This window comes from Pseudomonas sp. LAP_36, from assembly GCF_019456785.1.
GTDB lineage: Bacteria > Pseudomonadota > Gammaproteobacteria > Pseudomonadales > Pseudomonadaceae > Aquipseudomonas > Aquipseudomonas tritici.
Genome location: NZ_JAHZMS010000008.1, coordinates 57672 through 288357 on the forward strand (window position 1 = coordinate 57672; position 230686 = coordinate 288357).

Here is a 230686-nt window from a genome sequence, read left to right on the forward strand (position 1 = left end):
GGTTGCGACCTCATCGAGCAGTTGTGCGTCATCCACTGTGCTCAACAAATCGGCGAAGGTCATCGGCGGCCGCCCCAGCCCCAGGTCGATCCAACGCACTGCCAACAACGGTCGCAGTACGTAGAAGTACTTCTTGAACCGCACCGTGTCGCCTTGCAGATAGCCGCGAAAGTTCTTCTTGGCCATCGACAGGTAATGATTGCGCGCCGCCGGCGGGCTGTAGAACGCCTCGGCCAGGGCACGCAATTGCGCCGTGGCCTCGGTCTCCTGGCGATACACCAGCGGCGAATCAAGCCATTCCAGCAGCGTGGGGTTGGATTTGCGCAACAGGCCCAAGGTCTTGCGCAACTCCCAGCCGCTCACGTCCAACTCGTCATCCAACGGCCGTTCGATCACGTCGCGCGGCGTATCCACCTGCATGAACCAATCAGGTTTTTCCACGTAGACAAAACGCACGTCGTAGTCGCTGTCGGTGGAGGCAAAACCCCAGGCCCGGCTGCCGGATTCGCAGGCATACAGCACCGTCACATTGCGCTCGCGCTCTATGCGCTCCAACTCCTGAAGCACCCGCGCGCGCATGGCGTCGCTCAATGGGTGGCGTTCTTCCCTTTCCATCTCTATTCCCCTCTTATCCTTTGACGCACACCACTTGACGCAAGGTGTGCAGCACTTCCACCAGCTCGCGCTGGGCGTGCATGACTTGGTCGATGTCCTTGTAGGCCATCGGAATTTCATCGATCACATCGGCGTCCTTGCGGCACTCCACATGGGCTGTTGCGCGGATCTGGTCGGCCAGGGTGAAGGTGTTCTTCGCCTTGGTACGGCTCATGGTGCGGCCGGCGCCGTGGCTGCACGAGCAGAACGACTCTTCGTTGCCCAGTCCACGCACGATGAAGCTTTTGGCGCCCATGGAGCCCGGAATAATCCCCAGCTCGCCCTTCTTCGCCGACACCGCGCCCTTGCGCGTCACCAGGATGTCTTCGCCAAAATGCCGCTCTTTTTGCACGTAGTTGTGATGACAGTTCACCGCTTCCAGCGCCACTTCAAACGGTTTGCTGATCACTTGGCGTGTGGCCTGGACCACCGCGCGCATCATCAACTCGCGGTTCTGCCGGGCGAAATCCTGAGCCCAGCCCACCGCTTCCACGTAGTCATCGAAGTGCTGGCTGCCCTCTTCGAAATACGCCAGGTCGCGGTCCGGCAAATTCGCCAGGTGTTGCTGCATATCCGCCTGGGCCAACTGGATAAACAGGTTGCCGATGGCGTTACCCACGCCACGCGAACCGCTGTGCAACATGAACCAGACACGGTTGGCTTCATCCAGGCACACCTCGACAAAGTGGTTGCCGCCGCCCAGGGTGCCGAGGTGCTGGCGGTTGTTACTGCGTTCCAGTTGCGGGTACTTGTCAGTGATCGCCTTGAAGCGCGGATGCAACGCCGTCCATGCCTGATCGGCCTGGGCCGGCACGTCTTCCCATGCCCCTTTGTCGCGGCCTTTACGGCTGCGAGTGCGGCCATGGGGTACGGCGGCCTCGATGGCGCAACGCAGGCCGTGGAGGTTGTCGGGCAAGTCGCTGGCGGTCAGCGTGGTACGCGCGGCGATCATGCCGCAGCCAATATCCACGCCCACCGCTGCCGGGATGATTGCGCCCACGGTAGGGATCACGCTGCCGATGGTCGAACCCTTGCCCAAGTGCACATCCGGCATCACCGCGAGGTGCTTGAAGATAAACGGCATCTTGGCGGTATTCATCAGTTGCTGGCGGGCCTCGGGCTCGACGGGCACGCCCTGGGTCCAGAGTTTGATCGGCTTGCCGTCGGCGACTTCCAGCAGTTGGTAGGTTTTCTCTTGCATAATCTCGATTCTTTTTTTGAAAGCCGGCGCTGCGGCGTTGATAGAGACATAGCAGCGGGCGTGCCAGTTTTTTAAAAGCCGCTCTAAAAATACTTATCTAATTGTTTTATATCGTTATTTTTAACAAATGATAACTCACACCTAAAAAAACCATGACAAGCCGATCGTCAACTTCATATCCTCACATATCGTTACTTATATTTTGGTCTACCCATGAAACACAAGCGCACCGTCGCCATCGGGTTTATCGGCTCCAAACTGGATCGCGTCGGCAAAGGTGCCAACCGCTGGAACCACTGGCGCCCCAGCGTCGGCCTGTGCCAGCAGGACACCCTGCAGATTGATCGCCTGGAGCTGATCCACGACATCGACGCCCGGGACGTCAGCCTCGCCGAGCGGCTGCGCGCCGATGTCCAGCAGATCTCGCCCCACACCGAGGTGCGCCTGCACCCCATGCCGCTGAACAACCCCTGGGATTTCGAAGAGGTCTACGGCGCGCTACACGACTTCACCACCGACTACCGCTTCGACACCGAACACGAGGACTACCTGGTCCACATCACGACCGGTACGCACGTGGCGCAGATTTGCTGGTTCCTGCTGACCGAGGCGCGCAACCTGCCCGCTCGGTTGATCCAGACCGCGCCCAGCCGCCGCCTTGACGACACCGCGCCCGCCACGGGCACACACACCCTGATCGATCTCGACCTGTCACGCTACGACCGCATCGCCTCACGCTTCGCCCACCAGCGCCTGGAAGGCCTGGCGTTTCTCAAGTCGGGGATCGCCACACGCAACAGCGCGTTCAATGCCTCCATCGAGCAGATCGAACGCGTGGCCGTGCGCTCCACGGCGCCGATGCTGCTGATCGGCCCCACGGGCGCGGGCAAGTCGTTCCTCGCCCGCCGCATCTACGAACTCAAGCGCAGCCGCCATCAAGTGCAAGGGCGCTTCGTGGAAGTCAACTGCGCCACGCTGCGCGGCGATGGTGCTATGTCGGCGTTGTTCGGGCATACCAAGGGCGCCTTCACCGGCGCACAAAACGCGCGCGACGGCCTGCTGCGCGCGGCGGATGGCGGCATGTTGTTCCTTGATGAAATCGGCGAACTGGGCCCTGATGAACAAGCGATGCTGCTTAAAGCCATCGAAGAAAAGCGCTTCTACCCCATGGGCGCCGACCGCGAAGTGGCCAGTGACTTCCTGATCATCGCCGGCACCCATCGCGACCTGCGCGGGCGCGTGGCCGAAGGGCTGTTCCGCGAAGACCTGTACGCGCGCATCAACCTGTGGACCTTTGATCTGCCGGGCTTGGCGGGGAGGCGCGAAGACATCGAGCCCAATATCGATTTCGAGCTGGAGCGCCACGCCCGCGAGCAAGGCCGCCGCGTGCGCTTCAACCTCGAAGCGCGCCGCCGCTACCTGGCGTTCGCCTGTTCCAGCGAAGCGGCGTGGCTGGGTAACTTTCGCGAGCTGTCTGCGTCGATCACGCGCATGGCGACCCTGGCCGACAGCGGACGTATCGATGAGGCCCAGGCCGAAGAAGAAATCCAACGCCTGCGCTACGCCTGGGGGCTGTCCGAGCCACACACCCTGCTGCCCGCCGACCTGGACCTGTTCGACCAGTTGCAACTCAAGGCCGTCATCGAGGTGTGCCTGCAATCCGATAGCCTATCCGACGCCGGCCGCCGCTTGTTCGGTGTATCCCGCCAGGCCAAGGCCCAGCCCAACGATGCGGATCGCCTGCGTAAATACCTGGCGCGCTTTGCGATTGACTGGAAGCAGTTGAAGCCCTAGCCCTGCGACGCGGTTAGCCGCCACGAAAATCCGTGGCATTCAGGCCGAACCGGCTCATCTTGTTATACAACCCGCCCCGCGACACGTTTAGCTGCCGGGCGGCCAGGCGGATGTTGCCGCGGGTGCTTTCGAGCGCGGCGACGATGGCGTGCATTTCATGGCTGCTCAGGTCCTGGGTAGGTGGCGCTTCGTCAGTGCGCAGCGTTGCGCGCGGCTTGCTTTCCAAGGGCAGGTCGACAGGCTGGATCAGTTCACCCGTCGCCAGGTTGGTTGCCCGCTCAATGCTGTTTTCCAACTCCCGCACATTGCCCGGCCAGCCGTAGGCCGAGAGCAGCGCCATGGCGTCCGGGGAAAAACCCTGCACCGATTTACGCAGTGAACGCGCGCAGCGGGCAAGAAAGTGCCGTGCCAGCAGCGGTATATCGTCGCGGCGCATGCGCAGTGGCGGCACGGTCAGGTTCAACACGTTGAGGCGGTAGTAGAGGTCTTCGCGAAACGCGCCCTCTGCCACCGCCTGGCTCAAATTGCGATGAGTGGCGGCGATGATGCGCACGTTCACTTGGCGCGAACTCTTCGCCCCCACGCGGGTGATTTCACCCTCCTGCAACACCCGCAACAGGCTGACCTGGGCATCGAAAGACATGTCACCAATCTCATCCAGGAAGATAGTGCCGCCCTCCGCCAGTTCGAACTTGCCCGCTGAGCCGCCACGGGCTGAGCCGGTGAACGCGCCTTCGACATGCCCGAATAGCTCGCTTTGCACCAGGTCTCGCGGGATGGCGCCGCAGTTGACCGCCACAAAGGGCCCAGTGCAACGGTCGCTGCCGTTATGGATCGCTTGGGCAAACAGCTCTTTGCCGGTACCGCTTTCGCCGAGGATCAAGGTGGTGGACTCACTGCGACTGGCGATGCGGCCCAGGTGCAGCGCGTCCTGGATAGCGCGCGAGTGGCCCTGGATGGTTTCAAAGGTGTAGCGGGCCTGGGTGCCGATAATGCGCCGGGTAATTTCGCGGATACGGCGGTTCTCGCGCACCGATACGATCACCCCGCCCTGCTCCAGCGGGCAGACTGAAACCAGGCAAGCGAGCTGGCTGCGGTCGTGCAGATGAAAGGTGCAATCCAGGTCGCGCACAGGCTCCCCCGTCGCATCACCCAACTCACTGCGGCCCAGGTGCTGGAACGGGCGACCGATCAGCTCCAGCCCCACCCGGAACAATTGCCGGGCATAGCGGTTGAGCGCCTTGATGCAGCCGCGCGCGTCCAGCACCACCAGGCCTTCGTTGAGCACTTCGAGGACGGTTTGCTGTTCTTCCAGCAGGCCTTGCAGGGCCATCTGCCGTGATACGGCTTCGGCCGCCGCCTGCACGGTGCCGAGGGTATGAAAGTGAAACCAGCCGGGCTCGGCGGTGAGTGTCAGCATCGCCAGGGTTTCACCCTGGGCATTCTTGATCGGCGCGGCGGCGCAGTGCATGCGGCGCTGGCGCAGGCCACGACCAAAATTTTCCTCGGCCAGCACATACACCAGGCGATCTTCGGCCAGGGCCAACCCGGTGCAGTTGGTGCCTTGCACGGATTCCAGCAGGCGGCTGCCCACCGGGGTGATGTCCAGCCCGCAGAAATACAGGGTGGTGCCGTCGGCATCAGTGAGGTTGATATGGCCGCGCGGGTTGTAGGCCAGCAAGCCGTGCATGACTTGCGCGGCGGTAGCGATCAGCACGCGGTGAGTTGCCAGGGTGGCATCAAGGTCGCGGGGCGCCACGAAGCGATACCCGCTGTCATCGGGATCGATACCGGCCTCGACGCTGCGCCGCCAGGAATCCCAGATGACTTGCCGGACGTCGCCAGGGCGCTCGACCCGGCCGGCCAGGCACTCCCGCCACGCCTGCTCCAGCGCGGACACAGGTCCGTCATTCAGCGCGGCAGGCCCCAAGGCCGTCAGGTAGTCGAGGTCTTGCACGCTGAACGTCATGGTCATTGGGGGCATCCGTGTTCATGTTTTTGACATGTCAGTATAGACATGTCATCAGAATGAACACTTTTTGTTTATATGCATTTATAAATTCATAAATATCAGCAAGTTATGAATTGGCACAGCCCTTGCTCCTACCTTTTCGCCCATCAGGACTGTCCTGAGGCCAATAATAAAAAGGGGTTTATTTCATGAGTACACAGAACATCCGCCTTGGCTTGATCGGGGCTGGTCGCATGGGCAGCTTCCACGGACTCACGGCTGCGCGACACATCCCCGGTGCCAGCCTGGCCGCCATTGCCGACCCGACTCCGGGCCAAGCCGCCCGCCTTGCCGCTGAACTGGGGGTAGCCAAGGTCTACACCGACCCGCAACAACTGCTCGACGACCCGGATATCGACGGCGTACTCATCGCCGCCCCCGCGCGCAGCCACGCCGAACTGGTGATCAGCGCCGCGCGCGCCGGCAAAGGCATCTTCTGCGAAAAACCGATGGCCATCACCCTGGACGAAGCCGACCGCGCCATCGCCGCCGCAGCCGATGCGCGGGTGCCCTTGCAGGTCGGCTTCAACCGGCGTTTCGCCAAAAGCTTCCGTACTGCCCACCTCGACGTCGTCGCCGGCCGTATCGGCACGCCGCAACTGTTGCGCTCGCTGACCCGCGACCCGGCATTGAACAACCCGGCCGCTTCACCGCAATGGGTGATTTTCCTGGAAACCCTGATCCACGACTTCGACACCCTGCGCTACCTCAACCCCGGCGCCGAAGCGGTACAGGTGTACGTAATGGCCGACGCCCTGATCGCTCCGGAATACAAAAGCAAAGGTTTCCTCGACACCGCCGTGGTCACGATCCGCTTCGACAATGGCGCGATTGCCACCGCCGAGGCCAACTTCCAGGCCGTGTATGGCTACGATGTGCGCGGCGAAGTGTTCGGCAGCGCAGGCATGCTGAGCATGGGCAGCGTCACTGAATCCGACCTGGTGCGCTACCTGGCCCAAGGCATCCAGGCCGACACTCTACGCCTGGACACTGACCTGCTGCGCGACGCCTACATTGCCGAGCTCAACCATTTCGTCGACTGCCTGCGCAGCGGCGCCAAGCCCCTGGCCAGCGGCGAAGATGCGCGCGCGGCCCTGGCGATTGCGCGCGCCTGCATCGAGTCGTTCGAAACGGGCAAGGCCGTCGCCGTGCAGGGAGCCCAGCGATGATCCCGTTCACACTGGCGGTCAGTGCCGAGATGGTGTTTCTCGACCTGCCCTTTATCGAGCGCGTACAGCGTATTCACGCGCTGGGGTTCAGCGCCGAGATCTGGAACTGGACCGACAAGGACATCAATGCCCTCGCCGCCACCGGTGCCGATTTCACCTCGATGACCGGCTACATCACCGGCACCCTCACCGACCCCGACGGCATCCGCCAATTGCTCGACAGCGCCCGCGAATCCTTGAGGGTAGCCGAGCAATTGAACTGCCCCAGCCTCAACCTGCACGGCACCGGCCTGGGTGACGGCGGCCTGCCCGTGCAGCCGGTGTCCCGGACCACCGCGCGCATGTGGCTGAGCGCCTGCAAAACCCTGGAAAAAATCGCCCGCCTGGGCGAAGACGCCGGCCGCGTGTTCCTGCTGGAAAACCTCAACACCGACGTCGATCACCCCGGCACCCCATTCGCCCGCGCCGACGACACCCTGGCGCTGATCGAAGCCGTGGGCAGCCCACACCTGAAGATGAACCTGGACCTGTACCACGCGCAGATCGGCGAAGGAAACCTGATCGAATTGATCCAGCGCGCCGGTAGCGCCATCGGTGAAATCCAGGTCGCCGACGTGCCGGGCCGCCAGGAACCCGGCACGGGAGAAATCCACTACCCGGCCATTGCCAGGGCGTTGCACGCCATGGGCTACAGCGGCGTGGTCGGACTGGAAGGCTGGGCCAGCGGCGACAGCGAACTGGCCTTGGAGCGTTTCCGCCAAGCATTCACCCTATAACAATAAAAGGATCACCCTTATGAACCGCTATTCGTTGTTCGTTGCCACGCTGTTACTGCTGTTCAGCCAATGGACGTTCGCCGCTTACCGTATCGGCGTGAGCATTGCCCGGGTCGACGACAACTTCATGACCTACGTACGCACCGGCCTCGAAACCGCCGCCCAACAGCAGGACGTGCAGATCCAGTTCGAAGACGCCCAGGGCGACGTGGTGCGCCAGCTCAACCAGGTCGAAGGCTTTCTCAACCAGAAAGTCGACGCGGTGATCGTGCTGCCGGTGGATACCGCCGCCACCGCCAACATCACCCGCGCAGCCACCGCCGCGAAGACGCCACTGGTGTACGTCAACCGCCACCCGGATGAACGCACGCTGCCCAAGGGCGTCGTCACCGTGGCCTCCAACGACATCGAGGCCGGGCAATTGCAGATGCGCTACCTCGCGGAAAAACTTGGCGGCAAGGGCAACGTGGCGATCATCATGGGTGACCTTGCGCAAAACGCCACCCATGACCGCACCGAGGGCGCCAAACAGGTGCTCAAGGACTTTCCCGGCATCAAGGTGGTGGAGCAGCAAAGCGCCGAATGGCAACGCAGCAAGGGCATGGACTTGACCAGCAACTGGTTACTGGCGGGTACACAGTTCGATGCGATCGTCGCCAACAACGATGAAATGGCGATTGGCGCGGCCATGGCGTTGCAGCAAGCCGGGAAAGCCAAAGGCGAAGTGGCGATTATCGGCATCGACGGCTTGCCCGATGGCCTGGCGGCGATCAAGCGTGGCTTGCTGACGGCGTCGGTGTTTCAGGACCCGAAAGCCCAGGCAACCCAAGCGGTGCAGGCGGCGATCCGGATGATCAAGGGCGAGCCGATTGAATCGGAAGTGTGGGTGCCGTTTGAGCTGATCAAGCCGGAACAGGTGGCGGTGTTTGAGCAGCGCTACAAATAAACTTGGGTACACAAATCCAAATGTGGGAGCGGGCTTGCTCGCGAATGCGGTGGATCAGCCAATGAATCTGTTGACTGACACACCGCATTCGCGAGCAAGCCCGCTCCCACAGTTTTAGTCCAGGTCGCTTGCAGAGTGGCGCTCGGCCAATTGCTCCGCAGGCTCGCCGGATACCCGGTTCACCCTACGCCCTCGCTGCACCGCCGGCCGCGCTTCAATCGCATCCGCCCAGCGCAACACATGCGTGTACTCATGCACCGCCAAAAACTCCGCCGCGCCATACAAACGGCCTTTTACCAACCCGCCATACCAAGGCCAGATCGCGATATCGGCGATGGTGTACTCATCCCCGGCAATGTATTCACTCACCGCAAGGCGCTGATCCAACACATCCAGCTGTCGCTTGGTCTCCATGGCAAACCGATTGATCGCGTACTCCATTTTGCTTGGCGCGTACGCATAGAAATGCCCGAAACCACCGCCCAGATAAGGCGCACTGCCCATCTGCCAGAACAACCACGACAAGCATTCCGCACGCGCCGCAGGCTCAGTCGGGAAGAATGCGCCGAACTTTTCTGCCAGGTACTGCAAAATCGCACCAGATTCAAACACACGAATCGGCGTGGCGCCGCTGCGGTCCAGCAATGCCGGGATCTTGGAGTTGGGATTGACCCCGACAAAGCCGCTGCCGAACTGGTCGCCGTCGCCGATCTTGATCAGCCAGGCATCGTATTCTGCCCCCCTGTGCCCCAGGGCCAGTAATTCTTCGAGCAGGATGGTGACCTTCTGACCGTTAGGCGTGGCCAGGGAGTACACCTGCAGCGGGTGCTCTCCCACCGGCAGTTGCTGATCATGGGTCGCGCCGGCGATGGGTCGGTTGATGCTGGCGAAGGTGCCGCCATTTTCGGTGTCCCAGGTCCAGACTTTCGGGGGTACGTAATCGGTCATGCTTACTGCTCCAGAGGCGTTTGCGATCAGCGAAGCGCCCCAGACTAAACCAAAGGTTGATGGCGCGTCACACCGTGAATGCCGGCCAATCTGCAAGGCCGGTTTAAAGATGCAACGGTACGCCAGCGGCGCCATCGCGCGGCACGTGTACCCGCAGCGCAATCAACAAGGCTGCCAACAACATCAGCACACCGGCACCGAGAAACACACCGGCAATGCCGCTGACACTGAACATCGCACCCCCACCGGCCGCCCCCGCCGCGATGGCTGACTGCACCGAAGCCACTACCATGCCACCCGCACTTTCAGCTTGATCCGGCACGGCGCGAGCCACCCAGTTCGACCACGCCACGGGCACCCCGCCAAAGGCCATGCCCCACAGCGCCAGCAGCAGCGCCTGGCCTGGCAGAGAGGCAGGCACCAGCACCAGGGCGAGCGCCGCGACGCCGACCAATACCGGCATCAGCACCAATGTGCCGAGCGGATAGCGCACCAGCAGCCAACCGGCCAGCAGCGTGCCGATGAAGTTTGCGGCGCCGAACCCCAGCAGCATCAAGGCCAGCCCTTGAGTCTGCACGCCCGTGGTGCTTTCCAGGAATGGCCGAATGTAAGTGAACAGCGCGAAGTGCGCGGTGTGTACCAATACGCAGGCAAACATGCCGATGGCGATGCCAGGGCGCAGCAGCACATCCAATACCGTGCGCAGGCGTGCACTGCCAGTGGGGGCCAGGCGTGGCAGCGTGAACAGCTGGAACGCCAGTGTCACCACGCCAACGGCGGCCGCAGCCACAAACGCACTGCGCCAGCCATACACATCGCCGAGGTAGCTGCCCAGCGGCACGGCAACCACCGTGCCCACCGCAATGCCACTGAAGATGATCGACAGCGCACGGGGCAGCAACGCCGCCGGCACCAGGCGCATCGCCACTGCTGCCGCCATACTCCAGAAACCGCCCAGGGCGACGCCCAGCAGGATGCGCATCAACAGCAGCACCGCCAGGCTCGAAGAAAGCGCCACCAACAGGTTGGACGCAATCATCAGCATGGAAAACCCCAGCAGCACCACGCGCCGGTCGATCCCGCGCGTCAGGCCGGGCACCAGCAAGCCAGCGAACAACGCCACCACCGCCGTCACGGTTACTGCCTGACCAGCCAGGGCCTCCGACACCCCAAGGTCCATCGCCATCGGCGTCAACAGGCTGGCCGGCAGGTATTCTGCCGTCAACAACCCGAATACCCCCATGGCCAGGGAAAACACCGCCATCCAGGCCGGGGCAGCGGGCTCCGCCTTGGAACAGATAGAGGCTTGAGCTACACAATCATTCATTACACGACATCCTCAGGAAATTAGCGCGACCGCCAGTCTAGGTTCGCCAACCCGGATGATCTATGATGCAAACCCTTGAGTTTTTGACCGAAACCCCGAACATGACTGCACCGGCCCCGTTCAATCTGTCCTCCGACCTTATCGATGAGCTGCTGCGCGGCATGCGCCTGCGCGGGGTGCAGTACCAGCGCATCCAAGCCGGACCCCGCTTCGGCATGGGCTTCAACGCCAAACCCGGGCACGCCTACTTCCACTTCCTCGCCGCAGGTGTGGCCACCCTGCGCACCGACGACGGCAACCTGTTTGAATTGTCGGCGGGCAATGCCGTGTTCATCTCCCACGGCGGCGCACATGCGCTGTTGTCCACGGCGGATGTCGCTGTGCAGGACATCAATGGATTTGACGCCACCCCGCTGGGCGATACCGTCTGCGCCGTGGATGCATCGCCCGACACGCCCCCCAGCACGTTGCTGTTCAGCGCCTGCATGGAATTCGAACTCGGCAGTATCCAGGGGCTCGGCAGCCTCATGCCGGCCTTGATGCTGATCGACACCAAGGGCCAGCGTTACCCCGGCCTGATGCCGATCCTGGCGGTGATGGAGCGCGAAGTCGCCAGTGCTCGCGTTGGCTATTCGGGCATCCTCGCGCGCCTGGCCGATGTGGTGGCCGCCATGATCGTGCGGGGTTGGGTGGAATGCGCCTGCGGCAATGCATCGGGGCTGGTGGCAGCGTTGCGCGACGCACGGCTGGCCGGTGCCTTGCTTGCCCTGCATCAGCAACCAGGCCGCGATTGGAGCGTGGCCGAGTTGGCCGCGCGCAGTCATACCTCCCGCTCGGTGTTCGCCGAACGCTTCCAGGCCACCCTGGGTCTTCCGCCGCTGCGCTACGTGACGCAATTGCGCATGCGCCTGGCCAGCCAATGGTTGACGCTTGAGCGATTGCCCATCGAAGAAGTGGCGCTGCGCCTGGGCTATACCTCCCAGGCAGCTTTCAGTCGCGCATTCAAGCGCATCACCGGCCAGCCGCCTGGCGCCAGCCGCCAGGGCGCCCGAAGCCCGGCATAAACCAGCGCCAAGCCATTGCGCAGGCTGATCCCGCGCCCTTACTCTCTTGAGCTCACCACCTAGCAAGCAATGGAGGCTTCATGAAACTGATCGGCATGCTGGACTCGCCTTACGTACGCCGCGTGGCGATTTCCCTGGAGCTGTACGGCGTGGATTTCGTGCATGAACCGCTGTCGGTGTTTCGCACCTTCAACGAATTCGCGCAGATCAACCCGGTGGTCAAGGCCCCGACCCTGGTGCTGGACGATGGCACGGTGCTGATGGATTCCAGCCTGATCCTGGACTATCTGGAAACCCTCGCCCCGGCTAACAAGAAGCTGCTGCCCCAGCAGCCCGCCGCGCGCGCCCATGACTTGCATGTACTTGGGCTGGCGCTGGCGGCCTGTGAGAAGAGCGTGCAGATCGTGTATGAGCACAACCTGCGCCCGGCCGAGAAGCTGCATGAGCCTTGGCTTGAGCGTGTCAGCGGGCAATTGCTGGCGGCTTATTCGCTGCTGGACAAGCAACTGGCCGACAGCGAGGCGCTGACTCAGGCTTCGATTACAGCGGCGGTGGCCTGGTCGTTCAGCCAGTTCACCGTGGCGTCGGTGGTTGAGGCGGATGCGTTTCCCAACTTGAAGCGCCACGCCGAGCGCCTGGAGCAGCACCCGGTTTTCAAGAAGTACCCGATCGAATAAACACCGCCGTTCAACTGTGGGAGCTGGCTTGCCTGAGATAGCAGTGTGTCATTCAGCGCTGTAGTCGCTGACACACCGCCTTCGCAGGCAAGCCAGCTCCCACATTGATCTCCTTCGTCCTCAGGTCCGTGTGCCTAGACCCAGCCGCCATCCACAATAAAGTTCTGTGCCGAACACATCGCCGACGCATCGGAAGCAAGAAACAACGCCATATTGGCGATGTGTTCAGGCAGCACACTGCCCGGCAAGCATTGGCTGCGGCTGATCAGTTCCCTGGCGGCATCGTCGACCCACATCGCCAGTTGTTTCTCTGTCATCACCCAACCCGGCACCAGCGTATTCACGCGGATGCGACTCGGCCCCAGTTCGCGAGCCAACGCGCGGGTCATGCCGTGGGCGGCGGCCTTGCTGGCGGCGTACACCGGGTAGCCGGCGGACGCCATCATCCAGCCGACCGAGCCGAGGTTGATGATCGAGCCGCTACCGGCGCTTTTCATCATGGGCACCACAGCCTTGGCTGCGAAGAAAGCGTGTTTGAGGTTGACGGAGATCAGCCTGTCGAACATTTCCGAGTCGACTTCTTCCAGGGTGTGACGCACGTCATTGGCGGCGTTGTTTACCAGCACGGTGATCGGCCCCAGCGAGTGTTCGAAACGAGCGATGGCGGCTTTGTAGGCAATCTCGTCGGTGATGTCGCAGTTCACGAACTCCACCGTGTGCCCGCGGGAACTGAGCAGCGCCGCGAGGCGTTCGCCCTGGCTTTGCGCGCGGTCGACAAAGCCCACCTTGGCGCCCTGGGCGGCGAAGGCCCGCACCATGAATTCGCCGATCCCTGAGGCCCCTCCGGAGATCAGGACGGTTTTGCCTTCAAGGTCGGGATACACGGCGTGTTGAGTACTCATAACATCTTGCCTCGCTCAATTAGTCTTATTTTATTTTGCAAAAACGGCTTTTAAGGCTATAAATTCGCTGTCCTACCGACAAAATATCGCTATTAGTAGAACTATTCCACTCAAAACAACAAAAGGAAGTTCGACCATGAAGCACCCTCGTTATCTGCTGTCAGGTCTCGCCATGTCCGTATTGATCGCCAGTGGCGGCGCCCACGCCGCAGGCCTCTCCAGTGAACACAAGCCTTTCGGTAAAACCAACGACGGCACCGCCGTCGAGCAGTACATCTTGCGCAACAGCCATGGCATGCAAGCCACGGTGATCACCTACGGCGGCGTGCTGCAGTCGCTGAAAGTGCCGGACAAAACCGGCAAGATCGACGACGTGGTGCTGGGCTTTGACGACGTGCAAGGCTACCAGGCCGGCACGGCGTTTTTCGGCGCAACCATCGGGCGCTTCGGCAACCGCTTGGCCGGCGGTGCCTTTGAGCTCGACGGCAAGCGCTTCCAGGTGCCGCTCAACGATGGTCCCAACTCACTGCATGGCGGCGCCCAGGGCTTCGACAAACAGGTGTGGAAGGCCGCACAGGTCAAGGGCAAGGACTCGGTCGGCGTGACCCTCACCTACCTGTCCAAGGACGGTGAAATGGGCTTTCCCGGCAACCTGAAAACCGAGGTCACCTACAGCCTCAACGAGAAAAACGAACTGCACATCGACTACAAAGCCACCACCGACAAACCCACGGTGCTCAACCTTACCAACCACAGCTATTTCAACCTCGCCGGTGCGGGGAATGGTGACATTCTCAAGCAGGTGGCGACCTTGCATGCCAGCCATTACACGCCGGTGAACGCCACCTTGATTCCAACCGGCGAAGTCGCGCCGGTGAAAGGCACGCCGATGGACTTCCTGAAACCGACGCCGATCGGTCAGCACATCAAGGAGGATCATCCACAGCTCAAATTCGCCGAGCCGAAACAGGGCGGGTTTGACTTCAACTGGGCACTCGATACCAAGGGTGACGTGAAACAGTTGGCTGCCGAGGTGCATGATCCTGAGTCGGGTCGGCGGTTGCAGCTCTACACCACAGAGCCCGGTGTGCAGTTCTATACCAGCAACTTCCTCGATGGTTCGGTGAAGGGCAAGGCTGGGAAGACGTATCTGCACTGGAGCGGTTTCACGTTGGAGACCCAGCATTTTCCGGATGCGCCTAATCAGCCGAAGTTTGCATCAACCCGCCTGAATCCAGGGCAGACCTACACCCAGAACACCGTCTTCAAGTTCTCCGCCGATTAAAACTGTGGGAGCTGGCTTACCGCTATCGCAGGCAAGCCAGCTCCCACATTTGGATCTTCACATGGCAAGGGTTCAGCGTTGCTTCATGCGGTCGATGACCACGGCCAGCAGCAGGATCGAGCCGCGAATCACGTACTGATAAAACGTGTCGATGTTCTTCAGGTTCATCGCATTCTCAATGATCGCCAAAATCAACACGCCGGCAATCACATGGCGAATCATGCCAACCCCACCACTCAACGACACCCCGCCCAACACACACGCCGAGATCACTGTCAGCTCAAAACCTTGGCCGATCATCGGCTGGCCGGAGGTCATGCGCGACGCCAGGATCACCCCGGCCAGGGCGCCGATCACACCGTGCACGGCAAATATCAGGATCTTGGTGCGATCAACGTTCACACCCGCCAGCAACGCCGCTTCCGGGTTGCCGCCGATGGCCATGGTGTTGCGCCCATAGGTGGTGTAATTGAGCAGCCAGCCGAAAAACACGAAGCACAAAATGGTGATCAGGATCGGCACCGGTACGCCCAGCAGTTGGCCGTTACCGAAGATAAAGAACTGCTCCTCGGACACGCCCACCGCCTTGCCGTTGGCGAAGATATACGCCAGCCCGCGCACGATCTGCATGGTCGCCAAGGTGGTAATCAGCGCATTGACCCGCAGCTTGGCGATCACGATGCCATTGATCAGCCCCACCACCAGGCCCATCAGCAAGGCGGCGCCGATACCGAGCATGACGCTGTCGGTGTCGCGCATCACAATCGCCGCCACCACCCCGGCGCAGGCAATCACCGAGCCCACCGACAAGTCGAAGTGCCCCGACGCCAGGCAGAACAGCATGGTGCACGCGGCGATGCCCACGGTGGAAATCGCCAGGCCCAGGCCGCGCATGTTCAGCGGCGAGAGGAAGTTGTCGATGAGCAAGGCGCACAGCAGGAAGATGCTCACCGCGGCCAGCAGCATCGCCCAGTTGTCGAGCAGTGCGCGCATGTCCAGGGGTTTGCGTGCCGAGGGCAACGCGTTGTCTTGGGTTGTCATAGTCGTCTCTCAGTTCGCCAGGCTGCGCGGCAAAGCCAGTTGCAGCAGGTTGGATTCAGTCGCGTGCTCGCGGGTTTGTTCACCCCGCAGTGCGCCTTCGCACAGCACCAGGATGCGGTCGGAGATGCCCATCACTTCCATCAGGTCGCTGGACACCACAATGACTGCAATGCCTTGGGCGGCGAGGTTATGGATGATCTGGTAGATCTCGGCCTTGGCGCCGATGTCGATGCCACGGGTCGGCTCGTCCAGCAGCAGGACTTTCATCGGCATCGACAGCCAGCGACCCAGGATCGCCTTCTGCTGATTGCCGCCGGACAGGTACATGATCTTCTGCGCCGCGTTGGGCGTTTTGACCTTCATCGCCTTGATCTGCTGGTCGGCGTTGCCCTTCTCCCACCCCTCGCGCAACAGCCAGCCGAATCGGGAGTGGGTGCCGCGCGCGCTGATGTTGATGTTCTCGGCGACGCTGGACAGCGGGATGATGCCTTCCTTCTTGCGGTCTTCCGGGCACAGCAGCACGCCCGCGGCGATGGCATCGCGCGGTGAGCGCAGTTGCAGTGCTTGACCGCAGAGCTCCAGTTGACCGGCGCTCGCACGCTCCAAGCCGCTGAGCAAGCGGAACAACTCGGTACGCCCAGCCCCCACCAACCCGAACAGGCCGAGAATCTCGCCCTTGCGCACGTTGAAACTGATCGGCTCACGCAGGCCGGGACCGAGCAGGCTATCGACCTTGAGCGCGACCTCGCCGTGCTCACGCGGGCGGTAGTCGTAAATGTCCTGGATATCGCGCCCGACCATGCAGGTCACCAACTGGTCATGGGTCAGCGCGCTCATGTCCTCGAAGGTGCGCACGTAGCGACCGTCCTTGAACACCGTGACCGCGTTGCAGATGCGGAACACTTCTTCCATACGGTGCGACACGTAGAGCACCACTTTGCCCTCATCGCGCAGCCGCGTGATGATCGCCATCAAGCGGTCGATCTCGCGCGCCGACAGGCTGCTGGTGGGTTCATCAAACGCGATCACATGGGCGCCACGGGACAGCGCCTTGGCGATTTCCACCAGTTGCCGTTGGCCCAGGGACAGGCGGCCGAGCTTCTCGGCAGGGTCGATTTCATCCGCCAGGCCCTTGAGGCAAGCCAAGGCCTGCTTGCGCAGCAGCGCCCGATTGACCACCCCAAAACGCGACGGCAAATGCCCGAGGAACAGGTTCTCGGCCACCGTCATTTCGGGCACCAGGTGCAATTCCTGGTGGATCACCGCCACGCCACTGGCAATGCTGTCCGCCGCGTTCTTGAACGCCATGGTCTGCGTGCCGATTTGCAGCGTGCCGCTGTTGGGGATGTAGGCGCCGCCGAGGATCTTCAGCAGCGTCGACTTGCCCGCGCCGTTCTCGCCCATCAAGGCATGCACCTGCCCAGGGTGGGCGGTGAAGCTGATGCCATCCAGCGCCTTGACCCCAGGAAAGGTTTTGCCGATGCCGTCAAAACGCAGACTGGCCCCGGCAGTGTGTTGTTGTTCATTGACTTGCGCGTGCATAACCACCTCATCACACCGATCAGGCAGCCCCGTTGCCGGGGCTACCGAGGAAAGCGAACTGCCTTATTTCCACAGGCCGATCTTTTCCAGTTCCTGCTTGAAGTTGTCGCGGGTGATCAGGGTCACTTCGTCCATGGCGGTGTACTTCGGCGGCTCGGTGCCTTTGGTGACCCACTCGTACATCATCAGCGCAGTGTTGTAACCCTCGATGTGCGGGCTAGGCAGCATCGAACCGAAGAAGCCGCTGTTGGCTTTCTTCAGTTCACCGATAGCGTCGGTGCCATTGATGCCGATGCCGATTACATTGGCGGCTTTGAAGCCCGCGCTTTCGGTCGCACGTACGCCGCCGAGTACGGTGTTGTCGTTCATGCCACCGATGATCAGGTTTTTCGCGCCGCTGGGCAGCTTGACCAGCGCCGAGTTGGTGGCGTCCATGCTGCCGGGCACGTCGAGGGTTTTAAGCGCAGCGGTGAGAATATGGTCGTCAGGAATGCCGGCCTCTTTCAGGGACTGGATCGATCCGTCGGTGCGTTTTTTACCGGTGTCGAGCTCGTTGAAGGTGTTGATCACCGCATAGGTGTCCTTCCAGTCCCAGCCGCGTTTTTTAGCTTCGGCGGCCATGGCGGCGCCTTGCTTTTGGCCGACTTCAAACGCGGCCATGCCCAGGTACGGCACGTCCTCCATAAAGGCGCCTTTGGCGTCGACGAAGCGGTCATCCACGGCAATCACTTTCAAGCCGTTGGCCTTGGCCTTGGCGACAATGGCCGGGCCCAGGGACACGTCCGGCGGGCAGATCACAAAGCCCTTGGCACCGTTGGCCGCCAGGCTGTCGATGGCCGAAAGGGTTTTTTCGCCGTCGGGCACGGCGATCTTGATTACGGTGAAGCCATGCTCCTTGCCGGCTTTTTCGGCAAAGGCCCATTCGGTCTGGAACCAAGGCTCTTCAGCCTGCTTGACCAGAAAACCGATCTTCACTTCCTCAGCGGCCAGCAGCAGCCCGCTCAGGCTCATGGCCGAGACCGCCACAGCGGCGCAGCACAGGGAACGCAAACCTCGACGACGATTCATACGGGTGACTCCTTGTTGTTGTTTTTAAAATCGGGATTTAGCCGGCAAAGCGGTGACAGGGTTTGCCTGGCACGTCGACCTCAATGGCCAATACCGCGCCGTCCAAAGGGTGATCCAATGGGCTGGCGGCACTGGTGATATAGAGGGTGGTGAGGTTCGGGCCACCAAATACGCAACTGGTGGGGCGGCTCACGGGCAACTCGATGATGCGGTCCACTTCACCTTCGGGCGTGAGGCGCAGCAGGCAACTGCCGTTCCAGCGCGCATTCCAGATACAGCCTTCGACGTCCATGGCCGAGCCGTCCGGCCCGCCACGTTCATGTGGGCCGAACCAGACGTGTGCGGGCTCGAGTTGGCCGTTCGGCAGAATCCCATGCCGGTACAGCGTGCCCTCCATGCTGTCGCCAAAATGCACATGGCGGCCGTCATCACTCCACAGCAAGGTGTTGGGAATGCCCAGGCCACTCAGCAACGGCGTGACCTGCGCATCGGCATCAATGCGAAACAGGCCGCCGGAGCGTCGGGTGATGGGCAGGTCTTCGCCCTGCTCGCCAATGTTGTTCTGCATAGTGCCCAGCCACAGGCGGCCCTGGGCATCGCAGCGCGCTTCATTGCCACGGTTGCCCGATTGCGGGTCGGCCACACACAGCAAGGTCAAGGCTTCGGTGACCAGGTCCAGGCGGTACACGCCGCTGCTCAAGGTCACCACGGCATCGCCGCTTTCACACGGGATAAACGCCGAGACATGCTCGGGCAATTGCCAGACCTGTAACTGCCCGTCCATCAGGCGCAATGCCTGTTTGCCGGCAATGTTGACCCAGTACAGGGCCTGGGTGGGCACGTCCCAGAACGGGCCCTCCCCCAATTGCGCACGGTGCGCGGTGACGGCGCTCAGCGACATGAAACCTCCTGGTTCATTGTTGTTTACAGCGCGTCGCGCGAAGGCGTGCCATCCACGAGCCGCTGGATACGCAACGGGTTAGCGTTTTTCAACGCGTCGGGCAGCAGGCTATCAGGGTAATTCTGGAAGCACACCGGGCGCAGGAAACGGTCGATGGCCAGGGTGCCGACCGAGGTGCCACGCGCATCGGACGTCGCGGGGTACGGTCCGCCGTGCACCATCGAATCGCAGACTTCCACACCGGTCGGGTAGCCGTTGAGCAGGATGCGCCCGACTTTCTGTTCGAGCAGTGGCGTGAGTTCGGCGAACTGTTGCAGGTCTGCCGGCTCGCCAATGATCGTCGCCGTCAATTGACCGTGCAGGCCATGTAAGGCAGCGCTGAGTTGGGCCTGGTCGGCGACCTCGACAAATACCGTGGTGGGACCGAACACTTCTTCTTGCAGCACTTCATCGCCGTCGATCAACAGGCGCACATCGGCCTTGAACAATTGCGGGTGTGCCTGGTTACCGGCCTGGGCACTGCCCGCCAGGTGCTGGATGCCGGGGTGCGCCAGCAGTTTTTCCAGGCCTTTGCCGTAGCTGCCCAGGGTGCCGGCGTTGAGCATGGTCTGCGTCGGTTGTTCACCGATTAGTTGCGCAACCTGTTGAGTAAACGCCGTGAATGCAGGCGAAGCGATACCGATCACCAGGCCTGGGTTGGTGCAGAACTGGCCGCAGCCTTGCACCACCGAGGCGGTCAGGTCACGCGCAACACTTTCAGCCCGTGCTGTGAGAGCCTGGGGCAGCACGATCACCGGGTTGATGCTCGACATCTCGGCAAACACCGGGATCGGCTGCGCACGTGCCGCTGCCATGTCGCACAAGGCGCGCCCGCCCTTGAGCGAACCCGTGAAGCCTACGGCCTGGATCGCCGGGTGCTTGACCAGCGCTTCACCGACGCCACCGCCGAAGATCATATTGAACACGCCGGCCGGCATCTCGGTGGTTTCGGCCGCCCGAATTATCGCATCGGCCACCCGCTCGGCGGTCGCCATATGCCCACTATGCGCCTTGAAGACGACCGGGCAGCCCGCCGCCAGTGCGGCTGCGGTGTCGCCGCCCGCCGTGGAAAAGGCCAGGGGAAAGTTGCTAGCGCCGAACACAGCAACCGGCCCGAGGCCGATGCGGTATTGGCGCAAATCCGGGCGTGGCATCGGCTGGCGATCCGGCAGCGCCTTGTCGATGCGTGCGCCGTAGAAATCACCGCGACGCAGCACGGTCGCGAACAGGCGCATCTGGCCGCTGGTGCGCCCACGCTCGCCCTTGATACGCGCAGCCGGCAGCGCGGTTTCGCGGCAGACCAGCTCGACAAAGTCATCGCCCAACGCATCCAGCTCATCGGCAATCGCATCGAGGAACTGCGCGCGGCGCGCCGCACTCAAGGCACGGTACGCAGGGTAAGCCTGCGCGGCAGCCTTGGCGGCGGCGTCGACTTCTTCCGGGGTCGCCTGGTAGAAATCCTGGGGCAAGGCTTCGCCAGTGGCAGCATCGACGCTTTGCAGTTTGACGCTGCCGTTGGCGCTGCGCTGGCCGCCGATGTAGTTGTGGCCGAGGAACTGGGTCATGGGGTTCTCCATTAAAGGGTGATGACGTGGCCGGGTTCGAATGCCGCATCGCTGCTGCCGACGCTGTTGATCAATGGCGCGCCGAACTCGGCTTGGCTGATCTCAAACACATCGCCCGGTTGAGTACGTATACCGTCGGCGAATGACAAGGTGGCGGTGCCGAAAAAGTGGATATGCACATCGCCGGGCTTGAGGAACTGACGGTATTTGAAGTGGTGATACTCGAGATTTTCCAGGCTGTGGCACATATTGGCCTCGCCGCTGAGGAATTCGTTCCGCCAGATTTCCTCACCGTTACGCAGGAGGCGACTGGTGCCCGCCAGGTGCTGGGGCAACTCGCCCACGCGCAACTCGGGGCCGTAGCTGCAACTGCGCAGCTTGGAGTGGGCCAGGTACAGGTAATTCTTGCGCTCCATGATGTGGTCGGAGAATTCGTTGCCCACCGCAAAACCCACACGGTAGGGCTTGCTGTCCGGACCGATCACGTACAGACCGCCGATCTCCGGTTCTTCGCCGGCATCTTCGGCAAACGGTGGCACCGGGAAGGCGGCGCCTGGGCGCACGACGATGCTGCCGTCACCTTTATAGAACCACTCCGGTTGCACGCCCGCCTGACCCGCTGCTGGCTTGCCGCCCTCCACGCCCCATTTGAAGATGCGCATGGTATCGGTCAGTGCCGTGTCATCGCCGGCCTGGTGCATTTTGTCCCGCGCCGAGGCGCTGCCCAAGTGGGTCAGGCCGGTACCGCTGATCAACATGTGCGCCGGGTCCGGGTGATCCAGCGGCGGCAGGATTTTCAGCTCGGCCAGCAGTGCGGCGTAGTCGTGGCTGTCGCCCAGACCGAGGCTGTTCACCTGTTGTGCCAGGCCGACGCCCGCTTCGATGGCGGCCAGGGCCAATTCGCGCACACTGCGCGCCGTCTGGACTTCGCGCAGGCTGTCGCCCTCTACAACGCCGACCCGACGCTCGCCATTGCTTAACTCGAACTGAACTAAACGCATGAAACTTCTCCCAGATTAAGTACGTGTCGCGCCACGGGCACTGGCGGCGAATTGGTCGGCAGGCAGCACATGCTTGCGCTCCAGCAAGCGGTAGACCACAAAGGTCAAGACCAGCCCGAACAGCATCACCCCGGACAAAAAGTACAGGCCCGATGCCAGGTTGCCGGTGTATTCCTTGAGCGCGCCAATCACGAACGGGCCGATGTAGCCGCCGAGGTTGCCAACCGAGTTGATCAACGCAATGCCCGCCGCTGCACTGGCGCCGGCAAAAAACCGACCCGGCAAGGTCCAGAACACCGCCGTGCAAGAAAACATCGCGAACGCCGCCAGGCACAGCGCCGCCATTTGCAGCACCGGCACACTCAGCCAGGCGCTGAAGAACAGGCCGATGGCACCGAGTACATAAAGCACCGCCAGGTGGCCATAGCGATCGTTCAAACGGTCGGAACTGCGCGGGATGATCAGCAGGCCGATGATGCCGAAGATATACGGCACGGCGGAGATGAAGCCGGTGGTCAAATCACTGCCGCCGAATTGTTTGATCAACGTCGGCAACCACAGGCCCAGGCCATAAATGCTCAGGGTCACCGGCAGATAGAACAGCGCCAGCAGCAACACCCGCTTGTCTTTCAAGGCATGCAGCGGGTTGCCGTGGCGGGTCTGGCCGTAGGCTTGCAAGTCTTTGTTCAACTCGCCGGCGAGCCAGGCTTTTTCCTCGTCACTCATCCATTTGACGTGCTTGGGGCCGTCCGGCAAGTAGCGCAGCACCGGCCAGGTGAGCAGAATCGCCGGGCTGCCGATCACGATAAACAGCCACTGCCAGCCGTGCAGACCAAGGATGCCGTCCATGCCTAGCAGGCCGCCGGACACCGGGCCGGTGATCATCATGGCGATGGGTTGCGACAGGATAAACAGCCCGAGGATCTTGCCGCGATGGCGCACCGGGAACCATTGGGTGATGTAGTAGAGAACGCCCGGAAAGAATCCCGCTTCCGCCGCGCCAAGCAGAAAGCGCATCACATAGAAGCTGTGTGGGCCCTGCACAAAGGCCATGCCGATGGTGATGGCGCCCCAGGTGATCATGATCCGCGCAAACCAGCGCCGCGCGCCGAAGCGGTCGAGCATCAGGTTGCTGGGGATCTCGAAAAGGAAGTAGCCAATAAAGAACAACCCCGCGCCCAGGCCATAGGCGGCGTCGCCAATACCGACGTCGGCGCCCATGTGCAATTTGGCAAAGCCCACGGCGGAGCGGTCTACGTAGGCGATCAGGTACAGCAGGATCAGGAAGGGAATCAGTTTCAGCGTAATGCGCCGAATAAGCCGCAGTTCCTGGCTCATGGGGGTCGATCTCCGATTGTTGTTTTTATAGAAGCTCGGGGGACGCCTCTCGCGAAATTCCGCCAGGGTCATACCTCAGTTAAGCCAAACTATATAGTAGGACTATTTACAAAACAACTCTTCCAAAGCATCGATTTTGCGCTTATGTTTAGGCACAGATAGAACATATAGTCATACAATAAGAGAATCGATCATGTCTGATAAAAAGCCCGGCCTACGCTCCGCCCAGTGGTTTGGTACTGCCGACAAAAACGGCTTCATGTACCGCAGCTGGATGAAGAACCAGGGCATTGCCGACCATCAGTTCCATGGCAAGCCAATCATCGGCATCTGCAACACGTGGTCGGAGCTGACGCCGTGCAACGCGCATTTCCGCCAGATCGCCGACCACGTCAAACGCGGCGTGATCGAGGCCGGTGGCTTCCCCGTGGAATTCCCGGTGTTCTCCAACGGCGAATCCAACCTGCGCCCTACCGCGATGCTCACCCGCAACCTGGCGAGCATGGACGTGGAAGAAGCCATTCGCGGCAACCCGATTGACGGTGTGGTGCTGCTGACCGGCTGCGACAAAACCACCCCGGCCTTGCTGATGGGCGCCGCCAGTTGCGACGTGCCGGCCATCGTAGTCACCGGTGGGCCGATGCTCAATGGCAAGCACAAGGGCCAGGACATTGGCTCGGGCACGGTGGTGTGGCAGCTCAGCGAACAGGTGAAAGCCGGCACCATTACGCTGGATGATTTCCTCGCGGCCGAGGGCGGCATGTCACGTTCGGCGGGCACCTGCAACACCATGGGCACCGCGTCGACCATGGCCTGTATGGCCGAGGCACTCGGTACTTCCCTGCCCCACAACGCGGCGATTCCGGCGGTGGATGCACGGCGTTATGTGCTGGCGCATATGTCGGGCATGCGCGCGGTAGAGATGGTGCGCGAAGACTTGAAGCTGTCGAAGATCCTCACCAAAGAAGCGTTTGAAAATGCGATCCGCGTGAATGCCGCCATCGGCGGTTCGACCAACGCGGTGATTCACTTGAAAGCCATCGCCGGGCGCATCGGCGTTGAATTGGACCTGGATGACTGGACCCGCATGGGCCGTGGCATGCCGACCATCGTCGACCTGCAACCGTCCGGGCGCTTCCTGATGGAAGAGTTCTACTACGCCGGTGGCCTGCCCGCCGTGCTGCGTCGCCTCGGTGAAGCCAACCTGATCCCGCACCCGAACGCCCTGACCGTGAACGGCAAGTCCCTGGGCGAGAACACCAAGGACTCGCCGATCTACGGCCAGGATGAAGTGATCCGCACCCTCGACAACCCGATCCGCGCTGACGGCGGCATCTGCGTATTGCGCGGTAACCTGGCGCCACTCGGCGCGGTCCTCAAGCCGTCCGCCGCCAGCCCGGCGTTGATGCAGCACCGTGGCCGCGCCGTGGTGTTCGAAAACTTCGACATGTACAAGGCACGCATCAACGACCCCGAGCTGGACGTGGACGCCAACTCGATCCTGGTCATGAAAAACTGCGGCCCCAAGGGTTACCCAGGCATGGCCGAGGTCGGCAACATGGGCCTGCCGGCCAAGCTGCTGGCCCAGGGTGTGACGGATATGGTGCGGATTTCCGACGCGCGCATGAGCGGCACGGCCTACGGCACGGTGGTGTTGCACGTGGCCCCGGAAGCCGCTGCCGGCGGACCGTTAGCCACCGTGAAGGAAGGCGACTGGATCGAACTCGACTGCGCCAATGGCCGTTTGCACCTGGACATCCCCGACGCAGAGCTGGCGGCGCGCATGGCAGACCTTGCGCCACCTGAAAAGCTCATCGTCGGCGGCTATCGCCAGCTGTACATCGACCATGTGCTGCAGGCCGACCAGGGTTGCGACTTTGACTTCCTGGTAGGTTGCCGAGGCGCGGAAGTCCCACGGCATTCCCACTAAGTGGGATGCTATGATGCCGCGAATTTAAGTCAGAGCATCTCTCCCGTTATGGATCACCAGCCGCCCAAGCCGCGCAAGAGCCAGCATGCCCAGATCGTTCAAGACTTGGGCATGCACATCGTTTCCGGTCGCTTCAAGCCCGAAGAACGGCTGCCCATGGAGGCCACGCTCTGCGAGGAGTACAAGGTCAGCCGCTCGGTGTTGCGTGAGGCTACGCGGGTACTCAGCGCCAAGGGCCTGGTGTATTCCAAGCCACGGGTGGGCGCGGTGGTGCGACCACGGTTGAAATGGCACCTGCTCGACCCGGACGTGTTGTCCTGGTTGATGCAGTCCACGCCCCACAGCGAGTTCTTCAACACGTTGGCCGGTGTGCGGCGCATCCTTGAACCGGAAATCGCGGCCATGGCCGCGACTACCGCCACCGATGAAGACATCGCCACCATCGAAAAAGCCTACGCAGGCATGGAAACCGCGAAGACCCACGAAGACCTGTTGCAGGCCGACCTGGACTTCCACCGCGCCATTGCCGACGCCACCCGCAACGACCTGCTCGCGTATATGTGCAACATGCTGTCGTTGCCGCTGCGCGAGTCGATCAACATCACCAACCGCCGCCCGGATATCCAGGGTTTGAGCCTGCCCCGGCACAAGGCGATCCTCACCGCGATCCAGAACCGCGACGCCCTTGGGGCGCGGCATGCGTCGCTGGTGCAGTTGGATGACACGCGGGTGGCGTTGGATACGGTGATGAATGTATTGACCCCGCTTTAAAGCGGGGCCGTTGCTCAGGAGTTACAAGGTGTAGGCGATGCCCACCTGCACCGTGCGTGGCGCGCCTGGGTAGGCGTAGAAGTTACCGAACGCACCCTCTTCAAAGTCGCGATTGAACAAGTTCTTCACATCCAGGTTGAGCCGGACTTTTTCGTTGACCTTGTAGTAACCGAGCAGATCGACCACGGTGTAGGCGTCCATCGTAAACGGGGTGTTGGAGGTCTGGCCGACACGCTCATCGACGTATTTCGCTCCCGCGCCCAGCCCAAGTCCTTTGAGACTGCCATCCTGGAATTCGTAGACGTTCAGCAGACTGAAGCTGTTGCGCGGGATGTTGGCCAGGTGCGAGCCAACACGGAGGGTGTTGTCCTTGGTCACTGCTGCGTCCACATAGGCATAGCCACCGATCACGCGCCACTCTGGAGTAAGGTTGCCGGCGACGTTCAAGTCGAAACCACGGCTGCGTACTTGGCCCGCTGCGACCTTGAAGGTGGCGGTGGGGTCCGCAGGATCGGTGGTCAGCACATTCTTTTTGTCGATCTGGTAAATCGCAGCGTCGACACTCAACTGGTGATCCAGCGCTTCCCACTTAATGCCCATTTCATACGACTTGCCTTTCTCCGGTTCAAAGCCTTCACCTGTGCGGGCGGCGCCAGTATTGGGCTTGAATGAACGCGCTGCATCGGCGTACACGGCAAGCGAGTCGGTCAGGTCGTAGATCACTCCAACCCGTGGTGTTACGGCGTTATCGCTGGCTTCCCAGTTTTTTGTACCCGGCACATAGCTCTCGTACTGGTGCTCAAAACGCTCGAAACGCGCGCCAGCCAATACTTTCAGACGCTCGGTCAGGGCGACTTGATCCTGAACAAAGGCTGCGTAGGTCTTGAGGTTTTCCTTGTCATGGGTAGGCGTGCTGGTGAGCGCAGGACGCGGCTTTCCATAGACTGGGTTGAAAATATCACTGGTGTAGGAAGCGGACGAACGCTGGATGATCGACTTGTAGTCGTAATCTTCAAACTCGACGCCCGTGAGCAAAGTGTGATCGAACCCACCCGTGGAAAAATGCCCGGTGAGGTTGAGCTGGGTGTCCTTGTCCGTCCACTCCAGCTTGCGGTAGTTAAAATTGCGGTTGAGCGTGTGCCCGTCAGCAGCCAAGCTATTGGCTTCAATCGCGTTGCCTTGCAACGTACCGTCGAGCCATTGGAAACCGCCGCCCAGGGTCCAGTTTTCATTGAGCAGATGCTCGAAACGCAGCTGTGCCATGCTGTTGTCGTTGTGCAATTTACCAACGTCTTTATCACCCCAGAAGGTATCGCGGGACGCCGTGCCTTTCTGAGTGGCGAAGCGGGTCAAGCCACGATCCAGCGGGTGGTTGTTGCGCATGAAGTCACCTTCGAAGATCAGCTTAGTGTCATCGGTGGCTTGCCAGGTGATCACCGGGGTCACGCCGTAGCGCTCGGTTTCCACATGGTCACGGAAGGTGTCACCGCCCTCACCCACCACGTTCAGGCGATAGGCCAGGCGGCCCTCCTCATCCAACGGGCCGGAGGCATCCAGGGTGCCGCGCTTCATGCCTTGATCATCCAACTGGCTGCCTAATGTGACCGTGCGTTCGGCCAGCGGTTGCTTGGAGACCACGTTGAAGGTGCCGCCAGGATCGCCACGGCCGTAGAGCATGGTCGCCGGACCGCGCAGCACTTCCAGGCGCTCGATGGTGTTGGCGTCCGGCATATTTGGGTAGCCACGGTTGATCGGGAAACCATTGCGGTAGAACTCGCCGGTGGTAAAGCCGCGCACGGTAAACGTGGTCAGGCCCTGCCCGCCGAAGTTGTTGGCGCGGCCGACACCGCCGGCGTAGTCCAGCGCGTCCTGCAAACGGGTGGCGCCGATGTCCTCGACCACATCTTTGGACACCACGGTGATGGACTGCGGCGTTTCATGAATCGAGGTATCCGTACGCGTCGCGCTCGCCGAGCGGGTGGCGTGGTAGCCCTGCACCGGCCCCTGCGCGGTTTCATAGTCGGCAGTGCCGGTGATGCTGGTGGTTTGCAGCTCGATGCCGGTTTTTTCAACCGGCTCGACCGCTGCCCAACTCAACGGGGAAAACGCCTGAAGCACACACATTGAAAGCAGGGTACGACGCATGGGAATGACCTAGTAAATGAGCCAGATGGAGCGGCATATTTGCCAATTATTTTGGCGCGCATGTTATAGCAAACCATTAACGATTGACATGTATTCTCATTCGTTACTTTTCGACAGATGAAAAAAAGCCACTCCTGGGAGTGGCTTTCGATGTTTGACGCTGGGCTATTTCGACTCAGCGATAGCGTTCCAACCAATGCGCATACGGTGCAGGCAAGGTCCAGGACGACTTCTCGACGCCCAGTTCCTTGGCTGCAAAGTACGCCCAATGTGGATCAGCCAGGTGCGCACGACCCACCGAGACCACGTCCAGATGCCCGGCTTGCAACGCACCTTCTGCCAGTTGTGGCGTGCCAAAGCCCCAAGCCGAAGTGACCGGAATGCCGGCTTCGCGACGCACGCGCTCGGCGATAGGCCCCATGAACGCCGGGCCCCACGGAATATTGGTGTCGGGAATGGTGAAACCAACGCTGACGCTCAGCAGGTCCAGGCCGCCAGCCTTGAAGCGACGCGCCAGTTCGATGGACTCGGTGAGGGTCTGCTCGTCACGGCCGTCGTATTCGATCACGCCGAAACGCGCGGTCAGTGGCAGGTTTTCCGGCCAGACTTCACGCACGGCCGCCAGGGTTTCCAGGAGGAAACGGCTGCGGTTGTCGAAGCTGCCGCCGTAGGCGTCGGTGCGCTGGTTGGAGTGCTCGGAGAAGAAGCTCTGGCCCAGGTAGCCGTGGGCGAAGTGCAGTTCGATCCACTCAAAGCCGGCGTCACGGGCACGGCGGGCAGCGTCGACAAAGTCCTGGCGCACACGGGCGATGTCGTCCAGGGTCATGGCGCGCGGGACCTGGGGCAAGTTGGCACCGAATGCGATGGCCGAAGGTGCGATGGTTTCCCAACTGCGAGCATCGGAGGCAGGCATATGGTCGTCCCCTTCCCAAGGGCGGTTGGCGCTGGCTTTGCGACCGGCATGGCCGATCTGGATGCCTGGCACTGAACCGGCGGCCTTGATGGCCTTGACCATCGGCACGAAGGCCTCGGCGTGGGCGTCGCTCCAGAGACCAGCACAGCCTGGGGTGATACGGCCTTCCGGCGCGACCGCAGTGGCCTCGACCACCAGGAGGCCGGCACCGCCACGGGCCATGCTGGCCAGGTGCACGAGGTGCCAGTCGTTGACGATGCCGTCCTCGGCCATGTACTGGCACATTGGCGGGATGGCGATGCGATTGCGCAGGGTGACGTCTTTGAGTTTGAACGGTTCGAACAAAGCGGACATTAGAGAGCTCCAGGGAGTGAATGGCTGATTCGATTGTTCGATGGTAATCGAACTATAGTATTCAGCGATACCCCCCTGTTATGATTCGTTTCATGCGAGCCTTTAAACACCCACTTCTTCAAGACCTGACTCTCGAGCGCCTGCTGTACGCGCTGAGTGATCCGGTGCGCCTGGAAATCGTGCGCTGCCTGGCGGGTGTGCCCGAAGCCACGTGTGGCGAGCTGGACGGCGGGCGGCCCAAGTCGAGCATGTCCCATCACTTTCGCGTGTTGCGCGATGCCGGGCTGGTGCAGACCCGCAGTGCCGGCACCACTCATCTGAACTCGTTGCGCGCCGATCTGCTCGAGGAGCGCTTCCCGGGATTGCTGCAAAGCATTCTTGCGCAGCGGTAAGACCCGACTCAGTCCAGCAGCGCAATCAAGCGCGGCTCGATGGACGTCTCCAACACCTCCAGCACCACCAACGTCACCGGCAACTTGAAGCGCCGCCGTCCTGCGCTGCCGGGGTTCACGTACAACGTTGCGCCGCGCCATTCGATCAGGGGCTTGTGCGAATGGCCGGTGATCACCAGCCGCGTAGACGTATCGATTAATGCAGGTACGTCGGCGATGTCATGCACCAGCAACGTTTGCCATCCGTCCACATCAAGCATCAGATAATCAGGCACCTGCCGTGCCCACGGCGCCTGTAGGTCATTGTTGCCACGCACCGCGTGCAGCGGCGCGATCTGTGACAATTGCTCAAGAATTTCAGAGGTGCCGATATCGCCGGCATGAATGATCTGCTCACATCCCTGCAAAGCTGCGACCGCTTCAGGTCGCAGCAGGCCATGGGTATCGGAAATCACGCCAACTTTCATAGGGCCTCCGGGGTGGAAATCGAACCGTGAGACACTAGCGCGCCATCTAGATACACGCGGTCCTTGCCGTTGCCCTTGGCGGTGTAGAGGTTGCGGTCGGCACGCTTGAGGACCGCCGACATATCGGCCCCGAGCGCAAAATGCGTCATGCCCGCACTGCAGGTGTAGTCATGGGGCGGCGCCACACTGCTGCGGATCGCTTGCAGCAGGCGCAGCGCGTAATCGGTGGCGAGACAAGGGTCATCGCCCACCAGCAGCACCCCGAATTCTTCGCCGCCAATCCTGCCGAAACTGTGGCTGCCTGGGGTGGATTTAAGGCACGCGGCCATGGCGCAGAGAATCCTGTCGCCGACGTCATGACCGAACTGGTCATTCTTTAATTTGAAACTGTCGATATCCAGCATCATGAAGTAGCCGGTATCGCCGGCCGCAATCAGTTTGGCGAAGCTCTCCATGAAGGCCCGCCGGTTCAGGATGGAGGTCAAGTAATCGGTCTCGGCCAACTCTCGAAACTCACTCTCCACCATTAACACCGAACGCAGGTTCTTCAGGTAGTAGACATTCAAGATAAAACCGATCGCCACCGACGCGGCACAAAAGATAAACACGTAGATATCGACGCCTTCGTAAAGGCTCATCTGAATGCTGGGCCACGTCAGTAACCAGACCAAGGCGGCGCAGACCAGAAAATCCTGAACCACGATAAACAGGATTGCACTGCTCAGCACCAAGGTCACGGCCAGCGGCAAGGCAAACACCTGCAGCGCGGGATGGACGTGAACCACATAGGCAAAACCCGCAGACAGCAGCACCATGTAGGCCACCCCCAGCGCCCGCCACAGCACATAATGAGTCACCACTCGGTGAACCCCATACACCCCGCACAGCCCCATCGTGACCAGCGCGACCGGCCAGCCAAACATCGCCCAGCGGTCCACCAGCAACACCGCCAGCCAGGCAAAAATCCCGATCAGTTCAGCCTTGGCGATCGCGGGCGACAACAGTCTTTGCATCCGTGGCCTGAGCTTCACATTAGCCGGCATCCCGTCACTCCCTGTGCATGAGTGGCCGGTGTGCTATCGGCATGACTCAGTTGAAGACTGTGGAGGCAGGTCGCAAACGAGTAAGCCATAAACCGCCTGACCAACACCATAAAAGGTGGCAGGACTTCAAGCAATGTCTTGGAATGAATCTTGAAATAACCCCGGTCGGCCCCCTCTTGAACCAGACGAATAACGTGGGTCTTGGACACCGAGAGTTGCTCAGCGATGGAAAGGTAGGATGAAGACCTGAAACTTGCCCCTTGATTATCGAGCGCACACGCATCGTTATAGATCGCCAGCATCAACATATGCCCGGCATCGCGTTTTACCAGCCAATAACAATCAGGCATCAACAGGTCGATGGTCACGTTATGGGAGAAAAGGACCGAAAACCCTTTGAAATAACGTGCCAGATAGGCGCGATCATCCAACCCGCCCATTGACCCGCACACCGCCGTTTCCGAGCACATCACACCCAGCGGCTCGACCACGGAGGTGAGCATCCGCCGGATCTCCTCGCAGGCTTGGGATGACGGGCTGAATACCCGCAAACGGCTGTCATCCGGATGCCTGGATACCGTCATGAACCCCAGCGCCCTGAACAGCAGGAAGATCGACTCCAGGCTGTTTCTGGAACAGAACCCGCGCGTCACACAAAACGCCTTCACCTCGGACAGTAAGGGAACGGGCTTGGAGAAATACGTGCTCAATAAGGTATAGGACACCATCAAGCGACTGAACTTGAGTGCGGTCTTATAGAAAAACGGTCTTTTTGAATAGGACTCCAACAAAATCGAATAATGGGAACGAATACACGCTTCAAAATCCACATGGCGCTCAAACGCCCGCGCCGACTGTTCCATCGCCAACTTCAACGAACCACCGCACATGAGAAAGAGCCCTGATCAAACAACTTGGATTCACTGATCTCAATTGCAGCACCGATAATGGCGTTTCGCCTTGAGCGCAATCTATCGTGATTAGCGCAGAGGACACCGTCGCTACCAAAATTGTTCCAAAAAGACCTCGATGGCTTAACCGTTTCAGTCGCCGCAGCGAACCTTCCCCGCAAGCCGACGTCCGAGTTAGGCACTGTTGCTTACTGCTCGCCGCGAGGGCCTCGTTTGAAAGCCGCTATCATTAAAAAGTACCGCCTGATCATCAAGACCATGGGCTACGTGGGCTGGGCCCTGTTCTGGCTGTTGCTGTGGGATGTCGCCGTCACCGTGGACTTCATGCTGTTTCTCACCGCCAAGATCAATTTGCCGCTGATGCCCCTCACTCTGTTGGGTTCGGCCCTGGTGGTGCTGATCAGCTTTCGTAACAGCAGCGCCTACAACCGTTGGTGGGAAGCCCGCACGCTGTGGGGCGCGATGGTCAACAACTCACGCAGCTTTGCGCGTCAGGTGCTGACCCTGCTCGACGACCCTGACCATGAAGTGAACCCGGTCAAATCCACCCTGCTGCGCCGCCACGTGGCCTACGTGAACTGCCTGGCCGCTCACCTCAAGGGCGAGCCGTGCCCCGAAGAAGTGCGCGCGTTTATTCCCGCCGAGGAATTCGCCCGCAATGGCGCCACCAATAACTTCGCCAACGACATCCTCACCGGCTCGGCCGCGCTGCTGGCCAAGGAATACAAGGCCGGTCACCTGGACAGCATCCGCCTGGCGCGGCTGGAGTCGACGCTGGTGGACTTGTCCAACGCCCAGGGCGGCATGGAGCGTATCGCCAACACGCCACTGCCCTACCCCTACGTGTATTTCCCGCGCCTGTTTATCTCTTTGTTCTGCCTGATCGTGCCGGTGGGCCTGGTGGAATCCCTTGGCTGGTTCACTCCGCTGGCCTCGACGGTAGTCGGTTTTATGCTACTGGCCATCGAACGGATCGGCACCGACCTGCAAAGCCCGTTCAGCTCCAGCGAGCATCAGATCCAGATGGAAAGCATCTGCGAAACCATCGAGAAAAACCTGCAGTCGATGCAGCGTGATGCGCAGGGTGGCGAGCGCATCGGTTAAACACTCCCTTCGGCCTCAAGTGCGTGCCCCCGCAGTCGATATACAGGGGGTACGCATGGTCCACACCTTCCGTCATAACAACACATGCGACGCTCGACGCTACTGTTTTCTCCTTGCCAAAATTATAAATACCCGCGGGTGAAGTCATGAATATCAAGCAAAAGCTGACCTGGGCGTTTGCCGCCATCGCGTGCGTGCCGGTCATTTTGGTCGCTGTGTTGGTGGTACTGAATCTGCGCGAGGGGGCCCTGGCCAATTTCCTCGACAGCAGCGGCCGCGAGATCCGCCAGATCGACAATGGCATGAAGCAGTTCTTCGACGGCATCAGCCAGAACGTCGATTTTGTGGCCAAGGACCCGCGCGTTGTCGCGGCCAAGGACCTCAAGAGCTACGCCGGTGCCGACGCCGCACAAATCCCGCTGACCCCGACCAACAAAGAGCTGCTGGAGATTTTCGACCAGTTTGCCAAAAGCCATCCGAGCACGGCCTACCTGTCCCTGGGCTTGAAGGACGGCGGCTACGCCAGTTGGCCCGACGACACCAAACTGAATAACTACGACCCGCGCGTACGCCCCTGGTACCAGGCGGCCATCGCCGCGCCGGGTAAAACCGTGCGCACCGGCGCCTACTACTGGGCGCCCGATGATGTGACGCTGATCGGCACCGTGCACACCGTCGCCGATGCCAGCGGTAATATCCTCGGCGTGGTTGGCCTGGACGTATCGCTCAAGCAACTCACCGAACTGGTGCGCAACATCAAGCTGGGTGACAGCGGTTACTTGATGCTGGTGGAAGGCAACGGCAACGTGCTGGTCGACCCCAGCGATGCCAAGCACAACTTCAAACCCCTGGCCGACCTGGGTCCCAACTATGCCGAACTGGCCAAGCGCGGCGACGGCGTGACCCAGATCGACATTGATGGCGTGGCGTATATGGCCAACATGGTCAGCTCCAAAGACCTGGGCTGGCGCTTTATCGGCCTGATCAAGCGTGATGAAGTGATGGCCGGCGCCACCCGCCTGACGTGGTTAATTGGGGCCATCGCAGCGGTATTGGCATTGGTGTTCGCGATTGTCGGCGCCAGTTTTGCCAGCGTGATCGTGCGCCCGATTCGCGGCGTGGCCGAGGGCCTGCAAGAAATCGCCGAAGGTGAAGGCGACCTGACCCGCCAGCTCAAGGTACAAGGCAAGGACGAAACCGCCAGTTTGGCCGGTTGGTTCAACCAGTTCCTCGGCATGATCGCCCAGTTGGTGCAGCGCATCGGCAATGCTTCGTCCGACCTGCAGACCGCCGCCGCTGACACCAGCGAAGTCGCCAACAACATGAACCAGGCGGCCGGCCGTCAACGTGAAGCCGTGGAACTGGTGAGCACCGCGTTCAATGAAATGGTGGCCACCGCCAACGAAGTCGCACGCTCCTGCAGCGCTGCCGCCACCAGTGCCGACGAAGGCTACCGCGACGTGCACGACGGCCAGCAGCACATTGGCGAAGCCACCGGCAGCGTGCTCAAGTTGAGCGAAGACCTGCAAAAGTCCACGCAGACCATGCAATTGCTGGAGCAGGACAGTAAAAACATCAACACCATCCTCGACACCATCCGTTCGATTGCCGAACAGACCAACTTGCTGGCGCTCAACGCGGCCATTGAAGCCGCGCGTGCCGGTGACCAGGGCCGAGGTTTTGCGGTAGTTGCCGACGAAGTCCGCGCCCTCGCCCGCCGCACCGCCGACTCCACCGGCGAAATCGACAGCCTGCTCGGCAACCTCGCCCGCCGCACCCAGGAAGTGACGCAGCAGATGCAAGGCAGCCTGCTGGTGTCCCACACCAGCGTGGAACGCATCCAGCAGGCCCGCGACAGCTTTGACAAGATCCGGGGCTCGGTGGACTCGATCCGCGACCAGAATACCCAGATCGCCACGGCCGCCGAAGAACAGCACCAGGTTGCCGAAGAGATCAACCGGCATATCGCGCAGATCCATGCCGATGCGCAATTGGTCGAAGAGTTTGCCCACTCGGCGCAGACCGGATCAGGGCGACTGACGGATATTTCGGGTCAGCTCAAGGGGTTGGTGGGCCGGTTCAAGTTCTAACAGGCCGGCGAGTGCGCAGAGCAACAATTTATGGCGAGCGGGCGTGCTGTGGTGAGCGGGCTTGCCCCGCGCTGGGCTGCGAAGCAGCCCCCTATAAATCCACCGAGTTAATCAAGATAGATCTCGGTGCCCGGATTGGGGCTGCTTCGCAGCCCAGCGCGGGGCAAGCCCGCTCACTACACGTTGCGTGCACCTTATAAGTATCACATCAGATCCTGGGCGACATTTAGCCACACGCCATCATCGCACCACCTGTAATAGTCTATTGCAGGACTCTAATGTACTAACTAGTTACTTATGTTTCTAAAATCGCGTCTTTGCCCTCTCACATTCGAGTCCTTTCGACATGAAACGAGCATCGCGCGCCGCTGGCGCCTCTAGATTTTTACTGCTGGGCCTGGGCGTAATCATCGCCCTGCTCGGCCTCGCGCTGGCCATCAGCGGCGTCAAACTGGTCAGCCTGGGAGGTTCCTGGTACTTCCTGATCGGCGGCCTGGCCATGGCGATTGCCGGCTTGCTGATTGCCCGGCGCAAACCGGCGGGCGCGTGGCTGTTTGCGGCTTTCCTGGTCGGCACGGCCATCTGGGCGGTGGCGGATGTGGGCCTGGTGTTCTGGCCGCTGTTCTCGCGTGTATTCATGTTTGCGGCCATCGGCATGGTGGTAGCGCTGGTCTACCCGCTGCTCGTCAATAAGCCTGCACGCGGTGCCTATGGCGTTGCCGCGGTATTGGCGGTCGGCGTGGCCGTGGCGGCGGGCAATATGTTTGTCGCCCACCCCAGCGTGGCTCCGACCGGTACCGGCCCTGGCATCACGCCGGTAGCCCCCGCCGATGCTCAGAAAGACTGGGCGCACTACGGCAACACCGAAGGCGGCAGCCGCTTCGCCGCGTTGGACCAGATCAACCGTGACACCGTCAACCAGCTCAAAGTGGCGTGGACCTACCACACCGGCGACGTGGCAATCAGCGACGGCAACGGCGCCGAAGACCAACTGACGCCCTTGCAGATCGGCAACAAAGTCTTCATCTGCACGCCGCACAACAACCTGATCGCCCTCGACGCCGACACCGGCAAAGAACTGTGGAAGAACGAGGTCAACGCCAAATCGGCGGTGTGGCAGCGCTGCCGTGGCATGGCCTATTTCGACGCCACTGCGCCGATTGCCCAGCCAAGCCAGCCCAACAGCTCGCCGATCATCGCCGCCAGCGTTCCTGCCGGCGCGCAGTGCCAGCGTCGCTTGCTGACCAACACCATCGACGCCCGCCTGATCGCGGTAGATGCCGACACCGGCAAATTCTGCGAAGACTTCGGCACCCACGGCCAAGTCGACTTGAAAGCCGGCCTGGGTAACGTGCCGGACAGCTACTACCAACTGTCCTCCGCTCCGTTGATCGCCGGTACCACTGTAGTGGTGGGTGGCCGCGTGGCCGACAACGTACAGACCGACATGCCGGGCGGCGTGATCCGTGGTTTCGACGTGATCACCGGCCAGATGCGCTGGGCTTTCGACCCGGGCAACCCGCAAGACAAGCAGGCCCCGGCCGACGGCAGCACCTATGTGCGCAGCACCCCGAACAGCTGGGCACCCATGTCCTATGACCCGCTGATGAACACGGTTTTCCTGCCGATGGGCAGTTCGTCCACCGACATCTATGGTGTGGAGCGCACCGAGCTTAACCATAAATACGGTGCTTCAGTATTGGCGCTGGACGCCTCCACCGGCGCGGAAAAATGGGTCTACCAGACCGTCCACAATGACCTGTGGGACTTCGACCTGCCGATGCAGCCAAGCCTGATCGACTTCACCCCGCCCGGCAGCGACAAGGCGGTGCCAGCGGTGGTGATCGGCACCAAGGCCGGGCAAATCTACGTGCTCGACCGCGCCACCGGCAAGCCGTTGACCGAGGTTAAAGAAGTACCCGTCAAGGCCGCCAACATCCCCAACGAACCCTATTCGCCCACCCAACCAAAATCAGTCGGCATGCCGCAGATCGGCGCGCAAACCCTGACCGAATCGGACATGTGGGGCGCCACGCCGTTTGACCAATTGCTGTGCCGCATTGACTTCAAAGGCATGCGCTACGACGGCCTGTACACCGCGCCGGGCACGGACAAATCGCTGAGTTTCCCGGGATCGCTGGGCGGCATGAACTGGGGCAGTCTTTCCACCGACCCGGTACACGGCTTTATCTTCGTCAACGACATGCGCCTGGGCCTGTGGATCCAGATGATACCGTCGCAGAACAAGGCCCTGGCCGCGTCCGGTGGCGAAGCGCTGAACACCGGCATGGGCGCCGTGCCGCTCAAGGGCACACCGTACGCGGTGAACAAAAACCGCTTCCTGTCGGTGGCCGGCATTCCGTGCCAGGCGCCGCCTTTCGGCACCCTGACCGCGATCGACATGAAGACCCAGAAAGTCGCCTGGCAAGTGCCGGTCGGCACCGTTGAAGACACCGGCCCACTGGGCATCCGCATGCACCTGCCGATCAAGATCGGCCTGCCGACCCTCGGCGGCACCCTGTCGACCCAGGGCGGCTTGATCTTTATCGCCGGCACCCAGGACTTCTACCTGCGCGCTTTCAACAGCGGCAATGGCGAGGAAATTTGGAAAGCCCGTCTGCCGGTAGGCAGCCAGGGCGGGCCGATGACCTACGTGTCGCCGAAAACCGGCAAGCAGTACGTGGTCGTCACCGCTGGCGGCGCACGCCAGTCCACTGACCGTGGCGACTACGTGATCGCTTACGCCCTGCCATAACCTCCTTTAAGCGCGGTGCTCCCCGCACCGCGCCTTCTGTTTTTGGAAAACCACGCATGACCTCCGCTTCTCACTTTGTACCCGGCTGCCTGGTGCTCGGCCTGACCCTGGGTGCCGCCCTGCCCGCTCAAGCCAGTGACACCACCCTGACCGGCGACTGGGGCGGCCTGCGCCGCGAACTCGACGAGCAAGGCATCCGCTTCACCGGCGACTACAGCGGCGAAACCGCCTACAACGCCCACGGCGGCCAACACCGCTCGGCGCGCTATTCGCAAAACCTCAAGCTCGGCGTGCAGTTCGACCTGGGCAAGCTCTACGGTTTCAACCATGGCGACCGCATTCAGGTCACGATCAATGACCGGCGCGGCAACAGCGCTTCCGAAGACCTGGTAGGCAACCGCCTGCCGATCCAGGAAAACTACGGTGGCCTCTACACCCGCCTGACCGAGCTGAGTTACGAACGCACCCTCTTCACCCCGGCACTGAACGTCAAGCTCGGCTACATGGCCATGGGCAATGACCTCGGCGGCCTGGACAGCGGCATCCTGTGCAACTTCATGAACGCCGGTTTCTGCGGGCACCCGCTGAACATGTCCGGCGGCAGCGGCTGGACCAACTACCCGAACGCGCGCCTGGGTGCGCGGGTGAAATACGACTTCTCGCCGTCCTGGCAACTGCGCGTCGCCGCGTTCAATGTGGACCCCGACAGCAATGGCGATTCCAGCCGCGCCTGGCACTTGAGCCCCAAGCACACCACCGGCACCGTGGTGCCGATAGAGCTGGTGTACAAACACGCGGGCACCCTGCCGGGCGAATACAAACTGGGCTATTACTACGACAGCTCCGACGTGAAACGCATCGGCAGCAACAAGGAGGTCAGCGGACGCGGCGGTCACTACCTGCTGATCGACCAGGCGGTGTGGGCGTCGGACTCGTCCGCCGGCCGCGTGCTACACGCCTTCGGCCAATACTCCGCTGCCAGCGCAGCGGCGTCGCCGTTCAGCAAGTGGTACGGCGCAGGCGTGGTGCTGTACAAACCGTTCGAAGGCCGGCCGCGTGACACCCTGGCTTTGGGTTATGGTCGCGCCGTACCGAACCCGCGCAGCCGTGACGTGCAGGAACTGGCCGCCGTCAACGCCGGCACGGATTATCCCAACCTGAACAATGCCGAACAGTTGATCGAACTGAGCTATGGCTACCAGGCTACGCCATGGCTGACCCTGCGCCCGGATGTGCAATACATCATCGAGCCGGGAGCGTTTTCCGGTGACAACATCGACAACGCTTTGGTGCTGGGCCTGCAGGTCAAAGCAGTCTTCTGACCCGGCTCAGTCGTCTGACGGCAACGCCCTGTTCGCCCGTTCGAGCGCAGTGATGCGCTCGACTTTCGCCCCGGAGCGCTCCGCTTCGAATTCTGACTCGAGAAACACCTTCACGATGCTCTTGGCCAGCTCGGGCCCGATCACCCGTGCACCGATCGACAGGATCTGCGCATCGTTGCTTTTGCGCGCCCGCTCGGCGGAATACGTGTCATGGGCTTGGGCCGCTCGTACCCCCTTGATCTTGTTGGCTGAAATCGCCATGCCGATGCCCGTGCCGCAAATCAACACACCCAGGCGCTGCTCACCGGCACCAACCGCCATCGCGACAGCCGCCGCGATATCCGGATAGAGCACCGGGCTGGACGAATGGCAGCCAAAGTCCTCAACCCCGTACCCCAGGCTTTCGATAAAGCGCTTGAGCAATTCCTTGAGCTCGAAGCCCGCCTCGTCGCATCCGACGGCCACCGAAAACGTCGTTTGTGCACCCATTACTGTTTCTCCACCAGACCGATCAAATGATCACTCACTGAAATTATGCACAATCATTAGCGGGCGACTGACAGGCTGCTGTCAAGGCTTATTTTGGTGAGCAAAGCGTTTAAAACTGCCATGCCACCGGAAGACGTTACGCCAGACCATTGACAAAACCGACCCAAGCGGTTTAAACATATGATCACTATCCGATCATATGATCAGGCTACTGGATAAAACACCTAATAAGAAAATCAGCAAGAGGACACACCAATGGCCCCGCCATTACTGCTCCACGCTGAACACGTTTCCAAAGCCTACGCGGGGGTTCCGGCCCTGCGCGACGGGCGCCTCTCCCTGCGTGCCGGAAGCGTGCACGCCCTGTGCGGCGGCAATGGCGCCGGCAAATCGACCTTCCTCAGTATCTTGATGGGTATCACCGGGCGTGACGCCGGCAGCATCCTGCTCAACGGCCAGCCGGTGCAGTTCGACCGCCCCAGCGCGGCACTCGCCGCTGGCGTGGCGATGATCACCCAGGAGCTGGAACCGATTCCCTACATGACCGTCGCCGAGAACATCTGGCTGGGTCGCGAGCCGCGGCGCGCCGGCTGCATTGTCGACAGCAAGGCGCTCAACCGGCGCACCCGCGAACTCCTGCAAAGCCTCGAATTCGACGTGGATGCCACCAGCCCGATGCACCGCTTGAGCGTGGCGCAGATCCAACTGGTGGAAATTGCCAAAGCCTTCAGCCATGACTGCCAGGTGATGATCATGGACGAGCCCACTTCGGCCATCGGCGAACACGAGGCGCAAACCCTGTTCAAGGCCATCCGCCGCCTCACCGAGCGCGGTGCCGGCATCATTTATGTGTCTCACCGCCTCAGCGAACTGGCGCAGATCGCCGACGACTACAGCATCTTTCGCGACGGCGCCTTTGTCGAAAGCGGGCGCATGGCCGATATCGACCGCGCTCATCTGGTACGCGGTATCGTCGGCCAGGAGCTGCAACGCATCGACCACAAAGCCGGCCGCGAATGCGCCGCCGCCACCTGCCTGGACGTCAACGGCCTGAGCCGCAACGGCGAATTCCAGGACATCAGCCTGCAACTGCGCCAAGGCGAAATCCTCGGTATCTACGGGCTGATGGGCTCGGGCCGCAGTGAGTTCCTCAACTGCCTGTATGGCCTCACCGTGCCCGACGCCGGCAGTGCCACCCTGCAAGGCCAACCCCTGCCCACCGGCACCCCGGCCGCGACGATTCGCGCCGGCATGTCACTGGTCACCGAAGACCGCAAAGACAGTGGCCTGGTGCTCAGCGCCAGCATCCTCGCGAATATCGCGCTGTCGGCCTACAAGCAGCTGTCGAGCTGGTCGGTGATCAACGCACGCAAGGAGCAAGCCCTGGCGCAAAGCATGGTCAAGCGCCTGCAGATCAAGGTCTCGTCCCTGGACCTGCCGGTGGAATCCATGAGCGGCGGCAACCAGCAAAAGGTGGTGCTCGCCAAATGCCTGTCGACCCAGCCGATCTGCCTGCTTTGCGATGAACCCACGCGCGGCATCGACGAGGGCGCCAAGCAGGAGATCTATCACCTGCTCGATGAATTTGTGCGTGCCGGCGGCGCGGCCATCGTGGTCTCGTCCGAAGCGCCGGAGCTGCTGCATCTGAGTGATCGCATCGCGGTATTCAAGGGCGGCCGCCTGGTGACCGTCAGCACCGACACCGCCCTCTCCCAGGAAGCCTTGTTGAGTCTTGCCTCATGAATAGCAAAGTCCTAGCTGCACCCGTGACCGCCGCGCCGCGCAATCGCCTGCGCCTATCCCTGGACCGCTTCGGCCTGCCGCTGGTGTTTATCCTGTTGTGCGTGGTGATGGCATTTTCCAGCGAATACTTCATGACCTGGCGCAACTGGATGGACATCCTGCGCCAGACCTCGATCAACGGCATCCTCGCCGTGGGCATGACCTACGTGATCCTGACCAAGGGCATCGACCTGTCGGTGGGTTCGATCCTGGCGTTTGCCGGCTTGTGCAGCGCGCTGGTCGCCACCCAGGGCTATGGCCTGCTGGCAGCGGTGAGTGCGGGGATGTTTGCCGGGGCCATGCTGGGTGTGGTCAATGGCTTTATGATCGCCAACCTGAGCATCCCGCCGTTTGTCGCCACGCTTGGCATGCTCAGCGTGGCGCGGGGCATGACCTTTATTCTGAACGACGGCAGTCCCGTCACCGACCTGCCCGACAGCTTCCTCGCCCTGGGTATCGGCAAGTTCGGGCCCATTGGCGTACCAATCATTATCTTTGCGGTGGTCGCGCTGATTTTCTGGATGGTGCTGCGCTACACCACCTATGGCCGCTACGTGTACGCCGTGGGTGGCAATGAAAAAAGCGCACGCACCTCCGGCATCGGCGTGCGCAAGGTGACGTTCTCGGTGTATGTGATTTCCGGCCTGCTGGCGGGCCTGGCGGGTGTGGTGCTGGCTGCGCGCACCACCTCGGCGTTGCCCCAGGCAGGCGTGTCGTATGAGCTGGACGCGATTGCGGCCGTGGTGATCGGCGGTACCAGCCTGTCGGGCGGCACCGGCAGTATCGTCGGCACGCTGTTCGGTGCGCTGTTGATCGGCGTGATCAACAACGGCTTGAACCTGCTCGGGGTGTCGTCGTATTACCAACAAGTGGCCAAGGGGTTGATCATCGTGCTCGCGGTGTTGATCGATGTCTGGCGCAAGAAAAAACGCTAAGGGGAGTGTGTGCAATGTCCAATTTCTGGAACCAGGCGTTCGACCTCACCGGCCGTTGCGCCGTGATCACCGGGGGCGCCGCCGGTATCGGCCTGGCCTGTGCCAATTTGTTGGTGGAACGCGGTGCCAGGGTGGCCCTGCTGGATCGCGACCCGGCGGTGGTGGACGTCGCCGCCAGCCTCGGCGCCGGCCACTTGGGCCTGGTGGCCGACCTGCGCCAGCTCGACTCGGTACAAACCGCCGTCGACCAGGCTGCCGCCGCGCTCGGGCGTATCGATTACCTGGTCAACAGCGCCGGCGTTGCGCTGCTGGACAAGGCACTGGAGGTCAGCGAAAACGCCTGGGACACCACCCTCGACATCAACCTCAAGGCCAGCTTCTTCGTGGCCCAGGCCTGTGCCCGGCACATGATCGAAAGCGGCGGCGGGCGCATCGTCAACCTCGCTTCCCAGGCCGCCGTGATCGGGCTGGATCGCCATGTGGCCTACTGCGCCAGCAAGGCCGCCGTGGTCGGCATGACCAAGGTGTTGGCCATGGAATGGGCGCCCCACGGCATCAACGTCAACGCCGTGTCGCCAACCATCGTCGAAACCGCCTTGGGCAAGAAGGCCTGGGCCGGTGAACTGGGCGAGCGCGCCAAATTGCAGATCCCGGTGGGGCGCTTCGCTCAGCCGGAAGAAATCGCCGGCCTGGTGCTCTACCTGGTCAGCGACGCAGCCAAGATGATCACCGGCGAGAACGTGGTGATCGACGGCGGCTACAGCATTCAGTAATCCGCTTGCTCACGAATAAGAATAAGGAAACAGCGCATGAATCGAGTGATAAACGACCCAGACCTGGTGGTCGAGGACATGCTCGCGGGCATTCTCGTGGCGCACCCGGAGCTGGTGCAGTACGAGAGCAATCCACGGGTCATCCGCAAACGTAAAACGTCACCGGCCGGCCAGGTGGGCATTGTTACCGGCGGCGGCTCGGGCCATGAGCCGGCGTTTCTCGGCTATGTCGGCCCTGGCCTGGTGGATGCGGTGGCGGTCGGCGAAATTTTCTCCTCGCCCACTGCCAAAAGCTTCTTCGATGCCTTCCGCGCTGCCGACCAGGGCGCGGGCGTGGCCTGCCTGTACGGCAACTATGCCGGCGACAATATGAACGTGAAGCTGGCGATGAAAATGGCCGCCAGCAAAGAGATGAACATTCGCACCGTGGTCGCCAACGACGACGTGGCCTCTGCCCCTGCGGCGGATATCGCCAAGCGGCGCGGCGTGGCCGGTGAAATCTTCATGTGGAAGATCGGCGGTGCCGCCGCTGCCCAGGGCTACGACCTCGACGGCGTGATCCGCGTGGCGCAGAAGGCCGTGGACCGGTGCCGCTCCATCGGTGTGGGCCTCACGCCCTGCACCATCCCGGCCGTCGGCAAACCCAACTTCCAGATCGAAGGCGGCACGATGGAACTGGGCATCGGCCACCACGGCGAGCCCGGTATCGAAGTGGTGCCGGTGGAATCCGCCGCCGCCATGGCCAAACGCATGCTCGCGCCGATCCTGGCCGACCGCGACTTCAGCGCAGACGACAGCGTCGTGGTGCTGGTCTCGGGCCTGGGCGCCACACCAGTGATGGAGCTGTACATTTTCTACGCCGAAGTCGAGCAGCAACTGCGTGCCAAAGGCCTGCGCATTCACCGCTGCTACGTGGGCAATTACTTCACGTCGCTGGAAATGATGGGCGTGACCCTGACCCTGCTCGGCCTCGATGCCGAGCTGACCACCCTGATCGACCAACCCTGCCGCTCCATCGGCATGACACAGTCGGAGTGAAGCATGAGCGAGCATTTCCTGAGCAACACCGGTAGCGCCATCGTCACCAACCTGGTGTCGATCATCGTTGCCAACCGCGAATACCTCAGCGAAGTGGACGGCGCCATCGGCGACGGCGACCACGGCATCAACATGGCCAAGGGGTTCTCGCGCTGCGGCAAGACCCTGGAAGGGCGAGACCTGTCGCTGGCCGAGGCGCTGGACGAACTGACTTTGGCGCTGATGGAGGGCATCGGCGGCTCCATGGGCCCGCTCTACGGCAGCCTGTTTATCGGCATGGCCGACGAAGTGCGCGGCCGCGACAGCATTGACGCGGCGAGTTTCGCCAGGCTGCTGCGCGGCGGCCTTACGTCATTGCAAGACATCAGCGATGCGGGGGTGGGCGACAAGTGTTTGATGGACACGTTGATTCCGGCCGTGGAGGCATTTGAACGGGCCGAGGCCAGCGGCGCTTCGTTTGCCGAAGCCTTGTGCCAGATGAAAAATGCGGCCTCCCAGGGCCGCGATTCTACCCGCGACCTGGTGGCAAAAATCGGTCGAGCCAGCCGCTTGGGGGAACGTTCCCTTGGCGTGCTGGATGCCGGCGCGGTGTCGTGCTGCCTGATCCTCACCAATCTCGCTGAATCGGTGGAGGCTCGGTTGGTGGCGTAATTGTGGGAGCGGGCTTGCCCGCGAAGGCGGTGTGTCAGTTGGCATAAATGCTGGCTGACCCATCGCTATCGCAGGCAAGCCAGCTCCCACATTGGGTTCTGCGCCTGGCCGGTCAACTGAGCACACCCCCCGCCCGCCAAGGCTGCGCGCCCCTATGCACCTAACGGCGCGTCGCATCATCCAGGGCGAGGATCGTGTAGGCATTCGACACGGTCGTCGCCAGGGTGTTGATCACGCCGGAACGCAATGCGCCGAGGGTCGCAGCCGCCTTGGTGTTCTCACTGGCAATCGCCACCACATCGGGAATACGCACCAGTTCCTGCACCGACAAGCCGATCACCCTGCCCTGCATGGCGTTGACCGCCGGCTGGCCGTGAATGTCGATAAAGTCGTAGCCCATCATGTCACCCACCGTACCGGACACCCGAGCCTGAGCAATTTCCTGGGGCGAGAACCAGCCCATGCGCACCATGTTGCTGTTCTCGCTCATGTCGCCGATGCCGATCAAGGCGATGTCGGCACGGCGCGCGCGGTCGAGGGTGGAACGCACCGTGTCGTTGTTGATCAGCACGCTCCGCAGTTCCGGGTTGGCCACCAGGGCCGGGGCGTACAGGGTTTCGCTCTCGGCGCCAAAGCGCAGGGCCAGGCGCCGGCAGATATGGTCGGGGTTCATGTATTCGCCGGCCTTGAGCGAGCCGCCAATCGCACACACAAAGGTGCAGTTGCGCGTCACCGGCAGGAACACATTGTCGGCCACCGCGCCGACATTGCGGCCCATGCCGACGGCGATGATCATGCCGTCACTGAGGGTTTTATTCAGGTAGTTGGCGACCAGGCTGGCGACGGCCGAACGCTGGGTGTCGGGGTCGCCGTGGTCGACCGCGATCAATGCACGGTCCAGCTGGAAGCGCTCGACCAGCGCCTGCTCCAGCTCAGTGTTCAGCGCCGGGTGTTGCAACACCCGCACCTCCACCACCCCTTCATCACGGGCGCGCTTGAGCAACCGGCTGACCTTGACCCGAGACAGGTCGAAGCGCTTGGCAATGGCTTCCTGAGTGATGTTGTCGAGGTAATAAAGCATGGCCACTTCGGTCATCAGGTCGATGTCGCTGGCGGCACGCTGGGCACTGTCGGTCATGGGAGCTTCCATTTACGCCACAAAAAACCATTCTCCCTAGTCTGTACGGTGCAAGTCCAGCAGCGAATAGGCCTGGCCGGCAAAGTTTCTAATGACTCTGCTGGTATTCGCGTGGCGTACAGCCGAACTCGCGACGGAACACGGTGTGCAGGTACTGCGCGGATTTGAAGCCGCATTGCTGGGCGATATCGGCAATCGCCAGGTGGTTGCCCTGCAGGCCCTTGGCGGCGTTGGCGAGCTTGAAGCGCAGGATCTCGTCATGCACGCTGCAGCCGCGCGCCTTGCGAAAGTGCGACTCCAACGATGAACGCGACACGCCGACATAGGCCGCTACCTGGGCAGTCTTGATGCCCTGGCAGGCGTATTGGCGGATAAACAGCAGCGCCTGCATCACGTAGGGATTCCCCAACGGCTGATGCAGGCTGGATGCCTGCACGTTGATCGCATCCGGCGGCACCAGCACCTGCGTGCCCTCGCAGGGCTTGCCGTGCAGCATCTGATGCAACAGGGCAGCGGCGGTGCGGCCCATGGTTTCGGTGCCCTGGATCACCGAACTCAATGGTACGCGTGTGAGGGTGCGGGTCAGCGGGTCGTTGTCGATGCCGATCAGTGCCACTTCTTCCGGCACCGCGATGCCGGCGGTGAGACAGGCTTGCAGCAGTTGCCGGGCGCGGGCGTCGGTGACAGCGATGATACCGATGGGCTTGGGCAGGCTTTGCAGCCAGGCGATTTGCTGCTCAACCGCGCTGTCCCACAGTGGCGCGCTGGTGCCCAGGCCGCGATAGATCTGCACCGGCAAACCATCCCGTTGCATCAAACGCTTGAAAGCTTTTTCCCGTTCCTGGGCCCAGCGATTGGCCTGGGCTTCGGGTAGGCTGAAACAGGCAAAGCGGGTCAGGCCAGCCTCGATCAGGTGCGCGTACGCCATCTTCATCAAGGCATCGTTGTCCGTGGCCACGTAGGGAATGCCCTTGGGGTAGGCGCGCGCATCCTCATAGGAGCCTCCCACCGCCACCACCGGCACCTTGCTCCCGGCCAGCGCTTCGCCGATCAGCGGGTCGTCGAAGTCGGCAATGATGCCGTCGCCCTGCCAGCGCTCAATGCCTTTGAGGCGGCACAGAAAGTCTTCTTCGAGGAACAAATCCCAGGACGCGCGGGTGCTGCTCAGGTAGTTGCCAATGCCGGCGATGATGCCGCGGTCATAGATTTTGCTGCCGTTGAAGAGCAAGGCGATGCGGTGCACGGGCGGTAGGGTTTTCATTGTTTTTATCCTGGGGCCGGTGGACACAGACTAGCCCCTGCCACTCAAAATCGCACCCTCCCTTGGTGATTTTCATAATCGGCAGCCCCACCGCCGTTGCTAGTATCGGGACACCGCCAAGAACAATAAGGAAAACGCCATGCCGTACTTCCCCGGTGTCGAGAAGGTTCGCTTCGAAGGCCCCAGCAGCGATGCCCCCCTCGCCTTTCGCCATTACGACGCCAACAAAATCATCCTCGGCAAACCCATGCGCGAGCACCTGCGCATGGCTGCGTGCTATTGGCACACCTTCGTGTGGCCAGGGGCGGACATGTTTGGCGTCGGCACCTTCAAACGGCCATGGCAGCGCAGCGGCGACCCAATGGAACTGGCCATCGGCAAGGCGGACGCAGCGTTTGAGTTTTTCTCCAAGCTGGGCATCGACTACTACAGCTTTCACGACACGGACGTCGCCCCCGAAGGCAGTTCGCTCAAGGAATACCGCCACCACTTTGCGCAGATGGTCGATCACTTGGAGCGTCACCAGGAACAGACAGGGATCAAGCTGCTGTGGGGCACTGCCAATTGCTTCAGCAACCCACGCTTTGCCGCTGGCGCCGCCAGTAACCCGGACCCGGAGGTGTTTGCCTACGCCGCCGCCCAAGTGTTCAGCGCGATGAATGCGACCTTGCGGCTCAAGGGTTCCAACTATGTGCTGTGGGGCGGCCGTGAAGGTTACGAAACACTGCTCAATACCGACCTGAAACGTGAGCGCGAGCAGCTCGGGCGCTTTATGCGCATGGTCGTGGAGCACAAGCACAAGATCGGCTTCAAAGGCGACCTGCTGATCGAGCCCAAGCCCCAGGAGCCGACCAAGCACCAATACGATTACGACAGCGCCACCGTGTTCGGCTTCCTGCATGAATACGGGCTGGAGCATGAGATCAAGGTGAATATCGAGGCCAACCACGCGACCCTGGCCGGGCACAGCTTTCACCATGAAATTGCCACCGCCGTGTCCCTGGGCATCTTCGGCAGCATCGACGCCAACCGCGGCGACCCGCAGAACGGCTGGGACACCGACCAGTTCCCCAACAGCGTCGAGGAGATGACCCTCGCCACCTATGAAATCCTCAAGGCTGGCGGGTTCAAGAACGGCGGCTATAACTTTGACTCCAAAGTGCGCCGCCAGAGCCTGGACGATGTGGACCTGTTCCATGGGCATGTAGCCGCCATGGATGTATTGGCCCTGGCCCTGGAACGCGCGGCGGCTATGGTCGAGAACGATCGATTGCAGCAGTTCAAGGACCAGCGCTACGCCGGTTGGCAGCAACCGTTGGGCCAGGCCGTGCTGGCGGGAGAATTCAGCCTGGAGTCGCTGGCTGAACATGCGTTTGCCCATGAACTGAACCCACAGGCCGTGAGTGGTCGCCAGGAGATGCTTGAAGGTGTCGTGAATCGCTTTATCTACCGGTGACATTTGCGCGACAAATCTCTGCACAGAGCGTCGAAGGACGCTCTACAGTTTTACCCGCATCACGCTGTGTCTTTCCAACAACAATAAAAGGACGCACCACCATGAAGTCATTCAAACGTACCCTGCTCGCCACTGCCCTGGCCCTGCTCGCCCTGCCGGTCATGGCCGACTCGGCCCACCCGAAAATCGGTTTTTCCATCGATGACCTGCGCCTGGAGCGCTGGTCCCGTGACCGTGATTACTTCGTCGCGGCGGCAGAAAAACTCGATGCCAAGGTCTTCGTCCAGTCCGCCGATGCCAACGAGCAGAAGCAGATTTCCCAGATCGAAAACCTGATCTCCCGGGGTGTCGACGTGATCGTCATCGTGCCCTTCAACGCTACCGTCCTCACCAACGCCGTCGCCGAAGCCAAGAAGGCCGGGATCAAAGTGGTGTCGTATGACCGCCTGATCCTTAACGCTGACATCGACGCCTACATCTCCTTCGATAACGAAAAGGTCGGCGAAATGCAGGCCAGCGGCGTGTTGCAAGCGGCGCCCAAGGGCAACTACTTCCTGCTCGGCGGAGCGCCCACCGACAACAACGCCAAAGTGCTGCGCGAAGGCCAGATGAAGGTGCTGCAACCGGCCATCGACAAGGGCGACATCAAGATTGTCGGGCAGCAGTGGGTGAAAGAATGGAACCCCACTGAAGCCCTGAGCATCGTCGAAAACGCCCTGACCCGGAACAACAACAAGATCGACGCCATCGTGGCTTCCAACGACGCCACCGCCGGCGGTGCAATCCAGGCCCTGGCCGCGCAGAAACTGGCAGGCAAGGTGCCGATCTCCGGGCAAGACGCCGACCTGGCCGCGATCAAGCGTGTGATCGACGGCACCCAAACCATGACTGTGTACAAGCCGCTCAAGCTGATCGCCACCGAAGCCGCCAAGCTCTCGGTGCAACTGGCGCGTAACGAGAAGCCGACCTACAGCTCGCAGTACGACAACGGCAGCAAGAAGGTCGACACCATCCTGCTCACGCCTACCCCGCTGACCAAAGCCAATATCGATCTGTTGGAGAAAGACGGGTTCTATACCAAAGAGCAGATTGCCGGGCAGTGACCGCCATGTCCGACTACCTGCTGCAAATGAACGGCATCGTCAAAACCTTTGGCGGTGTCAACGCCCTCAACGGCATCGACATCAAGGTACGGCCGGGGGAATGCGTCGGCCTGTGCGGCGAGAACGGCGCCGGTAAATCAACCCTGATGAAGGTGCTGTCGGCGGTTTATCCGTACGGCACCTGGGACGGTGAAATCCTCTGGGACGGGCAGCCGCTCGAGGCTCAGTCAATCAGCGAGACCGAGGCGGCGGGGATCGTGATCATTCACCAGGAACTGACCCTGGTGCCTGACTTGTCGGTGGCCGAAAACATCTTCATGGGCCACGAAATGACCTTGCCGGGTGGGCGCATGAACTACCCGGCAATGATCCACCGCGCCGAAGCCTTGATGCGTGAGCTCAAGGTACCGGACATGAACGTCGCGCTGCCGGTGTCGCAGTACGGCGGCGGCTACCAGCAACTGGTGGAAATCGCCAAGGCCCTGAATAAACAGGCGCGCCTGTTGATTCTCGATGAGCCCTCCTCGGCCCTGACGCGCTCTGAAATCGAAGTACTGCTGGACATCATCCGCGGCCTCAAGGCCAAGGGCGTGGCCTGCGTGTACATCTCCCACAAGCTCGATGAAGTGGCGGCGGTGTGCGACACCATTGCGGTGATCCGCGATGGCAAGCACATCGCGACCACGGCCATGGCCGACATGGACATCGCGCAGATCATCACCCAGATGGTCGGCCGCGAGATGAGCAACCTCTACCCCACCGAGCCGCATGACGTAGGCGAGGTGATTTTCGAGGCGCGCAACGTCACCTGCTATGACGTCGACAACCCCAAGCGCAAGCGTGTGGACGACATTTCCTTCGTGCTCAAACGCGGGGAAATCCTCGGCATTGCCGGGTTGGTGGGCGCCGGGCGTACGGAACTGGTGTCGGCACTGTTCGGCGCCTACCCAGGGCGCTACAGCGCCGAGGTGTGGTTGGACGGCCAGGTGATCGACACACGCACGCCGCTCAAATCCATCCGCGCCGGGCTGTGCATGGTGCCCGAGGACCGCAAGCGCCAGGGCATCATTCCCGACCTGGGCGTGGGCCAGAACATCACCCTGGCGGTGCTCGATACCTATGCGCACATGACGCGTATCGATGCCGAAGCCGAACTGGGCAGCATCGACCAGCAGATCGCACGCATGCACCTGAAGACCTCCAGCCCGTTTTTGCCGATCACCAGCCTGTCCGGGGGTAATCAGCAAAAGGCCGTGCTGGCGAAAATGCTGATGGCCAAGCCCAAGGTGTTGATCCTCGACGAACCCACGCGCGGCGTGGACGTGGGCGCCAAATATGAGATCTACAAGTTGATGAACGCCCTGGCGGCCGAAGGGGTGTCAATCATCATGGTGTCCTCGGAGCTGGCCGAAGTACTCGGGGTCTCCGACCGTGTGCTGGTGATCGGCGAAGGCCAGCTGCGCGGTGACTTCGTCAACAATGGCCTCACCCAGGAACAGGTGCTCGCGGCTGCGCTCAGCCATAACAATAATGATCGGAAGACCGCGTAGATGAATCAGCTCAAACAGCTGTTTACCCGCTACAAAATGCTCGCCCTGGTGATCGCCGTGGCGGTGATCTGGCTGTTTTTCAGCTGGCAGACCGAGGGCGGGTTTCTCACACCACGTAACCTGTCCAACCTGCTGCGGCAGATGTCGATCACCGGGATATTGGCGTGCGGCATGGTGCTGGTGATCATCAGCGGCGAGATCGATTTGTCAGTGGGGTCATTGCTCGGGTTGCTGGGCGGGTTGGCGGCGATCCTCGATGTGGTTTATCACGTGCCGCTGCTGGCCAACCTGAGCCTGGTGGCGTTGTGTGGGCTGATGATCGGCCTGGCGAACGGCTACATGACCGCGTACCTGCGGATTCCTTCGTTTATCGTTGGCTTGGGTGGGATGCTGGCATTTCGCGGGATTCTGCTGGGGATCACGGGCGGTACCACCATTGCGCCGGTTTCGCCGTCGCTGGTGTATGTGGGCCAGGGGTATCTGCCGCATTCGGTGGGTATTGGGCTCGGCGTCTTGTTGTTTGCACTGACGCTGTTCCTCACGTGGAAACAACGACGCAATCGCGCGCTGCATGGTCTTGCGGCACATTCCCTCGTGCGTGACCTGGTGCGCGTGGTACTTATCGGCGCCGTGCTGGCCGGGTTTGTCACCACGCTCAACAGTTACGACGGCATTCCCGTCCCCGTCTTACTTCTGCTCGTGCTTCTGGGCGTATTCAGCTACGTCACCAGCCAGACCGTGTTCGGCCGCCGCGTCTACGCGGTGGGCAGCAACATGGAAGCCACGCGCCTGTCGGGCATCAACGTGCAGGCGGTGAAGCTGTGGATCTTCGGCATCATGGGCGTGATGTGCGCCCTCGCCGGCCTGGTCAACACCGCCCGCCTCGCTGCCGGTTCGCCGTCGGCGGGGAATATGGGCGAGCTGGATGCCATCGCTGCGTGCTTTATCGGCGGCACGTCCATGCGTGGCGGCTCGGGCACGGTGTACGGCGCGTTGTTGGGCGCGTTGGTGATTACCAGCCTGGACAATGGCATGTCGATGCTGGATGTGGACAGTTACTGGCAGATGATTGTGAAGGGCAGCATTCTGGTGTTGGCGGTGTGGGTGGATGTGAGTACGCGGACAGGTCGTCGGTAACGGTCCGGAAAAACACCGAAGCTCCCACATTTGAGAGGTGGCGTTAGCGGCATTTGGTCATGGTTTGAGAAGCGCCAGCAAGGCGTGTCGCGTTTAATTGCAGGACGTTTCCTAGACAATCTTTGTCGCCTTGTGCCTGCAGGAATCAATGGCGAGCCTGCGATCCACCCTCGCGCGCCTGAAGCCATCAACAGCGCAGGCATAAAAAACAGGCGTAAAAAAGCCACTCCGAAGAGTGGCTTTTTAGTCAGTTACTGGCTCAACACAACATCGCGCATCGCCGGGATGTAACCGTAGTCGTAAGCCTCCTGCACAAACGAGCGATCGCCTTTCAATACAATCCTCACGGTGGGTGCTTCGGTGCCGCCGATGCGGTAGTCATCGCCGCTGGTGGGCACGCTGTCGATAAACGAGGTCACCAGGCCATTGGGCATCACGCAATGGGAATACGTCTGGAATGGCTGCGAAGGCGGATTGCCAAGCACCAGACCGGAAGCGTTCATCAGCGTATAGGGACCAAACAGGTGATCACTGACAAACCCATAAACGCCATCCGGGCCGGTCACGCCGTCCGCGTAAGTGAATTTGTGGCTGATGGTGAACAGGTAATACTTGTCGTCCTGGAACACATAGTGCGGACGCTCGGTCTGGTCGTTGACCCCCACGGCAGTGACCAGGGGCGGCAGAATTTCCCACTCGTCACCGTTAAGGTCTCTGGCCACGGCGATGCCGATGCAGCCAACCTGATAACGTGCCCCGCCGACATCTTCATGCCCTGGCGGCACCAGGCCTATTTCATTCGGGCCCACTTCGTGAGTCCCGCGCTCGCCGGCAACGTTGCCTTCAAACACCATGTACAACTTGCCATCTTTGGGATCGATAAAGGGGCTGGGATCGCGAAAGTTCCAGGTCGAATTTTGCGCTTCGGTTTGGTAATAGATGCCGTCGGCATCAAACAGTGATTTGACCTGATCAAAGCCCTGCAGGGTAACGCCGGTATCCGACGTAACCACTTGGCCCCTGACTTTGGCAATGGTGGCGCCCGGTGTGACGCAGGTGTAGTACAGGTCGATATCACCGTTGTTATTCAGCAGGATCGGTGTGCCTGCCCATTCACGCGTGGTCGGCGAAACCCCTTCGGCCATGACCCGGCCGCCGAAGATCCAGTCCTTGCCGGTGCGCGAGTACCAATAGCAGATACGCGCATGGCCATGGCGGTCTTCCCAATCGCGCTTGATGTCGTAGCGGCCATCGGCGTTGATGAATTGTGGATCATGGGGGCGACGGTCGGCGGTCAGGGTGAAGATCACCGACCAGCCATTGACCGATACCACCGTGCCATCCAGTTCACGCAAGGGCATGGTGTCCCAGATAAAGACCGTGTCACTCATGACAGGAAAGTCAGGACTCACTAACGGCTGTGTCGTCGTCGGGTCATTCTCATTAACTTTCAGCGCATCGGCCCGTGTCCAGCGAGTGGGTGTGTGATTCGCGTGTTTCATGATGATGTCCTTTTGCTGACGCTTAAGTGACAAGCGAAGATTAAATAGCACATGACAGCCAACAACTTAATAGTGGCTGAAAGAGCAAGAGATAGTTGGCTCTGCAAGTGCGAAATAAGGTTTAACATGGAAGCCTACCTGTCGCAACATGAAGAATTATTTAGATTACAAAGGCCATCACTGTATTTATATCCTTGATATAAATACAGTGGCACCCGTATTAAATGATCGTTAAGTAGAAAGCTAGCTAATCAACTACCAAAGATCAGGGCTACCGACTGGGCGCCGGCATTCTTCTGGGTAAAGTCCTTGGCTTGTGCGGCGGTCTTCAAGGTATAGCCATAGTTGGAAAGGGCCGTCCATTGCGCTTTAGGCGACTTCTGGTTGGTGATCGGCGGGACACTGTTGGTATCGGTGAACGTGCCAGTGCCTTTGTCGTCCAACATGCCTTTATTTTGGCTGCCTTCGCCAAAGTAGTTACTTTCAGAAAGGATATTGGCGTTTTGTGCCAGGGTAAAACCGAGGTGGAAGTTATTGATGTAGTTGTTGTACACATGAAAATAACCGTAACGCATCAAGCCAGGCGCACGCACTTCCATGTTGTCGAAGCGGTTATGGCACAGCGTCAGGCGCGGATAACCATTGAACTCTGCTTTATTATCATCGGCCGGGTGGCCGAAGATCAGGCCATACTTGTGGCTGCCAAAGAAGCAGTTGCTGATGGTGGCATAATCGGCCTTTTCACCGATATACAGCAGTTTATCTTCACTGCCGTCAGTGATGGACCAGCTGTGCCCGACGAAAGAGCAATGGTCAATCCAATACTTGCTGCCGTAGTTCAAGTAGACCTGAATATCGTCATTGGCCTTGATATTTGCCGAATGCTTGAAGATAAGATTCTGCAGAATAATGTTCTGCGACTGCGCCGTTGCACGCAGGTGAATATTCTCCAGGGTGCGGTTCTGGAACGAGCCAATCAGGGTCTTGTTGGCGCCCATGTTGACTTTGGTCAGACTCGACGCCGAGATATTACTGTTGATCACCAGTACCCGTGGGGTGGTATCGCCGATATTAGCCTTGAGTTGATCGAGTGTGGTGATACTGACCACAGGGCCGGACCAGCCACCTGTCACTTTTGCCGCTTGGGCGAAACCGGTCAAACCGGTGAGTTTGCTTTCTGGATAGGACATGAGTTCCCTCTCTATCAATAAAATGGCTCGGTAAGACGAGCCTGTGCATCAAGTTAATCCGTTAACTTGCACACAGTGTTTGGCAGGACTGAGGTTGCCGGGTGTTGGTCGATCAGCGCTTAAACACTGTGTTTATGTACAGTATTCTCGATTCACTGGATCGTCAACCCTTACGCAGCCAAAAAATGTGGGAGGGGGCAAGCCCCCTCCCACATTTGCCCTGCTGTGTTCTTTTGGCCGTTACTTGGACACAGGCATCGCAAACTCCGCGCCCTGCTCGATGCTCTCCGACCAGCGCTGCATGATCGACTTCTGCTTGGTGTAGAAGCGCACGCCCTCAGTGCCGTAGGCATGCATGTCGCCGAACAGACTCTTCTTCCAGCCGCCGAACCCGTGCCATGCCATCGGCACCGGGATCGGTACGTTGATGCCGACCATGCCCACTTCAATCCGTCGTGCAAACTCGCGGGCGATATTGCCGTCGCGGGTGAAGCAGCTCACGCCATTGCCGAACTCGTGGTCGTTGACCAGTTTGATCGCTTCGGCGAAGTCATTTACGCGCACGCACGCCAGCACCGGGCCAAAGATTTCTTCGCGGTAGATGCTCATCTCTTTGGTCACGTGGTCGAACAAGGTCGCGCCGAGCCAGAAGCCATTTTCCAGGCCCGCTTCGGTGGGCACGTAGTCGCGCCCGTCGAGCAGCAGTTGCGCGCCGGCCTGTACGCCTTGTTCGATGTAGCCGCTGATACGCTCCAGCGCCGCGCGGGATACGATCGGGCCCATTTCGGCCTTGAGGTCGCGTCCGTCGGTGATGCGCAGTTGCTTGGCACGCTCGGTCAAGGCGGCGATGACTTTGTCACCCACATCACCCACCAGCACGGCGACGGAGATGGCCATGCAGCGTTCGCCGGCACTGCCGTAGGCGGCACCCATCAGGGCGTCGACGGTTTTTTCGATATCCGCGTCGGGCATCACCACCATGTGGTTTTTGGCGCCGCCCAGGCCTTGCACGCGCTTGCCATTACGCGCGCCGGTCTCGTAGATGTATTGGGCAATCGGGGTAGAGCCAACGAAGCTCACGGCCTTGACGTCCGGGTGTTCGATCAGCGCATCAACCGATTCCTTGTCGCCCTGCACCACGTTGAACACGCCTTTGGGCAAGCCGGCTTCGCGCAGCAGTTCGGCCATGAAAAGCGACGCGCTTGGGTCGGTCGGGCTTGGCTTGAGGATGAAGGTATTGCCCGCCGCGATGGCGATCGGGTACATCCACATTGGCACCATCACCGGGAAGTTGAACGGTGTAACACCGGCCACAACGCCGAGCGGTTGGCGCATCGTCCAGTTGTCCATGCCACGGGAAACCTGGTCGGAGTGTTCGCCCTTGAGCAGGTTGGGAATGCCGCAGGCAAATTCGAGAATGTCGATGCCACGGTCGACTTCACCCTGGGCGTCGGTAAAGACCTTGCCGTGCTCGGCGACGATGATGCGCGCCAGGTCATCCTTGCGTGCACGCAGCAGGTGCAGGTATTCGAACAACACGCGGGCGCGGCGGATGGGCGGAGTGTCGGCCCAGTCGGCGAAGGCAGCCTGGGCAGCGGCAACGGCTTCGGAGACAGTTTGGCGGCTGGCCAAGGCGACGCGGCCAGTCTTTTCGCCGGTGGCCGGGTTGTAGACGTCCTGATAGCGATCATCGGGGCTCACGCGCTGGTCGTTGATGTAGTGCTCGATTGTGGTTGTCATGGCAGTAAATCCCAGGTGGGTAGCGTTGGGACACACGATAGGCTTCCGATTTGTTCCAAACCAGAGCAGAATCCAGAACTTATTGTCCATTAATGCGAACAATACAATTATGGAAAAAGCTGAGATCGAAGGGCTGTGGACCCATATTCACTGGCTGTCGGTGCTGGAAGAACAAGGCACCTACACCGCCGCTGCCGCGCGTCTGGGCGTCAGTAAGTCCGCCGTGAGCCAGCGCATTTCTGACCTGGAAAAGGCTACCGGGACGCGGCTGGTAACGCGGACCACACGCAGCGTCAGGCTGACCGATGCGGGGTTGTCGCTGACCCGTGAAGTGCGCAGCGCCTACGAGCAAATCGCCCGCAGCTTCTCGTCTGTGCGCGACTCGGTCGGAGAGATTCGCGGGCTGGTGCGGCTGACGGCGCCCGTGGCGTTTGCCCGTCAGCAATTGGTGCCGCATCTGTCGGAGTTTTTGCAACAGTACCCGCAGGTGCGCATCCAACTGGATGTGTCGGACGCCCTGAGTTCTCTGGCCGCCGAAGGGTACGACCTGGCCGTGCGCCACGGTTTCCAGGTGCCGGAAACCCATGTGGCGTGGAAATTGTGCGATACCGGCTCGGTGCTGGTGGCCACCCAGGATTACCTGCAACGCCACGGTGAACCCCGCGAGCCCGGCGACCTGTCCGCGCACAACTGCCTGTTCTACCCGCGCGGCACCGACCAGCCCGCCTGGACCTTCGAGCGCGGCACTAAAAACGTCGAACGCCTCACCGTGCCGATCTCCGGCAGCTTCGCCACCAATAACAGCGAAGCCTTGCGCGACTCGGCGCTCAACCACCTGGGCATCGCCCTGCTCCCGGATTTCAGCGCTCACGCCGCGCTGGCCAGCGGCAAATTGGTGCAGGTGCTCAAAGGCTGGGTGCTCAAGGGCGCGTTTGCTGATGAGATCTACCTGATCCGGCCGTATTCGCCGCATGTGCCGAAGGCGGTGAGTGTGTTGGTCGGCTACCTGAAGGACAAACTGTCGAGTGGATTTCGATTTACGAGGTGAGGTTTACCTCTTGCTCAGCAGAACCAAAAGTCCATAATGGACAAATTAGTTTACCTGCGGAGACACTCATGCCCAGCACACCTCACGTGATCCACCAGGCCCAGGCCCGCGAACTGCTCGCCAAAATCGATGTGCCGCAGATCCTGCGCAAGCTGTTCCATGACCTGGCGGCCGGGCAAGCAGTACAGCCGGCGCAGCAACTGGTGGAGTTCCCGCAAGCGGCTGGCGACTTCATCAATTACCTGGGCGTGCTGGCCGAGGATGGGGTGTACGGGGTCAAGACCTCGCCGTATATCGTGCGTGAGCAGGGGCCACTGGTGACCGCATGGACCTTGTTGATGTCAATGCAGACCGGCCAGCCACTGCTGCTGTGCGATGCCGCCGAGCTGACCACGGCACGTACGGCCGCTACGACTGCACTGGCGGTGGATGCGTTGGCGCCTTTAGCCGCGCGGCGTTTGGCGATTATTGGCAGTGGCAAGGTGGCGCAAGCGCATTTGCACTATGTGAAGGATTTCAGGGATTGGCAGACCATCAGCGTGTATTCGCCAAGCCTGGCCAAGGCGCCCGCCGAGACCATCGAGCAGCTCAAAAGCCTGGACCCACGTGTGGTCATCGCCAAGAGCTGTGATGAGGCGGTAGAAGACGCCGACGTGATCCTGCTGTGCACCTCGTCAGCCGGGCCGGTGCTCGACCCGACGCGCCTGAGCAAACCGGCGTTGATTACTTCCATCAGCACCAACGCCCCGCGCGCCCATGAAGTACCGTCGCAGTCCCTCAATGGCATGCAGGTTTTCTGCGATTATCGCCAGACCACCCCAGGCTCAGCCGGTGAAATGCTGATCGCCGCTGAACAACACGGTTGGGACCCGCGCGCTGTGGTCGGCGACCTGCCCGAACTGCTCAGCGACCACGTCCAGCGCCCGTCCTACGACCGCCACGTATTTTTCCGTTCCATCGGCCTGGGCCTGGAAGACATCGCACTGGCCAATGCCCTCTGGAGACAACTATGAGCCACGCAGACTTCATCATCATCGGCGGCGGCATTGCCGGAGCTTCCACGGGGTTCTGGCTGTCGCAGCACGGCAAGGTGATTGTGCTGGAACGCGAAAGCCACCCGGCCTATCACTCCACCGGGCGTTCTGCAGCCCTGTATACCGCCGCTTATGGCACACCGCAGGTGCGCGCGTTGACCCTGGCCAGCCGCGAGTTTTTCGACAACCCGCCGCCGGGCTTTTGCGAACATCCATTGCTTACGCCACGCGGCGAAATGACGGTGGATTTCATTGGCGATGCAGCCGAGTTGAACGCCCAGTACCTCAGCGCCAAGGCCACCGTGTCGCAGGTTGAACTGCTCAGCGCCGACGAAGCCTGCGCGAAGCTGCCGATCCTGCGCCGCGAAAAAGTCCGCGGTGCGCTGTATGACCCGACTGCCAGCGACATCGACACCGACGCCCTGCACCAGGGCTACCTGCGCGGTATCCGCCGCAACGGCGGCGAAGTGCGCACCGACAGCCACGTGCTCGGTTTGAGTCGCGACGCCGCCGGCGTTTGGCAGGTGCAGACCCAGGACACGACCTATACCGCGCCGATCATCATCAACGCCGCCGGCGCCTGGGCTGATCACATCGGCGGGCTTGCCGGGGCCGCGTCCATCGGGCTGCAACCCAAGCGCCGCTCGGCGTTTATCTTCGCCGGCCCCGAAGGCGTCGACAGCCATCACTGGCCGATGCTGGTGGCGCTGGACGAGTCGTTCTATATGAAACCCGACGCTGGCATGTTCCTCGGTTCACCGGCCAACGCCGACCCGGTCGAACCCCAGGATATCCAGCCCGAAGAGCTCGACATCGCCATGGGCATCTACCAGATCGAGGAAGCCACCACGCTGACCATTCGCCGCCCGACGCGCACTTGGGCCGGTCTGCGCAGTTTTGTGCACGACGGTGATTTGATTTCGGGTTATGACCCTCGGGTAGCGGGCTTGTTTTGGGTGGCGGCACAGGGCGGCTATGGCATCCAGACCTCTCCCGCCATGGGCCAGGCCAGTGCGGCACTGGTGCGCGGCGCACCGCTGCCAGAGGGATTGACGCGGTTCGGCCTCGACGCTGGTATGCTCTCCCCTGCCCGCCTGGAGCCCCTCGATGAACACCGTTGAACAAGACCACGTCATGCAGAACTTCCGCGCGATGGCCGACGCCATTGCCACCCTGTTTTTCCCCCATGCGGAAGTGGTGCTGCATGACCTGCGCTCGCAAAAAGTCGATTACATTGCCAACAACCTGTCCAAGCGCAGCATCGGCGATGACTCGGCGCTGGAGGACATGCTCAGTGATGACGTCAGCGAAGTGAACATCGGCCCGTACGAAAAGCTCAACTGGGACGGTCAGAAAATCCGCAGCCTGAGCACGGTGCTGCATGACCATAAAGGTCGTCGGCTGGCGGTACTGTGCATCAATCTGAATATTTCACTGTTTGAAAACGCCAAGGCGGCGCTGGACCTGTTCCTGTCGCCGAGCAAACTGATCCCGCAACCGGACTCGCTGTTTCGCGATGACTGGCAGGAGCGCATCAATACCTTCCTGCATGCCTGGATGCGCGAGCGTCAGTTGAGCCTGAACCTGCTGAACCGTGACCACAAGCGTGAGCTGGTGCTGGCGCTGCATGCCGAAGGGGCGTTCAAGGGCAAGAGCGCGTCGAACTATGTGGCCAATGTGCTGGGCATGGGGCGGGCGACGGTCTACAAGCATTTGAAGGAATTGAAGGGCTGAACAAATCAACTGGGGGGCTGGTTTGCTGCCTGTAGTGAGCGGGCTTGCCCCGCGCTGGGTGGCGAAGCCGCCCCAATAAAGACAACGCCGAGCTCCAGATAAAACCAAGTCGCCTGATTTGGGGCGGCTTCGCCACCCAGCGCGGGGCAAGCCCGCTCACTACAGTTGCCCCGTGCCCTCGGAAGATTCCGTGCTCACAATCAATCGCCGTAGATGTCGGATTTGAAGTACTGCTGCGAAAGCTTCTGGTACTCGCCACTGGCCCGAATGCCATCGATGGCCGCGTTCAACTCGCTGACCAACGCGCTGTTACCCTTGCGCACCGCAATCCCGGCGCCCTCGCCCACGTATTTCGGGTCCTTGAGTTCGGGTCCGACAAACGCGTAGCCCTTGCCACGCGGCATCTGCAGGAAGTCGTTCAACGGGATGGTGTCGGCGAAAATCGCATCCAGCCGCCCTGCCGCCAAGTCCATGTAGATCTCTTCGTTATTGCTGTAGCGCTTGACGTTGATGCCCTTGGGTTCAAATACCTCGGTGGCATAACGATCAGTGGTGGTAGCGCGCTGCACACCCACCGTCTTGCCTTTAAGGCTGGCGTACTGGTCATCCACCACCGCCCCCTCCTTCATCACCAGCCGAGACGAGGTGAAGTAGTACTTGTGGGTGAAATCCACCGACTTCTTGCGGTCTTCGTTGATAGTCATGGACGACAGGGCCATGTCGATTTTCTTCACCTTGAGGGAAGGAATCAGACCGTCGAACTCACCTTCAACCCACACACACTTGACCTTCATCTGCGCGCACAGCGCATTGCCGATGTCGTAGTCGAACCCGACGATCTTGCCTTCCTCGGTCTTGGACGCGAACGGCGGGTAAGCCGCCTCGATGCCAATGCGCAGGGTTTTCTCGGCGGCCAGTAGATGGCTGGAGGCGATCAGGCCGAGGGCCAGGGCGGTGATGAGGGGAAGTTTCTTCATGAGGGTTTCTCGCAAGTTGTTGTTGGTTTGGCAAGATTGAAGAAAAAGATGAGTCACTTTTTTGTACTTATAATTCCATACTGGACTTTTATGTATTAATCGTCAATCACATCGACTCCCAGGCTGTCAGGTAAATCTTCTCCCGAATCAAATAAAAAATGTCCACGCCCTGCAAAGGGCGTGGACATTTTTGCTCAAGCGTTTATTGCTTGGCGTGTTTCGCCTGGGCTTCAGGCATCGCCGAAGAATGATGATTGAGAATCTTCCACTGGCCACCGACCTGCTCGTAGACAAAGGTGTAGCGCGCTTGCACATGACGGACCTTGCCGCCCGCTTCAGTCAGGGTGAAGGTGTAGACCCCACTGTCCATGGCCACGTTGCTGCCCAGTTGGCGGATCTCACGGTAGTTGATCTGGCCGACGGGCTTGAGCGCCAGGAAGTGATCAAAGTAGTCCTTGATCTGATCCGGGGTGGTGCGCACTTGGTTGGACACAGTGGGCTGCAACACCGCGCCCGGCGCATACAAGTCGACCACCGTTTGCACGTTACCGGTCTGCAAAGCGCTGTTCCAACGGTCAAACAAACCGGCAATCTCGCGGTCTTTGACATTGGCCGGTGCCTGAGCCACGTCGCGGTACACGTACGGGACTGTTTGAGCCGCTTGGACAAACGGGGCGCTCAAGGCGAACATCAGGGCAAGCGTGGCGGTGTTGAACTTCATGGCGATACTCCAGTGGTGGTCCGTGAGCACACTTTGCCAACCCGCCGGCCACCGGACATCGGCCAACCGGGGCCGTTTATCTATGCCATTTGGCAGATGGCGCCCCGTGCGGTTAACGCGGTTTAATAACCGCGCCTGCGCCCGCAGCGTGTGCCCGTACCGGAGCCGAAACATGCAAAACCCGCCACACGACGCCACGCCCCCTGATCCCAACAGCGCCTTGGCTATTCGCGCGCACTATCGGCAATCCGAGAGCCGCACTGCGCGCCTGCGACTGTTGGTCGAGACCGGCCAGGAATTAACCCAACTGAGCCCACACGCCATGCGCGAGAGGGTGCTGGCGCGGGCGTGCGCATTTCTCGCGATGGACCATGGCGTGCTGCAGGAGTGGGACGCCGAGGGCAACGTCAGCACCACCGCCAGCCACGGCAGCCAGGCGCGCTTGGGCAGCCTGACCGGCATTGCTGACCGCCGCTTACGCACGCCCTGCTGGCAGGAGTTGCCGGACGGCGCCCTGCCCAGTGTGTTGCAAGTGCCGTTGCGCGGGGGTGACGGCAATGCCTTCGGCGCCTTGATCCTGGCCAACAGCGTCAGCCTGCGGGCGCCGGATAATGAAGACAGCGAGTCCCTGCAATTGCTCGCCACGCTGCTGGCCGCGCACCTGGAAAACGACCGGCTGCTGACCACCCTCAAGACCCGCGACCGGACCCTGTCGGACCTGGTCAACCAACTGCTGCGTGCCCAGGAAGACGAGCGCAAGCGCGTGGCCTACGACCTGCACGACGGCCTGGCGCAAACCCTCGCCGGCTTGCATCAGCGCCTGCAAGGGTTTGCCGGCCGTTGTCCGACACTGCCAGGCACCTTGGACGCGGACCTGCAGGCGATCCTGGCCCTGGCCCAGCACTCGGTCGGTGAAGGCCGGCAACTGATCGCCGGCCTGCGCCCCACCGTGCTGGATGACTTCGGCTTGTTCAAAGCGCTCGACAAAGAGGCCGACCGCCTGCGCGACGCCGCCATCAGCGTGCAGTGGAGCGCAGGTTACACGGGGCGCTTGCCCAGCCAGGTGGAAATCGCCTTGTTCAGGATCGGCCAGGAAGCGATTAACAACGTCCTCAAGCATTCGCAGGCAAGCCACGTGCAACTGGCCCTGGGACTGCACGAGCACGCTGTCTCATTGCGCGTGAGCGATAACGGCAAAGGCTTTGCCTTCGACCAACCGCTCGACACCCAGGACGCTCAGCATCTGGGCCTGGCCACCATGCAGGAACGCGCGAGCCTGCTGGGTGGCCAGCTCACGTGCACCAGTGCAATCGACTGCGGTACCCAACTGCACGCCCGCGTGCCGGCTCAACTGAATGGAGCGCCGCAATGACCCACGTATTACGCCTGGTACTGGCGGACGATCATGAAGTCACGCGCACGGGGTTCGTCGCGCTGCTGGCCGGTCATCCGCAATTCGAAGTGGTCGGCCAGGCGCGTGACGGCCAGCAAGCGGTAGACCTGTGCGAGCAGTTGCTGCCCGACATCGTCATCCTCGATATTCGTATGCCGGTGCTCAATGGCCTCGGTGCCGCGCGCCTGCTGCAACAACGGCTGCCGGCGCTGAAGGTGGTGATGTTCACCATGGACGACAGCGTTGATCACTTGGAAGCGGCGATGAACGCCGGCGCCGTGGGCTACCTGCTCAAAGACGCCAGCCGTGATGAAGTGATCCATGCGCTGCAACAGGTCGCAGCGGGTGAAGAAGCGCTCAATAGCGCCGTCAGCGCACGCTTGCTGAGGCGCATGACCGAGCGCAGCGCAGCAGGCGCCACCCCCACGGAAAACCTCACGCCACGCGAACGCCAGGTGCTGGGGCTGGTGGCGAACGGCAAGAGCAACCGCGAGATAGGTGAACAGCTGGGCATTACCACCGGCACCGCCAAAGCCCATGTGGAACGGGTCATCGGCAAGCTCGGTGCGGCAGATCGCACCCAGGCGGCCGTGCGGGGCATCGCGTTGGGCCTGGTGACACACGCATGAAGGTCTTCTACGCCAGGCGTTGGGCTGACCTGCCGCTACGGGGCAAGGCCCTCGTGGTGATTTCGCTGCCCTTGGTGGTGTTGCTGTTGTCGCTGGTACTGATCTACATCACCGAGCGCCAGACCGCCCGCGCCGAAGAAGACGTGCGCCGTGTACTGCGGGTGCAAGGCGACATCCGCGCCGTGCATACCCTGCTGGCAGAAGCGGCCGCCAGCGTGCGAGGTTACCTGCTGACCCGCCGCGAGGATTTCCTGCCGAGTTACCGCAACGCCAAGCCGCAGATCGAATCGGCCCTGCGCCGGCTCGACGGCAACGTTCGTGATCAACGGGTGCGTGAACAGCTCGCGGCGATCACGCCGCTGATCAACAGCAAAATCGACGGCCTGGAGGACATGCTCGGCGACCCGACCACCAACCAGGCATCGATCACCACGATTCTGGTCAGCAACAAGCACATCCTGGATGCCTTGCGTCAGCACATCGGCACCATGCTCACCCTTGAGGACTCGTTGCTCGCCGAGCGCACCGCAGCCGCGGCCGAAACGCGCCAGCGGCTACTGCTGTCGACCTGGCTGGCCGCCATCTGTGGGCTGTTCGGGGCCATCGTTGCGGTGCTGTTTCTGTCCAAGGGCATTGTCGCGCGCGTGCAGAATGTTCAAGGCAATGCGCAACGCCTGGCATTGGGTCAGCCCCTGCTGCCGCAACCCCCGGAAAACGATGAAATTGGCCAACTGGGCACGCGCCTGGTGGAAGCCGGGATGCTGCTGGCCGAGCGCGAACGCGCGTTGCGCGAGAACGAAGAGCGCCTGCGGCTGATCATCGACGGGGTCAAGGACTACGGGATTTTCGCCCTCGACACGGCGGGCCACGTCACCAGTTGGAATGCCGGTGCCGAGCGGATCAAGGGCTACACCGAGGAGGAAATCCTCGGCCAGCACTTCTCGGTGTTCTACCTGCCGCAGGAATGCCCGCAACACCCGGCCATGGCGTTGGCCGAAGCCACCCGCAACGGCGATTACATGGAAGAAGGCTGGCGCTGCCGCCAGGATGGCACGCGCTTCTGGGCCAGCGTGGTGATCACTGCGCAGTTTGACGCGACCGGCGCATTACGCGGCTTCTCGAAGATCACCCGCGACATTACCGACCGCCGTGCGGCCGAGATTGCGCTGGGCACCGCGCGTGAGGAAGCCGAACGTGCGAGCCGGGCCAAAAGCGAGTTTCTGTCGCGTATGAGCCACGAGCTGCGCACCCCGCTCAACGCGATCCTGGGCTTTGCGCAACTGCTGGACATGGACGCACCGAGCAGCCAGAAGGCACAGATCGGCCACATCCTGCGTGCTGGTCAACACCTGCTGACGCTGATCAACGAAGTGTTGGACATTGCCAAGATCGAAGCCGGGCGCTTGCCGTTGAACATCGAATCGATCCCGTTGGCGATCACGCTGCACGAGGCGCTGACACTGGTGTCGCCCATGGCCTCTGACGCGGGAATCCAGTTGAAACCGGTGCCCGCCCTTGCCGCCGACCTCGGGATTGTTGCTGATCGGCAGCGCCTGACCCAGGTGCTGCTGAACCTGCTGTCCAACGCGATCAAGTACAACCGGCCGCAGGGCCAGGTCAGCATTGAGGTAGAGGTTGAGCCACCGCACCTCCGCGTATCGGTGTGCGACACGGGCAACGGTATTGCCCTGGATAGCCAGGGCCAGTTGTTCAAGCCATTCGAACGCCTGGGGGCCGACCCCAATGTGGAAGGCAGCGGCCTTGGCCTGGCGCTGAGTAAAAGCTTGCTGGAGATGATGCAAGGCAGCCTGAACGTGCAAAGCCAGGTTGGTAGCGGCTCGCGCTTTACCCTGGCGTTACCGTATGCGCGGTTGCCAGAGCCTCAAGGCATGACCGTCGCCGTCATCGAGAGCCCGACGCCGACGCCGGCGCCTGCCCTCGCCTCCCCGGCCACCCAGGGCAAGGTGCTGTGTATCGAAGACAACCTCTCCAGCCTGGCGCTGATCGAAACCTTGCTGCAACGTCGTCCGGGGATAAAGCTGCTCTCCAGCATGCAAGGCCAACTGGGGCTGGACCTGGCCGCGCAGCACGCGCCGCAGTTGATCGTGCTGGACGTGTCGCTACCGGACATCGATGGTTTGAGCGTGCTCAGGCGCCTGCGTCAGTCCGCGATCACGCGCAACACGCCAGTACTGATGATTACCGCCGACGCCAGCACCCTCACCCGCCTGGCCTTGCACGACGCTGGCGCGACGGCGGTGCTGAGCAAGCCGATCAACGTGCCGTCGTTTCTCGCCCACCTTGACCACTGCTTCCCGGAGCCCGTGTGACCACCGACCTGCGTATCCTGATCATCGACGACCAACGCCCCAATCTCGACCTGGTCGAGCAACTGCTCGCGCGCGAGGGTTTGACCAACGTGCTGAGCAGCACCGAGCCGCTGCGCACCCTGGACCTGTTCAACAGCTTCGAGCCGGACCTGGTGATTCTCGACCTGCACATGCCGCAGTTCGACGGGTTCGCGGTGCTGGAACAGCTCAACCGGCGCATCCCGAGCGGCGAATACCTGCCGATCCTAGTGTTGACCGCCGACGCTACCCGCGACACGCGCCTGCGCGCCTTGGCGTTGGGCGCCAGGGACTTCATCAGTAAACCGTTGGACGCGCTGGAAACCATGCTGCGGGTGTGGAACCTGCTGGAAACCCGCATGCTCTACAAGCGGCTGCGCACCTTGGTGCCGGCGGACCAGATTGAATTGCTGCAACGGCGCGACTCGACATCTACCGCACCGAACATCCGCCGCTGCTAGGTCACAAGGTCAGGTCTACAACTGGTCACGCGAGACACCGTTGCTCACGCGAACGATATCCGCCATGACCGCAAGGGCAATCTCTGCCGGGGTCTTGCTGCCAAGTTTCAGGCCAATCGGTGCATGAATGCGGTCAAGGTCCTGCTGCCCTATTCCACCAATACGCTGGACACGCTCCATACGCTTTTCGCTGGTGCGCCTGGAACCCATGGCGCCGATGTAAAACGCCGGAGTCCTGACCGCCTCCAACAACGTCAGATCGTCCATGCGCGGGTCATGCGTCAGGGCCACGATGGCCGTGGCGGCGTGGCAACCCCCTTGAGCAATATAGGTGGCTGGAAACAGCTTGACCAACTCAACGCCCGCCATCGTGAAACCGTCCGTCAACTCGGGTCGCGGGTCGCACACAATCACTTCAAAACCCAACGCCGCTGCAAAACCGGCACAAAACTCCGCCACTGGCGACAGACCGGCAATCAGCAGGCGCAGGGCAGCGCCAATGACGGCGCGAGCCCTCCCTCGCCATACGCTATGGCCTTGCTCGAGCCATGCCAGTGCTTGCTGGATTACCTGAAGGTCTAGATTTTTCATGCGTTGCGAACCGGCCCTCTCAACTCGGACTGTATTGACTTGAGTATGTGGGGTGACGCGCTGGGGCAATTGCCTGATCGAGGGATTTTGTTGCCCAATCCAACGACAAGCCTGAACACGCGGCCTCATATGAGGAATGCCACAGGCATGACTTTTTTGCACAACGCTCTGGTGTTTTTGGGCGTTCTGCTCTGATTTATGCGTGCCTATACTCGGCCCAGCCTCTCGGTTCGGCCGAGGGCCAGTCCCACAACAATAATTAAGGACAGCCACCATGACCCAGCCCTTCCTGGCCGCTCGGGATTTTCTACTCGCTCACCGCACCGACTACGCCACTGCCGTACGGGATTTCCGCTGGCCGCAACTGGGCGAATTCAACTGGGCCCTGGACTATTTCGACGCCATGGCGGAGGGCAATGCGGCCAATGCGCTGTGGATCGTCGAGGAAGACGGCAGCGAGCAGCGCTACAGCTTCGAGCAACTGGCCGCACGTTCGAACCAAGTGGCCAACCACCTGCGCGCCCACGGGGTTGGGCGCGGTGATCGCGTACTGCTGATGCTCGGCAATGATGTGGCGCTTTGGGAAACCATGCTCGCCGCCTTCAAGCTCGGTGCAGTGGTCATCCCCGCCACCGCCCTGCTGAATGCCGACGACCTGCGTGACCGTATTGAGCGCGGGCAGGTTCGTCACTTGGTGGTCGGCGAGGCACATGTGAGCAAATTCGCCGGGCTGGCTGAAGGCTGCAGCCGCATCTGCGTGGGTTCGGCGCCTGCCGGCTGGGTCGCACACAGCGCCGCCTATGAATATCCCGAGCAGTTCGAAGCCGAAGGCCGCACCCTGGCCACCGACCCGATGCTGCTGTATTTCACCTCGGGCACCACATCAAAACCGAAGATGGTGTTGCACAGCCACCAGAGCTACCCGGTGGGCCATCTGTCGACGATGTACTGGATCGGCCTGCAGCCGGGCGACCTGCACCTAAATATTTCCTCACCGGGGTGGGCCAAGCATGCTTGGAGCTGCCTGTTTGCGCCGTGGAACGCCGGCGCCTGCATTTTTATCCATAACGTCGCGCGGTTTAGCGCGCCGGCCTTGCTCAGTGCATTGGAACGTTACGGCGTAACCAGCCTGTGCGCGCCGCCCACCGTGTGGCGCATGCTGATCCAGGAAGATCTGGCCAGCTACAAATCGCGCCTGAACCTGCGCGAACTGGTCGGCGCCGGTGAGCCACTGAACCCGGAAATCATCGAGCAGATCCAGCAGGCCTGGGGGTTGCCGCTGCGTGATGGTTTCGGTCAGTCGGAAACCACGGCGCTGGTGGGCAACACTCCTGGGCAGTTGCTCAAGCCAGGCTCCATGGGCCGCCCGCTGCCGGGCTATCACGTGGCCCTGCTCGACCCGGATGGCAACCCCGCCAATGAAGGCGAAGTCGCCCTGCCCCTGGACGTGCGCCCGCTCGGCCTGATGCTGGGCTACGAAGACAGCCCGGAAAAAACTGCAGAAGTCATGCGTGACGGCTATTACCGCACCGGCGACACCGCGCAAATCGACGCCGACGGCTACATCACTTTCGTGGGCCGCGCCGACGATGTGTTCAAGGCCTCCGACTACCGCATCAGCCCATTCGAGCTGGAAAGCGCATTGATCGAACACCCGGCAGTGATGGAAGTGGCCGTAGTGCCCAGCCCCGATCCCGTGCGCCTCGCCGTGCCCAAGGCATTCCTGATCCTGGCCCATGATGCCCCCGGCAGCGCCGAGCTGGCCCGGCATATCCTGGCCTTTGCCCGCGAACACCTAGCGCCCTACAAGCGGGTGCGACGTATCGAGTTCGTCACCGAGCTGCCCAAGACCATTTCCGGCAAGATCCGCCGCGTTGAACTGCGCCAGATGGAGGTACTGCGTCGTCAGAGCGATACACGCGGCGAGCAGGAACACTTCGAGGAAGATTTCGCATAAAAAAGCCCGGTGACACACGCGGATGTGTCACCGGGCAAAGCGAAGCGACCAAGCTTCAGAAACGCGGTTTCACAGTCTTCCAATCCGGCTGGTAACGCTGCATCTGTTTTACGTCGTCGCGCTGGCGAATGCCGCAACTGAGGTACTGGTCATGCAGCTTGCCCAGTTGGTCATGGTCAAGTTCCAAGCCCAGCCCCGGTGCACGGGTAATCGTCACGCAGCCATCGACAATCGGCACCTTGCCGCCCTTGATGACTTCCTCGTCCGGCTCCTGCCAGGGGTAATGGGTGTCGCAAGCGTAATCAAGGTTGGGCACCGACGCGGCCACATGGGCCATCGCCATCAGGCTGATGCCCAGGTGTGAATTGGAGTGCATCGACACGCCCAGGCCGAAGGTCTGGCACATCTTGGCCAACACCTGGGTGTCGCGCAGGCCGCCCCAGTAGTGGTGATCGGCGAGGACGATCTGCACGCTGTTCAGCGCTACGCTGCGGCGGAACTCGTCGAAATCGGTGACCACCATATTGGTCGCCAGCGGGAGGCCGGTGCGTTTGTGCAGCTCGGCCATGCCGTCCAGGCCCGGGGTCGGGTCTTCGTAATACTGCAGGTCATCGCCCAGCAGTTCAGCCATGCGAATCGAGGTTTCCAGCGACCAATTGCCATTCGGGTCGATGCGCAGCGGCACGCCGGGGAAAGCTTTTTTCAGCGCCTTGATGCAGCGCACCTCATGTTCCGGTTCCAGCGCGCCGGCCTTGAGCTTGATGCTTTTGAAGCCGTAGGCTTCGATCATCCGCCGGGCCTGGGCGACGATCTGCTCTTCGTTGAGCGCTTCGCCCCAGCTGTCGGGCTTGTAGGGCGAGTCGATGTGTTCGGCGTACTTGAAAAACAAGTAGGCACTGAACGGGATCCGGTCGCGGATCGCCCCACCGAGCAAGTCCACCAGCGGCACGTTCAAGGCGTGGGCCTGGAGGTCGAGCAAGGCCACTTCGAACGCCGAATAGGCATTGCTCACGGCCTTGCTGGCGTGGGAGCCCGGCGCCAGTTCTGCGCCGCTGAGGCTCACGGGCTTGTGCGCGGCCACCGTGGCCTGGACGATTGCACGCAGCCCGTTCAGGTTGAAGGGATCGAGGCCGATCAGTTGCGGCTGCACCTGTTGCTGGATCGCCAGCGCCGGGGCATCGCCGTAGCTTTCGCCAAGGCCGATGTAGCCGGTGTCGCTCTCGACCTCGATGATCGAGCGCAGCGCGAAGGCTTCGTGGATACCGCTGGCGTTAAGCAGCGGCGGGTCGCGAAAGGCAATGGGCGTGACGGTAACGCGGACGATTTTCAAGAGGCTGCTCCCTGTGGGCCTGGACGCGAAGCGTGCTGATGTGTAGTCGGTGTGGGGGGCACGGTGCCCCTTGGTGCGGTGCGCGCAAAAAACACCACCACCGCCGCCACCAGGGAGGTAGCGGCCAGGCCATACAGCCCGCCTTCGATGGAGCCGGTGGACTGTTCCAGCAAACCAAAGGTGGTGGGGGCGACAAAGCCTCCCAGGTTGCCGACCGAATTGATCAAGGCAATCACCGCCGCGGCGATCCGGGCATCCAGATAACCCTGGGGAATTGGCCAGAACAAGGCAGAGGCGGCCTTGAAGCCAATCGCGGCAAAACAGATGGCGACAAAGGCGAACACCGGCCCGCCGGTGGTAGACATGAACATACCGAACGCGGCAATCACCAGCATCAGCGCAACCCATGCCTGCTGGTGCTTCCATTTGCTGGCGAGGGCGGCGAAACCGTACATGGCGACGATGGAAATCAACCAGGGAATCGAATTGAACAAGCCCACCTGGAAGTCGCCCAGGTTGCCCATTTTCTTGATCATGCTGGGCAGCCAGAAGGTGGCGCCATAGATGGTCAGGGCGATGGAAAAGTAAATAAAGCAAAACAGCGCGATTTGTCTGTCGGCGAGCAGCTTGAACATCGAGGGTCGGACAGTCCGGACGGCTTCACGCGCTAGCTGTTCCGCCTCGATGGCACTCACCAACGCGTGTTTTTCCTCTGCGCTGAGCCATGTCGCCTGATCGGGACGGGACTGCAACCAGAACCATACAAAGCCACAGAGCACGATCGAGGCAAACCCTTCAATCAGAAACATCCACTGCCAGCCATGCAGGCTAAAACCATTGATGTGCAGCAAGGCCCCCGACACCGGGCCGGAAATCACCGAGGCAATGGCAGAGCCGCTGAGGAAAATCGCCATGGCCTTGCCGCGCTCGGAGGCTGGCAGCCACTGCGTGAAGTAGTAGATGACACCGGAAAAAAAACCCGCCTCGGCGGCGCCGAGGACAAAACGCAGGACATAAAAACTGGTTTCACCTTTGACGAAGGCCATGGCCATCGCGGCCGCGCCCCAGGTGAACATGATGCGCGTCAGCCAGGCCCTTGCGCCGTAGCGCTGCAGGAGCAGGTTGGACGGCACTTCAAAGATCGCGTAGCCAATGAAGAACAAACCGGCACCGAGGCCGTAGGCGGCCGCGCCAATGCCCAGGTCGATCTCCAAATGGCTGCGCACAAAGCCAATGTTGACCCGGTCGATGTAGTTGACGATGAACATCACCACAAATAATGGCAGTACATGACGCTTGACCTTGGTGGCCGCACGGGCGAGCACGGTCGGGTCTGGCGGATTCTGAACAGTGTCCAAGGGCAACTCCCAATCATTGTTTTTTTAGGGACGCGTTGATCATGGACGTCGGGCATTGATCCCGTCTAATCTAACTTGGCATCCGATTGATACCTGGATTAGATCAATGTTCGAGCTCACTCAACTGCGTTGCTTCACCACTGTGGCCACCGAGCTGAATTTTCGGCGCGCGGCCGAACGGCTGAACATGACCCAGCCGCCGCTCAGCCGACAGATCCAATTGCTGGAACATCACTTGGGGGTCGAACTGTTTGCCCGCACCACCCGCAGCGTTGCCCTCACCGCCGCCGGCCGCGCCTTTTTTATCGAGGCGCAGAACTTGCTGGAACGTGCCCAGCAAGCGGCGGTGACGGCGCGTCGCTTCGCTGAGGGCGATATCGGCACGGTCAATATCAGCTTCGTCGGCAGCGCGGTGTACGAGTTTTTGCCACGCGTGATCGCCGAGGCGCGGCTCCGGCAGCCCCAGGTGAAGATCGACCTGTCAGAGATGAACACCTACCAGCAATATGAAGCGCTGCGCGCCCGCCGGATCGACCTGGGGATTGTCCGCGCGCCGCTGCTGGAGCCGGGCTACGCCACCGAATGCCTGGTGCGCGAGCCCTTCGTGCTGGCAGTTCCCAGCAGCCATCGGTTGGCCAATGCCGAGACGGTCAGCGTGCACGACTTGGACGCCCAGCCCTTCCTGATGTACGCCCACTCGGCCTACCCGCCGTTCAACGAACTGCTCACCGGCCTGCTGCGCTCAGCGCGCGTTGCTCCGGAGTTTGTGCAGTGGCTGGGGTCATCCCTGACCATCCTGGCGCTGGTCAATGCCGGTATGGGCCTGGCACTGGTGCCGCGTTGCGCCAGCAGTGTGGTGTTCAAGAACGTGGTGTTCCGCGATATCGACTTGGGCGAAGGGGCGCAAAGTGAGCTGCATTTGATCTGGCGCGAGAACAACGACAACCCGGCGTTTGCAATGTTGCTGGACGGGATTCGCAGTGCGGTACGTCAAGAATGGGATCAGGCACGCTAGCTCAATCCTCTTGAATACTTGCCTGATCCTCCGACTTCTCGGATTTCGGATAGATAGCCCTTGCACCGTGGTCTAGAGTTCGACAATGAGCGGCCGCCGCAACCTCATACTAAAAATGGCCGCATACACCGATGATCAGCAGGTGAGCCATGGAATTACGAATCAACCAGAAAACCTATCAGGTCGAAGCCGACGCCGACACGCCACTGCTATGGGTGATCCGCGACGACCTGGGCCTGACCGGCACCAAATACGGCTGCGGCCTGGCCCAGTGCGGGGCCTGCTCGGTGCTGGTGGACGGTAATGTGGTGCGCTCGTGTGTCACGCCAGTGGCCGGCGTGGTCGGGCGTGAAATCACCACCATCGAAGCGATTGAAGACGATGAGGTGGGCAAGCGTGTGGTCGCGACCTGGGTCGAGCATCAGGTGGCGCAATGCGGGTATTGCCAGTCCGGGCAGGTAATGGCCGCGACTGCGCTGCTCAAGCACACCCCCGCCCCTAGCAAGGCGCAGATCGACGCGGCGATGATCAACCTGTGTCGTTGCGGCACCTATAACGCCATCCATGCGGCGGTCGACGCACTGGCCAAGCAGGAGAGCGTCTGATGAGCATCCTCAATGAACTGCTCGAAGCACCGGTAAACCTGTCGCGCCGCCGCTTCCTGGCGAGCACGGCGGTGGGCGCGCTGGTGATCGGTTTCGGCCTGCCGCTTGGCGCGTCGAGGGTGCAGGCGGCCACGGCCAACGCGGCAGAACGTGGCACTCAGGTGCCGGCGTTTCTTGAAATTCGCCCGGACGGCACGGTGCGCCTGCTCAGTCCGTTCATGGAAGGCGGACAAGGCACCCACACCGCCATGGCGCAGATTGTCGGCGAAGAGCTGGATGCCGACCCCGCTACGTTTATCGTCGAAGCCGCGCCACCCGGCGAAGCGTATGTGGTGATGGACAACGGCCTGCGCATCACCGGCGGCAGCATGTCGGTGCGCATGAGCTACCCGACCATGCGCCGCCTGGGCGCCCTCGCCCGCGCGATGCTGCTGCAAGCCGGTGCCGCGCAGTTGGGTGTACCGGTTGCCGAACTGACCACCCAGCCTGGCCGGGTGGTACATACGGCTTCCGGCCGTTCGTTGGGCTACGGCGAATTGGCCAGTCGCGCCCTGGACATGCCGGTGCCCGACCCGGCCAGCATCACGCTGCGCGACCCAAGCCAGTTCCGCTGGATCGGCAAGCCGGTCAAACGCCTGGATGCCTACGACAAATCCACCGGCAAGGCGCAATACAGCATCGACCTGAAAGTCGACGGCATGCTTCACGCGGCTGTGCAGCATGCGCCACGCCTGGGCATGACCGTGGGCAGCCTGCGTAACCAGTCACACGTGCAAGCCATGAAAGGCGTGCATTCGGTGCACGTGCTCCCCGGCGCAGTGGCGGTGGTGGCTGAACGTTGGTGGCACGCCAAGCGTGCGGTTGAAGCGGTCCAGGTCGACTGGCAAGAAGCGGCTGCCGACTCGACACTGCGCGTCATGCCGGCGGACTTCTCCAGCGACAAGCACCGCGACTTCCTCGCCGCCCAGCAAGGCCCGGCCCGTGACGACGAAAACGAAGGTGACGTGGCGGCCGCACTGTCAGGCGCCAAGACCAAAATCGAAGCGACGTATCACAACCAGTACCTCAACCACGCCCAGTTGGAACCGCCATCCGCCCTCGCACGCTTCAACCCCGATGGCACCCTGGAGATCTGGCTGCCTAACCAGGCGCCGGACATGTTCCGCGCCGACATCGCCAAGCGCACCGGCCTCGACCTCGACAAAATCACCCTGCACTCGCCATTGCTGGGGGGCTTTTTTGGGCGGCACTTCTTGTATGACTCGGCCAACCCCTACCCGCAGGCCATTGCGCTGGCCAAGGCAGTGGGGCGTCCGATCAAGCTGATCTGGAGCCGTGAAGAAGAATTCCTGCGCGACGTGCTGCGCCCGGTGGCCGTGGTCAAGTTCCGTGCCGCACTGGATGACAAAGGCTTCCCGGTGGCCATCGAAGCGGTCAGCGCGACCGAAGGCCCGACCGAAGCGCTTGCCGGCAAACAGGGCGATAAAATCGACCCCACGGCCCTCGAAGGGTTGTCGGGCAAGTCCTACACCATTCCCAACAAACGCATCGCGCAGATCTACGTCAAAGGCGCGCCCATGCTCGGCTATTGGCGTTCGGTGGGCAACTCGCTCAACGACTTCTTCTATGAGTCGTTTCTCGACGAGCTGGCGGACAAAGGCGGACATGATCCCTATGAGCTGCGCTTGCATTTGCTGCGCGACAACCCACGGCTGACCACGTTGCTGCAAGTGGCGGGTGAATTGTCCGGTGGCTGGAAGCGTGGCCCCTTCACCGCCGAGGACGGCACCCGACGCGCTCGCGGCGTGGCCATGGCCTCGCCGTTCGGCTCCCACACGGCAGCGATCGCCGAAGTGTCCATCGAGAATGGGAAGGTCAAGGTGCACGATATCTGGCAGGCCATCGACCCGGGCAGCATCGTCAACCCGGCGATTGTCGAGGCGCAGGTCAATGGTGCCGTGGCGTTGGGCTTGTCCCAGACCTTGCTGGAAGAAGCGGTGTACGTGGATGGAAAACCACGGGCGCGCAACTACGACCTGTACCCGATCCTGGCGCCCGCACAGATGGCGCGGGTGCATGTACGGGTGGTCGAGAGTGGCGAAAAAATGGGCGGTATCGGCGAGCCGCCGTTGCCCGCCGTGGCACCGGCCGTGGCCAATGCGGTGGCGCAGTTGACGGGCCAGCGCGTGCGCAGCCTGCCTTTGAGCCGACACACTTTCAGCTGACCCTCAGGAAACGCCCATGAACAACCGTCGATTCGCAAGAACCGCAGGCTGGCTGGCGCTGCCCTGCCTGGTCGCCGCAGGCCTGCTGGCCTGGTATGTCACCCGTGAACCTGCTACTGCGTTCGAACAGGAACAGGCGGGTGCCAGCTTCGAACCCGCCTTGGTCAGCCGTGGCGAGTATGTCGCCCGCCTCAGCGATTGCGTGGCCTGCCACAGTTTGGCAGGCAAGGCGCCGTTCGCCGGAGGGCTGGAAATGGCCACGCCGTTGGGGGCGATTCACGCCACCAACATCACGCCGGACAAAAACACCGGGATCGGCACTTACAGCCTGGCTGACTTCGACCGCGCAGTGCGCCATGGCGTGGCGCCGGGTGGGCGACGGCTGTACCCGGCCATGCCCTACCCGTCCTACGTAAAACTCAGCGATGACGACATAAAAGCGCTGTACGCGTTCTTCATGCAGGGCATACAGCCGGCCAACCAACCGAATATCCCCAGCGATATTCCCTGGCCGTTGAATATGCGCTGGCCCATCGCACTGTGGAACGGCGTGTTCGCCCCAACCGCTACCTATGCAGCCAAGCCAGACCAGGACGCGCTGTGGAACCGCGGCGCCTATATCGTCCAGGGCCCCGGCCACTGCGGCAGCTGCCACACACCACGCGGCCTGGCCTTTAACGAAAAAGCCCTGGATGAATCCGGCAAGCCGTTCCTCGCCGGCGCCCTGCTCGACGGCTGGTACGCACCGAGCCTGCGCCAGGACCCCAACACCGGGCTGGGACGCTGGACTGAGCCGCAGATCGTGCAGTTCCTCAAGACCGGGCGTAACGCGCATGCAGTGGTCTATGGCTCAATGACCGAAGCCTTCAACAATTCCACGCAGTTCATGCAGGACGACGACTTGGCCGCCATCGCGCGCTATCTCAAGTCGCTGCCTGGCGACCCGCAGCGCGACGGCACGCCCTGGCAGTATCAGGCGGTGAGCACGAACCAGGACGTCCCCGGCGCCCGCACTTACGCGACCCGTTGCGCCTCGTGCCATGGCCTGGACGGCAAGGGCCAGCCCGAGTGGATGCCGCCCCTGGCCGGCGCCACGTCGGCACTGGCCAAGGAAAGCGCCTCCGCGATCAACATCACCCTCAACGGCTCGCAACGCGTGGTCGCCGCCGGCGTACCCGACGCCTACCACATGCCGGCGTTTCGCGAGCAATTGTCCGACCAGGAAATTGCTGAGGTGCTGAGCTACGTGCGCGGCACCTGGGGTAATAACGGCGGTGCGGTTGAGGCGAAGGCGGTGGGCAAGTTGCGCGGGCATACCGACCCGGCGAGCAGCAGCCCGATCATCCTGCATATGCGCTGAATTCAGGACTTCAGGTTCTTCACGCTGGCAAACGTTGCCTCGCCCCGCGCCTGCTCCAACACGTTCATGGGCGCGGGCGCAGGCAACGCGTGCAGCACCGGCTTGAGCACGACGGATCGCTCGCTGTCCGTGACTGAACGCTCATCGCTGGGCGGTACGCCGAAGTATTCGCGGTAGCACTTGGAAAAGTGCGGCGTGGACACAAAGCCACAAAGCACGGCCAATTCCACGATTGAAATGGGTGTCTGCTTGAGCAACTGCCGCGCACGGATCAGCCGCAGCCTGAGGTAATAGCGCGAAGGCGAACAGTGCAGGTACTTCTGGAACATGCGCTCAAGTTGGCGACGCGACAACGCGACATACGCGGCCAGCTCGTCCAAGTTGATCGGTTCCTCCAAGTTCGCCTCCATCAAGGCCACGATTTCCTGCAACTTGGGTTGCTGGGTGCCCAGCATATGCTTGAGGGGCACGCGCTGATGGTCCTGCTCGTTGCGGATCCGCTCGTACACAAACATGTCGGAAATGGCCGCCGACAGCTCATGCCCGTGATCCCGACCGATCAAGTGCAGCATCATGTCCAAGGGCGCGGTACCGCCCGAGCTGGTGAGACGGTCCCGGTCGAGGCTGAACAGGCTGGAACTGACAGTCACCCGTGGGAAGGCCTCCTGCATGGCGGCCAACCACTCCCAATGCACGCTGCATTCATAGCCATCCAGCAAGCCGGCCCGCGCCAACACAAAGCTACCGGTACAAATACCGCCCAGTCGCTTGGCGTAACGCGCCTGGCTGCGCAACCACTTGACCAGCTCGCCAGTCACGGTGCCCTGGATGCCGATGCCGCCACAGACAATCACAATGTCGGCGGGCGGCACGCCGAGTATCGAACCGTCAGGCGTGATGGGCACGCCGTCACTGGCCCACACAGGGTTGCCGTCCGGGCTCGCGGTATGCCACTTGTAAAGCTCCTGGCCGGACAGCTGATTGGCCATGCGCAACGGCTCGACTGCAGCCGCCAGTGACATCAAGGTGAACTGGTCCAGCAACACGAAAACGATGCTGCTGACAGGACGGGCACTCATGGCTGCGAAGCTGCGGCCACTGTTTTTTGCGCGCGTTCAGGCTGCCGCGCGGTGAGCAAGCCGATCAGGGAAATTATCAAGGCCAGGCCGATTGTCGAGGACACTTCAGAACGGTGCTCGGGGGTCACCAGCATCACCGTCAATGCGGTACAGATGAACGCAATGACCAACCAGGTCAGCCACGGAAACAGCCACATCTGGAAGGTCAGCGTGACGTTGCGCTGCCGTAGGATCTTGCGCATGCGCAACTGGGAAATGGCGATCACCAGGTACACCAGCAAGGCGATGGCGCCCGAACTGGCCAGCAGGAACTGGAACAGCCCGGCCGGCGCGAAGTAGCTGAACAGAGTCACTCCCGCGCCCAGGATCGTGCTGGCAATCACCGCCGCCCTCGGCACGCTCGCCGCCGAAGTCTTCCTCATCAGCTTGGGTGCGTCGCCCCGCTTGCCCAGGGAAAACAGCATGCGCGAGGCGATGTAGATCGAGGAATTCATGCAACTGGCCACGGCGATCAACACCACCCCATCCACCAGCAGTTTGGCGTGGGGAATGTTCATCAGCTCCAGCGCCCGTTGATACGAGCCTACAGACGCCAACAGCGGGTCATTCCATGGCACCACGGAAATCACCACGAAAATCGACAACAGGTAGAACACGCCGATGCGCCACATCACCGAGCGCGTGGCCCGGGCGATGTTCTGCGCCGGGTTGCTGGATTCGGCCGCTGCGATGGTGACCGCTTCGGTGCCGATGAAACTGAACATGATCGTGATGAAAGCCCCGACCACTGCCGACAGCCCGTTAGGCGCAAAACCGCCATGGTCCTCCATCAATCGGCTCAAGCCACTGGCCTCCCGCTCGGGAATCCAGCCCATCAACACCGCGAAGCCCAGACCGATGAAGCCGATGATCGCAATCACTTTCGCCATGGCGAACCAAAACTCGAACTCACCGTACTTGGACACGCTGAACAGATTGGTGACCACCAACAAAAAGATCGACAGCAAGGCAAACAGCCAAGCGTCGATCTGTGGGAACCACTGGTTGAGAATATGCCCGGCGGCCAGGGCTTCGATGGGGATCACCAGCACCCAGAACCACCAGTACAACCAACCGATGGTGAACCCGGCCCAGCGGCCGATGGCCTGGTCGGCATAGGTCGAGAATGACCCTGTATCGGGGTTGGCCACCGCCATCTCCCCCAACATGCGCATGACCAGCACCACCAGCGTGCCGGAGAACAGATAGGCCAGCAGCACTGCCGGCCCAGCCGCGGCGATCGCGTGTCCGGAACCGACGAACAACCCCGCGCCGATGATGCCCGCAATGGAAAGCATGGTGACATGACGCGGCTTGAAGCCCTGCGCCAACTGGCCGTTCGAATCGTTGGAGTTCAGGCTATTCATTGTTTTTGTTGTTCTCGGTGATCGACGTCAGGGCGTACTGACTGAAGGGTCAGGCGATCATCATTTCTTAATGATGGGTCACCTTACGCGGCCTGACTTCCCTGAAAACAGCCTGAAAGCGGCAGGGATTGGTCTGATATCGACATCGGTGCGGGGCCTGCGTTTATACCGCTCTGTTATGGGCAGACTCTCGCGGAGCCCCGGCGTGTTCGCCTTGCTGATTGTCGACAACGTTCATGACCACGTGGTGCTCCCTGCTCCACACCACTCACCTTGATGAGCAGACGTTTACACCCCGCCACAAAAAGTCATCTCTTGGACCTTTCATCGCATCACTGCGTCCTCGGTTTATTTCTGACTCTTGCGCTTCTGGTATTATGGTATACCATCATACGCAAACCAATCGCATCCCGTTGGAGCAGCCATGAGTTTCGAAATCCGCAAGATCGTCAGCTACGTAGAAGAAACCTTCATCGAAGGCGGCAAAGCCTCCGACACCCCCGTGAAAATGGTCGGCCTGGCCGTTGTGCTGAAAAACCCCTGGCTGGGCCGTGGTTTTGTCGAAGACCTGAAGCCGGAGATCCGTGCCAATTGCTCCGACCTCGGCGCGTTGATGGTCGAGCGCCTGGTGGGCATCATCGGCGGTGCCGAGAACATTGAGGCCTACGGTAAAGCGGCTGTGGTCGGTGCCGACGGCGAGATCGAACATGCCAGCGCGATCATCCATACCCTGCGTTTCGGCAACCACTACCGCGAAGCGGTCAAAGCCAAAAGCTACCTGAGCTTCACCAACAAGCGCGGCGGCCCGGGCACCTCGATCCAGATCCCGATGATGCACAAGGACGACGAAGGCCTGCGCTCGCACTACATCACCCTGGAAATGCAGATCGAAGACGCGCCGCGGGCCGACGAAATCGTCGTGGTGCTGGGTTGCGCCGATGGCGGCCGCCTGCACCCGCGCATCGGCAACCGGTATATCGACCTGGAAGAACTGGCCGCCGAAAAGGCCCAGTAAGCCAGGCAAGCCCCCCAATAAAAAAAGGCATGCAGGAGCGCTCCATGATTCGGCTCACCGCTGAACGCACCCCGGCTGGCACCAGTTATCTGGCGACCGGCCAAGGCCAGCCTGTGGTTTTGATCCACGGCGTGGGCCTGAACAAAGAAATGTGGGGCGGGCAAGTCGTTGGCCTGGCCACACACTACCGCGTGATCACCTACGACATGCTCGGCCATGGCGCCAGCCCGCGCCCGGCCGCCGGCACGCCGCTGCTGGGTTATGCCGACCAACTGCTGGAGCTGCTCGACCACCTGCAACTGCCCCAGGCCACTGTGATCGGGTTTTCCATGGGCGGTTTGGTGGCGCGAGCGTTTGCCCTGCACTACCCCGACCGCCTCAAAAGCCTGGTGGTGCTCAACAGTGTGTTCAACCGCAGCCCCGAGCAGCGTGCCGGCGTGATCGAACGCACCGCCCAGGCCGCCGAACACGGGCCGGATGCGAATGCCGAAGCGGCGCTGTCGCGTTGGTTCAGCCGCGAATACCAGGCGGCCAACCCGGCGCAGATCGCCGCGCTGCGTCAGACCCTGGCGGGCAACGACCCCCAAGGCTACCTGACCACGTATGAGCTGTTTGCAACCCAGGACATGTACCGCGCCGATGACCTCAAGGGTCTGCGCGCCCCCACCCTGGTCGCCACCGGCGAACTGGACCCCGGCTCGACGCCGGAAATGGCCCGGCAACTCGCCGATCGTATTCCGGGGGCCACGGTTGCGGTGCTGGCTGAGCAACGGCATATGATGCCGGTGGAATCGCCGCGCCTGGTCAATCAGTTGCTGCTGGGGTTTCTTGACACCGTATACGCCCAAAATAATCCAATAAAGGGGATCGTTGCATGACGCTTGAACGCTTCCAGATGTGCATCGGCGGTGAATGGGTCGATGCCCTTTCCGGCAAGACCTTCGACAGCCTTAACCCGGCCCTGGCCGAGCCCTGGGCGCAACTGCCCGACGCCGACGAAGCGGATGTGGAGCGCGCCGTACAGGCGGCCCAAACGGCCTTTGACAGCCCGGCCTGGCGTGGCCTCACCGCCACCGCGCGGGGTAAACTGCTGCGCCGCCTCGGTGACCTGATCGCCGAGAACAAAGAGCAACTGGCCCAGCTGGAAAGCCGCGACAACGGCAAGCTGATCCGCGAAACCCGTGGCCAGGTCACCTACCTGCCGGAGTTCTTCCACTACACCGCAGGCCTGGCCGACAAGCTCGAAGGCGGCACCCTGCCCCTCGACAAGCCCGACCTCTTCGCCTACACCGTGCACGAAGCCATGGGCGTGGTCGCCGCGATCATTCCATGGAACAGCCCGCTGTACCTGACCGCGATCAAACTCGCGCCGGCCCTGGCAGCAGGCAATACCATCGTAATCAAACCCTCCGAGCATGCCTCGGCGACCATCCTCGAACTGGCGCGCCTGGCCCTGGAAGCGGGCATCCCACCTGGCGTGGTCAACGTGGTCACAGGGTATGGCCCCAGTACCGGCGCCGCCCTCACCCGCCACCCGCTGGTGCGCAAGATCGCCTTTACCGGCGGCGCGGCCACGGCGCGGCATGTGGTGCGCAGCAGCGCGGAGAACTTCGCCAAGTTATCCCTGGAATTGGGCGGCAAGTCACCGAATATCATCTTTGCCGACGCGGACCTGGACAGCGCCATCAATGGTGCGATTGCCGGCATTTATGCTGCGTCCGGCCAGAGTTGCGTCTCCGGTTCGCGCCTGCTGGTGCAGGATGAAATCTACGACGAGTTCGTCGAGCGCCTGGTGGCGCGCGCCCAGCGTATCCGCATCGGCAACCCTCAGGACGACGCCAGTGAAATGGGCCCCATGGCCACCGCACAGCAACTGGCCGTGGTCGAAGGCCTGGTGGCGGATGCCATCGCTGAAGGTGCACGCCTGCGTACCGGCGGCAAGCGCCCGCAGAACCTTGGCGAAGGCTGGTTCTACGAACCGACGTTGTTCGAGTGCGACCGCAACTCGATGAAGATCATGCAGGAAGAAGTGTTCGGTCCGGTGGCGTCGGTCATCCGTTTCAAGGACGAGGCCGAAGCGCTGGCCATCGCCAACGACTCGCAGTTCGGCCTTGCCGCCGGCATCTGGACCCGTGACCTGGGCCGCGCCCATCGCCTGGCCCGCGACGTGCGTTCGGGCATCATCTGGGTCAACACCTACCGTGCCGTCTCGGCCATGGCGCCCATCGGCGGCTTCAAGAACAGCGGCTACGGACGTGAAAGCGGCATCGATTCGGTGCTGGCCTACACCGAGCTGAAGACGGTGTGGATCAACCTCTCCCAGGCGCCCATGCCTGATCCTTTTGTGATGCGTTAAGAGTCCACCACCATGATCGAACCCGGCATTTACAAAGACGTCATGAGCTCCTTCCCTTCCGGCGTCACGGTGGTTACCACCCTTGACCCGGACGGCGGCATCGTCGGCATTACCGCCAGTGCGTTCAGCGCGCTGTCGATCGACCCGGCGCTGGTGCTGTTCTGCCCCAACTACGCCTCCGACACCTACCCGATCCTGCGCGACAGCAAGCGCTTTGCGATTCACTTACTGTCAGCCGACCAGACCGCCGAAGCCTATGCCTTTGCCAGCAAGGGCAAGGAAAAAGCCAAAGGTATCGAGTGGCACTTGAGCGAACTGGGCAACCCGCTGCTGGCCAAGGCCACCGCGATCATCGAGTGCGAACTGTGGCGCGAATACGACGGCGGCGATCACGCGATCATCGTCGGCGCGGTGAAGAACCTGATCCTGCCCGAGCAGCCGGTCACACCGATGATCTATCACAAAGGCAAGCTGGGCCCGCTGCCCACCCTGGCCTGAGGAGTGCTGAAGCATGCGTAACGACAAATATGAGCAGGGCCTGAAGATTCGTACTCAGGTCCTGGGTGAAGCCTACGTGCAGCGCTCGATCGAGAATGCCGACGACTTTACCCGGCCGCTGCAGGAGATGGTCACCGAGTACTGCTGGGGCCACGTGTGGGGCCGGGAGGGCTTGTCGCTTAAAGAACGCAGCATGATAAACTTGGCAATGATTTCGGCCCTCAATCGGCCCCACGAACTCAAGCTGCATGTACGCGGCGCCTTGCGTAACGGGCTGAGTCGTGAACAAATACGCGAAATTTTGCTTCAAGTCGGTATTTATTGCGGGGTTCCCGCCGCCGTGGACAGCTTCCGGCTGGCCCGAGAAGCCTTCGCCGAAGCCGATGCCGAGGCCTCCAGTTAACCGTTACATTCAGAGCAGACCCCATGAAACGCGCGCCCCTCGACGACAGCTTCAAGGTCAATCACAACCCGGTCACCCTGCGCGAAATCGTGCTGGAGAAACTGCGCAGCGCCATCATGAACTTCCAACTGCTGCCCGGTGACCGCCTGGTGGAACGCGACCTGTGCGACCGCCTCGGCGTCAGCCGCACCTCGGTGCGCGAAGCCTTGCGCCATCTGGAGTCGGAAGGTCTGGTGGAGTTCGCCGATGCCAAGGGTCCGCAGGTGGCGATCATTACCCTCGCCGATGCCGTCGATATTTATGAACTGCGTTGCGTGCTTGAAGGCTTGATCGTGCAGTTATTCACCCTGCGCGCCAAGGCCAAGGACATCAAGGCCCTGGAAAAAGCCCTCGAGGAAAACCGCAAGGCCCTCAAGGAAGGCGAATTGCAGCAAGTGATCGATTCGGTGCAGGGTTTCTACGACGTGCTGCTCGAAGGCTCCGGCAACCATGTGGCCGCCACCCAGCTGCGCCAGTTGCAGGCGCGTATCAGCTACTTGCGAGCGACCTCGGTGTCCCAGGAAAACCGCCGTGGCGCCAGCAACCAGGAAATGGAACGCATGGTCCAGGCGATCAAGAGCGGTGACCCCCTCGCCGCCCACCAGGCCTGTGTCGATCACGTGCGCGCCGCCGCCGCCGTGGCCCTGGATTACCTCAAGCGTAAACAGGAAGAGACCGGCAAACTCCCCGAGATCACCCTGCCCATCGCGCTCAAAGAACCGCGCATAGGTCACTGACCATGCCCAGCCCCAGCTTTTGCCCGACATGCGGCGGCAGTGACCTCGGTCACCAGCTGCCACCGGGCGATACCCATGAGCGCCTGATGTGCCGGGGCTGCGGCTATATCCATTACATCAACCCCAAGATCATCGCTGGCTGCATCATTGAGCAGGACGGCAAATACCTGCTGTGCCAACGCGCGATTCCACCGCGCCCCGGCACCTGGACCCTGCCCGCCGGCTTCATGGAAGGTGGCGAAACCACCGAACAGGCCGCATTGCGCGAAGTCTGGGAAGAAAGCGGTGTACGCGCGGAGATCCTCTCGCCCTACTCGATCTTCAGCGTGCCCAGGATCAGCGAGGTGTACATCATCTTCCGCGCCATTGCGCTGGAGATCACCGGGGAGTTCGGGCCGGAGACCATGGACTATAAGTTCTTCGCGCCTGAGGATATTCCCTGGGACAGTATCTACTACCCGGCGATCAGGCAGATTCTCGAGCGGTATATCGAAGAGCGGCAGGCTGGGGTGTATGGCATTTATATCGGGAATGACGACAGCGGAAAAATCCACTTCATCCGCTAACCTCCAGGCCGAACCGGTTACAAATGTGGGAGCGGCGGTTCGACTTGCTCGCGAAGGCGGAGTTTCAGTCGATTCATTCGGTATCTGACATACCGCTTTCGCGAGCAAGCCCGCTCCCACATTTAAATCGGCTTACACCCGAAAAATCTAAGGTGCCAGGCCTTCCACAATAATAATCTGCGCCTGTCCCACGCCCTCTCGGTGCGCCTTCGCCGCCTGATACTCCGCCGACTCATAACAAGCCACCGCCTGCTCGTAGCTGTCGAACTCGATCACCACATTCCGCTGGCGTGCCGGCCCGCCTTCCAGCGCCTCGCTGCGCCCGCCCCTGGCCAGGAATCGTCCGCCATACAAGGCAAACGCCGCCGGCGCGCGTTGGGTGTATTGCGTGTACTGCTCTGCATCAGACACATCCACATGAGCAATCCAGTAGGCCTTCATCGTGACATCCTCTTGCTGTATTTTTGTGGTATACCATAATACATACAACCAACTGACCGAGCATCCTACATGTCCTTCAACAGCATCGAAGACATCATTGAAGACTACCGCCAGGGCAAGATGGTGCTCCTGGTGGACGACGAAGACCGAGAAAACGAAGGCGACCTGTTGCTGCCCGCAGCGTGCTGCACCGCCGAGACTATCAGCTTCATGGCCCGCGAAGCCCGTGGCCTGATCTGCCTGACTCTCACCGATGAACATTGCCAGCGCCTGGGCCTGGAACAGATGGTGCCGAGCAACGGCAGCGTGTTCAGCACGGCGTTTACCGTGTCCATCGAGGCCGCCACCGGCGTGACGACCGGCATCTCAGCCGCCGATCGCGCGCGCACCGTCGCGGCCGCAGTCGATATTAATGCCGGGCCTGCCGATATCGTGCAGCCGGGGCATATCTTCCCGTTGCGCGCTAAAGACGGCGGTGTACTGACCCGCGCCGGCCATACCGAGGCCGGTTGCGACCTGGCGCGCCTGGCCGGGCACACGCCCGCCTCAGTGATCGTAGAAGTCATGAATGACGACGGCACCATGGCGCGGCGTCCCGAACTGGAAATTTTCGCGCGCAAACACGGGATCAAGATCGGCACCATCGCCGACCTGATCCACTACCGCCTCAGCACCGAACGCACCGTGGTGCGCATCGGCGAACGCGACCTACCCACGGTGCACGGCACGTTCCGCCTGATCACCTTTGAAGACCGCATCGACGGCGGCGTGCACATGGCGATGGTGATGGGCCAGTTGCGCCGCGATGAACCTGCGCTGGTGCGCGTGCACGTGATCGACCCGCTGCGCGATCTGGTCGGCGCCGACTACAGCGGCCCGTCCAACTGGACGCTGTGGGCGGCTTTGCAACGTGTCGCCGCTGAAGGCAGCGGCGTGGTGGTGGTGCTGGCTAACCATGAGTCGTCCCAGGCGCTGCTGGAACGCGTGCCGCAACTGACCCAGGCGCCGCGCCAGTTCAACCGTTCGCAGTCGCGCATCTATTCTGAAGTGGGCACCGGGGCGCAGATCTTGCAGGACCTCGGCGTCGGCAAGCTGCGTCACCTCGGCCCGCCCCTCAAATACGCCGGGCTGACCGGCTACAACCTGGAGGTGATCGAGAGCATTCCCTTCACCGAATGACGGATAACCGGTAAGGCAAAATGCTTGCACAAAGTTTGGAATACCATAATATGATATTCCATAGACCGAACGCTTCTGCCAAGTGCGCCCGCCAGGGAGAGCACCAATAAAAGCCCTTGGCACGGTCGCCTTTTGGGGTCTCGATCAGAGGCTCCCGATGGACCTACTGCTCCCGATAGGCGGGCATTACCAAGCCCGCTCAATAACAAAACAAATGAGGGCGTGAAAATGGTGTTGAACAAACGTGCAACCGCGGTGCTGTTCGCGGGTTTATTGGCTACGGCCACTCACGCGGCCCTGGCAGCCGAAAGCGTCAATTTCGTGAGCTGGGGCGGTAGCACCCAGGATGCGCAGAAGCAGGCCTGGGCCGACCCGTTCAGCAAGGCCAGCGGCATTACCGTGGTCCAGGATGGCCCCACCGACTACGGCAAACTCAAGGCCATGGTCGAAAGCGGCAACGTGCAGTGGGACGTGGTGGATGTCGAAGCCGACTTCGCCCTGCGCGCCGCCGCCGAAGGCCTGCTCGAACCCCTCGATTTCTCGGTGATCCAGCGCGACAAGATCGACCCGCGGTTTGTCTCCGACCATGGTGTGGGCTCGTTCTTCTTCTCCTTCGTGCTCGGCTACAACGAAGGCAAGCTCGGCGCTGGCAAGCCTCAGGATTGGTCCGCGCTGTTTGACACCAAGACCTACCCTGGCAAACGCGCCCTCTACAAATGGCCAAGCCCTGGCGTGCTTGAACTGGCGCTGCTGGCCGACGGCGTAGCCGCCGACAAGCTCTACCCGCTGGACCTGGACCGCGCCTTCAAGAAACTCGACACCATCAAGAAAGACATCGTCTGGTGGGGCGGCGGCGCGCAGTCGCAACAGCTGCTGGCCTCCGGCGAAGTCAGCATGGGCCAGTTCTGGAACGGCCGCATTCACGCCCTGCAGGAAGACGGCGCGCCGGTTGGCGTGAGCTGGAAGCAGAACCTGGTGATGGCCGACATCCTCGTCGTGCCTAAAGGCAGCAAGAACAAAGCCGCCGCGATGAAATTCCTGGCCAACGCCAGCAGCGCCAAGGGCCAGGCTGACTTCTCCAACCTGACCGCCTACGCACCGGTGAATATCGACAGTGTGCAGCGCCTGGATTCGGTACTCGCGCCGAACCTGCCGACCGCCTACGTCAAGGATCAGATCACCCTCGATTTCGCCTACTGGGCCAAGAACGGCCCGGCCATTGCGACACGGTGGAATGAATGGCTAGTCAAATGAAAATGACGGCAACCACACCGACCGGGAGCGCCCTCGGCGCTGCCGGCGCGGTTTCGGCCAAGGCCGGGGCGCCGTCCCTGGCGCAGCGCTGGCGGGGGTCGAGCAACCTGATCCCGGCCCTGCTGTTCCTCGGCCTGTTCTTCCTGGCGCCGCTGATCGGCCTGTTGCTGCGCGGCGTGCTGGAGCCGGTGCCGGGCCTGGGCAACTATGAACAACTGTTCGCCAACTCGGCCTACGCCCGAGTGCTGCTCAACACGTTCTCGGTGGCGGGCCTGGTGACCTTGTTCAGCCTGCTGCTGGGCTTTCCGCTGGCCTGGGCGATCACCCTGGTGCCACGCGGCTGGGGACGCTGGATCCTCAACATCGTGCTGCTGTCGATGTGGACCAGCCTGCTCGCCCGCACCTACTCCTGGCTGGTCTTGCTGCAAGCCTCCGGGGTGATCAACAAGGCGCTGATGGCCATGGGCATCATCGATGTGCCCCTGGAGATGGTGCACAACCTCACGGGCGTAGTGATCGGCATGAGCTACATCATGATCCCGTTCATCGTGCTGCCGTTGCAGGCGACCATGCAGGCCATCGACCCGATGATCCTGCAGGCCGGCTCGATCTGCGGCGCCAGCCCGTGGACCAACTTCTTCCGCGTCTTCCTGCCGCTGTGCCGGCCGGGCTTGTTTTCCGGCGGCCTGATGGTGTTCGTGATGTCCCTCGGTTACTACGTCACCCCGGCGCTACTCGGCGGTGCGCAGAACATGATGCTGCCGGAGTTCATCATCCAGCAGGTGCAATCGTTCCTTAATTGGGGCCTGGCCAGTGCCGGCGCCGCGTTGCTGATCTTCATCACGCTGGTGCTGTTCTACTTCTACCTGAAGCTCCAGCCGGAATCCCCGGTTGGCGCCAGCAACGCGAGGTAAGCCGTCATGCTTCTGACCCCCAATGCAATGAGCCGCAGGATGCGCTTGGGCCTCTACACCACCACCGGGTTGATTGGCCTGTTCCTGCTGCTGCCGATTGTGTTTATCGTGCTGCTGTCGTTCGGTTCATCGCAATGGCTGGTGTTCCCGCCGCCCGGCTGGACGCTGAAATGGTACGGCCAGTTCTTCTCCAACGCGGATTGGATGAACGCTGCGATGGCCAGTCTCAAGGTGGCGGTGCTGACCACGATCTTCGCGGTGGCGCTGGGTTTGCCCACCGCCTTTGCCCTGGTGCGTGGCCGTTTCCCCGGCCGCGAGCTGCTCTACGGCCTGTTCACCCTGCCGATGATCGTGCCCTTGGTGATCATCGCCGTGGCGGTGTACGCGCTGTTCCTCAAGCTCGGCTACACCGGCACGATGTTCGCGTTTGTGGTCAGCCATGTGATCGTTGCGCTGCCGTTCACCATCATCTCGATCATCAACTCGCTGAAGCTGTTCGACCAGTCGATTGAAGACGCGGCGGTGATCTGCGGCGCCTCGCGCTTGCAGGCGGTGTTCAAGGTGACCTTCCCGGCGATCCGCCCGGGGATGGTGGCCGGCGCATTGTTCGCCTTTCTGGTCTCGTGGGACGAAGTGGTGCTCAGCGTGATGATGGCCAGCCCGACCCTGCAAACCCTTCCCGTAAAAATGTGGACCACCCTGCGCCAGGACCTGACGCCTGTGATCGCCGTCGCGTCGACGCTGCTGATCGGCCTGTCGGTACTGGTCATGGTGATTGCCGCCGCCGTTCGCCGGCGTACCGAAACCCGCGCCTGAGCGCCGAGGAGAAGAACATGAGTGCAGTGATCAACGATGTCGCACAGAGCCACGGCCACCCCCTGGTCAGCCTGCGCAACCTGAACAAGCACTACGGTGAATTCGCTGCCGTGGACAACATCTCGCTGGACATCCAGGACGGCGAATTCCTCACCTTCCTCGGCTCCAGCGGCTCGGGCAAAAGCACCACGCTGTCGATGCTGGCCGGCTTCGAAACGCCGAGCAGCGGCGAGATCCTGGTCAGCGGTCAATCCCTGGTCAACGTGCCGCCGCACAAGCGCGACATCGGCATGGTGTTCCAGCGTTACTCGCTGTTCCCGCATTTGTCGGTGCGCGACAACATCGCCTTCCCCCTGGCGATTCGCAAACTGGCCAGCGCAGAACGCGAAAAGCGCGTCGATGCGATGCTTAAGCTGGTGCAACTGGAAGAGTTTGCGCATCGCCGCCCTTCGCAACTGTCCGGCGGCCAGCAGCAACGGGTCGCCATCGCCCGCGCGCTGGTGTACGAGCCACGCATCCTGCTGATGGACGAACCCCTCGGCGCCCTCGACAAGAAGCTGCGTGAAGACCTGCAAGACGAACTGCGCCAACTGCACCGGCGCCTGGGCATCACCATCGTCTACGTGACCCACGACCAGGAAGAAGCCATGCGCCTGTCCCAGCGCATCGCGATTTTCAGCCACGGCAAGATCGTCGGCCTGGGCAGCGGCTTCGACCTCTACCAGAACCCGCCGAACGCGTTTGTCGCCTCGTTCCTCGGCAACTCCAACTTCCTCAAGCTCAAGGCCCAGGGCAACGCAGTGGCGTCGTTCGAAGGCCAGGCGCTGTCGATCCGCCTGACCATCGGGCTGCACACCGAGCAGGATGTGCTGTTGATGGTGCGCCCGGAAAAAGCCCTGGCGCTGAATGTCGAACAGGCCGCCGAGCAGCCGTTGGCGGCGGGCTGGAATGAAGTATCGGCGATCGTGGGTGAAGTGCTGTTCCTCGGTGAAAGCCAGACCTGCACGGTGAAAACCCTCGGTGGCACGTCGATGACGGTCAAGGCGTTGTCCGCTGCGGGCATGCCGCTCAAGGCCGGCGACCCGGTACGTGTGCGCTGGGCGACGGCGGATGCGTGTGTGTATACGGAGTGGGCCGAAAGCGACCTGAACAAGGCGGCTGGCGCGCATTGAGTCACCCTTGGGTCCCTCTTTTAAAGTTGCACGGGGCGGTTGATACACCTCGATCCAAAATGTGGGAGCAAGCCCGCTCCCACATTTTGAACTGCGTTTGCCCGTTAAAGCGTGCGTTCGAAAATCGCCCCCTCGATCCCCAGCACCTCACGGGTATCGGCATAAATCCCCACGCCTTTCTCCCACACCTGCTTGATCGACTGATCAGCACAGCGAATCCGGTAACTGAGTTCGAACGGCTCCTGACGCGACAACGCATTTTGCACCTCACGCCAGACGTAGTCGGCATCCTGCGCGAGAATCAGGCTGTTGTAGGTGAACTCATGGTTGTCCACCAGGCGCTCGGCGGGGTAGCCGGTGAGTTGCAGGCAGCCGGCGCTGACGAATTCCATAGTCCAGTCGCGGTTGTTGCGGCCGCGATAGATCAGGCCCGGCATGCTGTCGAGCAAGCTCATGCTGCTGCGCTGGCTGGCCTGCAAGGCGGTTTCGCGGCGTTTGTGGGCCGTAACGTCCCCGGCCACCAGGTAGAAGCCTTGGGGGCCGCGCTTGAGGCTGATCTCGAACCAGCGCAATTCGCCGCTGGGGTGCACAAAACGCAGGCGCTGGTTGAATGAGGTGTCGGGGCGGCGGCGCAGTTCATTCAAGGCCTGGCGCCATAGCAGGCGGTCTTCCTGGTGCACGTAGTCCATCAGGTTACGCTCCGCGCCGTGCGGGCCCATCAACGCGGCCCAGGCCAGGTTGGAGTGGGCGATCTGGCCGTTGTCGCGCAGTTGCACTAAGGCGGCGGGAAAGCAATCCATCACGTCCATGGGCGGCGGCGCAAACGCTTCGGGGCTGTCCCTCATCTAGTGGCGCTCCTCGTGTTTCATCAAGGCGCCGCTGTGCACCCAGGCCGCCAGCTCCAGGCGCGAATGCAGGCCGAGTTTCTGCAGCAGGCTGCGCACGTAGATCTTCACCGTGCCGTCGCTGATTCCCAGTTCGCGGCCGATCTGTTTATTGCTCATGCCGGCGGCGATCAGCGCCAGGGTCTGGCCTTCGCGCTCGGTGAGGTTGCCGCTGTCGATGGGGTCGCACGACGGCGACGGCTCAGCCTGGTCGGCGAGCAAGGCAATCAGGGTCGAGTCCAGTACGATCGCGCCCTTGTGACAGTTGCGCATATACGCCAGCAATGCATCCGGCTCGGTTTCCTTGAGCACATAACCGCTGGCGCCCAGGCGCAAGGCCGTGAGCAACTCGGCGCGGTCCATGGAGGCGGTGAGCACCACCACCTGGCAATCCAGGCGCAACTGGCGCAGTTCGTCCAGTACCTGCAAACCGCTGAGGCCGGGCATGTGCAAATCCAGCAGCACCTGTTGCGGCGTCAGGCTCACGGCTAGGTTGATGCCCTCGCGGCCGCTGGCCGCCTGCCCCACCACTTCGAAGTCGCCGCTGGCATCGAATAACTGCGCCAGGCCCTTGCGAAACAACGGGTGATCATCGATCAGTAATAAGGTCGTGCAGTCCATCGAGACTCCCCTGTGGCAGATCGTGATGGCGACGCAGGCCAAGGTGCACACGCACCCCGTGCGGACGGATCGCCTCTATGCTCAGCCGTGCGCCGATGCTGGCGGCGCGCTCGCGGATAATCGCCAGGCCGAAATGGTTGTGCTCGTCGCAGGCCGGGATCAAGCCGATGCCATCGTCTTCCACCGACACCGAGGCGTCGCCCTCCTGGGTCTGGCGCAGTTCGATCCGCACGTGGCGCGCGTGGGAATGCCGCACTGCGTTGGTCAGGGCCTCGCGGATGATCTGCAGGATCTGCAATTCGGTTTCCGGGCTCAGGGCGTCGTCGGCCAGGCGGTTGTCGAGTTCGAAGACAATGATGCAACGCCGCGAGAACTCCGCGACCGAATCGGCCAGGGCCTGGCGCAGCGAGCGCCCGTCCATGGTCAGGCGCGCACTGGTGATCAGCTCGCGCACCTGGCGTTGCAGTTGGCTCAGGCCGGTGCACAGGTCCTGCAGGGCCGGCTCGCCCAGTTGCGACTGCAAGCCATGGGCCTGGAACGACAGGTAGCCCAACTGCTGCGCCACCGAATCGTGCAGCTCACGGGCCAGGGCGCCGTGGCGGGAAGTCGCCTGTTTGCGCTGCTGCTCACGGTTGTGGCAGCGCAGGCGTACGGTCACGCCCACCGCCTGCGCCGCCTCTTCCAGTATCCGGCGCCAACTGGCACCGGCCCGCCGAGGGGTGTCGAGCAGCAATGCGCCCTTTTCACCCTCGGGCAAGGCGCACACCAGACGGTGCACGCCCCTTTGCCGGCAAGGTCCGCAGGCTTGGGGAGCGTCCGTCACGCTGGCGTCGCGCCAGGGGCAGCGCGCGACGGCCTGGCAGCCGTCGACCGCCCCTCGCCGCGTCGGGCCCAGGTCTTCGCCGCCGAGGATCAGGTTAAGCCTGGCAGGCGGCAGCAGTGCGTCGAAACGGTCCAGGAAACCCGACAAGGCACCGTCAGCGTGCAGGGGCAACCCGGCCAATAACCTGCGCACGCTGCGCGCCTGTTCGGGGCGTACAGGCCCCAACCAGAGCGGCCAGCCTTTTGGTCGTGTCAGCACTCTTTGATAACTCCCCGTCCGGTTGCTCTGCGTGGTCAAGAAGCCCAGCAACTTCCATGCCCCGAATGGCCGGCGCACAAGGCTTATCTCCAAAGGCATAGCCCTTTTTCCAGATTGAGAACATTTTCCCCATAGGAAAGTATCTCTCCCAACAGGAAACAAAAACGCACCGTGGAGAGCCCGCATGACGTTCACCCGCAGCCGCCCCATCGTGGTGATGCAATCCGCCACCGCCCACGCAGCGTTCATCAGCGAACTGCACATGCCCGTGTTGTTGAACGGCGAACACCCTGACTTTGCGCGGCGCCTGCAACACGCGTTGGCCAGCGCCACCGTGGGTTGCCGACTCTACCTGTTGGGCGACGAAGCCTTTATCTGGCGTGTGCACGGCGAGGCCCGCGCCGCGGGCCTGGAAGACGACGAGATCGACATGACCTGCACCACGCCGGGCCTGCGCCAAGTGTATTGCGCGCACTGCGGCCTGACCCAGGCGGCCGGGCCGGCCCCGCTGTTGAACTGCATTGGCTGCCACGTCGGGCTGGAGGTCCGCACGCATTTTTCCCGGCGCCTGGGGGCGTACCTCGGCGTGTGCATCAACCCTGACCAGCCCTACGCGGGGTTCCAGCCATGAGCGCGGCCCTCAACGTCCAAGTCAGCGCAGCACGCATGCTCACGCCCGTAGTTCGCGAATTCACCCTGACGCCCGCCACGGGCAGCCTGCCCGGCTTCTCGCCCGGCAGCCATGTGCAGGTGCACCTGCCGCTGGCCGAAGGCACGGTGCGCAACGCCTATTCACTCACCAGCGACCCGGCGTACCCCCAGCACTACCGAATCGCGGTGCGCCTGCAAGACGCCTCGCGCGGTGGCTCGCAGTACCTGCACAGGCAGGTGCAGGTCGGCGACACCTTGCAAATTTCGCCGCCGGCCAATCTGTTCGCGCCCCATGGCACCGCGCGCCTGCATATCCTCATCGCCGCCGGGATCGGGATCACGCCGTTCATGGCCTATATCGCCGCAATGGAACAACAGCAGGCCGACTTCGAACTGCATTACCTGTTCCGCCGGGGCCTCAGCGACGCCTATCTCGACGAGCTGCAACAGCGCCTCGGCCCGCGCCTGCACACCTACGACCGGCGCCCGGACCTGAACCCAATCCTCGACAACCGGCCGCTGGGCAGCCACGTCTACACCTGTGGTCCGCAGCCCTTGCTCGAGGCGGTTGAGCAACACGCCGCACGCCTCGGTTGGCCGAGTAAGCGTGTGCATTCGGAAGCCTTCAAGGGCGCACAACCCGGCCAGCCGTTCGACCTGCAGCTGCTGCGCAGCGGCCGACGACTGCGGGTCGAAGCCGAGCAAAGCCTGCTCGAAGCCTTGGAGCAGGCCGGCCTGCAAGTGCCCAACCTGTGCCGTGGCGGGGTCTGCGGGCAATGCATCACGCGCCACCAAGGCGGCGCCATCGAACACCGTGACAGCTTCCTCAGCCCGGCCGAGCAGGCCGACTTTCTGATGCCCTGCGTCTCGCGCGGCAGCGGCCCCTGCGTTTCGCTGGACCTATAGGAGTGAGTGCCATGCCTCTGCAAACGAGCCCCGTGCTGAGCTATCGCGACGATTTCAGTTTTCGCAACAGCCCGGCAGCGATCCGCCGTTTTCCCTTTCCCTTTATCGAGGACAGCTACCTGTACTCGGTGAACATCGAACCGGCCATCTCCCGCGACCCCGGCTCGATCTATGAGCACGCCTTCGACATCGACGAACACTACCGCTCGGAAATGGCCGAGCGCGCCCTGGTGCTGGACAAGGACCCGCGCCGCTACCTGGTGATGCCACACATGCAAGTGGCCGCCTGGGATGCACTGCAGATGATCATGGAGCACCTGGCTACCGACTACCCGCAGAGGTTCAGCCTGGTGCAAGACGGCGAGCGCTGGCAGTGGCGCAACCACCTGCTGGACATCGACCAGCCGTTCATCTTCGGCGATACCACCAGCCTGCCCTGCGCGCCGCTGGAGTACATCGGCCGCCAGGTGCAGGGGGATTTCGCCCTGCTCGACCAGCGCGACGGCGACCTGTACATGGACGCCGGCCTGGTCACCAGCCCGGCCGACTGGTCGTTGGCGTTCGACGCCGGCATGAGTTTCAAGCAATGGCACGCACCGGTGCCCATGGCCCATCAGATGGGTGTGTTCGAGCGGGCACTGAAGTACCTGCTCAACTTGCAGGTCGGCCAACCGGTACGGCGCTTGAACTGGACCCTGACCATCAACCCGCGCCTGGATTCGTCGCCGGAAACCTTCCATGAATGGGGCGCCGATCGCGGCCAGATCACCGCGCAAAACGTCGGGCAGCAGGTACACCTGCGGGTCGAGCTGCAAGTGATGGCGCGCCTGCCGCGCAGCCACGCGGTGATGTTCAGCATCCGTACCTACTTGATCAGCCTGGACGAGTTGGTCACGCAACCCGGCTGGGGCTGTCGCCTGCACCGTGTGCTGCGCGACCTGCCCGACCCCATCGCCGACTACAAGGGCATGACCCGCTACCGCCACACGCTGGTCGAGTGGCTGAGCCAGTTCGACCCACAGGCCTGACGCCCCCTCTTCTACGACAAGGAACCTCACATGACCCACTCATGGCGTATTTCTGCATTGGCCGAACGGCACCGCGCCCTCGGCTCGAATCTCGAAGACTGGAACGGCATGGGCACTGCCTGGACCTACAGCAGCGACCTCGCCGACCACCACCAGGCGATCCGCACCCGCGCCGGGCTGATGGACGTGTCGGGGCTGAAAAAAGTCCACTACGTGGGACCCCACGCCGAGAGCCTGTTGCAGTGGGCCACCACCCGCGACATTGCCAAGCTCTACCCCGGCAAATCGGTGTATGCCTCGATGCTCGACGAGGACGGCAAGTTCGTCGATGACTGCATCGTCTATCGCACCGGTCCGAATGCGTTCATGGTGGTGCATGGCGCTGGCACCGGGCATGAAATGCTCGTGCGCTCGGCCCAGGGCCGGCAAGTGGCGGTGCTGTTCGATGACGACCTGCACGACCTGTCGCTGCAAGGTCCTTTGGCGGTGGATTTCCTCGCCGAACACGTGCCCGGCATCCGCCAGCTGGCGTACTTCCATCACCTGCAAACCCGCCTGTTCGACCGCCCGGTGATGATCTCCCGCACCGGCTACACCGGCGAGCGCGGCTACGAGATTTTCTGCAAGGCCGCCGATGCGCCGTTCCTGTGGGACAGCATTCTTGAACAAGGGGCGAGCCTGGGGATCATCCCCTGCGCCTTCACCGCCCTGGACTGGCTGCGGGTGGAAAGCTCGCTGATGTTCTTCCCTTACGACAACTCGCAGATGTACCCCTTCGCCGACCAGAAGGCCGGCGACACCCTCTGGGAAATGGGCCTGGACTTCACCGTTTCCCCTGGCAAGCACGCCTTCCGTGGCGCCGAAGAACACCTGCGCCTGCGCGGCCAGGAGCGTTTCAAAATCACCGGCGTGCTGCTTGAGGGCGTCCGCGCCGCCGAGGCTGGCGACACCTTGTGGCAAGGCAACCAGCAAGTCGGCGTGATCACCTGCGGCATGTATTCGCGCCTGAGCAAACGCTCGATGGCCATCGCGCGCATGAGCGTCGCCTGTTCCGAACCCGGTATTGCCTTGCAGGTTCGCGGCAGCCTTGAGGCCAGCGCCAGCACCCACGCCCTGCCCTTCGACGACCCGCAAAAAACCAAGCGCACGGCCAAGGGCTGAGCCTTCCTTCACCGAATTCAGGAGCCTTCGATGGACGCCTCACGCGAACATTACATCCTCAAGATCACCTGCCCGGCGGCGTCCGGGATTGTCGCCGCGATCAGCGCGTGCCTGGCCCAACAGCAGTGCTACATCAGCGAGCTGGCGCAGTTCGACGACGAGTTCACCGGGCAGTTTTTCATGCGCGCGGTGTTCCGTTTCAACACCGGCGTGAGCGGCGACATCGGTGCCCTGCGCAACGGCCTCGGCGACCTCGCCGGTGGCTTCGACATGCACTGGCAGTTGTTCAGCTCACGCCAACCGACCCGCGTGCTGCTGATGGTCAGCAAGTTCGACCACTGCCTCACCGACCTGCTCTACCGCCACCGCAAGGGCGAGATGGACATGCACATCACCGCCGTGGTCTCCAACCACCTGGACCTGCGGGCGATGGCCGAGCGCGAAGGCATTCGTTTCATCTACCTGCCGATCACCCAGGACACCAAGGCCAGCCAGGAAGCCGAGCTGATGCGCATCGTCGAAGACACCCAGACCGACCTGGTGGTGCTCGCGCGCTACATGCAGATCCTGTCCGACGGCCTCTGCCAGCAACTGTCGGGCCGGGCGATCAATATCCACCACTCGTTCCTGCCCGGTTTCAAGGGCGCCAAGCCCTACCACCAGGCCTATGACCGAGGCGTCAAGCTGATCGGCGCCACCGCCCACTACGTCACCAGCGACTTGGATGAGGGCCCGATCATCGAGCAGGAAATCCAGCGCGTCGACCATACCCACTTGCCCGACTCGCTGGTCGCCATCGGCCGTGACACTGAAACCGTAGCCCTTTCCAAAGCCCTGAAATACCACCTGGAACACCGGGTGTTCATCAACCAGGACAAGACAGTGATCTTTCGCTGAACCCTTCAGGAGGCACGCTCATGACCCTACGTGTTGCAATCATCGGCGCCGGCCCGTGCGGCCTGGCGCAACTTCGCGCCTTCCAGTCGGCCCGCGACAAAGGCGCCGCCATCCCCGAACTGGTGTGCTTCGAGAAACAGCAGGACTGGGGCGGTATGTGGAACTACACCTGGCGCACCGGCCTCGACGAGAACGGCGAGCCGGTGCACGGCAGCATGTACCGCTACCTGTGGTCCAACGGCCCCAAGGAATGCCTGGAGTTTGCCGACTACACCTTCGAAGAGCACTTCGGCCGGCCCATCGGTTCCTACCCGCCGCGTGAAGTGCTGTGGGACTACATCAAGGGCCGCGTGGAAAAGGCCGGCGTGCGCGACTACATCCGCTTCAACAACGTGGTGCGCCAAGTCACCTTCGACGAACAGAGCCAGCGCTTCACCGTCTACGCCCACGACTACACCAGCGACACCTTGACCTGCGAAGCATTCGACTACGTGATCAACGCCTGCGGCCACTTCTCCACGCCCAAGGTGCCGTACTTCGAAGGCTTCGAACAGTTCGCCGGGCGCATCCTGCATGCCCACGATTTTCGCGAGGCGCTGGAGTTCAAGGACAAGGACCTGCTGATTATCGGCAGCAGCTATTCGGCCGAGGACATCGGCTCGCAATGCTACAAGTACGGCGCGCGCAGCATCACCAGTTGCTACCGCAGCGCGCCCATGGGCTATGCCTGGCCGGATAACTGGGAAGAAAAACCGCTGCTCCAGCGCCTGGAAAACAACCGCGCCTACTTTGTGGATGGCAGCAGCAAGCACATCGACGCGGTGATCCTGTGCACCGGCTACAAGCACCACTTCCCGTTCCTGCCGGACGAACTGAGCCTCAAGACCGACAACCGCCTGTGGCCGATGAACCTCTACAAAGGCGTGTTCTGGGAACCCAACCCCCGCCTGATCTACCTGGGCATGCAGGACCAGTGGTACTCCTTCAACATGTTCGACGCCCAGGCTTGGTATGCCCGCGATGTGATCCTCGGGCGCATACCACTGCCCGGCCACGCTGACATGGTCGCCGACAGCCAAGCGTGGCACGCACGGGAACAGGCCCTGGAAACCAACCAGCAGATGTTCGAGTACCAGGGCGCCTACATCCAGCAACTGGTGGACGCCACCGACTACCCGAGTTTCGACATCGCCGCCGTCAACGAAACCTTTCTGCACTGGAAGCACGACAAGGCGGAAAACATCATGGGCTATCGCGACAAGTCCTATCGCTCGCTGATGACCGGCACCCAGTCGCCGCCGCACCACACGCCGTGGTTGCAGGCCCTGGATGACTCGATGGCGGCCTACTTGGGAGCGCCCACGACCCCCATCAAGTCGGTCGGCTGATGATGAATGCACCGCGTGTTTCCCATCCCCGAGAGCCCGGGCTGTTTGCCCGCGCGCCGAACCTGGAACGCTACCGCGTGGCCGCCGGCGGTGTGACCCTGGTCGACTTGCAACCCGGCGACGGCCTGCAAGTGATCGACGTCGAAGGCCGGCAAACCTGCACACTGCTGGCGCTCGACGCTGGCGGTCGCAGCGCCCTGGCAAGCTGGGGGCTGAACGCGTCAACGGCTTGCCGTGTGCCTGGGCGTATCGGCCAGGCGCTCCAGCGGCGCGGCATCGACGCACAGGCATTGCCGCTGGCCGCCTCGCTATGGGACGCCGACAGCCCGCCCGGCCACAGCCGACAGTTTGTCGCCGAGGACGCGCTGCTGGTGATTGTCGCCGCACCCGCCGAGGCTACGGCCGTCGACCGGCAATACCGGCCCAGCGAGCTGCGCCTGGTAGTTACGCGGGCCAACCCGTCGCCGCTGCTGGTGCCCGCCCTGCCCGAGCCGTTGGGCGACGTGCTGGACGAATTCACCCTGCGCGCGGGTACGGCGCGCAGCTACACCGTCGCCGAGGGGCAGTACATCCAGGTGCTGGACGTGGCGGGCCGCCAGTGTTCGGACTTCGTCGCCCTCGACCGTCGCGCCCTGGATCGCGGCGTAGAGCTGGACCTGGACCAGACCGTCACACGTACGCTCAACGGCAGCGCCTACCCGGCACCGGGGCTGTTCTCGAAGTTTTTCGACCGCCATATGCAACCGATGCTGGAGGTGGTGCAAGACACAGTCGGGCGCCACGATTCATTCGCCCTGGCCTGCGCGGCGCGCTACTACGAAACCCATGGCTATTTCGGGCACGACAACTGCAGCGACAACCTCAGCCGCGTCCTTGCGCCCCATGGCGTGCAGGCGCGCAACGGCTGGCCGGCGATCAATTTCTTCTTCAACACCGGCATCGATGCGCACCAGCAGATGACCCTGGATGAACCCTGGTCGCGGCCCGGCGATTACGTGCTGCTGCGGGCAATGACTGACCTGCTGTGCGGCAGTACCTCGTGCCCGGATGACATTGACCCGGCCAACGGCTGGAACCCGACCGATATCCATGTCCGCATCTACAGCGAGAAGGAGCGTTTTTCCATCGCCATGAGCACTCGAACCACGGCGGATGCCGACCCGATCCTCACCCGTGAGTCCGCGTTCCACTCACGCACCCGCGCCCTCACCGGCAGCTTCACCGACTACCGCAATTGGTGGCTGCCGCTGCGCTACGACGGTTACGGCGTGACTGAGGAATACCTCGGTTGCCGCGAACGGGTGGCGGTGATGGACCTGACCGCCCTGCGCAAATTCGAAATCATCGGCCCCGACGCAGAAGCCCTGTTGCAGTACTGCCTGACCCGCGACGTACGGCGCCTGGCGGTGGGCCAGGTGGTGTATTCGGCGATGTGTCACGCCCACGGCGGCATGCTCGACGACGGCACCCTGCTGCGCCTGGGCCCGGACAACTTCCGCTGGATCTGCGGCGAAGACTACGCCGGCGTGTGGTTGCGCGAGCAGGCACAGAAACTGGGCATGAAGGTGTGGGTCAAGTCGGCCAGTGAGCACATTCACAACCTGGCGGTGCAAGGGCCGCTGAGTCGCGAGCTGCTCAAGCAGATGGTCTGGACGCCGCCCACGCAACCGAGTGTGGAGACCCTCGGCTGGTTTCGCTTCCTGGTCGGTCGGCTGGACGGTTTCGACGGCTGCCCGTTGATGATTTCGCGCACCGGCTACACCGGCGAACTGGGCTTTGAGGTGTGGTGCCAGCCCGAAGACGCCGTACAGGTCTGGGACCGCATCTGGCAACTCGGCCAACCCTTGGGCCTGGTGCCCCTGGGCCTGGAAGCGCTGGACCTGCTGCGCATCGAAGCCGGGCTGATTTTCGCCGGCTACGAGTTCAGCGACCAGACCGATCCGTTCGAGGCCGGTATCGGTTTCAGCGTGCCGCTCAAGAGCAAGACGGATGACTTTATCGGTCGCGACGCCCTGCTACGGCGCAGCGCCCACCCCAGCCACAAACTGGTCGGCCTGCACCTGAGCGGCAATGAGGTCGCCCACCACGGCGACCCGGTGTACCAGGGCCGCGCCCAGGTCGGGGTAATCACCAGTGCCTGCCGCTCACCGCTGCTGGCCAGCAATATCGCGCTGTGCCGGGTCGACGTGAGCTGCGCCGAGCCCGGCACTGAACTTGAGATCGGCAAAGTCGATGGCCTGCAGAAGCGCATCAGCGCCACGGTCAGCGCCGCGATTTTCTACGACCCGGACAAAAGCCGGGTGCGCAGCTGATCGTCCCGAAACGGGAGTGCCAGCGCATTTTGACTGCCCCAACCTAACCGCTATTCAGACATGGGAATACGAAGATGGAAGCGACGACGTTCGAGGCTGTACCGCAGGCTGCCGGCTCGGTGGGCAGCCTGCACCGCAAGATCGATTGGCGCGGGGCATTCTGGGTCGCCAGTGGCGTACCCGCGCTGGTGCTGTTCTCCATCGGTGCGATTGCCGCCACGGTGGGCAAACCGGCGTGGATCGTGTGGATCGTGTCGATCCTGTTCGGGTTTATCCAGGCCTTCACCTACGCCGAGATCGCGGGGCTGTTCCCGCACAAATCCGGCGGCGCCTCGGTGTACGGCGCGGTGGCGTGGGTGCGCTACAGCAAGCTGATCGCCCCGGTGTCGGTGTGGTGCAACTGGCTGGCTTGGTCACCGGTGCTGTCCATCGGTTCGGGGCTGGCGGCGGGGTATATCCTCACGGCGCTGTTTCCCGCCGATGCGTTGATCAACACCTGGCAACTGACCCTGCTGGACCTGGGCTGGGTGAAAAGCGGTCTGTCGTTGCGCATCAACGCGACGTTCGGTATTGGCCTGCTGATTCTGCTCACGGTGTTTGCCGTGCAGCATGGCGGCATCCTGCGCTCGGCGCGCCTGACCTTGGTGCTCGGCGTGACCTCGCTGATTCCGCTGCTGCTGGTGGGCGTGGTGCCGTTGTTCACCGGGGATGCGACCCAGGCCAACTTCCTGCCGCTGTTCCCCTTGGCCCATGACGCAGCCGGGCAAGTCATCGATGGGCCATGGGATATGTCCGGCTGGTCATTGATGGCCGGCGGGCTGTTCATGGCGGCGTGGTCCACCTACGGGTTTGAAACGGCGGTGTGCTACACCCGCGAATTCAAGGACCCCAAGCGCGACACCTTCAAGGCGATCTTCTACGCCGGCCTGCTGTGCATCCTGGTGTTCACCCTGGTGCCGCTGGCGTTTCAAGGCAGCCTCGGGCTGGGGCAACTGGTGACGCCAGCGGTGCTCGATGGCAGCGGCGCAGTCGTCACGCCCGCGGTGTACAGCGGCCTGCTTTCGCCGGCGATCTACAGCGGCATGGGCGTTGGCCAGGTGATGGCCGACAGCATTGGCGGCGGCAAGGTGGTGGCCAATATCGTATTGATCATGCTGGTGCTGGCGACGTTGCTGGCGATCATGACCTCGATGTCCGGCTCGTCGCGAACGTTGTACCAGGCGTCGGTGGACGGTTGGCTGCCCAAGTACCTGGGGCGCACCAACGAACATGGCGCGCCGACGGCGGCGATGTGGACCGACCTGTCGTTCAACCTGCTGCTGTTGCTAATGTCGGACTATGTATTCGTGCTTGCGGCTTCAAACGTCAGCTACATCATCTTCAACTTCCTCAACCTCAATGCCGGCTGGATCCACCGCCTGGACCGTCCCGACTGGGTGCGCCCGTACAAAGCCCCCACCGTGCTGCTGGCGGCCGGCGGCGTGCTGAGTTTCGTCAACCTGGCCTGCATGGGCCTGGGCGCGGACATCTGGGGCGCGGGCACGCTGGTCACCGGTTTGTTGCTGGCGCTGCTGATCCTGCCGGTGTTCTGCTACCGCCACTATGTGCAGGACAAGGGCCGCTTCCCCGCCGCCATGCTCACGGACCTGTATATCCAGGCCGATGACGGGCAACGCCGCGCCGGCTGGCTGCCCTATGCCACGCTGGTCGCCGGTGTGCTGGTGGTGTATGCCTGCCATCAACTGGTAGCCTGAGCCTTCTGGCCTGCCTATGGCTGAGGGATTCTTATCCCTCAGCGCCTTGATTCCCCCAGACAACGGTGACGCTTTTGACCAGTTCTCTCCCCACGCTTGCCCGCGATATTGACGGCAAGGCCATCTCTGCCCTGGTGCTCGACGAGGTTCGCGAAGAGGTCCTGCTGCTTGCCTCACAGCAGATCTACCCGGCCCTGGCAGTATTGCTGGTGGGCGACGACCCGGCCAGCCACGTCTACGTGCGCAATAAACTGCTGCAGGCCAAGGACGTCGGGATTCGCTCCCTGGAATACCGGCTGCCGGAGGATGCCAGCCAGTCGCAGGTGCTGGACCTGCTTGCCCAGTTGAATGCCGACACATCGGTCAACGGCATCCTGGTGCAATTGCCGCTGCCGGCGCAGATCGACGAAGCGGCGGTGATCCACGCGATCGACCCGATCAAGGATGTGGATGGCTTCCACCGCGAAAACGTCGGCGGCCTGGTGCAAGGCATCGAGGTGCTCACGCCCTGCACACCCAGCGGCTGCATGCGCCTGCTGCACGAAACCTGCGGCGACTTGAGCGGCTTGCACGCGGTAGTGATCGGTCGTTCGAACATTGTCGGCAAACCCATGGCGACCTTGCTGCTGCAGGCCAACTGCTCGGTCAGCGTGGTGCATTCGCGCAGCGTCGATGCACCGGCGTTGTGCCGCTTGGCCGACATCGTCGTCGCCGCCGTGGGCCGACCGCAGTTGATCGATGCCCGTTGGCTCAAGCCTGGCGCGGTGGTGATCGACGTGGGGATCAACCGCATCACGACCGAGACCGGTACGCGGTTGGTGGGGGATGTGGATTACGCCAGCGCACGCACCGTGGCCAGCGCAATCACGCCGGTGCCTGGCGGTGTGGGGCCGATGACGATTGCCTACTTGCTGAAGAACACGCTGGTGGCTGCGCAGTTGCAGCGCGCCGCCTTGCCCCAGGTACTGGCGGCAGTCTGAGCCTGATACAAACCCCATGTGGGAGCGGGCTTGCTCGCGAAGGCGTGTCAGTCAGCCTATGCATTTGGCTGATCCACGGCCTTCGCGAGCAAGCCCGCTCCCACATTATTGACCTGCATTCATGCAATCGGATGATCAGTGGTTGTAAGCCCGCTCGTTATGCTCGGCGAGGTCCAGCCCCATCTCTTCCACCGATTCATGGGCACGCAGACCGACCAGCGCATTGACCACCTTGAGGATGATCCAACTGATCACAAAGCAGTACACCGTGGTCAGCAGCACGCCCTTGAGCTGGGCGACTACCTGGCCGCCCATGGTCACGCCTTCCACCAGGCCGCCCATGGACGGTACGCAGAACACCCCGGTCAACACCGCGCCGATCATGCCGCCGATGCCGTGCAGGCCGAACACATCGAGGCTGTCGTCGTAGCCGAAGCGGCGCTTCAACACGGTCACGCTCAGGTAGCAGAACACCCCGCACAGCAAGCCGATGGCCAATGCACCGCCGACACCGACATAAGCGCACGCCGGGGTAATCCCCACCAACCCCGCCAATGCACCGCTGGCCAGGCCAAGGGCGCTGGGCTTGCCGACCTTGAACCACTCAGTGAACATCCAGCCGAGAATCCCGGCGCAGGCGCCCAACTGAGTGTTGAGCATGACGATGCCCGAGGTGCCGCTGAGGCCGCCACCGGAGCCGATATTGAAGCCGAACCAACCGACCCAGAGCATCGCCGCGCCGGCCATGGTCAGGCTGAGGTTATGCGCAGGCATCGGCGTGTTCTGGTAGCCCTTGCGCTTGCCGAGGATCAGGCACGCGGCCAGCGCGGCCACACCCGCATTGATGTGCACGGCAGTACCGCCGGCAAAATCAAGCACGCCCCAGTTATGCATCAAGGCCCCCGAACCGCCCCAGACCATATGCGCCACCGGGGCATAGACCAGGGTGAACCAGATGGCCATGAACAGCAGCGCCGCCGAGAACTTCATGCGTTCGGCAAAGGCGCCGGCGATCAGGGCCGGGGTGATGATGGCGAACGTCATCTGGAAGGTCACGAACACCCCTTCCGGGATATCCCCCACCAGGCTCTCCGGGGTCATACCTGCCAGGAAGGCCCGGCTGAGGCCGCCGACAAAACTGTTGAAGGTCACCTGCCCTTCGACCATGCCGGTGGTGTCGACCACCATGCTATAGCCGTAGATCACCCACAGCACGCCCACCAACCCGGCGATGCCGAAGCACTGGGTGAACAGCGAAAGCATATTTTTCGCACGGACGAGGCCACCGTAGAACAGCGCAAGCCCTGGCAAGCACATGAACAGCACCAGCACGGCGGCGGTGACCATCCAGGCGGTGCTGCCGGTGTTCAAAGTGGGTGCATCAGCGGCGTACGCCAAGGGTGCAAAGGCACCGGCCACTAATAAACCGAAGAGGGATTTGCCGAGAAGACGATTGACCATGTTCAAAGCTCCTGCAAAAGAAATGTGTAGGAGCGACCGTGCTCGCGAAAAACGCGCAGGCAACGTGGGCATCCAGAATGCCTGCGTTATCGTTGACGACCTTCGCGAGCAAGCTCGCTCCTACAGGGGGGTAAACTCAGTAGCCGGAACCGGGTACCCAACGGGTCCCCGCCAGCGGTACCCGGGCCATGGCGGCCGACTCCACGGTCAGCGCCACCAGGTCCTCGGGGTCGAGGTTGTGCAGGTGCGATTTGCCGCACGCACGCGCCATGGTCTGTGCCTCCAACACCATCACCCGAAGGTAGTTGGCCAACCGCCGCCCGCCTTCCACCGGGTCAAGGCGCTTGGACAGCTCCGGGTCCTGAGTGGTGATGCCCGCCGGATCGCGGCCGTTCTGCCAGTCGTCGTAGAAGCCGGCGGCCGAGCCGATCTTTTTCAGCTCCGCGTCCAGCCGTGGGTGGTTGTCGCCCAGAGCAATCAGCGCCGCCGTGCCGATGGCCACCGCGTCCGCGCCCATCGCCATGGCCTTGGCCACATCGGCACCATTACGAATCCCGCCCGACACGATCAACTGGACCTTGCGGTGCATGCCCATCTCTTGCAAAGCCTGTACCGCTTGCGGGATGGCCGACAAAATCGGGATGCCCACATGCTCGATAAACACTTCCTGCGTCGCGGCGGTGCCGCCTTGCATGCCGTCGAGCACGATCACATCGGCACCGGCCTTGACCGCCAGCTTCACGTCGTAATACGGCCGGCTCGCGCCGATTTTCACGTAGATCGGTTTTTCCCAATCGGTGATTTCACGCAGCTCGGCAATCTTGATCGCCAGGTCATCCGGGCCGGTCCAGTCCGGGTGGCGGCAGGCGCTGCGCTGGTCCACGCCGATGGGCAAGGTGCGCATGCCGGCCACACGCTCGGTGACCTTCATGCCGAGCAACATGCCGCCGCCGCCGGGCTTGGCGCCCTGGCCGAGGACGATCTCGATGGCGTCGGCCTTGCGCAGATCATCCGGGTTCATGCCGTAGCGCGACGGCAGGTACTGATACACCAAGTGCTGGGACTGGCCGCGCTCTTCCGGGGTCATGCCGCCGTCACCGGTGGTGGTGCTGGTGCCGGCGATGGTCGCGCCACGGCCCAGGGCTTCCTTGGCGTTGGCCGACAACGCACCGAAACTCATGCCAGCGATGGTCACCGGGATCTTCAGGTGGATAGGCTTCTTGGCGAAGCGATTGCCGAGGATCACATCGGTGCCGCACTTCTCGCGATAACCTTCCAGCGGGTAGCGCGACACGCTGGCGCCGAGCAGCAGCAAGTCATCGAAGTGCGGCAGCTTGCGCTTGGTGCCGCCGCCGCGAATATCGTAGATGCCAGTTTCGGCGGCACGCTGGATTTCCTGGATGGTCAGGCGGTCGAAGGTGGCCGACTCGCGCAGGACCGGAGGGGTTTGTTCAGTCATGGTGGAGCTCCTGATCAGTACGCGGAGGCGTTATCGACTTTGAAGTTGTAGAGTTGACGGGCCGAGCCGTAGCGCTTGAAATCTGCCGCCTGGTGGGCGAAACCGGCGCGGTCGAGCAGTTCCTGCAGCTCGTGCAGGTGTTCGCTGCGCATCTCTTTTTCGACGCAGTCCGAGCCCAGGGACTCCACCGTGCCTTTCACGTAGATGTGGGTTTCGTAGAGCGAATCGCCCAGCGCATCGCCGGCGTCGCCGCACACCACCAGACGCCCGGCCTGGCCCATGAAGCAGCTCATATGGCCGATGCTGCCGCCGACGACGATGTCGATGCCCTTCATGGAAATCCCGCAACGCGCCCCCGCGTCGCCCTCGATCACCAGCAGACCGCCATGGGCCGTGGCCCCGGCAGCCTGGGACGCGCTGCCTTTGACGCGCACAAAGCCGGACATCATGTTCTCGGCGCAGCCCACGCCGACATTGCCGTGCACGGTGATCGAGGCCTGTTGGTTCATGCCTGCGCAGTAATAACCGGCGTGGCCCTCGATATCGATGGACACGGCCTGGTTCACGCCCACGGCGAGATTGTGCTTGCCGTTGGAATGGGTCACGCGCCACTCGTTGTCGATGGCCTGGGCGTGCAACGCCTGATTGAGGTCACGCACGGTGGCGGTGGAAAGATCGATGGTTTTCATGTGTGCGCTCCTTAAGCTGCTGACTCGCGTTCCCAGATGTACAACGTGGCCGGTGCCGGCTCCCAGATCCGCGCGTTCTCGATGCCCGGCAGGCTCGACAGCGCCTGGTACTCGGAGGCCATGGCGACGTAATCGTCGGTCTCGGCGAGGATCGCCGGCTTGCACGCAATCGGGTCGCGGATCACCGCAAAGCCGTTGCGCGTGCCGATGGCGAAGGTGAAGAAGCCGTCGAGGTCTTCCAGGGAATGGTCCAGCGCCTCTTTGAGCGAATCACCCTGTTGCAGACGCCAGGTCAGGTAGCCGGCGGCGACTTCGGTGTCGTTGTCGGTTTCAAAATGGATGCCTTCGCGCTTGAGTTCCTGGCGCAGGCGGAAGTGGTTGGACAGCGAGCCGTTGTGCACCAGGCACAGGTCGGCGCCGGTGGAAAACGGGTGGCTGCCTTCCATGGTCACCGCGCTTTCCGTGGCCATGCGCGTATGGCCGATGATGTGGCTGCCCTGCATGTTGGCCAGGCCGAAGCGCTGGGAAATCTCCTGGGGCAGGCCCATGCCCTTGAGGATCTCGATACTCTGCCCGGCGCTCATGATGCGCACGCTCGGCGCCAGTTCGGCCAGGGCCAGGCGTACCGGGGCTTCGTCGGCGTGGATCTTAAGTACAGCGGCGCTGGCGTTCTGGAACCAATCCAGGGAACAGCCGAGGCGCCCTTCCAGCTCGCCCATCAAGCCTTTCCAGTCGAAGGCTTCGGTGGTGGCTTGCAGGGTCAGCTTGACCCAGCCATCGGCGACTTCATCGCCGTAGATGGCGAAACCGGCGCTGTCCGGGCCACGGTCGGTCATGGCTTGCAGCATGGGTTCAAACAGCTTGCCGAGCTGGGGTTCCAGCTGCGGATTCTTCAGGTACAGGCCTACGATTCCACACATAACAAGTCTCCGTCACACGGTGTCAGAAAAATTCGGTGTAGCGCTGGATTTCCCAGTCGCTCACATGGCGGCTGTACTCCACCCACTCCATACGCTTGAGCTTGATGAACTCACCCACAATCTGCGGGCCGAGCACTTCGGCGAACAGCGCGTCGGCTTCCAGCGCGTCGCAGGCTTCCTTGAGGGACTGCGGCAGGGTCTTGATGCCGCGCTCGGCGATCTGCTCGAGGCTCAGGCTGTAGAGGTTTTCGTTGCAGACGTGGTCGATTTCCAGCTGGCGATCGATACCGTCCAGGCCCGCGGCGATGATCGCGGCGCTGACCAGATAGGGGTTGCAGCCTGCATCCGGCAGGCGAAATTCCAGGCGACCGTACGGCACGCGCACCATGGCCGAGCGATTGTTGGCGCCAAACGCGATAAAGGCCGGGGCCCAGGTGGCGCCGGACAACGAGTTGCCGACCACCAGGCGCTTGTACGAGTTGACGGTGGGCGCAGCGAACGCACACAGCGCCGGGCCGTGGGCGAGCAAGCCGGCGGCGAAGTGATAGGCGAGTTTCGACAAGCCCATGCCGCTCGGGTCGCTGGCGTCATGGAACAGGTTTTTGTTCTCGGCGCTGCTGATCGACAGGTGAAAGTGCATACCATTGCCGGCGCGTTTCGGGTCGGGCTTGGGCATGAAGGAGCAGATCATGCCCAGGTCATTGGCGATCTCGCCGGCGGCCATGCGGAAGAAGGTGAAACGGTCGGCGGACGTCAGGGCGTCGCTGTAGGTGTAGTTGATCTCGAACTGGCCGTTGGCGTCTTCGTGGTCGATTTGATAGACCTCGAAATCCACCGCCTGCAAGGCTTCGGTCAGGCGCTCGAGGAACACCCGCGAACGCGACAGGCCCTTGTAGTCGTAGCAAGGCTTGTCGAGGTTGTCGCTGGGGTCGACCAATTGCAACGTGCCCTGCTCGTCACGGCGCATCAGATTGAACTCGGGTTCGAGGCCGGTGTTCAGCGTCCAGCCCTTGTCCTGCAGGCGCTGCACTTGTTGCTGCAACACGTAGCGGCTGTCGTAGGGGTGGGGTTTGCCGTCGACATGGCCGACGCACACCACGCGCCCATAACCTGGCTGCCAGGGTACCGGGGTCAATGTCGACAGATCGCCGCGCGCCATGAAGTCCGGACCGTGGGGCTCCATGCCCATGCCGCTGATGGCAAACCCGGCAAACCCCGCGCCCTCTTCGGCCACCGTCTTGAGCCCGCAGATGGGCACCGACTTGGTCTTGGCCGCACCGTGTATATCCACAAACTGCGCAAGCACGTACTTGATCCCGTGCTTGTCGATGATGCGCTGGGTTTCTGCTGGCAACATTGCGTGTCACTCCTCGCGAAAGGCAAAACCGTGTGGGTGGGCCTAGGCTGTCTTTTTATTCCTAAAAAGAAAGTTAGTTTCCCTACAGGAATGCAATACCCTTGCCAGATTCGCGGACGGCTGTTTGACGTGCCGGTGAAAGCGCTTTTGTGCTGTATATATGGGAAAATTCTTTTCCCTGCAGGAATACGTACAGCAGGGTGGCCTTTAAGCGCCAGACGTTGCACTTTCCCAGTGCGAAAATAATATTACTGAGCGGAAACCGTGCAGGAGCCGATGATCATGTCCACCGAAACCGCCCCGCGCCTCAAGCTCGAGCAATACCTGGGGCTGCAGATCAAACGCCAGCGCCAGGCCCAGGACCTGAAGCTATCTGACGTGGCAAAAATTGCCGATATCAGCCAGGGCATGTTGAGCAAGATCGAGAACGCCCAGGTCTCCACCAGCCTCGATACCTTGAGCCGCCTGTGCGATGTGCTCGGGCTGCCGCTCTCGAAATTATTCAGCGAATACGACCAGCAGGATGGCAGCGCCTTGCTGGTCAAGGCCGACCAAGGCATGGAAGTGGTGCGCCGGGGGACCGAGAAGGGGCATACCTATCACCTGCTCAACCATACGCGCGGGCCGAAGAAGAGCTTCGAGGCGTACATGGTCAGCATGGATGACGCCAGTGAGGAGTTTCCTACGTTTGCGCACCCAGGGACCGAGTTTCTGCACCTGCTTGAAGGGGAGCTGATTTATCGCCACGGCAACCAGTTGTATCGCATGGAGGCCGGGGACAGCCTGACGTTTGAGGGCGAGATTCCCCATGGGCCTGAGGAGTTGGTGCGGGTGCCGATTCGGTTGTTGTCGATCATGAACTACGGTAACGACAAAGAGTGATGAACGAACCGAGAGCGGCTCTGCTGTGGGAGCCTGATGGGTATCTGCACATCTTTTTTTAAAGGCACATGAGCACCTTGTAGTGAGCGGGCTTGCCCCGCGCTGGGCGGCGAAGCCGCCCCAGTAAAAACATCGCCGAGTTCCAGATACGACCAAGTCGCCTGTTTTGGGGCGGCTTCGCCGCCCAGCGCGGGGCAAGCCCGCTCACTACAGTTTTTGCAGAGACCTATGACCATCGCAGGCAAGCCAGCGCCCACCTTTGATCGCATTGGACCTCCCCGTCGCCCCGCAAAAAATTCCCCCCAGTTAAAAATCTTTCCCAAACCCCCTAGACGCCCCGCCTTCATTCCCCTATAAAGCCACTTCAGGAATATTTTATTCCCCACAAGAAAACGCGCTCAAGGAATGAGCCTGCTGTCCTCAGACATTTTTTCGCTATGCGATGAGCTGCCGCCATCATCCCGAGGACGTGTCATGCAACACGAAAAAAACCATTTCATCATCAAGGTGACGTGCCCCGCCGTGTCCGGCATTGTCGCTGCCGTCACCACTTACCTGGCGGACAAGGCGTGCTACATCGGGGAGATGGCGCAGTTCGACGATGACTTCAGCGGCCGCTTTTTCATGCGTGCGGTGTTCCGCTTCAACGATGGCCACGAAGGCAACCTGCAAGAGATCAGAGACGGTTTCGCCGATGTCGCCCAGGCCTTCGACATGCAGTGGGAGCTGCACGACACCCGCGAGCCGATGCGCGTGATGCTGATGGTGAGCAAGTTCGACCACTGCCTCACCGACCTGCTCTACCGATACCACAAGGGCGAGATGGACATGACCATCACCGCCATCGTCTCCAACCACCTCGATCTGCGGCCGATGGCCGAGCGCGAGGGCATTCGCTTTATCTACCTGCCGGTGTCCAAGGACAACAAGGCCGCGCAGGAAGCCGAGTTGATGAAGATCGTCGACGACACCCGCACCGAACTGGTGGTGTTGGCGCGCTACATGCAGATCCTCTCCGACGACCTGTGCCGGCAACTGTCGGGGCGGGCGATCAATATCCACCATTCGTTCCTGCCCGGTTTCAAGGGTGCCAAGCCCTATCACCAGGCCTATCAACGCGGCGTGAAGTTGATCGGTGCCACCGCGCACTACGTGACCAGCGACCTGGATGAGGGCCCGATCATCGAGCAGGAAGTGCAGCGTGTCGACCACGTGTACAAGCCCGACGACCTGGTCGCCATCGGTCGCGACACCGAAACCGTGGCCCTGTCCAAGGCGGTCAAGTACCACCTGGAGCACCGGGTCTTCCTCAATCAGGACAGAACGGTGGTGTTCCGGTGAACGCGCATAAACTGATCGACGGCAAAGCCGCCGCCGCACAGGTGCTGCTGCAAGTGCGCGAGGACGTGGCGCGTCTGCATGGGCAGGCTATTCAACCGGCGCTGGCAGTGATCCTAGTGGGCAACGACCCGGCCAGCCAGGTGTATGTGCGCAACAAGATCCTGCGCGCCGAAGAGGTGGGCATCCGCTCCGTGGAGCATCGCCTGCCGAGCGATACCAGCACCGAACAATTGTTGATCCTGATCGGCCAATTGAATGCCGAGCCGGCGATCCACGGCATCCTCCTGCAATTGCCGTTGCCGGCGCAGATGGACGAACTGCGCGCCCTGGAGGCCATCGCGCCGGACAAGGACGTCGACGGTTTTCACAGCCAGAACGTCGGCGGCCTCAGCCAAGGGCGCGCGGTGCTCACGCCGTGCACCCCAAGCGGTTGCCTGTACCTGTTGGAGCAAACCTGCGGCGACCTGCGCGGGAAGCACGCGGTGGTGATCGGCCGCTCGAACATCGTTGGCAAGCCCATGGCCGCGCTGCTGCTCAAGGCGGATTGCTCGGTGACCGTGCTGCATTCGCGCAGCCACGACGCCCAGGCCCTGTGCCGCCAGGCCGATATCGTGATCGCTGCCGTGGGCCGCGCCCGCTTGATTGACGCGAGCTGGTTGAAACCCGGCGCGGTGGTAATCGATGTCGGCATCAACCGCATCGACGACGACGGCCGCAGCCGCCTGGTGGGTGATGTCGACTTCGACAGCGCCCTGCCCCATGTCGCCGCCATCACCCCGGTGCCCGGCGGTGTCGGGCCGATGACCATTGCCTTCCTGATGAAAAACACCGTGGCCGCCGCCCAGGCGCAACACCACGCCCTACGCAGCCAATCGGAGGCCGTATGCCATTCAATCTATTGAAATACGGGCTGAGTTCCGAGTACCCGGTGGAGGTGGACCTGCCACCGCCCAAGGAACTCAAGTCGAGTTACGACGTGGTGATCATCGGCGCCGGTGGCCACGGCCTGGCGACGGCCTACTACCTGGCCAAGTACCACGGCATCACCAATATCGCGGTGCTGGAAAAGGCCTACCTGGGTGGCGGCAATACCGCGCGCAATACGGCGGTGATTCGCTCCAATTACCTCACCAGCGAGGGCGTCCGGTTCTACGCCGAGTCGGTGAAGATGTTCCAGTCGCTGTCCAACGAATTCGATTTCAACATCATGTACTCCGAGCGCGGCCAACTGACCCTGGCCCACACCGACGCCACCGTGCGTTCGTTCCGCCAGCGCGCCGAGGTCAACAAGCACTTCGGTGGGCGTACCGAGATGATCGATCGCCAGCAGATCCGCGAGCTGGTGCCCAGCCTTAACCTCGACCCCGGCCACCTGCCAGTGATCGCCGGGCTCTGGCATATCGACGGCGCCACCGCGCGCCACGATGCCGTGGCGTGGGGCTACGCCAAGCAGGCGGCCAAGCGCGGCGTGGAAATCCACCAGCTCACTGAAGTGCAGGATCTGGTCATCGAAAACGGCACTATCACCGCCGTGAAAACCAATCGCGGCACCATCAAGTGTGGTTGCGCGGTGCAGGCGATTGCCGGGCACAGTTCGCTGCTGATGGCCAAGGCCGCCATCCGCTCGCCGATCCAGACGTTCCCGCTGCAGGCCATGGTCACCCAGCCGTTCAAGCCGTTCCTCGATCCGCTGGTAAGTTCCTCGGCGCTGCACTGCTACGTGCAGCAAACCAGCCGTGGCGAAGTGGTGTTCGGTGGCGGTTCCGACCCGTACCCGCTGTTCAACACGCGCTCGACCCTGGACCTCAAGGAAAGCCTGTTGGCCCATGCCATCGAGATGTTCCCGTTCCTGGCTAACGCCAAGTTGATGCGCCAGTGGGCCGGGATCACCGACATGACCCCCGACTACAGCCCGATCATGGGCCTGTCGCCGGTGAAGAATTACTACCTCGACGCCGGCTGGGGCACCTGGGGCTTCAAGGCCACGCCGATCTGCGGCAAGACCATGGCCGAGCTGGTCGCCAGCGGCGGCAAGGTGCCGGACTTGATCAAACCCTTCGGCCTCGAGCGCTTTTCGACCTTCCAGCAAGTCAACGAAATGGGCGCCACAGCGGCCAGCCACTGACGGAGAGCAGACGATGAAAATCATGATTTGCCCGCTCAACGGGCCGCGCAATATCAGCGAGTTCACCTACGGCGGTGAATTCAAACCGATGCCCGACCCGCTGACCTGCAGCGATGCCGAATGGGCCGACTACGTGTTCAACACCGACAACCTTGCCGGCGTGGTGCGCGAATGGTGGATGCACACGCCGTCCAGCTACTGGTTCCTCGCCGAGCGCCACACGGTCACCGACGAGATCGTGCGCACCTTCGATCCGCGCGAAGTGTTCACCACCCGCGTCGACTTCACCACCGCCAAGGAGATCGCCGGATGAACCGCCTCCCCGCCCCCATGGGCCTGCTGATCCAGCGTGACCAGCCACTCGACTTCAGCTTCGACGGCCTGCCCTACCAAGGTTTGCAGGGCGACAGCATCGCCAGCGCCCTGCTCGCCAACGGGCGCTTCCTGATGTCGCGCTCGTTCAAATACCACCGCCCACGCGGCCCGTTGACCATGGCCGGCCAGGACGCCAACAGCCTGGTGCAACTGCCTCGCGAACCCAACGTATTAGCCGACGCCCACGCGCTGTCCGCCGGCTTGGCGGTGACGGCGCAGAACGTCAACGGCTCGCTGGACAACGACAAGGACGCCTACCTGGGCAAGTTCTCCAAGTTCATGCCGGTGGGTTTCTACTACCGTTCGTTCTACAAGCCCAAGGGCATGTGGAAAGTCTGGGAGCCGATCATCCGCAAAAAGGCCGGCCTGGGCGTGCTCGACCTGACGTTCCAACCCGAGTACTACGACAAGGCCTACCTGTTTACCGACCTCGCCGTGATCGGCGCCGGCCCCGCTGGCCTGCAGGCCGCGCTGACCGCCGCGAATGCCGGCGCCAAGGTGCTGCTGATCGAGCAGCAACCGATCCTCGGCGGGTCGCTGACCTACGCGCGCTTCGATATTGCCGGCACCCGTGCCGACACCTTGCGCCGCGAGTTGCTGGGCGCGGTGCAGCAACACGCGAATATCCAGGTGCTCACCGACGCCACCTGCAATGCCTGGTTCACCGACAACTACCTGCCGGTGATCCAGGGCAAGCGCCTGTACAAAGTGCGCGCAAAACAGTGCCTGGTGTGCAGCGGTTCATTCGACCAACCGGTGGTCTTCCGCAACAACGACCTGCCGGGCGTGATGCTCACCAGCGCCGCGCAACGCCTGATGAAGCTGTATGCGGTCAAGCCCGGCAAGCGCGCGGTGGTGCTCACCGGCAACGATGACGGCTACCTGGCCGCCCTCGACCTGCATGACCAGGGCGTGGACGTGGCCGCCGTGATCGACCTGCGTCACGCCCCGGCGGACAAAGCCCTGCCGGGCGCCCTGGCCCAGCGCAAGATCGCGTGCCTGAGCAACAGCACGGTGTTCGAGGCCCTGCATGAAAAAGGCCTGCGCCATGTGAAGGGCGTCGACGTGCGCCAGATCACTGGCCAGGGCCAGGTCAGCGCCAGCGGGCAAGTGATCGACTGCGACCTGCTGTGCATGTCGGCCGGTTATATGCCGGTCTATCAGTTGCTGTGCCAGGCCGGTGGCAAGCTGGCCTATGAAGACTCGCGGGCGGAGTTCAGCCTCAGTGGCCTGCCGCGCAATCTGGGCGTGGCCGGTTCCGTACACGGTCGGCATCAACTGGACAATGTGCTGACGGATGCGACCAACGCCGCCGCCGACAGCCTGCTCGCCCTCGGATTGAACAGCTCCAGCCCGCCTGCAGCGCTGCGCCCTGAAGCTCAGGTCAACTTCCCCTGGCCGATCTTCCCGCACCCCAAGGGCAAGGATTTCGTCGACTTCGACGAAGACCTGCAGGTGGCGGACATCGTCAACGCCACCCGCATTGGCTACCGCGATGTGCAGTTGGTGAAGCGCTATTCCACGGTCGGCATGGGCCCGTCCCAGGGGCGCCACTCAGCGCTGCCGACCGCACGGCTGGTGGCCTGGGCGACCCAGCGCACTATCAGCGAAACCGGGGTCACCACCGCACGGCCGCCGTTCGTGGCGGAGAAACTCGCGCATGTCGCCGGACGCGCCTTCGCCCCCTACCGCCAAACACCGATGCACGCGCGCCATGTGCAAGCCGGGGCGAAGATGATGCCCGCCGGGATCTGGCAGCGCCCGGCCTATTACGGCAAGGCCCAGGACCGCGAAGCGTGCATGCAGGCCGAAGCGCTGCACGTGCGCAACAAGGTCGGGCTGATCGATGTGTCCACACTCGGCGGTCTCGACGTGCGCGGCCCGGACGCCGCCGAATTGCTCAACCGTATGTACACCTTTGCGTTCCTCAAGCAGCCGGTGGGCCGTTCGCGTTATGCGCTGATGACCAACGAGCACGGCGTGGTGATCGACGACGGCGTGTGCGCGCGGCTGGCCGACAACCATTTCTACGTCACCGCCACCACCAGCGGCGTCGATCGTATTTACCAGCAGATGCTCAAGTGGAACGCGCAGTGGCGCCTGGATGTGGACGTGACCAACGTCACCGCCGCGATCTGTGCGGTCAACGTGGCCGGGCCGGACTCGCGCAAGGTGCTGGCGCAGGTGTGCAGCGATCTCGACCTCAGTGCCGAAGGTTTTCCCTATCTGGGCGTGCGCCAGGGCACGGTGGCCGGGATCAAGGCACGCCTGCTGCGGGTCGGGTTCGTCGGCGAACTGGGCTATGAAATCCACGTACCGGCACGCCACGGCCTGGCGTTGTGGGACGCGTTGATGGCGGCCGGCAAGGCCTTTGACATTCGCCCCTTCGGCGTCGAGACCCAGCGCCTGCTACGCCTGGAAAAAGGCCACGTGATCATCAGCCAGGACACCGATGGCATGACCCACCCGGCGGAAATCGACATGGGCTGGGCAGTCAGCCGCAACAAGCCGTTCTTCGTCGGCCGCCGCTCGGTGGACATCCTCGAAGCCCAGCCGCTGAAACGCAAACTGGTGGGCTTCAGCCTGCCCAAGGGCAGTGTGCAACCGCTGGAAGGCCACCTGGTGCTCAACGGCGCGGACATCAGCGGCAACGTCACCTCCTGCGAATACTCCACCAGCCTGGGCCGCATCATCGGGCTGGCCTACGCCGGGATCGACCAAAGCACACCGGGGCAGCGTATTCCGATTCGCGTCGAAGGCGGCATCGTCGTCCAGGCCGAGGTGGTGCAACTGCCGTTCTTAGACCCCACTAACCAACGCCAGGAGGGTTAAGCCATGACCAGTCTGAAGGCCCACGAATTGTTCACGCCGCCCTGCCAACTGCAGGACCAGACCGACCTGCCCCGGGTCGGCTTTCGCGGCGCACAAAGCGCCGAGTACCTCACGGCGCGCGGCTTCACGTTGCCAGGCGCGCCTAACCAAGCCTGCGCGCAAGCGGACGGCAGTTGGGTGGCGCGCCTGTCGCAGAACGAATACCTGGTGCTGGGCAGCCTGCAGGATCAGGGGCAACGGATTGCCGATGAAGAAGCGCGTTGGGAACTGGACCACCGCGCCAACTACCGGCTGCCGCGCCAGGACAGCCATGCCTGTGTGCGGCTCAGCGGGGAGGTGATTGCGCAGGTGATGGCGAAGCTGTGCGGGGTGGATCTCAGTTTCCCGGCCTTCAAGCCGGGGATGGTGGCACAGACCTCGGTGGCGCGGGTCAATGCGATTGTCATCCACACAGGCAGTGTGGAGCTGCCGGCGTTTCATATCCTCTGGGATCGCGCCTCGAAGGCATACTTCGAGGGCGCGTTGCGGGATGCGCTGGAGGAGTTCGGTGGCGTGGGTCAGTCGGTGTAGCCCAACCGCGCCGCCCTGACCTTTTGGGTGTGTTGACGTGTCGCCAGGCAGTAATACAACGGGCACGTCACCACCAACCCCACCAACCACGACAAGTCCGCGCCTTCCACCAGGTTGGCCCACGGCCCCACATACAGCGACGTATTGGCAAACGGCAGTTGCACGATGATGCCGATGAAGTACGCCACGATCGCATGCAGGTTGAAACGCCCATACACCCCGCCATCGGCCTGGAAGATCGAGGCAATGTCATAGACCCCTCGCTTGATGATGTAGAAGTCGATCAGGTTGATGGACGCCCACGGCACCAACACCAGCAACAGCGCGAGGATCAGGCCGATAAATTGCGAGATGAAGTCCGCCGACGCGCCCAACGCCACCACGCAGCAACCGGCCAGGACCACGCCCGACAGCGCCACGCGCACCTTGATGCTCGGTGTCCAGTGGCTGGCGAAGGTCTGGACCGAGGTGATGATCGACAGCACCGCGCCGTACAGATTCAGGGCGTTGTGGCTGATGATATTGAGCAGGAACAGCACCATCAGGATCGGCCCCAGCCAGCCGGTGGCTTGCTTGACCGCGACCATGGCTTCGGTGCCTTCGGGCGTGGCCAGTGCAGCTACCAGGCCAAAGGCGAAGGACAGGATGGTGCCGAGGGTCGCGCCCAGGTAGGTGGCGAGGAACGGCCGGGTGATGCCAATGTCCGCCGGCAGGTAGCGCGAGTAGTCGCTGGTGTAGGGCGAAAAGCTGATCTGCCAGATCACCCCCAGCGACACGGTAGCCAACCAGCCCGCCGCGTTGAAGCCGCCACGGGTAAGGAAATCTGCCGGCAGGTCATGGGCAAAAATGTAGATAAAACCGGCCAGCAAAGCGCTGCCCATCACCCAGGTGCCGATGCGGTTGAGGGTATGGATAAAGCGATAGCCGATCACGCCGATGGCGGTGGCGCTGAGGGCGCCGATCAGGATGCTCGCCGGCACCGGCACCGACGGCACGATGCCGACGATGGACTTGCCAGCCAGGACGATATTGGAGATGAAAAAGCCGATGTAGATCAGCGCGGCGAAGAACACGATCAGCAGCGCGCCGTAACGGCCGAACTGGCCACGGCTCTGCACCATCTGCGGGATGCCCATGCGCGGGCCTTGGGCCGATGCGAGGGCAATCACGATGCCGCCGAGCAGGTGCCCGAGGGCAATCGCCAGCAGCCCCCACACCAGATTGAGATGGAACACCTGGGCGACCATGGCACCCGTGACGATCGGCAGCGGCGCGATGTTGGTGCTGAACCATAACGTGAACAGGTCGCGGGCCTTTCCATGGCGCTCTGCGAGGGGGACGTAATCGACCGTGTGATGCTCGATCAGGGGGTCTTGCCGGGACATCTGGGGCATGGAAATGAACTCGCGTTTGTCTGATCTTATAGTTGTTTGACGCCAAACCGGGGGAGCTCTCTGGCTGCCCCTCAGATGAACACCATATTATGGTATTCCAACATTTTCACAAGACTGATCCGTAGTCTTAGCGCGCATCTGATCCGCAATTGTGCCACAGCGCACCCTGTTATTTCCCGCCATAGCTCCCGTATTTATTGGTGATAAGCCCCCGAATTGACGTTCATCGGGCGATTGAAAAAGCGGTTGCATCGATTGTATTACGGTATACCATCAGACCTACAAGCTCATAAAAACCACATTACCCGCAGAGGACCGTCCCATGATTGATGCCGCTATCTACAAACAAGTGATGGGTTCGTTTCCGTCCGGTGTCACCGTGATCACCACGCTCGATGACGAGGGGCAAATCGTCGGGTTGACCGCCAGTGCCTTCAGTTCACTGTCCATGGACCCGGCCCTGGTGCTGTTCTGCCCCAACTACAGCTCCGACTCGTACCCGGTGTTGATCAAGAACAAGCGCTTTGCCATTCACGTGCTTTCCGGGGGGCAGCAAACCGAAGCCTATGCCTTTGCGCGCAAAGGCAAGGACAAGGCCCAGGGCATCGAATGGACGCTCAGTGAGTTGGGCAACCCGATCCTGGCCAATGCCACGGCGGTGATCGAGTGCGAGTTGTGGCGCGAATATGAAGGCGGCGACCACGCAATCATGGTCGGCTCGGTGAAAAACCTGATCGTGCCCCAGCAGAACGCCGGGCCACTGGTGTATTGCCACGGCAAGATGGGCGCCCTGCCCTTGGTTGCCTGATCCCCGACCCTTTCTGAAAACACCGAAGATCAAATGTGGGCGCGGGCTTGCTCGCGAAGGCGGTATTTCAGTCGTTGGATTCAGTGACTGATGCACCGCCTTCGCGAGCAAGCCCGCTCCCACAGTTTTGACTGCATTCCAAAGCGTGTCTGCCGGTGTCCATGTTTGCGCTAGGGTGCCAGTCAGGTGCGGAAGCGGCTGACCAATTGATTCAACGTCTGCGACAACGCCGTCAATTGCTGCGCATCCTGGCGCGTGGAGTCGGCCAGGCTTGCCACTAACTGCGCATCCCCATGAATCTGGCTGATGTGCCGATTGATGTCCTCGGCCACCTGGTGCTGCTCTTCGGCGGCGGTGGCGATTTGCGTGTTCATGTCGCGGATCACGTCGACCGACTCGCGGATCAGGCCAAAGCTGGCCCGCGCGTCGTTGATCGACACCACCGTTTCCTGGGACACCTCCAAGCTCGCATGCATCTGCTTGCCCATCTGATGAGTGCGGCGTGCCAGGTTGCCGAGCAGTCCGTCGATTTCACCGGTGGAGTCGGAGGTGCGCTTGGCCAGTGCGCGCACCTCGTCCGCCACTACCGCAAAACCGCGACCCTGCTCACCCGCCCGCGCGGCTTCGATAGCGGCGTTCAGCGCCAACAGGTTGGTCTGCTCGGCGATGGCGCGGATGGTGCCGAGGATCGACTGTATGTCATTGCTGTCTTTTTCCAGCTGCTCCATGGCCTGGGCGGAGTGGCCGATTTCCTGGCTCAAGCGCCCGACACTGCTCACCGCCGCGTCGATCTGCTGCTGCCCGGTATGGGCCTGACGCTGACCGTTGTCGGCCGAGTCGGCCGCCTGGCTGCAGGAGCGCGCGACTTCGTTGGAGGTGGCGACCATTTCATGAAACGCCGTCGAAACCATATCCACCGCTTCACGCTGTCGCTCGGCGACTTCGGCCATCTCCACCGAGACTTCGGTGGCACTGCCTGAGCTGGTGTGGATCTGCGCGGCGGCCTGGCCGATACGTTGGATCAGCGTGCGGATGGCTTCGAGGAACTGGTTGAACCAACCGGCAAGCTGCGCCGTTTCATCGCGACCTTTCACATCCAGGCGCGCGGTCAAGTCGCCCTCACCTTGGGCAATGCCTTCCAGGCCGCTGGCCACGCCGCGAATCGGCTTGACGATCAGCCCGGCAAACCAGGCGCCGGCCACCGCGAATAACGCACCGCACACCAGCGCAATGGCCGCAATCAGCCAGGTCAGGCGTGCTGCGCCGGCCATCACTTCACTCTCGCGCACCAGCCCGACAAACCGCCAGCCCAAGGCCTTTGATGGCCATACCAAGGCCATATAGCGCTCACCCGCCAATTCGACTTGCACAAGCCCCTGGCCGGCTTCGCTCAACTGCCGATAGCCTTCCCCCAGCTCGCCAAGCTTCTTGAAATTGTGGGACGGGTCATTCGGGTCCACCAGCACGGTGTTATTGGCTTCCATCAGCATCAGGTAGCCGCTCTCGCCCAGCTTGATCTGCTTGACCAGATCGGTCAGTTGCTTGAGGGACACGTCGATGTTGACCACCCCGCTCGCCTTGCCCTGGCGATCGTTGAAGCTTTGCACGGTGCTGACCAGCACCACATCGTCGGCGGCCCAGTAATAGGCCTCGGTGCGCAGGGTCTTGCCCGGCTGGGCCATGGCCGTTTTATACCAAGGCCGTGTGCGTGGGTCGTAGTTGGCCAGCTTAGGGTCGCCGGGCCAGAACACATAACCGCCGTCCTCGGTGCCCAGGGACAGATAGGTGTAGGCCGAGTGACTCTTGGCCAGGCCCTCGAACAACGTGAAAAGTTGCCCGTCACGCGCGCCGGGAGCGATCTGCGCCGCATCACTGGCCAAGTAGCGTTTCACATCACCATTGATACTCTGCAACTGCGGGTGTCCGGCCAGATAGGCGACGTTCTGGCTGATGCCTTCAAAAAACAGCTGCATCGCGTTGTCCACCTGGCGGATCTCGCGCCCACTGCTGTCGACAAAGCCGTCCCTGGCCTCATGGCGCACATTGAGGATGATCAGCACAGCCACCAGAATCACCGGCAGGCTGGCGATCACCGCAAAGGCCAGGATTAATTTTTGTTTTATGTTCATCGAGCTCGCCTTCCTTGTGAGGTGAGGGTGCAACCGTTGGAGAGAAAAGTTTTGCGGATATTCCGTATTATGGTATACCAACAATCAATCCGCCGAACAGCCGTTATCACCGGCACGCTTCACAGTGGCGAGAGCACTTAAGGGCCCGCAGTCGACAGGCCGATCACAATAGATCCGAGGTAAGCGTCATGAAGTTTTCCCTGTTCGTACACATGGAACGTTGGGATGAGAGTGTCAGCCATCGCCAGCTGTTCGAAGACTTGACCGAACTGACCCTGATGGCCGAGGCCGGTGGCTTCAGCACCGTATGGATTGGCGAGCACCACGCCATGGAATACACCATCTCGCCAAGCCCGATGCCGCTGCTGGCTTACCTCGCGGCCAAGACCACCACCATTCACTTGGGCGCTGGCACCATCATTGCGCCGTTCTGGCATCCATTGCGGGTGGCAGGCGAATGCGCCCTGCTCGACGTGATCAGCAACGGGCGTATGGAAGTCGGCCTGGCCCGGGGCGCCTATCAGGTTGAATTTGACCGCATGGCTGGTGGCATGCCCGCCTCAAGCGGCGGTCAGGCCCTGCGCGAGATGGTGCCGGTGGTGCGTGCACTGTGGAAAGGCGACTACGCCCACGACGGCGATATCTGGAAGTTTCCCACCTCCACCAGCGTGCCCAAACCGATCCAACAGCCCACCCCGCCGATGTGGATCGCCGCCCGCGACCCGGACTCCCACAACTTCGCCGTGGCCAACGGCTGCAACGTAATGGTCACGCCGCTGATGAAGGGTGATGAAGAAGTCCTCGACCTGAAAAACAAATTCCAGGCCGCCCTGGACAACAACCCTGACGTACCACGCCCGCAACTGATGGTGCTGCGCCACACCCATGTGCATACGGCTGACGACCCGGAAGGCTGGAAAGTCGGGGCCAAGGCAATCTCGAAGTTCTACCGCACCTTCGATGCCTGGTTTGGTAACAAGAGCGTGCCGGTCAACGGCTTCCTCGACCCTAGCCCGGAAGAAAAATTCGCCGGTCGCCCTGAGTTTGAACTGGAAAGCCTGCATAAGACCGCGATGATCGGAACGCCGGAAGAGATCATTCCGCGCATCCAGTACTACCAGGAACTGGGTGTCGACGAGTTCAGCTTCTGGTGTGACAACAGCCTGCCCCACGCAGAGAAGAAAAAATCCCTGGAATTGTTTATCAAGCATGTGGTGCCGGCGTTTCGTTGAGTACGCGGTGAACTGCGTAGATTGAAAAGCTGCGGACACTGGGTGAAGCCGGGGTGCAACGCTTGTCCCCCGCTCCTCACCGCTCTTACGGGTTCGGGCAGGATCCATCTGCTTGGGGTGCTGGATAAGGCATAAACGCCTGCACAGCAGGCTACTGACGGCTTTTACAAAAAAGACACTTACGCGTCTATTTCATAAATCGCAGGCAAAAAAAAGCCACTCATCAGAGTGGCTTTTTCTTGTATTTGGAGCGAGAAACGAGACTCGCATCTGGCGTCCGAGTCATTGAAATCAAACGGCCCCCGTCAAAAATCGACGGTAGCCGATAGTTGTAACGTGCGCGGATACCCCGGGGAAAACGCACTATAAGAGGCCACGCCCGACCAATACTCACGGTCGAATACGTTCTGCACCGTGGCGCGGAAAGTCGTCGGCCGCCCTTCAATTTTGGTGGCATAGCGCGCGCCTGCATCGATACGGGTCCAGGCGTCCAGCGCTTGGGTGTTGGCCTGGTTGACGTATTGGCTGTCGGTGTAGATCGCGCCACCGGTAAGGGTCAAACCTTCCAGCCAGGGGGTGTCGTATTCCGCCCACAGGTTGGCCTGGATGTCGGGCACGCCGACCGGCTTGTTGCCCTGGTTAGCGGCAGTCGCAGATTTGGTCAGCTCGCCATCAAGGAAGGTCACTCCCCCCATCAAACGGGTGCCGGTGGCCACTTCGCCGAACACGCTGAGTTCCAGGCCACGGTTGCGCTGTTCGGCCTGCACCGAATACACGCCATTGGCGCCCAGTTCACCGGCTGGTTTCTCGATCTGAAACAACGCCAGCGTGGTCATGAAGGTGCCGTGTTCATACTTCACCCCCAGTTCGTGTTGCTTGGACTCGTACGGCGCAAAGGTTTCCCCGGCGTTGCTCGCCGTGCCCGGTGCCGCATCGCCTTTGCTCAGCCCTTCGACGTAGTTGTAGTAGAGGGAGACGTCCTCCCAGGGCTTGACCACCACACCCAGCAACGGCGTGGTGGCGTTGGCGTTGTAACGAGAGCTGACGGAGCCGGCAGCATTATAGTTACGTGACTCGATAAACTGCCGGCGCACGCCCAGGGTCAGTTGGAAACGGTCATCCAGCATCCCCAAGGTGTCGGTCAACGCCACGCCGGACAACTCCGACTCGGAGACTCGCAGCACCTTGGGCGTATTGATGTATTGCTTGGGCGTGTCCACCGGGTGGTAGATATTGGAGAGGATTGTCGTGCCGTTGTTGATGCCCCGCGACAGCTCATCCTGGTAACGGGTCGCCATCAACGTGGTGGTATGGGTGACCGGGCCGGTGGCGAAGAGCCCGCGCATCCCCACATCGACGGTAGAACGGTCGACGTTGAATTTGTAATAACCCGGGACGTTGCTGGTGTCACCGGCATCATTGAGGATGCGCGGCACCTGGTCGGACATGCGCTTCACATCCGACTTGCCGCCCCCTGCATGCGCGAACACGGTGAGGTTGTCGCTCAGATCATATTCACCGCCGAGCAACGCGGACTGTTCCTTGGTATCCGACCAACCCCATTTCTGCGGCAGGCTGGTGCGGCCATTCGGGGCGGATGGCACGTCAACGCCCGGTGCGATGGTAAACGGGCGTGATGCGCCGTCGAAGCTTTCTTTCTGGCTGATGTAGTCGAGGTTCAGGCGCAGCCGCTCGCCGCGATAATCCAGGGCGATCGCACCGATCCCCACGTCGCGATGCTGGTCGTTCACGGCCGTGTCGCCGCCCTGCAGGCTGCCGTTGAAGCGCACGCCGAACTGGTTTTCCTCACCGAAACGCCGGCTGATATCCAGGTGTCCGCCCGTTTGGGAGTCCGACGCGTAGCTGCCGGTAAAACGGGTCAGGTCCTGCTCCAGCGGCCGCTTGGGCACGATGTTGATGACCCCCCCGACACCGCTGTTGGGCGAGATGCCGTACATCAAGGCGCCCGGCCCCTTGAGCACTTCGACACGTTCGGCGTACTCGGTAAAGGCCCGGTAGTTGGGGGCTACGCCATACACGCCGTCGTAGGCCAGCTCACCCAGGTTGCCTTCGCCAATCGCAAAGCCGCGAATGAAAAACGAATCGACGATCCCGCCCGTCTGCCCCGTGGAGCGCACCGAGGGGTCACGTTCCAGCGCATCGGCAACGGTGACGGTTTGCAGGTCGGCGAGGGTTTTGGCGGTGTAGCTGGTGACGCTGAAGGGTGTATCCATCACGTCTTTGTTGCCCATCATGCCCAGCCGCGCGCCGCGCGCTACCTGCCCACCGGGGAGAACGTCGGGCAGCGCCGTCGGGCCGTTGTAGCGACCGTCGATGGTGGTGGTGTCGAGTGTCAGGCTGGGCGTGCTGTCATCCGTGGCGGCAGGCGTTGGTGTCTCAGCCCAGGCATTGGCGCCCGCTGCGACCATGACAAAATTCAACAGGGCGGTTCGAATGGCGAGTGTTAACACGCGCTCACCGCAGGGCCGACTGGCAACAGGCATGACGAGAGGATCCTTTCAACGAGGGAAAATGGGAATCACTCCTAATGCCAGTCGACGTGCGAAAAAGTATCACCCTCCCCATGATTTTTTTTGCACGGCTCATTCGTACAGGCGATCCAGCGGTATCGCGATGACCGGCAACGCCGGATCAAACACATGCCGCGTGGTCTTGTACGGAAAGATCTCGCCGCGAGCGATGGTGTTGAAAATCCGCGCGACCTCGAACGCATGCCCCGTGCGCCAGTGCCTTACGCACACCCGTGGGTCCGTATAGTCGAGCTGGATGCACGGTACTCGACACAGACCCAACTGCAACGCTGCATTCAGGCGGTGGTTACCGTCCATCACGATGCCATGCGAGCGCTCGACGATGATCGGTTCCAGCCAATGCCCTGCGCGGATAATCGAGTCGCATAGCCACTGAACATTGGCCGGGTCCACCTGTTCCGATTGCCGTACTTCGCACACCGGCCGCAGCGCAATCTGATAGGTCTGCCCCATGGTTCCCCCCTGCCCTGGCAGCATGTTCAGCAGGTCCCGGTCTTGGCGACCGCTGCGTATCGATGGGCCAGATCCAGCAGACGTTGCGCCTGCTCGATCAGCGGCAGATCGACCATTTCGCCGTCAACTTGCACCGCGTGGCTACCGCCGGCCACGGCACTCATCACCCGATCCGCCCAGGCCAATTGGTGGGCATCGGGCAAGAACGCGCGCTGCACCGTCGACAGCTGCGCGGGATGGATGCACAGCTTGGCCCCGAACCCGAGGGAGCGCGCGTAAAGCGAGTCCTGGGCGACCACCGCCAGGTCGTTGATCGCAGGCGTTACCCCGTCGATTGGCGCCGGCAAACCCGCAGTGCGAGAGGTCAGCACGATGCGGTTGCGTGCGTACAGAAACGCCTCGGGCACCTGGCCGCAATTGATATCCAGGGAAAAATCCAGCGAGCCGAAGGCCAGGCGCGCCAGGCCGGGAATCGCGGCAATCGCCTCCACCTGCTGCAAGCCTTTGGCCGTCTCGATGATCGCGACAATGTGCAACTGGGGTTGCCATGCCAGCAGCTGCTCGACCACCCGCGCCAACGCCTGGGGAGCCTCGGCCTTGGGCAGGAATACCCCGGTGCAACGCTCGGGGTAACGCATGTCGCCCAACCACGTCAGGTCCTGGCGGAACAACGCGCTGCCGACACTGTTGAGCCGGATAAACCGCTGGCACGCAACGCTCGACGTACTTTCCTGCCACGCCCACACGGCAGCTCGGGCAGCGGCTTTGCTCTCGGGATGAACCGCATCCTCGAGGTCCAGGATGATTGCATCCGCCCCGGCCTCAACGGCTTTGGCAAAGCGCTCCGGACGGTTCCCCGGAACGAACAGGTAGCTGATGGGAAGCAGCGTGGTCGTGCTCTGACGATCAGTGTTCATGGCATCTCTCCTTGGCGTGCATCAGTCGTGGTTTTTGAAAAAATTTTCAGGGGCACCGAGGGGGTAAATTGCGCCTCTGGCGCCACCCTCGCCGATCAACGTTTAACCCCTTATTGATCAATGAATTAACAACGCTTTCAAACTAGGGACGAACGCCCGAAAGAGCGTGCAAATACGGGTTCGCGCACTGATCTTCAGCGGGCATTAATGTGAAATATTTGAAAACCTTACTTGATAATCATTCTCGGTAGCAATATTGTTCACGCCGCCAAGAGAAACTTTTCTTGTGCACATGCAAATCCTAATGCTCACCGAAAGTATGGCCTCGCGACATCATTTACCCATCACTCGCCGGTGAATTAGATCAAGAAAATCAGCAGTTAGTGGCTGATCGCTACATCCGTATAAACCTTATGAAATGGGGTTCTTATGCAATTGTTTTGTGAACCGATTATGACTGTCAAAGCCACAGTTTCGCCTGCAGGATTCGTGTGGCATCCACCGCCAAACACATAAGCGTAAAAACACGACGAGCGACAAGACCACATTCATCGATCTCTTTTAGAGATTAAAATATGAATGACGACGCTATAAGCGCCAGGGGATAGTTATGTCCATTGCAACAACGCACCCAAATAAAGTGCGCACTGAAGTTCATCTTTCGAAAATGCTTAATCCATTATTGGATGTAAGCATCGCACAGCTGTTACATAGCCAGCCCGACACCCTGCTTGAACTCGTCGCACAATACGGTTCGCCCCTGAATCTTGTATGGCCACATGCTTTTGCACTGAACACCTGCGCATTGCGATCAGTGCTGGAACAGCATGAAGTCCAGCATGCGGTCTTCTATGGCGCCAAAGCCAACAAGTCGCAATGTTTGCTGGGCGCGGCCAAGGCGTCCGGTATCGGCGTCGACGTTTCCAGCCTTTACGAGATGCAGGCAGCACTGCGCGCCGGTGTGCCAGCCGATCAGTTGTGTGCCACCGGTCCTGCCAAAACCGAGGATTTTCATCGGCAGCTCGTCCAGGCCGGCGCACTGATCTGCGTGGATTCACTGGAAGAATTCGACCATTTGAAAACACTGCTCGAAGCCCGCAGCAAGGCCATCAAAGCCCGGATTTTATTGCGTTACAGGCCCAAAAACTGTGCGACCAGCCGCTTCGGAATGGGGGCCTCGGACGTGTTGGTGTGTTTGCACTTACTGACCGGGCTTCGGGCTTTTTTTGACTTCGAGGGTTTCCATTTCCACCTGGGTGGCTATGGGTTCGAATCCCGAGCACAGGCCTTTCGTGAAGTGACGGATTTCGTCGATGAGGCTCGAAAGATGGGATTGAACCCGACCATGATCGATATCGGGGGAGGCTTGCCCATCCGCTATATTGAGCCACACGCCTACGATCGTTTTATACACAACGACAATACGCCCAGTCACTATTACAACCAATCCGTGCCCAACTCTTACTACCCTTACGGCAGCAACTTGACGGCGAGCCAGTGGCTGCATTCATTTCTGGAAAGTGCCTACTCGCCGCACCAGAACATTGCCCAGTACTTGAAAGCCAACAACATCACACTGGGATTGGAGCCAGGCCGAAGCCTGGTGGACCAAGCCGCCATTTCAGTGTTCCGCATTACACGCAGCAAAAAACTGGCAAATAACAAAACTGTATTGTTTGTCGAAGGCAGTAGTTTCAGCGCGTGCGAAACATGGTTCGCGTCGGAATACCTGGTCGACCCGATATTAATCAGCGCGGCACCAACATCGGCCACGCCGATGCAAGCCTATATTGCCGGGCATAGTTGTCTGGATGATGACGTCATCACCCAGCGCCTGATCAACTTTACTACGTCCCCCAAGGCCGGCGACTTATTGATTTATGCCAATACCGCCGGTTACCAAATGGACTTGCTGGAGAACGAGTTTCATCGTCACCCCTTACCTCGGCGAATGGTGGCGACCTGTTGCACGCACGGTAACTACGCGTTTTCACCTGACTACTAGAGGGAGTACTTCCTATGATACTGACCAAAGTTTCCGAACTGATTGGTAATACGCCCATGTTGGGTATTTATATCCCGGGAACTGACGCCCGGCTGTTATTAAAGATAGAGAAAAATAACCCCGGTGGCAGTATCAAAGACCGCATGGCGCGCAACATGGTACTCGCCGCGCTCAAATCCGGACGCCTGAAACCGGGCGGTGTGGTGGTCGAGTCGTCGTCGGGCAATACCGGCATCGGCCTGGCCATGGCCGCCGTTGAATTCGGCCTGCAGTTTATCGCGGTGGTTGACCATCACGCGGCGCAGGACAAGATCGCGGTGATGAAGGCACTGGGCGCGGATATTCGGTTTGTCGCGGGGACCTATCGCGAAGATGAAGTCGCGGTGGTAGAGCGCCAGCGCCTGGCGGCCGAACTCGCCGAGCAGATCCCGGGCGCCGTGTTCATGAACCAGTCCGATAACGCGGCCAACGCCGGCGGCTACAGCGACTTTGTGCGGGAAACCATCGTTCAGGCCGAAGGTGTTATCGGCGCGTATGTCGGTTGCGTCGGTACCGGCGGGTCGATGACCGGAATTGCCCGAGGCCTTAAACAGCACAACCCCGACATCGTCACAGTGGCAGTGGAACCCGCAGGCTCCATCGTCTTCGGACACCCCGGCTATCCGTATTATCAGTCCGGTACCGGCACGCCTGCCGGGGACACAGTGGGGCTGGTGCTCGATTACAGCTGCATCGACCTGGGCGTGCAGGTTACCGACTCACAAGCCTTCGAGACCTCCCGCTATATCGCCCGCCACCTCGCCCTGCTCGTAGGCGGCTCAACCGGTGGTGCGATTTTCAAGGCCCTGGAACTGATTCACAAAGGTGTACTGAGCGGCAACGTCGTGGTGCCGATTGCCGATGGCGGCGAAAAATACCTGCACACGGTCTTCGATGATAAGTGGCTGGACGAACGCGACCTGCTCGACCCCGGCGTCGCGTCGCAGCTGGATGCCTGGTTGGGCAAGAACCATTGGCAGGAGTCCAGCTCCGCCCCGCTGCAACTCAGCGTTGCATGACCCTCTTTCGACTAAGGAACGCCTCATGAAACCGCTGAAAGTCGCCATTTGCGGCGGTGGCCGGACCGGTCATCTCAACGCCATCCTGTTCAAACAACTGCCCGACGTCCAGGTTGCGCTGCTGACCAGCAATCTGGACGTCATCGACCACCACGCCCGGCAGGTGCCGCTCCAGGCTGTGCTGCCGGACGGATCCACGCTGACCGCCCGGCTGGACCGGGTGACCGCCGAGGCCAGGCCCGCCGTCGAAGACGCCGATATCGTCATCATCACGGTGCCAGCCCATGCCCGCGCCAAAATCCTGCAAGCCATCGCGCCGCATTTGAGCACGAGTAAACCGGTGTACATCGGGGCGATTCCGGGCTTCTGCGGGTTCGACTGGCTGGCCGAGGCCACACTGGCAAATCACCCGAACCTGGTGATATGGGGCATGAAGGACGTGCCTCATACCGCCTTCGAACTCAAACCAGGCCGGTCGATAAAAATGGGCGGCGGCAAAAGCCAGTTGTATGTCGCGACCCATTCGCGAGAATCCCAGACGTCGCGCCAGCACCTGCACGACATCCTCAAACGGCTCTACGGCCCTTGCGTCACGCTGCTCGATCACTACCTGGAAATCACCCTGACGCCCGGCAACCCGATCATGCACAGCTCGGTGATCTACGGGTTGATCGGCCCCTACGGCCAATGGCACCGCAAGATCTTTCCGCAGCGCCTGTGCTGGTGGACGGAGTGCCCCGAACTGGGCGCTTACTTCCTGGAACGCATGGATCAGGAAAGCCAGGAACTGTGCGCGGTCATCAGTGAGCGCATGGGCGTCGATCTGTCGTCCGTCAAATCCTTGAAACAGGAAATCGTCGAGGCGTACGGCGATCAGATTCGCGACCAGAGCAGCATGTTGTCGATTCTGCGCACCAACCAGGCCTACAACGACATCCTCGCCCCCATGGTGCCGGCCGGCGATAACCGCGCCGGGTATGTGATCGAGCGTGAGAGCCGCGCGTTCAACGAAGACGTCGCCTATGGGCTGGTGTTGCTGGTGGAAATGGCCAGGCGGTTTGAACTGAAAGTGCCCTATATCGAAGAAGTCCTGCACTGGAGCGTTGCCTACATGCAAGGCCTGCGCGACTCGGCGCTGGATTACTTCCCGAGCCAATGGCCTCGCACGGCATAACCCTTTTAATGAATGACTCAACGAGCAGATAGCTGATATGGATGACCTCAACACCTTGATCGCCTACTCCCGCAAAAACGCCCTGCGCCGGCTGATTCGTTGCTTGTTTGCGGAAAATATCCTGGATCGTTCGGCGCTGGCGTTTACCCCCGACGGCCGCCAGGCCACCTACCCGCTCAAGCAGCGCGGCGCGCAGCTGTTTTTCTCCGAGATTGCACTGGGGCCGGCCGACACGCTGGTCAATGACGGCGACGTGGTGCTGCTGACGGCCGAAGGCGTGCGCCAGGCGATCACCCGCCATCAAGACTTGCTGGATGTACTGCGCGACAGTTTCGACTTTGAGCCCAGCGACGAAGGCGTGGCCGGTCTCAAGTCGGATATGGAAAACAGCCTGCTGAACGACGCCCATGCACGCCAGTATCGCCAACACTGGAACGCACGCCTGGCCCAGGCCGCTCAACGCCAGGGCCTCATCAGCCTTACCGATTACTTGCGCCGGCATTCGAGCACCAAGGACGCCGCCATCCTGCTGGACCAGTGGGGCTCATTGGAAGGTCACCCCTACTACCCGACCTGGAAAGCCCGCCCCGGACTGAATGACTCTGAGGTCGAGCAACTGTCTCCGGAGTTCAACGCCCAGGTGCCCCTGCGAATTGCCGCCTTGCGTACTGACATGGCCAAAAGCGAAAGCATGCCCCACGTGACCAGCTACCCCGCCTGGTTCGCCAGCAACTTCCCGGCACACTGGGAGCAATGGAAGGCGGCGCTGAACGCTAAGGGACTGGATGAAACACAATGGCTGCCACTGCCGATTCATGGCTGGCATTTGCAGGCCTATGTGCTCAAGACGTTTGCCGCAGAAATCGAAGAAGGTCTCCTGATCACCGAGGGGCCGGATATTCAGACGTTGCCGACCATGTCATACCGCACGATGATGCCGGTACTGGACCACGCTGCGCCGCTGATCAAATTGCCCATCGCGTTGTGGATGACCAGCGAGTTGCGCAGCCTGCAAGCCAAGTCGATCCATATGGGGCCGCGCATCAGCACGGTGATCACGCAAATCCTGGAAGCCGAAAACGGTTTCGACCAGCAACTGGAAATCTTCCCTGAAGAAATCGGCGTGCGCTATCGACACGCGATCACCCAGGACGACGTACCGGGAAAACACCTGTCCGTGGTATTTCGTGCCAGCCGGCAAGCGTTTGAACGCAGCGATGATCGCCTGCCGATCACTGTGGCCTCGTTGTTCACCCGTTTGCCGGGCAGCGGTCGGCCGCTGTTTACCGACCTGATCGAACGCGATGGGGAGCGCGCCGACGCCGCCAGCGTAGAACGGTGGTTTCGCCACTATGCAAAAGTCGTCACCCACCCCGTGGTGGCAATCTACTTGCTGTACGGTATCGGGCTCGAGGCGCACCAGCAGAACACCATGGTGCTGTTCTCACCCGATGGCTTGCCGCGCAGCCTGCTGATCCGCGACTTTGGCGATGGCAGGACCTACGCCCCGCTGCTGGAAGAACGCGGTTATACGTTACAGCCACACGTGCAGCCTGGCATTCTGCCTACGGTCTTTACCGGTGATATCGAACCGGTGCGCATGTTTGTACTGGACGCCGCGTTCCTCACGCACCTGCATGAAATGGCCCTATGGCTGACCAAGGAATACGGCATGGACAACACGCGCTTGTGGGCAGTATTGCGCGAGGAAACCGAAAACGCCTTCGCCGCCGTACGCGATCGGGTTTCGCCGCAGGTGTGGGAAGTGGAACGCCAGGCCTTTGTCGAGGATCCTTGGCCTACCCGTTCATTGCTGCGCATGCATCTGATGCAGTATTCCAACTACCGTTTGCAGCACACCCTGACCAACCCGCTAGCTGCCGTTTAACGATCGAGGCCGTCTCATGTCCCAAGCAGGTGCCATCCAGGGTTCAAGTGTGAGAATCCTTATTTATCTTCTGTTCGCGATCCAACTGGTCTCCATGGGCGCGATGGAAATGAGCGGGCCGTTCTGGCCCGTGCACCTGCGCGGGCTGGCCTCTTCGGAGTCGATATTCAGCTTCGCCAGCATCGCCGTGTACGTCGGGCCGATGCTGGGCATCATGCTGACCAGTGCATTCTGGGGCCGCATCGGCGATCGCTACGGCCACAAATTAATGATGATCCGCGCACTCGCGGGGTTGTCCCTGACCCAGCTCGGGCTGGCGTTTTTCAGTGACATCTGGGTCATCCTGGTCCTGCGTTTTCTGCAGGGCGCCTTTGCTGGCTATATAGCCCCGGCGCAGGCTTACGGGGTCAGTATCGAAGCCCCGTCGCGACGGGCCCGGTTATTTGCGATCCTGCAGATATCGACCAATGTCGGCTCACTGCTGGGCGCGGTCGTAGGCGGCCTGATCCTCGATTTCGCGACGTTTTTCTGGATCAATATCGTCGCCTCAGTGCTCTGTGCACTCTGTACCGTCATCGCCGCCGTGACGTTGCCGGATGTGCCTCCCGTACCGAAAAAACCGGCGGTGGCCACCCGCGCGCCGGCCGCAGGCACCGACAGCGTATGGCGCAGCTCTCCCCTGCTGTCGCTGCTGTGTGTCATGGGGATCCTGCTGCTGGCGCGCATGTTGCCGCAGACATCCTTTTCGCTGTACGTGAGCTCGACGTTCGAGGTCAGCAACTCAGTCGTCGGCCTGTGCTATGGGTTGCTGGCCCTGGGCTTTATCCTGTCGGCAACGGCGTGGTCGCGCTACTTCGAGCATCGTTCCCAGGCAGAAACCCTGCAACGCATCACGTATATCGTCATGGGCTGCATTGCCTTGACTGCCGTGGCAGGCGTAACGCGCAGCCCCGTGGTATTTATCGTTGCCTACTTCATTTGGGGGGTGCTGCTGGGGGCGACCACCCCTGTGCTGATGGCATTGGTCTCGAAAACCGCTGACAGCTCGCGACAAGGCTACGTACTGGGTATTGCTCAAAGTACGGCGCAGTTCGCCTCGATTGCCGGCATCTCCATTGGTGGCTTGCTGAGCCAGGTCTATGGCCTGCAATACACCTATCTTTTCGTGTGCCTGGCCTATGCAGTGGCGCTGATTCCCATGATCGCGTTGCGGTACTGGTCGGTGTCCGCGCCTTCCAATCGCGTTGCGGACGGCGACTGAACAAGGAGTGAGGGTGTGAACGTTGAACAACTGCGTGCCGACACACCGGGTGTCGAGCATTTGATCCATTTCAATAATGCCGGTGCGGCGCTGATGCCTGAGCCGGTGGTCCAGGTCATCACTGGGCACTTGCAACAGGAAGCGCGCCTCGGCGGGTATGAAGCGGCCGCCCAATGCGCGGCTGAACTGGAAAATGTCTACGCCGCCATCGGGCGCCTGATCAATGCGCGTCCCAATGAAATCGCAGTGGTCGAAAACGCCACCCGGGCCTGGGACATGGCGTTCTATTCACTGGCGCTCAAGCCCGGCGATACCGTGCTGACATCAATGACCGAATACGCCGGCAACTACATCCCATACCTGCAATTGAGGCAGCAGCGCGGGATCGAGATCCGGATCATCCCCAACGATGAACACGGCCAGGTGTGCCTCGCGGCCTTGGCGACCCTGCTTGAAGACGAGCGCGTCGCCCTGGTATCGCTGCCGATGATCGCCACCAATGGCGGGCCTGTGCAACCCGTCGAGCAGATCGGTGCCCTCGCCCGGGCGGCGGGCGTATTGTTCCTGCTGGACGCTTGCCAGGGGGTGGGGCAGGTACCGATCGATGTGCAAAAGATCGGCTGCCATATGCTCACCGCCACCAGTCGAAAATATCTGCGCGGGCCCAGGGGCATGGGGTTCCTGTACATCGAGCCGTCCCTGTGCCAGCGCTTGGAGCCGGTTTTTCTTGACCTGCACGCGGCCTCGTTGCTCACGGCGGATAGCTTTAAAATTCGCACTGATGCCCGACGTTTTGAAAATTGGGAATGCAACGTCGCGGCCAAGCTGGGCCTGGGGGCGGCGACGGAGTATGCGCTGGCGCAGGGCATCGAACCGATGTGGCAGCGCATCCAGCACCTGGCAGGCTACTTACGCCATCGACTGACGGAAGTGACGGCTATCACTCCCCAGGACCTGGGACCTGTAAAGTCCGGCATCGTAACGTTCAGTCATCGGTACAGCAGCGCCCCACAGGTGCAGCAGTGGCTCGCCACGCAACCCAAACGTATCAACGTGAGCACCTCTAACGCAGGCTCCACCCTGCTCGACATGCAACATCGGGGCTTGCGTGAGGTCAGCCGTGCGTCAGTTCATGCCTACAACACCGAAGCCGAAATCGATTCATTGATTGACGCCTTGATACGCCTGTCACATGCCTGATCACGGGAGACAATCGCGCTTGCGCTCAAGTCGGGTTGTCAACTAGCATTGGGAATACTTCTCAATTACAAACAAATCTGCCGCCATGAGCGAAACCTCTTCCGCGAATCATCTCAATCACCTGCGTGCCATCGAGGCCCTGTACAGCGGGCATCACGGCTGGCTGTACGCCACGCTGAAGAGAAAACTGGGTAACGCCATGGATGCGGCGGATCTGGCCCAGGACACCTTCACCCGGATCCTCGCCTCACAAGTCACGGTGATTGACCAGCCACGGGCGTACTTGAGCTGCGTGGCCAAGGGCATTCTGGTCAACTGGTACCAGCGCAAGGCACTGGAGCGCGCCTACCTGGATGCACTGGCGAACGTGCCCACCCACGAAGCGCCGTCGCCCGAGGCGCACTTCATGGTGCTGGAAACCCTGCACGAAATCGACGTCATGCTCGATAGCCTTGCGCCGCTGGTCAAGCGGGCCTTCCTGCTGTCGCAGATCAACGGCCTCAAGTACGACGACATCGCCGAGCAGCTGGGTGTATCGCTGATCACCGTCAAGCGCTACATGAAACAGGCCTTCGTACAATGCCTGATGCTGGTGGAATGAATGCTCGGTCTGCGCAGGGAGCCACCGCTGGACCCGCAGGTACTCGAAGAAGCCGCCGAGTGGCTGATGCGCTTGAACGAACGCGAACTGAGCGAGCACGAGCGTGCCGAATGGGAGCGCTGGAAGGTCAGCAGCCCGGAGCGTGATCGTGCCTGGTCGCGTGCTCAATTGCTGCAGAGCAAGTTCGGCGGCCTGCCACCCTCCCTGGCGATGTCGGCGCTGGACCGGCCAAACAGCCCGGAACGTCGTGCAGCACTGGGCAAGCTGGCGATCCTGCTGGCGGTGATGCCTGTGGGTTGGGGAAGCTGGAAGCTGGCGCAATCGCAGCAATGGTCAGCAGACTACCGCACCGACGTTGGCCAGCGCCGCGAACTGACCCTGGCCGATGGCTCGCGTATCACCCTGAACACCGATACCGCTATCGACGTCGTATTCGACGACCGCCAACGCCTTATTCACCTGCGCGAAGGCGAAATCCTGGTGCAGACCGCCGTGGACAACGCCCCTCAGCCCCGGCCGTTCCTGATCAGCACCCGCCAGGGGCGCATGCAGGCGCTGGGCACACGTTTTACCGTACGAGAAGTGAGCCCACGCACGCACCTCGCCGTGATCGACGGCGCGGTGAGCGTGATATTGGCCGATAACCGCCAGACCCCACCGTTGATCGTCAACGCCGGGCAGCGCACCGACTTCTCCTCACAGACCTTTGGTGAGCTGGCGCCGACCGATCGCTATATCGGCTCATGGACCCAAGGCATGTTGATGGCCGACAAGATGCGCCTGGCGGATTTCGTCGCGGAACTGACGCGCTACCGCCGAGGCTTCCTGCGCTGTGATCCGGCCATCGCCGACCTGCGCATTTCCGGGGCCTTTCCGGTCGGTGATACCGATCGCACTTTGAGTATGCTGGTGCACACCTACCCCGTGCTGGCGAACAGTCATTTGCGCGGTTATTGGGTCACCCTGTCGCCCGCCTGATTTCACGCAAAAATAAACGGCGGTCGGGGTGATACTTTTTTCGATCTCGGCTGGCAAAGACAGGAACAGCCTTTTCCTCTCGTCCATTGGGTCCTCCTTTCATGCCTGTAGCACGGCCCCTGCGTCCGGCTCGTCCGCTCAAACCGATGGTGCACGGCGTCGTGCTCAGCCTGCTGCTGGCCGGTGCCGTCTGCCCGGCAGCATTGGCGGGCGAACCGGCCCAATTGGACGCGGTCGCTTTGCAGGCCTACCACATTGCCCCCGGCCCGCTCGGCGCAACGCTCTCAAGCTTTGCCGTGGACGCCGGCATTGCCCTGTCGTTCCAGCCGTCGCTCACGGAGGGGCTGATCAGCCCCGAACTGCGCGGGACCTACTCCACCCAGGAGGCTGTCACGCGTTTGCTCGAAGGCAGCGGCCTGGAGATGGTGTTGCGCAGCGATGGCAGCTACACCCTGGTACCGCGCCGGCTAACGTTGTCGGCGACCACGGTGGAGGCGGCGCAAAAACATACCGATAGCCTGCCGCCGGTGTACCCGGGCGGCCAGGTAGCCGAGGGCGGGCGTCTCGGCCTGCTGGGCAATACGGATGTGATGGACGCGCCCTTCAGCATCAGCACCTATACCGCGTCATTGATCAAAGACCAGCAGGCGACAACCGTAGGCGACGTGCTGGAGCGCGACTCCTCGGTCCGCTCCACCGGCCAGACGGGGGGTATCGTCGATTCATTCTTTATTCGTGGTTTTCCGGTGGGCGAAGGCAACCTTGGGGAACTGGCGTTCGACGGCGTGTACGGCGTGGCCTCCAATTACCGGGTCTTCACCGACTATGCCGAACGCATCGAAGTGGTCAAAGGCCCCGGCGCCCTCCTCTACGGCATGTCCCCCAACAGCGCCGTCGGTGGCGTGATCAACGTGGTCCCCAAGCGCTCCCTGGACGAGGACCTGACCCGCGTCACGGCCACCTATGGCCAAGACCTGCAACTGGGCACCCAAATCGACCTGAGTCGGCGGTTTGGCGAGGACCGGCGATTCGGCGTGCGCGTCAACGGCCGCGCGCAGCAGGGTGACACCGTCATCGACAAGCAATCGCGAGACGTCGGGGTGAGTGCCATTTCCCTGGATTACCAGGGTGATCGCCTGCGCACCAGCCTGGACCTGATCGCCCAGCAAGAGCAATTTGACGCGGCTTCACGGCCATTTCTGATCGCTCCCGGTGTGCCGATTCCCCACGCCGCCAACGGGCGTACCAACGTCAGCCAGGCGTGGGGCTGGTCCAAAACCCGCGACGAGTCGGCATTGCTGGGTGGCGAGTATGACGTGAACGACGCACTGACCCTGTTCGCCCATGCCGGCGGTGGGAAGTCGAACGTGGCACGCCTTTCCGACCAGACCCCGACCATCGTCAACACCGCCGGGGACACCTCGTCGATTCCCGGCTATTACAAATTCAAGGTCCGGCGCTACACGGTCGACACCGGCGCCAGACTGCGCTTCGACACCGGGCCGATCAGCCACAGCACCACGCTGCAAGTCACGCGCTATCGCGATGAGTTGTCGCGCGGCATTATTTCCGGCCCGCCGATCCTGTCGAACATTTACCACCCTATCTCCCGGCCGGAGGTAGACATTCCAACGCCTGCCACGCCGAAAGTCTCGGCGACCGAATTGTCCGGCGTCGCGGTTGCCGACACCTTGTCGATGCTCGATCAGCGCCTGCAGGTGACTGTCGGCCTGCGCAAACAGACCATCCGCTCCAACAACTATGACGCGGCAGGTGCGGTGACCACGGCTTACGACGATGGCAAGACGACGCCGCTGTTCGGGGCGGTCGTCCGCCCCTGGGATCACGTGTCGTTCTACTACAACTACCTGGAAGGCTTGAGCAAAGGCGATATCGCTCCCGTCACGGCCTCGAATGCGGGCCAGATCTTTGCCCCCTACGTCTCACGCCAGCATGAGGTCGGGGTCAAGCTCGACTACGGCACGGTTATGTCCACACTCGCGCTGTTCCAGATCACCAAACCCAGCGGCGAACTGTCAGGCACAACCTTTGCGGTACAGGGTGAACAGCGCAACCGGGGCCTCGAACTCAACGTATCCGGCGAGGCCGGCCGAGGTACACGCCTGCTCGGCGGGGTGACGCTGCTGGATGCACAACTGACCAAAAGCGCGGTTGCCGCCAACCGGGGCAATACCCCGGTGGGGGTGCCCAAGGTGCAAGCCAACCTCTGGGCCGAGTGGGACGTACCCTGGGTCGAGGGGCTGACGCTGACCAGCGGGGCGCTGTACACCGCCAGCCAATATGTGAACCAGGCCAACACCCAGCAGTTGGACCCCTGGACTCGCTTCGACATGGGCGTGCGCTACAGCACGCGTATCGCCCAGAGGCCGACGACCTTCCGCGCCACGGTACAGAACGTGTTCGACCGTGAGTATTGGTCGGGCGTCGCTTCCTATGGTGCGTTCTCTCAAGGCTCGCCACGCACCCTTCTACTGTCGACCACGGTCGATTTCTGAAACCTTCGGCCCGGCACGGCTAGCTGCACCGCCATCCGGCCCGACCACTGCAAAGGCTTTAACCATGGTTACCATTGTTCGACGCAGCCACGCCTTCGCCGGGTTGCTGTTTGCTGGTTTGTTGGGGTGGGCACTGCCGTCAGCGGCGGCCGAGCCGCAGGCAACACGCAGCACCGTCACCGACTTGCTCGGACGTCAGGTCAAGGTGCACCTGCCGGTCAGGCGCGTCATTCTGGGGGAAGGTCGTCAGTTGTACCTGGTTGCCGCGCTGGATACGCAAAACCCGATCGAGCGAATCGTCGGCTGGCGCAAGGACCTGATCCAGTCCGACCCGGACACCTATGGCGCTTACCTGCGTAAATTTCCCGACATCGCCAAAATCCCCACCTTCGGCGGCTTTGAAGACGGCACCTTCGATATCGAGCAGGCCATCTCCCAGCATCCCGATGTGATCATCCTCAATATCGAGGCCCAACACGCTACCGAGGATGCGCGATACATCGAGAAGCTCGACGCCCTGGGGATTCCGGTGGTGTACGTCGACTTTCGCAACCACCCGATGCAAAACACCGAACCGACCATGCGCCTGTTCGGCCAGTTATTCGGCAAAGAAGCACGTGCAGAAGCCTTTATCGACTTTCGTAACCAGCAGATCCGTCGTGTCACCGACGTGATCAAAGCGCAGCACCCTTCGCGCCCCGCCGTATTCATCGAGCGCATCGGCGGCTACACCGACGATTGCTGCCTGAGTTTCGGCAATGAAAACTTTGGGCTTTTCGTCGATATGGCAGGCGGCAACAATATCGCCAGAGACATAATTCCCACCACCTTCGGCCAGTTGAACCCCGAGCAAGTGATCGTCGCCAACCCGGAGCAGGTGGTGGTCACCAGTGCCAACTGGGAAGCCTTTGCCCCCGGTGGCCATTGGGTCGGTGTGGGCCCCGGTGCCGACATGGCGCAAGCCCGGCGCAAATTGGCCTGGTACACCCAGCGCCCGGCCTATGCCGGGATCAAGGCGCAGGATGACCAGGCGTTCCATGCGATCTGGCATCAGTTCTACAACAGCCCTTATCAGTTCGTGGCCATCCAGCAGTTGGCCAAGTGGTTTCATCCGACATTGTTTACCGACCTGGACCCTGAAGCCTCGTTTCGCGAATTGCACGAGCGATTCCTGCCGGTGCCCTATGAGCCTGGGTACTTCGTGAGCCTCAAGCCATGAGCGCCGTGATTCAACGCGACACCTACCGGCGCCTGGTGCTGCGCAAGCGCCTGATCCTCGCGGGCCTGGCCCTGCTGCTGTCGTGCAGTGTGCTGCTTGACCTGGCTCTGGGGCCGGCGAGCTACAGCTTCAATGAGGTGCTCGGTGCACTCTTTGCGCCGGACAGTGCGCCGGCACAGGTTCGCGTGGTGATGTGGGACATCCGCCTACCGATCGCCCTGATGGCGGTTGCCGTGGGTGCGGCGTTGTCACTGGCCGGCGCGCAGATGCAGACCATCCTCAATAACCCGCTGGCCAGCCCCTTCACCCTGGGCATTTCCGCCGCCGCCAGTTTTGGTGCGGCCATGGGGCTGGCGTTTGGTGTGGCGCTGTTTCCATTAGCGGCGCAGTACATGGTGCCGGTCAACGCGTTCATCATGGCCATGCTTTCGGCGCTGCTGATTCACTTTCTGAGCATGCGTCGCGGAGTCACCGCAGAAACCATCGTGCTGCTGGGTATCGCCCTGGTGTTCACGTTTAACGCGTTATTGGCTCTGGTGCAGTTTTTCGCCACCGAGCAAGCCGTAGCGGCCGTGGTGTTCTGGACCATGGGCAGCCTGACCAAAGCCACCTGGCCCAAACTGGGGGTGATCTGCCTGGTGATCGTGATCACCCTGCCGATCTTTGCCAAACGAGCCTGGGCCCTGACCGCGCTGCGACTGGGCGACGACAAGGCCGCCAGTTTCGGGATCAACGTGCGCAGCCTGCGCTTCCAGACGCTGATCATGGTCAGCCTGCTCGCCTCGTTCCCCGTGGCCTTTGTTGGCACCATCGGCTTTATCGGGCTGGTCGGCCCGCATATTGCGCGGATGTTGATCGGCGAGGACCAGCGCTTCTTCCTGCCGGCCTCGCTGCTGACCGGCGCACTGATTCTGTCCGCCAGTTCAGTGGTGAGCAAAACCCTGATCCCCGGCGCCATCTTCCCGATCGGGGTGGTCACTTCACTGATCGGCGTGCCGTTCTTCATATCTCTGATCCTCAGCGGGAAGAAAAACTCATGGTGAAGATTCAGCTGCAAGACCTGGGTGCCCGCTATGGCCAGCGCACGATCATCCGCGGCGTTACCACTGCCGCGTTCAACGGCGGCCAGGTGGTCGCCGTGGTGGGCCCCAATGCCGCGGGCAAATCCACCTTGTTTAAACGCATGGCCGGGCTGATCGATGGGCCTGGACAGGTGATCCTGCAGGACTCGAAAAAGGGCCAGCAAGGCATCTGCTACATGCCCCAGGGCTTGAATGCCAGTGCACGGTTGACGGTCTATGAATCGGTGCTCCTGGCCCGCAAGCAACTGTCGCCGCAATGGACCGTCCACGATGACGAACTGAATCTGGTGGACGAAATGCTCGAGGCCCTTGGCATCAGTGACTTGTCCTTTCGCAACCTCGGCGAACTCAGCGGCGGCCAGCAGCAACTGGTGTCAATCGCCCAGACCTTGGTGCGCGAGCCGGAAATCCTGCTGATGGACGAGCCCACCAGCGCCCTCGATATGCATCGTCAGGTGCAAGTGTTGAACTTCATGAGCGCACTGGCCCGCAAACAGAAGGTGATCGTGTTTATTGCCCTGCATGACCTGAACCAGGCGTTGCGCTTTGCCGACCAGGTATTGGTGATTGCCGACGGCACCGCGCAGGGCAGCGGCGCGAGTCATGAGGTGATCACCGAACACATGCTTCGCGAGGTGTACCAGGTTGAGGCGCGGATTGAGCAATGCAGCCGTGGGCAACGACATATTTTGATCGATGGGATAACTTGACAGCAACCCAACGCGCGCCAGCAAGCGCGACAGACGACTCGCAAGTATCGCTAGAGCGGCGAGCTCCGGCCCCAGCAACATGCGGATTATGGGCGCGGCAATGCATCAAGGTCGTAAGCCTGCACCCCTGCTGGAGGCCGGCGTGATCAGCGGTTGTTTTTTCTGGGGAGCTACAGCAGCGATAGGCGTTTTAGCCGTCTTGGCACGGGAGGATATCGCAGGAGTCGTCGATGGACACTCGTCTGAAGACCTGAGAGGACCCAGCAACAATACAAATTTGAGCCTGTCCGTTAGACAGTACTTAAAACGATACTTAAACGTACCGGATTGGATTGCCCTGGATTTCAGTGTTTTCCCGCAGAAACGAAAAAAGACGCCTAAGCGTCTATTTCGTGGATCCCAGTGCCCAATGGACATCCGCAGATCAAATTTTGGAGCGGGAAACGAGACTCGAACTCGCGACCCCGACCTTGGCAAGGTCGTGCTCTACCAACTGAGCTATTCCCGCGTCTTGGTGGTGCGCATTCTATAGAAATATCAGAACCCGTCAACCCCTTGATTCAAAAAAGTTTTATTTCTTTTCAACAGTGGTACGCAGATGCGGCCAGGCGGCGCGCAAATACTGGAGCATGGACCACAAGGTCAGGCCGGCGGCGATGAGCAGCAAGGCATAGCCGGTCAGGACCCAGAAAGAGAAATCCGACGGGTTGGCCAGCAGAATCACCAATGCGAGCATTTGCGCGGCGGTTTTCCATTTGCCCATGTTGGAGACGGCCACGTGGGCGCGGGCGCCGATTTCAGCCATCCATTCGCGTAGGGCCGACACCACGATCTCGCGGCCGATGATCACCGCAGCCGGCAGGGTCAGCCACAGGTTGCCGTGTTCCTGCACCAGCAGGACCAGGGCGACGGCCACCATGAGCTTGTCGGCCACGGGGTCGAGGAACGCGCCGAACGGGGTGCTCTGCTCCAGGCGACGTGCCAGGTAGCCGTCGAGCCAGTCGGTGGCGGCGGCAAACGCAAACACCGAGCTGGAGGCCATATAGCTCCATTCGTACGGCAAATAGAACAACAGAATGAAAATAGGGATAAGCAGGACGCGTAGAACGGTGATCAGATTAGGGATATTCATCGGCACAACTGGCTACGAGGTGGAAAGGGCATTCTATTCGCTATGCAGGTTCGCATAAATCAACTCAGCGAGCTTTTTACTGATACCGGGTGCTTTGGCTATTTCGTCAATGCTGGCACGGGACAGCTCCTGCAAGCCACCAAAATGTTTTAGCAAGTCGCGACGCCGTGTCGGCCCAACCCCCGCCACCCCTTCCAGGGTTGACGTTCGCCGGGTTTTACCTCGGCGGGCACGGTGGCCGGTAATGGCGAAACGGTGGGCTTCGTCGCGGATCTGCTGAATCAAATGCAACGCAGGCGAGTCGCCCTTCAAGGTGAACTCGTGGGCGGCATCATTCAAGTACAACGTTTCGAAACCGGCTTTGCGTGTGGCGCCCTTGGCCACGCCGAGCAGGATCAGGTCGGGCACGGCCAGTTCGTTGAGCACGTCGCGAGCCATGGACAGCTGGCCTTTGCCACCGTCCACCAGCAGGATATCGGGCAGTTTGCCCTCGCCGTCCTTCAGCTTGCTGAACCGTCGCGTGAGGGCCTGGTGCATGGCCGCATAGTCATCGCCAGCGGTGACACCTTCAATGTTATAGCGCCGGTAATCGGATTTGATCGGCCCTTCCGGCCCGAACACCACGCAGGACGCCACGGTGGCCTCGCCGCTGGAGTGGCTGATGTCGTAGCACTCAAGACGCTGTGGCGGCTCGTCCAGGTTGAGGACTTCGGCCAGGGCATCGAAGCGTGCTGCGACATGCTGTCGATTGGCCAGGCGCGCTCCCAGGGCCTGTTCGGCATTGGTCACGGCCAATTGCTGCCAGCGCGCGCGGGTGCCGCGTACGCGGTGGCTGATATCCAGCTCGCGGCCGCGCAGTTCGTGGATCGCCTCGATCAACGTGGGGAAGTCTTCATGCACCACGTTGACGATCAGCTCCGCTGGCAGGTCGCGCTCGGGGCTGCTGACGTAGTACTGGCCAAGGAACGCCGCCATGACTTCGGCGACCTCCTCGTCGATACCGGTCTGCGGGAAGAAATTCTTACTGCCCAACACCCGCCCGCCACGCACGCTGATCAGGTGCACACACGCACCACCCGGGTTAACGAAGGCTGCGATCACGTCGACGTCGCCGGTACCGCCTTCCATGCTCTGCTGGTCCTGCACGCGACGCAGCAGGGAGATCTGATCGCGCAGTTCGGCGGCCTTCTCGAAATCCAGGGTGCTGGCAGCTTGCTCCATGGCGCTGGAGAGTTCGTCGGTGAGCGCATTGCTGCGTCCTTCGAGGAACATCACCGAATGGCGCACATCCTCGGCGTACTCGGCCGGCTCAACCAGTCCCACGCAGGGTGCCTTGCAGCGTTTGATCTGGTACTGCAGACACGGCCGGGTGCGGTTCTTGTAGAAGCTGTCTTCGCACTGGCGCACAAAAAAGGTCTTTTGCAGCAGGCTCAGGCTTTCGCGGATCGCGCCGGCGCTGGGATAGGGTCCGAAATACTTGCCCTTCGACTTCTTCGCGCCACGATGAATGCTCAGGCGTGGGAAATTACCGTCGGATAAATACACGTAGGGGTAGGATTTATCGTCACGCAGCAGAATGTTGTACGGCGGCCGCCATTCCTTGATCAGCGTCTGCTCGAGCAGCAACGCCTCGGTTTCATTGGCGGTGATGGTGGTTTCGACCTGGGCGATACGCGCCACCAGCGCAGCGGTCTTGGGCGCAAGACCGCTCTTGCGAAAGTAGCTCGCCAAACGGTTCTTCAGGTTCTTGGCTTTGCCGACATACAGCAGGCGCGCCTCACTGTCGAACATGCGGTACACGCCGGGGCGGCCACTGCAGGTCGAGAGGAAAGCACTTGGATCAAACAATGTGGTCATGTCAGGCGCTGGCGTCCACCATGCCGTGGCGCACCGCGAGCAGGGTCAATTCAACATCACTGCTGATGGCGAGCTTCTCGAAAATGCGATAGCGGTAGGTGTTGACGGTCTTGGGCGACAGGCACAGCTTGTCTGAAATCGTCTGCACCTTCTGGCAACCGACAATCATCAAGGCGATCTGGATTTCCCGTTCCGACAGCGCATCAAATGGCGAGTCGCTGGTGGGCTGGAAGGATTTGATGGCCAGTTGCTGGGCAATCTGCGGACTGATGTAACGCTGGCCCGCAAATACCAGGCGAATCGCTTGCACCATCTCCGCCAGGCCTGCGCCCTTGGTCAGGTAACCGGCCGCACCCGCCTGCAACAGGCGTGTCGGGAACGGGTCCTCTTCACACACGGTCACCACCACGACTTTGATGTCCGGGTGGCTGCGCAACAACTTGGTCGTGGCGCCAAGACCACCGATACCAGGCATCTTGACGTCCATCAGCACCACATCGGGTTTCAACTCCCGGGCCTTGATCAGGGACTCTTCCCCGGACTCGGCCTGGCCGACTACTTGCAGGCCATCGATGTCAGCCAGCATTCGTGTAATGCCTGTACGAACGAGATCATGGTCATCGACTACTAGCACCCTAATCAAGCAGACACCTCGCGATATGGTCTTATAGGTTGCTGAACACCTTAGCAAAAAACCTAGGCGCAGACCTAGCTGCAAGCGTCATATATATAGCGTTAGCACACACAGTAGCCGCCCAGTGCGGGCCGGACGGCTCAATTTTCTGGGCAACAGGTCAGGAATCCCGGGGCTACGGCATGGTTTTACCGTTATGCGTCACACAATGCTCGGCAAGGCTAGACGTCAAACGACGGATTGCAGCCTGGTCTTCCTTGAACATCGCGCGGTAGTCCCCCAGTACTTTTTCTTCAATCTGGCTGAGATTCTCCAGTTGAAGCGGCGTGGTTTCACCGGTCAGCACGTACAACACGTCTACACCTCTTTCGGCGACACGCGACAAGTAGTCGGCCTTGGGCGCTCGCCCTCCGCTTTCGTACTTACCCTGTGCGTTGGCTTCAACACCGCCAATTTCACCAAACACTTTTTGCGACAGGCCAAGTCGCTCCCTTTCTTGTCTCAAACGCGAACCAATTCCACTCATTTGAATGCATATTCCTGTTTGACACGTTGAAGCGACAACAAGAAAGTCGCCTGCTGTACCCAGTATGCGCTTATTAGAATGGACCACAGGGATTAGCTCGATTGACAGGCACGCTCCATGCGCCAGAAGCAATCCTCTTCACCCACAACGTTCAGCCCACTGCGCTGATAGAGCTGCCTGGCAGGATTACCCTTGAACACCGTCAAGCGTAACAAACCCAAGGCTTGAGCCTTGATTGCCATCTGCTCCAATACCCAACTGCCCGCGCCCAGCCCGCGACACGCCTCGAGCATATGCAACTCACGGATATAGAGCGCGCGACTGTCGCGGCTCAGGCTGATAAAACCCAGCACGACGTCATCATTGCAGATCAGCCAGTTTTCACGGCCCGCCCAGGCAACATCAAAGCCATCGTTGGACCACACCAGGCCGTATTGCACGTAGTAGCGGCTCATGGCTTCGAAAGTCAACGTCCGCGCGAACGCCAGGTCGTGGTCCGTCGCCGCGCGCAAGTGGAACGCCATTTAGAGAGCAACCACTTGGCCAGCCCACACGTCGTCAACACGACGGGCAATCACCAGCGCGTCGCCAACACCGGGAGCGGCGGCCAGCAAACCGCCATCAGCCGCCCAGATGGCGCTGCGACCGGCGCAAACATAGCCACCGGACGGACCGCCATGGTTGGCCATCAACACCAGCAGGCCATGCTCAGCCGCATAGCCCTGGAGTAACGCGCTGTCCGTTGCGTAGCCGCCCTCGCTCACCAGCACGCCAGCGGCGTAGACAGTGGCGCCCGCCTCCGCCGCCAGGCGCGGATGACTGGCGTGGGAGAAGTCCGCGCACACGGCCAATGCTATCTGCTCATCCTCCCACTCGAGGGCCGCACCGCCCTGGCCTGGGACGAACGCAACCTCTTCGCCTGGGTGCAAATGCTGCTTGGTATAGAGCGCCAGGGAGCCATCCGCGCCCAGTACCAGCGCGCCAATCAACACACCGGCATCGGGTGCGAGGCGGACAGGCATTCCCACTACCGCCGTCAATCGCAACGCCCGGGCTATTTCACGCAGCGGCGCCAAGACTGGGTCATCTGGCGTAATCGCCAAACCGGCAGCCAATGACGGCTCGTACCCGGTCAACGACAGCTCGGGAAATACAAGTAATTGCACATTATGTTCGGCCGCCACGTGCATGAACGCCACGTGCCGTTCGATATTGGCCGGCACATCACCCGCAATGGAAATGGATTGAGCCGCAGCAAGGGTCAGGGCAGTCATGGTCGCGTCCAAGCAAATTGTTGAAGTGTTACAAGCATATCCCGGCCGATAGCAGTAAGTACCCCGGCACGATAGAAATTTCTGATTGAATCCCCCCGCGTGCCTCTAGTAAGCTGCCCCCATCATTTGGAGACATACCGTGTTGCAACTCACCCACACTCAGGTTTGCCCTGCTGCCAGCGCCCCGCGCCTGGTATCGGCTACCCGCGTGAACGGTTCGAGCGCAGCGGCATGCTTTTATTTTGGGTATTGGTTTAGCCACTGGCGCGCCTGATACCTGAAATCGGCGCCCACTACTCAAGGGGTCGCCTACCAGAGAAATCTAACCCCCGGTCGGCTCCCCGACCGGGGGTTTTGTTTTTTCAGGCCTCCATCAATTTTGCAAGAACACTTAAAGGACTCATGACATGAACTACGCCACCTATTACCGCTACGACACTTCCACTGCATGGCGATTTAGCAAGCTCCGCTCGGGACAGCCTGCCGCCTCCGATCGGTCACCTATTGGTGGCACACCAGCGCACGTAGCCGATACGGCCAATTGTCGAACACCCCAGTAGGGCAGAGCGCGCGGGAATAGCCCGCCGCTTGCCCAGGAAGCCTTGAATATGAACACTGCCACCGCCGCCCTGCCCCTCTCTGCCCTGACCAGCGCCAATGAAGCCCTGACCCAGCGCCTGCCCAGTGCGCTTGAGTTGAAACACAAGCTGCCGCTCAGCCCGTTCCTCAACGAGCAAGTCCACGCCCATCGCCAAGCTGTGCGCGCCATCCTCAATGGCGACGATTCACGGTTGCTGGTGATTGTCGGCCCGTGCTCGATCCACGATCCGAAATCGGCCATGGAATACGCGCGCAACCTGAAGAAGCTCGCGCTTGAAGTCAGCGACCAGATGCTGCTGGTGATCCGCGCCTACGTCGAAAAACCGCGCACCACCATCGGCTGGAAAGGACTGGCCTACGACCCCCATTTGGATGGCAGCGATGACATGGCTGCCGGCCTCACGCTGTCGCGCGAACTGATGCGCGAAATGCTGCGCCTGGGCCTGCCGGTAGCCACCGAGTTGCTGCAACCCATGGCCGCCGGCTACTTCGATGACCTGCTCAGTTGGGTCGCGATTGGCGCGCGCACCACCGAATCGCAGATCCACCGCGAAATGGCCAGTGGCCTGGGCATACCCGTGGGTTTCAAGAACGGCACCGACGGCGGTGTGGCGATTGCCTGTGACGCGATGCGCTCGGCTTCACACCCGCACCGCCATTTCGGCGTCGACAGCCAGGGCCACCCGGCGATCATCCAGACCCCGGGCAACCCCGATACTCATTTGGTACTGCGCGGCGGTCACCGTGGGCCGAACTACGATGCGCAAAGCGTGGCGCAGGTGAAGCACGACTTGGCCAAATCCAAGGTGGCGGCGCGGATCATGGTCGACTGCAGCCATGCCAACAGCGGCAAGGACCCGTTGCGTCAACCGGCCGTATTCAACGACGTACTGGAGCAACGCCTGCAGGGCGACACCGCGCTGATCGGCATGATGCTCGAAAGTCATCTGTTCGAAGGTTGCCAGCCGTTGAGCGCGTCGATGAAGTACGGTGTGTCGGTGACCGATGGTTGCCTGGGCTGGAGCGGCACCGAGCAACTGCTGCGCAGTGCGGCGGAGCGGTTGCGCGAACAACACAAAGCCAACTGACGGATGGAGATAAAAATGTGGGAGCTGGCTTGCCTGCGATCGCGGTACATCAGCTACAGACTTTTAGCCTGACACGCAGCCATCGCAGGCAAGCCAGCTCCCAGGCGCTATTCGTGACGTGGGGTAAAAAGTCCTTTTCGGATTCGGCGGTTTTTCCAGAGGAACGACGAGCGGATACTCGACTCCATTGTTTACACCCCTTCTGGAGTTACTGATGTCTATCCCAACGCAAAACGTTCCGGCCTTCGGCCTAGGCACCTTCCGCTTGCAAGGCCAGGTGGTGATCGATTCTGTCAGCACCGGCCTGGAACTGGGCTACCGCGTCATCGACACCGCGCAGATCTATGAGAACGAAGCAGACGTCGGCCAAGCCATTGCCGCCAGCGGCATCCCGCGCGATGAGCTGTTTATCACCAGCAAAATCTGGATCGCCAATTTCGCCAGAGGCCAGTTGATCCCAAGCCTGCGCGAAAGCCTGAGCAAACTGAAAACCGACTATCTGGACCTCACCCTGATCCACTGGCCATCGCCGGAAGACCAGGTATCTGTCACCGAATTCATGGGCCAACTGCTGGAAGCCAAACGCCTGGGCCTGACCCGCCAGATCGGCATCTCCAACTTCACCGTCGACCTGATGAAGCAAGCGATTGCTGCCGTTGGTGCCGAGAACATCGCCACTAACCAGATCGAACTGCACCCCTACCTGCAAAATCGCAAGGTCGTGGATTTTGCCACCGCTCACGGTATCCAGATCACCTCCTACATGACCCTGGCCTACGGCGAAGTGCTCAAAGACCCGGTGATCGAGCAAATCGCCGAGCGCCATCAGGCTACCCCGGCGCAAGTGACGCTGGCTTGGGCCATGCAACTGGGCTACGCGGTCATCCCATCGTCGACCAAACGTGCCAACCTGGAAAGCAACCTCAGGGCCCTGCAACTGACCTTGAGTGCTGCCGACATGGCGCAGATTGCCGAGCTGGAGCGCGGCCACCGCCTGACCAGCCCGAAAGGTATCGCACCAGAGTGGGACTAGGCCCCGGCCACGGGCGCGCGCGATAACTCCCGCAGCCACGGTAACACCCGCAGGCCGGTGGTGGCTGCGGGTGGGTCGATGATGTCCATGAAGTGTTCGAGGTTGACGCTATCCGGCACGCCGGGCAGCCGCACCAGCACCGCCGGCGTTGCGTCGGCGGTGGCGTCCATATCCAGGCTCAGGTCCTGGTGATCGTAGACCAGCACATGATGCGCCTGAGGTTGAAGCCCGCAAGCGTGGACCGCCAGCCCCGCATTGATGATCAGCACGTCAAAGGGTTGGGCCGGGATAGCAGTGAGTAGCTGGACCTCTTCGAAGGTTTGCACCGGTACGATCCGGTGATACCCCAGCTTGTTGAGCATTTTCTCGATGTACAGGCGTTGCAGGTGTTGCTCATCGGCAATCAGGATAGTCAGTGCTTTGTTTGGCATGGCAAACCCCTGGGCAGGCAGTGCTCGTCAGTGAGCGAGGCCCATTTTCCAGACATATGCCGAAGACAAAATCAGGCTTGTTCCCCTTCCATGTAGGAGTTCTCCCAAATCCGCCGAATGGCTATCCACCTCAGTCAAGCCTGCTTGCTGTGCCGGCTCAGGCTGTGATGCAAACCATCGATGGCCGCGTCCAGCGCCTGTATCGCGGCCGCCAATGCCTGGTGGTCATGTCTTTCACACACCCCTTCCAAGGTTTCGCAACAGGCGACCAACCTGTGGGCCTTGACCATGCGAGCGCCCCCTTTCACGCGATGAGCCAGGTCATGCAACTTGGCGATATCCGCGTGATTTTGCAGCGTCGGCAGCAGCAGGCGATCTTCTGCAAGACTGATGAGCAATGGCACGAGTAACTCGTTAAGCGCGGCAGTGTCACCGCCTGTCAGCGTAGTCAGCGTACTGAGGTCGTACGCCGGCTCGACCTCACCCGTCACGGCTGCTGCGCTGCGAGGTGCCAGCGCCGCACGCAAATCATCAAGGCCGGTCGGTTTGAACAGGCAACCATCCATGCCCGCCTGCCTGCAGCGTTCGGTTTCCTCCGGCTGGGCGTTGGCAGTGAACCCCAGCAGCAGGCACGGCACCAGACCACGCTGACGCTCTTGGGCACGGATATTACGTGCCAGCGTGTAACCGTCCATAACCGGCATGTTGCTATCCGTGATGACGCCATCAAAATGCCCGGCCTGCCACAGTGCAAAGCCCTCGGCGCCATCTTCGGCCGTGACGATGTGATGCCCAAGGAAGCTCAGCTGACGAGTCAGCAACAAGCGGTTGGCCGGGTAGTCGTCGACCACCAGGAGGTTCAACGCCTGCGTCGGTGGAACACGTGCGACGGGAGTCGAAACCTGTGCTGCGCTGGTCAACGCCAGCGCCAACGTCACGTCCACCCGCGTCCCCTTGCCCAGCACACTGCTCAAGCGCAGTTGACCGCCCATCATCTCGCACAGGTTGCGACTGATCACTAACCCGAGGCCGGAACCACTGCGCGCCGACTGTTCGTTATTACTCCCTTGGATAAATGGGTTGAACAAACGCTGCTGATCTTCAGCACTGATGCCAACCCCCGTGTCTTCGACATACAACCGTAGGTTCAAGTGGTCACCGGCCAACGCCGGGGCGCACTGTGCACCCAGGCGAACCTGACCGGTGGCGGTAAACTTGATGGCATTCCCCAGCAGATTGGACACCACTTGCTTGAAGCGCAAAGGGTCGATGAGCACCGAGCGGGCAGTCATCGGATCGAGCTCCACTTGCAGCTGCAAGCCTTTGTCCCGCGCCAGCCCCTCAAACACACGCGCCACAGATGCCAACAACTCGTGGAGATTGGCCGGCGCCAAGGTCAGGGACAGGTGGCCGGATTCTATCTTCGCAATGTCCAGAATATCGCCGATCAATTCCAGCATGCTTCGCGAGGCCATCGACGCCACCTCCAGCGCATCCTGATCGACGCGGCCCTGCTCGGCGTTTTTCTGGGCCAATTCGATCATGCCGATCACGGCATTCATCGGCGTGCGGATCTCATGGCTCATGGTCGCGAGGAATGTGGTCTTGGCGCGGTTTGCCGAGTCTGCGTCCTCCTTGGCTGCCTGCAACTGGCTCAACAGCCGCTGGCGCTCGCTCACATCCACCCAACCCGCAATCATGCCTACAACGTGGCTATTGCTATCTCGGTACGGCAGCATCCATTGGTAGATGGTTAGCACACTGCCATCGGGAACCTTGAGTACGCGATCCTGGATCTGCGGCTCACCCCGCGCCATCAAGCTCAAGTATTCGGCGTGGAACGACTGTGCCTGGGGCGGGTTGCCCGTATCGGTTTGCACCACGGTCTTGCCGATCACATCCTCCAACTTAAAGCCAAATACATCGAGGTAAGCGTTATTGCAGGCCATTAACCGGCCCTGGCGATCGCGCACGTAAATTGGGTGCGGAGTGCCGTCGATCAGAACGCTCATGAACCGCATCTGGTCGCTCAGGGCCCGTTCGGCCTGTGTTCGCTTGTGAATCAGGTTGCGCAGGTAGAGCACCCAGCCCAGGGTGATCAGCAGCAGCAACGCGGCCACGCCAAATCCTTGGATAATCACGTTGCGATGACTGATCCAATAGCTGTCTTCGATGATGATCTCACTGCGCCAACGGTTGGTCAGCTCGTCCATTTCTTCAGGCGTGATACTCAACAGCGCCTTCTCGAGGATCGAATACAGCTCCAGTTGGCTGCGATTGACACCGAAAGCAATCCGCGCTGGCTCCGTACCGACGGTGCTGGTGATACGCAAGCGATCACGGTAATGGCGCGCAATCATGTAGCGTGCACTGATCAGCGAAATAACAGTCGCATCGACACTGCCCTTGGCGACCAAATCCATGGCGTCCTCCGGGTTTGCGACGTCGACAAATTCGATACCTGGATAGTCGCGGGCAATTTGCGCGGCGAGGCTGTTGCCGCCAATAAACGCCAGGCGTTTTCCGGGCATGTCTTCGAGCGTAACCAAACGTTCGTCGCCGGCGCGCGCCACCAATACATAAGGATTGGACAGATAGGGTCGGGTAAAGCGCAGCTTTTCGGCCCGCTCGACGCTGGGCGTGATCACCGCCAGCATGTCCACTTTGCCGGTGCTGACGTCGTCAACTTGCTGAGGCAACGAGCTGCCTTGCACCACTTCGAACTTCAAACCCGTACGCAAGCTGATCCGCGACAACACCTCGTCGCTCAAACCCACCGGTTGGCCTTGCTCATTGAAAAATGACAGCGGCATGAACTTGTCGAGCACAGCCACTGTTACGCGTGGGTGCTTTATCAGCCAGCGCTGCTCACTCTCACTCAAACGCAACCGGTCAGCGGCCAGGGAACCGCTGTCGCCTGCACTCCAGCGGCGCAGGATTTCCATCTGCTGGCTGGGCGTGATAATGCCCAGCGCTGCATTGATGATGTTCAGCAGACGGATGTTGTCCTGGTTGAAAGCGAACCCGAACGGGTTGACCTCCAGTGCGGAAAAATCTGCCATGCGGACGTTATTGAGGTGGTTCTTGTTGATCAGATAGCGAGTGCTGATGGCGTCGCCCAAGTAGACATCCGCCTGACCGAACGCCACGGCACCGATCGCCTGGTGAGTCGAGCCGTACAGCTGCAGTTGCGCCTGGGGATAAAAGGCCTGGACAGCGTCAGGCTGCATATAGTGGTAAAGCATCGCTACGCGCTTGCCAGCCAGGTCGACGCTCAATGAATGGCTGTCACCCGTGCGAGTCACCAACACGGGTTGATCATTGGCGTAGGAACGCGACAGTATCAGTTCCTTATCGGCCGCTTCGTAACCGTTGGCAGACCCGACTAAATCCACCTCGCCCCGTTTGAGCGCTTCGATGACTTCATCACGGGTGTCGTAGCGTCGAACCTCGATAGGTATGTTTAAAATAAGGCTGATCAGCCACGTATAGTCAGCCGTGATGCCTTCAAAGTCGTTTTCGTTGGATTGGTCGAAAGGTATGTAGTCGGGCGCTGACACTCCCATCACCAACACCCGTCGCTCGCGCAGCCAACGCCAGTCACTTTCCTCAAGTTCCAGGCGTGGGTTTTCAAGCGTGGAATGGCCGAACAGTCGCAGTGTATGTGTCTCATCCAGGGCCATCGCCGCGCAGGGCAACAGCCCCATCAGCAGGAAGGCCGTGAATATCAACAGCCGGGAGATGGTCATTTCAGATCAGATGATTGCGCTGGGCGAACTTGGACAGGTGCACCACCGAGGACATACGCAGCTTCTCCTTGAGTCGCGTCTTATAGGTGCTGATGGTCTTGTGGCTCAACAACATGTCCTCAGCGATTTCCTTGTTGCCCAGGCCCAGCGCCAGTTTTTGCAATACCGTCAATTCGCGATCCGACAGCGCGTCCACCAGTTCTTGCTCGGTGGTCTGCAAATCATCACGGCGCACCGAACTGGTGGCCACGCTGGGGAAGCAGCTGTAACCGGACCTGATCGCCCTGATAGCCTTTTGCAACTCGTCGAGTTCACCCGTCTTGGCAACAAAGCCCATGGCTCCGGCGCGCATGCAGCGGGTAGAGAAGAACACTGCCAAGTACGAAGTCAGCACCAGAATTTTGCAAGGCAGTTCCAGTGCCTTGATCCGGCTGATCACCTCCAGGCCGCCGAGCTTGGGCATTGCCAAGTCGAGGATGACCAGATCGGGGCGTTCCTCACGCGCAATCTGCATGGCGTCAGCACCGTTGCCTGCTTCAAATATTTTGTCGAAGCCTTCCTGCTTCAACAGAAACTTCACGGTTGAGCGTATGAAAGGGTGATCATCCACAATTAAAGCTTTGCTCATAAGACTCCCCGAGGGATCGGTACGCTTACATATCACACGGGACCTATCTACCTGTGAAAAGTAACAGTTCCGACAAACGGTGCTGATTACTCTGCATGACACTTCAGGCAGTACAGACCCCCTCCTTTTGATAAAGCACAGTAAACACGTCGAACCGCGCCCTTGTTCCTGAGGCGCAAGCGCGCAACCTTAGCAACGTGGCGCCTTATCAAATGAAGGGATAGTCCTGATTGCTTGTGGGACTTTTCCTAGCATAGTCAACTTTGCGCGGGATAAATCCCTACAGCTGGAGATTACTCGGTGGTACTCGGACTCCAGAACGCCTGCACCACCAGAGTCGACATCGATATCCTTGCCACCAGGGCGTCCAACTCGTCACCGTCGACCGATGTCACGGCCAGGGTAGCTTCGATTTCTACTTCCTCCGTGCCAAAGGGGCGCACGTCAACATCGCTGGCTGGGTAATTGCAACGCGCCAGCTCGGCCTCCAGCAACGCCAGCACGGCTTTCTGCTGGGTACGCCGGGCGATCACATACAAGATATTGGTCACCTCTGCCGACACCACATCCAGCGGCTGGCGGTTGATATTGTTGACGATCGGCCGCAGCAAGGTGTTGGCCGCCAGCACGAACAGCGTGCCCAGCAGCGCTTCGAGGATCAGGTCGGCACCCGCGCAAGCCCCCACCGCCGCCGACGCCCAGAGCGTGGCGGCGGTGTTGAGCCCGCGCACATTGCCCTCTTCACGCATGATCACACCGGCGCCGAGAAAGCCGATACCCGACACGACATACGCCACTACGCGCACCGCGCCTTCTGCACCGCCGAGACGGTTGGCCATGTCGACGAAAATCGCCGCGCCCACCGCCACCAGCACGTTGGTGCGCAGACCTGCGGTGCGCTGGCGGTATTGACGTTCGAAACCGATCAGGCCACCGAGGATGAATGCCGCAGTGAGGCTGACCAGGGTGTCGATCAGAGAATTGAGGTTGATATTATTGATTGCTTGCATAGGAAATCGTCCCTGTTTATTGCCAGCCAAACTTACGGATGTAGTAACCCTTCACCGCCTGGGTCAGGGCCATGTACGCCAGCAGGATCACGGGCAGGAACACAAAGTACAGCGATGGCAGCGCCTGCAATTTAAAGTAATGCGCCAACGGTCCCATCGGCAGGAAAATCCCCACGGCCATGATCACGCCGGTCATCACCATCAACGGCATCGCCGCACGGCTTTGCAGGAAGGGGATTTTCGGGGTGCGGATCATGTGCACGATCAGCGTCTGGGTCAGCAGCCCCACCACAAACCAGCCGGACTGGAACAGGGTCTGGTGGTCGGGGGTGTTGGCATCGAAGACATACCACATGAGTGCAAACGTGGTGATGTCAAAGATCGAACTGATCGGCCCGAAAAACAGCATGAAACGGCCGACATCGCCCGGTTGCCAGCGTTGTGGCTTGGCGAGCATTTCTTCATCGACGTTATCGAACGGAATCGCGATCTGCGAAATGTCATACAGCAGGTTCTGCACCAGCAAATGCATCGGCAGCATCGGCAGGAACGGGATAAATGCACTGGCCACCAGCACCGAGAACACGTTGCCAAAGTTGGAACTGGCGGTCATCTTGATGTACTTGAGCATGTTGGCGAAGGTACGCCGCCCCTCCAGCACGCCCTCCTCCAGGATCATCAGGCTCTTTTCCAGCAGGATGATGTCGGCGGCTTCCTTGGCAATATCCACCGCGCTGTCCACCGAAATACCGATGTCAGCGGTACGCAACGCCGGCGCATCGTTGATGCCATCGCCCATAAAGCCCACCACATGTCCGTTAGCCTTGAGCAGGCGCACGATGCGCTCCTTGTGGCTCGGCGTCAGCTTGGCGAACACGTTGGTGGTTTCCACAGCCTCTGCCAGCTCGGCGTCGGTCATGTCCTCGATGTCGTTGCCCATCAGCAGGCCTTGTTGCTCCAGGCCCACTTCGCGGCAGATTTTGGCGGTGACCAGCTCGTTGTCACCGGTCAGCACTTTTACCGCGACGCCATGGGCTTTGAGCGCCTTGAGGGCGGGTGCGGTGCTTTCCTTCGGTGGGTCGAGGAAAGCCACGTAGCCGATCAGCGTGAGGTTTTGCTCATCCGCCAGGCTGTAGGTGTCGCGCCCCGGTGCCATCGGTTGCGCGGCCACGGCCACCACGCGCAAGCCTTCTTCGTTGAACGCAGCGGTGACCTGGCGAATACGTGCCAGCAGTTCATCGGTCAGCGCCTCGTTGGTGTCGCCATGGCGCACGTTGTTGCACACCGAGAGGATTTCCTCCACGGCACCCTTGCAAATTAACAGGTGCGGCAAGCCTTCCTCGGCCACTACCACCGACATGCGGCGACGATTGAAATCGAACGGGATCTCATCGACCTTGTGGAACGCGGTGCCGACTTTCAGCTCGCGATGCACCTCCACGTGCTCCAGCACCGCCACGTCCAGCAGGTTTTTCAGACCCGTCTGGTAGTAGCTGTTGAGGTAGGCCATTTCCAGCACATCGTCGGACTCTTCGCCCCACACGTCCACATGGCGCGCCAGGAAAATCCTGTCCTGGGTCAGCGTGCCGGTCTTGTCGGTGCACAGCACATCCATGGCGCCGAAATTCTGGATCGCGTCCAGGCGCTTGACGATGACCTTTTTGCGCGACAGAAACACCGCGCCCTTGGCCAGGGTGGAGGTGACGATCATCGGCAACATTTCCGGGGTGAGGCCCACGGCAATCGACAATGCAAACAGCAGCGCCTCAGTCCAGTCACCCTTGGTGAAACCGTTGATGAACAGCACCAGTGGCGCCATCACGAACATGAACCGAATGAGCAACCAGCTGACTTTGTTAACGCCGTGCTGGAACGACGTGGTCGCGCGGTCGGTGGCCGTCACACGCTGGGCCAACGCGCCGAAATAGGTGCTGTTACCGGTGGTCAGGATCACCGCCGTCGCCGCGCCGGACACCACGTTGGTGCCCATGAACAGAATATTCTCCAGGTCCAGCGGGTTGCGGGTGTTGGCGTCCTGCTGCTGGGCGAACTTCTCCACCGGCATCGATTCCCCGGTCATCGCCGCTTGGCTGACGAACAGGTCCTTTGCGCTGAGCACACGGCAGTCGGCCGGGATCATGTCGCCGGCCGAAAGCACAATGAGGTCGCCGGGCACCAACTGCTTGATCGGTAACTCGATGCGCTTGGCCTCATCGCGACGCAGCACCGTGGCGGTGTTGCTCACCATGGCCTTCAGTGCATCGGCGGCCTTGTTGGATTTGGCCTCCTGCCAGAAACGCAGCAGCGTCGACAGCACTACCATGGAGAAAATCACCGTGGCGGCCTTCATGTCTTCGGTCAGCCAGGAGATGACTGCCAACAGGGTCAGCAAGAGGTTGAACGGGTTCTTGTAGCAGTGCCACAGGTGCACCCACCAGGGCAGCGGCTGCTCATGCTCGACTTCGTTGAAGCCGTATTGCACGCGCAGGGCATCGGCCTCTTGGGTGTTCAAACCTTCGGAATGACTGCCTAGCGTGCCTAGCAATTGCACGGCGCTGTTGTTGGCCGAGACCACCAGGGTTTGTGCCAGGGTCGGTGGTACTTCGCGGCTGACACTGGCGTCGGTCACGGTTTCGAGCATCGCCAGGCGGCGGAAATGCCGGGCAATATGCCGGGTCCGCAGGAAGCCGGCGAAGAACTCTTTGAGCAGCGTGAAGTTCATGGTGTTACTCCTGCGCGAGGAAACACTCGTGCAGGTACGGCCGTCTGCCCCGCGCCATTTTACAGGCACAGTCAGCTTGGCCCGCCCACCGTAAAGGCAGGCGCGTCCGTAGCATCCCGAGGTGAGTCAGGTGCTGGTCAGCGTCGATGAGAGGGATTCGGGCAGGCGCCAGGACTGGCTACTGCCGGGATACCGCTTCTCGCTTTTATTGGCGAGACAACGGCATCGGAAGAATGCACGTTACCTTGCCAAGCCTGTGCCGGTTACCAGAACCGGCCGACTACTGTCACTCGAACAAGTACCCACTGAGGGTCTCCGCTATTGATGAAAACGCGCGAAGCTTACGCCCCGACTTCAGGAGAGTAAACCGTAGGAAAGTTTCCCGATGGGGAATGAGAAGATTCTTCAGGGTGGGTTCAGGAAAGCCGTTTTCCCGGATACGCTGAAGATCAAATGTGGGAGCTGGCTTGCCTGCGATGGCGCAGTGTCAGGCAATGGGGCTCTAGCTGAAAGGCCGCCATCGCAGGCAAGCCAGCTCCCACACCGATTGGCGTACATCCGTTGCTATGGCGTACCCGGTCGATCCCTCGCCACCCGCCTCAAGTAATCCTCAACCGCCCCACCCGCCAGCGCCTTGACCTGAATCGACACCCGGTTCACCTGCCGTCCCATCGTCACGCCCTCCCGCGTACGTACCTGCACATACCCAAGCCTGGGCCAGAAACGCTCGGCTTTGATATTGCCGATAACCACCGTCAACCGCAGCCATTGGGCGCCCTTCTTCGCAGCCCATACTTCAAGGTCCGCATGCAGTCGTTGCGCAAGGCCAGTGCCATGCAGGCACGAATCGACCAGCAGCAGCCCGATATGCCACACCCCGCTCGCCAGCAGGTCAGCGGCAATGTTCACCACCGCGACCAATCGGTCGTCAGCATCGCGATAACCCAGCCAATACATCCGGCGGCAGGTCCATCCTGTGGGCAGTTGCCCGTGCAACTCCTCGCACGCCTCAGTCGGCGTGGCCGGCTCGCCGTTCACCGCAATGAAATAATCCGGCGCTCGCTCGAAAAACCGTTGCAGATCGGCCTCGTCGCTAGCGCACAGCTCAACCACCCGAATACCTGCAACAGAGCAAGCGGGCAACACGTGCTCATCAACATCCATGTTCATCCGCCCTCAATCATCTCGCGTCAGCACTTCCAACAACTCAATCTCAAAACGCAGGTTGCTGTTGGGCTTGATATGCGCGCCCATCGACCGTTCGCCATACGCCAGATGCGCCGGCACGAACAAGGTGCGAACACCGCCCACCTGCATACCCATCAAACCCTGGTCCCAGCCCTTGATCACCCGCCCGGTGCCGATCACACACTGGAACGGCTTGCCGCGCTCCCAAGACGAATCGAATACCGTGCCGTCCTCCAGGGTGCCGGTGTATTGGGTGGTAATCAACGCGCCCTTGACCACGGCTTTGCCGGTGCCGAGGCGGATGTCGGTGATCTGGAGTTCGTCGTGGCTCATGGGGGGTCTCATTAGGACGCAAAGGATGGCGTTTTTCCCAGAATCAAACGGGTTTGGCAAGCTTCAAACGCAACACTGATAGTTGCGACACGCCGCAGCGCCTTTCAGGGGGAGAGGGTTCTCTCTGCGCTTGCTGCTTGAAATGCACTTACAAAAAAACACGACGCTCCCTCCCCCAAAAACACCTTCAGACTATTTCTCGCGTCCAGTGCCACCGCTCAACCTATGAAGCGTTCATTACTCTGAATAGGGAATATCAGAATGACCATCGGTTCCGGCTTCAACTACCCCGCAGACATTGCCCAGCGGCAGCATCGAGAAAAGCGCTCTACCGAGAACAAATGGAGGGCAACATTCCCCAATCCACCCGACCTGTGCTTTGACTATCGCGCGTTGGTTGAACAGGTAAACGGGATTGCCCACGCCACTGAACCCGATCATAAAATCTGCGTTATTGGCGCTGGCATTACCGGCCTGACGACTGCGCGCGAGCTTTACAGGTGCGGGTTCACAAACATTACCTTACTTGAAAAATCCAAGCGTATTGGCGGCCGACACCTTACCGCCCTTGGGAGCAATCACACCAACACGCCAGGCAGGCCCCCTTTCGAGATGGGTGCAATGAGGATGCCGTTCTTCAACAAGACAAATGAGCCGCCCAAAGACGGTCGTTCACTGATGGCCTATTACGCTAACGAATTCGATTTGCGCCATTCAGACTTTCCAAACCCGGGCAGCCCGGCAGTCCGCTCAACCGGTATATTCCTAAGAGAAGGGAGCATAGATAACAGCAGTGAACCTACCCTACTGATATGGAAAAACGCCGATGGAAAAACAGCCCCGCCAGGGCAAACGCTGGGTAACGTTTTCGCGAAATGGAAGACATTTGCCGAGCGTATGACGCTGTGCGTCTCCGAATATTACGGCTCCGAACGCTGGGAGGACATGTGGGCATCGATAGTAAGAAAATACGAAGGTATGTCCTTTCGGGACCTGGTCAAGCTGCCAAGTATTGATACGTGGCACCACAGTGATCCTGGAAACTTTGGCGGCCTGGGTATGAGTGCCCAGGAATCTGCGGTTTTCTACGCCATCGGAATTGGTGATGGTAGTTGGGGCGCCTTCTATGACGTATGCGCGCTTTACCCTCTGCGCACGGCGATATTTGGATTCAGCAGTCATCTGCAGTTGATTCACGGTCGGGTTGACGCAGACGGTACCCCCATGGACGCACCGTACCTGGATGCTAAAGAGACCCTGGACTCCAGAGGGCTTAAATTTAACAAACCACACTATATTGGCCTTGGATCGCTGGCGGAATCGCTGCTATTCATAAAGCCCGACGAGACTGATGAATCTTTGTACGAACACCTTTTAAAGAGCCCATCCGGTTTACTGACCCGCAGTGCAGTGACAAAACTGAAAAAACTCAAGGACGGAAAAATACGCGTGTATTACAGCTGGAACGCCACACAAAAAGATCAAACGGAAAACGTATTTATCGATTGTGACTCTGTCGTAATGACACTCCCCTCCTGGCTGATCGAGACACAAATACCAATTGAAAACTTCAACCAGAAAACACTCCCATTCGACATTATAGAGGCCTATAAAACCGCCCACTGGGAAACCAGCTGCAAAGTCTACGCCCCACTGAAAAAGTCGTTTCTTTCAGATAACAAAAACATACCTCAAGCGATCATTACGGACAGCTGGGTACATGATGTATATACCTACCGCTACCACAATAATAATACCTATGACTGCATCCTGCTCAGCTACACGTGGGAAGACGACGCTACCAAGCTATCGGTATTTGACGACGAACAGCTGGTGGATAAATGCATAAAGGAGCTAGACCGAATCCTCTTGAAGTCCACAAACATCAAAGAAAAAATCTCACCGTATATAGGCCGTAAACAGGCAGTCGTCCAACGCTGGATGAACGACAAACACTCGCTGGGTTGTGCAAAGCTCTATCGCGCAGGCACCTACTACCACGCGGTGTCCTTAATGAAATACAACAGGGACTTCTCTCATAAGTCGGGACTTTATCTCTGCGGCGAGTCGTTTTCCGTTGATGCTGGCTGGACTGAGCCTTGCTTCAGAGGCGCCGTCGACACAGTGATAAACATCTGCAATAAAACACGCGCCAACTTCAACGGCGGCTTTGATATGCAGGACTACCCAGAATACAAAACCGAGCAATAAAGGAAATAGACTACGTAGCAACGAGAACCGTCTGACTTTTAATTAAACATATTGTCGCCTCTTATAAACATCCAACCATCTTCCGGTTGTATAACAATAAGAGGTCACCTCAATGAGCGAATCAGTAAGCCCTGCACGCGTAGCGGTCATTCAACTTGATCCACAGGTCGGCATGGCCAACCGCGCCAATAACCTGAGTCAGAGCCTCGCACTGGCGGCCGAAGCCGCGAGCGGCGGAGCCAACCTGATCGTGTTGCCCGAGCTCACCAATTGCGGGTATTTCTTCAGCAGCCGCCAGGATGCTTTTGATCACGCAGAGCGAGTGCCAGACGGTACCAGCGTGCAAGCGTGGATAGAGTTTGCCTGCAGGCACCAGGTGTATCTGGTAGCAGGCCTGTGTGAAATAGACGGTATGCAGCTATTCAATACGGCCGTGCTGTTAGGGCCCGAAGGCTACATCGGAAAATACCGCAAAGCGCATTTGTGGAACCTGGAAAAGCTTTGGTTCACCCCCGGCGATACAGGCTTTCCGGTATTTGAAACGCCGATCGGCCGTATTGGCTTGCTGATTTGCTGGGACATCTGGTTCCCGGAGGTGCCACGCATTCTCAGCCAACAAGGCGCAGATATTATTTGTAGCCTGAACAACTGGGTGTGGACACCACCGCCGCTATTCGATGAAGCGGGCAAATGCATGGCGTCATACCTGACGATGACCGCCGCCCACGTCAACAACGTGTTTATCGCTGCCGCCAGCCGCATTGGCGAGGAGCGAGACGCCCGTTACCTCGGATGCTCATTGATTGCCGGAACCAATGGCTGGCCGATTGGCGCTGTCGCTTCGGCCAATCGCCAGGAGATTTTGTTCGCCGACATTGATATCACCAGCGCCCGCAGTGCACCGATCTGGAACAGCCTCAACGACCTGCAACGCGATCGACGCAATGATCTCTACGATCAAATGCTCGGTTACGCCCAACACCCTGCCCTGCCGCGCTGATTGGAGGGTTGACTATGGGTAACCTCTTAGAAAAACCACGAACCCCCTGGCCCAACATTGACAGGACTGTTGTTGTGATTGCGCTGACCAGCGCTCTGATCATTGTGTGGTTAGCGTTCACCGAGCCCTGGCCTGGCTACACCGATATGGTGCAAAGCCTTCCACACCCCGTTGCCTGGCTGCGCTGGGTACTTGGCGATATCAGCGAGGTCGCTTTCTACAAACATGAACTGGCGTCGCTCGGCCTGCTGGGAGGTGCCTACCTGGCCTGGTGGGCCAGCCGGAAGGGGAAGGCCTGGCAAGGTTTCTCCATTTCCTATGGGACCGGATTATGGCCTTGGCTGATAACCAGCTCGTTGCTCGGCCTGCTACTCAGCAACTTGCTGTGGGGATGGGCTGTCACCGCTGAGACATGGCAACCGACGTTCGCGGCGTTCGTCTCGTTGCCGGCAGCCATGGTGCTGATGTTTGGCGGCGGGTGGAAGGTCACCCTCACTGGCGCAGCACTCGGCGCAGTGCTGGTTACGCCGATGTGCCTGTTGATCGTCAACGTCGTCTGCGTGCCGCTGGGGTTGCCGGCGGTGATTGGCAACGTGATGGGCATGGCTATCGGTAGCGTGATCGCGTTTATGCTATGTCGTTGGATGCCCTCTATGGTGCGCTCGGACTTTACCCCACCGGCCAAACCGAAGCCTGCCGCTCTTCCCACTTATGGCGTGACTTGGAGCCTGCGCCGGGTGCTGGCAGATTTCTCCGAAGCCCCTTTTTTCGGCAACGAGCTAGCCAGTCTGGGTCTGTTGGCGGGAGTCCTATTGGCGTACGCCCTGAATCCCGTGAGCCCGGCGTACGGCTCAGGCCTCATATTGCACCTGATAGGCGCGCAAGCATTGACGTCTGCGCTGGGCGTGGTCATCTGGCGACATGAGTGGATCAAGCGAGGATGGTATCCCACCTATGTTCCCTTGGTGTCAGTGGTACCGGCTGCCGTGTTGACCCATGGAGGAAGTTGGATGGTGATGGGTTCAAGTGCGCTGCTCGGTGCATTGATTGCTCCGCCTTTAGCGTGCGCCATCGCGGGAAAGTTGCCGGCTCACTTCCACCCCTACATCGGTAACGTGCTTTCTATGGCGTTGAGTACGCTGATCATCGTGCCAGTCGTGGGAGGGTTAGTGGTTTAGCAAAAGCGTGGTGAGAGGTCCCCCTCTCACCACCCTCATCACAAGAAGTCAGGCCAACGGCACACGACGATTAGTCAGCGCCATACGCCCCACAAAGAAGCTCAGCGCCGCACCCAACAGCAGCATCGCCAAGGCGCTCCAGGCCGCACGGGAAATCTGCTTGGCAGCCACTTCAGACGCTTCACGGGCTTTCTGTTCAGCCTGTTGCTTCAGCTCTTCGACCTTCTGCATGGCTTGCTGATAAGCCTGGGCGTAGTTATCGACGATCTGCGTGGCCTCTTCCTTGCTCTTGCCGGTACGCGCCGCCACGATGTTGACCAGTGCTTCTTTATCCGCCGCGTTCAGCGCAGGTTCACCGGACGCTTTCACGCGTTCAAACCACTGCTTCAACTGGTCGCCAGCCTGTGCGGGATTGGTCGCTGCATCCGTCGCGGCTTGCTTGCCATCAGCGCTGGCTTGGTCAGCTTTTTGCTCGACGTTCGCAGGGTCCAATTCTGGTTTTCCGCTCTGCTTGAGCAACGTATCGAGTTCGCCCTGCAGGCTGTTCCAGTCCAGTTGAATACCTTGTTCGTTCAGTTGCTGCTTGACGCTGTCGCCAATGCCAGGCGCCGCCGCGGCAATACCGCTACCGGCAGCCGACAAGCCTTTACCCACCATGTTGCCGGCGGTGCCAACCACACTGGCAGCCAGACCCGCGAGTAGCCAAGTGGTGAGCAAGGTGGTGACGGTCCAGGTCAACACGCCGTGCAGGCCACCGCGATCCGGTGCAGTACGGCCGGCGACAAAGGCGCCGACGCCGATCGCTACAAGGGTGGAGACAAACAGCCAGATGCCCGCGCCCGTGCCGAAACCGCTCAATGGGTTGCCCGCTTCCATTGGTTCAACTGCACTGGCGCCAATGGCAGTGCCGAGCACGCTGAGGACCAGGTAGGTCACCAGGGCAATTGCACTACCGGCCAATACCGAGCTCCAGGACACGCGAAACAGCGAGCGATTGGTTTCATAGACAGTGGTCATACAGAGGTCCTTCACAAGTTATGGGAGCAAGGCAATGTGCCTTGTTGAGTGGGAGTGTGGCGAAACGACATCCGTTCGGTCGTGGCGCAAATGCACCAGATCGCCTGATGCATTCGCACTTGGGCCCCCTCACATTCTCTGCACTATCCTGAAGCGTGGATGTCGGAGTTTTTATGCGCTTTTATCCGGAGAAATCATGAGCCAGGACGTCCTCGCCAAAGAAACCAACCGCCGCCAACTGCAGCAGATCATTTCCGGACTATCCGATGGGATCATTCTCGCCGAGGTCGACCAGACCATCCTGTGGGCCAACGAAGCCGCACTGAACATGCACGGCGTGGGCGACGTGATGGGGCTAGGCGCGAATGCGCAGGAGTATGCCGAGCGCTTCACGCTGCGCTATCGCAACAATCACCCACTGACGCTGGAAAACTATCCCCTGGCCCGTGCTGCTGCTGGCGACGAATTCAGCGACGTCGTGGTGGAGGTGATTCCAAACGCCGATTCGGACAAAACCTGGGTGCACCGCCTGCGCAGTCTGGTGATCACCGACTCGCGTGGCGAACCGGAGCTGCTGGTACTGATCCTCAGCGACGCCACCGAATGGGCCAGTGCCGAGCAGCGCTTCGAGAAAACCTTCAATGCCAACCCGGCGCCTGCGGTGATCTGCCGTCTGAGCGACTTGCGCTATATCAAGGTCAACCAAGGCTTTCTGGAGATGACCGGTTACAACCGCGACCAAGTCATCGGCAAGTCCGTCTATGAGCTGGACGTGCTGGAGCAGGCCGAGCGCAAGGACCTGGCGATCCAGCGCCTGGGCGATGGCGCGACCATACCGCAGATGCAGGCCGAACTGAGATTGCCCGAAGGCGGCAGCAAACTGGTGATCGTCGCCGGCCAGCCGTTGGACATGAACGAAGAGGCCTGCATGCTGTTCTCCTTCACGGACCTGGAGCCTCGGCGCAAGGCCGAAACCGCGCTGCGCCAGAGTGAAGAACGGTTTGCCAAATCATTTCGCCTGACCCCGGTGCCGACGTTGGTCTGCAGCGCCGCGAACCGTCAAGTGGTGGATGTGAATGAGGCGTTCATGACGATCACGGGGTACACCAGTGAAGAATTGATCGGCAAGGCCATCGAAGAAATTGGCTTTATCGACAGCGCACCGGCTGGCGCCCTGTTGTTCACCACCCTGGAAAAAGCCGGAAGCTTTGACGGCCAGGATTTGAAGGTGCGCAAGAAAGGCGATGAGGTTATCGACTGTGTCGTGTCCGCGGACACCGTGATCATTCAGGATGTGCCCTGCTACCTGCTGGTGCTGATGAACATCACCGAACGCAAGCGCTCGGAGCTGGAACTGGTGGCCGCCATCGAGGAAGTCATGCAAGACGCTTCATGGTTCAGCCAGACACTGATCGAGAAACTGGCGAACGCCAAAAGCGTCAACAGCCCGAACCTGCCGAATGTCGCGTTCACCGACCTCACGGCCCGCGAACGGGATGTTTTGGGGTTGATCTGCGAAGGGCTGGCTGACAAGGAAATTGCCTCGCGCCTCAAACTGGCGCCCAACACGGTGCGTAACCATGTGGCCACGGTGTACTCCAAGCTGGGGGTGCATAGTCGTAGTGCAGCGATCGTTTGGGCCCGCGAACGCGGACTGTTTGCCGGCGAGTTGCGGCTCAAGAACAAGTGAACGCGGTGCAAATGCACTAGTGCGGCTAGTGCGAATTCAACTTATGACGCGGGCAAGTAAACCCTAACCTTCAGGGCGTGGGCACAAGGCTTTGATCGTGTGCCACCGCATTTACACCCTGAAGGAACCCCCATGTTTACCCTCTCTCAACTGCGCAATTGCATCGAAGAAGGTCTGTCGCCACTGACGTGCGAATTCACCCTGTGCCGGGACGCTTCGCTGACCCTCAAGGTCTACGACGCGGAGACCGGCCGGGTTGATCTGGTCGTCACCGGGATCAGCACGAACCGGCTGCAGACCCCGCAAGAAGTTGAAAAAATGGTGGAAGAGCTGCGTTACGAACTGCAATGCAACACCGTCGGCAAGCTCACGCTGGATGACTTGCCTTCAGCGACGCACCAATGAAATAGAACACCCCGCCCCCAACGATAAACGCCCCCAGCATGTAAAACATGTAGTGGGCCGGCAGGCTGGCCAGCACCAGCCCACACAACACCGGCCCCAGGGCGGCCCCCAGGTTGGACAGGTTCTGCGCCCCGTAGTACATGCCGCGCAGGTGGTCCGGAGCGATGCGGTCGATAAACATGTACTCGGCCGGAAACACGATGATCTCCCCCACCGTGAACACCGCCATTGCCAATACCCACCACAGCACGCTGGTGGACAGCGCAAAACCAATGATCCCCAGCATGAACATGCCCAGTCCTGCGATCAGCCACTGGCCCAAGTAGCGATGCGAGATGCGCCGACCAATCACATACTGCAGGGCAATCACCAACACGGCGTTGGTGGTCAGCACGGCGCTGACCACGGTGTAGGTGTATTCGGCGGTGGTGGTGGTGACCAAATATTGTGACAGCCATGCGGTGAACTGACCAAATACCACGGCACTGAGCACGCCGCCAACGGTGAAGCAGACCAGGCGACGATCGCGCAACAGCACGCGGCCAACGGCAAGAAAGGGCACCGGCTTTTGCGTGGCATCGACGGTCGCCAGCGTACGGTCACCCCAACGCCAATACAGCAGGAAAAACCCTACCCCCAATAGCGCCGAAAGGATAAACGGCAAGCTGATGTCCAGCTTGGCAATCATCGCCCCGAAAAAAGGCCCTACGGCATAACCGATATTGGTCAGGGTGTACTTGATGGAAAACACTTCGCTGCGTGCCTCTTCGGGCAACAAGCTGGCAAAACCGGCTTTGACCGCAATATCGATCACCGCGTAAGCCAGGTTGATCAGGATCAGGCAGCTGTAGAACGTCCAGATATCCTGCGCGAGCAGCGTGCCGATAAAGCCCAGTACAAACAGCACGCTCATGCCGAGCAACAGTCGGTAGCTGTTGATACGGTCGACCAGGAAGCCGCCATACACACTGAGCAGCGAGCCGACAATCAGCGAACTGCCGATCACCAGGCCGACCTGAGTGATATCGAGGGCAAAGTGGCTGGTGAGGTAGATCACCAGGTACGGAAATGTGATCGCCTTGGCCAACGTGAGCATCAGCGTGGCGGACAGCAACAGGTTAACGGTGCGGGGGTAATTTCTTATTGTGGCAAGCATCCTGCTCTCTTTCCTGGAAGGTAACGCGGCCATTACGGCCGGCTACCTTAACTCAGGAACAGGGCAAAAATGCAAGGTCATTTCTTGACGGGAGTGATCTCAAGGATGGTGCCGTTGGTGGTCTTGAGCAGGACGAATTTATCGCCCACCCGCGCCCACTGGCTGTCTTCTTCAGGCTGCTTGAGGCCGCGTTTTTTCCAGTCGCTGACGGCTGATTCCTTGCGCATCAACATATCCGGCGCGCGGTCGCCCTCTTTCAAGTCACGGGCGTTGATAGTCGAAGGCTGCACGGTTTCCTGGGGGGTATCACCGGCTTGCACGACAAAGCTGGCGGTGGACAGGCTGGCGGCAACCAGCAGGCAGGCGATTAGGGACTTGGACTTCATGGGTGCTCCTTCAATTAATGGCGCTTACCCAGGTTCGGACCGCTGGCGCGTCTGATCATTCAATCAAGCCTTGCCTCGGAGTGAGCTAGGCAACTGCCACAGGTGTGCCTTGATGGAACACCATCCGCCACTGCCCTTCTTCTACTCGCCATACCGAGCTGCGCAGCGAAGCCCCACCTGCGTCCCGATGAGAGCGATAGGTCACAAGAGCCACACCTTCAGTCAGCCTTTTCACCGTGAAATCAGTTATACGGCGCGCAGAAAACACCTCATCCTGCAGTCCGGAAATCACCTCTGCCTTACTGCCCCATACATTTCCACTGGCACCAAACTCAACAAAATCATCCGCCAACAGCTGCGCCAACCGGGCCGCATTCGAACGGGTAGCCGTTTGCTGTAGCTCCTGTTCAAGCTCAAACAAGTGCGCGCCTAAATCCATTTCATTGCCTCTATGAAATAAATCCTGTAATTTTTCATGAAATTTATCGAAATAAATTTCATGGCCCCACAAGAAGAACTCGCCACCCTGGCCGCACTGATCCACGACCTGCGCAAGCACAAGAAGCTCACCCTCGCCCAGCTCGCGCAAAAAATCGAGCGTTCCGTGGGTTTCCTGTCCCAGGTCGAACGCGGTCTGTCACGCCCGACCGTGGCCGATTTGACCGCCATCAGCCATGCCCTCGACGTCCCCACCACGTACTTCTACAGCCAACCTAAACCCAAGGCGGTGGACTGGATCACCCGGCCCAACGAGCGGCGCACGGTGTATTACGCCAATGGCATCACCGACATCCTCGTCTCGCCAAGCATGAATGGCGCCTTTTCGATGCTCGACAGTCTGTTGGCTCCCGGCGCCAACAGCGGTGAACAAACCATGAGCGACCGCGCCGAGCAGGCGGGTTTTGTACTGGAGGGCGAATTGACGCTGTGGGTCGAAGGTGAGACCGATCCGGTCACCCTCGGCCCCGGCGACAGCTTCCACCTGGCCAGCTTCGCCCATTGCCGCTACGCCAATCTGACCGACCTGCCCGCCCGCGTGTTGTGGGTTTACAACTAGGAGCTGCACCCGTGAAAAGCCATGCCACCACGTTACTGGCCGAAGTACGGACCTTTCGCCAAAACCATCCCGACGTGCGGTACGTAGACCTGATCGCCTTGGACATTCCAGGGCACTTCTACGGCAAGCGTTACCCCATCGAGATGCTGGAAAAAGTCGCCGCCGGCAGCCCGCTGAAGCTGCCGCAGAACGCCGTGCTGCTGGGGGTTCAGGGAGGGCTGTTCAAGATTGGTGACTATTGCTTCAACGACGGCGACCCGGATGCCAACCGCCGTCTGGTGCCGGGCACGCTCAAGCCGGTGGGCTGGGAGTCGCAGCCGCTGGGCCAGATGCTGATCACCTCAGACGGCACCGAAGCCCCCATCAAATTCGAACCCCGTGAAGTGCTGGCGAGGGTGCTGGAACGCCTGCAAGAAAAGGGCATTCACCCGGTGGTGGCGTTCGAGTTGGAGTTCTACCTGTTCGATAAGAAACTCGACAATGGCCTGCCGCAATGCGCCCGCGACCCACTGAGTGATGACCCTGACGACCAACCCAACCTGCATATCGAACGGCTGTCACGCTTCAGCGAAGTGCTCGACGACATGGCGCAATCCGCCAAGGACCAAGGCATCGACATCACAGTGATCACCGCCGAAATCGGCCCCGGCCAGTTCGAAATCAACTTCGGTCACCTCGACGACGGTATGCGCGCCGCCGACTGGGCCGCCCTGTTCTGTCGCAGCACCCGCGGCGTAGCGCTCAAGCACGGTTACCGTGCGAGCTTCATGGCCAAACCCTATCTTCAATTCCCCGGTAGCGGCATGCACGTGCATGTCAGCCTGTATGACGGCGCGGGCAATAATTTGCTGGCGGCGCACCAGCAACAACCGCTGCGCCACGCCGTGGCGGGTTGCCTGGAATTGCTGCCGCACTGCATGCCGATCTTTTCGCCCAACCACAACGCCTTTCGCCGCCTGGGCGGCGCGGTCAACGCGGCAACGCGCGCCAGTTGGGGCTTTGAAGACCGTGATGCGTGCGTGCGCATTCCCGAGTCCGACCCGCGCAACCTGCGCATTGAGCACCGCCTGGCCAGTGCGGATGCCAACCCGTACCTGGTGCTGGCGGCGATTTTGGTGGGCTTGGAGCACGGCCTGGAAGCCAAGCGCGAACCCATCGCCCCATTGAACGAGGACCGCAACAGCGGCACCGACTTCCCCGTGGAAATGCTCGACGCCGTGCGCGCCATGCAGCATCAACCGGTATTGCGCGATAAGCTGGGCGCCGAATTTATCGACGTGTACTGCGAGAACAAACGCCAGGACCACTTGGCTTTCCAGCAGGAGATCCCTGCGCGGGAATACCGCTGGTTTCTCTGAATCTGCCCATACACCTGCATGGAATCACCGATGACCGAACAAAGCGCCCCGGCGCTCAAGGAAATCTTCAACCTCGAACGCCTGCACCACATCGCCACGGAAATGACGGCGGTGTACCCGGCGTTCGACGCCAAGGGCTTCCTCCAGCACGCCAAGTCCGGGCTGACGGAGTTGTCGGTGATGCAGCGCATGGCGCGGGTCAGCGAGAGCCTGCATGCAGTGATCCCGCTGGATTATGCGCAAACCCTCAAGCTGCTTTACGCCCTCGCCCCGCGCCTGAACAGCGCGTTCGTCAGCCTGTTCCTGCCGCACTTCGTGGCGAATTACGGGCGGGATGACTTCAAGCGCTCCATGGCTGCACTCAAATACTTCACCACCTTTGGCTCCGCCGAATTCGCCATCCGCCACTTCCTGCTGGATGACTTCCAGCGCACGTTGGCGGTGATGCAGGCATGGTCGCTGGATGACAACGAACACGTGCGCCGCCTCGCCAGCGAAGGCTCGCGGCCGCGTCTGCCGTGGTCGTTCCGCCTAGCCGAAGTCCAGGCGAATCCCGAACTGTGCGCGTCAATCCTCGACAACCTCAAGGCTGACGGCAGCCTTTATGTGCGCAAGTCCGTGGCCAACCACCTCAACGACATCACCAAGGACCACCCGGAGTGGGTGCTCAGCCTGATCGAGGGCTGGAACCTGGACAACCCGCACACCGCCTGGATCGCCCGCCACGCCTTGCGCAGCCTGATCAAGCAAGGCAATACCCGGGCGCTGACGATCATGGGCGCCGGGGCCAGGGCCGAGGTGACGATCCATGACCTTAAGGTGACGCCGGCGGTGATCAACCTGGGGGAACGGATCGAGTTGTCCTTCAGCCTGGAATCTACCGCCGACACTGCGCAAAAACTGGTGGTGGATTACGCCATCGACTATGTGAAAAGTGCCGGGCACAGCGCGGCAAAGGTGTTCAAGCTCAAGGCGTTTACTCTCGGCGCGGGGGAACATCTCAGCATCCGGCGCGAGCAACATATCCGCGAGCTGACCACGCGCAGGCATTACCCCGGCAGGCATAGCGTGCACGTGTTGGTGAATGGAGAGCGGTTGGGCAGCGCGGAGTTCGAATTGCGCGCCTGACTTGGTTTCAGAAATACCGTAGATCCAATGTGGGAGCTGGCTTGCCTCTCCTACCTAGTTAATCCGGTTTCAGCTGGATTCACCGAGGAGTAACCCCTGCTCCCGCGCGCACAACTCCACCACGTAATCCCACAACACCCGCAGCCGCACTGACTTGTGCAACTCCCGCCGCGAACTGATCCAGTAGCTGCGCTGAATCCCCTCCCCCGGCAGCAACGCCACCAGCTCCGGATCAGCCGAGGCCATGAAACACGGCAACACCGCAATGCCCAACCCTGAGCGTGCCGCCTGGTGCTGGGCGATCACGCTGGTGCTGTGGAACACCACTTTGGGGTTGCGGCAGAAGCTGCTGAGGAATTTCAGCTCCTGGCTGAACAGCAGGTCGTCGACGTAATCGATCCACGCATGCACCGCGAGGTCTTCGCGCTTTTCGACCGGCGGGTTACGGTCCAGGTAGGCGCGGCTGGCGTAGAGGGCCAGGCGGTAGTCGGTGAGTTTGCGCGTGACCAATTGATCGACGCTGGGCCGTTCAAGGTGGATGCTGATTTCCGCCTCGCGGTTGAGGATGCTGACAAAGCGCGGCACGGCCACCAGCTCCACTTCCAGCCCGGGGTAGCGTTCGAACAGCCCGCCCATGCGGCTGGCCAGGAACATCACGCCCAACCCTTCGGCGACGCCCAGGCGGATCTTGCCCAAGGGCGCGGCGGAGTGGGTCAGTTCGTCCTCGGCCAGCAGCGCGACGTTTTCCATGGCTTCGGCGTGTTTGAGCAAGGCTTCGCCGGCAGGGGTCAGTTCGTAGCCCTGGGCATGCTGCACAAACAGCGCGGTGCCGAGGCTTTTCTCGATCGCCTCGATATGCCGGGCCACAGTAGCGTGCGTGGTTTTCAGGCGTTGCGCGGCGGTGAGCAGGCGGCCGCTACGCTGCAACTCGAGAAAGTACCGCAGGTCATTCCAATCGAACATGACGCCTCCATTCCGTGCCCCTGGGTCGTGCTGTTTAAAAACGCACAGCAGCTGGGTAAAAACTAACATTTTTAAGACGAAAACTAACAACTAGGATGGAACCAATAAGAAAAACAAGCGAGACCTTCAGATGCCCATTGCAACTGCTGAATACGATTACATCGTCGTAGGCGCCGGCCCCGCGGGCTGTCTGCTCGCCAATCGTCTGTCCGCCAACCCCGCTCACCGCGTGCTGCTGCTTGAAGCCGGCGGCCGCGACAATTACCCCTGGATCCATATCCCCGTCGGCTACCTGTTCTGCATCGGCAACCCGCGCACCGACTGGTGCTTCAAGACCGAAGCCCAGGAAGGCCTGCAAGGCCGTGCACTGAGCTATCCACGCGGCAAGGTGCTGGGCGGCTGCTCATCGATCAACGGCATGATCTACATGCGCGGCCAGGCCCAGGATTACGACGGCTGGGCGGCAGAAGGCAACGCCGGCTGGGCCTGGAAAGACGTGCTGCCGTTGTTCAAGCAGAGCGAAAATCATTTTGCCGGTGGCTCCGAATTCCATAGCAATGGGGGCGAGTGGCGAGTCGAACAACAGCGCCTGCACTGGCCGATCCTAGACGCCTTCCGTGACGCGGCGGCGCAAAGTGGCATCGCGCCGATCAGCGACTTCAATCAGGGCGACAACGAAGGCTGCGGCTATTTCCAGGTCAACCAGAAGGCCGGTGTGCGCTGGAACGCGGCCAAGGCATTTCTCAAGCCGATCCGTCAGCGCCCCAATCTCACCGTGCTGACCGAAGTGGAAGTGGACCGCGTGCTGCTGGAAAACGGCCGGGCCTCACAGGTGGTTGGTCGTCAGCAGGGCCAGCAGGTGAGCTGGAAGGCGCGCAAAGAGATTGTGCTGTGCGCCGGCTCCGTCGGCTCGCCGGGGATTTTGCAGCGCTCGGGAATAGGGCCTTCCAGCGTGCTCAAGCCGCTGGGCATCGACGTGCTGCATGAACTGCCGGGCGTGGGCGGTAACCTGCAGGATCACCTGCAATTACGGCTGATCTACAAGCTGGAAAACGCCCGCACCCTCAACCAGATCGCTGGCACCGTATGGGGCAAGATGGGCATGGGCCTGCGCTACCTGTACGACCGCAGCGGCCCACTGTCGATGGCGCCCAGCCAGCTCGGCGCATTTGCCCGCTCGGGGCCGGAGCAAACCTCGGCCAACCTTGAATACCATGTGCAACCGCTGTCGCTTGAGCGCTTTGGCGAACCGCTGCACGCGTTCCCGGCGTTTACCGCGTCGGTCTGCGACCTGCGCCCGCAAAGTCGCGGACGTATCGACATTCGCTCGGCCAACCCGGCGGACGCACCGCTGATCCGCCCTAACTACCTCAGCCATCCGCAAGATTTGCGCGTGGCCGCCGATGCCATCCGCCTGACGCGTCGCATCGTCGCAGCCCCGGCCCTGAGCCAATTCAAGCCAGTGGAATACCTGCCGGGCGATTCACTGCAAACCGAGGACGAACTGCACGAAGCCGCCGCGCGCATCGGCACGACTATCTTCCACCCGGTTGGCACCTGTCGCATGGGCAGCGATAAAGACGCGGTGGTCGATGCCCAGCTGCGCGTGCATGGCGTGCCTGGATTGCGCATTGCCGATGCGTCGATCATGCCGCGCATTACGTCCGGCAACACCTGTTCACCTACGCTGATGATCGCGGAGAAGGCCGCTCAGCTGATCCTTTCGCCGAATACAAGGAGTCTCGCCCCGGAGAAAGAACTGGTTCATGCAATCTGAATAGCGGCGCTGAAACTGGCGCCGACAGTGGAACAACAATAAATAATCACTGTGAGGGCTACCCGATGTCAGAACGTGCTCAACCCCTGGGCTCGGCGGTCACCACCGCCAGCACCAGCAACGACTCAAAGAAAGTCATCTTCGCCTCGTCCCTTGGGACGGTGTTCGAGTGGTATGACTTTTTCCTCTACGGCGCCCTGGCGGCGGTGATCAGCAAGCAGTTCTTTGCCGGGGTCAACGACACCACGGCGTTCATCTTTGCCTTGATGGCCTTTGCGGCCGGCTTTGTGGTGCGGCCGTTTGGTGCGTTGGTATTTGGCCGGTTGGGCGACATGATCGGGCGTAAATATACCTTCCTCGTCACCATTATTTTGATGGGCGTGGCGACCTTCTGCGTCGGGCTGCTGCCGACTTACGCCAGCATTGGCATTGCGGCACCGATCATTCTGATCGTGCTGCGCATGCTGCAAGGCCTGGCACTGGGCGGCGAATACGGCGGCGCGGCGACTTATGTGGCCGAGCATGCACCCGCCGGCAAACGTGGCTTCCACACCAGTTGGATTCAATCCACCGCGACCATCGGCTTGCTGCTGTCGCTGCTGGTGGTGCTGGCCTGCCGTTACTTTACCGGTGACCAGTTCGAAGTGTGGGGCTGGCGGATTCCGTTCCTGTTTTCCATTGTGCTGCTGGGTATTTCCACTTGGATCCGCATGAGCCTGCATGAGTCGCCGGCGTTCCTGAAAATGAAAGAGGAAGGCAAGGTCAGCAAGGCGCCGATCCGCGAGTCCTTCGGCAAATGGGAGAACCTCAAGATCGTGCTGATCGCCCTGTTCAGCATCAACGGCGGCCAGGCGGTGACCTTCTACGCGGCGCAATTCTATGTGCTGTTCTTCCTCACGCAGTTCCTGAAAATGGACCCTGCCCTGGCCAACATGCTGTTGATCATCAGCGTGGTGATCGGCGCACCGTTCTTTATCTTCTTTGGCTGGCTCTCGGACAAAGTGGGCCGCAAGCCGGTGCTGATGCTCGGCCTGCTGCTGGCCACCGTGCTGTACTTCCCAATCTTCAAGAGCCTGGCGCACTACACCAACCCGGCGATGGACCAGGCCAGTCGCCAGGCACCGATCACCGTACTGGCCGATCCGGCGACCTGCACCTTCCAGTTCGACCCGGTGGGCAAGGCGAAATTTGACAGCCCATGCGACAAGGTCAAGACCTTCCTGGTCAAGCAAGGCCTGCCCTACAGCAGCGCCGTGGCACCTGCCGGCAGCCCGGTGCAGGTAAGCGTGGGTGACGTGCGTATCGACGGGTTTGACGAAAAAGCCCTGCGTGGCGCCGTGACCCTGGCCGGCTACCCGTCTTCGGCGGATGTGGCCCAGGTCAACAAGACCATGGTGGTGGTGCTGATCGTGGCGCTGATCCTGATCGCCGCCATGTGCTACGGCCCGCTGGCAGCGCTGATGGTGGAACTGTTCCCGACGCGTATCCGCTACACCTCGATGTCGCTGCCCTACCACATCGGTAACGGCTGGTTTGGCGGGTTCCTGCCGACCGTGTCGTTTGCCCTGGTGGTGTACACCGGCGATATCTTCTACGGCCTGTGGTACCCGGTGGTGGTGACCGGGGTGAGCCTGATTGTGGGGATGATCTGCCTCAAGGAAACGCGGCACGTGGATATCGATAACAACTGATCTACAACACGCCGAAGATCCCCTGTGGGAGCGGGCTTGCTCGCGAATGCGGTGGATCAGTCACAGTTGAATTGACTGATCCACCGTCTTCGCGAGCAAGCCCACATTTGTTTTGTGCTGCCCACACAATTTGCTGTACATCCATACAGATAATGGTTGCCTGAACGCCGCTGACTAAGCATCCTGCACAGCATCAACCCGATCTGATGTGACGACCATGCGGCTGTACCTCTGTGAAAAACCCTCCCAGGCCAAGGATATTGCGGCTGTGCTCGGCGCCAGCCGGCGCGGCGATGGGTGCTGGCTGGGCAATGGGGTCACCGTCACCTGGTGCATCGGCCACCTTCTGGAAACCGCCCCGCCGGATGCCTACGACGCCAAGTACAAGCGCTGGGTGCTGGCCGACCTGCCGATCGTCCCGGAAAAATGGAAGATGCGGGTCAAGCCCAAGACCGCCAGCCAATTCAAGGCGGTCAAGCGTCTACTGGGGGAAGCGCAGGAGTTGGTAATTGCGACCGACGCCGACCGTGAAGGCGAGATGATTGCGCGCGAGCTGGTGGAGCATTGCCGCTATCGCGGGCCGATCCAGCGGCTGTGGCTGTCGGCGCTGGATGATGCCTCCATTCGCAAGGCCCTGGCGGCACTCAAGCCAGGCGCCGAGACTTTCAGCCTGTATCACTCGGCCCTGGGCCGTTCCCGCGCCGACTGGCTGATCGGCATGAACATGAGCCGTCTGTTTACATTGCTTGGGCGCCAGTCGGGTTATCAAGGCGTGCTGCCAGTTGGCCGCGTGCAAACACCGACCTTGCGCCTGGTGGTGGACCGCGACCGCAGCATCGCTGACTTCGTGCCGGTGGCTTATTGGGCCATCGATGTCGACCTGCACCATGAGCGCATGACCTTCACCGCCCAATGGCGCGCGGCCGAGGACGCCTGTGATGACCACGGCCGCTGCCTCAACCCGCAACTGGCGCGGGACGCGGCTGATGCCATGCGCAATGCCGCCACCGCACGGTTGGTGAAGTTGCGTACCGAGCGCATGCGCGAAGTGGCACCCCTGCCCTTCGACCTCGGCACCCTGCAGGAAATCTGCTCCAAGAAACTCGGGCTCGGCGCGCAGGAAACCCTGGATATCGCTCAGTCACTGTATGAGACGCACAAAGTCATCACTTATCCGCGCAGCGATTGCGGCTACCTGCCGGTGAGTCAGCACAGTGAAGCACCGAAGATCCTTGCGGCACTGGGGCGCGCCGATGCAGCGGTGGACGAGTTGATGCCGCATATCGATGCCCAGCGGCGCTCGCGGGCCTGGAACGACGCCAAGGTGAGCGCCCACCACGGCATCATTCCTACCGGCGCCGGCAAGGATGTCGGGCAACTCACCGGCAAGCATCGTGCGGTCTACACCTTGATTCGCGCACGTTACCTGGCGCAGTTTCTGCCCAACCATGAATACGATCGTACCCAGGCGGATTTTGAATGTGCCGGCCAAGCGTTGCGCGCAGTGGGCAAAGTGGTGATCGAACCGGGCTGGAAACGCGCCTTGCCCGAAGCGCTCGCGCCAGCCAAGGGGCGTGAGGCGCCAGTCCCCCAAGCGCTGCCGACATTGGTGCAGGGCCAGGATTACGCGGTGGCCAAGGTCAACCTCAAGGACTTGTGGACCCAACCGCCCAAGCCCTTTACCGAAGGCGACCTGATCAAGGCAATGAAAAACGTCGCCAAGCTGGTGGAGGACCCGCTGCTCAAGCAAAAGCTCAAGGACACTACCGGTATTGGCACCGAAGCCACCCGCGCCGGGATTATCCAGGGGCTGCTGGACCGTGGTTACCTGGTGAAGAATGGCAAGTCGCTGTCGGCTACCCCGGCGGCATTCAGCCTGATTGACGCGGTGCCACGTGCCATCGCAGATCCGGGCACCACCGCAATCTGGGAGCAGGCCCTGGATATGGTGCAAAGCGGCGAGATGAGCCTGGAGGAATTCGTCGCCAAACAAGCAGCCTGGATGAGCAAGCAAGTGGCGCGCTGCAATGGTATGCGCATGACCATCACCGGCCCGGCCAGCCCGGCGGGTCAAGGCGCCGCGCCGTGGAAAAAGAAACGCAAGAGCGCGCCACGCAAGACAACCGCCAGCCCCAAGCGAGCTAAAAAGCCGACAAATGCCGGGTAAACACTGAAAAAATCCAGCGGATGACGTTTTTCGACGGTTTTAACGCCGCTTTGGTCCTTGCTCCGGCGCGGGCCGTCTAGGATTCTGTAGGGGAGCTCGACTACCTAACAACAACACCGGAGTGGCCGCCATGAAAACCGTTGCACAACTGCTCAAAGCCAAGGACCAGAAAAACCAGGACGTCCATACCATCAAACATGACCATACCGTGTTTGAAGCACTGGTCCGGATGTCGGAGAAAAACGTCGGGGCCTTGCCGGTCGTCCAGGATGGCGCGGTGGTAGGCATCATCAGTGAACGTGATTACGCACGCAAAATCATGCTTAAGGGACTATCGTCGGTCACCACAAAAGTCCATGAGGTGATGAGCTCTCCGGTGATAACCGTCGACACCCACAAGAGCGTCGATGAATGCATGAACATCATGACCGACAGTCACCTGCGCCACTTGCCTGTAGTGGAAGAAGGCAAACTGCTGGGCCTGCTGTCCATCGGTGACTTGGTGAAAGAAGCCATTGCCGAACAGGCTGACCTGATCAAGCAGCTGGAGCAATACATCCGCGGCGAATAGGGGAACCCATGCTCGACACGCTGGAACATCAAGAGGATCACCTCGACACCCTGCACCGAGCCATGGCCGAACGGCGCTTTGTGGTGCTGACCGGTGCGGGGATCAGCACGTCGTCGGGCATCCCCGACTACCGCGACAGCGAAGGCGTGCGTCGAGGTAAAGCGCCAATGATGTATCAAGAGTTCCTTGCTACCCCGCAGGCGCGGCGCCGTTATTGGGCGCGGGCGATGCTCGGGTGGCCGAGGGTACGCATTGCGCAACCGAACAAGGCCCACCTGGCGCTGGCGACACTGCAGCATCGCGAGCGCATCAGCGGGCTGATCACACAAAACGTCGATACGCTGCATGATCAAGCCGGAAGCGATGAAGTGATCGAACTGCACGGCAGCCTGCACCGGGTGCTGTGCCTGGATTGCCTGCAGCGCAGCGAGCGTGACGTGATCCAGCACGTGATGGAAATCGAAAATCCCTACCTGGCCGGCGTCGATGCCGTGCAAGCGCCCGATGGCGACACCTTGCTGGACCCGGCGTTCGAAGAGCGCTTCCAGGTCCCCCGCTGCCCCCATTGCAACGGCGAACGCCTGAAGCCGGACGTGGTGTTTTTTGGCGAAAACGTAGCCCCGCCGACAGCGTCCAAGGCAATGGCTGCGGTGGAGCATGCGGAAGGTTTGCTGGTAGTGGGTTCGTCGCTCATGGCCTATTCGGCGTTTCGTCTGTGCAAAGCGATGGTCGAGCAAGGCAAACCGGTGATCGCCATCAACCTGGGCAAGACTCGGGGGGATGAGCTGCTGCAGGTGAAGATCGAGGCGTCCTGCGAGCGTTTGTTGCCGTTGCTGGTTGAGCGGCTAGGATAGAAAGAACGCCACAAATCAAAATGTGGGAGCTGGCTTGCCAGCTCCCACAAGGGTTCGTGTTGGATTGCCCATCGCGCCCTCACGACCCACCCCTCCAAAAAATGACGCCCAAGTCACGTTTCTCCGCATTCCCCTGCCCCCACAACAAATTATGTAGTGACCAAAAATAATCACTACATAATCGTTGACGTAACGTTTTTGTCCTTGCATTATCGAGACGTCTCCCAGATCGGGAGCGTTGGCAACAAGCGTTTTGAAAGAGCTCGTCTGACCGCCGAGCTGTTTTTTCCGGATGTGCACTGCCCACAAGGCGGATTGATGAAGCTGACCGGCCCGAGAGGATCGGTACAAGGAGCGCAAATGCTGCTTGTCTTCGTTGAGAAAGCATTGCGTAGCAGTTCATCAGCAAGACTACATGCATCAGGTTCAAGACCCTGCCCGTATTCGGCAGACAGTCGCTGACGCCCGGTATTCAAGACCGGAGACAACTAAGCAGTTTTAACGAATCAATTGATAGATCGCCAACTGGTCAAGGGGCTTATACATGAATCTGAACAACCAACCAACTATCGATGAATTGGCTGAGATGTTCGCAGCGCAAAAAGACACACTCGACGACCATATCCTGTGGATTGGCAAATCGGGCGAAGTCCAAATTGACTGCCTGGCGCCCCATACCGAAGAAGCCGAGTTCGACCGCAATAACCGTGAACTGGCGGCGCGCCTGAAGATGTACCGCCGTGGCCAAGGTTATGTGGGTAAGAAGGCTGCTGCCGATCGCAACTTTATCGAACAGGTCTTCCACACACTTAATACCGAATGGCAGAACCTCAAAGGCCAATCGCAGGTTAAAGTGATTGATAGATACTGCTGATAACACGGCCTTAAACATTTAAGCCCGCTCGTTAATTCGAGCGGGCTTTTTAATAGGTGTTTTACAACAACGCGGGTAACCGTCCCTTACCCGCCTCGTCGCAAAAGATATCAAACAGCACCTGAGCGGCCGCCGAAAGTTCATGCCCAGGCTTGGTCAGCACCCCAATCGGCCGTTCAATCACCGGATTGCTCAAGGTGATGCAATGGGCCCCCGCCTCGATCATCTGCCGCGCGCACAATGCAGGTACGGCACTGACCCCCAAACCATTCGCCACCATCTTGCCCACTGTCGCCAGTTGATGGCTCTCCAGTGCTACCGGCAACTTCATCTGCAGGGCGCCCAGGTGTTCTTCCAGCATCACCCGCACCGTCGAAGGCCGTTGCAGCGTAATGAACGGCTGCTCCAGCAGGGTTTTCCAATCGATTTCGTTGCATTGCGCCAAGACTGAGTCACCCGGCACAACCGCAATAAACCGGTCCAGGTACAGCGGCGTAAACGCCAGCGATGATCCTTCAGAGGGCTCGAATGCCACGCCCAGTTCCACTTGGCGATCGCGAACCATCTCCAGCACCTGCTCATTGATCAAGTCATGTACGGTCACATTTACCTGAGGGTAACGCGCGCGGAATATTTTCAGGATCGGCGGCAGCAAATTGCCGGCAAACGATGGCATCGCCGCCACCGTGACGCGCCCGCGCTGCAAGGTGAAGCGTTGGCGCAGTTCGTCTTCGGCGTTGTCCCAGTCGGCCATCAGTCGACGCGCCAGGGGCAACAGGGATTCGCCTTCAGGGGTCAACGCGACGTTACGCGTATTGCGGCTGAACAGACGCCCGCCCAACCCTTCTTCCAGCCCCTTGATGGTCAGGCTCAGCGCCGATTGGGAAAGATGCAGGCGCTCGCAGGCGGCGGCAAAACTCAGGCTTTGGGCCACGGCGAGAAACGCCCTCATCTGTTTAACTGTCATGACGCAACTCCAAACGGCTGGGCGACTATGCTGTTTTTTAAATCAATCAACCTTAAAAAACAACTTAACAAATCAATCCGTCGGAGCAACACTCGGTTCATTGGCTGGCCCACAAACAATAATAGAGGTGCATATGGCAGGTTTCGATAAGCGCGTGGCGTCCTACGAGGAAGCACTGGCAGGCCTGGAAGACGGCATGACCGTCCTCTCCGGCGGTTTTGGCCTGTGTGGCATTCCGGAAAACCTCATCGCCGAGATCAAGCGCAAAGGCACCCGCGACCTGACCGTGGTTTCGAATAACTGCGGCGTCGACGGTTTTGGCCTGGGCGTGCTGCTGGAAGAAAAGCAGATCAGCAAAGTGATCGCGTCCTACGTCGGTGAAAACGCCCTGTTCGAGAAGCAATTGCTCAGCGGCGAAATCGAAGTGGTGCTGACCCCCCAAGGCACCCTGGCCGAGAAAATGCGCGCCGGCGGCGCCGGCATCCCAGCCTTCTTTACCGCAACCGGCGTCGGCACCCCGGTTGCCGAAGGCAAGGAAACCCGCGAGTTCAACGGTCGCCCGTACCTGATGGAAGAATCCATCACCGGCGACTTCGCCATCGTCAAAGGCTGGAAAGCCGACCATTTCGGCAACGTCATCTACCGCCACACCGCCCAGAACTTCAACCCCCTGGCCGCCACTGCGGGCAAGATCACCGTGGTCGAAGTCGAGGAAATCGTCGAACCGGGCGAGCTGGACCCGGCGCAGATCCACACCCCTGGCATCTACGTCGACCGGATCATCTGCGGCACGTTCGAGAAGCGCATCGAACAGCGCACCGTGCGCAAATAATCCGCCTCCAGCCCGAACAATAAGGACTCATAAAATGGCTCTTACCCGCGAACAAATGGCTCAACGCGTCGCCCGCGAAATGCAGGACGGTTTCTACGTCAACCTTGGCATCGGCATTCCGACCCTGGTGGCCAACTACATCCCCGAAGGCATGGAAGTGATGCTGCAATCGGAAAACGGCCTGCTCGGCATGGGCCCGTTTCCGACCGAAGACACCATTGATGCCGACATGATCAACGCCGGCAAGCAAACCGTCACCGCACGCATCGGTGCGTCGATCTTCTCCTCCGCCGAGTCCTTCGCGATGATTCGCGGCGGCCACGTCGACCTCACTGTGCTCGGCGCGTTTGAAGTGGACGTACAGGGCAACATCGCCTCGTGGATGATCCCCGGCAAGCTGGTCAAAGGCATGGGCGGCGCCATGGACCTGGTGGCCGGTGCAGAAAACATCATCGTGATCATGACCCACGCGTCCAAGGACGGTGAATCCAAGCTGCTCAGCCAGTGCAGCCTGCCGCTGACCGGTGCGAACTGCATCAAGCGTGTGCTGACTGACCTGGCGTACCTGGAAATCGAAAATGGCGCTTTTGTCCTCAAGGAACGCGCACCTGGCGTCAGCGTTGAAGAGATTGTGAGCAAGACCGCCGGTAAACTGATCGTCCCGGACCACGTTCCAGAAATGCACTTCCAGTGAGGACAGATCCCATGCAAGACGTCGTGATTGTTGCTGCCACCCGCACCGCCGTGGGCAGCTTCCAGGGTTCGCTGGCCAATATCCCGGCACCTGAACTGGGCGCCGCCGTGATTCGTCGTTTATTGGAACAGACCGGCTTGGACCCGGCCGAAGTGGATGAGGTGATCCTCGGTCAGGTGCTGACCGCTGGCAGCGGCCAGAACCCGGCGCGCCAGGCCTCGATCCTCGCCGGCCTGCCCCATGCGGTGCCAAGCCTGACCTTGAACAAGGTCTGCGGCTCTGGCCTCAAGGCCCTGCACCTGGGCGCCCAAGCCATCCGTTGCGGTGACGCCGAGGTCATCATTGCCGGCGGCATGGAGAACATGAGTTTGGCCCCGTACGTACTGCCTGCCGCGCGCACTGGTTTGCGCATGGGCCATGCCAAGATGATCGATAGCATGATCACCGACGGCCTGTGGGATGCGTTCAACGACTACCACATGGGCATTACCGCCGAGAATCTGGTCGATAAGTACGGCATCAGCCGTGAAGCCCAGGATGCGTTCGCCGCCGCCTCCCAGCAAAAAGCGACTGCTGCGATCGAAGCCGGCCGCTTTGTGGAGGAGATCAGCCCGATCCTGATTCCCCAGCGCAAAGGCGACCCGGTAGCCTTCGCCGTAGACGAACAGCCGCGCGCCGGCACCACCGCCGAGTCCCTGGCCAAGCTCAAACCTGCTTTCAAGAAAGACGGCAGCGTCACCGCCGGCAACGCGTCCAGCCTGAATGATGGCGCCGCTGCGGTGCTGCTGATGAGTGCCGACAAGGCCCGCGCCCTCGGTCTTCCGGTCTTGGCGCGCATCGCCAGCTACGCCAACGCCGGCGTCGACCCGGCCATCATGGGCATCGGCCCAGTCTCGGCCACCCGCCGCTGCCTGGACAAAGCCGGTTGGAGCCTGGGCGACCTGGACCTGATCGAAGCCAACGAAGCCTTCGCCGCGCAATCCCTGGCGGTAGGCAAAGAGCTGGAATGGGACGCCAACAAGGTCAACGTCAACGGCGGCGCCATCGCCATCGGCCATCCGATTGGTGCCTCAGGTTGCCGCGTGCTGGTGACCCTGCTGCATGAAATGATCAAACGCGACGCCAAGAAAGGCCTGGCAACGCTGTGCATCGGCGGCGGCCAGGGCGTGGCCCTCGCTCTCGAACGCAGCTGATTGTAGTGAGCGGGCTTGTCCCGCGCTGGGCTGCGAAGCGGCCCCAAAACCTGACGCCGCGCTTTACTTGAAAAACGCGGCGGCCCTATTGGGGCTGCTTCGCACCCCAGCGCGGGACAAGCCCGCTCACTACAGGTCAGTCAGAACGCGGCACCGCAAACACCGCACTCGCCCGCGCCACCACCTTCTCCCCCACCTGCAGGCTCACCGTAGCAAACGCCATCTGCCGCCCGCGTTTGTGATGCTCCAAGCGCACCACAATCCACTCCCCCACCTGCACCGCCCCCAGGTAATCCATGGTCATGCTCGCGGTAATCAGCGGCAGTGGCGGCTCACTGGAAAACGCCATCGCGTAGCCCATGCCGACATCCGCCAGGGTCGCCAGCACGCCGCCGTGCACCGTGCCGCGCCCATTGGCGTGGCGATTGTCGGCACGCAGGGCGATTTCCAGGTGCACGCCCTCACCCCGGCAATACGCCGGGCCAAGCAGATCAAGCAAAGGGCTGCTGCGGGGCAGCGAAACGAAACCTTCGGGCACGGCGTGGGCGATCATGGCGCTCTCTTCCTTGAAGTGAAGAGTGAGATGTACGCCACGCCACACGCAGCGGCCATTACCATCAACCACGCAAATCCCCCACGATGCTTTGCGTTAATCCACCAGACCCGCTTTAATCGCCGTCAAATTCCCCCGCACCCCCGCAAGGAACAGCAATGCGCCATCTGGACGGCAAGCCCCATCCGCTTCGCACCGGCTTAATGATCTTGATCACCGGCCTGGCCCTGGTCGGCTGCTCGCCCAAGGACCACAACCGCGCCACGGTGATCAACGGCGAAAAAGGCCGCGCCGGCGCACAATTGGCCTACGAGCACGAGCTGAGCCTGGCCCTGCCCGGCGCCCTGCTCGCGCCGCGCATGCAGGCGACACGCGAGGCCTGCGAAACAGCGCGCTTTGGCGCGTGCAATATCCTGGGCATCACCGAAGACGGCAACGGTGGCCAGATCATCCTGCGTATCTCGCCGACGGGCGTGGAGCCGATGGTCGCGATGGCCGCTGAAGGCGGCAAACTCGGCCAACGCATCACCACCGCCGAGGACCTGGCCGATGCGGTCGCCGACGTACGCCGCCGCCAGGACCGCCTGCTGGCCCAGCAACAACGCCTGGATGAATTGGCCAAACGCAAGGACATCACGGTCAGTGACCTGATCGCCCTGAGCAAGGAACAGGCGGGTATAGAGAACGAATTGCAGGAGCTCGCCCAAGTCGCTGCCGGCCAGCAACGCCGTCTCGACACCAACCGCGTGACCCTGAACTTCCGTTCCTCTGACGGCGCGAACCAGCCGTCACGGTTCAGTCGGATGTTCAGCAACCTGGGGGACAATATGGTCGAGGGCACTGCCGACGCCCTGGAACGCTCAAGCTATGTGCTGCCGTTCGTGATCCTGGCGTTCCCAGTGGTGTGGTTGTGGGTGTGGCTGTGGCGCCGCTTTGTCAAACGCCGCACCTGATCAGCGCTTCATGCAGCGCTGATACCGCTCATCCACCCGCTTGGCAAACCACGCCGTCGTCAGGTTGCGGGTGATCTTGGGACTCTTGAGCACGATGCCCGGAAGGATCGCCCGTGGCATCGGCTTGCCAGCGGCTTTGTCCGCCAGTGCAAACACGCGTTTGTAGAGGGTGGTCTCTTCAAAATCCAGTTGCTCACCCTGCTCGAGCTGGCTGCGGATGCTCGGGTTGCGCATATCCAGCTTCGCCCCCAAGGAACGCACTGCCAGCTCGGTGGTGCCGGGCAGCAATGAACCGTACCGAATCAAATCCCCATCCAGCGCCAACTCGGTGCCCGAGGCACGGCTGACGGCGGCCTGGAACGCGGCGTTGCGGCTGGCGTACCAACCGGCATTGAAGTCGGCGAAGCGGTACAGAGGCTGGTCATAGTTCACCGGGTAACCCAGCAAATGCGCGATACCGAAGTACATGCCGCCACGGCGGGTGAAGACTTCGCGGCGAATGGTGCCGTCCACCGTGTAGGGATAACCCCGTGCCTGTTTCTGTGCAAAGTCGATGCTGACCTGCATCGGGCCTGCGGTATGCACCGGGTTGAAACCACCGAATAACGTGTTGCCCAGGGGCACCATGCTGATGAAGTCATCAAAGATGCCGCTCAGGTCCCTCTCCGTGCGTGCGGCGTTCAGGCGATCGGCGTAAGTCCTGCCTGTGGGCGAGCGCAATTGCAGTGCGCTGCGTACGACAAAGGCTGGCACATGGACCTTACCGGCACGCCGCAGGATTTCATCCTGGGCGATCTTGCCCATGTTTGGCACGGGCGGGTCGACTTGGTAAGTGGATTCCTGTTCGGTCACCGCCAGCACGGCGCAGATATTTTCCGTACTGGGGTAGATTTTCTGGGTGTCGAAGGCGGTGTAGATGTCCTGGGCCCAACCGTTGCGGTCCGAGACGTTAGCCGGCAGCAGGCGCACGATCTGCGCCTTCACCTCGGCCTCGCTGCGCTCCGGCTGTTGCGGGTTGCGTGTTGTAGAGCAACCGGCCAGCACCAACAAAGTGGCAAGGCACAGGATCAGGCGGCTTGAATACATGGGGTTTCCTTGGATGACGGCGGGCCGGGCGTTGCAGATATCGACCGGTAAGTCTAACCAGGGTTCGCCGGCCTGGCGTGCTCGCCAGTCAATCACAAACGTGACAGGATCTGTCATCGACCATTCGTACACGGAGTTTGAATGCCATGCTCAGCCTGAACTTCCTCATCACCTGCCTGATCGTCGTGCTGATTCCCGGTACCGGCGTGATTTTTACCGTGTCCACAGGCCTCACCGCCGGCAAGCGCGCCAGTGTGTTCGCCGCGCTGGGCTGTACCGCCGGGATCATTCCACACTTACTGGCGTCGATTCTTGGTCTGTCCGCCCTATTGCACACCAGTGCATTAGCGTTCGATATGCTGAAGTACGCAGGCGTCGCCTACCTGTTGTACGTGGCATACGCCACCTGGCGGGATCGCTCGGCATTTGCGGTCAGCGAAACCCCTGCGCTTTCAAGTGCACGGACCCTGATGTTGCGCGGCCTGTTGATGAACATTCTCAACCCGAAGCTGACCATTTTCTTCCTGGCCTTCCTGCCCCAGTTCGTCACGCCAGGCAGCACGGCCCCTGCCCTGCAAATGCTGGTGCTGAGCGCTGTATTCATGGCAATGACGTTTGCGGTGTTCGTGATGTATGGCTTGCTGGCCAATGTGTTTCGCCGCGCAGTGATCGAGTCGCCACGGGTGCAGAACTGGCTGCGCCGCAGTTTTGCGGCGGCCTTTGCGGGGTTGGGCTTGAACCTGGCGTTTGCGCAACGCTGATAAACACTGCAATCAAATAATGTGGGAACGGGCAAGCCCGCTCCTACATTTAGACTTGCGGTGTTTTCTAGATCCCGGCCAGTGCCAGGTCCATCGCGAAGTAGGTGAAGATCAAGTCCGCGCCCGCGCGCTTGATCGAGCCCAAGGTCTCACGCACCACACGGTCCTCATCAATCGCACCGGCCTGGGCGCCGAACTTGATCATCGCGTACTCGCCACTGACCTGATACGCCGCCACCGGCAAACGCGAGGCTTCGCGGATATCACGGATGATGTCGAGGTAGGCACCGGCCGGCTTGACCATCAGCGCATCGGCACCTTCCTGTTCGTCCAGCAGCGATTCGCGCACGGCTTCGCGGCGGTTCATTGGGTTCATCTGGTAGCTTTTGCGGTCACCCTTGAGCGCGCTGCCGCCGGCTTCGCGGAACGGGCCGTAGAGGGCCGAGGCGAATTTGGTGGAGTAAGCCATGATCGGGATGTGGGTGAAACCGGCGTCGTCCAAGGCGTGGCGGATGGCCTGGACCTGACCGTCCATCGCTGCCGAAGGGGCGATCACATCAGCGCCCGCACGGGCAGCGGCCACGGCTTGCTTGCCGAGGTTCACCAGCGTCGCGTCATTGTCGACATGCGCACCGTGCATCACGCCGCAGTGGCCATGGTCGGTGTATTCACAGAAGCACGTGTCGGACATCACGATCATTTCCGGCACCGCGTCCTTGATGATCGAGGACATGCGCGAAACCAGGCCGCGTTCTTTCCAGGTGTCGCTGCCGTTGGCGTCCAAGTGGTGGGACACGCCAAAGGTCATCACCGACTTGATGCCGGCACGCGCATAGCGCTCGATTTCACCGGCGAGTTTTTTCTCGGGGATGCGTAACACGCCCGGCATGCTGGTGATGGGCACGAAGTCGTCGATTTCTTCTTCGACGAAAATCGGCAGCACCAAGTCGTTGAGGGTGAACTCGCTTTCCTGGAACAAGCCACGCAGCTCCGGGGAGCGGCGCAGGCGGCGTGGACGGGCTTGGGGGAACTGGCTGGTCATGGCAATCCTGGATAAAGGTCAACACTTTGGGGCGAAGCTTATGCCCCCCGGCCCCGGCAACACAAACCCGGAGGGCCCAATAGTGTATTGCGAGGGCCGTAACAATTTATTGATCTAGAGCTGTAGGCGCCCTTCGATACACACCGCCACAGCACCACCCACCCAGATTTCCTCGCCCTGGCGTTCAATGCGAATACGCCCCGCACGCCCCAACGCAGTGCCCTGGCTGACCACATAGCGCTCAGGCGCCAGGCCTTCGGCCAGCAGCCATTGCGCGACACCGGCATTCAGACTGCCGGTGGCCGGATCTTCCTGGGCGCCGTCGCCTGCGACAAAGGCACGCACTTCAAATTGCGCGTCGACGTCGTCGCGAGCAGGGTCGCAGGGGGCAATCACGCCCACGGCCAACCCCAGCAGTTGCGAATAGTCCGGCTGCAACGCCAGGACCTGCTCACGGCTGGGCAACATGACCGCGAGCCAACCGGCGCCGTTATCGACCCACTGGCTGCGCACAATGGCGCCCTGTGCCAGGCCCAACCCCAGGCGCACACGCTCCAACAACGGCGCGTCCACGGCACCTGAGCGCAACAACGGCGGCGCGATAAAGGCCAACTCATCACCTTGGTGACGGATACGCACCAGGCCGATTTCGCACTCCTGGACAATCTCCGCGCCTCGTGGCACGCCGCCAGCCTGTAACCAGGCATGGCAACTGCCCAACGTCGGGTGCCCGGCAAAAGGCAGCTCCTTCAAGGTGGTGAAAATTCGCACCCGGTAGTCCGCCTGGGGATCGCGGGGTGTCAACAAAAATGTGGTTTCACTGAGGTTGGTCCACCGAGCGAAGTCGGCCATCTGTTGGTCGGTCAGGCTGTCAGCGCCCAATACCACCGCGAGCGGGTTGCCTTTGAGCGGTACGCTGCTGAACACATCCAGTTGTTTGAAATCGAAAGTCGGCATGCTTCAGCTCGGTATGTTGAGACCACGGATCACCGCCGGCCGGGCCACAAAGCCATCCAGCGCGCGCAGTACATTGGGGAAGTCGGCGATGCCAACCAGGTCGCCGGACTCATAAAACCCGATGAGGTTGCGCACCCAGGGGAACGTGGCGATGTCGGCGATGCTGTACTCGTCGCCCATGATCCAGGTACGGCCCAGCAGGCGTTTTTCCAGCACATCCAGCAGGCGTCTGGACTCGGCGGCGTAACGGTCACGAGGGCGTTTGTCTTCGTAAGCCTTGCCGGCGAATTTATTGAAGAAACCCAGTTGGCCAAACATTGGGCCGATACCGCCCACCTGGAACATCAGCCATTGAATAGTTTCATAACGTGTCGCCGGATCTTCGGAGAGCAACTGGCTGGTTTTTTCCGCCAGGTAGATCAGGATCGCACCCGACTCAAACAGCGCCAGAGGCTGACCGGCCGGGCCGTTGGGGTCGATGATCGCGGGGATCTTGTTGTTGGGATTCAGGGACAGGAACTCGGGGGACAACTGGTCCTGGGTCTCGAAACTGACCTTGTGCGCCTCGTAGGGCAGCCCCAATTCCTCGAGCATGATCGAGACTTTTACCCCATTGGGCGTAGGCAGCGAGTACAGTTGCAAGCGCTCTGGATGCTGAGCGGGCCATTTGCGGTTGATCGGAAAGGCGGCGAGCGGGTTCATCGGGTTCTTCCCCTTGCAGAAAGCCCCCATGATAGACACCTACCCGGTGTCCTGCATGGGTCATCAATGCGCAACATCTGCTGGCTATTATCCCGCATGGGCGAACCAATACGCCCGCGTGCACTCTTAAGTGCGCGCTTACGGTGAATGGAGGCACCTGGCTATATCGACAAGGAATCCCCCACAAGGCGCCCACGGCGTCATTGGGGCCAGGCTTGTCCGCCTTAACGTGACGCACGAAGACTCGAACTATAATGACGATCAAGCCTCTGCGCCTTATGCAACAACTCAAACGCTACTCCTTCACCGTATTACCGATGCTGCTGGTCAGCGGCGCTCTGGTCGCGGCCCTCGATGCCCGCGAAAGCCGCGCCCAACCGGTGGATGGCGTGCAAACCCTGGTGTTCCTGCGCCACGCCGAAAAACCCGCCGGCGGCCTGGGCCAACTCAATTGCCAGGGCCTGAACCGGGCAATGAACCTGGCCACCCTGTTGCCGGAAAAATTCGGCAATGCCGACTTTGTGTTTGCCGCCAACCCGACGCGCAACGTCGAGGAAGGCGAGCAGGACAACTCCTACAGCTACATCCGCCCGCTGATGACCATCAGCCCCAGTGCAATCAAGCTCGGCCTGCCGGTCAATATCAACTTCTCGGCGAATGACACCAGTGACCTGGCCGATGAGTTGGTAGAAGACAAGTATCACAACGCCACGATCTACACGGCCTGGTCCCACGGCTACCTGCCGGAGTTGATCAACAAGGTGGCGAGTGAAGCTTCCGGCGAAAAACACACCATCACCGACGACTGGTCCGGCAGTGACTACGACACCTTGTATGTACTGACGCTGACCTGGCACAACGGCAAGGCCTCGCTGCTCAGTCGCAACTACAAGCAGGGCTTGAACCACGGTGAAGAATCCTGCCCGCCGTCGACGCAGGTGAGTGCCGATAACAGCTGACAGCGTATGATGCGCCGCTACTGACTCACCTGCGGATCATCACCATGCCTCATCTTTCCCCTACCCAGCCCGCCCGGGGTTGGTCCTTCTGGTACAAGCCTGCGCTGTTCCTGCTGGTGGCCTGCGTCGGCCTCTACTACGTTAAATGGTCGCCCTACTACCTCAAGGCGTTTGTCGCGGCGGATAACCACAGCATCGGCGCCTCGATTCTCAACGATCAACAAAGCTCGCCACTGGCGGCCGCGCTGGCCTATGCCCAGGTTTACTTCCTGGCAATCTGGAAAGCCGCCGTGCTGGCGGTGATCCTCGGCTCATTGCTGCAAGTGCTGATCCCCCGCGATTGGCTGCTGCGTCTGTTCGGTCGCGCCGGGCTGGGTTCGACCTTGCGCGGCGGGCTGTTCGCCTTGCCGGGGATGATGTGCAGTTGCTGCGCGGCCCCGGTGGCCGCGGGCATGCGACGCCAGCAGGTGTCGGTAGGTGCGGCGCTGGCCTTCTGGATCGCCAACCCGGTGCTGAACCCGGCGACCCTGGTGTTCATGGGCTTTGTGTTGGGTTGGGGCTTTACCGCGTTGCGGCTGGTGGCGGGTATCGTGCTGGTGGTGGGCGTGTCGCTGGTAGCGCAACGCATTGCGCGCCCGGAGCAGGTGCCGGACGTGGCACTGGGCGCCGTGGCCGAGGCCAGCGTGGTTGAATCGCAACCCTTCTTCAGCCGATGGTTGCGCACGCTGTGGCAATTGTTCTGGAGCACAATCCCGGTGTATATCCTGGCGGTGCTGGTGCTCGGCGCAGCGCGGGTGTGGTTGTTCCCCCATGTGGACGGCGCCATGGCCAACAGCCTGGTATGGCTGGTGCCCCTGGCGATTGTCGGCACGCTGTTCGTAATTCCTACAGCAGCAGAGATCCCCATCGTACAAACAATGATGGCCCTGGGCATGGGCACCGGCCCGGCCGTGGCGCTGCTGATGACCCTGCCGAGCGTGAGCCTGCCGTCACTGCTGATGCTGCGCAAGGATTTCGACGCGCGGGTGCTGGTGACGGTGGCCGGGCTGACCATGCTGGTGGGCGTGGCGTGTGGGCTGATCGGGGCGCTTATCTTGTGATCAGGGCGCGCTCGCGCAAATACGCCACGACGGCGTCCTGATCCCCGGCGAACTCGATGCGTGCGCCTTTGCTTTCCCGCTGGAAGGCGTACATCGGGTCGTAATATTCGCGCAATAACCCTTCGATCCAACCGCGATGCAGGTCCACCGAACCACTGCGCGCCTGTTCCGCCAGGGCGTGCTGCAAAAGTACCTGCAACCGTTGGAACCGCTCGCCCCCCAGGCGCTTGTGGATATTGGCGAGGCTCTGGGTCAGGCGTTCGGCAAACAACGCCTGGCCCCTCTCGCCAAACACTGCGATGAATTCGGCGCACAGGTCGACCACGTAATCACGCAGGATCCGTTCGACCCGGCCTTCGACGCTGTCTTGCAGCCACACCATCGGGAATGTCTGCATGCCCTTGTGCAACGGCAAGGGCAACGCACAACTGCCGATCATGCGGCTCTCGTCCTCGACCACAAACTGCTCGATACCTGCCGCACGTTTTTTCAACACGTCCACGGCCAGGCGGTTTTCGAAATCGATGTTGGACGGTTGCGCCGTGGCCCGTTTGCCGAAGCTTGAGCCGCGGTGGTTGGCGTGGCCTTCCAGGTCCAGGGCGTTGCGCAACTGGCCCAGGACTTCGGTCTTGCCGGTGCCGGTCATGCCGCCCAGCAGCACGAAATCACACTGCGCGGTGGCCTGTTCGACCGTCTCCAAAAGAAAGCTACGCATGGCCTTGTAGCCGCCGCCGACGCGCGGATACTCGATACCGGCTTCGGTTTTCAGCCATTGCTGCACGATCTGCGAGCGCAGCCCGCCACGAAAGCAGTACAGGTACCCATCGGGATTGGCCAGGGCGAACCGTGCCCATTGTTCGATGCGTTCGGACTTGATCGCCCCGGACACCAATGCGTGGCCCAGCACAATTGCCGCCTGCTGACCCTGCTGCTTGTAGCAGGTGCCGACCTGCTGGCGCTCGTCGTCGGTCATCAACGGCAGGTTGATCACGCCAGGGAATGCCCCCTTGGCGAATTCGACCGGCGCGCGGGTGTCCATCATCGGCCGGTCACTCAGAAAGATGTCGCGGTAGTCGGTGATATCCATTGCCATCAGAACACCTCTACCGCGTGGGTCTGTCGCTCAACCAATTCGCCGATCGGCTCAAGGTTCAAGCCCAGTTCGGCAGCTACCGTGTGAAATTCGGCATCGCCTTGCGGGGTCACAGCGATCAACAGCCCCCCACTGGTCTGTGGGTCGCACAGCACTCGCTTGTGCAATTCCTGAAGGCGCCCGAGCTTGCTTGAATAGCTGTCAAAGTTGCGCAAGGTGCCACCGGGCATGCAGCCCTGGTCGAGGTAGTCCTCGATCCCCGGCAGGCGTGGGACTTTGTTGTATTCGATACGGGCAGTCACGCCACTGCCGTCAGCCATTTCCACCAAATGACCTAAAAGACCGAAACCGGTGACATCGGTCATGGCGGTGACACCCGCCAATTTACCGAAACGGCTACCCGGCTTATTGAGGGTGCACATCCAGTCGCGGGCCAGGCCGATGTCCGCCTCGCGCAGCTTGCCCTTTTTTTCGGCGGTGGTGAGGATGCCGATGCCCAGGGGCTTGGTCAGGTACAACCGGCAACCCGCGGTGGCGGTGTCATTGCGCTTCATATGGCGCTTTTGCACGATGCCGGTCACGGCCAGCCCGAAGATCGGTTCCGGGGCATCGATGGAGTGGCCGCCGGCCAGGGGAATGCCGGCTTCGTCGCACACGGAACGGCCACCCCGGATCACTTCCCGGGCAACTTCCGGCGCCAGTACATTGACCGGCCAGCCAAGGATCGCGATGGCCATCAATGGGTCGCCGCCCATGGCATAGATGTCGCTGATCGCATTGGTGGCGGCGATGCGGCCGAAGTCGAAAGGATCATCGACAATCGGCATGAAAAAATCAGTGGTGGAGACCACGCCGCGCTCGTCGTCGATGGCGTACACCGCTGCGTCGTCCCGGGAGGCGTTGCCCACCCACAGGTTGGGGTCGAGGTTCTGTGCGCCGCTGCCGGCGAGGATCACTTCCAGGACCTGGGGCGAAATCTTGCAGCCACACCCTGCGCCGTGGCTGTACTGGGTAAGGCGAATCGGCTCGTTCATGGTGGACCTCACGCTATCAAGTGCGCGGATTCTAACAGACAGCAAAAAGCCGGCTGGGCTCTTGTGAGCACAGCCGGCCTTTACGTGTCAGCCGTTATTGCCGCGCGGCGAGCAGGCGCTTGTGGCGGTTGCGTCGGGCGATGTTCAAGCACTCGATTGCCGCCGAGAACGCCATGGCCGCGTACACGTAGCCTTTAGGCACATGGGCACCGAAGCCTTCGGCGATCAACGTCATACCGATCATGATCAGGAAGCCCAGGGCCAACATCACCACGGTCGGGTTGTCATTGATGAACTTGGCCAACGGCTCGGCCGCCACCAGCATCACGATCACCGAGGTCACCACGGCAATGATCATGATCGGCAAGTGCTCGGTCATGCCCACGGCGGTGATGATGCTGTCGATGGAGAACACCAGGTCAAGCAACAGGATCTGCCCGATGGCCGCGGCGAAACCGATGGCTACCGTATTGCCGACGCTGGCCTTCTCTTCTGGCTCGGGGTCCATGCTGTGATGGATCTCGGTGGTCGCCTTCCACACCAGGAACAGGCCACCGGCGATCAGGATCATGTCCTTCCACGAGAAGCCCTGGCCGAGTACTTCGAATACCGGCGTGGTCAGTTGCACGATAAACGCGATGGTGCTCAACAGGCCCAGGCGCAATATCAACGCCATGCTGATACCAATGCGCCGTGCCTTGGCCCGATGCTTCTCCGGCAGCTTGTTGGTGAGGATCGAGATAAAGATCAGGTTATCGATGCCGAGCACGATTTCCATGACGATCAAGGTGGCCAGGGCAACCCAGGCGGTGGGGCTGGCAGCCAGCTGTAACAGGTAATCCATAGGTCAGTCCTGACGTTGTGCGGGAAATTAAGTGCGGGAAGTTAGGCTTCTTTACTGTTCGATTCTGACTCTTTCTCCTGCTGATCATCCTTCTTCTGCGGGGTGATCAGGCCGTTTGTCGCTTCACTCAATGCCTGTTCGGCGGCTTTGTGGGTGTCATCGATCGCTTGCTTGGCCGACTCGGTAGCCTTGCCCAACACTTGCTGGGCGCTTTTTTCGACCTGATCGCAACCGCTGATCACTACCAATGAAAGCGCAAGCAACGATGCCGCGCCCAGGGAATTGAGTTTCATGACGTATTCCTCGTTAGAACCATTGGGTCCAAATAGTGGCCCCGCGATAGCGAGGCATTCTATGCAGGAGAACAGTTCAGGAAAATTCGTATTTTTCTCGAGTATACTTCGGTTTTTACGAAGTGATGGCCGCCATGCTCAATTACCGACAACTGCACTACTTCTGGGTGGTGGCCAAGACTGGCAGCATCGTGCGCGCCTGTGAGCAGCTTAACCTCACGCCCCAGACCATCAGCGGGCAGATCAGCCTGCTTGAGCAGACCTTTGGTGTGGCGTTGTTTCAGCGCGTCGGTCGCCAGCTGGAGCTGACTGAAGCCGGGCGCCAGGCTTTGCCGTATGCCGAGCAGATGTTCCAGACCGGTAATGAATTGGAAGCCATGCTGCGCGCACAACCCGACGAACAACAGATCCAGTTTCGCGTCGGGGTGGCGGACGTGGTGCCCAAATCCATCGTCTACCGGCTGATCGCGCCGACCATGGAGCTGAGCGAGCCGATCCGCATCACCTGCCGCGAGGACAAACTTGAACGCCTGCTGGCTGACTTGGCGATCCAGCGCCTGGACCTGGTGATTTCCGACAGCCCCATGCCGACGCACCTGGATATCAAAGGCTACAGCCAGAAGCTGGGAGAATGTGGCATCAGTTTTTTCGCCACCCAAGCCTTGGCTGACAGATATGGCGGCGACTTCCCACACTGCCTGCATGGCGCACCACTATTGATTCCGGGTGCGGAAACCGTCGTCCGCAGCCGTTTGCAGCGCTGGTTTGCCGAGCAACAGATTCAACCACGGATCATCGGTGAATTCGATGACAGCGCCTTGATGCAGGCGTTTGGCCAGTCCGGCAGCGGGATCTTCATCGCCCCCAGCGTGATCGCCGATGAGGTGGTGCGCCAGTACGGCGTTGCACTGATTGGCCAGACCGTCGCGGTGACCGAGTCCTTCTACGCGATCTCGGTGGAACGCAAGGTCAAGCACCCCGGCATCGTAGCGATTACCGAAGGTGCTCGGCGGGAGTTGTTTACCACCCTGTCCTGACGGATCAGGCGTTGTAGGCGACCGGTTGCTTGGCGGTCATCAGCCACAATGCCAGCAGGATCGACACCAGGATAAACCCGGACGCCGCAAAACCCAGGCTGCCCAGGCCGAGTGTGTCGATCACATGGCCGCCGACCAGCGCCCCCAGCCCGATCCCCAGATTGGCCCCGGCAATATTCAACGACGCAGCAAACGCAGGCGCATGGGGCGCGGCTTTCATCAGCCGTACATGGCTGACCAGGAACATCGCCGCCTGGGTCACGCCCCACACCGCCATCGCTGCCGCCAGGCCGACGGTGGAGTGAATAGCCGGCACCAGCGCGACCATGCCGGCGATCATGAAGCCGCAGAACACCATGGACGCGATCAACGGATGGCGATCCACTGCGCGCCCACCCAACGAATTGCCAATCAAACCGACCGCGCCAAAGCCCATCAAGCACCAGCCCACCAACGTGCCATCGAACCCGGCGAGGCGCTCCAGGATGTCTGCCAAGTAGGTGTAAGCGGTGAACATGCCGCTGAACACCAGGATCGACAGCAGGATATGGCCCTGCATCAGCGGGTTGCGCAGGATCTTGAATTGCGAGCGCAACGTCACTTGATCATTTTTCGGCGCTGTCACCGGCAGGTAGATAAACAGCAACAAGGCCTTGGCCACCGCCACCACCGCAAGAATGGCAAACGCGCTGCGCCAGCCGAACATGTCGGAAATCAGCGTGCCCACCGGAATGCCGAATACCGTGGCGCAGACGATACCGAAACCAATCTTCTCAATGGCGCGCCCAGCGAACTCGGGGCCGACGATGTCCACCGCCGTTTCACTGGCCAGGGCCCAGAACACCGGCAAGCCCAGCGCCGGAATCAACCGCGCCACCGCCATCACCCAGATGTTCGGTGCCAGGGCCGCCACGGTATTGGCCACGCCAAACATGATCAGAATGCTGATAAACAGCCGCTTGCGTGGGAAACGCGCGCAATAGGCCGTCAGAAACGGGCCGAACGCCGCCACGGTGAACGCAAACAACGTCACCAGCAGCCCGGCCTGGGAAACGCTGACATTCAGGTCGCGGGCAATGGACGGCAACAGGCCGACAATGACGAATTCTGTGGTCAGCACAGTGAAGCCGGCAGCCGACAGCAGCAGGATAGGAAACAACATGAAAACTCCAGAAACAACGACATCAACGACAACCCGAAGGGCTCGCTGAAGGATAGGAAACGTGAGAGGCGAGAATCTTAACAGAGTCTGTCCGGCCAGGCGAAAACCTGAGAACGCGGGTGACGGAATGCCGCACCGGCAGGGACATTTCCTACAGCATGTTAGACTCCGCACCTGCTTCCCATACCCTTCCTGCTTGCAATGCTGCGCCCTACTAAAAAAACTAGAGACAACTGCTTATGACTGCTGCCCCTTCCCTCCTGCAACGACTCGCGCGCGTCAGCCTGGTCACGCAAATCGTCATTGGCCTGATCGCGGGCATTCTGCTGGCCTTGCTGCTGCCCGAGGCGGCGAAAACCACCGGGTTTATCGGCAAGGTGTTCGTCGCGGCGCTCAAGGCTGTGGCACCGATCCTGGTGTTTGTACTGGTGATGGCGTCGATCGCCAACCATAAGCATGGCCAGGAAACCCATATCAAACCGATTCTGTTCCTGTACCTGCTGGGCACGTTTGCCGCCGCCGTGGTCGCCGTGATCGCCAGCACACTGTTCCCCTCGCCGCTGGTGCTCGCTACCCACGATGCGACGGTCAGTGCCCCTGGTGGTATCGGCGAGGTGTTGCAAAGTTTGTTGCTGAGCGTGGTGGACAACCCGATCAGCGCTCTGATGAATGCCAACTTTATCGGCATCCTGGCCTGGGCCATCGGCATGGGCATTGCCATTCGCCATGCGGGCGAAACCACCCGCACGGTACTGGATGACTTGTCCAACGGCGTCACGCTGATCGTACGCGTGGTGATCCGCTTTGCGCCGCTGGGCATTTTTGGCCTGGTGGCCTCGACCCTGGCCACTTCCGGTTTCGGCGCCCTGCTCGGCTATGCCCACCTGCTGGTGGTGCTGATCGGCTGCATGCTGTTTGTGGCGCTGGTGATCAACCCGGCCATCGTCTTCTGGAAACTGCGCCGCAACCCTTACCCGCTGGTGCTGCTGTGCCTGCGCGAAAGCGGCATCACCGCGTTCTTCACCCGCAGCTCGGCAGCGAATATCCCGGTCAACCTGGCGTTGAGCAAGCGCCTGGGCCTGCATGAAGACACCTACTCGGTGTCGATCCCGCTCGGTGCCACCATCAACATGGCCGGTGCCGCGATCACCATCACCGTGCTGACCCTGGCCGCCGTGCACACCTTGGGCATCGCCGTCGACCTGCCCACCGCCGTGCTGCTCAGCGTGGTTGCAGCCATCTGCGCCTGCGGCGCATCCGGCGTCGCGGGCGGTTCGTTGCTGTTGATCCCGCTGGCGTGCAGCCTGTTTGGCATTCCCAGTGAAATCGCCATGCAGGTAGTGGCCGTAGGCTTCATCATCGGCGTGCTGCAGGATTCGGCGGAAACAGCCCTCAATTCGTCCACTGACGTGCTGTTCACCGCAGCTGCATGCCTGGGCAAAGAAGAACAACCGGCTTAAACGCCGCGTATAAAAAAACCGGGGCGATTCTTGAATGAACCGCCCCGGTTTTTTTATGGGTGTTTAGAACGCGCCCATGTAGTCGCGCTTGCCCACTTCCACACCGTTGTGACGCAGCAAGGCGTAAGCCGTGGTGACGTGGAAGAAGAACTGCGGCAGGCCATAGGTCAGCAGGTAGGACTGGCCGCTGAAGCGCTTCTCTTTAGGCGTGCCTGGGCGAGTGATGATCTCGATGCCTTCCTTGCCGTCGATTTGCTCAGGCTTGAGGGTGTCGATAAACGCCAGGACCTTGGCGATCAGCGCTTGCAGGTCGGCGAAGGTGACTTCGTTATCTTCATATTTCGGCACTTCAATCTCGGCCAGGCGCGCGGAAACGCCCTTGGCGAAGTCGACGGCGATCTGCACCTGGCGTACCAACTGGAACATGTCCGGGAACAGGCGCGCTTGCAGCAAGGCGTTGGGCTCGATGTTCTTGGCGGTGGCGTGGGCTTCGGCTTTGGTCAACACGCCGCTCAGGGCGGTGAGCATTTGCTTGAAGACTGGGATGGAAGCGGCGTACAGGGAAATAGTCATGGCTGTCTCGCGGTAATGGCAGGATTGGAACCAGCGGCGATTATAGCCATGCCCGTCGCTTGTCTTTTATTTTTTCAGGATTAGGCTAGGCAGTTCACTGCATAGGGAAAGCGCGATGACCGCCGAGCACGACACCGACCCCCCTGAGCCGCGCCTGAACAGCACGGAAATCCGCGTCTTGGGCTGCCTGATCGAAAAACAGGCGACCAACCCGGAAACCTATCCCCTGACCCTCAATGCCTTGGTCCTGGCCTGTAACCAGAAGACCAGCCGCGAGCCGGTGATGAACCTGAGCCAGGGCCAGGTCGGCCAAAGCCTGCGCGCGCTGGAAGGCCAAGGTTTTACCCGCCTGGTGATGGGCAGCCGCGCCGACCGCTGGGAGCATCGCGTGGACAAGGCGCTGGAACTGGTGCCGGCCCAGGTGATCCTGACCGGGCTGCTGTTTTTGCGCGGGCCGCAGACCGTCAATGAACTGCTCACCCGCAGCGGGCGCATGCATGATTTTGAAGATGCCGAACAGGTGGTGCATCAGCTTGAGCGCCTGATTGCGCGAGGGCTGGCGGTGTTGGTGCCGCGTCAGGCGGGCCAGCGCGAAGATCGCTACACCCATGCGCTGGGTGATCCGGCTGATATCGAATTGATACTCGCGGCGCGTGGCAGTCCGGTGGAGCGCGGGGCTGGGGTTTCGGTAGACCGCCTTGAAGAACTTGAAGCGCGGATCGCGGCGCTTGAAGAACGGCTGGCTCAGTTGGAAAAGGCCTGACGGCATCCTCGGTGTGAGGGAGCCTGCTCCCTCATCACAGGTTCAGCGCAAGGCGTTAAATAGCATCCCGGCGGCCACCAGTACGCACAGGCTGGCAAACCCGACCTGCAAGGTGCGCGCAGGGATGACCGAACACAGGCGTCGACCCGCCAACATGCCGACGATGCTTGCGCCGATAAATACCCAGCCCACAGGCTCGATACGCACTCCAGCATGAAACGCGCCAGCCACACCGACCAGTGAGAGCAGGCTGATCACCATCAGGGAGGTGGCGACAATCCCGCGCATCTGCACATCGGTCAGTTGCTTGAACGCCGGCACGATGAGGAAGCCGCCGCCCACGCCGAGCAAGCCCGATACAGCCCCTGTGACAGCGCCGAGGGCGGCCAGGGTCGCGCTGCATTTGGCGGTCCAGGCGAAGCGCCCGGTCTGCTGGTTGAGCATGCAGTTCTTCTGGCCCCAGGACGCAGTGCCATGGTCACTCGGCCCGGCCTCGCGCTTCTCGCGCTGCAACATGCGCCAGGCCACCAGCACCATCAACGCGCTGAACAGGCCCATCAACACCGCTTCCGGCAACTGGTGGGCGAGAAACACCCCCACTGGCGAAAACAGCGCGCCGAGCAAGGCAATCAGCAACGCGGCGCGGTAGCGCACCAAGCCATGGCGCAAACCGTCGATCGCCCCCACTGCTGCCGCCGCGCCGACGGCAAGCAGCGACACCGGCGCAGCCTGGGTCATGCTCATGCCCAAGCCCAGCACCAGCGCCGGCACGCCAAGGATGCCGCCACCCGCGCCCGTCAGGCCCATGACCAGGCCCATCAATAATCCCAACACACTGGCCAGCAGCATTCAGTCCACCTTGCTCAAATGGGTCAGCCACTCGCGGCCCTTGAGCATGCCGTTCCAGTAGAACCACGGCAGCAAGGTGGCCTTGAGGAACCACATCGAACGTCGGGCCTGGGTCGGGTCCAGGGGAAAGGTCGGCAGCAACTTGCCGCCGTAGCCGAACTCGGCCAGCACCACCTTGCCCTTCTCCACCGTCAACGGGCACGAGCCGTAGCCGTCGTATTTGAGCGGCAGAGGCGCCTGCTTGCGCAGGGCCAGCAGATTCTCGGCGACCACCACGATCTGCTTGCGCACGGCGGCGGCGGTCTTGGCGTTGGTGGTGCCACATACATCACCCAGGCCGAAGATGTGCGGGTAGCGCAAGTGTTGCAGGCTATGGGGGTTCACTTCGCACCAGCCGGCAGCGTCAGCCAATGGGCTTTGGCGGATGAAATCCGGGGACACCTGCGGTGGGACCACGTGCAGCAAGTCGAAGGATTTTTCTTCAACGCTGACACTGCCTTCGGCGTCTTTCACTTCGAACCAGGCCTTGCGGGCCGGGCCGTCGACTTTCACCAGGTTGGCGTTGAACGCCAGGCGGGCGTTGTATTTTTCCACGTACTTCATCAACGGCGGCACAAAGGTCGCCACGCCAAACAGTGCTGCACCGGCCAAGTTGAATTCCACGTCGATGTTGTTCAGAGTGCCCTGTTTTAGCCAGTGATCGCAGGACAGGTACATGGCCTTTTGCGGCGCACCCGCGCATTTGATCGGCATGGCCGGCTGGGTGAAGATCGCCTTGCCGCCCTTGAGTTGCTGCACCAGCTGCCAGGTGTAGGCCGCGTGCTCGTAGCTGTAGTTGGACGTCACGCCATGCTGGCCGAGGGTGTCCTGCAGCCCTTCGACTTTTTCCCAGGCCAGGCGCAGGCCGGGGCAGACGATCAGGTTGTTCCAGCTGACGCGCTGGCCGCTGTCGAGGACCAGGGTTTGCTCGTCCGGCAGCAGTTCGGTGACGGCGGCTTGCACCCAGGTGACGCCATTGGGCAGTACGTCGGCCAGGGGCCGGCGGGTCTTTTTGACGTCGTATGCGCCGCCGCCGACCAACGTCCAGGCAGGCTGGTAGCAATGGTATTCGCTCGGTTCGATCAGCGTGATATTCAGCTGGGAGTCGCGCTTGAGCAAGCTGGCCACCAGGCCGATGCCCGCCGAGCCGCCGCCGATGACAACGATATCGCCACTGATGGTTGGGCCCCAGTGTTGTTCGGTCATGGTCTATCGCCTTTTATCGTCAATGCACACAAGGGGCGTTGCCGTATGGCGTCACGTCCCGTTACAGGTCGATCCTTTGCCTCGGACCGTTTTTTTCCCTTAAGCTCGCAAGCCTATGTGGAAAACATCTCGAATGTAAGCCGCAATCCGCTACCAAGGACCGCCGCCATGCCCGCGTTGATTCAAGCCTTTCTGGATGAGGCATCGTCGACCTACACCTATGTCCTACATGAAGCGGATGATGGCCCCTGTGCCATCGTCGACTCGGTGCTCAATTACGACCCGGCCTCCGGGCGCACCGACACACGCCAGGCCGACAAAGTAATCGCCTATGTGCGTGAACATCGCTTGCAGGTGCAATGGCTGCTGGAAACCCATGCCCATGCCGATCACCTGTCCGCCGCGCCGTACTTGCGCCGCACGCTGGGCGGCAAGATCGCCATCGGTCAGTCCATCAGCAAAGTGCAGGGCGTGTTCAAGAACCTGTTCAACCTCGAACCGGAGTTTCGTGCCGACGGCTCGCAGTTCGATCACTTGTTTGCGCCGGATGAAATCTTTTATATCGGCAACATCAAGGCACAGGCCCTGCACGTGCCTGGGCATACGCCGGCGGACATGGCCTATTTGATCGACGATCGAATGATTCTGGTGGGTGACACGTTGTTCATGCCGGATGTGGGTACGGCGCGGTGTGATTTTCCCGGTGGGGATGCGCGGCAGCTGTATGCGTCGATGCGCACGTTGCTGGCCTTTCCTTTGGAGACCGAATTGTACGTATGCCACGACTACCCGCCTGAGGGGCGTGAGGCGAAATGCCTGACAACCGTGGCTGAGCAGCGCGCGGGTAACATTCATGTGCATGACGGGGTGGATGAGGCGGCATTTGTAGAGATGCGTACAACGCGCGATGCGGGGCTGGGGATGCCGACGTTGCTGTTGCCGGCGATCCAGGTGAACGTGCGAGCGGGGAATATGCCGCCGGCAGAGAGCAATGGGGTGACTTACCTGAAGATCCCACTCAATCAACTTTGAAATGTTTAACCCTGTGGGAGCTGGTTTGCCTGCGATAGCGGTGGGCCAGTTGGCTCACTTGCTACTGACACACCGCTTTCGCAGGCAAGCCAGCTCCCACATTTTGGACTGTGTTTGGTCAGTGAGATCGGTGGTGTTCAGGAACCCAGGTTGATGCCGTTGGCGGGTAGCGGCAGTGCGGTTTTGTAACGCACTTGCTTGAGGGCAAAGCTGGAGCGGATGTTGGCGACGCCTGGCACTTTGGTCAGGAAGTCCATCATGAAGCGTTCCAGTGACTGGATCGTCGGTACCAGCACGCGAATCAGGTAGTCCGGGTCGCCGGCCATCAGGTAGCACTCCATCACTTCAGGGCGGTCGGCGATTGCGCCTTCGAACTGTTGCAACGCCAGCTCATTCTGTTTTTCCAGGCTGACGTGGATGAACACGTTGACGTGCAGCCCCAGCAGGTCGGCGTCCAGCAAGGTCACCTGCTCGCGAATCAAGCCCAATTCCTCCATCGCCTTCACCCGGTTGAAACACGGCGTGGGCGACAGGTTGACCGAGCGGGCCAGGTCGGCGTTGGTGATGCGGGCGTTCTCCTGCAAGGCGTTGAGAATGCCGATATCAGTACGGTCCAGTTTGCGCATGAGACAAAATCACCTGTTTATTATGGTTATGCAGTTTTTTTATCCGCAAATGATCCCGAGCGCAATGAAACACAGATAAATATTCTTCTACGCCCCGCCTATGATTGTTGTAGGACAAGATTTCTCCTATCCGGAGACTGACTGTCAGCTAGCGCGCCCACTACAAGAAATTCACAAGATAGAGCGTAGAAAGCCATGACCCAGCAGTATGAACCACTGCGCCTGCACGTCCCTGAACCCTCGGGCCGCCCAGGCTGCAAGACCGACTTTACCTACCTGCGCCTGACCGACGCGGGCCTGGTGCGCAAACCCGCCATCGACGTAGAACCTGCCGACACCGCCGACCTCGCCAAAGGCCTGATCCGCGTGCTCGACGACCAGGGCCAGGCCCTGGGCCCGTGGGCCGAAGGTGTCCCCGTCGAGATCTTGCGCAAAGGCATGCGCGCCATGCTCAAGACGCGGATCTTCGACAACCGCATGGTGGTCGCCCAGCGTCAGAAAAAAATGTCGTTCTACATGCAAAGCCTTGGCGAAGAAGCCATCGGCAGCGCCCAGGCCCTGGCCTTGAACATCGACGACATGTGCTTCCCCACCTACCGCCAGCAAAGCATCCTGATGGCCCGCGACGTGCCACTGTTGGACCTGATCTGCCAACTGCTGTCCAACGAGCGTGACCCGCTCAAGGGTCGCCAGTTGCCGATCATGTATTCGGTAAAAGACGCCGGTTTCTTCACCATTTCCGGCAACCTCGCCACCCAATTCGTCCAAGGCGTGGGCTGGGGCATGGCCTCGGCGATCAAGGGCGATACCAAGATCGCCTCCGCCTGGATCGGCGACGGTGCCACCGCCGAGTCCGACTTCCACACGGCCCTCACCTTCGCCCACGTGTACCGCGCGCCGGTGATTCTCAACGTGGTGAATAACCAGTGGGCCATCTCCACCTTCCAGGCCATTGCCGGCGGTGAAGCCACAACGTTCGCCGGACGCGGCGTGGGTTGCGGTATCGCCTCCCTGCGCGTGGACGGTAACGACTTCATCGCGGTGTACGCCGCTTCCGCCTGGGCCGCCGAGCGTGCGCGCCGCAACCTCGGGCCGACGCTGATCGAGTGGGTCACCTACCGCGCGGGGCCGCACTCCACCTCTGATGATCCGTCGAAATACCGTCCAGCCGATGACTGGAGCCACTTCCCCCTGGGCGACCCGATTGCCCGCCTCAAGCAGCACCTGATCCGCATTGGCCAGTGGTCCGAAGAGGAACACGCGGTAATCAGTGCCGAACTTGAGGCCGAAGTGGTCAAGGCGCAGAAAGAAGCCGAACAGTACGGCACCCTCGCCGGCGGCCAGATTCCAAGCGCCGCGACCATGTTCGAAGACGTTTATAAAGAGATGCCGGAGCACTTGAAGCGCCAGCGTCAAGAGTTGGGGATCTGACATGAACGATCACAACAACAGTATTGAAGTGGAAACCGCCATGACCACCACTACCATGACCATGATCCAGGCGCTGCGCTCGGCCATGGACGTGATGCTTGAGCGTGATAACAACGTGGTGGTTTTCGGTCAGGACGTGGGCTATTTCGGCGGCGTATTCCGTTGCACCGAAGGCTTGCAGACCAAATACGGCAGCTCGCGCGTGTTTGACGCGCCGATCTCCGAAAGCGGCATTATCGGCGTGGCGGTGGGCATGGGTGCCTACGGCCTGCGCCCGGTCGCCGAGATCCAGTTCGCCGACTATGTCTACCCCGCCACCGACCAGATCATCTCCGAAGCCGCACGTCTGCGTTATCGCTCGGCCGGCCAGTTCACCGCACCGTTGACCATGCGCATGCCGTGTGGCGGCGGTATCTACGGTGGTCAGACCCACAGCCAAAGTATCGAAGCGGTGTTCACCCAAGTCTGTGGGTTGCGCACGGTCATGCCGTCCAACCCGTATGACGCCAAGGGTTTGCTGATCGCCTCCATCGAAAACGATGACCCGGTGATCTTCCTTGAGCCAAAACGCCTGTACAACGGCCCGTTCGATGGCCATCACGACCGCCCGGTAACCCCGTGGTCGAAACACCCGCAAGCGCAAGTCCCGGACGGTTATTACACCGTGCCGCTGGACGTGGCCGCCATCGTGCGTCCCGGCTCGGCCGTCACCGTGCTGACCTACGGCACCACCGTGTATGTGTCGCAAGTCGCCGCCGAAGAAACCGGCATCGACGCCGAAGTCATCGACCTGCGCAGCCTATGGCCACTGGACCTGGAAACCATCGTCAAGTCGGTGAAAAAGACCGGTCGTTGTGTGGTGGTGCACGAAGCCACCCGTACCTGCGGCTTTGGCGCCGAGCTGGTAGCGCTGGTTCAGGAGCATTGCTTCCACTACCTGGAAGCGCCGATCGAACGCGTGACCGGTTGGGACACCCCCTACCCGCACGCGCAGGAGTGGGCGTATTTCCCAGGCCCGTCCCGAGTGGGCGCGGCGTTGAAACGGGTCATGGAGGTCTGAATGGGCACTCACGTTATCAAGATGCCGGACATTGGCGAAGGCATCGCAGAAGTTGAATTGTCGGTTTGGCACGTGAAGGTCGGCGACATGGTCGTCGAAGACCAGGTGCTGGCGGATGTCATGACCGACAAGGCGATGGTGGATATCCCCTCGCCGGTGCATGGCAAGGTGATTTCCCTCGGCGGCGAGCCAGGCGAAGTCATGGCCGTAGGCAGTATCTTGATCAGTATTGAAGTGGAAGGTGCCGGCAACGCCAAGGAAGCGCCCGCCGCGAAGGAAGCGCCGAAGGCCGCCCCTGTGGTGGAGGCCAAGCCTGCGCCGGCGGCGGTTGAGAGCAAACCTGTACCGGTGATCGCGGCCCCGGCGCCTGTTGCCCGTGAAGCCGACGACCGCCCGCTGGCCTCCCCGGCTGTGCGCAAACACGCATTGGACGCCGGGATTCAGCTGCGCCTGGTCCAGGGCTCGGGCCCGGCGGGCCGGATTCTGCACGAAGATGTGGACGCTTACTTGCTCCAGGGTCCGACGCAAAATAAAAACGCAGCCAACCCCTACGCCGAACGCAACACCGAGGAACAGATCCCGGTGATCGGCATGCGCCGCAAGATCGCCCAGCGCATGCAGGACGCCACCCGGCGCGCCGCGCATTTCAGCTATGTGGAAGAGATCGACGTCACCGCCCTCGAAGAGCTGCGTGTGCACCTCAACGAAAAACACGGCGCCACGCGCGGCAAGCTGACGTTGCTGCCGTTCATCGTGCGCGCCATGGTTGTGGCCCTGCGTGACTTCCCACAGATCAATGCGCGCTACGACGACGAAGCCCAGGTCATCACCCGTCTCGGCGCGGTGCATGTGGGCGTCGCCACCCAGAGCGACGTCGGCTTGATGGTGCCGGTGGTACGTCACGCCGAAGCCCGCAGCCTGTGGGGCAATGCCGAGGAAATCGCACGCCTGGCCACCGCCGCGCGCAATGGGAAGGCCAGCCGCGATGAGCTGTCAGGTTCCACCATCACGTTGACCAGCCTGGGTGCACTCGGCGGCATCGTCAGCACGCCGGTCTTGAACCTGCCAGAAGTGGCCATCGTTGGCGTCAATCGCATCGTCGAACGGCCAATGGTGATCAAGGGCCAGATCGTGGTGCGCAAGATGATGAACCTCTCCAGCTCCTTCGATCACCGCGTGGTCGATGGCATGGACGCGGCGCAATTCATCCAGGCCATTCGTGGCCTGCTCGAACAACCCGCCAGCCTGTTTCTGGAGTAAGGCATGTCTCAGACCTTGAATACCACGCTGCTGATTGTCGGCGGCGGCCCTGGCGGTTATGTGGCAGCGATTCGCGCCGGCCAACTGGGCATCCAGACCATCCTGGTGGAAGGCCAGGCGCTCGGCGGCACCTGCCTGAATATCGGCTGCATTCCGTCCAAGGCCTTGATCCACGTGGCCGAGCAATTCCAGCAAACCATCCACCACAGCCAGAGCTCGAAACTGGGCATTGAAGTGGATGTGCCGACCCTGGACATCCGCAAAAGCGTGGAATGGAAAGACGGCATCGTCGACCGCCTGACCACGGGCGTCGCTGCGCTATTGAAGAAACACAAGGTGCAAGTGATCCACGGCTGGGCCAAGGTGGTGGACGGCAAGACCGTCGACGTCGGCGACCAACGCATTCAGTGCGAACATCTATTGCTGGCCACCGGTTCGAAAAGCGTCAACTTGCCGATGCTGCCGATTGGCGGGCCGATCATCTCCTCCACCGAAGCCCTGGCGCCAACACGCGTGCCCAAGCGACTGATCGTGGTAGGTGGGGGTTATATCGGGCTGGAGCTGGGCATTGCCTACCGCAAGCTCGGCGCCGAGGTCAGTGTGGTCGAGGCCCAGGACCGCATCCTGCCAGCCTATGACGCCGAACTGACCCAACCTGTGAATGAATCCCTCAAGCAACTGGGGGTAAAACTGTACCTCAAGCACAGCGTCACCGGTTTTGCGGACAACTGCCTGCAAGTGCGCGATCCGAATGGCGACACGTTGTCGCTGGAAACGGACCAGGTGCTGGTCGCCGTAGGCCGCAAACCCAATACCCAAGGCTGGAACCTCGAAGCGCTGAACCTGGACATGAACGGTGCGGCGATCAAGATCGACAACCACTGCCAGACCAGCATGCGCAACGTATGGGCCATCGGCGACCTGAGCGGCGAACCGATGCTTGCGCACCGCGCCATGGCTCAGGGCGAAATGGTGGCCGAACTGATCAGCGGTCAATCCCGCGAATTCAACCCGGCCGCGATCCCGGCGGTGTGCTTTACCGACCCGGAGCTGGTAGTGGTCGGCAAGACCCCAGACGAGGCCACGGCTGCCGGCCTGGACTGCATCGTGTCGAGCTTCCCGTTCGCCGCCAATGGCCGGGCCATGACCCTGGAGTCGAAAACCGGCTTCGTGCGCGTCGTTGCACGCCGTGACAATCATCTGATCGTCGGCTGGCAAGCGGTTGGCGTTGGCGTCTCGGAACTGTCCACCGCGTTCGGCCTGAGCCTGGAAATGGGCGCACGCCTGGAAGACGTTGCCGGCACCATCCACGCCCACCCGACCCTCGGCGAGGCCGTGCAGGAAGCCGCCTTAAGGGCCCTGGGCCACGCGCTACACCTGTAAAACCGCAGCGAGGCGATTGCAGGCAAGCCAGCTCCCACAGGAGAATGCAATCCAAATGTGGGAGCTGGCTTGCCTGCGATAGCGGCGGATCAGCCAATACACAGGCTGAATGGCCCACCCACCTGCTCCCACACCGGCCAAGAATGAAGTATTGTTGCGCCCATCCAGTAAAAAACCGACAAGCCTGCTTCTGACCAGGCGGTTGACCAGAGATAGAGGGTGTCATGGGTAACGAAAGCATCAATTGGGACAAGCTGGGTTTTGACTACATCAAGACCGACAAGCGGTTTCTCCAGGTCTGGAAAAACGGCGAATGGCAAGAAGGCACCCTGACCGACGACAACGTGCTGCACATCAGCGAGGGCTCCACCGCCCTGCACTACGGTCAGCAATGCTTCGAAGGCCTCAAGGCCTACCGCTGCAAGGACGGCTCGATCAACTTGTTCCGCCCGGACCAGAACGCCGCCCGGATGCAGCGCAGCTGCGCCCGTCTGCTGATGCCGCATGTGCCGACCGACGTGTTCATCGACGCCTGCAAACAAGTGGTCAAGGCCAACGAGCGGTTCATCCCGCCGTACGGCAGTGGCGGCGCGCTGTACCTGCGCCCATTCGTGATCGGCACCGGTGAAAACATCGGCGTACGTACCGCACCGGAGTTCATCTTCTCGGTATTCGCGATCCCGGTCGGCGCCTACTTCAAAGGTGGCCTGGTGCCACACAACTTCCAGATCTCCACCTTCGACCGCGCCGCGCCACAAGGCACCGGTGCCGCCAAGGTCGGTGGCAACTACGCCGCCAGCCTGATGCCAGGTTCGGAAGCGAAAAAAGCCGGTTTCGCCGATGCGATCTACCTGGACCCGATGACTCACTCGAAAATCGAAGAAGTCGGCTCGGCCAACTTCTTCGGGATCACCCACGACAACCAGTTCATCACGCCGAAGTCGCCTTCGGTGCTGCCAGGCATCACCCGCCTGTCGCTGATCGAACTGGCCCAGACCCGCCTGGGCCTGAAAGTGGTCGAGGGCGAAGTGCTCATCGATAAGCTGGACCAGTTCAAGGAAGCCGGCGCCTGCGGTACTGCTGCGGTCATCTCGCCAATCGGCGGCATCCAGTACAACGGCAAGCTGCACGTGTTCCACAGCGAAACCGAAGTCGGCCCGATCACCCAGAAGCTCTACAAAGAGCTGACCGGCGTACAGACCGGCGAAGTCGAAGCCCCAGCAGGCTGGATCGTCAAGGTCTAACCAGAACACCCGCTACACCCGCTACACCACAAAACCCTGTGGGAGCTGGCTTGCCTGCGATAGCAGTAGATCAGTCACTGTCAATATTGACTGACACACCGCTATCGCAGGCAAGCCAGCTCCTACATTTGTTTCCGGTGTTCTCAGGATTGAGCCGGAATATTCCCCAAAAGCTTCTTCCCCATACTTATCCTCGGCTCCACCCCATACCCCAGCGCCTCATAAAACCCCACAACCGCATCATTCCCCCCGATGATCTGCAGGTTGATCTTCATACAACCCAAGGCAGTCAACGCCTGTTCCGCATGCCTCACCAGCGAGGAACCCAGGCCATGCCGCCGATAATCCGCGTGCACCGCCACCGAATACAGCCACCCACGATGCCCGTCATACCAGGCAAGCACAGTACCGATCACGGCCTTTTTATCCGTCGCGACGAAAAACAGCCCATCGTTGACCGCCAGCTTTTTATCGATCGCCAGGCTTGGCACGTTATGCGCCGTCTCGTAACCAAAAGCCTCCTGCCATAACGCAACCACCTGCGCCCGATGCTGACGGTCGCGATACGGGCCGATGGGATGCCGGGACAGCAGCGCCTTGTCCATCACCAACGTGCGCTCGTTGCCATGGTAAACATCGCGCACGGTGTGAAACCCCAGTTTGGTATAGAACGGCTCGGCGGTCAGCGATGACGGCACACTCAGTACCGTCACCCCGGCCTCACGGGCGCGCAGTTCGATCTCGATCATCAACAGCCGGCCAATGCCCTGCCCTTGCAGCGCCGGATTGACGAACACCGAGCGCACTACATTGGCGTCCAGGGCCGCCGTGGCAACGATCACCTGATCCTTGATCGCCACCAGCACCACCCGGCGCGTGAGCAGCGCCAGCACGGCCTCCGGGGTAAAATGGGTCGCAACCCGCGCAATCACATCCGCCGGGTAATCCCGTGCATTGCTGCTGTGCAAAGCCGCCAGGATGACCTGGCTGATCCCCTCGGCATCGGCGGGTTGGGCAAGACGTACGGCGGTCGACATGATTCCTCCTGACTGACACAGCTATAACAACCACTACCATACCAATGTGAGAGCTGGCTTGCCTGCGATGGCGGTCCGTCAGTCGACATCTGCGGCACTGACCCAGCGCCATCGCAGGCGAGCCAGCTCCCACATTTTTAGTGCATTTCAGACTAAACAGCCGATTCGGCTGCGCTACTGTCCTTTTCAGCTTTCCCGGCTGAGCCATCCCTGCGTTTCAGCCGGGATAATCCGCCGATAACCCACACAATAACCCGACGTACTTGCCTGCGGTGCCGCCTCACGCGCAGCAGAAAACGCTGAATGCCCCCTCGAATAACAAGGAGTCTCACATGACCCGCTACATCGACGTCAACGATCTCTGCTACCTGGTCTCGCAAAAAAGCCTGTCCACCTGCATCACCGAGATGGCCGAGTACATCCGCGCCGACTACCTGCGCTGGCAGGACTTCGAAAAATGCGCGCGCCTGGCCAACCACTCGCCGGATGGCGTGATCGAACTGATGCCGGTATCCGACGCGTCGCTGTATGCCTTCAAGTACGTCAATGGCCATCCTAAGAACACCCTGGCCGGCATGCTCACCGTGATGGCTTTCGGCGCGCTGGGCGATGTCGACACGGGCAAACCGGTGCTGCTGGCGGAAATGACCCTGACTACCGCGATTCGCACTGCCGCCACCTCGGCCCTGGTCGCCCGCTACCTGGCCCGCGACAACAGCCGCAGCATGGCGCTGATCGGCAACGGCTCGCAGAGCGAATTCCAGGCCCTGGCCTTCCATGCCATGCTTGGCATCAATGAGATCCGCCTGTTCGATATCGATGCCAAGGCCACCGCCAAACTGGCGGCCAACCTCAAGGCGTTCCCGGCGATCAAGGTGATCCTGGCCGGCAGCGTGGCCGAAGCCGTGAAAGGTGCGGACATCGTCACCACCGTCACCGCCGACAAGGCCTATGCCACTATCCTCACCGATGACATGATCGAACCCGGCATGCACCTTAACGCGGTCGGTGGCGACTGCCCTGGCAAGACCGAGCTGGACCGACGTATCGTCGAGCGCGCCCGGGTGATCGTCGAGTACGAACCGCAAAGCCGCATCGAAGGTGAAATCCAGCACATGCCGGACAATTCGCCGGTGACCGAACTCTGGCAAGTGATCAACGGCCAGCAGCCCGGCCGCGAAAATGCGCACCAAGTGACCCTGTTCGATTCGGTGGGGTTTGCCATCGAAGATTACTCGGCCCTGCGCTACGTGCTGGACGTGGCCAAGGCGCTGGACGTGGGCAGCGACCTGGAGCTGGTGCCGGACCTGGCCGACCCGAAAGACCTGTTCGCACGCCTGGCGCAGCAACCACGCGTGCAACAGAAAAAGCGCGCCTGAGGCGTGTTGCAAGCCCTCAACCGCATACAGACGTTGACGGAGGAAGGCCGTACCATGTGACGGGTCCGGCAAACGCGAGACGTTTGCCGCCATTTTTTCTCAACCGTTTGAAGTGAACCCCATGGATACCAAGGCCAACGGACCCCATTCTTCCCCCGCGCTGGACCGCATCGATGAAGCCATCATCGAAGTGCTGCGGCACCAGGGGCGTATCACCTACGAAAAGCTCTCGTCGCTGGTGCACCTCACGCCTCGGCCCTGCCTGGAGCGGGTGCGCAAGCTGGAGCGACGCGGGGTGATCCGTGGGTATGGGGCGATCATTGATGTGCAGATGGTCTCACCAGGCCTGTCGTTGCTGGTGTTGGTGGCCTTGTCCAACCAGAGCGGGCGTTCGGCGCAAAAAGCCTTCGAAGCGTGTGTGAAGGCCTGCCCGCAGGTGTTCGAGTGCCAGCTGATCAGCGGCCCGTTTGACTACAGCCTACGCATGCGCTGCCGGGACATGGAGCACTACCGGGTGCTGACCGAGACCTGGTTGAACAATGACGAGTTGCACATTGATAAATTGGTGGCGCATCCGGAGTTGGCGGTGGTGAAAAACACCGCCACCGAATTGGCCTGAGCGGACGCCATTCAGGCCGCCAGTTTGCCGCTGGCGATGGCCGCCGACGCGGCCACCATCGCCCTTAGCAGCACCGCACACCCCGCCGCCAAGTCATCCGGCGCGGCGTTTTCGATTTCGTTATGGCTGATGCCGCCTTCACAGGGCACAAAAATCATCCCCGCCGGGCCCAGTTCGGCAACAAAGATCGCGTCATGCCCTGCCCCGCTGACGATGTCCATGTTCGACAACCCCAGCCCATTCGCGGCATCACGCACAGCGTCCACGCAGCCCTTGTCGAAATACAGTGGTGGAAAATCTGCCGTAGGTTCCATCTCGAAACTCAAACCGTGCTTGGCGCACGTTTCATCGATCACCTTGCGTACTTCGGCAATCATCGAGTCCAGCCGCGCCGGCTCCAGGTGACGGAAGTCCAGGGTCATGCGCACTTCCCCCGGAATGACGTTGCGCGAACCGGGGTAAGCCTGCAGGCAGCCAACGGTGCCGCACGCATGCGGTTGATGCCCAAGCGCCGCCGCATTGACCGCCGCCACCACCGCCGCCGCGCCCACCAGGGCATCCTTGCGCAGGTGCATCGGTGTCGGTCCCGCGTGCGCTTCGACCCCGCGCAGTTTCAGGTCAAACCACTTTTGCCCAAGGGCGCCCAGCACCACGCCAATGGTCTTTTTCTCGTCTTCAAGAATCGGCCCCTGTTCGATATGCGCCTCGAAATAGGCGCCTACCTTGTGCCCACTGACCGGCCGCGAACCCGCATAGCCAATCGCGTTCAGCGCGTCGCCCACGCTGACGCCGTCCACGTCCACCTTGGCCAGGGTGTCCGCCAGGGTGAATTTCTCGGCAAACACCCCCGAGCCCATCATGCAGGGCGGAAAGCGCGAACCCTCTTCGTTGGTCCACACCACCACTTCCAATGGCGCCTCGGTCTCAACGTTGAGGTCATTGAGCGTACGCAGCACCTCCACACCCGCCAGCACACCGAAGCAACCGTCGAACTTACCGCCGGTGGGCTGGGTGTCGATATGGCTGCCAGTCATCACTGGCGGCAGGTTGGGGTTGCGTCCCGGGCGACGGGCGAAGATGTTGCCGATGCCGTCGACGGTCACGGTGCAACCCGCCTCTTCGCACCACTGCACAAACAGGTCGCGGGCCTTGCGATCAAGGTCGGTGAGCGCCAGGCGACACACACCGCCCTTGGGGGTGGCGCCGAGTCTGGCCAGGTCCATCAACGACTGCCACAGGCGGTCGCGGTTGATGTGCTGATGGGTGGATTGCAGTACGTCGAGGGCAGCGTTCATGGGGATCTCCTCAGGCAATATTTCTTATGATTGGAATGCGGTCAAAAATGTGGGAGCGGGCTTGCTCGCGAATGCAGTCTGTCAGTTGATAAATGCGGTGATTGACACACCGCATTCGCGAGCAAGCCCGCTCCCACATTTGGATTGCATTTCAACTTATTTACAGCGGTGTTTTCACTGCGGCCGGGCTGACACCACGCTTCGCATTCAGCCCGTAATACAACACGCCACCCAGCGCCGATCCGGTAAACCAGCCGTAGCTGTAGAACCAGCTGAATGCATCGCTGCCCAGCGACAGCAGGGTCAGCACCACCGGCACGCCAAACGCGATAAATCCGCTCCAGTTCCACGCCGGGTACACGTCGTCGCGGTACAGCCCTGCGAGATCGAGCTGTTGTTTTCGCGTGATGAAGTAGTCCACCACCATGATCCCGGCGATCGGTCCCAGCAGGCTTGAATAACCCAGCAACCAATTGGAATAGACGGTTTCCAGGCTCACATCGGAAACGATCAACCCGAGCTTCTTCAGCAGTTCATGCCCCATCAACGCCAACCCGACCAGACCGGTGAGCATCACGGCGGTGGTGCGGTTGATCAGCTTGGGCGCGATGTTCTGAAAGTCATTGGTGGGTGAAACAATGTTCGCGGCGGTGTTGGTGGACAAGGTCGCGACGATGATCAGCGCCATCGCCACGGCGACCCACACCGGGCTCTGGATATGGCCGATCAGGGTCACCGGGTCGGACACGCTCACACCCACCAGTTTTACCGACGCGGCGGTCATGATCACGCCAAGGGAGGCGAACAGGAACATGGTCAGCGGCAGGCCGAAAATCTGCCCGAGGATCTGGTCCTTCTGGCTTTTGGCGTAGCGGCTGAAGTCCGGAATATTCAGCGACAACGTCGCCCAGAAACCCACCATCGCCGTGAGGCCGGCCATGAAGTAACCGGTGAGGCTCGCCCCTTCGGGGCGCTTGGGTGGGATCGCCATCAACTCGCTGATCGACACATTAGGCATCGCCCACACCAGCAAACCAATCCCCACTGCCACCAGCAGCGGTGCCGACAGGGTTTCCAGGCGTTTGATCGACTCGGCGCCGCGCAGTACCACCCATAGATTCAACGTCCAGAAAACCATGAAACCGATCACTTCACCGGACCCGCCAAGGGACTTCCAGCCCTCGAAAATCGAGCCCAGGAACAGGTGAATCGCCAGCCCGCCAAACATCGTCTGGATACCAAACCAGCCGCACGCCACCAGCGCCCGGATCAGGCACGGCACATTCGAACCGAGGATGCCGAACGATGAGCGCAACAACACCGGAAACGGTATGCCGTACTTGGTGCCAGGGAAGGCGTTGAGGGTCAACGGGATCAGCACCACGATATTGGCCAGCAGGATCGCCATCAGCGCTTCACCCACCGACAACCCGAAATACGCGGTAAGCACCCCACCCAGCGTATAGGTGGGCACGCAGATCGACATGCCGACCCACAACGCAGTGATGTGCCACTTGTTCCAAGTGCGTTCGTGCACCTTGGTCGGTGCCATGTCGTGGTTGTAGCGAGGGCTGTCGAGGACGTCGGGGCCGGCGTCTAGCTCGTACAGGCCGTTGCGTTCAATGACTTGCGATCTGTTCTGTTGCATGGCCGCTCCACGGTTTTTTCGAATTATTTTTGCTCATCCAGCGCTGTGCGCTGGATGGCCGGAGTACCTCGTAAACAACATGACATCACGGGTCCGGCCAGCCGCCACTGCACTCAATATCCGTGCCGACAACCCACCTTGAACCCGCACCGCTTATATAACGTGCTGATGTTTATCAGCTTTCCGACTTATCCCTCGGTACTTGCCGCACTGCTCAGGCTAAACAATGCGAAAGTTGTCCGAACCTTCAGGACTCAATCTGGTGCAACACAATTATTTTTATTTCCCACCCCCGTCAAGAGGCATATCTCAAGCGTCTGATTTGCAATAAGAAATGTTGCTCAATTTAAGAACCTGTCAAGTGCGTCAAAATGGTGAGCGAGCGCTACATTTTGGTGATTTATGTTTTTTATACATATAAATCAATAACTTAATATGGATATATACTTATAAAAAATCTTCTTGCCCAATCGAAAAACTCGGGCTAGTTTCTATTCCTGTCACCGATGACAGGAATCACCCCGCCATCGGTAAGCAGCATTACAACACTTAGAACTGGCACAAGCCGGTCAAGCCTGTGAGGAACTCGACATGTCGCTGTTGATCCGTGGCGCCACCGTTATTACCCATGATGAAAGTTACCGCGCCGATGTTTTATGCGCAGGCGGTCTCATTCGGGCCATTGGCACGAATCTGGAGATTCCCGCAGGCACTCAAACACTCGACGGCAGCGGCCAATTCTTGATGCCCGGCGGCATCGACCCCCATACCCATATGCAATTGCCCTTCATGGGGACCGTGGCCAGTGAAGACTTTTTCAGTGGCACGGCGGCAGGCCTGGCGGGGGGCACCACGTCGATCATCGACTTTGTGATTCCCAACCCACAGCAACCCTTGATGGAAGCGTTTCACCAGTGGCGCGGCTGGGCGGAAAAATCCGCCTCCGACTACGGTTTCCACGTGGCGATCACCTGGTGGAGCGAGCAGGTGCGCGAGGAAATGGCCGAACTGGTCAGCCACCACGGCATCAACAGCTTCAAGCACTTCATGGCCTACAAGAACGCGATCATGGCGGCAGATGACACTCTGGTCGCCAGCTTCGAACGCTGCCTGGAACTGGGCGCGGTGCCCACGGTGCATGCTGAGAACGGCGAGTTGGTGTATCACCTGCAACGCAAGCTGATGGCCCAGGGCATCACCGGCCCGGAAGCGCACCCGCTGTCGCGCCCGTCCCAGGTAGAAGGCGAAGCGGCCAGCCGCGCCATTCGCATCGCCGAAACCATCGGCACGCCGTTGTACCTGGTGCACGTGTCCACCAAGGAAGCGCTGGATGAAATCACCTACGCCCGCAGCAAAGGCCAACCGGTGTATGGCGAAGTGCTCGCCGGCCACCTGCTGCTGGACGACAGCGTCTACCAGCACCCTGACTGGCAGACCGCCGCCGGCTACGTGATGAGCCCACCCTTCCGCCCGCGCGGGCATCAGGAAGCGCTGTGGCATGGTTTGCAGTCCGGCAACCTGCACACCACCGCGACCGACCACTGCTGCTTCTGCGCCGAGCAAAAAGCCGCTGGCCGTGACGACTTCAGCAAGATCCCCAATGGCACTGCCGGTATCGAAGACCGCATGGCGCTGCTGTGGGATGAGGGGGTCAACACCGGGCGCCTGTCGATGCAGGAGTTCGTTGCGCTGACCTCCACCAATACCGCGAAGATCTTCAACCTTTATCCGCGCAAAGGCGCGATCCGCGTGGGCGCCGATGCGGATCTGGTGCTGTGGGACCCCGAGGGTACACGGACCATTTCCGCCAAGACTCATCATCAGAAAGTCGACTTCAACATCTTCGAAGGCAAGACCGTGCGCGGCGTGCCGAGCCATACCATCAGCCAGGGCAAGCTGGTCTGGGCCGATGGCGACCTGCGCGCCGAACGCGGTGCCGGGCGGTATGTGGAGCGGCCGGCGTATCCGGCGGTGTTTGAGCAGTTGAGCAAGCGGGCGGCGTATTCCAAGCCCACTGCTGTGAAACGCTGAAAGCGGCCTTCGGCCTATCGCAGGCAAGCCCGACTCCCACATTTGAACTGTGTGAACCCGACCAAATGTGGGAGCTGGCTTGCCTGCGAAGAGGCCAGCACAGACAACAAAAAACCAATGCCCATCAGAGGCAGTACCTCAACTACCGTGAGGCCAACACCGTGATCCAGACCCTGACCCACCTCCCCCATCCCGCTGAGGATGGACCCACGCTCGCCAGCCATTTCACCGACCTGGCGCCACCACTCAACGCCCGCCAGGCCCAACTGGAAGCCTCGCGCTGCCTGTATTGCTACGACGCACCGTGCGTGAACGCATGCCCCAGCGAAATCGACATTCCGTCGTTCATCCGCAATATCCACACCGAAAACGTGCAAGGCGCCGCGCAGAAGATCCTCTCGGCCAATATCCTTGGCGGCAGTTGCGCTCGGGTGTGTCCCACCGAGATCCTCTGCCAGCAGGCTTGCGTGCGTAACAACGCCGAAGAATGCGCCCCGGTGCTGATCGGCTTGCTGCAACGTTATGCAATCGACAACGCACACTTCAGCGAACACCCCTTCCACCGCGCCGCGCCGACCGGCAAACGCATCGCCGTGGTCGGCGCCGGGCCGGCAGGCTTGGCCTGCGCCCATCGCAGCGCCTTGCACGGCCATGACGTGGTGATCTTCGAAGCCCGGGAAAAAGCCGGTGGCCTGAATGAATACGGGATCGCCAAGTACAAACTGGTGGATGACTTTGCGCAGAAGGAACTGGATTTCCTCCTGCAGATCGGCGGCATCGAGATCCGCCACGGCCAGCGCTTGGGCGACAACCTGACCTTGAGCGACCTGCACCAGCAATTCGACTCAGTCTTCCTCGGCCTCGGGCTGGCCGCCAGTAAACAGCTCGGTTTAGCCCACGAGGACGCGCCCGGCCTGCTTGCCGCCACCGACTACATCCGCGAGCTGCGCCAAGCCGACGACCTGACCCAACTGCCCCTGGCCGACCGCTGCATTGTGCTCGGTGCCGGCAACACCGCCATCGACATGGCCGTGCAAATGGCCCGCCTCGGTGCTCGTGATGTGAACCTCGTCTACCGTCGAGGGTTGGCAGATATGGGCGCCACCCACCACGAACAGGACATCGCCAAAGCCAACCAGGTCCGCCTGCTGACCTGGGCCCAGCCTGAAGAAGTGCTGCTGGATGAGCAGGGCCACGTGCGCGGCATGCGCTTCCAGCGCACGCGCCTGGAAAACGGCCGCCTGCACCCTACCGGCGAAACCTTCGAACTGGCCGCCGATGCAATCTTCAAGGCCATCGGCCAAGGGTTTGACAGCGAGGCCCTGCACGATCCGCTGGCCCAGCAACTGCAGCGTGTCGGTGAAAGAATCTTCGTCGATGAACAACTGCGCACCAGCATTCCCGGTGTATACGCCGGCGGCGATTGCGTCAGCCTCGGCCAGGACCTCACCGTGCAGGCAGTGCAACACGGCAAGCTGGCCGCTGAAGCCATGCACGCCCAACTCATGCTGAATGTGGAGGCTGCGTAATGGCCGATCTCTCGATTGTGTTCGCCGGTATCAAAGCCCCCAACCCGTTCTGGCTGGCCTCCGCGCCGCCCACCGACAAGGCCTACAACGTGGTCCGTGCCTTTGAAGCCGGCTGGGGCGGCGTGGTGTGGAAAACCCTGGGCGAAGACCCGGCGGCGGTCAACGTGTCGTCACGTTACTCGGCGCACTACGGCGCCAACCGTGAAGTGCTGGGCATCAATAACATCGAGCTGATCACTGACCGCTCCCTGGAGATCAACCTGCGGGAAATCACCCAGGTGAAAAAGGACTGGCCCGACCGCGCGCTGATCGTGTCGCTGATGGTGCCGTGCGTTGAGGAATCCTGGAAAAACATCCTGCCGTTGGTAGAAGCCACCGGTTGCGACGGTATTGAGCTGAACTTCGGCTGCCCCCACGGCATGCCCGAGCGAGGCATGGGCGCGGCGGTCGGCCAGGTGCCGGAGTATGTGGAGCAGGTCACGCGCTGGTGCAAGACGTATTGCTCGCTGCCGGTGATCGTCAAGCTCACGCCGAATATCACCGACATTCGCGTGGCGGCGCGCGCGGCGTATCGCGGTGGCGCGGATGCGGTGTCGCTTATCAACACCATCAACTCCATCACCAGCGTCGACCTGGAACGCATGGTCGCGCTGCCAGTGGTCGGCACGCAAAGCACCCACGGCGGTTACTGCGGTTCAGCGGTGAAGCCAATTGCGCTGAACATGGTCGCCGAGATCGCCCGTGACCCGCAGACACAGGGCCTGCCGATCTGCGGCATTGGCGGCATCGGCAACTGGCGCGACGCGGCGGAATTCGTTGCCCTGGGCTGTGGCGCGGTGCAGGTGTGCACGGCGGCAATGCTGCATGGGTTTCGGATTGTGGAAGAGATGAAGGACGGGCTGTCGCGCTGGATGGACAGCCAGGGTTACGCCAGCCTGCAGGAGTTTTCCGGGCGCGCGGTGGGTAATACGACGGATTGGAAGTACCTGGATATCAACTATCAGGTGATTGCGAAGATCGATCAGGAAGCCTGTATTGGCTGCGGACGTTGCCATATTGCCTGTGAGGATACGTCGCACCAGGCGATTGCCAGTTTGAAATTGGCGGATGGCACGCATAAGTACGAAGTGATCGATGATGAATGTGTGGGCTGCAATTTGTGCCAGATCACCTGCCCGGTGGCCGACTGCATCGAGATGGTGCCGATCGACTCGGGCAAGCCGTATTTGAACTGGACGCAGGATCCGAGGAATCCCTATCGCGAGGCTGTGTAGCTCTCTAGATCGTTATCGCAGGCAAGCCAGCTCCCACATTCGATTGCATTCCTCCAGGAAGAATGCGCTCAACTGTGGGAGCAGGCTTGCCTGTGATGAGGCCTTAAGCCTCACCGCACAGCTCAAGGTTCCAACCCTATCCCCCGCAGAATCACCCCCGTCACCGTCTGTATCGCCTTCTCGAACTGCATATCCGACAACGGCTGGTGATCATTCAGGATCTTCACCTGATGATCAAAGTCGGCATAGTGCTGGGTCGAGGCCCAGATCATGTACAGCAGGCTCGACGGCTCAACTGGCAGGATGCGTTTGTCCTCCACCCACTGGCGAATCTTCGCTTCCTTCATCTTGGCCCAGTCGTACAGGCTTTCATCCAGCGCCTCACCGAGTGTCGGCGCGCCGTGGATGATTTCATTGGCCCAGACTTTCGAGCCATACGGCCGGGTGCGCGAGCGCTGCATCTTGGCGCGGATGTAACTGCTGAGCACCACCCGTGGGTCATCAAAGGTCTCGAAGCTCAGGGCGTCCTGCTTCCACACTTCCAGCAGGTCGAACAGCACCGCGCTGTACAGCTCACTTTTGGTGGTGAAGTAGTAGTGCAGGTTGGAGCGCGGCAGTTGCACTTCTTCGGCGATATCCGCCATGGCGGTGCTGCCATAGCCTTTTTCGGCGAAGATTTTCTCCGCCGCCAGCAGGATTTTTTCGACGTTGACCCGACGAATTCCGATCTTGTGATTGCCCATGAGGGCTCCCTGACAACGAGAGAGCCCAAAGACTACCATCCGCTCTAGATCGGGGCGACAGGCTGAACCGAAACTTCGTACACTGCCTGCTCCTGCCCATTGATTGGTATTGAACAATGTTGATCAAGAAAACCCTGACCTCCGTCGCCCTGCTCGCATCCTTACTGGGGGCTTCGGCAGCGTTTGCCCATGCTCACCTGAAAAGCGCCACACCCGCCGCCGACAGCACCGTCGCCGCCCCCGATGCTCTGCGCCTGACCTTCAGTGAAGGCGTCGAGGCCACCTTCACCAAGGTGTCCCTGAGCAAGGACGGCACGGAAATCGCCATCAAGGGCCTGGAAACCCCGGACGCCGACAAGAAAACCCTGGTAGTGACGCCTGCCGCCCCACTCGCTGCTGGTAACTACAAAGTGGTGTGGAACGCCGTCTCGGTCGATACCCACAAGAGCAATGGCGAATACAGCTTCAAGGTCGGCCGATAACCCATGGCGACCCTGCTGGTGCTGTGCCGTTTCCTGCATTTCATCGTCGTGTTGCTGATGTTCGGGGCCTGTGCGTTCAGGCCCTGGCTATTGGGCGCTGAACCGCAACCGGTGCTGGACCGGCAACTCGAACGTATCATCCGCAGCCTCGCTGGGTTGGGCCTGTTTTCCGGCGTCGCCTGGTTGCTGTTGATCACCGCCAGTATGGCGGGCAGCTGGGACGCGGCGTTGCAACCGGCCACCCTCCAGTTGGTGCTGGGCAAAACCTTTTTTGGCCAGGTGTGGGTCTGGCATTTGCTGCTGAACCTGTTGCTGGTGATGGTGCTGATCAAACCCTGGCCGCTATTGCGCCTGCCGTTGACCGCATTGCTGCTGGCGACCCTCGCCCCTGTGGGTCATGGCGCCATGCTGGATGGGCTCAGCGGGCAATTGCTGATCCTTAATCAGGTGGTGCACCTGGTCTGCGTGGGCGCGTGGCTTGGGGGGTTGCTGGTGCTGGTGCTGATCCTGCGGCAACCGCAAGGTATTGCGCTGGAGCCAGTCCTGCGGCGTTTCAGCGGCGTGGGTTATGGCTTGGTTGCCGGTTTGCTGGTGACCGGGTTGATTAATGTGCGCGTGTTGACCGGGCAGCTGTGGCCGACGCCATTGTTCAGCGGGTTTGCGCTGATTCTGTTGATCAAGGTGATGTTAGTGTTAGGTATGTTGGCCCTGGCGTTGCTGAATCGATTGCGTCTTGAGCATTGCGAACAGCGACTGGGCGCCTTGAAGGCCAGTGTGATGATTGAATGGTTACTAGGTGTTTCAGCGGTAGCCGCTGTCTCCCTCCTCGGAACCCTGCCGCCGATGGTCATCGCAGGCTAAATCATGTGGGAGCTGGCTTGCCTGCGATGGCATCGCTGCGGTCCTCCTGCCAGACCACAGCGCCTGCATCGCAGGCAAGCCAGCTCCCACATTGACTGTGCCCGCTCTCGACCAGATCACGGCAGGTCATCGTATAACTTCCGCTTGACACGGCACGAAATCCCCGCAAATATCCCGCCCAATGTTGTACGACAACGTATGACAAATAATAAAAACAACAATAGAAGGGAGCTTCACTGTGAGTCAATTCGCCCGCAATTCCTGCGCACGTATCGGCCTTCTCGGCCTCAGCAGCCTGGCGTTCACCCTACCCCTCAATGCCCAGGCCGAAGGTTTCATCGACGACGCCAAAGCCACGCTAAACCTGCGCAACGCCTACTTCAACCGCAACTTCACCAACCCGACCAACCCGCAGGGCAAAGCCGAAGAGTGGACGCAGAGCTTCATTCTCGATGCCAAATCCGGCTTTACCCAAGGCACGGTCGGCTTCGGGATTGACGTGCTGGGCCTGTACTCGCAAAAGCTCGATGGCGGCAAAGGCACCGGCGGCACCCAGTTGCTGCCGATCCACGATGACGGCCGCCCCGCCGATAATTTTGGGCGCCTGGGCGTGGCGCTGAAAACCAGGCTGTCGAAGACGGAATTGAAGGTGGGCGAATGGATGCCCGTGCTGCCAATCCTGCGCTCCGATGATGGTCGCTCCCTGCCCCAGACGTTTCGCGGCGGCCAGGTGACCTCCAACGAAATCGCCGGCCTGACCCTCTACGGCGGTCAGTTCCGCGGCAACAGCCCGCGCAACGACGCGAGCATGGAAGACATGTTCATGAACGGCAGAGCCGCGTTCACCTCGGACCGTTTCAACTTCGGCGGTGGCGAGTACACGTTCAACGACAAACGCACCCAGGTCGGCGTGTGGTACGCCGAACTCAGCGATATCTACCAGCAACAATATTTCAACCTGACCCACAGCCAACCCGTGGGCGACTGGACCCTGGGCGCCAACCTCGGCTTTTTCAATGGCAAGGAAGACGGCAGCGCCCTGGCTGGCGACCTCGACAACAAGACCGCCTTCGCCCTGCTCTCGGCCAAATACAATGGCAACACCTTCTACGTGGGCCTGCAGAAACTCACCGGCGACAGCGCGTGGATGCGGATCAACGGCACCAGCGGCGGCACCCTGGCCAACGACAGTTACAACGCCAGCTACGACAACGCCAAGGAAAAATCCTGGCAGGTGCGCCATGACTTCAACTTCGTGGTGCTCGGCCTCCCGGGGCTGACCATGATGAACCGCTATATCAGCGGCAGTAACGTGCACACCGGGGCGATCACCGATGGCAAGGAATGGGGTCGGGAATCGGAGCTGGCGTACACGGTACAGAGCGGCGCGCTGAAGAACCTCAACGTCAAATGGCGCAACTCGACCATGCGTCGGGATTTCAGCAATAACGAATTTGATGAGAACCGGATTTTTGTCAGCTATCCCATCTCACTGTTGTAGGTTTCGCGTCGGACCCAGACTGGCAGCCAACACAACCCCCCCTGTGGGAGCGGGCTTGCTCGCGAATGCGGTATATCAGACCCGAATGAGTCGACTGACACACCGTATTCGCGAGCAAGCCCGCTCCCACATTCTGGCCATCACCTGACCGGAAGGACGTTGACAACCTGGGGGATCACTCACAATACTTCGACATAGTCATATGACAACCTACAACAAAAATTTGGAATCCCCATGACCACGACCACCCCTGCTCCCTTCAACCGCCTGCTACTCACCGGCGCCGCCGGCGGCCTGGGCAAAGTCCTGCGTGAACGCCTGCGTCCTTATGCCCACGTGCTGTGCCTGTCCGACATCGCCAACATGGCCCCGGCTGCCGACGCGTCCGAAGAAGTGCAAACCTGCGACCTCTCCGACAAACAAGCCGTGCACCACTTGGTAGAAGGCGTCGATGCGATCCTGCACTTCGGCGGCGTTTCGGTGGAGCGTTCGTTCGAAGAAGTCCTCGGCGCCAATATCAGCGGCATTTTCCATATCTACGAGGCCGCCCGCCGCCACGGTGTGAAGCGCGTGATTTTCGCCAGCTCCAACCATGTCATCGGCTTCTATAAACAAGGCGAGAAAATCGACGCCCACTCCCCTCGCCGTCCAGACAGCTACTACGGTTTGTCCAAGTCCTACGGCGAAGACATGGCCAGTTTCTACTTCGATCGCTACGGCATCGAGACCGTCAGCATCCGCATCGGCTCCTCGTTCCCGGAACCCCAGAACCGCCGGATGATGCACACCTGGCTGAGCTTCGACGACCTGACCCAACTGCTCGAACGCGCGCTGTACACACCCAACGTCGGCCACACCGTGGTCTACGGCATGTCGGATAACCTCGACACCTGGTGGGACAACCGCTACGCCGCGCACCTGGGCTTCGTCCCCAAAGACAGCTCCGAAGTGTTCCGCGCCCAGGTCGAAACCCAGCCACCGGTCGCCGCCGACGACCCGGCCAAGGTCTACCAGGGTGGCGCATTCTGCGCTGCTGGGCCGTTCGGTGACTGAGCGCACACCCACCCAAGGGAATGAGTTGCCATGACCGCTGAACTGATTGTCGATGCGCGCAATGCCGTGGGCGAATGCCCGGTGTGGGTCCCCGAGGAAAACGCCCTGTACTGGGTGGATATCCCCAACGGCGGCCTGCAACGCTGGAGCGCCGCCACTGGGCATATCGCTGCGTGGACAGCCCCGCAGATGCTCGCCTGCATCGCCCGCACCGATGCGGGCAACTGGGTTGCCGGGATGGAAACCGGCCTCTTCCAGCTCACCCCTCACAACGATGGCAGCCTCGACACCACGCCGCTGGCGAGTGTTACGCACCCACGCGCGGACATGCGTCTGAACGATGGCCGCTGTGATCGCCAGGGTCGTTTCTGGGCCGGCAGCATGGTGCTGAACATGGGTTTGAACGCGGCCGAGGGCGTCCTCTACCGCTACGCGTCAGGCCTGGCGCCCCACGCTCAGTTGGACGGTTTCATGACCCTGAACGGCCTGGCCTTCAGCCCCGACGGCCGCACGATGTACGCCTCGGACTCGCACCCGCTGGTGCAGCAGATCTGGGCGTTCGACTACGACATCGACAGCGGCACGCCGTCCAATCGCCGCGTGTTCGTGGATATGCACAAACACCTCGGCCGCCCCGATGGCGCGGCGGTGGACG

200 protein-coding genes, 1 tRNA gene and 4 pseudogenes (2 of these 205 only partly in view) are annotated in these 230686 nt (G+C 61.1%); 121 read left to right on the top strand and 84 right to left on the bottom strand.

Translation table 11 applies throughout. The features are described 5' to 3' along the window. Both JBO08_RS22450 and JBO08_RS22455 read right to left on the bottom strand, forming a co-directional pair. Window positions 1–615 carry the 5' portion of a nucleotidyltransferase domain-containing protein gene (locus JBO08_RS22450; RefSeq protein ID WP_065876223.1) on the bottom strand. It extends 174 nt beyond the left edge of the window, so only the first 615 of its 789 coding nucleotides appear in the window; the start codon lies at window positions 613–615; its stop codon lies beyond the left edge, outside the window. Window positions 616–628: 13 nt separating this feature from the next. Then, window positions 629–1855 (bottom strand): RtcB family protein, encoded by a 1227-nt coding sequence (locus tag JBO08_RS22455; protein WP_065876224.1) that lies wholly within the window; start codon window positions 1853–1855, stop codon window positions 629–631. Window positions 1856–2068: 213 nt separating this feature from the next. Between JBO08_RS22455 and rtcR the strand changes: the two genes are divergently transcribed. Then, on the top strand, window positions 2069–3649 hold the full coding sequence (gene rtcR, locus JBO08_RS22460; RefSeq protein ID WP_065881425.1) for an RNA repair transcriptional activator RtcR: 1581 nt from the start codon (window positions 2069–2071) through the stop codon (window positions 3647–3649). 13 nt (window positions 3650–3662) lie between these two features. Here the strand turns inward: rtcR and JBO08_RS22465 are convergent, their stop codons facing one another. Continuing rightward, entirely contained in the window at window positions 3663–5624 is a 1962-nt protein-coding gene (locus JBO08_RS22465; RefSeq protein ID WP_220074992.1) for a sigma-54-dependent Fis family transcriptional regulator, read from the bottom strand. Between the two features lie 185 nt (window positions 5625–5809). Between JBO08_RS22465 and JBO08_RS22470 the strand changes: the two genes are divergently transcribed. From JBO08_RS22470 to JBO08_RS22480, 3 genes are read left to right on the top strand one after another with little or no spacing between them, the layout of a single operon-like run. Then, window positions 5810–6829 (top strand): Gfo/Idh/MocA family oxidoreductase, encoded by a 1020-nt coding sequence (locus JBO08_RS22470; RefSeq protein WP_065889382.1) that lies wholly within the window; start codon window positions 5810–5812, stop codon window positions 6827–6829. Then, window positions 6826–7605, top strand: coding sequence for a TIM barrel protein (locus JBO08_RS22475; RefSeq protein ID WP_065876228.1), 780 nt, complete (start codon window positions 6826–6828; stop codon window positions 7603–7605). The genes JBO08_RS22470 and JBO08_RS22475 overlap by 4 nt, the downstream gene beginning before the upstream one ends. Before the next feature lie 19 nt (window positions 7606–7624). Continuing rightward, window positions 7625–8551: a sugar ABC transporter substrate-binding protein gene (locus JBO08_RS22480; protein ID WP_186753040.1), complete on the top strand. Its 927-nt coding sequence runs from the start codon at window positions 7625–7627 to the stop codon at window positions 8549–8551. Window positions 8552–8665: 114 nt separating this feature from the next. Here JBO08_RS22480 and yghU read toward each other — a convergent pair whose 3' ends face one another. Next, the gene (yghU, locus tag JBO08_RS22485) at window positions 8666–9499 is read right to left on the bottom strand and encodes a glutathione-dependent disulfide-bond oxidoreductase (RefSeq protein WP_220074991.1); all 834 of its coding nucleotides are present in this window, start codon (window positions 9497–9499) and stop codon (window positions 8666–8668) included. 103 nt (window positions 9500–9602) lie between these two features. Continuing rightward, window positions 9603–10826, bottom strand: a complete 1224-nt coding sequence (locus JBO08_RS22490) for an MFS transporter (RefSeq protein ID WP_220074990.1) — start codon at window positions 10824–10826, stop codon at window positions 9603–9605. A 65-nt stretch (window positions 10827–10891) separates the two neighbouring features. Between JBO08_RS22490 and JBO08_RS22495 the strand changes: the two genes are divergently transcribed. Together JBO08_RS22495 and JBO08_RS22500 are read left to right on the top strand one after the other, a co-directional pair. Then, the gene (locus JBO08_RS22495) at window positions 10892–11890 is read left to right on the top strand and encodes an AraC family transcriptional regulator (protein ID WP_065910740.1); all 999 of its coding nucleotides are present in this window, start codon (window positions 10892–10894) and stop codon (window positions 11888–11890) included. 80 nt (window positions 11891–11970) lie between these two features. Then, window positions 11971–12567, top strand: a complete 597-nt coding sequence (locus tag JBO08_RS22500; protein ID WP_220074989.1) for a glutathione S-transferase family protein — start codon at window positions 11971–11973, stop codon at window positions 12565–12567. 134 nt (window positions 12568–12701) lie between these two features. On the opposite strand, the gene JBO08_RS22505 is transcribed toward JBO08_RS22500, so the two are convergent. Beyond that, window positions 12702–13469: an SDR family NAD(P)-dependent oxidoreductase gene (locus JBO08_RS22505; RefSeq protein ID WP_065876233.1), complete on the bottom strand. Its 768-nt coding sequence runs from the start codon at window positions 13467–13469 to the stop codon at window positions 12702–12704. Window positions 13470–13605: 136 nt separating this feature from the next. Between JBO08_RS22505 and JBO08_RS22510 the strand changes: the two genes are divergently transcribed. Beyond that, window positions 13606–14754, top strand: coding sequence for an aldose epimerase family protein (locus tag JBO08_RS22510; protein ID WP_065876234.1), 1149 nt, complete (start codon window positions 13606–13608; stop codon window positions 14752–14754). 72 nt (window positions 14755–14826) lie between these two features. Here JBO08_RS22510 and araH read toward each other — a convergent pair whose 3' ends face one another. From araH to JBO08_RS22545, 7 genes are all read right to left on the bottom strand, one after another. Continuing rightward, window positions 14827–15795, bottom strand: a complete 969-nt coding sequence (gene araH, locus JBO08_RS22515) for an L-arabinose ABC transporter permease AraH (RefSeq protein WP_065876235.1) — start codon at window positions 15793–15795, stop codon at window positions 14827–14829. Between the two features lie 9 nt (window positions 15796–15804). Further along, window positions 15805–17337 (bottom strand): L-arabinose ABC transporter ATP-binding protein AraG, encoded by a 1533-nt coding sequence (gene araG, locus JBO08_RS22520; protein WP_220074988.1) that lies wholly within the window; start codon window positions 17335–17337, stop codon window positions 15805–15807. Between the two features lie 63 nt (window positions 17338–17400). Continuing rightward, the gene (locus JBO08_RS22525; RefSeq protein WP_049708850.1) at window positions 17401–18405 is read right to left on the bottom strand and encodes a substrate-binding domain-containing protein; all 1005 of its coding nucleotides are present in this window, start codon (window positions 18403–18405) and stop codon (window positions 17401–17403) included. A gap of 37 nt (window positions 18406–18442) precedes the next feature. Next, window positions 18443–19306, bottom strand: a complete 864-nt coding sequence (locus tag JBO08_RS22530) for an SMP-30/gluconolactonase/LRE family protein (RefSeq protein WP_220074987.1) — start codon at window positions 19304–19306, stop codon at window positions 18443–18445. 23 nt (window positions 19307–19329) lie between these two features. After that, window positions 19330–20910, bottom strand: coding sequence for an aldehyde dehydrogenase (NADP(+)) (locus tag JBO08_RS22535; RefSeq protein WP_065889372.1), 1581 nt, complete (start codon window positions 20908–20910; stop codon window positions 19330–19332). An 11-nt stretch (window positions 20911–20921) separates the two neighbouring features. After that, complete coding sequence (araD1, locus tag JBO08_RS22540; protein ID WP_220074986.1) at window positions 20922–21911, bottom strand: AraD1 family protein; 990 nt, start codon at window positions 21909–21911, stop codon at window positions 20922–20924. 15 nt (window positions 21912–21926) lie between these two features. Further along, window positions 21927–23249 carry an MFS transporter gene (locus JBO08_RS22545; protein ID WP_049708854.1) on the bottom strand — a complete coding sequence of 441 codons (1323 nt, stop codon included), beginning with the start codon at window positions 23247–23249 and terminating at the stop codon, window positions 21927–21929. Window positions 23250–23442: 193 nt separating this feature from the next. On the opposite strand from JBO08_RS22545, the gene JBO08_RS22550 reads away from it, so the two are divergent. Continuing rightward, window positions 23443–25179, top strand: a complete 1737-nt coding sequence (locus tag JBO08_RS22550) for an IlvD/Edd family dehydratase (protein ID WP_065881437.1) — start codon at window positions 23443–23445, stop codon at window positions 25177–25179. Between the two features lie 48 nt (window positions 25180–25227). Continuing rightward, entirely contained in the window at window positions 25228–25950 is a 723-nt protein-coding gene (locus tag JBO08_RS22555) for a FadR/GntR family transcriptional regulator (protein ID WP_049708856.1), read from the top strand. A gap of 21 nt (window positions 25951–25971) precedes the next feature. Here the strand turns inward: JBO08_RS22555 and JBO08_RS22560 are convergent, their stop codons facing one another. Continuing rightward, window positions 25972–28095, bottom strand: coding sequence for a TonB-dependent siderophore receptor (locus tag JBO08_RS22560; protein WP_065876242.1), 2124 nt, complete (start codon window positions 28093–28095; stop codon window positions 25972–25974). Window positions 28096–28270: 175 nt separating this feature from the next. Next, window positions 28271–29362, bottom strand: coding sequence for an NADH:flavin oxidoreductase/NADH oxidase (locus JBO08_RS22565; protein WP_065876243.1), 1092 nt, complete (start codon window positions 29360–29362; stop codon window positions 28271–28273). Between the two features lie 92 nt (window positions 29363–29454). On the opposite strand from JBO08_RS22565, the gene JBO08_RS22570 reads away from it, so the two are divergent. Then, window positions 29455–29754: a helix-turn-helix transcriptional regulator gene (locus tag JBO08_RS22570; protein WP_065876294.1), complete on the top strand. Its 300-nt coding sequence runs from the start codon at window positions 29455–29457 to the stop codon at window positions 29752–29754. 8 nt (window positions 29755–29762) lie between these two features. Here the strand turns inward: JBO08_RS22570 and JBO08_RS22575 are convergent, their stop codons facing one another. Genes JBO08_RS22575 through JBO08_RS22585 form a run of 3 tightly spaced genes read right to left on the bottom strand, consistent with a single transcriptional unit; the run spans window position 29763 to window position 32127 of the window. After that, window positions 29763–30221, bottom strand: coding sequence for a metallophosphoesterase family protein (locus tag JBO08_RS22575; RefSeq protein ID WP_065889366.1), 459 nt, complete (start codon window positions 30219–30221; stop codon window positions 29763–29765). Beyond that, on the bottom strand, window positions 30218–31264 hold the full coding sequence (locus JBO08_RS22580) for a GGDEF domain-containing protein (RefSeq protein WP_065876245.1): 1047 nt from the start codon (window positions 31262–31264) through the stop codon (window positions 30218–30220). Before JBO08_RS22580 ends, JBO08_RS22575 begins: the two co-directional genes overlap by 4 nt. Next, a complete protein-coding gene (locus JBO08_RS22585) occupies window positions 31249–32127 on the bottom strand; it encodes a hypothetical protein (protein ID WP_225930685.1) in 879 nt (292 codons plus the stop codon). The genes JBO08_RS22580 and JBO08_RS22585 overlap by 16 nt, the downstream gene beginning before the upstream one ends. Before the next feature lie 261 nt (window positions 32128–32388). Between JBO08_RS22585 and JBO08_RS22590 the strand changes: the two genes are divergently transcribed. From JBO08_RS22590 to JBO08_RS22605, 5 genes and pseudogenes are all read left to right on the top strand, one after another. Continuing rightward, the gene (locus JBO08_RS22590; RefSeq protein ID WP_065876247.1) at window positions 32389–33279 is read left to right on the top strand and encodes a bestrophin family protein; all 891 of its coding nucleotides are present in this window, start codon (window positions 32389–32391) and stop codon (window positions 33277–33279) included. Window positions 33280–33425: 146 nt separating this feature from the next. Further along, window positions 33426–34508 (top strand): annotated as a pseudogene (locus JBO08_RS28560) (cache domain-containing protein); the annotation flags it as partial. A gap of 324 nt (window positions 34509–34832) precedes the next feature. Beyond that, a pseudogene (locus JBO08_RS28565) lies at window positions 34833–35369 on the top strand (methyl-accepting chemotaxis protein); the annotation flags it as partial. Window positions 35370–35715: 346 nt separating this feature from the next. Beyond that, a complete protein-coding gene (locus JBO08_RS22600) occupies window positions 35716–38124 on the top strand; it encodes a glucose/quinate/shikimate family membrane-bound PQQ-dependent dehydrogenase (protein ID WP_220074985.1) in 2409 nt (802 codons plus the stop codon). A gap of 56 nt (window positions 38125–38180) precedes the next feature. Beyond that, entirely contained in the window at window positions 38181–39446 is a 1266-nt protein-coding gene (locus tag JBO08_RS22605) for a carbohydrate porin (protein WP_065946273.1), read from the top strand. Between the two features lie 6 nt (window positions 39447–39452). Here the strand turns inward: JBO08_RS22605 and rpiB are convergent, their stop codons facing one another. Then, window positions 39453–39935 (bottom strand): ribose 5-phosphate isomerase B, encoded by a 483-nt coding sequence (gene rpiB / locus JBO08_RS22610; RefSeq protein WP_049708865.1) that lies wholly within the window; start codon window positions 39933–39935, stop codon window positions 39453–39455. Between the two features lie 255 nt (window positions 39936–40190). Between rpiB and JBO08_RS22615 the strand changes: the two genes are divergently transcribed. From JBO08_RS22615 to dhaL, 5 genes are read left to right on the top strand one after another with little or no spacing between them, the layout of a single operon-like run. Further along, the gene (locus JBO08_RS22615) at window positions 40191–41678 is read left to right on the top strand and encodes a sugar ABC transporter ATP-binding protein (RefSeq protein ID WP_065881446.1); all 1488 of its coding nucleotides are present in this window, start codon (window positions 40191–40193) and stop codon (window positions 41676–41678) included. Further along, window positions 41675–42652, top strand: a complete 978-nt coding sequence (locus JBO08_RS22620; RefSeq protein WP_220074984.1) for an ABC transporter permease — start codon at window positions 41675–41677, stop codon at window positions 42650–42652. The genes JBO08_RS22615 and JBO08_RS22620 overlap by 4 nt, the downstream gene beginning before the upstream one ends. Window positions 42653–42666: 14 nt before the next feature. Further along, complete coding sequence (locus JBO08_RS22625) at window positions 42667–43425, top strand: SDR family oxidoreductase (protein WP_220074983.1); 759 nt, start codon at window positions 42667–42669, stop codon at window positions 43423–43425. Between the two features lie 36 nt (window positions 43426–43461). Next, complete coding sequence (locus tag JBO08_RS22630) at window positions 43462–44463, top strand: dihydroxyacetone kinase subunit DhaK (protein WP_220074982.1); 1002 nt, start codon at window positions 43462–43464, stop codon at window positions 44461–44463. Between the two features lie 3 nt (window positions 44464–44466). Continuing rightward, window positions 44467–45114 carry a dihydroxyacetone kinase subunit DhaL gene (dhaL, locus tag JBO08_RS22635; RefSeq protein ID WP_220074981.1) on the top strand — a complete coding sequence of 216 codons (648 nt, stop codon included), beginning with the start codon at window positions 44467–44469 and terminating at the stop codon, window positions 45112–45114. 160 nt (window positions 45115–45274) lie between these two features. Here the strand turns inward: dhaL and JBO08_RS22640 are convergent, their stop codons facing one another. Together JBO08_RS22640 and JBO08_RS22645 are read right to left on the bottom strand one after the other, a co-directional pair. Then, a complete protein-coding gene (locus tag JBO08_RS22640) occupies window positions 45275–46252 on the bottom strand; it encodes a sugar-binding transcriptional regulator (RefSeq protein ID WP_049708871.1) in 978 nt (325 codons plus the stop codon). A gap of 88 nt (window positions 46253–46340) precedes the next feature. Continuing rightward, complete coding sequence (locus JBO08_RS22645) at window positions 46341–47513, bottom strand: XylR family transcriptional regulator (protein WP_065876257.1); 1173 nt, start codon at window positions 47511–47513, stop codon at window positions 46341–46343. A gap of 139 nt (window positions 47514–47652) precedes the next feature. On the opposite strand from JBO08_RS22645, the gene xylA reads away from it, so the two are divergent. From xylA to JBO08_RS22665, 4 genes are all read left to right on the top strand, one after another. Then, on the top strand, window positions 47653–48969 hold the full coding sequence (gene xylA / locus JBO08_RS22650; protein WP_065881449.1) for a xylose isomerase: 1317 nt from the start codon (window positions 47653–47655) through the stop codon (window positions 48967–48969). A 101-nt stretch (window positions 48970–49070) separates the two neighbouring features. After that, window positions 49071–50072 (top strand): D-xylose ABC transporter substrate-binding protein, encoded by a 1002-nt coding sequence (xylF, locus tag JBO08_RS22655; RefSeq protein WP_065876259.1) that lies wholly within the window; start codon window positions 49071–49073, stop codon window positions 50070–50072. A 5-nt stretch (window positions 50073–50077) separates the two neighbouring features. Next, complete coding sequence (xylG, locus tag JBO08_RS22660) at window positions 50078–51622, top strand: D-xylose ABC transporter ATP-binding protein (RefSeq protein WP_175403056.1); 1545 nt, start codon at window positions 50078–50080, stop codon at window positions 51620–51622. Further along, window positions 51623–52759, top strand: a complete 1137-nt coding sequence (locus tag JBO08_RS22665; protein WP_065881450.1) for a sugar ABC transporter permease — start codon at window positions 51623–51625, stop codon at window positions 52757–52759. Window positions 52760–53010: 251 nt separating this feature from the next. Here the strand turns inward: JBO08_RS22665 and JBO08_RS22670 are convergent, their stop codons facing one another. From JBO08_RS22670 to JBO08_RS22680, 3 genes are all read right to left on the bottom strand, one after another. After that, window positions 53011–54261 (bottom strand): glycoside hydrolase family 68 protein, encoded by a 1251-nt coding sequence (locus JBO08_RS22670; protein WP_186753044.1) that lies wholly within the window; start codon window positions 54259–54261, stop codon window positions 53011–53013. Window positions 54262–54512: 251 nt separating this feature from the next. Further along, window positions 54513–55451 (bottom strand): pectate lyase, encoded by a 939-nt coding sequence (locus JBO08_RS22675; RefSeq protein WP_065881453.1) that lies wholly within the window; start codon window positions 55449–55451, stop codon window positions 54513–54515. A gap of 240 nt (window positions 55452–55691) precedes the next feature. Beyond that, entirely contained in the window at window positions 55692–57191 is a 1500-nt protein-coding gene (locus tag JBO08_RS22680; RefSeq protein WP_065889348.1) for a CoA-acylating methylmalonate-semialdehyde dehydrogenase, read from the bottom strand. Window positions 57192–57300: 109 nt separating this feature from the next. Here JBO08_RS22680 and JBO08_RS22685 point away from each other — a divergent pair, with 109 nt between their 5' ends. From JBO08_RS22685 to JBO08_RS22700, 4 genes are all read left to right on the top strand, one after another. Next, complete coding sequence (locus JBO08_RS22685) at window positions 57301–58239, top strand: LysR family transcriptional regulator (protein WP_065876265.1); 939 nt, start codon at window positions 57301–57303, stop codon at window positions 58237–58239. 68 nt (window positions 58240–58307) lie between these two features. After that, on the top strand, window positions 58308–59252 hold the full coding sequence (locus JBO08_RS22690; protein WP_065946268.1) for an ornithine cyclodeaminase family protein: 945 nt from the start codon (window positions 58308–58310) through the stop codon (window positions 59250–59252). Next, entirely contained in the window at window positions 59249–60394 is a 1146-nt protein-coding gene (locus JBO08_RS22695) for an FAD-binding oxidoreductase (RefSeq protein ID WP_065876267.1), read from the top strand. Before JBO08_RS22690 ends, JBO08_RS22695 begins: the two co-directional genes overlap by 4 nt. Continuing rightward, window positions 60381–61007: a transcriptional regulator gene (locus JBO08_RS22700; protein WP_065876268.1), complete on the top strand. Its 627-nt coding sequence runs from the start codon at window positions 60381–60383 to the stop codon at window positions 61005–61007. The genes JBO08_RS22695 and JBO08_RS22700 overlap by 14 nt, the downstream gene beginning before the upstream one ends. Window positions 61008–61207: 200 nt before the next feature. On the opposite strand, the gene JBO08_RS22705 is transcribed toward JBO08_RS22700, so the two are convergent. Together JBO08_RS22705 and JBO08_RS22710 are read right to left on the bottom strand one after the other, a co-directional pair. Further along, window positions 61208–61984: an ABC transporter substrate-binding protein gene (locus JBO08_RS22705; protein ID WP_065889343.1), complete on the bottom strand. Its 777-nt coding sequence runs from the start codon at window positions 61982–61984 to the stop codon at window positions 61208–61210. A gap of 202 nt (window positions 61985–62186) precedes the next feature. Then, on the bottom strand, window positions 62187–62705 hold the full coding sequence (locus tag JBO08_RS22710) for an SgcJ/EcaC family oxidoreductase (protein WP_065876270.1): 519 nt from the start codon (window positions 62703–62705) through the stop codon (window positions 62187–62189). Between the two features lie 172 nt (window positions 62706–62877). Here JBO08_RS22710 and JBO08_RS22715 point away from each other — a divergent pair, with 172 nt between their 5' ends. From JBO08_RS22715 to JBO08_RS22730, 4 genes are read left to right on the top strand one after another with little or no spacing between them, the layout of a single operon-like run. Next, the gene (locus tag JBO08_RS22715; protein ID WP_065876271.1) at window positions 62878–64077 is read left to right on the top strand and encodes a sensor histidine kinase; all 1200 of its coding nucleotides are present in this window, start codon (window positions 62878–62880) and stop codon (window positions 64075–64077) included. Beyond that, on the top strand, window positions 64074–64727 hold the full coding sequence (locus JBO08_RS22720) for a response regulator transcription factor (RefSeq protein WP_049708890.1): 654 nt from the start codon (window positions 64074–64076) through the stop codon (window positions 64725–64727). The genes JBO08_RS22715 and JBO08_RS22720 overlap by 4 nt, the downstream gene beginning before the upstream one ends. After that, window positions 64724–67057, top strand: a complete 2334-nt coding sequence (locus JBO08_RS22725) for an ATP-binding protein (protein WP_065876272.1) — start codon at window positions 64724–64726, stop codon at window positions 67055–67057. The genes JBO08_RS22720 and JBO08_RS22725 overlap by 4 nt, the downstream gene beginning before the upstream one ends. After that, on the top strand, window positions 67054–67536 hold the full coding sequence (locus tag JBO08_RS22730; RefSeq protein ID WP_049708892.1) for a response regulator: 483 nt from the start codon (window positions 67054–67056) through the stop codon (window positions 67534–67536). The genes JBO08_RS22725 and JBO08_RS22730 overlap by 4 nt, the downstream gene beginning before the upstream one ends. Before the next feature lie 15 nt (window positions 67537–67551). Here JBO08_RS22730 and JBO08_RS22735 read toward each other — a convergent pair. Further along, a pseudogene (locus tag JBO08_RS22735) lies at window positions 67552–68037 on the bottom strand (XdhC family protein); the annotation flags it as partial. Window positions 68038–68401: 364 nt separating this feature from the next. On the opposite strand from JBO08_RS22735, the gene JBO08_RS22740 reads away from it, so the two are divergent. Then, a complete protein-coding gene (locus JBO08_RS22740; RefSeq protein WP_065876273.1) occupies window positions 68402–70084 on the top strand; it encodes an AMP-binding protein in 1683 nt (560 codons plus the stop codon). Between the two features lie 55 nt (window positions 70085–70139). On the opposite strand, the gene JBO08_RS22745 is transcribed toward JBO08_RS22740, so the two are convergent. Next, entirely contained in the window at window positions 70140–71414 is a 1275-nt protein-coding gene (locus tag JBO08_RS22745) for a glucarate dehydratase family protein (RefSeq protein ID WP_065876274.1), read from the bottom strand. After that, on the bottom strand, window positions 71411–72772 hold the full coding sequence (locus JBO08_RS22750; protein ID WP_220074980.1) for an MFS transporter: 1362 nt from the start codon (window positions 72770–72772) through the stop codon (window positions 71411–71413). Before JBO08_RS22750 ends, JBO08_RS22745 begins: the two co-directional genes overlap by 4 nt. Window positions 72773–72878: 106 nt before the next feature. Here JBO08_RS22750 and JBO08_RS22755 point away from each other — a divergent pair, with 106 nt between their 5' ends. The 4 genes from JBO08_RS22755 to JBO08_RS22770 all read left to right on the top strand — a co-directional run bounded on the left by JBO08_RS22755 (window position 72879) and on the right by JBO08_RS22770 (window position 77977). Beyond that, complete coding sequence (locus JBO08_RS22755) at window positions 72879–73787, top strand: LysR family transcriptional regulator (RefSeq protein WP_065876275.1); 909 nt, start codon at window positions 72879–72881, stop codon at window positions 73785–73787. A gap of 149 nt (window positions 73788–73936) precedes the next feature. Then, window positions 73937–74392 carry a (2Fe-2S)-binding protein gene (locus tag JBO08_RS22760; protein ID WP_065876276.1) on the top strand — a complete coding sequence of 152 codons (456 nt, stop codon included), beginning with the start codon at window positions 73937–73939 and terminating at the stop codon, window positions 74390–74392. Further along, entirely contained in the window at window positions 74392–76617 is a 2226-nt protein-coding gene (locus JBO08_RS22765) for a molybdopterin cofactor-binding domain-containing protein (RefSeq protein ID WP_065876277.1), read from the top strand. Before JBO08_RS22760 ends, JBO08_RS22765 begins: the two co-directional genes overlap by 1 nt. A 16-nt stretch (window positions 76618–76633) precedes the next feature. Next, window positions 76634–77977 carry a cytochrome c gene (locus tag JBO08_RS22770; protein ID WP_220074979.1) on the top strand — a complete coding sequence of 448 codons (1344 nt, stop codon included), beginning with the start codon at window positions 76634–76636 and terminating at the stop codon, window positions 77975–77977. 2 nt (window positions 77978–77979) lie between these two features. Here the strand turns inward: JBO08_RS22770 and JBO08_RS22775 are convergent, their stop codons facing one another. Together JBO08_RS22775 and gabP are read right to left on the bottom strand one after the other, a co-directional pair. Further along, on the bottom strand, window positions 77980–79056 hold the full coding sequence (locus JBO08_RS22775) for a GlxA family transcriptional regulator (protein ID WP_065876279.1): 1077 nt from the start codon (window positions 79054–79056) through the stop codon (window positions 77980–77982). Next, window positions 79053–80462 (bottom strand): GABA permease, encoded by a 1410-nt coding sequence (gene gabP / locus JBO08_RS22780; RefSeq protein WP_065876280.1) that lies wholly within the window; start codon window positions 80460–80462, stop codon window positions 79053–79055. The genes JBO08_RS22775 and gabP overlap by 4 nt, the downstream gene beginning before the upstream one ends. A gap of 424 nt (window positions 80463–80886) precedes the next feature. On the opposite strand from gabP, the gene JBO08_RS22785 reads away from it, so the two are divergent. Genes JBO08_RS22785 through JBO08_RS22815 form a run of 7 tightly spaced genes read left to right on the top strand, consistent with a single transcriptional unit; the run spans window position 80887 to window position 86076 of the window. Next, the gene (locus JBO08_RS22785; RefSeq protein WP_049708911.1) at window positions 80887–81477 is read left to right on the top strand and encodes an amino acid synthesis family protein; all 591 of its coding nucleotides are present in this window, start codon (window positions 80887–80889) and stop codon (window positions 81475–81477) included. A 44-nt stretch (window positions 81478–81521) separates the two neighbouring features. Then, window positions 81522–82355: an alpha/beta fold hydrolase gene (locus JBO08_RS22790; RefSeq protein WP_049708912.1), complete on the top strand. Its 834-nt coding sequence runs from the start codon at window positions 81522–81524 to the stop codon at window positions 82353–82355. After that, window positions 82352–83833, top strand: a complete 1482-nt coding sequence (locus JBO08_RS22795) for an aldehyde dehydrogenase (protein ID WP_065876281.1) — start codon at window positions 82352–82354, stop codon at window positions 83831–83833. Before JBO08_RS22790 ends, JBO08_RS22795 begins: the two co-directional genes overlap by 4 nt. Window positions 83834–83845: 12 nt before the next feature. Then, window positions 83846–84331, top strand: coding sequence for a flavin reductase family protein (locus JBO08_RS22800; protein WP_010567340.1), 486 nt, complete (start codon window positions 83846–83848; stop codon window positions 84329–84331). Window positions 84332–84344: 13 nt separating this feature from the next. After that, a complete protein-coding gene (locus JBO08_RS22805; RefSeq protein WP_065876282.1) occupies window positions 84345–84734 on the top strand; it encodes a carboxymuconolactone decarboxylase family protein in 390 nt (129 codons plus the stop codon). 23 nt (window positions 84735–84757) lie between these two features. Next, the gene (locus tag JBO08_RS22810) at window positions 84758–85510 is read left to right on the top strand and encodes a GntR family transcriptional regulator (RefSeq protein ID WP_049708916.1); all 753 of its coding nucleotides are present in this window, start codon (window positions 84758–84760) and stop codon (window positions 85508–85510) included. Between the two features lie 2 nt (window positions 85511–85512). Further along, window positions 85513–86076: an NUDIX hydrolase gene (locus JBO08_RS22815; RefSeq protein ID WP_065876283.1), complete on the top strand. Its 564-nt coding sequence runs from the start codon at window positions 85513–85515 to the stop codon at window positions 86074–86076. Window positions 86077–86223: 147 nt separating this feature from the next. Here the strand turns inward: JBO08_RS22815 and JBO08_RS22820 are convergent, their stop codons facing one another. Beyond that, window positions 86224–86517, bottom strand: a complete 294-nt coding sequence (locus JBO08_RS22820; protein ID WP_065876284.1) for a DUF1330 domain-containing protein — start codon at window positions 86515–86517, stop codon at window positions 86224–86226. A gap of 69 nt (window positions 86518–86586) precedes the next feature. Here JBO08_RS22820 and ribBA point away from each other — a divergent pair, with 69 nt between their 5' ends. The 5 genes from ribBA to JBO08_RS22845 all read left to right on the top strand — a co-directional run bounded on the left by ribBA (window position 86587) and on the right by JBO08_RS22845 (window position 91852). After that, window positions 86587–87696 (top strand): bifunctional 3,4-dihydroxy-2-butanone-4-phosphate synthase/GTP cyclohydrolase II, encoded by a 1110-nt coding sequence (gene ribBA / locus JBO08_RS22825; RefSeq protein ID WP_065876285.1) that lies wholly within the window; start codon window positions 86587–86589, stop codon window positions 87694–87696. Between the two features lie 228 nt (window positions 87697–87924). Beyond that, window positions 87925–88950 (top strand): ABC transporter substrate-binding protein, encoded by a 1026-nt coding sequence (locus JBO08_RS22830; RefSeq protein ID WP_065876286.1) that lies wholly within the window; start codon window positions 87925–87927, stop codon window positions 88948–88950. Next, a complete protein-coding gene (locus JBO08_RS22835; RefSeq protein ID WP_064052598.1) occupies window positions 88947–89864 on the top strand; it encodes an ABC transporter permease in 918 nt (305 codons plus the stop codon). Before JBO08_RS22830 ends, JBO08_RS22835 begins: the two co-directional genes overlap by 4 nt. 6 nt (window positions 89865–89870) lie before the next feature. Further along, window positions 89871–90680 (top strand): ABC transporter permease, encoded by an 810-nt coding sequence (locus JBO08_RS22840; RefSeq protein WP_065871982.1) that lies wholly within the window; start codon window positions 89871–89873, stop codon window positions 90678–90680. Between the two features lie 17 nt (window positions 90681–90697). Beyond that, window positions 90698–91852 (top strand): ABC transporter ATP-binding protein, encoded by a 1155-nt coding sequence (locus tag JBO08_RS22845; protein WP_220074978.1) that lies wholly within the window; start codon window positions 90698–90700, stop codon window positions 91850–91852. Window positions 91853–91956: 104 nt separating this feature from the next. On the opposite strand, the gene JBO08_RS22850 is transcribed toward JBO08_RS22845, so the two are convergent. From JBO08_RS22850 to JBO08_RS22860, 3 genes are read right to left on the bottom strand one after another with little or no spacing between them, the layout of a single operon-like run. Continuing rightward, the gene (locus JBO08_RS22850) at window positions 91957–92697 is read right to left on the bottom strand and encodes a PAS domain-containing protein (RefSeq protein WP_220074977.1); all 741 of its coding nucleotides are present in this window, start codon (window positions 92695–92697) and stop codon (window positions 91957–91959) included. After that, complete coding sequence (locus JBO08_RS22855) at window positions 92698–93357, bottom strand: response regulator (protein ID WP_046035758.1); 660 nt, start codon at window positions 93355–93357, stop codon at window positions 92698–92700. Then, complete coding sequence (locus JBO08_RS22860; protein ID WP_046035770.1) at window positions 93326–94372, bottom strand: ATP-binding protein; 1047 nt, start codon at window positions 94370–94372, stop codon at window positions 93326–93328. Before JBO08_RS22860 ends, JBO08_RS22855 begins: the two co-directional genes overlap by 32 nt. Before the next feature lie 250 nt (window positions 94373–94622). On the opposite strand from JBO08_RS22860, the gene JBO08_RS22865 reads away from it, so the two are divergent. The 9 genes from JBO08_RS22865 (at window position 94623) to JBO08_RS22905 (ending at window position 105515) form a co-directional block, all read left to right on the top strand. Beyond that, complete coding sequence (locus JBO08_RS22865; protein WP_065881092.1) at window positions 94623–95069, top strand: dimethylamine monooxygenase subunit DmmA family protein; 447 nt, start codon at window positions 94623–94625, stop codon at window positions 95067–95069. Continuing rightward, window positions 95066–95995, top strand: coding sequence for a PDR/VanB family oxidoreductase (locus JBO08_RS22870; RefSeq protein WP_220074976.1), 930 nt, complete (start codon window positions 95066–95068; stop codon window positions 95993–95995). Before JBO08_RS22865 ends, JBO08_RS22870 begins: the two co-directional genes overlap by 4 nt. A gap of 11 nt (window positions 95996–96006) precedes the next feature. Next, window positions 96007–97023 (top strand): DUF3445 domain-containing protein, encoded by a 1017-nt coding sequence (locus JBO08_RS22875; RefSeq protein ID WP_220074975.1) that lies wholly within the window; start codon window positions 96007–96009, stop codon window positions 97021–97023. 30 nt (window positions 97024–97053) lie between these two features. Continuing rightward, entirely contained in the window at window positions 97054–98184 is a 1131-nt protein-coding gene (locus tag JBO08_RS22880; RefSeq protein WP_065872249.1) for an aminomethyltransferase family protein, read from the top strand. Window positions 98185–98214: 30 nt separating this feature from the next. Next, window positions 98215–99081 (top strand): formyltetrahydrofolate deformylase, encoded by an 867-nt coding sequence (purU, locus tag JBO08_RS22885; protein WP_065872252.1) that lies wholly within the window; start codon window positions 98215–98217, stop codon window positions 99079–99081. Window positions 99082–99101: 20 nt separating this feature from the next. Then, complete coding sequence (locus tag JBO08_RS22890) at window positions 99102–100469, top strand: NAD(P)-binding domain-containing protein (protein WP_065945927.1); 1368 nt, start codon at window positions 99102–99104, stop codon at window positions 100467–100469. A gap of 2 nt (window positions 100470–100471) precedes the next feature. Continuing rightward, the gene (locus JBO08_RS22895; RefSeq protein ID WP_220075004.1) at window positions 100472–102781 is read left to right on the top strand and encodes a DUF1989 domain-containing protein; all 2310 of its coding nucleotides are present in this window, start codon (window positions 100472–100474) and stop codon (window positions 102779–102781) included. 74 nt (window positions 102782–102855) lie between these two features. After that, a complete protein-coding gene (locus JBO08_RS22900; RefSeq protein WP_065872257.1) occupies window positions 102856–104535 on the top strand; it encodes an APC family permease in 1680 nt (559 codons plus the stop codon). 74 nt (window positions 104536–104609) lie between these two features. Next, window positions 104610–105515 carry a bifunctional 5,10-methylenetetrahydrofolate dehydrogenase/5,10-methenyltetrahydrofolate cyclohydrolase gene (locus tag JBO08_RS22905; RefSeq protein WP_065872259.1) on the top strand — a complete coding sequence of 302 codons (906 nt, stop codon included), beginning with the start codon at window positions 104610–104612 and terminating at the stop codon, window positions 105513–105515. A 135-nt stretch (window positions 105516–105650) separates the two neighbouring features. On the opposite strand, the gene JBO08_RS22910 is transcribed toward JBO08_RS22905, so the two are convergent. The 5 genes from JBO08_RS22910 to glnT form a co-directional block, all read right to left on the bottom strand. Continuing rightward, window positions 105651–106976 (bottom strand): ammonium transporter, encoded by a 1326-nt coding sequence (locus JBO08_RS22910; protein ID WP_043205169.1) that lies wholly within the window; start codon window positions 106974–106976, stop codon window positions 105651–105653. A gap of 136 nt (window positions 106977–107112) precedes the next feature. Continuing rightward, complete coding sequence (locus JBO08_RS22915; protein ID WP_012723552.1) at window positions 107113–108435, bottom strand: FMN-binding glutamate synthase family protein; 1323 nt, start codon at window positions 108433–108435, stop codon at window positions 107113–107115. A gap of 14 nt (window positions 108436–108449) precedes the next feature. Further along, window positions 108450–109124 (bottom strand): protein glxC, encoded by a 675-nt coding sequence (locus JBO08_RS22920; protein ID WP_065872261.1) that lies wholly within the window; start codon window positions 109122–109124, stop codon window positions 108450–108452. A gap of 11 nt (window positions 109125–109135) precedes the next feature. Next, on the bottom strand, window positions 109136–110044 hold the full coding sequence (locus JBO08_RS22925) for a glutamine amidotransferase family protein (protein ID WP_012723550.1): 909 nt from the start codon (window positions 110042–110044) through the stop codon (window positions 109136–109138). Window positions 110045–110066: 22 nt separating this feature from the next. Beyond that, entirely contained in the window at window positions 110067–111401 is a 1335-nt protein-coding gene (glnT, locus tag JBO08_RS22930; RefSeq protein ID WP_065889295.1) for a type III glutamate--ammonia ligase, read from the bottom strand. A gap of 282 nt (window positions 111402–111683) precedes the next feature. Here glnT and JBO08_RS22935 point away from each other — a divergent pair, with 282 nt between their 5' ends. The 7 genes from JBO08_RS22935 (at window position 111684) to JBO08_RS22965 (ending at window position 119526) form a co-directional block, all read left to right on the top strand. Next, the gene (locus tag JBO08_RS22935; protein ID WP_027603577.1) at window positions 111684–112283 is read left to right on the top strand and encodes a helix-turn-helix domain-containing protein; all 600 of its coding nucleotides are present in this window, start codon (window positions 111684–111686) and stop codon (window positions 112281–112283) included. 474 nt (window positions 112284–112757) lie between these two features. After that, window positions 112758–113624: a formyltetrahydrofolate deformylase gene (purU, locus tag JBO08_RS22940; protein WP_065945932.1), complete on the top strand. Its 867-nt coding sequence runs from the start codon at window positions 112758–112760 to the stop codon at window positions 113622–113624. Then, window positions 113621–114526 (top strand): bifunctional methylenetetrahydrofolate dehydrogenase/methenyltetrahydrofolate cyclohydrolase FolD, encoded by a 906-nt coding sequence (folD, locus tag JBO08_RS22945; RefSeq protein WP_220074974.1) that lies wholly within the window; start codon window positions 113621–113623, stop codon window positions 114524–114526. The genes purU (JBO08_RS22940) and folD overlap by 4 nt, the downstream gene beginning before the upstream one ends. Continuing rightward, the gene (locus tag JBO08_RS22950; protein ID WP_220074973.1) at window positions 114508–115749 is read left to right on the top strand and encodes an FAD-dependent oxidoreductase; all 1242 of its coding nucleotides are present in this window, start codon (window positions 114508–114510) and stop codon (window positions 115747–115749) included. The genes folD and JBO08_RS22950 overlap by 19 nt, the downstream gene beginning before the upstream one ends. Before the next feature lie 13 nt (window positions 115750–115762). Further along, window positions 115763–116062 (top strand): sarcosine oxidase subunit delta, encoded by a 300-nt coding sequence (locus tag JBO08_RS22955; protein ID WP_012723544.1) that lies wholly within the window; start codon window positions 115763–115765, stop codon window positions 116060–116062. Further along, entirely contained in the window at window positions 116059–118956 is a 2898-nt protein-coding gene (locus JBO08_RS22960; protein ID WP_220074972.1) for a 2Fe-2S iron-sulfur cluster-binding protein, read from the top strand. Before JBO08_RS22955 ends, JBO08_RS22960 begins: the two co-directional genes overlap by 4 nt. A gap of 3 nt (window positions 118957–118959) precedes the next feature. Beyond that, window positions 118960–119526, top strand: coding sequence for a sarcosine oxidase subunit gamma (locus tag JBO08_RS22965; RefSeq protein ID WP_065881111.1), 567 nt, complete (start codon window positions 118960–118962; stop codon window positions 119524–119526). On the opposite strand, the gene JBO08_RS22970 is transcribed toward JBO08_RS22965, so the two are convergent. Continuing rightward, on the bottom strand, window positions 119514–120920 hold the full coding sequence (locus tag JBO08_RS22970; RefSeq protein WP_065872271.1) for a cytosine permease: 1407 nt from the start codon (window positions 120918–120920) through the stop codon (window positions 119514–119516). The two genes, JBO08_RS22965 and JBO08_RS22970, sit on opposite strands and share 13 nt — an antisense overlap. A 322-nt stretch (window positions 120921–121242) precedes the next feature. Here JBO08_RS22970 and JBO08_RS22975 point away from each other — a divergent pair, with 322 nt between their 5' ends. Then, entirely contained in the window at window positions 121243–121728 is a 486-nt protein-coding gene (locus tag JBO08_RS22975; RefSeq protein WP_065872272.1) for a flavin reductase family protein, read from the top strand. 182 nt (window positions 121729–121910) lie between these two features. On the opposite strand, the gene JBO08_RS28570 is transcribed toward JBO08_RS22975, so the two are convergent. Then, entirely contained in the window at window positions 121911–122678 is a 768-nt protein-coding gene (locus tag JBO08_RS28570; protein WP_405045953.1) for a methyl-accepting chemotaxis protein, read from the bottom strand. A 138-nt stretch (window positions 122679–122816) separates the two neighbouring features. Next, a pseudogene (locus tag JBO08_RS28575) lies at window positions 122817–123857 on the bottom strand (cache domain-containing protein); the annotation flags it as partial. 188 nt (window positions 123858–124045) lie between these two features. Between JBO08_RS28575 and JBO08_RS22985 the strand changes: the two are divergent. After that, on the top strand, window positions 124046–125089 hold the full coding sequence (locus JBO08_RS22985) for an LLM class flavin-dependent oxidoreductase (RefSeq protein WP_220074970.1): 1044 nt from the start codon (window positions 124046–124048) through the stop codon (window positions 125087–125089). A 305-nt stretch (window positions 125090–125394) separates the two neighbouring features. On the opposite strand, the gene JBO08_RS22990 is transcribed toward JBO08_RS22985, so the two are convergent. The 3 genes from JBO08_RS22990 to JBO08_RS23000 all read right to left on the bottom strand — a co-directional run bounded on the left by JBO08_RS22990 (window position 125395) and on the right by JBO08_RS23000 (window position 129011). Continuing rightward, window positions 125395–127593: a TonB-dependent siderophore receptor gene (locus tag JBO08_RS22990; RefSeq protein ID WP_220074969.1), complete on the bottom strand. Its 2199-nt coding sequence runs from the start codon at window positions 127591–127593 to the stop codon at window positions 125395–125397. Between the two features lie 99 nt (window positions 127594–127692). Next, a complete protein-coding gene (locus tag JBO08_RS22995) occupies window positions 127693–128094 on the bottom strand; it encodes a ParB N-terminal domain-containing protein (protein WP_065872277.1) in 402 nt (133 codons plus the stop codon). A 26-nt stretch (window positions 128095–128120) separates the two neighbouring features. Next, window positions 128121–129011 (bottom strand): CoA ester lyase, encoded by an 891-nt coding sequence (locus JBO08_RS23000; protein ID WP_065879966.1) that lies wholly within the window; start codon window positions 129009–129011, stop codon window positions 128121–128123. Between the two features lie 610 nt (window positions 129012–129621). Between JBO08_RS23000 and JBO08_RS23005 the strand changes: the two genes are divergently transcribed. The 12 genes from JBO08_RS23005 to JBO08_RS23060 all read left to right on the top strand — a co-directional run bounded on the left by JBO08_RS23005 (window position 129622) and on the right by JBO08_RS23060 (window position 144703). After that, window positions 129622–131016 (top strand): Y4yA family PLP-dependent enzyme, encoded by a 1395-nt coding sequence (locus JBO08_RS23005; protein ID WP_258407158.1) that lies wholly within the window; start codon window positions 129622–129624, stop codon window positions 131014–131016. Between the two features lie 14 nt (window positions 131017–131030). After that, window positions 131031–132074, top strand: coding sequence for a PLP-dependent cysteine synthase family protein (locus JBO08_RS23010; protein WP_220074968.1), 1044 nt, complete (start codon window positions 131031–131033; stop codon window positions 132072–132074). Between the two features lie 25 nt (window positions 132075–132099). Then, on the top strand, window positions 132100–133248 hold the full coding sequence (locus tag JBO08_RS23015) for an NAD/NADP-dependent octopine/nopaline dehydrogenase family protein (RefSeq protein ID WP_065879967.1): 1149 nt from the start codon (window positions 132100–132102) through the stop codon (window positions 133246–133248). 37 nt (window positions 133249–133285) lie between these two features. After that, window positions 133286–135136 (top strand): IucA/IucC family siderophore biosynthesis protein, encoded by a 1851-nt coding sequence (locus JBO08_RS23020; RefSeq protein ID WP_065872284.1) that lies wholly within the window; start codon window positions 133286–133288, stop codon window positions 135134–135136. 16 nt (window positions 135137–135152) lie between these two features. Further along, window positions 135153–136397, top strand: a complete 1245-nt coding sequence (locus JBO08_RS23025; RefSeq protein ID WP_065872285.1) for an MFS transporter — start codon at window positions 135153–135155, stop codon at window positions 136395–136397. A 15-nt stretch (window positions 136398–136412) separates the two neighbouring features. Next, entirely contained in the window at window positions 136413–137597 is a 1185-nt protein-coding gene (locus tag JBO08_RS23030) for an aminotransferase class V-fold PLP-dependent enzyme (protein WP_065872286.1), read from the top strand. 85 nt (window positions 137598–137682) lie between these two features. Further along, window positions 137683–138198: a sigma-70 family RNA polymerase sigma factor gene (locus JBO08_RS23035; protein WP_065872287.1), complete on the top strand. Its 516-nt coding sequence runs from the start codon at window positions 137683–137685 to the stop codon at window positions 138196–138198. Continuing rightward, entirely contained in the window at window positions 138199–139176 is a 978-nt protein-coding gene (locus JBO08_RS23040) for a FecR domain-containing protein (RefSeq protein ID WP_065872288.1), read from the top strand. Between the two features lie 101 nt (window positions 139177–139277). Continuing rightward, window positions 139278–141692, top strand: a complete 2415-nt coding sequence (locus tag JBO08_RS23045) for a TonB-dependent receptor (protein ID WP_220074967.1) — start codon at window positions 139278–139280, stop codon at window positions 141690–141692. Window positions 141693–141756: 64 nt separating this feature from the next. Beyond that, window positions 141757–142911, top strand: coding sequence for an ABC transporter substrate-binding protein (locus tag JBO08_RS23050; RefSeq protein WP_065872290.1), 1155 nt, complete (start codon window positions 141757–141759; stop codon window positions 142909–142911). After that, window positions 142908–143954: an iron ABC transporter permease gene (locus JBO08_RS23055; RefSeq protein WP_065872291.1), complete on the top strand. Its 1047-nt coding sequence runs from the start codon at window positions 142908–142910 to the stop codon at window positions 143952–143954. Before JBO08_RS23050 ends, JBO08_RS23055 begins: the two co-directional genes overlap by 4 nt. After that, a complete protein-coding gene (locus tag JBO08_RS23060; protein WP_065872292.1) occupies window positions 143948–144703 on the top strand; it encodes an ABC transporter ATP-binding protein in 756 nt (251 codons plus the stop codon). Before JBO08_RS23055 ends, JBO08_RS23060 begins: the two co-directional genes overlap by 7 nt. 432 nt (window positions 144704–145135) lie before the next feature. Here JBO08_RS23060 and JBO08_RS23065 read toward each other — a convergent pair. From JBO08_RS23065 to JBO08_RS23095, 7 genes are all read right to left on the bottom strand, one after another. Beyond that, window positions 145136–145211: transfer RNA gene (locus JBO08_RS23065), tRNA-Gly, on the bottom strand. Between the two features lie 63 nt (window positions 145212–145274). Next, a complete protein-coding gene (gene pgsA, locus JBO08_RS23070; protein WP_049708976.1) occupies window positions 145275–145835 on the bottom strand; it encodes a CDP-diacylglycerol--glycerol-3-phosphate 3-phosphatidyltransferase in 561 nt (186 codons plus the stop codon). A 33-nt stretch (window positions 145836–145868) separates the two neighbouring features. Then, window positions 145869–147692, bottom strand: a complete 1824-nt coding sequence (gene uvrC, locus JBO08_RS23075) for an excinuclease ABC subunit UvrC (RefSeq protein ID WP_065872297.1) — start codon at window positions 147690–147692, stop codon at window positions 145869–145871. Window position 147693: 1 nt separating this feature from the next. Further along, window positions 147694–148335, bottom strand: a complete 642-nt coding sequence (gene uvrY / locus JBO08_RS23080; protein ID WP_003190387.1) for a UvrY/SirA/GacA family response regulator transcription factor — start codon at window positions 148333–148335, stop codon at window positions 147694–147696. A 166-nt stretch (window positions 148336–148501) separates the two neighbouring features. Beyond that, window positions 148502–148852, bottom strand: coding sequence for a helix-turn-helix domain-containing protein (locus JBO08_RS23085; protein WP_065879971.1), 351 nt, complete (start codon window positions 148850–148852; stop codon window positions 148502–148504). Window positions 148853–148944: 92 nt separating this feature from the next. Next, window positions 148945–149376, bottom strand: a complete 432-nt coding sequence (locus JBO08_RS23090) for a GNAT family N-acetyltransferase (protein ID WP_065872299.1) — start codon at window positions 149374–149376, stop codon at window positions 148945–148947. Further along, window positions 149377–150126, bottom strand: a complete 750-nt coding sequence (locus JBO08_RS23095) for a carbon-nitrogen hydrolase family protein (RefSeq protein WP_065872300.1) — start codon at window positions 150124–150126, stop codon at window positions 149377–149379. Between the two features lie 608 nt (window positions 150127–150734). Here JBO08_RS23095 and JBO08_RS23100 point away from each other — a divergent pair. Then, window positions 150735–151814, top strand: a complete 1080-nt coding sequence (locus tag JBO08_RS23100) for a 3-deoxy-7-phosphoheptulonate synthase (RefSeq protein ID WP_065879972.1) — start codon at window positions 150735–150737, stop codon at window positions 151812–151814. Window positions 151815–152028: 214 nt separating this feature from the next. After that, window positions 152029–152847: a 2,5-didehydrogluconate reductase DkgB gene (gene dkgB / locus JBO08_RS23105; RefSeq protein WP_065872302.1), complete on the top strand. Its 819-nt coding sequence runs from the start codon at window positions 152029–152031 to the stop codon at window positions 152845–152847. Here dkgB and JBO08_RS23110 read toward each other — a convergent pair. The 7 genes from JBO08_RS23110 to JBO08_RS23140 form a co-directional block, all read right to left on the bottom strand. Then, window positions 152844–153278 (bottom strand): chemotaxis protein CheY, encoded by a 435-nt coding sequence (locus JBO08_RS23110; RefSeq protein WP_065872303.1) that lies wholly within the window; start codon window positions 153276–153278, stop codon window positions 152844–152846. The genes dkgB and JBO08_RS23110 overlap by 4 nt on opposite strands. Window positions 153279–153412: 134 nt before the next feature. Further along, a complete protein-coding gene (locus JBO08_RS23115) occupies window positions 153413–157027 on the bottom strand; it encodes a transporter substrate-binding domain-containing protein (protein WP_220074966.1) in 3615 nt (1204 codons plus the stop codon). A 1-nt stretch (window position 157028) separates the two neighbouring features. Continuing rightward, entirely contained in the window at window positions 157029–157655 is a 627-nt protein-coding gene (locus JBO08_RS23120; RefSeq protein WP_065872305.1) for a response regulator transcription factor, read from the bottom strand. 293 nt (window positions 157656–157948) lie between these two features. After that, window positions 157949–158665 carry an MgtC/SapB family protein gene (locus tag JBO08_RS23125; protein ID WP_025854501.1) on the bottom strand — a complete coding sequence of 239 codons (717 nt, stop codon included), beginning with the start codon at window positions 158663–158665 and terminating at the stop codon, window positions 157949–157951. Window positions 158666–158681: 16 nt separating this feature from the next. Continuing rightward, window positions 158682–161387, bottom strand: coding sequence for a magnesium-translocating P-type ATPase (mgtA, locus tag JBO08_RS23130; RefSeq protein ID WP_065879974.1), 2706 nt, complete (start codon window positions 161385–161387; stop codon window positions 158682–158684). 564 nt (window positions 161388–161951) lie between these two features. Then, the gene (locus tag JBO08_RS23135; RefSeq protein WP_065872390.1) at window positions 161952–162551 is read right to left on the bottom strand and encodes a GNAT family N-acetyltransferase; all 600 of its coding nucleotides are present in this window, start codon (window positions 162549–162551) and stop codon (window positions 161952–161954) included. A 12-nt stretch (window positions 162552–162563) separates the two neighbouring features. Further along, window positions 162564–162908, bottom strand: coding sequence for an FKBP-type peptidyl-prolyl cis-trans isomerase (locus tag JBO08_RS23140; RefSeq protein ID WP_220074965.1), 345 nt, complete (start codon window positions 162906–162908; stop codon window positions 162564–162566). 261 nt (window positions 162909–163169) lie between these two features. On the opposite strand from JBO08_RS23140, the gene JBO08_RS23145 reads away from it, so the two are divergent. The 3 genes from JBO08_RS23145 to JBO08_RS23155 all read left to right on the top strand — a co-directional run bounded on the left by JBO08_RS23145 (window position 163170) and on the right by JBO08_RS23155 (window position 167297). After that, entirely contained in the window at window positions 163170–165119 is a 1950-nt protein-coding gene (locus JBO08_RS23145; protein ID WP_065879975.1) for an FAD-dependent oxidoreductase, read from the top strand. Between the two features lie 112 nt (window positions 165120–165231). Further along, window positions 165232–166119, top strand: a complete 888-nt coding sequence (locus JBO08_RS23150; protein WP_065879976.1) for a nitrilase family protein — start codon at window positions 165232–165234, stop codon at window positions 166117–166119. Window positions 166120–166133: 14 nt separating this feature from the next. Next, complete coding sequence (locus JBO08_RS23155) at window positions 166134–167297, top strand: hypothetical protein (RefSeq protein WP_175403024.1); 1164 nt, start codon at window positions 166134–166136, stop codon at window positions 167295–167297. A gap of 48 nt (window positions 167298–167345) precedes the next feature. Here JBO08_RS23155 and JBO08_RS23160 read toward each other — a convergent pair whose 3' ends face one another. After that, window positions 167346–168314: a hypothetical protein gene (locus JBO08_RS23160; RefSeq protein ID WP_065872310.1), complete on the bottom strand. Its 969-nt coding sequence runs from the start codon at window positions 168312–168314 to the stop codon at window positions 167346–167348. Window positions 168315–168510: 196 nt separating this feature from the next. Between JBO08_RS23160 and JBO08_RS23165 the strand changes: the two genes are divergently transcribed. Beyond that, window positions 168511–170004 (top strand): PAS domain S-box protein, encoded by a 1494-nt coding sequence (locus JBO08_RS23165; RefSeq protein ID WP_065872311.1) that lies wholly within the window; start codon window positions 168511–168513, stop codon window positions 170002–170004. Window positions 170005–170136: 132 nt separating this feature from the next. Next, complete coding sequence (locus JBO08_RS23170) at window positions 170137–170409, top strand: DUF1652 domain-containing protein (protein ID WP_065872312.1); 273 nt, start codon at window positions 170137–170139, stop codon at window positions 170407–170409. Here JBO08_RS23170 and JBO08_RS23175 read toward each other — a convergent pair. The 3 genes from JBO08_RS23175 to JBO08_RS23185 form a co-directional block, all read right to left on the bottom strand. Beyond that, window positions 170372–171565 carry an MFS transporter gene (locus tag JBO08_RS23175; RefSeq protein ID WP_065872313.1) on the bottom strand — a complete coding sequence of 398 codons (1194 nt, stop codon included), beginning with the start codon at window positions 171563–171565 and terminating at the stop codon, window positions 170372–170374. The genes JBO08_RS23170 and JBO08_RS23175 overlap by 38 nt on opposite strands. 77 nt (window positions 171566–171642) lie before the next feature. Next, window positions 171643–171951 (bottom strand): RcnB family protein, encoded by a 309-nt coding sequence (locus tag JBO08_RS23180; protein WP_065879977.1) that lies wholly within the window; start codon window positions 171949–171951, stop codon window positions 171643–171645. A gap of 85 nt (window positions 171952–172036) precedes the next feature. Next, window positions 172037–172462 (bottom strand): DUF4440 domain-containing protein, encoded by a 426-nt coding sequence (locus JBO08_RS23185; protein ID WP_256548015.1) that lies wholly within the window; start codon window positions 172460–172462, stop codon window positions 172037–172039. Between JBO08_RS23185 and JBO08_RS23190 the strand changes: the two genes are divergently transcribed. Genes JBO08_RS23190 through JBO08_RS23200 form a run of 3 tightly spaced genes read left to right on the top strand, consistent with a single transcriptional unit; the run spans window position 172451 to window position 175494 of the window. Continuing rightward, window positions 172451–173008, top strand: a complete 558-nt coding sequence (locus JBO08_RS23190; RefSeq protein ID WP_220074964.1) for a helix-turn-helix domain-containing protein — start codon at window positions 172451–172453, stop codon at window positions 173006–173008. The two genes, JBO08_RS23185 and JBO08_RS23190, sit on opposite strands and share 12 nt — an antisense overlap. 11 nt (window positions 173009–173019) lie before the next feature. Next, window positions 173020–174366, top strand: a complete 1347-nt coding sequence (locus tag JBO08_RS23195) for a glutamine synthetase family protein (protein WP_220074963.1) — start codon at window positions 173020–173022, stop codon at window positions 174364–174366. Window positions 174367–174396: 30 nt separating this feature from the next. Next, the gene (locus tag JBO08_RS23200; RefSeq protein WP_065889281.1) at window positions 174397–175494 is read left to right on the top strand and encodes a DNA alkylation repair protein; all 1098 of its coding nucleotides are present in this window, start codon (window positions 174397–174399) and stop codon (window positions 175492–175494) included. 69 nt (window positions 175495–175563) lie between these two features. On the opposite strand, the gene JBO08_RS23205 is transcribed toward JBO08_RS23200, so the two are convergent. Beyond that, on the bottom strand, window positions 175564–176457 hold the full coding sequence (locus JBO08_RS23205; protein ID WP_065872318.1) for a LysR family transcriptional regulator: 894 nt from the start codon (window positions 176455–176457) through the stop codon (window positions 175564–175566). A 130-nt stretch (window positions 176458–176587) separates the two neighbouring features. On the opposite strand from JBO08_RS23205, the gene JBO08_RS23210 reads away from it, so the two are divergent. The 6 genes from JBO08_RS23210 to JBO08_RS23235 all read left to right on the top strand — a co-directional run bounded on the left by JBO08_RS23210 (window position 176588) and on the right by JBO08_RS23235 (window position 184391). Then, window positions 176588–178234, top strand: coding sequence for a GMC family oxidoreductase (locus JBO08_RS23210; RefSeq protein WP_065872319.1), 1647 nt, complete (start codon window positions 176588–176590; stop codon window positions 178232–178234). Between the two features lie 65 nt (window positions 178235–178299). Next, window positions 178300–179925, top strand: coding sequence for an MFS transporter (locus tag JBO08_RS23215; RefSeq protein WP_065872320.1), 1626 nt, complete (start codon window positions 178300–178302; stop codon window positions 179923–179925). A gap of 217 nt (window positions 179926–180142) precedes the next feature. Continuing rightward, complete coding sequence (locus tag JBO08_RS23220; protein ID WP_065910689.1) at window positions 180143–182092, top strand: DNA topoisomerase III; 1950 nt, start codon at window positions 180143–180145, stop codon at window positions 182090–182092. Window positions 182093–182222: 130 nt separating this feature from the next. Continuing rightward, window positions 182223–182663: a CBS domain-containing protein gene (locus JBO08_RS23225; protein ID WP_065872322.1), complete on the top strand. Its 441-nt coding sequence runs from the start codon at window positions 182223–182225 to the stop codon at window positions 182661–182663. 8 nt (window positions 182664–182671) lie between these two features. Beyond that, complete coding sequence (locus JBO08_RS23230; RefSeq protein ID WP_065872323.1) at window positions 182672–183517, top strand: NAD-dependent protein deacetylase; 846 nt, start codon at window positions 182672–182674, stop codon at window positions 183515–183517. Between the two features lie 544 nt (window positions 183518–184061). Next, window positions 184062–184391: a hypothetical protein gene (locus JBO08_RS23235; protein WP_025854475.1), complete on the top strand. Its 330-nt coding sequence runs from the start codon at window positions 184062–184064 to the stop codon at window positions 184389–184391. A gap of 61 nt (window positions 184392–184452) precedes the next feature. On the opposite strand, the gene JBO08_RS23240 is transcribed toward JBO08_RS23235, so the two are convergent. After that, window positions 184453–185358 (bottom strand): LysR family transcriptional regulator, encoded by a 906-nt coding sequence (locus JBO08_RS23240; protein WP_065872324.1) that lies wholly within the window; start codon window positions 185356–185358, stop codon window positions 184453–184455. Between the two features lie 133 nt (window positions 185359–185491). On the opposite strand from JBO08_RS23240, the gene JBO08_RS23245 reads away from it, so the two are divergent. Genes JBO08_RS23245 through JBO08_RS23255 form a run of 3 tightly spaced genes read left to right on the top strand, consistent with a single transcriptional unit; the run spans window position 185492 to window position 188077 of the window. After that, window positions 185492–186190 (top strand): CoA transferase subunit A, encoded by a 699-nt coding sequence (locus JBO08_RS23245; protein ID WP_010211319.1) that lies wholly within the window; start codon window positions 185492–185494, stop codon window positions 186188–186190. Between the two features lie 34 nt (window positions 186191–186224). Next, window positions 186225–186884, top strand: coding sequence for a CoA transferase subunit B (locus tag JBO08_RS23250; RefSeq protein ID WP_065872325.1), 660 nt, complete (start codon window positions 186225–186227; stop codon window positions 186882–186884). Between the two features lie 11 nt (window positions 186885–186895). After that, the gene (locus tag JBO08_RS23255; RefSeq protein ID WP_220074962.1) at window positions 186896–188077 is read left to right on the top strand and encodes an acetyl-CoA C-acetyltransferase; all 1182 of its coding nucleotides are present in this window, start codon (window positions 186896–186898) and stop codon (window positions 188075–188077) included. A gap of 136 nt (window positions 188078–188213) precedes the next feature. Here the strand turns inward: JBO08_RS23255 and JBO08_RS23260 are convergent, their stop codons facing one another. Next, a complete protein-coding gene (locus JBO08_RS23260; RefSeq protein WP_065872327.1) occupies window positions 188214–188630 on the bottom strand; it encodes a PaaI family thioesterase in 417 nt (138 codons plus the stop codon). Window positions 188631–188788: 158 nt separating this feature from the next. On the opposite strand from JBO08_RS23260, the gene JBO08_RS23265 reads away from it, so the two are divergent. Beyond that, complete coding sequence (locus JBO08_RS23265; protein ID WP_065879984.1) at window positions 188789–189583, top strand: DUF4349 domain-containing protein; 795 nt, start codon at window positions 188789–188791, stop codon at window positions 189581–189583. Here the strand turns inward: JBO08_RS23265 and JBO08_RS23270 are convergent, their stop codons facing one another. Beyond that, window positions 189584–190669 (bottom strand): DUF1615 domain-containing protein, encoded by a 1086-nt coding sequence (locus JBO08_RS23270; protein WP_065872329.1) that lies wholly within the window; start codon window positions 190667–190669, stop codon window positions 189584–189586. A 146-nt stretch (window positions 190670–190815) separates the two neighbouring features. On the opposite strand from JBO08_RS23270, the gene JBO08_RS23275 reads away from it, so the two are divergent. Continuing rightward, window positions 190816–191430: a LysE family translocator gene (locus JBO08_RS23275; RefSeq protein ID WP_065879985.1), complete on the top strand. Its 615-nt coding sequence runs from the start codon at window positions 190816–190818 to the stop codon at window positions 191428–191430. A gap of 67 nt (window positions 191431–191497) precedes the next feature. Here the strand turns inward: JBO08_RS23275 and hemB are convergent, their stop codons facing one another. From hemB to JBO08_RS23290, 3 genes are all read right to left on the bottom strand, one after another. Continuing rightward, entirely contained in the window at window positions 191498–192472 is a 975-nt protein-coding gene (hemB, locus tag JBO08_RS23280) for a porphobilinogen synthase (RefSeq protein WP_065872331.1), read from the bottom strand. A 114-nt stretch (window positions 192473–192586) separates the two neighbouring features. Beyond that, complete coding sequence (locus tag JBO08_RS23285; protein WP_065872332.1) at window positions 192587–193429, bottom strand: PhzF family phenazine biosynthesis protein; 843 nt, start codon at window positions 193427–193429, stop codon at window positions 192587–192589. Window positions 193430–193432: 3 nt separating this feature from the next. Then, window positions 193433–194131, bottom strand: a complete 699-nt coding sequence (locus JBO08_RS23290) for a glutathione S-transferase N-terminal domain-containing protein (protein WP_065879986.1) — start codon at window positions 194129–194131, stop codon at window positions 193433–193435. A 254-nt stretch (window positions 194132–194385) separates the two neighbouring features. Here JBO08_RS23290 and JBO08_RS23295 point away from each other — a divergent pair, with 254 nt between their 5' ends. Next, on the top strand, window positions 194386–195090 hold the full coding sequence (locus JBO08_RS23295; protein ID WP_065872334.1) for a histidine phosphatase family protein: 705 nt from the start codon (window positions 194386–194388) through the stop codon (window positions 195088–195090). 44 nt (window positions 195091–195134) lie between these two features. Continuing rightward, complete coding sequence (locus JBO08_RS23300; RefSeq protein ID WP_065879988.1) at window positions 195135–196190, top strand: permease; 1056 nt, start codon at window positions 195135–195137, stop codon at window positions 196188–196190. Here the strand turns inward: JBO08_RS23300 and mnmH are convergent. From mnmH to JBO08_RS23320, 4 genes are all read right to left on the bottom strand, one after another. Next, window positions 196180–197283 carry a tRNA 2-selenouridine(34) synthase MnmH gene (gene mnmH / locus JBO08_RS23305; protein ID WP_220074961.1) on the bottom strand — a complete coding sequence of 368 codons (1104 nt, stop codon included), beginning with the start codon at window positions 197281–197283 and terminating at the stop codon, window positions 196180–196182. The two genes, JBO08_RS23300 and mnmH, sit on opposite strands and share 11 nt — an antisense overlap. Beyond that, a complete protein-coding gene (gene selD / locus JBO08_RS23310) occupies window positions 197283–198317 on the bottom strand; it encodes a selenide, water dikinase SelD (protein ID WP_065872337.1) in 1035 nt (344 codons plus the stop codon). The genes mnmH and selD overlap by 1 nt, the downstream gene beginning before the upstream one ends. Window positions 198318–198411: 94 nt before the next feature. Next, entirely contained in the window at window positions 198412–199161 is a 750-nt protein-coding gene (locus tag JBO08_RS23315) for a TerC family protein (RefSeq protein ID WP_065872338.1), read from the bottom strand. Window positions 199162–199202: 41 nt separating this feature from the next. Beyond that, complete coding sequence (locus JBO08_RS23320) at window positions 199203–199454, bottom strand: hypothetical protein (RefSeq protein ID WP_049709023.1); 252 nt, start codon at window positions 199452–199454, stop codon at window positions 199203–199205. Window positions 199455–199588: 134 nt separating this feature from the next. On the opposite strand from JBO08_RS23320, the gene nhaR reads away from it, so the two are divergent. Next, window positions 199589–200491, top strand: a complete 903-nt coding sequence (gene nhaR / locus JBO08_RS23325) for a transcriptional activator NhaR (protein WP_065880039.1) — start codon at window positions 199589–199591, stop codon at window positions 200489–200491. A 4-nt stretch (window positions 200492–200495) separates the two neighbouring features. Here the strand turns inward: nhaR and JBO08_RS23330 are convergent, their stop codons facing one another. Next, window positions 200496–201653 (bottom strand): MFS transporter, encoded by a 1158-nt coding sequence (locus JBO08_RS23330; RefSeq protein WP_220074960.1) that lies wholly within the window; start codon window positions 201651–201653, stop codon window positions 200496–200498. A 239-nt stretch (window positions 201654–201892) separates the two neighbouring features. Between JBO08_RS23330 and sstT the strand changes: the two genes are divergently transcribed. Next, window positions 201893–203113: a serine/threonine transporter SstT gene (gene sstT, locus JBO08_RS23335; protein ID WP_065872341.1), complete on the top strand. Its 1221-nt coding sequence runs from the start codon at window positions 201893–201895 to the stop codon at window positions 203111–203113. Window positions 203114–203176: 63 nt separating this feature from the next. Here the strand turns inward: sstT and JBO08_RS23340 are convergent, their stop codons facing one another. Further along, the gene (locus JBO08_RS23340; RefSeq protein WP_065872342.1) at window positions 203177–203686 is read right to left on the bottom strand and encodes a DUF1993 family protein; all 510 of its coding nucleotides are present in this window, start codon (window positions 203684–203686) and stop codon (window positions 203177–203179) included. 115 nt (window positions 203687–203801) lie between these two features. Between JBO08_RS23340 and JBO08_RS23345 the strand changes: the two genes are divergently transcribed. Beyond that, window positions 203802–204449, top strand: coding sequence for a YceH family protein (locus tag JBO08_RS23345; RefSeq protein WP_065910696.1), 648 nt, complete (start codon window positions 203802–203804; stop codon window positions 204447–204449). 42 nt (window positions 204450–204491) lie between these two features. Here JBO08_RS23345 and JBO08_RS23350 read toward each other — a convergent pair whose 3' ends face one another. Further along, complete coding sequence (locus JBO08_RS23350; protein ID WP_065872344.1) at window positions 204492–205298, bottom strand: sulfite exporter TauE/SafE family protein; 807 nt, start codon at window positions 205296–205298, stop codon at window positions 204492–204494. Beyond that, window positions 205299–206543 carry an FAD/NAD(P)-binding oxidoreductase gene (locus tag JBO08_RS23355; protein WP_065910698.1) on the bottom strand — a complete coding sequence of 415 codons (1245 nt, stop codon included), beginning with the start codon at window positions 206541–206543 and terminating at the stop codon, window positions 205299–205301. It abuts the gene before it with no gap. A gap of 168 nt (window positions 206544–206711) precedes the next feature. On the opposite strand from JBO08_RS23355, the gene JBO08_RS23360 reads away from it, so the two are divergent. Further along, the gene (locus JBO08_RS23360; protein WP_065872346.1) at window positions 206712–207575 is read left to right on the top strand and encodes an MBL fold metallo-hydrolase; all 864 of its coding nucleotides are present in this window, start codon (window positions 206712–206714) and stop codon (window positions 207573–207575) included. 137 nt (window positions 207576–207712) lie between these two features. Here the strand turns inward: JBO08_RS23360 and bkdR are convergent, their stop codons facing one another. Further along, complete coding sequence (bkdR, locus tag JBO08_RS23365; RefSeq protein ID WP_065872347.1) at window positions 207713–208201, bottom strand: Bkd operon transcriptional regulator BkdR; 489 nt, start codon at window positions 208199–208201, stop codon at window positions 207713–207715. Window positions 208202–208396: 195 nt separating this feature from the next. Between bkdR and JBO08_RS23370 the strand changes: the two genes are divergently transcribed. The 5 genes from JBO08_RS23370 (at window position 208397) to JBO08_RS23390 (ending at window position 214579) form a co-directional block, all read left to right on the top strand. Beyond that, window positions 208397–209632, top strand: a complete 1236-nt coding sequence (locus JBO08_RS23370; RefSeq protein WP_220074959.1) for a 3-methyl-2-oxobutanoate dehydrogenase (2-methylpropanoyl-transferring) subunit alpha — start codon at window positions 208397–208399, stop codon at window positions 209630–209632. 1 nt (window position 209633) lies between these two features. Further along, window positions 209634–210692: an alpha-ketoacid dehydrogenase subunit beta gene (locus tag JBO08_RS23375; RefSeq protein WP_065879992.1), complete on the top strand. Its 1059-nt coding sequence runs from the start codon at window positions 209634–209636 to the stop codon at window positions 210690–210692. Then, entirely contained in the window at window positions 210693–211952 is a 1260-nt protein-coding gene (locus tag JBO08_RS23380) for a dihydrolipoamide acetyltransferase family protein (protein ID WP_220074958.1), read from the top strand. Between the two features lie 3 nt (window positions 211953–211955). Then, a complete protein-coding gene (lpdA, locus tag JBO08_RS23385) occupies window positions 211956–213335 on the top strand; it encodes a dihydrolipoyl dehydrogenase (protein ID WP_220074957.1) in 1380 nt (459 codons plus the stop codon). Between the two features lie 224 nt (window positions 213336–213559). Beyond that, window positions 213560–214579, top strand: coding sequence for a branched-chain amino acid aminotransferase (locus JBO08_RS23390; RefSeq protein WP_065872351.1), 1020 nt, complete (start codon window positions 213560–213562; stop codon window positions 214577–214579). Window positions 214580–214722: 143 nt separating this feature from the next. Here the strand turns inward: JBO08_RS23390 and JBO08_RS23395 are convergent, their stop codons facing one another. Next, on the bottom strand, window positions 214723–215616 hold the full coding sequence (locus tag JBO08_RS23395; protein ID WP_220074956.1) for a GNAT family acetyltransferase: 894 nt from the start codon (window positions 215614–215616) through the stop codon (window positions 214723–214725). A gap of 332 nt (window positions 215617–215948) precedes the next feature. Here JBO08_RS23395 and JBO08_RS23400 point away from each other — a divergent pair, with 332 nt between their 5' ends. Together JBO08_RS23400 and JBO08_RS23405 are read left to right on the top strand one after the other, a co-directional pair. After that, window positions 215949–216995 carry an ornithine cyclodeaminase gene (locus JBO08_RS23400; protein ID WP_065879995.1) on the top strand — a complete coding sequence of 349 codons (1047 nt, stop codon included), beginning with the start codon at window positions 215949–215951 and terminating at the stop codon, window positions 216993–216995. A gap of 121 nt (window positions 216996–217116) precedes the next feature. After that, entirely contained in the window at window positions 217117–217614 is a 498-nt protein-coding gene (locus JBO08_RS23405) for an Lrp/AsnC family transcriptional regulator (protein ID WP_016974875.1), read from the top strand. 11 nt (window positions 217615–217625) lie between these two features. Here JBO08_RS23405 and JBO08_RS23410 read toward each other — a convergent pair whose 3' ends face one another. Continuing rightward, entirely contained in the window at window positions 217626–218909 is a 1284-nt protein-coding gene (locus tag JBO08_RS23410) for a Zn-dependent hydrolase (RefSeq protein WP_065872353.1), read from the bottom strand. A gap of 160 nt (window positions 218910–219069) precedes the next feature. Continuing rightward, a complete protein-coding gene (locus JBO08_RS23415) occupies window positions 219070–220557 on the bottom strand; it encodes an NCS1 family nucleobase:cation symporter-1 (RefSeq protein WP_220074955.1) in 1488 nt (495 codons plus the stop codon). 591 nt (window positions 220558–221148) lie between these two features. Here JBO08_RS23415 and hydA point away from each other — a divergent pair. From hydA to preA, 3 genes are all read left to right on the top strand, one after another. After that, entirely contained in the window at window positions 221149–222588 is a 1440-nt protein-coding gene (gene hydA, locus JBO08_RS23420; protein WP_065946142.1) for a dihydropyrimidinase, read from the top strand. Between the two features lie 161 nt (window positions 222589–222749). Next, window positions 222750–224117 (top strand): NAD(P)-dependent oxidoreductase, encoded by a 1368-nt coding sequence (locus JBO08_RS23425; protein WP_065872394.1) that lies wholly within the window; start codon window positions 222750–222752, stop codon window positions 224115–224117. Next, window positions 224117–225391 (top strand): NAD-dependent dihydropyrimidine dehydrogenase subunit PreA, encoded by a 1275-nt coding sequence (gene preA, locus JBO08_RS23430; RefSeq protein ID WP_065889248.1) that lies wholly within the window; start codon window positions 224117–224119, stop codon window positions 225389–225391. Before JBO08_RS23425 ends, preA begins: the two co-directional genes overlap by 1 nt. Before the next feature lie 122 nt (window positions 225392–225513). Here the strand turns inward: preA and JBO08_RS23435 are convergent, their stop codons facing one another. Further along, a complete protein-coding gene (locus JBO08_RS23435; protein WP_049709047.1) occupies window positions 225514–226134 on the bottom strand; it encodes a TetR/AcrR family transcriptional regulator in 621 nt (206 codons plus the stop codon). Window positions 226135–226250: 116 nt separating this feature from the next. Here JBO08_RS23435 and copC point away from each other — a divergent pair, with 116 nt between their 5' ends. The 5 genes from copC to JBO08_RS23460 form a co-directional block, all read left to right on the top strand. Next, on the top strand, window positions 226251–226616 hold the full coding sequence (gene copC / locus JBO08_RS23440) for a copper homeostasis periplasmic binding protein CopC (RefSeq protein WP_065879999.1): 366 nt from the start codon (window positions 226251–226253) through the stop codon (window positions 226614–226616). Window positions 226617–226619: 3 nt separating this feature from the next. Next, window positions 226620–227477 carry a copper homeostasis membrane protein CopD gene (gene copD, locus JBO08_RS23445; protein WP_065880000.1) on the top strand — a complete coding sequence of 286 codons (858 nt, stop codon included), beginning with the start codon at window positions 226620–226622 and terminating at the stop codon, window positions 227475–227477. Window positions 227478–227715: 238 nt separating this feature from the next. Next, window positions 227716–228978 (top strand): OprD family porin, encoded by a 1263-nt coding sequence (locus JBO08_RS23450; RefSeq protein WP_065872359.1) that lies wholly within the window; start codon window positions 227716–227718, stop codon window positions 228976–228978. A gap of 234 nt (window positions 228979–229212) precedes the next feature. Further along, window positions 229213–230031 (top strand): NAD(P)-dependent oxidoreductase, encoded by an 819-nt coding sequence (locus JBO08_RS23455; protein WP_220074954.1) that lies wholly within the window; start codon window positions 229213–229215, stop codon window positions 230029–230031. A gap of 30 nt (window positions 230032–230061) precedes the next feature. Beyond that, window positions 230062–230686: the 5' portion of an SMP-30/gluconolactonase/LRE family protein gene (locus tag JBO08_RS23460; protein ID WP_220074953.1), read on the top strand. 251 nt of this gene lie beyond the right edge of the window; 625 of the gene's 876 nt are visible here — the first part of the coding sequence; it begins with the start codon at window positions 230062–230064; its stop codon lies beyond the right edge, outside the window.

Excerpts from the sequence above, each read along its gene's own strand:
- JBO08_RS22715 (WP_065876271.1), top strand. The coding sequence starts at position 62,878 with ATGCAAAACCCGCCACACGACGCCACGCCCCCTGATCCCAACAGCGCC.
- JBO08_RS23015 (WP_065879967.1), top strand. The coding sequence starts at position 132,100 with ATGAAACCGCTGAAAGTCGCCATTTGCGGCGGTGGCCGGACCGGTCAT.
- JBO08_RS22950 (WP_220074973.1), top strand. The coding sequence starts at position 114,508 with ATGCCATTCAATCTATTGAAATACGGGCTGAGTTCCGAGTACCCGGTG.
- JBO08_RS22710 (WP_065876270.1), bottom strand. The coding sequence starts at position 62,705 with ATGAAGTTCAACACCGCCACGCTTGCCCTGATGTTCGCCTTGAGCGCC.
- JBO08_RS23290 (WP_065879986.1), bottom strand. The coding sequence starts at position 194,131 with ATGAACCCGCTCGCCGCCTTTCCGATCAACCGCAAATGGCCCGCTCAG.
- JBO08_RS23180 (WP_065879977.1), bottom strand. The coding sequence starts at position 171,951 with ATGAAGTCCAAGTCCCTAATCGCCTGCCTGCTGGTTGCCGCCAGCCTG.
- selD (WP_065872337.1), bottom strand. The coding sequence starts at position 198,317 with ATGAACGAGCCGATTCGCCTTACCCAGTACAGCCACGGCGCAGGGTGT.
- JBO08_RS22720 (WP_049708890.1), top strand. The coding sequence starts at position 64,074 with ATGACCCACGTATTACGCCTGGTACTGGCGGACGATCATGAAGTCACG.
- JBO08_RS22970 (WP_065872271.1), bottom strand. The coding sequence starts at position 120,920 with ATGCCCCAGATGTCCCGGCAAGACCCCCTGATCGAGCATCACACGGTC.
- JBO08_RS22835 (WP_064052598.1), top strand. The coding sequence starts at position 88,947 with ATGAAAATGACGGCAACCACACCGACCGGGAGCGCCCTCGGCGCTGCC.
- JBO08_RS22665 (WP_065881450.1), top strand. The coding sequence starts at position 51,623 with ATGAATCAGCTCAAACAGCTGTTTACCCGCTACAAAATGCTCGCCCTG.
- sstT (WP_065872341.1), top strand. The coding sequence starts at position 201,893 with ATGACTGCTGCCCCTTCCCTCCTGCAACGACTCGCGCGCGTCAGCCTG.
- JBO08_RS23205 (WP_065872318.1), bottom strand. The coding sequence starts at position 176,457 with ATGTTCGATTGGAATGACCTGCGGTACTTTCTCGAGTTGCAGCGTAGC.
- JBO08_RS22620 (WP_220074984.1), top strand. The coding sequence starts at position 41,675 with ATGAATAGCAAAGTCCTAGCTGCACCCGTGACCGCCGCGCCGCGCAAT.
- JBO08_RS23315 (WP_065872338.1), bottom strand. The coding sequence starts at position 199,161 with ATGGATTACCTGTTACAGCTGGCTGCCAGCCCCACCGCCTGGGTTGCC.
- JBO08_RS22465 (WP_220074992.1), bottom strand. The coding sequence starts at position 5,624 with ATGACCATGACGTTCAGCGTGCAAGACCTCGACTACCTGACGGCCTTG.
- JBO08_RS23265 (WP_065879984.1), top strand. The coding sequence starts at position 188,789 with ATGCGCCATCTGGACGGCAAGCCCCATCCGCTTCGCACCGGCTTAATG.
- JBO08_RS23235 (WP_025854475.1), top strand. The coding sequence starts at position 184,062 with ATGAATCTGAACAACCAACCAACTATCGATGAATTGGCTGAGATGTTC.
- JBO08_RS22865 (WP_065881092.1), top strand. The coding sequence starts at position 94,623 with ATGACGTTCACCCGCAGCCGCCCCATCGTGGTGATGCAATCCGCCACC.
- JBO08_RS23055 (WP_065872291.1), top strand. The coding sequence starts at position 142,908 with ATGAGCGCCGTGATTCAACGCGACACCTACCGGCGCCTGGTGCTGCGC.
- JBO08_RS23415 (WP_220074955.1), bottom strand. The coding sequence starts at position 220,557 with ATGCAACAGAACAGATCGCAAGTCATTGAACGCAACGGCCTGTACGAG.
- dhaL (WP_220074981.1), top strand. The coding sequence starts at position 44,467 with ATGAGCGAGCATTTCCTGAGCAACACCGGTAGCGCCATCGTCACCAAC.
- JBO08_RS23355 (WP_065910698.1), bottom strand. The coding sequence starts at position 206,543 with ATGACCGAACAACACTGGGGCCCAACCATCAGTGGCGATATCGTTGTC.
- xylG (WP_175403056.1), top strand. The coding sequence starts at position 50,078 with ATGTCCGACTACCTGCTGCAAATGAACGGCATCGTCAAAACCTTTGGC.
- JBO08_RS23255 (WP_220074962.1), top strand. The coding sequence starts at position 186,896 with ATGCAAGACGTCGTGATTGTTGCTGCCACCCGCACCGCCGTGGGCAGC.
- JBO08_RS22935 (WP_027603577.1), top strand. The coding sequence starts at position 111,684 with ATGTCCACCGAAACCGCCCCGCGCCTCAAGCTCGAGCAATACCTGGGG.
- nhaR (WP_065880039.1), top strand. The coding sequence starts at position 199,589 with ATGCTCAATTACCGACAACTGCACTACTTCTGGGTGGTGGCCAAGACT.
- JBO08_RS23050 (WP_065872290.1), top strand. The coding sequence starts at position 141,757 with ATGGTTACCATTGTTCGACGCAGCCACGCCTTCGCCGGGTTGCTGTTT.
- JBO08_RS23260 (WP_065872327.1), bottom strand. The coding sequence starts at position 188,630 with ATGATCGCCCACGCCGTGCCCGAAGGTTTCGTTTCGCTGCCCCGCAGC.
- JBO08_RS23375 (WP_065879992.1), top strand. The coding sequence starts at position 209,634 with ATGAACGATCACAACAACAGTATTGAAGTGGAAACCGCCATGACCACC.
- JBO08_RS22630 (WP_220074982.1), top strand. The coding sequence starts at position 43,462 with ATGAATCGAGTGATAAACGACCCAGACCTGGTGGTCGAGGACATGCTC.
- JBO08_RS23165 (WP_065872311.1), top strand. The coding sequence starts at position 168,511 with ATGAGCCAGGACGTCCTCGCCAAAGAAACCAACCGCCGCCAACTGCAG.
- JBO08_RS23330 (WP_220074960.1), bottom strand. The coding sequence starts at position 201,653 with ATGTTGTTTCCTATCCTGCTGCTGTCGGCTGCCGGCTTCACTGTGCTG.
- JBO08_RS23020 (WP_065872284.1), top strand. The coding sequence starts at position 133,286 with ATGGATGACCTCAACACCTTGATCGCCTACTCCCGCAAAAACGCCCTG.
- JBO08_RS22640 (WP_049708871.1), bottom strand. The coding sequence starts at position 46,252 with ATGACCGACAGTGCCCAGCGTGCCGCCAGCGACATCGACCTGATGACC.
- JBO08_RS28570 (WP_405045953.1), bottom strand. The coding sequence starts at position 122,678 with ATGGCCGAAGTCGCCGAGCGACAGCGTGAAGCGGTGGATATGGTTTCG.
- JBO08_RS22810 (WP_049708916.1), top strand. The coding sequence starts at position 84,758 with ATGAAACGCGCGCCCCTCGACGACAGCTTCAAGGTCAATCACAACCCG.
- JBO08_RS23410 (WP_065872353.1), bottom strand. The coding sequence starts at position 218,909 with ATGAACGCTGCCCTCGACGTACTGCAATCCACCCATCAGCACATCAAC.
- JBO08_RS22455 (WP_065876224.1), bottom strand. The coding sequence starts at position 1,855 with ATGCAAGAGAAAACCTACCAACTGCTGGAAGTCGCCGACGGCAAGCCG.
- hydA (WP_065946142.1), top strand. The coding sequence starts at position 221,149 with ATGTCGCTGTTGATCCGTGGCGCCACCGTTATTACCCATGATGAAAGT.
- JBO08_RS22960 (WP_220074972.1), top strand. The coding sequence starts at position 116,059 with ATGAACCGCCTCCCCGCCCCCATGGGCCTGCTGATCCAGCGTGACCAG.
- JBO08_RS23175 (WP_065872313.1), bottom strand. The coding sequence starts at position 171,565 with ATGCTTGCCACAATAAGAAATTACCCCCGCACCGTTAACCTGTTGCTG.
- JBO08_RS22680 (WP_065889348.1), bottom strand. The coding sequence starts at position 57,191 with ATGACAACCACAATCGAGCACTACATCAACGACCAGCGCGTGAGCCCC.
- JBO08_RS22890 (WP_065945927.1), top strand. The coding sequence starts at position 99,102 with ATGACCCTACGTGTTGCAATCATCGGCGCCGGCCCGTGCGGCCTGGCG.
- JBO08_RS23345 (WP_065910696.1), top strand. The coding sequence starts at position 203,802 with ATGACCGCCGAGCACGACACCGACCCCCCTGAGCCGCGCCTGAACAGC.
- JBO08_RS23270 (WP_065872329.1), bottom strand. The coding sequence starts at position 190,669 with ATGTATTCAAGCCGCCTGATCCTGTGCCTTGCCACTTTGTTGGTGCTG.
- glnT (WP_065889295.1), bottom strand. The coding sequence starts at position 111,401 with ATGTTGCCAGCAGAAACCCAGCGCATCATCGACAAGCACGGGATCAAG.
- JBO08_RS23060 (WP_065872292.1), top strand. The coding sequence starts at position 143,948 with ATGGTGAAGATTCAGCTGCAAGACCTGGGTGCCCGCTATGGCCAGCGC.
- JBO08_RS23285 (WP_065872332.1), bottom strand. The coding sequence starts at position 193,429 with ATGCCGACTTTCGATTTCAAACAACTGGATGTGTTCAGCAGCGTACCG.
- JBO08_RS22490 (WP_220074990.1), bottom strand. The coding sequence starts at position 10,826 with ATGAATGATTGTGTAGCTCAAGCCTCTATCTGTTCCAAGGCGGAGCCC.
- JBO08_RS22925 (WP_012723550.1), bottom strand. The coding sequence starts at position 110,044 with ATGTGTGGAATCGTAGGCCTGTACCTGAAGAATCCGCAGCTGGAACCC.
- JBO08_RS22910 (WP_043205169.1), bottom strand. The coding sequence starts at position 106,976 with ATGGTCAATCGTCTTCTCGGCAAATCCCTCTTCGGTTTATTAGTGGCC.
- JBO08_RS22695 (WP_065876267.1), top strand. The coding sequence starts at position 59,249 with ATGAGCCACGCAGACTTCATCATCATCGGCGGCGGCATTGCCGGAGCT.
- JBO08_RS23190 (WP_220074964.1), top strand. The coding sequence starts at position 172,451 with ATGGCCCCACAAGAAGAACTCGCCACCCTGGCCGCACTGATCCACGAC.
- JBO08_RS22670 (WP_186753044.1), bottom strand. The coding sequence starts at position 54,261 with ATGAAACACGCGAATCACACACCCACTCGCTGGACACGGGCCGATGCG.
- JBO08_RS22755 (WP_065876275.1), top strand. The coding sequence starts at position 72,879 with ATGTTCGAGCTCACTCAACTGCGTTGCTTCACCACTGTGGCCACCGAG.
- JBO08_RS22585 (WP_225930685.1), bottom strand. The coding sequence starts at position 32,127 with ATGGAACAGTCGGCGCGGGCGTTTGAGCGCCATGTGGATTTTGAAGCG.
- JBO08_RS22525 (WP_049708850.1), bottom strand. The coding sequence starts at position 18,405 with ATGAATCGTCGTCGAGGTTTGCGTTCCCTGTGCTGCGCCGCTGTGGCG.
- JBO08_RS22500 (WP_220074989.1), top strand. The coding sequence starts at position 11,971 with ATGAAACTGATCGGCATGCTGGACTCGCCTTACGTACGCCGCGTGGCG.
- JBO08_RS23005 (WP_258407158.1), top strand. The coding sequence starts at position 129,622 with ATGTCCATTGCAACAACGCACCCAAATAAAGTGCGCACTGAAGTTCAT.
- xylF (WP_065876259.1), top strand. The coding sequence starts at position 49,071 with ATGAAGTCATTCAAACGTACCCTGCTCGCCACTGCCCTGGCCCTGCTC.
- JBO08_RS22800 (WP_010567340.1), top strand. The coding sequence starts at position 83,846 with ATGATCGAACCCGGCATTTACAAAGACGTCATGAGCTCCTTCCCTTCC.
- gabP (WP_065876280.1), bottom strand. The coding sequence starts at position 80,462 with ATGAATAGCCTGAACTCCAACGATTCGAACGGCCAGTTGGCGCAGGGC.
- mnmH (WP_220074961.1), bottom strand. The coding sequence starts at position 197,283 with ATGGCAATGGATATCACCGACTACCGCGACATCTTTCTGAGTGACCGG.
- JBO08_RS23435 (WP_049709047.1), bottom strand. The coding sequence starts at position 226,134 with ATGGGCAATCACAAGATCGGAATTCGTCGGGTCAACGTCGAAAAAATC.
- JBO08_RS22700 (WP_065876268.1), top strand. The coding sequence starts at position 60,381 with ATGAACACCGTTGAACAAGACCACGTCATGCAGAACTTCCGCGCGATG.
- JBO08_RS23405 (WP_016974875.1), top strand. The coding sequence starts at position 217,117 with ATGGATACCAAGGCCAACGGACCCCATTCTTCCCCCGCGCTGGACCGC.
- JBO08_RS23155 (WP_175403024.1), top strand. The coding sequence starts at position 166,134 with ATGGGTAACCTCTTAGAAAAACCACGAACCCCCTGGCCCAACATTGAC.
- JBO08_RS23210 (WP_065872319.1), top strand. The coding sequence starts at position 176,588 with ATGCCCATTGCAACTGCTGAATACGATTACATCGTCGTAGGCGCCGGC.
- JBO08_RS22550 (WP_065881437.1), top strand. The coding sequence starts at position 23,443 with ATGTCTGATAAAAAGCCCGGCCTACGCTCCGCCCAGTGGTTTGGTACT.
- JBO08_RS23295 (WP_065872334.1), top strand. The coding sequence starts at position 194,386 with ATGACGATCAAGCCTCTGCGCCTTATGCAACAACTCAAACGCTACTCC.
- purU (WP_065872252.1), top strand. The coding sequence starts at position 98,215 with ATGGACGCCTCACGCGAACATTACATCCTCAAGATCACCTGCCCGGCG.
- JBO08_RS22785 (WP_049708911.1), top strand. The coding sequence starts at position 80,887 with ATGAGTTTCGAAATCCGCAAGATCGTCAGCTACGTAGAAGAAACCTTC.
- JBO08_RS22580 (WP_065876245.1), bottom strand. The coding sequence starts at position 31,264 with ATGCCGGCTAATGTGAAGCTCAGGCCACGGATGCAAAGACTGTTGTCG.
- pgsA (WP_049708976.1), bottom strand. The coding sequence starts at position 145,835 with ATGAATATCCCTAATCTGATCACCGTTCTACGCGTCCTGCTTATCCCT.
- JBO08_RS23110 (WP_065872303.1), bottom strand. The coding sequence starts at position 153,278 with ATGCCAAACAAAGCACTGACTATCCTGATTGCCGATGAGCAACACCTG.
- JBO08_RS23320 (WP_049709023.1), bottom strand. The coding sequence starts at position 199,454 with ATGAAACTCAATTCCCTGGGCGCGGCATCGTTGCTTGCGCTTTCATTG.
- lpdA (WP_220074957.1), top strand. The coding sequence starts at position 211,956 with ATGTCTCAGACCTTGAATACCACGCTGCTGATTGTCGGCGGCGGCCCT.
- JBO08_RS22480 (WP_186753040.1), top strand. The coding sequence starts at position 7,625 with ATGAACCGCTATTCGTTGTTCGTTGCCACGCTGTTACTGCTGTTCAGC.
- JBO08_RS23100 (WP_065879972.1), top strand. The coding sequence starts at position 150,735 with ATGAACACTGCCACCGCCGCCCTGCCCCTCTCTGCCCTGACCAGCGCC.
- JBO08_RS22880 (WP_065872249.1), top strand. The coding sequence starts at position 97,054 with ATGACCCACTCATGGCGTATTTCTGCATTGGCCGAACGGCACCGCGCC.
- JBO08_RS22895 (WP_220075004.1), top strand. The coding sequence starts at position 100,472 with ATGAATGCACCGCGTGTTTCCCATCCCCGAGAGCCCGGGCTGTTTGCC.
- JBO08_RS22725 (WP_065876272.1), top strand. The coding sequence starts at position 64,724 with ATGAAGGTCTTCTACGCCAGGCGTTGGGCTGACCTGCCGCTACGGGGC.
- copC (WP_065879999.1), top strand. The coding sequence starts at position 226,251 with ATGTTGATCAAGAAAACCCTGACCTCCGTCGCCCTGCTCGCATCCTTA.
- rpiB (WP_049708865.1), bottom strand. The coding sequence starts at position 39,935 with ATGGGTGCACAAACGACGTTTTCGGTGGCCGTCGGATGCGACGAGGCG.
- JBO08_RS22545 (WP_049708854.1), bottom strand. The coding sequence starts at position 23,249 with ATGAGCCAGGAACTGCGGCTTATTCGGCGCATTACGCTGAAACTGATT.
- JBO08_RS23085 (WP_065879971.1), bottom strand. The coding sequence starts at position 148,852 with ATGAGTGGAATTGGTTCGCGTTTGAGACAAGAAAGGGAGCGACTTGGC.
- JBO08_RS22740 (WP_065876273.1), top strand. The coding sequence starts at position 68,402 with ATGACCCAGCCCTTCCTGGCCGCTCGGGATTTTCTACTCGCTCACCGC.
- JBO08_RS23040 (WP_065872288.1), top strand. The coding sequence starts at position 138,199 with ATGCTCGGTCTGCGCAGGGAGCCACCGCTGGACCCGCAGGTACTCGAA.
- JBO08_RS22820 (WP_065876284.1), bottom strand. The coding sequence starts at position 86,517 with ATGAAGGCCTACTGGATTGCTCATGTGGATGTGTCTGATGCAGAGCAG.
- JBO08_RS23170 (WP_065872312.1), top strand. The coding sequence starts at position 170,137 with ATGTTTACCCTCTCTCAACTGCGCAATTGCATCGAAGAAGGTCTGTCG.
- JBO08_RS22915 (WP_012723552.1), bottom strand. The coding sequence starts at position 108,435 with ATGACTGAACAAACCCCTCCGGTCCTGCGCGAGTCGGCCACCTTCGAC.
- JBO08_RS23350 (WP_065872344.1), bottom strand. The coding sequence starts at position 205,298 with ATGCTGCTGGCCAGTGTGTTGGGATTATTGATGGGCCTGGTCATGGGC.
- JBO08_RS22600 (WP_220074985.1), top strand. The coding sequence starts at position 35,716 with ATGAAACGAGCATCGCGCGCCGCTGGCGCCTCTAGATTTTTACTGCTG.
- JBO08_RS22830 (WP_065876286.1), top strand. The coding sequence starts at position 87,925 with ATGGTGTTGAACAAACGTGCAACCGCGGTGCTGTTCGCGGGTTTATTG.
- JBO08_RS22705 (WP_065889343.1), bottom strand. The coding sequence starts at position 61,984 with ATGAAGAAACTTCCCCTCATCACCGCCCTGGCCCTCGGCCTGATCGCC.
- JBO08_RS22805 (WP_065876282.1), top strand. The coding sequence starts at position 84,345 with ATGCGTAACGACAAATATGAGCAGGGCCTGAAGATTCGTACTCAGGTC.
- JBO08_RS22795 (WP_065876281.1), top strand. The coding sequence starts at position 82,352 with ATGACGCTTGAACGCTTCCAGATGTGCATCGGCGGTGAATGGGTCGAT.
- JBO08_RS22615 (WP_065881446.1), top strand. The coding sequence starts at position 40,191 with ATGGCCCCGCCATTACTGCTCCACGCTGAACACGTTTCCAAAGCCTAC.
- JBO08_RS23240 (WP_065872324.1), bottom strand. The coding sequence starts at position 185,358 with ATGACAGTTAAACAGATGAGGGCGTTTCTCGCCGTGGCCCAAAGCCTG.
- JBO08_RS23370 (WP_220074959.1), top strand. The coding sequence starts at position 208,397 with ATGACCCAGCAGTATGAACCACTGCGCCTGCACGTCCCTGAACCCTCG.
- JBO08_RS22990 (WP_220074969.1), bottom strand. The coding sequence starts at position 127,593 with ATGCCTGTTGCCAGTCGGCCCTGCGGTGAGCGCGTGTTAACACTCGCC.
- bkdR (WP_065872347.1), bottom strand. The coding sequence starts at position 208,201 with ATGCGCAAACTGGACCGTACTGATATCGGCATTCTCAACGCCTTGCAG.
- JBO08_RS23035 (WP_065872287.1), top strand. The coding sequence starts at position 137,683 with ATGAGCGAAACCTCTTCCGCGAATCATCTCAATCACCTGCGTGCCATC.
- JBO08_RS23045 (WP_220074967.1), top strand. The coding sequence starts at position 139,278 with ATGCCTGTAGCACGGCCCCTGCGTCCGGCTCGTCCGCTCAAACCGATG.
- JBO08_RS22760 (WP_065876276.1), top strand. The coding sequence starts at position 73,937 with ATGGAATTACGAATCAACCAGAAAACCTATCAGGTCGAAGCCGACGCC.
- JBO08_RS22530 (WP_220074987.1), bottom strand. The coding sequence starts at position 19,306 with ATGTCGCTGAGCGCCGTCACCGCGCACCGTGCGCAATTGGGGGAGGGC.
- JBO08_RS23225 (WP_065872322.1), top strand. The coding sequence starts at position 182,223 with ATGAAAACCGTTGCACAACTGCTCAAAGCCAAGGACCAGAAAAACCAG.
- JBO08_RS22475 (WP_065876228.1), top strand. The coding sequence starts at position 6,826 with ATGATCCCGTTCACACTGGCGGTCAGTGCCGAGATGGTGTTTCTCGAC.
- JBO08_RS22690 (WP_065946268.1), top strand. The coding sequence starts at position 58,308 with ATGCCCAGCACACCTCACGTGATCCACCAGGCCCAGGCCCGCGAACTG.
- rtcR (WP_065881425.1), top strand. The coding sequence starts at position 2,069 with ATGAAACACAAGCGCACCGTCGCCATCGGGTTTATCGGCTCCAAACTG.
- copD (WP_065880000.1), top strand. The coding sequence starts at position 226,620 with ATGGCGACCCTGCTGGTGCTGTGCCGTTTCCTGCATTTCATCGTCGTG.
- JBO08_RS23395 (WP_220074956.1), bottom strand. The coding sequence starts at position 215,616 with ATGTCGACCGCCGTACGTCTTGCCCAACCCGCCGATGCCGAGGGGATC.
- JBO08_RS23000 (WP_065879966.1), bottom strand. The coding sequence starts at position 129,011 with ATGAACACTGATCGTCAGAGCACGACCACGCTGCTTCCCATCAGCTAC.
- mgtA (WP_065879974.1), bottom strand. The coding sequence starts at position 161,387 with ATGAACTTCACGCTGCTCAAAGAGTTCTTCGCCGGCTTCCTGCGGACC.
- JBO08_RS23400 (WP_065879995.1), top strand. The coding sequence starts at position 215,949 with ATGACCCGCTACATCGACGTCAACGATCTCTGCTACCTGGTCTCGCAA.
- JBO08_RS23230 (WP_065872323.1), top strand. The coding sequence starts at position 182,672 with ATGCTCGACACGCTGGAACATCAAGAGGATCACCTCGACACCCTGCAC.
- JBO08_RS22625 (WP_220074983.1), top strand. The coding sequence starts at position 42,667 with ATGTCCAATTTCTGGAACCAGGCGTTCGACCTCACCGGCCGTTGCGCC.
- hemB (WP_065872331.1), bottom strand. The coding sequence starts at position 192,472 with ATGACCAGCCAGTTCCCCCAAGCCCGTCCACGCCGCCTGCGCCGCTCC.
- JBO08_RS22570 (WP_065876294.1), top strand. The coding sequence starts at position 29,455 with ATGCGAGCCTTTAAACACCCACTTCTTCAAGACCTGACTCTCGAGCGC.
- JBO08_RS22555 (WP_049708856.1), top strand. The coding sequence starts at position 25,228 with ATGGATCACCAGCCGCCCAAGCCGCGCAAGAGCCAGCATGCCCAGATC.
- JBO08_RS22815 (WP_065876283.1), top strand. The coding sequence starts at position 85,513 with ATGCCCAGCCCCAGCTTTTGCCCGACATGCGGCGGCAGTGACCTCGGT.
- JBO08_RS22765 (WP_065876277.1), top strand. The coding sequence starts at position 74,392 with ATGAGCATCCTCAATGAACTGCTCGAAGCACCGGTAAACCTGTCGCGC.
- JBO08_RS22605 (WP_065946273.1), top strand. The coding sequence starts at position 38,181 with ATGACCTCCGCTTCTCACTTTGTACCCGGCTGCCTGGTGCTCGGCCTG.
- JBO08_RS22775 (WP_065876279.1), bottom strand. The coding sequence starts at position 79,056 with ATGAGTGCCCGTCCTGTCAGCAGCATCGTTTTCGTGTTGCTGGACCAG.
- JBO08_RS22900 (WP_065872257.1), top strand. The coding sequence starts at position 102,856 with ATGGAAGCGACGACGTTCGAGGCTGTACCGCAGGCTGCCGGCTCGGTG.
- JBO08_RS23390 (WP_065872351.1), top strand. The coding sequence starts at position 213,560 with ATGGGTAACGAAAGCATCAATTGGGACAAGCTGGGTTTTGACTACATC.
- purU (WP_065945932.1), top strand. The coding sequence starts at position 112,758 with ATGCAACACGAAAAAAACCATTTCATCATCAAGGTGACGTGCCCCGCC.
- JBO08_RS23250 (WP_065872325.1), top strand. The coding sequence starts at position 186,225 with ATGGCTCTTACCCGCGAACAAATGGCTCAACGCGTCGCCCGCGAAATG.
- JBO08_RS23115 (WP_220074966.1), bottom strand. The coding sequence starts at position 157,027 with ATGACCATCTCCCGGCTGTTGATATTCACGGCCTTCCTGCTGATGGGG.
- JBO08_RS23160 (WP_065872310.1), bottom strand. The coding sequence starts at position 168,314 with ATGACCACTGTCTATGAAACCAATCGCTCGCTGTTTCGCGTGTCCTGG.
- JBO08_RS23455 (WP_220074954.1), top strand. The coding sequence starts at position 229,213 with ATGACCACGACCACCCCTGCTCCCTTCAACCGCCTGCTACTCACCGGC.
- JBO08_RS22645 (WP_065876257.1), bottom strand. The coding sequence starts at position 47,513 with ATGAAAACCCTACCGCCCGTGCACCGCATCGCCTTGCTCTTCAACGGC.
- JBO08_RS23360 (WP_065872346.1), top strand. The coding sequence starts at position 206,712 with ATGCCCGCGTTGATTCAAGCCTTTCTGGATGAGGCATCGTCGACCTAC.
- preA (WP_065889248.1), top strand. The coding sequence starts at position 224,117 with ATGGCCGATCTCTCGATTGTGTTCGCCGGTATCAAAGCCCCCAACCCG.
- JBO08_RS22505 (WP_065876233.1), bottom strand. The coding sequence starts at position 13,469 with ATGAGTACTCAACACGCCGTGTATCCCGACCTTGAAGGCAAAACCGTC.
- JBO08_RS22920 (WP_065872261.1), bottom strand. The coding sequence starts at position 109,124 with ATGAAAACCATCGATCTTTCCACCGCCACCGTGCGTGACCTCAATCAG.
- JBO08_RS22675 (WP_065881453.1), bottom strand. The coding sequence starts at position 55,451 with ATGTCCTATCCAGAAAGCAAACTCACCGGTTTGACCGGTTTCGCCCAA.
- JBO08_RS22855 (WP_046035758.1), bottom strand. The coding sequence starts at position 93,357 with ATGGACTGCACGACCTTATTACTGATCGATGATCACCCGTTGTTTCGC.
- JBO08_RS22790 (WP_049708912.1), top strand. The coding sequence starts at position 81,522 with ATGATTCGGCTCACCGCTGAACGCACCCCGGCTGGCACCAGTTATCTG.
- JBO08_RS23090 (WP_065872299.1), bottom strand. The coding sequence starts at position 149,376 with ATGGCGTTCCACTTGCGCGCGGCGACGGACCACGACCTGGCGTTCGCG.
- JBO08_RS23125 (WP_025854501.1), bottom strand. The coding sequence starts at position 158,665 with ATGCAAGCAATCAATAATATCAACCTCAATTCTCTGATCGACACCCTG.
- JBO08_RS23140 (WP_220074965.1), bottom strand. The coding sequence starts at position 162,908 with ATGAGCCACGACGAACTCCAGATCACCGACATCCGCCTCGGCACCGGC.
- JBO08_RS23300 (WP_065879988.1), top strand. The coding sequence starts at position 195,135 with ATGCCTCATCTTTCCCCTACCCAGCCCGCCCGGGGTTGGTCCTTCTGG.
- JBO08_RS23220 (WP_065910689.1), top strand. The coding sequence starts at position 180,143 with ATGCGGCTGTACCTCTGTGAAAAACCCTCCCAGGCCAAGGATATTGCG.
- JBO08_RS22560 (WP_065876242.1), bottom strand. The coding sequence starts at position 28,095 with ATGCGTCGTACCCTGCTTTCAATGTGTGTGCTTCAGGCGTTTTCCCCG.
- JBO08_RS23120 (WP_065872305.1), bottom strand. The coding sequence starts at position 157,655 with ATGAGCAAAGCTTTAATTGTGGATGATCACCCTTTCATACGCTCAACC.
- JBO08_RS22965 (WP_065881111.1), top strand. The coding sequence starts at position 118,960 with ATGACCAGTCTGAAGGCCCACGAATTGTTCACGCCGCCCTGCCAACTG.
- JBO08_RS22870 (WP_220074976.1), top strand. The coding sequence starts at position 95,066 with ATGAGCGCGGCCCTCAACGTCCAAGTCAGCGCAGCACGCATGCTCACG.
- JBO08_RS23380 (WP_220074958.1), top strand. The coding sequence starts at position 210,693 with ATGGGCACTCACGTTATCAAGATGCCGGACATTGGCGAAGGCATCGCA.
- JBO08_RS23150 (WP_065879976.1), top strand. The coding sequence starts at position 165,232 with ATGAGCGAATCAGTAAGCCCTGCACGCGTAGCGGTCATTCAACTTGAT.
- yghU (WP_220074991.1), bottom strand. The coding sequence starts at position 9,499 with ATGACCGATTACGTACCCCCGAAAGTCTGGACCTGGGACACCGAAAAT.
- araG (WP_220074988.1), bottom strand. The coding sequence starts at position 17,337 with ATGCACGCGCAAGTCAATGAACAACAACACACTGCCGGGGCCAGTCTG.
- JBO08_RS23135 (WP_065872390.1), bottom strand. The coding sequence starts at position 162,551 with ATGGATGTTGATGAGCACGTGTTGCCCGCTTGCTCTGTTGCAGGTATT.
- JBO08_RS22845 (WP_220074978.1), top strand. The coding sequence starts at position 90,698 with ATGAGTGCAGTGATCAACGATGTCGCACAGAGCCACGGCCACCCCCTG.
- JBO08_RS23340 (WP_065872342.1), bottom strand. The coding sequence starts at position 203,686 with ATGACTATTTCCCTGTACGCCGCTTCCATCCCAGTCTTCAAGCAAATG.
- JBO08_RS22470 (WP_065889382.1), top strand. The coding sequence starts at position 5,810 with ATGAGTACACAGAACATCCGCCTTGGCTTGATCGGGGCTGGTCGCATG.
- JBO08_RS22535 (WP_065889372.1), bottom strand. The coding sequence starts at position 20,910 with ATGACCCAGTTCCTCGGCCACAACTACATCGGCGGCCAGCGCAGCGCC.
- JBO08_RS23245 (WP_010211319.1), top strand. The coding sequence starts at position 185,492 with ATGGCAGGTTTCGATAAGCGCGTGGCGTCCTACGAGGAAGCACTGGCA.
- JBO08_RS23215 (WP_065872320.1), top strand. The coding sequence starts at position 178,300 with ATGTCAGAACGTGCTCAACCCCTGGGCTCGGCGGTCACCACCGCCAGC.
- araH (WP_065876235.1), bottom strand. The coding sequence starts at position 15,795 with ATGACAACCCAAGACAACGCGTTGCCCTCGGCACGCAAACCCCTGGAC.
- JBO08_RS23275 (WP_065879985.1), top strand. The coding sequence starts at position 190,816 with ATGCTCAGCCTGAACTTCCTCATCACCTGCCTGATCGTCGTGCTGATT.
- JBO08_RS22685 (WP_065876265.1), top strand. The coding sequence starts at position 57,301 with ATGGAAAAAGCTGAGATCGAAGGGCTGTGGACCCATATTCACTGGCTG.
- uvrC (WP_065872297.1), bottom strand. The coding sequence starts at position 147,692 with ATGACCACATTGTTTGATCCAAGTGCTTTCCTCTCGACCTGCAGTGGC.
- JBO08_RS22850 (WP_220074977.1), bottom strand. The coding sequence starts at position 92,697 with ATGAGGGACAGCCCCGAAGCGTTTGCGCCGCCGCCCATGGACGTGATG.
- JBO08_RS23010 (WP_220074968.1), top strand. The coding sequence starts at position 131,031 with ATGATACTGACCAAAGTTTCCGAACTGATTGGTAATACGCCCATGTTG.
- JBO08_RS23200 (WP_065889281.1), top strand. The coding sequence starts at position 174,397 with ATGACCGAACAAAGCGCCCCGGCGCTCAAGGAAATCTTCAACCTCGAA.
- JBO08_RS22985 (WP_220074970.1), top strand. The coding sequence starts at position 124,046 with ATGAAGTTTTCCCTGTTCGTACACATGGAACGTTGGGATGAGAGTGTC.
- JBO08_RS22510 (WP_065876234.1), top strand. The coding sequence starts at position 13,606 with ATGAAGCACCCTCGTTATCTGCTGTCAGGTCTCGCCATGTCCGTATTG.
- JBO08_RS22840 (WP_065871982.1), top strand. The coding sequence starts at position 89,871 with ATGCTTCTGACCCCCAATGCAATGAGCCGCAGGATGCGCTTGGGCCTC.
- JBO08_RS22495 (WP_065910740.1), top strand. The coding sequence starts at position 10,892 with ATGCAAACCCTTGAGTTTTTGACCGAAACCCCGAACATGACTGCACCG.
- JBO08_RS23025 (WP_065872285.1), top strand. The coding sequence starts at position 135,153 with ATGTCCCAAGCAGGTGCCATCCAGGGTTCAAGTGTGAGAATCCTTATT.
- JBO08_RS22770 (WP_220074979.1), top strand. The coding sequence starts at position 76,634 with ATGAACAACCGTCGATTCGCAAGAACCGCAGGCTGGCTGGCGCTGCCC.
- xylA (WP_065881449.1), top strand. The coding sequence starts at position 47,653 with ATGCCGTACTTCCCCGGTGTCGAGAAGGTTCGCTTCGAAGGCCCCAGC.
- ribBA (WP_065876285.1), top strand. The coding sequence starts at position 86,587 with ATGTCCTTCAACAGCATCGAAGACATCATTGAAGACTACCGCCAGGGC.
- JBO08_RS22975 (WP_065872272.1), top strand. The coding sequence starts at position 121,243 with ATGATTGATGCCGCTATCTACAAACAAGTGATGGGTTCGTTTCCGTCC.
- JBO08_RS23095 (WP_065872300.1), bottom strand. The coding sequence starts at position 150,126 with ATGACTGCCCTGACCCTTGCTGCGGCTCAATCCATTTCCATTGCGGGT.
- JBO08_RS22565 (WP_065876243.1), bottom strand. The coding sequence starts at position 29,362 with ATGTCCGCTTTGTTCGAACCGTTCAAACTCAAAGACGTCACCCTGCGC.
- JBO08_RS22875 (WP_220074975.1), top strand. The coding sequence starts at position 96,007 with ATGCCTCTGCAAACGAGCCCCGTGCTGAGCTATCGCGACGATTTCAGT.
- JBO08_RS22955 (WP_012723544.1), top strand. The coding sequence starts at position 115,763 with ATGAAAATCATGATTTGCCCGCTCAACGGGCCGCGCAATATCAGCGAG.
- dkgB (WP_065872302.1), top strand. The coding sequence starts at position 152,029 with ATGTCTATCCCAACGCAAAACGTTCCGGCCTTCGGCCTAGGCACCTTC.
- JBO08_RS22995 (WP_065872277.1), bottom strand. The coding sequence starts at position 128,094 with ATGGGGCAGACCTATCAGATTGCGCTGCGGCCGGTGTGCGAAGTACGG.
- JBO08_RS23145 (WP_065879975.1), top strand. The coding sequence starts at position 163,170 with ATGACCATCGGTTCCGGCTTCAACTACCCCGCAGACATTGCCCAGCGG.
- araD1 (WP_220074986.1), bottom strand. The coding sequence starts at position 21,911 with ATGCGTTTAGTTCAGTTCGAGTTAAGCAATGGCGAGCGTCGGGTCGGC.
- JBO08_RS22575 (WP_065889366.1), bottom strand. The coding sequence starts at position 30,221 with ATGAAAGTTGGCGTGATTTCCGATACCCATGGCCTGCTGCGACCTGAA.